This is a genomic window from Pseudohongiella spirulinae (genome assembly GCF_001444425.1).
GTDB lineage: Bacteria > Pseudomonadota > Gammaproteobacteria > Pseudomonadales > Pseudohongiellaceae > Pseudohongiella > Pseudohongiella spirulinae.
This window is the reverse complement of record NZ_CP013189.1, coordinates 574,152-804,837: the sequence shown is the minus strand read 5'-3', so window position 1 is coordinate 804,837 and position 230,686 is coordinate 574,152. Positions and strand designations below refer to the sequence as shown.

208 protein-coding genes, 4 tRNA genes and 2 pseudogenes (2 of these 214 only partly in view) are annotated in these 230,686 nt (G+C 54.4%); 103 read left to right on the top strand and 111 right to left on the bottom strand.

Annotated elements, in window-relative coordinates:
• The 5 genes in view from rng to PS2015_RS03825 are tightly spaced (at most 39 nt apart) and all read right to left on the bottom strand, a layout consistent with a single transcriptional unit that may run on beyond the window.
• Positions 1-578, bottom strand: partial view of a ribonuclease G gene (rng, locus tag PS2015_RS03845; protein ID WP_058020987.1) — the 5' end (the start) only. The gene continues 907 nt to the left of window position 1, outside the view; only the first 578 of its 1,485 coding nucleotides appear in the window; the start codon lies at positions 576-578; its stop codon lies beyond the left edge, outside the window.
• Positions 571-1,182, bottom strand: coding sequence for a Maf family protein (locus PS2015_RS03840; protein WP_058023128.1), 612 nt, complete (start codon positions 1,180-1,182; stop codon positions 571-573). The genes rng and PS2015_RS03840 overlap by 8 nt, the downstream gene beginning before the upstream one ends.
• Positions 1,183-1,189: 7 nt before the next feature.
• On the bottom strand, positions 1,190-1,678 hold the full coding sequence (gene mreD / locus PS2015_RS03835; RefSeq protein WP_058020986.1) for a rod shape-determining protein MreD: 489 nt from the start codon (positions 1,676-1,678) through the stop codon (positions 1,190-1,192).
• Complete coding sequence (gene mreC / locus PS2015_RS03830; RefSeq protein WP_257721214.1) at positions 1,675-2,550, bottom strand: rod shape-determining protein MreC; 876 nt, start codon at positions 2,548-2,550, stop codon at positions 1,675-1,677. Before mreC ends, mreD begins: the two co-directional genes overlap by 4 nt.
• Positions 2,551-2,589: 39 nt before the next feature.
• On the bottom strand, positions 2,590-3,630 hold the full coding sequence (locus tag PS2015_RS03825; protein WP_058020984.1) for a rod shape-determining protein: 1,041 nt from the start codon (positions 3,628-3,630) through the stop codon (positions 2,590-2,592).
• A gap of 324 nt (positions 3,631-3,954) precedes the next feature.
• Here PS2015_RS03825 and gatC point away from each other — a divergent pair, with 324 nt between their 5' ends.
• From gatC to PS2015_RS03805, 4 genes are read left to right on the top strand one after another with little or no spacing between them, the layout of a single operon-like run.
• Complete coding sequence (gene gatC, locus PS2015_RS03820; protein ID WP_058020983.1) at positions 3,955-4,242, top strand: Asp-tRNA(Asn)/Glu-tRNA(Gln) amidotransferase subunit GatC; 288 nt, start codon at positions 3,955-3,957, stop codon at positions 4,240-4,242.
• Positions 4,243-4,256: 14 nt separating this feature from the next.
• Positions 4,257-5,705, top strand: a complete 1,449-nt coding sequence (gatA, locus tag PS2015_RS03815) for an Asp-tRNA(Asn)/Glu-tRNA(Gln) amidotransferase subunit GatA (protein ID WP_058020982.1) — start codon at positions 4,257-4,259, stop codon at positions 5,703-5,705.
• A gap of 2 nt (positions 5,706-5,707) precedes the next feature.
• Complete coding sequence (gatB, locus tag PS2015_RS03810) at positions 5,708-7,141, top strand: Asp-tRNA(Asn)/Glu-tRNA(Gln) amidotransferase subunit GatB (protein ID WP_058020981.1); 1,434 nt, start codon at positions 5,708-5,710, stop codon at positions 7,139-7,141.
• A 34-nt stretch (positions 7,142-7,175) separates the two neighbouring features.
• Positions 7,176-7,505, top strand: a complete 330-nt coding sequence (locus PS2015_RS03805) for a PA4642 family protein (RefSeq protein ID WP_058020980.1) — start codon at positions 7,176-7,178, stop codon at positions 7,503-7,505.
• Between the two features lie 63 nt (positions 7,506-7,568).
• Here PS2015_RS03805 and rhlB read toward each other — a convergent pair whose 3' ends face one another.
• The 5 genes from rhlB to hemA all read right to left on the bottom strand — a co-directional run bounded on the left by rhlB (position 7,569) and on the right by hemA (position 13,174).
• Positions 7,569-9,116, bottom strand: coding sequence for an ATP-dependent RNA helicase RhlB (rhlB, locus tag PS2015_RS03800; protein WP_156412646.1), 1,548 nt, complete (start codon positions 9,114-9,116; stop codon positions 7,569-7,571).
• A 67-nt stretch (positions 9,117-9,183) separates the two neighbouring features.
• Entirely contained in the window at positions 9,184-9,939 is a 756-nt protein-coding gene (locus PS2015_RS03795) for a HesA/MoeB/ThiF family protein (RefSeq protein WP_058020979.1), read from the bottom strand.
• Positions 9,932-10,786 carry a peptide chain release factor N(5)-glutamine methyltransferase gene (prmC, locus tag PS2015_RS03790; protein ID WP_058020978.1) on the bottom strand — a complete coding sequence of 285 codons (855 nt, stop codon included), beginning with the start codon at positions 10,784-10,786 and terminating at the stop codon, positions 9,932-9,934. Before prmC ends, PS2015_RS03795 begins: the two co-directional genes overlap by 8 nt.
• A gap of 1 nt (position 10,787) precedes the next feature.
• On the bottom strand, positions 10,788-11,870 hold the full coding sequence (prfA, locus tag PS2015_RS03785) for a peptide chain release factor 1 (protein WP_058020977.1): 1,083 nt from the start codon (positions 11,868-11,870) through the stop codon (positions 10,788-10,790).
• Positions 11,867-13,174 carry a glutamyl-tRNA reductase gene (gene hemA, locus PS2015_RS03780; protein ID WP_058020976.1) on the bottom strand — a complete coding sequence of 436 codons (1,308 nt, stop codon included), beginning with the start codon at positions 13,172-13,174 and terminating at the stop codon, positions 11,867-11,869. Before hemA ends, prfA begins: the two co-directional genes overlap by 4 nt.
• Positions 13,175-13,354: 180 nt before the next feature.
• Between hemA and PS2015_RS03775 the strand changes: the two genes are divergently transcribed.
• From PS2015_RS03775 to PS2015_RS03725, 11 genes are all read left to right on the top strand, one after another.
• A complete protein-coding gene (locus PS2015_RS03775) occupies positions 13,355-15,118 on the top strand; it encodes a tetratricopeptide repeat protein (protein ID WP_058020975.1) in 1,764 nt (587 codons plus the stop codon).
• Positions 15,115-15,705, top strand: a complete 591-nt coding sequence (lolB, locus tag PS2015_RS03770; protein WP_058020974.1) for a lipoprotein insertase outer membrane protein LolB — start codon at positions 15,115-15,117, stop codon at positions 15,703-15,705. Before PS2015_RS03775 ends, lolB begins: the two co-directional genes overlap by 4 nt.
• Positions 15,702-16,580 (top strand): 4-(cytidine 5'-diphospho)-2-C-methyl-D-erythritol kinase, encoded by an 879-nt coding sequence (ispE, locus tag PS2015_RS03765; protein ID WP_058020973.1) that lies wholly within the window; start codon positions 15,702-15,704, stop codon positions 16,578-16,580. The genes lolB and ispE overlap by 4 nt, the downstream gene beginning before the upstream one ends.
• Positions 16,581-16,659: 79 nt before the next feature.
• Positions 16,660-16,735: transfer RNA gene (locus PS2015_RS03760), tRNA-Gln, on the top strand.
• A 182-nt stretch (positions 16,736-16,917) separates the two neighbouring features.
• Positions 16,918-17,874, top strand: a complete 957-nt coding sequence (locus PS2015_RS03755) for a ribose-phosphate pyrophosphokinase (RefSeq protein WP_237113369.1) — start codon at positions 16,918-16,920, stop codon at positions 17,872-17,874.
• 104 nt (positions 17,875-17,978) lie between these two features.
• A complete protein-coding gene (locus tag PS2015_RS03750) occupies positions 17,979-18,614 on the top strand; it encodes a 50S ribosomal protein L25/general stress protein Ctc (protein WP_211271215.1) in 636 nt (211 codons plus the stop codon).
• Positions 18,615-18,625: 11 nt separating this feature from the next.
• Complete coding sequence (gene pth, locus PS2015_RS03745; protein WP_058020971.1) at positions 18,626-19,231, top strand: aminoacyl-tRNA hydrolase; 606 nt, start codon at positions 18,626-18,628, stop codon at positions 19,229-19,231.
• Positions 19,232-19,259: 28 nt separating this feature from the next.
• Positions 19,260-20,351, top strand: a complete 1,092-nt coding sequence (gene ychF, locus PS2015_RS03740) for a redox-regulated ATPase YchF (RefSeq protein WP_058020970.1) — start codon at positions 19,260-19,262, stop codon at positions 20,349-20,351.
• 49 nt (positions 20,352-20,400) lie between these two features.
• Positions 20,401-20,477: transfer RNA gene (locus PS2015_RS03735), tRNA-Met, on the top strand.
• A gap of 36 nt (positions 20,478-20,513) precedes the next feature.
• On the top strand, positions 20,514-21,248 hold the full coding sequence (locus PS2015_RS03730) for a VC0807 family protein (RefSeq protein ID WP_058023126.1): 735 nt from the start codon (positions 20,514-20,516) through the stop codon (positions 21,246-21,248).
• 97 nt (positions 21,249-21,345) lie between these two features.
• On the top strand, positions 21,346-21,747 hold the full coding sequence (locus tag PS2015_RS03725; protein ID WP_058020969.1) for a hypothetical protein: 402 nt from the start codon (positions 21,346-21,348) through the stop codon (positions 21,745-21,747).
• A 1-nt stretch (position 21,748) separates the two neighbouring features.
• Here PS2015_RS03725 and PS2015_RS03720 read toward each other — a convergent pair whose 3' ends face one another.
• From PS2015_RS03720 to PS2015_RS03705, 4 genes are all read right to left on the bottom strand, one after another.
• On the bottom strand, positions 21,749-22,816 hold the full coding sequence (locus tag PS2015_RS03720; RefSeq protein ID WP_058020968.1) for an ABC transporter ATP-binding protein: 1,068 nt from the start codon (positions 22,814-22,816) through the stop codon (positions 21,749-21,751).
• Positions 22,791-24,470 (bottom strand): ABC transporter permease, encoded by a 1,680-nt coding sequence (locus tag PS2015_RS03715; RefSeq protein ID WP_237113368.1) that lies wholly within the window; start codon positions 24,468-24,470, stop codon positions 22,791-22,793. Before PS2015_RS03715 ends, PS2015_RS03720 begins: the two co-directional genes overlap by 26 nt.
• A gap of 21 nt (positions 24,471-24,491) precedes the next feature.
• On the bottom strand, positions 24,492-25,517 hold the full coding sequence (locus PS2015_RS03710) for a Fe(3+) ABC transporter substrate-binding protein (protein ID WP_058020967.1): 1,026 nt from the start codon (positions 25,515-25,517) through the stop codon (positions 24,492-24,494).
• Between the two features lie 83 nt (positions 25,518-25,600).
• Entirely contained in the window at positions 25,601-26,587 is a 987-nt protein-coding gene (locus PS2015_RS03705; RefSeq protein WP_156412645.1) for a hypothetical protein, read from the bottom strand.
• Between the two features lie 155 nt (positions 26,588-26,742).
• On the opposite strand from PS2015_RS03705, the gene PS2015_RS03700 reads away from it, so the two are divergent.
• From PS2015_RS03700 to PS2015_RS03690, 3 genes are read left to right on the top strand one after another with little or no spacing between them, the layout of a single operon-like run.
• Complete coding sequence (locus tag PS2015_RS03700; protein ID WP_058020965.1) at positions 26,743-27,258, top strand: hypothetical protein; 516 nt, start codon at positions 26,743-26,745, stop codon at positions 27,256-27,258.
• Positions 27,258-27,962 carry a HupE/UreJ family protein gene (locus PS2015_RS03695; protein WP_058020964.1) on the top strand — a complete coding sequence of 235 codons (705 nt, stop codon included), beginning with the start codon at positions 27,258-27,260 and terminating at the stop codon, positions 27,960-27,962. The genes PS2015_RS03700 and PS2015_RS03695 overlap by 1 nt, the downstream gene beginning before the upstream one ends.
• A 13-nt stretch (positions 27,963-27,975) precedes the next feature.
• Positions 27,976-28,512 (top strand): hypothetical protein, encoded by a 537-nt coding sequence (locus PS2015_RS03690; RefSeq protein WP_058020963.1) that lies wholly within the window; start codon positions 27,976-27,978, stop codon positions 28,510-28,512.
• 18 nt (positions 28,513-28,530) lie between these two features.
• Here PS2015_RS03690 and PS2015_RS03685 read toward each other — a convergent pair whose 3' ends face one another.
• The 3 genes from PS2015_RS03685 to PS2015_RS03675 all read right to left on the bottom strand — a co-directional run bounded on the left by PS2015_RS03685 (position 28,531) and on the right by PS2015_RS03675 (position 30,572).
• Complete coding sequence (locus PS2015_RS03685) at positions 28,531-28,932, bottom strand: hypothetical protein (protein WP_058020962.1); 402 nt, start codon at positions 28,930-28,932, stop codon at positions 28,531-28,533.
• 139 nt (positions 28,933-29,071) lie between these two features.
• On the bottom strand, positions 29,072-29,521 hold the full coding sequence (locus PS2015_RS03680) for a DUF6152 family protein (RefSeq protein ID WP_058020961.1): 450 nt from the start codon (positions 29,519-29,521) through the stop codon (positions 29,072-29,074).
• A 118-nt stretch (positions 29,522-29,639) separates the two neighbouring features.
• Positions 29,640-30,572, bottom strand: coding sequence for a hypothetical protein (locus PS2015_RS03675; protein ID WP_156412644.1), 933 nt, complete (start codon positions 30,570-30,572; stop codon positions 29,640-29,642).
• Between the two features lie 87 nt (positions 30,573-30,659).
• Here PS2015_RS03675 and PS2015_RS03670 point away from each other — a divergent pair, with 87 nt between their 5' ends.
• Complete coding sequence (locus tag PS2015_RS03670; RefSeq protein WP_058020960.1) at positions 30,660-31,562, top strand: alpha/beta hydrolase family protein; 903 nt, start codon at positions 30,660-30,662, stop codon at positions 31,560-31,562.
• 34 nt (positions 31,563-31,596) lie between these two features.
• On the opposite strand, the gene PS2015_RS03665 is transcribed toward PS2015_RS03670, so the two are convergent.
• Positions 31,597-32,244, bottom strand: coding sequence for a 2OG-Fe(II) oxygenase (locus tag PS2015_RS03665; protein WP_058020959.1), 648 nt, complete (start codon positions 32,242-32,244; stop codon positions 31,597-31,599).
• Between the two features lie 179 nt (positions 32,245-32,423).
• Here PS2015_RS03665 and PS2015_RS03660 point away from each other — a divergent pair, with 179 nt between their 5' ends.
• Positions 32,424-34,007, top strand: coding sequence for a putative bifunctional diguanylate cyclase/phosphodiesterase (locus tag PS2015_RS03660; protein WP_058020958.1), 1,584 nt, complete (start codon positions 32,424-32,426; stop codon positions 34,005-34,007).
• Here PS2015_RS03660 and PS2015_RS03655 read toward each other — a convergent pair.
• Positions 33,970-35,073 (bottom strand): MJ1255/VC2487 family glycosyltransferase, encoded by a 1,104-nt coding sequence (locus tag PS2015_RS03655; RefSeq protein WP_169792266.1) that lies wholly within the window; start codon positions 35,071-35,073, stop codon positions 33,970-33,972. The two genes, PS2015_RS03660 and PS2015_RS03655, sit on opposite strands and share 38 nt — an antisense overlap.
• A 126-nt stretch (positions 35,074-35,199) precedes the next feature.
• Here PS2015_RS03655 and PS2015_RS03650 point away from each other — a divergent pair, with 126 nt between their 5' ends.
• The 5 genes from PS2015_RS03650 to PS2015_RS03630 all read left to right on the top strand — a co-directional run bounded on the left by PS2015_RS03650 (position 35,200) and on the right by PS2015_RS03630 (position 39,869).
• Positions 35,200-35,445: an exodeoxyribonuclease VII small subunit gene (locus PS2015_RS03650; protein WP_058020956.1), complete on the top strand. Its 246-nt coding sequence runs from the start codon at positions 35,200-35,202 to the stop codon at positions 35,443-35,445.
• Between the two features lie 62 nt (positions 35,446-35,507).
• Positions 35,508-36,398, top strand: coding sequence for a polyprenyl synthetase family protein (locus PS2015_RS03645; RefSeq protein ID WP_058020955.1), 891 nt, complete (start codon positions 35,508-35,510; stop codon positions 36,396-36,398).
• A gap of 67 nt (positions 36,399-36,465) precedes the next feature.
• On the top strand, positions 36,466-38,364 hold the full coding sequence (dxs, locus tag PS2015_RS03640; protein WP_058020954.1) for a 1-deoxy-D-xylulose-5-phosphate synthase: 1,899 nt from the start codon (positions 36,466-36,468) through the stop codon (positions 38,362-38,364).
• A 22-nt stretch (positions 38,365-38,386) separates the two neighbouring features.
• On the top strand, positions 38,387-38,995 hold the full coding sequence (gene cobO, locus PS2015_RS03635; protein ID WP_058020953.1) for a cob(I)yrinic acid a,c-diamide adenosyltransferase: 609 nt from the start codon (positions 38,387-38,389) through the stop codon (positions 38,993-38,995).
• 37 nt (positions 38,996-39,032) lie between these two features.
• Entirely contained in the window at positions 39,033-39,869 is an 837-nt protein-coding gene (locus PS2015_RS03630) for a cobalamin-binding protein (protein WP_058023123.1), read from the top strand.
• A gap of 1 nt (position 39,870) precedes the next feature.
• On the opposite strand, the gene ribA is transcribed toward PS2015_RS03630, so the two are convergent.
• The 11 genes from ribA to PS2015_RS03575 form a co-directional block, all read right to left on the bottom strand.
• On the bottom strand, positions 39,871-40,461 hold the full coding sequence (gene ribA, locus PS2015_RS03625; protein ID WP_058020952.1) for a GTP cyclohydrolase II: 591 nt from the start codon (positions 40,459-40,461) through the stop codon (positions 39,871-39,873).
• Between the two features lie 14 nt (positions 40,462-40,475).
• On the bottom strand, positions 40,476-40,949 hold the full coding sequence (locus PS2015_RS03620) for a phosphatidylglycerophosphatase A family protein (protein ID WP_058020951.1): 474 nt from the start codon (positions 40,947-40,949) through the stop codon (positions 40,476-40,478).
• A 15-nt stretch (positions 40,950-40,964) separates the two neighbouring features.
• Positions 40,965-41,999, bottom strand: a complete 1,035-nt coding sequence (gene thiL / locus PS2015_RS03615; protein ID WP_058020950.1) for a thiamine-phosphate kinase — start codon at positions 41,997-41,999, stop codon at positions 40,965-40,967.
• A complete protein-coding gene (gene nusB, locus PS2015_RS03610; protein ID WP_418054915.1) occupies positions 41,980-42,495 on the bottom strand; it encodes a transcription antitermination factor NusB in 516 nt (171 codons plus the stop codon). Before nusB ends, thiL begins: the two co-directional genes overlap by 20 nt.
• Before the next feature lie 12 nt (positions 42,496-42,507).
• Positions 42,508-42,984 carry a 6,7-dimethyl-8-ribityllumazine synthase gene (ribH, locus tag PS2015_RS03605; protein WP_058020949.1) on the bottom strand — a complete coding sequence of 159 codons (477 nt, stop codon included), beginning with the start codon at positions 42,982-42,984 and terminating at the stop codon, positions 42,508-42,510.
• Positions 42,985-43,010: 26 nt separating this feature from the next.
• Entirely contained in the window at positions 43,011-44,132 is a 1,122-nt protein-coding gene (gene ribBA, locus PS2015_RS03600) for a bifunctional 3,4-dihydroxy-2-butanone-4-phosphate synthase/GTP cyclohydrolase II (protein WP_058020948.1), read from the bottom strand.
• Positions 44,133-44,150: 18 nt separating this feature from the next.
• A complete protein-coding gene (locus PS2015_RS03595; RefSeq protein ID WP_058020947.1) occupies positions 44,151-44,807 on the bottom strand; it encodes a riboflavin synthase in 657 nt (218 codons plus the stop codon).
• A 20-nt stretch (positions 44,808-44,827) separates the two neighbouring features.
• A complete protein-coding gene (gene ribD / locus PS2015_RS03590) occupies positions 44,828-45,925 on the bottom strand; it encodes a bifunctional diaminohydroxyphosphoribosylaminopyrimidine deaminase/5-amino-6-(5-phosphoribosylamino)uracil reductase RibD (protein WP_058020946.1) in 1,098 nt (365 codons plus the stop codon).
• A 56-nt stretch (positions 45,926-45,981) separates the two neighbouring features.
• A complete protein-coding gene (gene nrdR, locus PS2015_RS03585; protein WP_058020945.1) occupies positions 45,982-46,434 on the bottom strand; it encodes a transcriptional regulator NrdR in 453 nt (150 codons plus the stop codon).
• 23 nt (positions 46,435-46,457) lie between these two features.
• Positions 46,458-47,717, bottom strand: coding sequence for a serine hydroxymethyltransferase (glyA, locus tag PS2015_RS03580; RefSeq protein WP_058020944.1), 1,260 nt, complete (start codon positions 47,715-47,717; stop codon positions 46,458-46,460).
• Between the two features lie 91 nt (positions 47,718-47,808).
• A complete protein-coding gene (locus PS2015_RS03575; protein ID WP_058020943.1) occupies positions 47,809-48,426 on the bottom strand; it encodes a DUF3299 domain-containing protein in 618 nt (205 codons plus the stop codon).
• Positions 48,427-48,510: 84 nt separating this feature from the next.
• Between PS2015_RS03575 and PS2015_RS03570 the strand changes: the two genes are divergently transcribed.
• The 9 genes from PS2015_RS03570 to PS2015_RS03530 all read left to right on the top strand — a co-directional run bounded on the left by PS2015_RS03570 (position 48,511) and on the right by PS2015_RS03530 (position 57,025).
• On the top strand, positions 48,511-49,227 hold the full coding sequence (locus PS2015_RS03570; protein ID WP_058020942.1) for an ABC transporter ATP-binding protein: 717 nt from the start codon (positions 48,511-48,513) through the stop codon (positions 49,225-49,227).
• A complete protein-coding gene (locus PS2015_RS03565; RefSeq protein WP_082627942.1) occupies positions 49,217-50,437 on the top strand; it encodes an ABC transporter permease in 1,221 nt (406 codons plus the stop codon). The genes PS2015_RS03570 and PS2015_RS03565 overlap by 11 nt, the downstream gene beginning before the upstream one ends.
• A gap of 77 nt (positions 50,438-50,514) precedes the next feature.
• A complete protein-coding gene (gene zigA / locus PS2015_RS03560) occupies positions 50,515-51,735 on the top strand; it encodes a zinc metallochaperone GTPase ZigA (RefSeq protein ID WP_058020940.1) in 1,221 nt (406 codons plus the stop codon).
• A 2-nt stretch (positions 51,736-51,737) separates the two neighbouring features.
• Entirely contained in the window at positions 51,738-52,337 is a 600-nt protein-coding gene (locus PS2015_RS03555; RefSeq protein WP_058020939.1) for a DUF1826 domain-containing protein, read from the top strand.
• Between the two features lie 104 nt (positions 52,338-52,441).
• On the top strand, positions 52,442-52,714 hold the full coding sequence (locus tag PS2015_RS03550; protein ID WP_058020938.1) for a hypothetical protein: 273 nt from the start codon (positions 52,442-52,444) through the stop codon (positions 52,712-52,714).
• Between the two features lie 86 nt (positions 52,715-52,800).
• Complete coding sequence (locus PS2015_RS03545; protein ID WP_335338251.1) at positions 52,801-53,556, top strand: ABC transporter ATP-binding protein; 756 nt, start codon at positions 52,801-52,803, stop codon at positions 53,554-53,556.
• Positions 53,553-54,980: an ABC transporter permease subunit gene (locus tag PS2015_RS03540; RefSeq protein WP_058020937.1), complete on the top strand. Its 1,428-nt coding sequence runs from the start codon at positions 53,553-53,555 to the stop codon at positions 54,978-54,980. The genes PS2015_RS03545 and PS2015_RS03540 overlap by 4 nt, the downstream gene beginning before the upstream one ends.
• A gap of 11 nt (positions 54,981-54,991) precedes the next feature.
• Positions 54,992-56,425: a DUF3526 domain-containing protein gene (locus PS2015_RS03535; protein ID WP_058020936.1), complete on the top strand. Its 1,434-nt coding sequence runs from the start codon at positions 54,992-54,994 to the stop codon at positions 56,423-56,425.
• Positions 56,426-56,581: 156 nt separating this feature from the next.
• On the top strand, positions 56,582-57,025 hold the full coding sequence (locus PS2015_RS03530) for a TerB family tellurite resistance protein (protein WP_058020935.1): 444 nt from the start codon (positions 56,582-56,584) through the stop codon (positions 57,023-57,025).
• A gap of 100 nt (positions 57,026-57,125) precedes the next feature.
• Here the strand turns inward: PS2015_RS03530 and PS2015_RS03525 are convergent, their stop codons facing one another.
• Positions 57,126-58,046, bottom strand: a complete 921-nt coding sequence (locus PS2015_RS03525; protein WP_058020934.1) for an HpcH/HpaI aldolase family protein — start codon at positions 58,044-58,046, stop codon at positions 57,126-57,128.
• A gap of 364 nt (positions 58,047-58,410) precedes the next feature.
• Here PS2015_RS03525 and ettA point away from each other — a divergent pair, with 364 nt between their 5' ends.
• Positions 58,411-60,078, top strand: a complete 1,668-nt coding sequence (gene ettA / locus PS2015_RS03520; RefSeq protein WP_058020933.1) for an energy-dependent translational throttle protein EttA — start codon at positions 58,411-58,413, stop codon at positions 60,076-60,078.
• A 93-nt stretch (positions 60,079-60,171) separates the two neighbouring features.
• Positions 60,172-60,528, top strand: a complete 357-nt coding sequence (locus PS2015_RS03515) for a PilZ domain-containing protein (RefSeq protein WP_058020932.1) — start codon at positions 60,172-60,174, stop codon at positions 60,526-60,528.
• 34 nt (positions 60,529-60,562) lie between these two features.
• Here the strand turns inward: PS2015_RS03515 and PS2015_RS03510 are convergent, their stop codons facing one another.
• Both PS2015_RS03510 and PS2015_RS03505 read right to left on the bottom strand, forming a co-directional pair.
• Positions 60,563-61,240, bottom strand: a complete 678-nt coding sequence (locus PS2015_RS03510; RefSeq protein ID WP_058020931.1) for a replication protein P — start codon at positions 61,238-61,240, stop codon at positions 60,563-60,565.
• Positions 61,152-62,288, bottom strand: a complete 1,137-nt coding sequence (locus tag PS2015_RS03505) for a DnaT-like ssDNA-binding domain-containing protein (protein ID WP_058020930.1) — start codon at positions 62,286-62,288, stop codon at positions 61,152-61,154. The genes PS2015_RS03510 and PS2015_RS03505 overlap by 89 nt, the downstream gene beginning before the upstream one ends.
• Positions 62,289-62,405: 117 nt before the next feature.
• On the opposite strand from PS2015_RS03505, the gene PS2015_RS03500 reads away from it, so the two are divergent.
• From PS2015_RS03500 to PS2015_RS03485, 4 genes are read left to right on the top strand one after another with little or no spacing between them, the layout of a single operon-like run.
• Complete coding sequence (locus PS2015_RS03500; RefSeq protein ID WP_058020929.1) at positions 62,406-63,338, top strand: hypothetical protein; 933 nt, start codon at positions 62,406-62,408, stop codon at positions 63,336-63,338.
• The gene (locus PS2015_RS03495; RefSeq protein ID WP_082627941.1) at positions 63,335-64,195 is read left to right on the top strand and encodes an HAD-IIB family hydrolase; all 861 of its coding nucleotides are present in this window, start codon (positions 63,335-63,337) and stop codon (positions 64,193-64,195) included. Before PS2015_RS03500 ends, PS2015_RS03495 begins: the two co-directional genes overlap by 4 nt.
• A 2-nt stretch (positions 64,196-64,197) precedes the next feature.
• Positions 64,198-65,427: a glycosyltransferase family protein gene (locus tag PS2015_RS03490; protein ID WP_058020927.1), complete on the top strand. Its 1,230-nt coding sequence runs from the start codon at positions 64,198-64,200 to the stop codon at positions 65,425-65,427.
• Positions 65,424-67,238 carry a sugar phosphorylase gene (locus tag PS2015_RS03485; protein ID WP_237113366.1) on the top strand — a complete coding sequence of 605 codons (1,815 nt, stop codon included), beginning with the start codon at positions 65,424-65,426 and terminating at the stop codon, positions 67,236-67,238. The genes PS2015_RS03490 and PS2015_RS03485 overlap by 4 nt, the downstream gene beginning before the upstream one ends.
• Here PS2015_RS03485 and PS2015_RS03480 read toward each other — a convergent pair.
• Positions 67,154-68,371: a sterol desaturase family protein gene (locus PS2015_RS03480; protein ID WP_058020925.1), complete on the bottom strand. Its 1,218-nt coding sequence runs from the start codon at positions 68,369-68,371 to the stop codon at positions 67,154-67,156. The two genes, PS2015_RS03485 and PS2015_RS03480, sit on opposite strands and share 85 nt — an antisense overlap.
• A gap of 82 nt (positions 68,372-68,453) precedes the next feature.
• On the opposite strand from PS2015_RS03480, the gene PS2015_RS03475 reads away from it, so the two are divergent.
• The 21 genes from PS2015_RS03475 (at position 68,454) to PS2015_RS03375 (ending at position 91,263) form a co-directional block, all read left to right on the top strand.
• Entirely contained in the window at positions 68,454-68,882 is a 429-nt protein-coding gene (locus PS2015_RS03475; protein WP_058023120.1) for a DoxX family protein, read from the top strand.
• Between the two features lie 84 nt (positions 68,883-68,966).
• A tRNA-Pro gene (locus PS2015_RS03470) sits at positions 68,967-69,043 on the top strand.
• Between the two features lie 46 nt (positions 69,044-69,089).
• Positions 69,090-70,220, top strand: coding sequence for an SEL1-like repeat protein (locus tag PS2015_RS03465; RefSeq protein WP_058020924.1), 1,131 nt, complete (start codon positions 69,090-69,092; stop codon positions 70,218-70,220).
• A gap of 83 nt (positions 70,221-70,303) precedes the next feature.
• A complete protein-coding gene (pyp, locus tag PS2015_RS03460) occupies positions 70,304-70,684 on the top strand; it encodes a photoactive yellow protein (protein ID WP_058020923.1) in 381 nt (126 codons plus the stop codon).
• A 2-nt stretch (positions 70,685-70,686) separates the two neighbouring features.
• Entirely contained in the window at positions 70,687-71,967 is a 1,281-nt protein-coding gene (locus PS2015_RS03455; protein WP_058020922.1) for an AMP-binding protein, read from the top strand.
• A 137-nt stretch (positions 71,968-72,104) separates the two neighbouring features.
• Positions 72,105-73,472 (top strand): ExeA family protein, encoded by a 1,368-nt coding sequence (locus PS2015_RS03450; RefSeq protein ID WP_082627940.1) that lies wholly within the window; start codon positions 72,105-72,107, stop codon positions 73,470-73,472.
• Between the two features lie 15 nt (positions 73,473-73,487).
• Positions 73,488-75,164, top strand: coding sequence for a type II secretion system protein GspD (locus PS2015_RS03445; RefSeq protein WP_058020920.1), 1,677 nt, complete (start codon positions 73,488-73,490; stop codon positions 75,162-75,164).
• Positions 75,165-75,182: 18 nt separating this feature from the next.
• A complete protein-coding gene (locus PS2015_RS03440) occupies positions 75,183-76,889 on the top strand; it encodes a tetratricopeptide repeat protein (RefSeq protein WP_156412643.1) in 1,707 nt (568 codons plus the stop codon).
• Positions 76,886-78,595 (top strand): GspE/PulE family protein, encoded by a 1,710-nt coding sequence (locus PS2015_RS03435; RefSeq protein WP_058020918.1) that lies wholly within the window; start codon positions 76,886-76,888, stop codon positions 78,593-78,595. The genes PS2015_RS03440 and PS2015_RS03435 overlap by 4 nt, the downstream gene beginning before the upstream one ends.
• A 5-nt stretch (positions 78,596-78,600) precedes the next feature.
• Complete coding sequence (locus PS2015_RS03430) at positions 78,601-79,806, top strand: type II secretion system F family protein (protein ID WP_058020917.1); 1,206 nt, start codon at positions 78,601-78,603, stop codon at positions 79,804-79,806.
• 23 nt (positions 79,807-79,829) lie between these two features.
• On the top strand, positions 79,830-81,362 hold the full coding sequence (locus PS2015_RS03425) for a hypothetical protein (protein WP_058020916.1): 1,533 nt from the start codon (positions 79,830-79,832) through the stop codon (positions 81,360-81,362).
• Positions 81,359-82,009 carry a hypothetical protein gene (locus PS2015_RS03420; RefSeq protein ID WP_058020915.1) on the top strand — a complete coding sequence of 217 codons (651 nt, stop codon included), beginning with the start codon at positions 81,359-81,361 and terminating at the stop codon, positions 82,007-82,009. Before PS2015_RS03425 ends, PS2015_RS03420 begins: the two co-directional genes overlap by 4 nt.
• Positions 82,009-82,623: a hypothetical protein gene (locus PS2015_RS03415; RefSeq protein WP_058020914.1), complete on the top strand. Its 615-nt coding sequence runs from the start codon at positions 82,009-82,011 to the stop codon at positions 82,621-82,623. The genes PS2015_RS03420 and PS2015_RS03415 overlap by 1 nt, the downstream gene beginning before the upstream one ends.
• Positions 82,623-83,555, top strand: coding sequence for a hypothetical protein (locus tag PS2015_RS03410; RefSeq protein WP_058020913.1), 933 nt, complete (start codon positions 82,623-82,625; stop codon positions 83,553-83,555). The genes PS2015_RS03415 and PS2015_RS03410 overlap by 1 nt, the downstream gene beginning before the upstream one ends.
• A 15-nt stretch (positions 83,556-83,570) precedes the next feature.
• Positions 83,571-84,338: a prepilin-type N-terminal cleavage/methylation domain-containing protein gene (locus PS2015_RS03405; RefSeq protein ID WP_058020912.1), complete on the top strand. Its 768-nt coding sequence runs from the start codon at positions 83,571-83,573 to the stop codon at positions 84,336-84,338.
• Entirely contained in the window at positions 84,335-84,964 is a 630-nt protein-coding gene (locus tag PS2015_RS03400) for a response regulator transcription factor (RefSeq protein WP_058020911.1), read from the top strand. The genes PS2015_RS03405 and PS2015_RS03400 overlap by 4 nt, the downstream gene beginning before the upstream one ends.
• Complete coding sequence (locus tag PS2015_RS03395; RefSeq protein ID WP_058020910.1) at positions 84,951-86,018, top strand: ATP-binding protein; 1,068 nt, start codon at positions 84,951-84,953, stop codon at positions 86,016-86,018. Before PS2015_RS03400 ends, PS2015_RS03395 begins: the two co-directional genes overlap by 14 nt.
• Before the next feature lie 118 nt (positions 86,019-86,136).
• Complete coding sequence (locus PS2015_RS03390; protein WP_058020909.1) at positions 86,137-86,808, top strand: type II secretion system protein; 672 nt, start codon at positions 86,137-86,139, stop codon at positions 86,806-86,808.
• 126 nt (positions 86,809-86,934) lie between these two features.
• Positions 86,935-88,596, top strand: coding sequence for a CocE/NonD family hydrolase (locus tag PS2015_RS03385; protein WP_082627939.1), 1,662 nt, complete (start codon positions 86,935-86,937; stop codon positions 88,594-88,596).
• A gap of 267 nt (positions 88,597-88,863) precedes the next feature.
• Positions 88,864-90,348, top strand: a complete 1,485-nt coding sequence (locus PS2015_RS03380) for a SulP family inorganic anion transporter (RefSeq protein ID WP_058023119.1) — start codon at positions 88,864-88,866, stop codon at positions 90,346-90,348.
• A gap of 33 nt (positions 90,349-90,381) precedes the next feature.
• A complete protein-coding gene (locus PS2015_RS03375) occupies positions 90,382-91,263 on the top strand; it encodes a universal stress protein (protein ID WP_335338250.1) in 882 nt (293 codons plus the stop codon).
• Positions 91,264-91,276: 13 nt separating this feature from the next.
• Here the strand turns inward: PS2015_RS03375 and aroA are convergent, their stop codons facing one another.
• The 5 genes from aroA to PS2015_RS03350 form a co-directional block, all read right to left on the bottom strand.
• Complete coding sequence (aroA, locus tag PS2015_RS03370; protein ID WP_058020907.1) at positions 91,277-92,557, bottom strand: 3-phosphoshikimate 1-carboxyvinyltransferase; 1,281 nt, start codon at positions 92,555-92,557, stop codon at positions 91,277-91,279.
• A gap of 94 nt (positions 92,558-92,651) precedes the next feature.
• A complete protein-coding gene (locus PS2015_RS03365) occupies positions 92,652-93,680 on the bottom strand; it encodes a CNNM domain-containing protein (RefSeq protein WP_058020906.1) in 1,029 nt (342 codons plus the stop codon).
• Between the two features lie 83 nt (positions 93,681-93,763).
• On the bottom strand, positions 93,764-93,973 hold the full coding sequence (locus tag PS2015_RS03360; protein ID WP_058020905.1) for a DUF2061 domain-containing protein: 210 nt from the start codon (positions 93,971-93,973) through the stop codon (positions 93,764-93,766).
• 109 nt (positions 93,974-94,082) lie between these two features.
• Positions 94,083-95,549, bottom strand: a complete 1,467-nt coding sequence (locus tag PS2015_RS03355; RefSeq protein ID WP_058023117.1) for an amidohydrolase family protein — start codon at positions 95,547-95,549, stop codon at positions 94,083-94,085.
• Between the two features lie 111 nt (positions 95,550-95,660).
• Positions 95,661-97,682 carry an outer membrane protein assembly factor BamB family protein gene (locus PS2015_RS03350; RefSeq protein ID WP_169792265.1) on the bottom strand — a complete coding sequence of 674 codons (2,022 nt, stop codon included), beginning with the start codon at positions 97,680-97,682 and terminating at the stop codon, positions 95,661-95,663.
• Between the two features lie 296 nt (positions 97,683-97,978).
• On the opposite strand from PS2015_RS03350, the gene PS2015_RS03345 reads away from it, so the two are divergent.
• Positions 97,979-99,523 (top strand): bifunctional GNAT family N-acetyltransferase/carbon-nitrogen hydrolase family protein, encoded by a 1,545-nt coding sequence (locus PS2015_RS03345; protein ID WP_058020903.1) that lies wholly within the window; start codon positions 97,979-97,981, stop codon positions 99,521-99,523.
• Between the two features lie 26 nt (positions 99,524-99,549).
• Here the strand turns inward: PS2015_RS03345 and PS2015_RS03340 are convergent, their stop codons facing one another.
• Complete coding sequence (locus tag PS2015_RS03340; protein ID WP_058020902.1) at positions 99,550-100,038, bottom strand: hypothetical protein; 489 nt, start codon at positions 100,036-100,038, stop codon at positions 99,550-99,552.
• 2 nt (positions 100,039-100,040) lie between these two features.
• Positions 100,041-100,883 carry a 23S rRNA (adenine(2030)-N(6))-methyltransferase RlmJ gene (locus PS2015_RS03335; protein ID WP_058023116.1) on the bottom strand — a complete coding sequence of 281 codons (843 nt, stop codon included), beginning with the start codon at positions 100,881-100,883 and terminating at the stop codon, positions 100,041-100,043.
• A 69-nt stretch (positions 100,884-100,952) separates the two neighbouring features.
• Here PS2015_RS03335 and rlmKL point away from each other — a divergent pair, with 69 nt between their 5' ends.
• Complete coding sequence (gene rlmKL / locus PS2015_RS03330; protein ID WP_058020901.1) at positions 100,953-103,136, top strand: bifunctional 23S rRNA (guanine(2069)-N(7))-methyltransferase RlmK/23S rRNA (guanine(2445)-N(2))-methyltransferase RlmL; 2,184 nt, start codon at positions 100,953-100,955, stop codon at positions 103,134-103,136.
• On the opposite strand, the gene PS2015_RS03325 is transcribed toward rlmKL, so the two are convergent.
• The 7 genes from PS2015_RS03325 to PS2015_RS03295 form a co-directional block, all read right to left on the bottom strand.
• Positions 103,109-104,638 (bottom strand): BCCT family transporter, encoded by a 1,530-nt coding sequence (locus PS2015_RS03325; protein ID WP_058020900.1) that lies wholly within the window; start codon positions 104,636-104,638, stop codon positions 103,109-103,111. The genes rlmKL and PS2015_RS03325 overlap by 28 nt on opposite strands.
• A gap of 21 nt (positions 104,639-104,659) precedes the next feature.
• Complete coding sequence (locus PS2015_RS03320) at positions 104,660-105,769, bottom strand: NADH:flavin oxidoreductase (RefSeq protein WP_058020899.1); 1,110 nt, start codon at positions 105,767-105,769, stop codon at positions 104,660-104,662.
• A gap of 99 nt (positions 105,770-105,868) precedes the next feature.
• Positions 105,869-106,825 (bottom strand): monooxygenase, encoded by a 957-nt coding sequence (locus tag PS2015_RS03315; RefSeq protein WP_058020898.1) that lies wholly within the window; start codon positions 106,823-106,825, stop codon positions 105,869-105,871.
• A 166-nt stretch (positions 106,826-106,991) separates the two neighbouring features.
• Positions 106,992-107,948: a monooxygenase gene (locus tag PS2015_RS03310; RefSeq protein ID WP_058020897.1), complete on the bottom strand. Its 957-nt coding sequence runs from the start codon at positions 107,946-107,948 to the stop codon at positions 106,992-106,994.
• A gap of 162 nt (positions 107,949-108,110) precedes the next feature.
• Positions 108,111-109,067 (bottom strand): monooxygenase, encoded by a 957-nt coding sequence (locus PS2015_RS03305; RefSeq protein ID WP_058020896.1) that lies wholly within the window; start codon positions 109,065-109,067, stop codon positions 108,111-108,113.
• Between the two features lie 191 nt (positions 109,068-109,258).
• Positions 109,259-110,122 (bottom strand): redoxin domain-containing protein, encoded by an 864-nt coding sequence (locus PS2015_RS03300; protein WP_058020895.1) that lies wholly within the window; start codon positions 110,120-110,122, stop codon positions 109,259-109,261.
• A 288-nt stretch (positions 110,123-110,410) separates the two neighbouring features.
• Positions 110,411-111,367, bottom strand: a complete 957-nt coding sequence (locus PS2015_RS03295; protein WP_169792264.1) for a monooxygenase — start codon at positions 111,365-111,367, stop codon at positions 110,411-110,413.
• A 311-nt stretch (positions 111,368-111,678) separates the two neighbouring features.
• On the opposite strand from PS2015_RS03295, the gene PS2015_RS03290 reads away from it, so the two are divergent.
• The 3 genes from PS2015_RS03290 (at position 111,679) to ppdK (ending at position 116,794) form a co-directional block, all read left to right on the top strand.
• Positions 111,679-112,992: an NfeD family protein gene (locus PS2015_RS03290; RefSeq protein ID WP_058020893.1), complete on the top strand. Its 1,314-nt coding sequence runs from the start codon at positions 111,679-111,681 to the stop codon at positions 112,990-112,992.
• Between the two features lie 99 nt (positions 112,993-113,091).
• A complete protein-coding gene (locus PS2015_RS03285) occupies positions 113,092-113,871 on the top strand; it encodes a slipin family protein (protein ID WP_058020892.1) in 780 nt (259 codons plus the stop codon).
• Between the two features lie 184 nt (positions 113,872-114,055).
• Positions 114,056-116,794: a pyruvate, phosphate dikinase gene (gene ppdK / locus PS2015_RS03280; RefSeq protein ID WP_058020891.1), complete on the top strand. Its 2,739-nt coding sequence runs from the start codon at positions 114,056-114,058 to the stop codon at positions 116,792-116,794.
• Positions 116,795-116,816: 22 nt separating this feature from the next.
• Here the strand turns inward: ppdK and PS2015_RS03275 are convergent, their stop codons facing one another.
• From PS2015_RS03275 to PS2015_RS03265, 3 genes are read right to left on the bottom strand one after another with little or no spacing between them, the layout of a single operon-like run.
• On the bottom strand, positions 116,817-117,743 hold the full coding sequence (locus PS2015_RS03275; RefSeq protein ID WP_058020890.1) for an FkbM family methyltransferase: 927 nt from the start codon (positions 117,741-117,743) through the stop codon (positions 116,817-116,819).
• Between the two features lie 26 nt (positions 117,744-117,769).
• Positions 117,770-119,527 (bottom strand): ABC transporter ATP-binding protein, encoded by a 1,758-nt coding sequence (locus PS2015_RS03270; RefSeq protein WP_058020889.1) that lies wholly within the window; start codon positions 119,525-119,527, stop codon positions 117,770-117,772.
• Positions 119,511-121,259, bottom strand: a complete 1,749-nt coding sequence (locus tag PS2015_RS03265) for an ABC transporter transmembrane domain-containing protein (RefSeq protein WP_058020888.1) — start codon at positions 121,257-121,259, stop codon at positions 119,511-119,513. Before PS2015_RS03265 ends, PS2015_RS03270 begins: the two co-directional genes overlap by 17 nt.
• A 174-nt stretch (positions 121,260-121,433) precedes the next feature.
• On the opposite strand from PS2015_RS03265, the gene PS2015_RS03260 reads away from it, so the two are divergent.
• Complete coding sequence (locus tag PS2015_RS03260; protein WP_058020887.1) at positions 121,434-122,606, top strand: type III PLP-dependent enzyme; 1,173 nt, start codon at positions 121,434-121,436, stop codon at positions 122,604-122,606.
• Here PS2015_RS03260 and PS2015_RS03255 read toward each other — a convergent pair.
• The 3 genes from PS2015_RS03255 to PS2015_RS03245 are packed head-to-tail and all read right to left on the bottom strand — an operon-like array spanning position 122,569 to position 126,321.
• Positions 122,569-125,160, bottom strand: a complete 2,592-nt coding sequence (locus PS2015_RS03255) for a bifunctional diguanylate cyclase/phosphodiesterase (RefSeq protein WP_058020886.1) — start codon at positions 125,158-125,160, stop codon at positions 122,569-122,571. The two genes, PS2015_RS03260 and PS2015_RS03255, sit on opposite strands and share 38 nt — an antisense overlap.
• The gene (locus PS2015_RS03250; RefSeq protein ID WP_058020885.1) at positions 125,141-125,584 is read right to left on the bottom strand and encodes an OsmC family protein; all 444 of its coding nucleotides are present in this window, start codon (positions 125,582-125,584) and stop codon (positions 125,141-125,143) included. The genes PS2015_RS03255 and PS2015_RS03250 overlap by 20 nt, the downstream gene beginning before the upstream one ends.
• Before the next feature lie 17 nt (positions 125,585-125,601).
• Entirely contained in the window at positions 125,602-126,321 is a 720-nt protein-coding gene (locus PS2015_RS03245) for a DUF599 domain-containing protein (RefSeq protein ID WP_058020884.1), read from the bottom strand.
• A 278-nt stretch (positions 126,322-126,599) separates the two neighbouring features.
• Here PS2015_RS03245 and PS2015_RS03240 point away from each other — a divergent pair, with 278 nt between their 5' ends.
• A complete protein-coding gene (locus PS2015_RS03240) occupies positions 126,600-128,042 on the top strand; it encodes a sensor domain-containing diguanylate cyclase (protein WP_058020883.1) in 1,443 nt (480 codons plus the stop codon).
• Positions 128,043-128,054: 12 nt separating this feature from the next.
• Here PS2015_RS03240 and PS2015_RS03235 read toward each other — a convergent pair whose 3' ends face one another.
• From PS2015_RS03235 to rnr, 11 genes are all read right to left on the bottom strand, one after another.
• Positions 128,055-128,816, bottom strand: a complete 762-nt coding sequence (locus PS2015_RS03235) for an ABC transporter permease (RefSeq protein ID WP_058020882.1) — start codon at positions 128,814-128,816, stop codon at positions 128,055-128,057.
• Positions 128,816-129,739, bottom strand: a complete 924-nt coding sequence (locus PS2015_RS03230) for an ABC transporter ATP-binding protein (protein WP_058020881.1) — start codon at positions 129,737-129,739, stop codon at positions 128,816-128,818. Before PS2015_RS03230 ends, PS2015_RS03235 begins: the two co-directional genes overlap by 1 nt.
• Positions 129,740-129,759: 20 nt before the next feature.
• Entirely contained in the window at positions 129,760-131,136 is a 1,377-nt protein-coding gene (gene radA / locus PS2015_RS03225) for a DNA repair protein RadA (RefSeq protein ID WP_058020880.1), read from the bottom strand.
• A 7-nt stretch (positions 131,137-131,143) separates the two neighbouring features.
• Positions 131,144-132,313, bottom strand: a complete 1,170-nt coding sequence (alr, locus tag PS2015_RS03220; protein WP_058020879.1) for an alanine racemase — start codon at positions 132,311-132,313, stop codon at positions 131,144-131,146.
• A complete protein-coding gene (gene dnaB, locus PS2015_RS03215; protein ID WP_058020878.1) occupies positions 132,306-133,673 on the bottom strand; it encodes a replicative DNA helicase in 1,368 nt (455 codons plus the stop codon). The genes alr and dnaB overlap by 8 nt, the downstream gene beginning before the upstream one ends.
• 134 nt (positions 133,674-133,807) lie before the next feature.
• Positions 133,808-134,254, bottom strand: a complete 447-nt coding sequence (rplI, locus tag PS2015_RS03210) for a 50S ribosomal protein L9 (protein WP_058020877.1) — start codon at positions 134,252-134,254, stop codon at positions 133,808-133,810.
• Positions 134,255-134,264: 10 nt separating this feature from the next.
• A complete protein-coding gene (locus PS2015_RS03205) occupies positions 134,265-135,098 on the bottom strand; it encodes a hypothetical protein (protein ID WP_156412641.1) in 834 nt (277 codons plus the stop codon).
• Between the two features lie 62 nt (positions 135,099-135,160).
• Entirely contained in the window at positions 135,161-135,391 is a 231-nt protein-coding gene (gene rpsR / locus PS2015_RS03200) for a 30S ribosomal protein S18 (RefSeq protein WP_058020875.1), read from the bottom strand.
• Positions 135,392-135,418: 27 nt separating this feature from the next.
• Positions 135,419-135,895, bottom strand: coding sequence for a 30S ribosomal protein S6 (gene rpsF / locus PS2015_RS03195; protein WP_058020874.1), 477 nt, complete (start codon positions 135,893-135,895; stop codon positions 135,419-135,421).
• 162 nt (positions 135,896-136,057) lie between these two features.
• Complete coding sequence (rlmB, locus tag PS2015_RS03190) at positions 136,058-136,849, bottom strand: 23S rRNA (guanosine(2251)-2'-O)-methyltransferase RlmB (RefSeq protein ID WP_058020873.1); 792 nt, start codon at positions 136,847-136,849, stop codon at positions 136,058-136,060.
• Positions 136,849-139,386: a ribonuclease R gene (gene rnr / locus PS2015_RS03185; RefSeq protein ID WP_058020872.1), complete on the bottom strand. Its 2,538-nt coding sequence runs from the start codon at positions 139,384-139,386 to the stop codon at positions 136,849-136,851. The genes rlmB and rnr overlap by 1 nt, the downstream gene beginning before the upstream one ends.
• A 156-nt stretch (positions 139,387-139,542) precedes the next feature.
• Here rnr and PS2015_RS03180 point away from each other — a divergent pair.
• The 3 genes from PS2015_RS03180 (at position 139,543) to PS2015_RS03170 (ending at position 142,225) form a co-directional block, all read left to right on the top strand.
• A tRNA-Leu gene (locus tag PS2015_RS03180) sits at positions 139,543-139,629 on the top strand.
• An 89-nt stretch (positions 139,630-139,718) separates the two neighbouring features.
• Positions 139,719-140,039: a nucleotide pyrophosphohydrolase gene (locus PS2015_RS03175; protein ID WP_058020871.1), complete on the top strand. Its 321-nt coding sequence runs from the start codon at positions 139,719-139,721 to the stop codon at positions 140,037-140,039.
• Complete coding sequence (locus tag PS2015_RS03170) at positions 140,036-142,225, top strand: DNA/RNA helicase domain-containing protein (RefSeq protein ID WP_058020870.1); 2,190 nt, start codon at positions 140,036-140,038, stop codon at positions 142,223-142,225. Before PS2015_RS03175 ends, PS2015_RS03170 begins: the two co-directional genes overlap by 4 nt.
• Before the next feature lie 19 nt (positions 142,226-142,244).
• Here PS2015_RS03170 and fic read toward each other — a convergent pair whose 3' ends face one another.
• Positions 142,245-143,381 (bottom strand): protein adenylyltransferase Fic, encoded by a 1,137-nt coding sequence (fic, locus tag PS2015_RS03165; RefSeq protein ID WP_058020869.1) that lies wholly within the window; start codon positions 143,379-143,381, stop codon positions 142,245-142,247.
• 405 nt (positions 143,382-143,786) lie between these two features.
• On the opposite strand from fic, the gene PS2015_RS03160 reads away from it, so the two are divergent.
• From PS2015_RS03160 to PS2015_RS16015, 3 genes and pseudogenes are all read left to right on the top strand, one after another.
• On the top strand, positions 143,787-144,014 hold the full coding sequence (locus PS2015_RS03160) for a hypothetical protein (protein WP_156412640.1): 228 nt from the start codon (positions 143,787-143,789) through the stop codon (positions 144,012-144,014).
• Positions 144,015-144,075: 61 nt separating this feature from the next.
• Complete coding sequence (locus PS2015_RS03155; protein WP_058020867.1) at positions 144,076-144,642, top strand: hypothetical protein; 567 nt, start codon at positions 144,076-144,078, stop codon at positions 144,640-144,642.
• Between the two features lie 27 nt (positions 144,643-144,669).
• Positions 144,670-144,726 (top strand): annotated as a pseudogene (locus PS2015_RS16015) (hypothetical protein); the annotation flags it as partial.
• Between the two features lie 12 nt (positions 144,727-144,738).
• Here PS2015_RS16015 and PS2015_RS03150 read toward each other — a convergent pair.
• From PS2015_RS03150 to PS2015_RS03140, 3 genes are read right to left on the bottom strand one after another with little or no spacing between them, the layout of a single operon-like run.
• Positions 144,739-145,017 carry a hypothetical protein gene (locus tag PS2015_RS03150; RefSeq protein WP_058020866.1) on the bottom strand — a complete coding sequence of 93 codons (279 nt, stop codon included), beginning with the start codon at positions 145,015-145,017 and terminating at the stop codon, positions 144,739-144,741.
• Between the two features lie 7 nt (positions 145,018-145,024).
• Positions 145,025-145,894 carry a putative RNA methyltransferase gene (locus PS2015_RS03145; protein ID WP_058023115.1) on the bottom strand — a complete coding sequence of 290 codons (870 nt, stop codon included), beginning with the start codon at positions 145,892-145,894 and terminating at the stop codon, positions 145,025-145,027.
• A gap of 17 nt (positions 145,895-145,911) precedes the next feature.
• Positions 145,912-147,297 carry a M24 family metallopeptidase gene (locus PS2015_RS03140; RefSeq protein ID WP_058020865.1) on the bottom strand — a complete coding sequence of 462 codons (1,386 nt, stop codon included), beginning with the start codon at positions 147,295-147,297 and terminating at the stop codon, positions 145,912-145,914.
• A gap of 182 nt (positions 147,298-147,479) precedes the next feature.
• Between PS2015_RS03140 and PS2015_RS03135 the strand changes: the two genes are divergently transcribed.
• The 5 genes from PS2015_RS03135 (at position 147,480) to PS2015_RS03115 (ending at position 154,191) form a co-directional block, all read left to right on the top strand.
• The gene (locus PS2015_RS03135) at positions 147,480-148,739 is read left to right on the top strand and encodes an ATP-binding protein (protein WP_058020864.1); all 1,260 of its coding nucleotides are present in this window, start codon (positions 147,480-147,482) and stop codon (positions 148,737-148,739) included.
• A gap of 21 nt (positions 148,740-148,760) precedes the next feature.
• Positions 148,761-149,390 carry a DUF998 domain-containing protein gene (locus tag PS2015_RS03130; RefSeq protein WP_058020863.1) on the top strand — a complete coding sequence of 210 codons (630 nt, stop codon included), beginning with the start codon at positions 148,761-148,763 and terminating at the stop codon, positions 149,388-149,390.
• Between the two features lie 164 nt (positions 149,391-149,554).
• Entirely contained in the window at positions 149,555-151,390 is a 1,836-nt protein-coding gene (locus PS2015_RS03125) for a thioredoxin domain-containing protein (RefSeq protein WP_058020862.1), read from the top strand.
• Between the two features lie 223 nt (positions 151,391-151,613).
• Positions 151,614-153,020, top strand: coding sequence for a DUF1800 domain-containing protein (locus tag PS2015_RS03120; protein ID WP_058020861.1), 1,407 nt, complete (start codon positions 151,614-151,616; stop codon positions 153,018-153,020).
• A 1-nt stretch (position 153,021) separates the two neighbouring features.
• The gene (locus PS2015_RS03115; RefSeq protein ID WP_058020860.1) at positions 153,022-154,191 is read left to right on the top strand and encodes a DUF1501 domain-containing protein; all 1,170 of its coding nucleotides are present in this window, start codon (positions 153,022-153,024) and stop codon (positions 154,189-154,191) included.
• A gap of 9 nt (positions 154,192-154,200) precedes the next feature.
• Here PS2015_RS03115 and PS2015_RS03110 read toward each other — a convergent pair whose 3' ends face one another.
• The 4 genes from PS2015_RS03110 to PS2015_RS03095 are packed head-to-tail and all read right to left on the bottom strand — an operon-like array spanning position 154,201 to position 159,053.
• Positions 154,201-155,046: a M90 family metallopeptidase gene (locus PS2015_RS03110; RefSeq protein WP_156412639.1), complete on the bottom strand. Its 846-nt coding sequence runs from the start codon at positions 155,044-155,046 to the stop codon at positions 154,201-154,203.
• A gap of 21 nt (positions 155,047-155,067) precedes the next feature.
• A complete protein-coding gene (locus PS2015_RS03105) occupies positions 155,068-156,078 on the bottom strand; it encodes a hypothetical protein (protein WP_058020859.1) in 1,011 nt (336 codons plus the stop codon).
• Complete coding sequence (locus PS2015_RS03100; protein ID WP_156412638.1) at positions 156,075-157,574, bottom strand: glutamate-cysteine ligase family protein; 1,500 nt, start codon at positions 157,572-157,574, stop codon at positions 156,075-156,077. The genes PS2015_RS03105 and PS2015_RS03100 overlap by 4 nt, the downstream gene beginning before the upstream one ends.
• Positions 157,575-157,598: 24 nt before the next feature.
• Positions 157,599-159,053 (bottom strand): FG-GAP repeat domain-containing protein, encoded by a 1,455-nt coding sequence (locus tag PS2015_RS03095; protein WP_058020855.1) that lies wholly within the window; start codon positions 159,051-159,053, stop codon positions 157,599-157,601.
• 189 nt (positions 159,054-159,242) lie between these two features.
• On the opposite strand from PS2015_RS03095, the gene PS2015_RS03090 reads away from it, so the two are divergent.
• On the top strand, positions 159,243-160,193 hold the full coding sequence (locus tag PS2015_RS03090) for an alpha/beta fold hydrolase (RefSeq protein ID WP_237113365.1): 951 nt from the start codon (positions 159,243-159,245) through the stop codon (positions 160,191-160,193).
• A gap of 15 nt (positions 160,194-160,208) precedes the next feature.
• On the opposite strand, the gene PS2015_RS03085 is transcribed toward PS2015_RS03090, so the two are convergent.
• A complete protein-coding gene (locus PS2015_RS03085) occupies positions 160,209-160,406 on the bottom strand; it encodes a DUF2283 domain-containing protein (protein ID WP_058020853.1) in 198 nt (65 codons plus the stop codon).
• A 408-nt stretch (positions 160,407-160,814) separates the two neighbouring features.
• Here PS2015_RS03085 and PS2015_RS03075 point away from each other — a divergent pair, with 408 nt between their 5' ends.
• Positions 160,815-161,900, top strand: coding sequence for a strictosidine synthase family protein (locus tag PS2015_RS03075; protein ID WP_058020849.1), 1,086 nt, complete (start codon positions 160,815-160,817; stop codon positions 161,898-161,900).
• A gap of 100 nt (positions 161,901-162,000) precedes the next feature.
• Positions 162,001-162,477, top strand: a complete 477-nt coding sequence (locus PS2015_RS03070; RefSeq protein ID WP_082627934.1) for a DUF6841 family protein — start codon at positions 162,001-162,003, stop codon at positions 162,475-162,477.
• An 82-nt stretch (positions 162,478-162,559) separates the two neighbouring features.
• Here PS2015_RS03070 and PS2015_RS03065 read toward each other — a convergent pair whose 3' ends face one another.
• From PS2015_RS03065 to PS2015_RS03045, 5 genes are read right to left on the bottom strand one after another with little or no spacing between them, the layout of a single operon-like run.
• Complete coding sequence (locus tag PS2015_RS03065; RefSeq protein ID WP_058020847.1) at positions 162,560-163,567, bottom strand: virulence RhuM family protein/type II toxin-antitoxin system death-on-curing family toxin; 1,008 nt, start codon at positions 163,565-163,567, stop codon at positions 162,560-162,562.
• A gap of 37 nt (positions 163,568-163,604) precedes the next feature.
• Complete coding sequence (locus PS2015_RS03060; RefSeq protein ID WP_058020845.1) at positions 163,605-164,870, bottom strand: metallopeptidase TldD-related protein; 1,266 nt, start codon at positions 164,868-164,870, stop codon at positions 163,605-163,607.
• Complete coding sequence (locus tag PS2015_RS03055) at positions 164,870-166,228, bottom strand: TldD/PmbA family protein (RefSeq protein WP_058020843.1); 1,359 nt, start codon at positions 166,226-166,228, stop codon at positions 164,870-164,872. Before PS2015_RS03055 ends, PS2015_RS03060 begins: the two co-directional genes overlap by 1 nt.
• A 16-nt stretch (positions 166,229-166,244) precedes the next feature.
• Positions 166,245-167,039: an SDR family NAD(P)-dependent oxidoreductase gene (locus PS2015_RS03050; protein ID WP_058020841.1), complete on the bottom strand. Its 795-nt coding sequence runs from the start codon at positions 167,037-167,039 to the stop codon at positions 166,245-166,247.
• A gap of 36 nt (positions 167,040-167,075) precedes the next feature.
• Positions 167,076-167,552 (bottom strand): hypothetical protein, encoded by a 477-nt coding sequence (locus PS2015_RS03045; protein WP_058020839.1) that lies wholly within the window; start codon positions 167,550-167,552, stop codon positions 167,076-167,078.
• Between the two features lie 69 nt (positions 167,553-167,621).
• Between PS2015_RS03045 and PS2015_RS03040 the strand changes: the two genes are divergently transcribed.
• The gene (locus PS2015_RS03040; protein ID WP_058020837.1) at positions 167,622-168,710 is read left to right on the top strand and encodes a PQQ-dependent sugar dehydrogenase; all 1,089 of its coding nucleotides are present in this window, start codon (positions 167,622-167,624) and stop codon (positions 168,708-168,710) included.
• Positions 168,711-168,712: 2 nt separating this feature from the next.
• Here the strand turns inward: PS2015_RS03040 and PS2015_RS03035 are convergent, their stop codons facing one another.
• Positions 168,713-169,774, bottom strand: coding sequence for a hypothetical protein (locus PS2015_RS03035; protein ID WP_058020835.1), 1,062 nt, complete (start codon positions 169,772-169,774; stop codon positions 168,713-168,715).
• 68 nt (positions 169,775-169,842) lie between these two features.
• Positions 169,843-170,508, bottom strand: a complete 666-nt coding sequence (locus PS2015_RS03030; protein WP_058020833.1) for a putative 2OG-Fe(II) oxygenase — start codon at positions 170,506-170,508, stop codon at positions 169,843-169,845.
• Positions 170,509-170,649: 141 nt separating this feature from the next.
• Here PS2015_RS03030 and PS2015_RS03025 point away from each other — a divergent pair, with 141 nt between their 5' ends.
• The 3 genes from PS2015_RS03025 (at position 170,650) to PS2015_RS03015 (ending at position 172,829) form a co-directional block, all read left to right on the top strand.
• A complete protein-coding gene (locus PS2015_RS03025) occupies positions 170,650-171,015 on the top strand; it encodes a hypothetical protein (RefSeq protein ID WP_058020831.1) in 366 nt (121 codons plus the stop codon).
• A 72-nt stretch (positions 171,016-171,087) separates the two neighbouring features.
• The gene (locus PS2015_RS03020) at positions 171,088-171,834 is read left to right on the top strand and encodes a hypothetical protein (protein WP_058020829.1); all 747 of its coding nucleotides are present in this window, start codon (positions 171,088-171,090) and stop codon (positions 171,832-171,834) included.
• Positions 171,831-172,829 (top strand): hypothetical protein, encoded by a 999-nt coding sequence (locus tag PS2015_RS03015; protein WP_058020827.1) that lies wholly within the window; start codon positions 171,831-171,833, stop codon positions 172,827-172,829. The genes PS2015_RS03020 and PS2015_RS03015 overlap by 4 nt, the downstream gene beginning before the upstream one ends.
• A gap of 144 nt (positions 172,830-172,973) precedes the next feature.
• Here PS2015_RS03015 and PS2015_RS03010 read toward each other — a convergent pair whose 3' ends face one another.
• Positions 172,974-173,630 (bottom strand): peroxiredoxin, encoded by a 657-nt coding sequence (locus PS2015_RS03010; protein ID WP_058020826.1) that lies wholly within the window; start codon positions 173,628-173,630, stop codon positions 172,974-172,976.
• A 128-nt stretch (positions 173,631-173,758) separates the two neighbouring features.
• On the opposite strand from PS2015_RS03010, the gene PS2015_RS16010 reads away from it, so the two are divergent.
• Together PS2015_RS16010 and PS2015_RS03005 are read left to right on the top strand one after the other, a co-directional pair.
• On the top strand, positions 173,759-173,881 hold the full coding sequence (locus tag PS2015_RS16010; protein WP_418054914.1) for a hypothetical protein: 123 nt from the start codon (positions 173,759-173,761) through the stop codon (positions 173,879-173,881).
• Positions 173,882-175,618, top strand: a pseudogene (locus PS2015_RS03005) (PhoX family protein); the annotation flags it as partial.
• 21 nt (positions 175,619-175,639) lie between these two features.
• On the opposite strand, the gene PS2015_RS03000 reads toward PS2015_RS03005, so the two are convergent.
• Positions 175,640-177,121, bottom strand: coding sequence for an MFS transporter (locus tag PS2015_RS03000; RefSeq protein ID WP_082627933.1), 1,482 nt, complete (start codon positions 177,119-177,121; stop codon positions 175,640-175,642).
• Between the two features lie 107 nt (positions 177,122-177,228).
• Between PS2015_RS03000 and PS2015_RS02995 the strand changes: the two genes are divergently transcribed.
• Positions 177,229-178,098, top strand: coding sequence for a heme-dependent oxidative N-demethylase family protein (locus PS2015_RS02995; RefSeq protein WP_058020824.1), 870 nt, complete (start codon positions 177,229-177,231; stop codon positions 178,096-178,098).
• Here PS2015_RS02995 and PS2015_RS02990 read toward each other — a convergent pair.
• Both PS2015_RS02990 and PS2015_RS02985 read right to left on the bottom strand, forming a co-directional pair.
• Positions 178,095-180,320: an NADP-dependent isocitrate dehydrogenase gene (locus PS2015_RS02990; RefSeq protein WP_058020823.1), complete on the bottom strand. Its 2,226-nt coding sequence runs from the start codon at positions 180,318-180,320 to the stop codon at positions 178,095-178,097. The two genes, PS2015_RS02995 and PS2015_RS02990, sit on opposite strands and share 4 nt — an antisense overlap.
• A 131-nt stretch (positions 180,321-180,451) precedes the next feature.
• Positions 180,452-180,913 (bottom strand): methyltransferase family protein, encoded by a 462-nt coding sequence (locus tag PS2015_RS02985; protein WP_058020821.1) that lies wholly within the window; start codon positions 180,911-180,913, stop codon positions 180,452-180,454.
• A 107-nt stretch (positions 180,914-181,020) separates the two neighbouring features.
• On the opposite strand from PS2015_RS02985, the gene PS2015_RS02980 reads away from it, so the two are divergent.
• The 3 genes from PS2015_RS02980 (at position 181,021) to PS2015_RS02970 (ending at position 184,137) form a co-directional block, all read left to right on the top strand.
• Positions 181,021-183,042, top strand: coding sequence for a NosR/NirI family protein (locus PS2015_RS02980; RefSeq protein ID WP_058020819.1), 2,022 nt, complete (start codon positions 181,021-181,023; stop codon positions 183,040-183,042).
• 23 nt (positions 183,043-183,065) lie between these two features.
• Complete coding sequence (locus PS2015_RS02975; RefSeq protein WP_058020818.1) at positions 183,066-183,536, top strand: MarR family winged helix-turn-helix transcriptional regulator; 471 nt, start codon at positions 183,066-183,068, stop codon at positions 183,534-183,536.
• Between the two features lie 64 nt (positions 183,537-183,600).
• Positions 183,601-184,137, top strand: coding sequence for a hypothetical protein (locus PS2015_RS02970; RefSeq protein ID WP_058020816.1), 537 nt, complete (start codon positions 183,601-183,603; stop codon positions 184,135-184,137).
• A 6-nt stretch (positions 184,138-184,143) separates the two neighbouring features.
• On the opposite strand, the gene PS2015_RS02965 is transcribed toward PS2015_RS02970, so the two are convergent.
• Together PS2015_RS02965 and PS2015_RS02960 are read right to left on the bottom strand one after the other, a co-directional pair.
• Positions 184,144-184,686 carry a hypothetical protein gene (locus PS2015_RS02965; protein WP_058020814.1) on the bottom strand — a complete coding sequence of 181 codons (543 nt, stop codon included), beginning with the start codon at positions 184,684-184,686 and terminating at the stop codon, positions 184,144-184,146.
• Positions 184,687-184,741: 55 nt separating this feature from the next.
• A complete protein-coding gene (locus PS2015_RS02960) occupies positions 184,742-187,057 on the bottom strand; it encodes a penicillin acylase family protein (RefSeq protein WP_058020813.1) in 2,316 nt (771 codons plus the stop codon).
• Positions 187,058-187,201: 144 nt separating this feature from the next.
• On the opposite strand from PS2015_RS02960, the gene PS2015_RS02955 reads away from it, so the two are divergent.
• Positions 187,202-189,715 (top strand): alkyl/aryl-sulfatase, encoded by a 2,514-nt coding sequence (locus tag PS2015_RS02955; RefSeq protein WP_058020811.1) that lies wholly within the window; start codon positions 187,202-187,204, stop codon positions 189,713-189,715.
• Between the two features lie 10 nt (positions 189,716-189,725).
• On the opposite strand, the gene PS2015_RS02950 is transcribed toward PS2015_RS02955, so the two are convergent.
• On the bottom strand, positions 189,726-190,064 hold the full coding sequence (locus PS2015_RS02950) for a DUF3301 domain-containing protein (protein ID WP_082627932.1): 339 nt from the start codon (positions 190,062-190,064) through the stop codon (positions 189,726-189,728).
• Between the two features lie 149 nt (positions 190,065-190,213).
• On the opposite strand from PS2015_RS02950, the gene PS2015_RS02945 reads away from it, so the two are divergent.
• Positions 190,214-191,197: an alpha/beta fold hydrolase gene (locus tag PS2015_RS02945; RefSeq protein WP_058020807.1), complete on the top strand. Its 984-nt coding sequence runs from the start codon at positions 190,214-190,216 to the stop codon at positions 191,195-191,197.
• Here the strand turns inward: PS2015_RS02945 and PS2015_RS02940 are convergent.
• Positions 191,192-193,234 (bottom strand): methyl-accepting chemotaxis protein, encoded by a 2,043-nt coding sequence (locus PS2015_RS02940; RefSeq protein WP_058020805.1) that lies wholly within the window; start codon positions 193,232-193,234, stop codon positions 191,192-191,194. The genes PS2015_RS02945 and PS2015_RS02940 overlap by 6 nt on opposite strands.
• A gap of 229 nt (positions 193,235-193,463) precedes the next feature.
• Here PS2015_RS02940 and PS2015_RS02935 point away from each other — a divergent pair, with 229 nt between their 5' ends.
• Entirely contained in the window at positions 193,464-194,099 is a 636-nt protein-coding gene (locus PS2015_RS02935) for a response regulator (RefSeq protein WP_058020804.1), read from the top strand.
• A gap of 150 nt (positions 194,100-194,249) precedes the next feature.
• Positions 194,250-196,820: a bifunctional diguanylate cyclase/phosphodiesterase gene (locus tag PS2015_RS02930; RefSeq protein WP_058020802.1), complete on the top strand. Its 2,571-nt coding sequence runs from the start codon at positions 194,250-194,252 to the stop codon at positions 196,818-196,820.
• Between the two features lies 1 nt (position 196,821).
• On the opposite strand, the gene bfr is transcribed toward PS2015_RS02930, so the two are convergent.
• Together bfr and PS2015_RS02920 are read right to left on the bottom strand one after the other, a co-directional pair.
• Positions 196,822-197,286 carry a bacterioferritin gene (bfr, locus tag PS2015_RS02925; RefSeq protein ID WP_058020801.1) on the bottom strand — a complete coding sequence of 155 codons (465 nt, stop codon included), beginning with the start codon at positions 197,284-197,286 and terminating at the stop codon, positions 196,822-196,824.
• A 156-nt stretch (positions 197,287-197,442) separates the two neighbouring features.
• A complete protein-coding gene (locus PS2015_RS02920) occupies positions 197,443-197,640 on the bottom strand; it encodes a (2Fe-2S)-binding protein (RefSeq protein ID WP_058020798.1) in 198 nt (65 codons plus the stop codon).
• A 158-nt stretch (positions 197,641-197,798) separates the two neighbouring features.
• Here PS2015_RS02920 and PS2015_RS02915 point away from each other — a divergent pair, with 158 nt between their 5' ends.
• Positions 197,799-198,803 carry a hypothetical protein gene (locus tag PS2015_RS02915; protein WP_058020796.1) on the top strand — a complete coding sequence of 335 codons (1,005 nt, stop codon included), beginning with the start codon at positions 197,799-197,801 and terminating at the stop codon, positions 198,801-198,803.
• Here PS2015_RS02915 and PS2015_RS02910 read toward each other — a convergent pair.
• On the bottom strand, positions 198,800-200,275 hold the full coding sequence (locus tag PS2015_RS02910) for a PhoX family protein (RefSeq protein ID WP_058020795.1): 1,476 nt from the start codon (positions 200,273-200,275) through the stop codon (positions 198,800-198,802). The genes PS2015_RS02915 and PS2015_RS02910 overlap by 4 nt on opposite strands.
• A gap of 222 nt (positions 200,276-200,497) precedes the next feature.
• Here PS2015_RS02910 and PS2015_RS02905 point away from each other — a divergent pair, with 222 nt between their 5' ends.
• Genes PS2015_RS02905 through PS2015_RS02885 form a run of 5 tightly spaced genes read left to right on the top strand, consistent with a single transcriptional unit; the run spans position 200,498 to position 206,095 of the window.
• Positions 200,498-202,018, top strand: a complete 1,521-nt coding sequence (locus PS2015_RS02905) for a methyl-accepting chemotaxis protein (RefSeq protein WP_058020793.1) — start codon at positions 200,498-200,500, stop codon at positions 202,016-202,018.
• 5 nt (positions 202,019-202,023) lie between these two features.
• On the top strand, positions 202,024-202,416 hold the full coding sequence (locus PS2015_RS02900; protein ID WP_058020791.1) for a thiol-disulfide oxidoreductase DCC family protein: 393 nt from the start codon (positions 202,024-202,026) through the stop codon (positions 202,414-202,416).
• Positions 202,413-203,942 (top strand): cryptochrome/photolyase family protein, encoded by a 1,530-nt coding sequence (locus PS2015_RS02895; RefSeq protein WP_058020790.1) that lies wholly within the window; start codon positions 202,413-202,415, stop codon positions 203,940-203,942. Before PS2015_RS02900 ends, PS2015_RS02895 begins: the two co-directional genes overlap by 4 nt.
• Positions 203,943-203,951: 9 nt before the next feature.
• Positions 203,952-204,983 (top strand): NAD(P)/FAD-dependent oxidoreductase, encoded by a 1,032-nt coding sequence (locus tag PS2015_RS02890; protein ID WP_058020788.1) that lies wholly within the window; start codon positions 203,952-203,954, stop codon positions 204,981-204,983.
• Entirely contained in the window at positions 204,956-206,095 is a 1,140-nt protein-coding gene (locus tag PS2015_RS02885; RefSeq protein WP_237113364.1) for a GNAT family N-acetyltransferase/peptidase C39 family protein, read from the top strand. The genes PS2015_RS02890 and PS2015_RS02885 overlap by 28 nt, the downstream gene beginning before the upstream one ends.
• Position 206,096: 1 nt before the next feature.
• Here the strand turns inward: PS2015_RS02885 and PS2015_RS02880 are convergent, their stop codons facing one another.
• From PS2015_RS02880 to PS2015_RS02850, 7 genes are read right to left on the bottom strand one after another with little or no spacing between them, the layout of a single operon-like run.
• Positions 206,097-207,563 carry a RimK family ATP-grasp domain-containing protein gene (locus tag PS2015_RS02880; RefSeq protein WP_058020784.1) on the bottom strand — a complete coding sequence of 489 codons (1,467 nt, stop codon included), beginning with the start codon at positions 207,561-207,563 and terminating at the stop codon, positions 206,097-206,099.
• Positions 207,563-208,312 (bottom strand): SURF1 family protein, encoded by a 750-nt coding sequence (locus tag PS2015_RS02875; RefSeq protein ID WP_058020782.1) that lies wholly within the window; start codon positions 208,310-208,312, stop codon positions 207,563-207,565. The genes PS2015_RS02880 and PS2015_RS02875 overlap by 1 nt, the downstream gene beginning before the upstream one ends.
• 12 nt (positions 208,313-208,324) lie before the next feature.
• Entirely contained in the window at positions 208,325-209,752 is a 1,428-nt protein-coding gene (locus PS2015_RS02870; RefSeq protein WP_058020780.1) for a M16 family metallopeptidase, read from the bottom strand.
• Positions 209,753-209,757: 5 nt separating this feature from the next.
• Positions 209,758-211,278 carry a M16 family metallopeptidase gene (locus PS2015_RS02865; RefSeq protein WP_156412637.1) on the bottom strand — a complete coding sequence of 507 codons (1,521 nt, stop codon included), beginning with the start codon at positions 211,276-211,278 and terminating at the stop codon, positions 209,758-209,760.
• Positions 211,275-211,637 (bottom strand): DMT family transporter, encoded by a 363-nt coding sequence (locus tag PS2015_RS02860; protein ID WP_058020777.1) that lies wholly within the window; start codon positions 211,635-211,637, stop codon positions 211,275-211,277. Before PS2015_RS02860 ends, PS2015_RS02865 begins: the two co-directional genes overlap by 4 nt.
• A gap of 16 nt (positions 211,638-211,653) precedes the next feature.
• Positions 211,654-212,601: a glycosyltransferase family 2 protein gene (locus tag PS2015_RS02855; protein WP_058020775.1), complete on the bottom strand. Its 948-nt coding sequence runs from the start codon at positions 212,599-212,601 to the stop codon at positions 211,654-211,656.
• Positions 212,594-214,234 (bottom strand): hypothetical protein, encoded by a 1,641-nt coding sequence (locus PS2015_RS02850; RefSeq protein ID WP_058020773.1) that lies wholly within the window; start codon positions 214,232-214,234, stop codon positions 212,594-212,596. Before PS2015_RS02850 ends, PS2015_RS02855 begins: the two co-directional genes overlap by 8 nt.
• A 139-nt stretch (positions 214,235-214,373) precedes the next feature.
• On the opposite strand from PS2015_RS02850, the gene rimK reads away from it, so the two are divergent.
• Positions 214,374-215,288, top strand: coding sequence for a 30S ribosomal protein S6--L-glutamate ligase (rimK, locus tag PS2015_RS02845; protein WP_058020772.1), 915 nt, complete (start codon positions 214,374-214,376; stop codon positions 215,286-215,288).
• Here rimK and PS2015_RS02840 read toward each other — a convergent pair.
• From PS2015_RS02840 to PS2015_RS02785, 12 genes are all read right to left on the bottom strand, one after another.
• Positions 215,263-217,971, bottom strand: a complete 2,709-nt coding sequence (locus PS2015_RS02840) for a cation-translocating P-type ATPase (RefSeq protein ID WP_082627927.1) — start codon at positions 217,969-217,971, stop codon at positions 215,263-215,265. The two genes, rimK and PS2015_RS02840, sit on opposite strands and share 26 nt — an antisense overlap.
• Complete coding sequence (locus tag PS2015_RS02835; RefSeq protein ID WP_058020770.1) at positions 217,958-218,671, bottom strand: DUF3450 domain-containing protein; 714 nt, start codon at positions 218,669-218,671, stop codon at positions 217,958-217,960. Before PS2015_RS02835 ends, PS2015_RS02840 begins: the two co-directional genes overlap by 14 nt.
• Before the next feature lie 88 nt (positions 218,672-218,759).
• Positions 218,760-219,737, bottom strand: a complete 978-nt coding sequence (locus PS2015_RS02830) for an ABC transporter ATP-binding protein (RefSeq protein WP_058020768.1) — start codon at positions 219,735-219,737, stop codon at positions 218,760-218,762.
• Positions 219,738-219,745: 8 nt separating this feature from the next.
• Complete coding sequence (locus PS2015_RS02825) at positions 219,746-220,747, bottom strand: ABC transporter ATP-binding protein (protein ID WP_058020767.1); 1,002 nt, start codon at positions 220,745-220,747, stop codon at positions 219,746-219,748.
• Positions 220,748-220,756: 9 nt separating this feature from the next.
• Positions 220,757-222,709: an extracellular solute-binding protein gene (locus PS2015_RS02820; RefSeq protein ID WP_237113362.1), complete on the bottom strand. Its 1,953-nt coding sequence runs from the start codon at positions 222,707-222,709 to the stop codon at positions 220,757-220,759.
• Positions 222,710-222,732: 23 nt separating this feature from the next.
• Positions 222,733-223,800 carry an ABC transporter permease gene (locus PS2015_RS02815; protein WP_058020765.1) on the bottom strand — a complete coding sequence of 356 codons (1,068 nt, stop codon included), beginning with the start codon at positions 223,798-223,800 and terminating at the stop codon, positions 222,733-222,735.
• Positions 223,801-223,808: 8 nt separating this feature from the next.
• Positions 223,809-224,828: an ABC transporter permease gene (locus PS2015_RS02810; RefSeq protein ID WP_058020764.1), complete on the bottom strand. Its 1,020-nt coding sequence runs from the start codon at positions 224,826-224,828 to the stop codon at positions 223,809-223,811.
• A 21-nt stretch (positions 224,829-224,849) separates the two neighbouring features.
• Positions 224,850-225,827, bottom strand: a complete 978-nt coding sequence (locus PS2015_RS02805) for an ABC transporter ATP-binding protein (RefSeq protein ID WP_058020762.1) — start codon at positions 225,825-225,827, stop codon at positions 224,850-224,852.
• Entirely contained in the window at positions 225,824-226,855 is a 1,032-nt protein-coding gene (locus tag PS2015_RS02800; RefSeq protein ID WP_058020761.1) for an ABC transporter ATP-binding protein, read from the bottom strand. Before PS2015_RS02800 ends, PS2015_RS02805 begins: the two co-directional genes overlap by 4 nt.
• Complete coding sequence (locus PS2015_RS02795) at positions 226,852-228,234, bottom strand: ABC transporter permease (RefSeq protein ID WP_058020759.1); 1,383 nt, start codon at positions 228,232-228,234, stop codon at positions 226,852-226,854. The genes PS2015_RS02800 and PS2015_RS02795 overlap by 4 nt, the downstream gene beginning before the upstream one ends.
• Positions 228,235-228,260: 26 nt before the next feature.
• A complete protein-coding gene (locus tag PS2015_RS02790; protein ID WP_058020758.1) occupies positions 228,261-229,193 on the bottom strand; it encodes an ABC transporter permease in 933 nt (310 codons plus the stop codon).
• A gap of 6 nt (positions 229,194-229,199) precedes the next feature.
• Positions 229,200-230,686: the 3' portion of a peptide ABC transporter substrate-binding protein gene (locus tag PS2015_RS02785; RefSeq protein ID WP_058020756.1), read on the bottom strand. 235 nt of this gene lie beyond the right edge of the window; only the last 1,487 of its 1,722 coding nucleotides appear in the window; its start codon lies beyond the right edge, outside the window; the stop codon is at positions 229,200-229,202.

The window sequence follows — 230,686 nt, the reverse complement described above, 5'->3', positions numbered from 1 at the left end:
AAGCGGATATCTTCCTGCAGCTCGCTGGCTACAGCACCTTCGGCCGCTGTCCTGATAATATAGCCACCGCTGTTGCGTACGCCCGGTTCTTTCAGGCATTGCTGCAATTCACTGAGCAGGCGCTCACGTTCCTCCTCACTTTCCAGGCGCTGGGATATGCCGATATGATTGTTCCGCGGCAGATATACCAGGTTTCTGGAGGGCAATGTCAGATGCGTGGTGAGCCGTGCCCCTTTGCTGCCGATCGGATCTTTGGCAACCTGCACAACAATCATCTGCCCTTCACGCAATTGTGTCTGGATAGTAGCAGCCGCGCTGTCTTCAGGTCTGATTTCCAGGCCGTCCGCGCCAATCGGCGCGATATCTGAATTGTGCAGAAAAGCCGCTCTCTCAAGGCCTATATCAACAAAAGCGGCTTCCATGCCTGGCATGACCCGGACCACTTTACCAAGATAGATATCGCCCACAAATCCGCTGCGGCTGCGCCTTTCCAGGTAGATTTCCTGCAGCAGGCCATTCTCGATCAGCGCCAGCCGCGTTTCTCTGGGCGTGACGTTAATCAGTATCTCTTCACTCATCCGGGCAACCTCTGTCCAACGCGGTAGGCACGTCAAACTCCTTCAGCAGTTGCGCTGTTTCAAACAATGGTAAACCTACCACACCACTGTAACTGCCTGAAATTCCGGTTACAAAAGCAGCGCCCAGCCCCTGCACAGCATAGGCGCCAGCCTTGCCAAACGGCTCACCCGAACGAATATAGCAGTCTGTATCATGCGCACTCAGCGCCCGAAAAGTCACTTCGGTATCAGACAGACGAATCTGAAGTTTCTCATCATTACACACGCAAACAGCCGTTAGCACTCTGTGTGTGTGGGCTGACAGTTGGCTCAACATGGCTGCAGCCTGATCCGCATCAGCAGGTTTGCCCAGCAATTGCCCGTCGCAAACCACGATGGTATCGGCACCGAGCACAGCGAGATGAGCTGGTCGTTGCGCGCTGCGCAGAATGGTTTGTGCCTTTTCTCGCGCCAGGCGCTGAACATACTGTTCAGGTTTTTCATTTAACTCAGGTGTCTCATCTATGTCAGCAGTCAAAACCCGGAACCGCACACCAAGTTGCCTTAACAACTCGCTACGCCGGGGCGACGCTGAAGCCAATATCAAATCCGGGTTCGTGTTCATCGCGGACTCATTTAACATCAAAACCACGGCGCAGTTGGCGCATCATCAGAAACAGCCAGGGCCAGACGAATGCGCTGGACAAGGCACCCAGCAGATACAACAGACTGCCTTCGCTGGTTTGATCGGTACCAACTTTTATCCAGTTCGTCACTGTCATGGTCAGCCCAACCAGAACCAGGACAATGCCGCTTTGCTGAAGTGCCGAAAACAGCCGCAATCGTTGATGCAGACTGAGCGTAAGATAAGCCAGCAGAGCAAATGACAGCGCATTGATCCCCAGCAGGCTCCCCTGCAGAATATCCAGGAAAGCACCGGACAGCCATGCGGTGCCGATGCCTACCCGATAGGGCAGCGCCATCAGCCAGTAGATAAGTACCAGTGCGACCCACTGAGGTCGGTAATGCATGGCCCAGTCAGGAAACGGCACAATCGCAAGCAGATAAGCAAGAAGAAGGCTGAGAGCGATGACCCAGCCGCCACTGGCGCGTTGAATCATGGGGCCACCTCGTCAACAATACTGTCCAGATAACCATCCGGCAGCACCTGTCCTCTGATGATCTCATCATCGGGAATCACCAGCATGACATAACGTGTGCGGTCCATCTGTGCCAGCGGACGAGCCCGCACAGTAGCAAAGGCCTGCCCTGGATCATGCACAACCCGGGTCACTTCGGCCACGGGGTAATCTTTTGGGAAACGCTGCCCAAGGCCTGAACTGACCAGCAGGTCGCCTTCTACAATGTCGGCGGTATCCGGCACATATTCAAGCTCCAGCTCGGGAACATCGCCGCGACTGCCGCGGGCGATGGCGCGCTCACCATTGCGATTGACCTGCACAGGTGTGCCGTGCCGGGAATCTGTGATCAACAGCACCCAGCTTGTAAATGGCAGAACTTCAACGACCTGACCCATCAACCCGTGTGCGTCCAGAACCGCCTGACCTTCCATCACACCGTTGTGAGCACCACGATTAATCAGCACACGCCGGGAGCCCGGATCGTTGGACACATTGATTATCTCGGCCGTTACCACCCGACCCTGCACGGCCTGAGAAGCGGTCTGCAGCTCACGCAGGCGGCTGTTCTCACTGGCCAGGCCAGCCAGCAACTGGAGCTCTCGCTGAGCAAACAGCAATTCCTGTCGCAAACGAGCATTTTCTTCTATCAGATCACGCTGGGAGACGAAGACATCATCCATCCACAACGAAACACGGGTAGGGATATCAGCCACCCAGTAAACGGGTGTGCTCAAGTAGGCGACAGTGAACCTGACTCGATCCAGATAATCGAATCGTCGATCTGCGGACATGACCAATACCGCCAGGATGATATAAGCCACCAGGCGGTATTCCAGCGAAGCACCTTTTATAAATAAGGTTTTGATAGCAGAACCTCAGCCTGTTGCCAATCAGTCCAGGGTCAGCGCATCCATTTCGTTCAGATCCATTAATTCCATGGCCTTGCCGCCGCCCCTGGCGACGCAGGTCAGTGGATCATCAGCGACAATGACAGGCAAGCCAGTTTCTTCTGACAGCAGCTTGTCCAGATCCTTGAGCAAGGCACCACCACCCGTCAACACCATGCCACTTTCTGCAATATCTGACGCCAGTTCAGGTGGTGATTGTTCCAGCGCGCTTTTGACAGCCTGCACTATGGCCGACAGAGGCTCCTGCAGGGCTTCCAGAATCTCATCACTGTTGAGCGTGAAGCTGCGGGGCACACCTTCCGCCAGATTACGGCCACGCACATCAATTTCGCGCAGAATTCCCTCGGAGGGATAGGCACAACCGATTTCTTTTTTGATACGTTCAGCCGTTGCATCGCCAATCAGGCTGCCGTAGTTACGGCGCACATGGGTGATAATGGCTTCATCAAAACGATCACCGCCGATTCGCACCGACTCGGCGTACACAACACCGTTCAAGGAAATAATCGCAATTTCAGTGGTACCTCCACCGATGTCCACAACCATGGAACCGCTGGGTTTCTCGACCGGCAGGCCGGCACCGATGGCTGCTGCCATGGGCTCTTCAATCAATCGCACCTCACGGGCGCCGGCACTGATTACAGACTCACGGATAGCGCGACGTTCAACCTGGGTGGACTTGCAGGGTACACAGACCAACACACGAGGGCTGGGAGGGAAAAAGCTGTTTTCATGAACTTTGCTTATAAAGTGCTGGAGCATTTTTTCAGTGACCTGAAAATCTGCAATTACACCATCTTTCATCGGGCGAATGGCCGTGATATTGCCCGGTGTCCGACCCAGCATGCGTTTTGCATCGGCCCCGACCGCTGTAACGGTTTTCTGGCCATTGTGATTGCGGATTGCTACAACGGAGGGTTCGTTCAGAACAATGCCTTCCCCTCTGACGTAAATAAGTGTGTTCGCTGTACCCAGGTCAATAGACAGATCGTTGGAAAACATTCCCCTTATTTTTTTGAACATCGAATTCCTGCTAACCTCAATTTAATCATAATGGTCCGCACCCGGACCCTTAGCCCGCTAATACTAAGCAGACAAACAATCTAACGGACAGTTCCTGCCACAATTCAGAGAAATTCCCTGATGTGTCAGACAACGATCGGAAACCTGGAAGGAAACTGTTGCCCCTGACCGGCCATAATCCCGTATAATTACGGATTCTCCAGCTATAAGATACGCACTCTAGCAACGCTCTACACGCAGGGCAAGTATCAAAATTGTCCGGTACAAAAGACATCTCCGGACGCCGGTAAAGCCGGTATTATCGCACACTAAGGGAGCTCATGAATGGCTTTGGACAATTCTGATGTGGAAAAAATTGCACATCTGGCACGACTCGAGATAAATCAGTCCGACATCGACGAAGTGACCGGCCGCATCTCCAATATTCTGGCCATGATCGACCAGATGCAGGACGTTGACACAAATGCCGTTTCACCAATGGCTCATCCGTTTGACGCCACCCAGCGCCTGCGACCCGACCTGGTGACCGAAAGCAATCAGCGTGATGAGTTGCAAAAAATTGCGCCCGCCACCCAGGACGGTCTGTTTCTGGTCCCGAAAGTTATTGAATAAGGACACGCCTTTTTATGTTGAGTAAAACCGCTGCCGAACTGTCGCAGGCACTGAGCCGCAAAGAGCTGTCCAGTGTTGAATTGACACAGGCATTTCTGGATCGCATTGCCACGCTGAATCCGACCTTAAACGCCTACATTACAGTTGCCGCTGAGCAGGCACTGGCCCAGGCTGCGCAGGCAGATGACATGCTGGCCGCGGGCACGGGCGGCCCCCTGACGGGCATTCCGATGGCTCACAAAGACATCTTCTGTACAAGAGGTGTATTAACCACCTGCGGCTCGCGCATGCTGCATAACTTTGTATCGCCCTACGATGCCACAGTCGTTGAGCGCCTGCAGAGCGCGGGTGTGGTTATGCTCGGCAAAACCAATATGGATGAGTTCGCCATGGGCTCTTCCAACGAGACCAGCTACTACGGCGCGGTCCGCAACCCCTGGGACACCCAGCGCGTTCCAGGCGGTTCATCAGGTGGCTCAGCAGCGGCCGTCGCAGCCGATTTGTGTGTCATGGCCACGGGCACTGATACCGGCGGCTCGATTCGCCAGCCCGCATCGTTCTGTGGCATCACTGGCCTGAAACCCACCTACGGCCGGGTATCTCGATTCGGCATGATTGCCTTTGCCTCCAGTCTTGATCAGGCCGGCCCACTCTCCAAGAGCGCGGAAGATGCCGCACTGATGATGAACGCCATGGCCGGTACGGACCTGCGCGACTCCACCAGCCTTGACCATCCGGTGGAAGATTTTACCGCGCTGCTGCAGAACTCATTGAGCGGTTTGCGCATCGGCCTGCCCAAACAGCACTTTACTGCCGATCTGAATCCGGCTGTGCAGCAGATTCTGCAGGACGCGATCAAAGTACTGGAAGGCCTCGGTGCCAGCGTCAGTGAAGTTGACCTGCCGCATAACCACCTGTCAGTGCCTGCCTACTACGTGGTGGCACCGGCCGAAGCGTCTGCCAACCTGTCTCGCTTTGATGGCGTGCGCTTTGGGTACCGCTGCGAAAATCCGCTAAACCTTGAGGACCTCTACAAGCGCAGCCGGGGGGAAGGATTCGGAGATGAAGTGAAACGGCGCATCATGGTCGGCACTTATGCCCTGTCGGCTGGCTATTACGATGCCTACTACAAAAAAGCACAGAAAATCCGTCGCCTGATCAAGCAGGATTTTGATGACGCATTCAGGGATGTTGATGTAATCCTGGGACCTACTTCGCCACACACTGCATTCAAGCTGGGTGAGAAAAACAGCGACCCGGTCACCATGTACCTCGAAGATATATACACCATCGCTGTCAACCTGGCGGGCATACCCGGTATGTCGCTGCCAGCGGGTATGCTGAACGGGCTGCCGATCGGCATGCAACTGGTCGGACCCGCTTTCTCTGAGGCGCGCTTGCTGAATGTTGCCCACCAGTTCCAGTTGAATACCAACTGGCACACCATGCGACCGGAGGTATAACAATGACCTGGGAAACAGTTATCGGTCTGGAAGTCCATGTGCAACTGGCCACACAAAGCAAACTTTTTTCTGGCAGCAGCACGGCCTTTGGCGCCGAACCGAACACGCAAGCGAATATTTACGACCTGGCGCTACCCGGCACTCTGCCCGTAATGAACGAAGAAGTGCTGCGCATGGCTGTGGCCTTTGGTCTGGCTGTGGATGCCGAAATAGGCAAACGCTCGGTGTTTGATCGCAAAAACTATTTTTATCCGGATCTACCCAAGGGTTATCAGATCAGCCAGCTCGATCACCCGACTGTTGGCAAAGGCAGCCTGCGTATTCAGCTGGAAAACGGCGATGAAAAAGTCATCGGCATTACTCGTGCCCATATTGAAGAGGACGCTGGCAAGTCATTACACGAAGACTTTCAGGGCATGTCAGGCATTGACCTGAACCGCGCGGGCACACCACTGCTGGAAATAGTGTCGGAGCCGGAACTGCGCAGCGCCAAAGAGGCGGTTGCCTATCTGAAAAAGCTGCACTCTATCATCCTCTACCTGGGCATATCTGACGGCAATATGTCACAAGGATCCATGCGCTGTGACGCCAACGTCTCGGTGCGCAAGAAAGGCGATACCGAGCTGGGGACTCGCACTGAAATCAAGAACGTGAACTCGTTTCGCTTTGTCGAAAAAGCTATCAATCATGAAGTTCAACGTCAGATTGATCTGATCGAAGATGGCGGCCGGGTGATCCAGGAAACCCGTCTTTATGACTCTGACAAAGACGAAACACGCTCCATGCGCAGCAAGGAAGTGGCCAATGATTACCGCTACTTCCCCGAGCCGGATCTGTTGCCGATAGTCATTGATGATACCTACATCGAAGCGGTTCGGGCGACCATGCCGGAATTGCCGGATGCCCGTTGTGCGCGCTTTGTCGAACAGTACGGGCTAAGCCAGTACGATGCCGGTGTACTGACCAGCAGCCGCGCCATGGCTGACTATTTTGAACAGGTTGCCGAACTGTGCGGCGATGCCAAATTGTCCTCAAACTGGGTCAGCGTTGACCTGCTGGGCCTGCTCAACAAACAGGACCTGGATATTACGCAGTCGCCGATCAAACCCACTCAGCTTGGCACCCTGATTGCGCGCATCAAGGACAACACCATTTCCGGAAAAATTGCCAAGACCGTTTTCGAGGCCCTGGCTGACGGAGAAGGCGAGGTTGATCAGATCATCGAAGCGCGCGGCCTGAAGCAAGTAACCGACACTGGCGCTATCGAGAAACTGGTCGATGATGTATTGGCCGGCAATCCGGATCAGGTCGCACAGTTCAAAAGCGGTAAAGAAGCCGTATTCGGTTACTTTGTCGGTCAGGCCATGAAAATATCCAAAGGCAAGGCCAATCCCGCCCAGCTTAATGAACTGCTGCGTAAAAAACTCAGCGAATAAGTTAATTCAGCGGATAAATTATTGGAATGTCAGCATGATTGAAGAGAAAAAAACCGGGAAGGAACGAACTCAGCCTGCCACACGCAATGAACAGTGGTCAGATGAGCGAATCAGGGCCTTCCTTACGCTACAGGCCCCGGAAGGCACTCCGGATGATTACCACATTCTGATGAAGGCCTATCGGGGCATGTTGCCTAAGCAATTTTCCCGACTGGTACCGTTTTTTGTAGAAGCCGGTCGGGATCTTAACGTGCGGCTTGCGGATGGCAGTACTTTTCTGGATCACCTGCGCAAGCACCGCCTGGCAACACCTTACATTGAGATCATGGAACAGCACGGCGCGATCTCGGGACGCGTGCAGTAACTCAACCCCTTCCGAAACGGCCCGTCTGAAGCGCGGGCCGGACAGGAAAATGTCAGCCTGGTTTCAGCGCCGCGCTCGTGAGCGGCCGCCGCTTCCAGATCGACCACCAGACTTGCTGCCAGACGCCTTACTCTCATCCTTGAACTTCGATGGCCGCGAAAACGGCGGCGGATCGGTCAGCAGCCTCTGATCCGGATACACGCAGGGTAATTTCTGCCCCAGCTTCTCCTCAATGTTAGGCAACAGAAAGGAATCCTCTTCGCAGGCAAAACTGATAGACGTGCCTGTAGCACCAGCTCGACCGGTGCGTCCGATACGATGCACGTAATCCTCTGCCTCCTCCGGCAACGTATAGTTGATAACATGTGTCACATCATCGATATGCAGTCCACGTCCCGCCACATCGGTTGCGACCAGCACAGCGATGCGACCATCGCGGAACTCCTCCAGCGTTCTGACCCGTTTGTTCTGTGCAATTTCACCGGACAACAAACCGCAATTGACACCGTTGCGGTGCAGATTGTCAGCCAGTTTGCGCACCTGATCACGCCGATTGCTGAATACGATGACTTTTTCTGAACCCTGCAGGCTCACCAGGTTGTAGAGCAGTTTATACTTGTCTTCCGTAGTCACCAGATACACGATCTGCTCAACCGTATCTGTGGCAACATGCTCGGGTTCAATCTCGATCATGACCGGATCCATTGCCCAGCGCGAGGTCAGCTCAATGATTTCCGGGGTAAACGTGGCGCTGAACAACAGAGTCTGTCGACAGTCTTTGTGCGGAGTCCGCGATACAATATTGCGCACCTGCGGGATAAATCCCATATCCAGCATACGGTCCGCTTCATCAATCACCAGAATCTCTACCAAACCCAGGTAAAGATGCTCATTCTGCAGAAAATCAATCAGCCTGCCGGGAGTCGCCACCACGATATCTACCGGCTTTTTGTCGACTGCGCGCAGTTGTTTTTGATAATCCTCACCACCCACCAGAGTGACAACATGCAGATCGGTGTGCTTGCACAGATTCGCCGCGTCGCTGGCAATCTGCATGACCAGCTCCCGCGTGGGCGCCAGGACAATCGCCCGCGGCTCGCCAACATAACGTTTTTCCTGTGTCGGGTTTTTAAGCAGATCGTTGATAATGGTTATGAGAAACGCAGCCGTTTTACCGGTACCGGTCTGTGCTTTGCCCGTTACATCATAGCCGACCAGCGTGTAGCGAAGACTCTGCGCCTGAATAGGGGTACAGAATGCGTAACCCAGATCCTTGATAGCCTTGTTCAGAGGTTCCTCAAGTTTAAAGTGACTGAAGGGGACTTTTTCTTCAGGCTCTTTGGTCTCCTGAGGCTCTGTGATTTCCTGAGGCTCTGTGATTTCCTGAGGCTCTGTGGCCTCCTGAGGCTCTGTGGCCTCCTGAGGCTCTGTGATTTCTTCAGACTCTTCGGCTTCTTCAGGCTCTTTGGTTTCGACAGCCTCTTCAGGCTCTGTGCGCCCCTCACCCTCCGACAATACCGGCATTGGCTCTGCTGCACTCTCTGCAGTTTGCGTTGTCTCTTCTGTTGATAAGTCGGTTGTACTTTGCTTTTCAGTGTCGTTCAATTGCATGTAACACAGCCTGTATCTAATGTTTCGTCAAATTGCTCCGCATCATAGCGCCGCGACGTTCACGGCATCAAGCACGGACAGCACATACCTCGCACTGGGGATCTCGTGGCAGGCGCAATTCGCGCCAGTGGCTGGAGTGTGCGTCAAATAGCAGCAACCTGCCACACAAATCCTCACCCAGACCACTGATGAGCTTGATGGCTTCAAGTGCCTGCATGCTGCCGATGACACCAACGACCGGTGCCAGCACACCATTGTGTGCACAACTCATCTGCTCATCATCGCCACCGGCTTTAAACAGACACTGATAGCAGGGGCTGTGCTCGCGACGGGTATCAAACACAGCCACTTGCCCCTCCAGGCGGATCGCCGCACCTGAAACCAATGGCACCGAATAACTGACGCAGGCGCGATTCAGCATAAAGCGCGTGTTGAAATTGTCACAGGCATCAACCACCAGATCGACCCCCCTCGTCAGCAAGCTGTTCAGATCACTGACATCCAGGCGTTTGGCCATTGTGGTAATTTTTGTATCCGGGTTCAGTGCCAGCAGTGTATCGCGCGCCGATTCCACCTTCGACTGACCAATACTGGCCGTTTGATGGATCACCTGCCGCTGCAGATTGCTCAACTCAACCTCATCATCGTCCGCAAGAATCAAATGGCCGATACCGGCCGCCGCCAGGTACATGGCAACCGGGCTGCCCAGACCACCCATGCCAACAATCAGCACCGTCGCCTGCAACAGCCGCTGTTGCCCCTCAACGTCCAGGCTCGGCAGCATAATCTGCCGACTATAGCGGAGCAGCTGCTCATCATTCATCTGTCGGTCTCCGACCATAAGTCACACGGTCCAGCCCGGCCAGATCACGGGCTGTGACAATATCCTGAAAATCACGGGTCTGCAGCAAGGTCCGCACTGCTGGCCCCTGATCATGACCATGCTCCAGCAACAACCAGCCCCCTGACCGCAAATAGTCTGCTGATTGTGCCACGATCTGCCGGATATCGGCCAACCCACAGTCGGGCGCCGTCAGCGCCGATAAAGGTTCAAAGGGCAAACTGTCCCCAAGCAAATGAGGATCATCTGGAGCTATGTACGGCGGATTGCTGACGATTGCATCGTATCGCTTATCTGGTACCAGGGCTTCACACCATGTTCCACAGCTGAAAGACACATTATTCAGCTTGTTTTTTGCCGCATTGGCTGCAGCCAGGGACAGGGCCGCAGGACTGAAATCAGTAGCCGTCAGTTGCCAGCCGGGGCGTTCAACAGCCAGCGCCAGGGCAATAGCACCGGAGCCAGTTCCGAGATCTGCCACCTGAAAATCACCTTGTTCAGTCGGCAATAGTGACAGACAGATCTCTACCAGTAATTCGGTTTCAGGGCGCGGAATCAACACATCCGGTGTGACCTGCAGATCCAGCGTCCAGAAACCTTTGCTGCCCAGCAGATAGGCGACCGGCTCACCGCGCCTGCGCCGTGCGAGCAAAGCCAGGAAATCCTGCTCGGCCTGCTCGCTCAAGCGATCTGACAGGCGCGCCAGCAAGCCACTTCGACTGATATTCATAACGTGCGACAGCAGCAGCTCCGCATCCAGTCCCGGCGTCGAAGAATTGCCGAGCTGCTCGCCTGCCAGTTTCAGCATCTGCCGCACCGTTATTGCCATATCAGGCCGCCAGCTCGGCCAGCTGATCCGCTTGATACTCGTGGATGAGAGGCTGAATCACGGCATCGAGGTCGCCCTGCATGATTTCGGACAACTTATAGAGCGTCAGATTGATGCGGTGATCTGTGACCCGCCCCTGAGGGTAGTTGTAGGTGCGGATCCGCTCCGAACGATCACCGGAACCGACCAGCAGACGCCGGGTGTCAGACTGCTCTTTAGCAGAGGCAGCCTGCTGCATATCATTCAGTCGGGCACTGAGAAGCGACATGGCGCGAGCGCGGTTTTTATGCTGAGAGCGTTCGTCCTGACATTCCACCACCATACCAGTAGGAATATGGGTAATGCGAATGGCCGAATCAGTCTTGTTGACGTGCTGACCGCCCGCCCCGCTTGCGCGAAAGGTATCAATGCGCAAATCTGCCTTGTTGAGCTCCACCTCTTCCAGCTCATCAACTGCCGGCAAAATAGCGACCGTGCAAGCCGAGGTGTGAATACGACCCTGTGTTTCCGTCTCCGGCACCCGCTGCACACGATGAGCACCGGATTCAAACTTGAGCTGTCCGTATACATTGCGACCTTCCACCCGCGTAATGATTTCCTTGTAGCCGCCATGCTCTCCCGGCCGCTCGCTCAAAACCTCAACGCGCCAGCCTTTGGATTCGGCATACAGCGAATACATACGGAACAGATCGCCGGCGAATATCGCTGCTTCGTCACCACCAGTGCCAGCCCGGATTTCCAGGAACACATTGAAGGCATCGCGTTCGTCTTTGGGCAGCAGTAATTTCTGCAGATCCAGCTCAAGAGTCTCGAGCTGAATCTTGAGCTGCTTGATTTCATCTTCAGCCATGGCCCGAATATCGGGATCGGCATCAAGCAACATATCCTGTGCCTGCGCCATATCGGATTGCGTCTGGCAAAAACGCGCAAACTCCAGTGCTACGGGCTCAACTTCGGAAAACTCGCGCGACAGATTCCGGAATCGCTCCTGGTCCGCGATCGTCTCTGCGTCACTGAGCAAGGCCTGCAGTTCCTGATAGCGATCAGCCAGATGTTCCAGTTTCTGATAGATAGAAGCCTTCACGACTCATCTCCAAGTTCAAACAGTTCCTGTGCCAGGGTAACCACGTCGTCACGACCCTCTGCACTGGCTTTTTTCATCTGCACGCTGGGTGAATGAAGCAGTTTATTGGTAATGCCGCGGGCCAGCAGTTCCAGCACCTGCTCAGGCGATTGACCTTTCTCCAGCGCTCGCCTGGCTTTATCAAGCTCCGCCTGGCGAATCCGGTCAGCTTTATCGCGAAAAGCCCGCAGCGTCGCCACAGCGTTCAGGGCACGAAGTTGTCGGATATACTCTTCAACTCCTCGCTCAATAATCGCCGCCGCCTGCTCAGCAGCCTGCGCACGGCTCTTGACGCCATCCTCAATCACATCCCGGATATCATCAACGCTATATAAATAGGCGTCACTGATCTGCGCAACTTCCGGCTCGATATCACGCGGCACCGCAAGATCCACCAACAGCATGGGTTTATGCCGACGGGTCTTTAGCGCCCGCTCAACAGCACCTTTGCCAAGCAGGGGTAACTGACTGTTGGTGGAAGATACAATAATGTCAGCATGCTCCAGCTCCTGTGGAATATCCGACAGCAGCACTCCGCGGCCACCGAACTTGTCGCCAAGTTTAACAGCGTTCTGCAATGTTCGGTTGGCGATCACAATCTGCTTGACGCCTCGCTCAGACAAATGTCTGGCCACCAGCTCTATGGTATGGCCCGCACCGATCAGCAAAGCATTTAACGAGCCGAGATCTGAAAATATCTGCTCCGCCAGCGTGACCGCTGCGTAAGCAACGGAAACAGGGTTCTCACCAATGGCGGTGTCCGTACGTACCTCTTTAGCAATGGAAAAAGCTTCCTGGAAAGCCTTGCCCAGACCCGACTTCACCGCCCCAAGCTCTTTTGCCACCGCAAACGCAGATTTTATCTGTCCCAGGATCTGCGGCTCCCCCAGCACCATGGAGTCCAGACCGCAGGCCACCCGCATCAAGTGCCGGATAACATCTTCACGCCAGTGAAAATAACTGCAGGTGCTCAGATCCGACACTTGCACGCCGTGATAATCGCTCAGCCATTTCAGCAGTTTTTGCTGTTCCAGTTCGAGCACGGAGGAATCGGTTTCAAGCGGATCTTCGGCGCTTTCGTCAAGTTTGACGTCTACGTATAGCTCAGTGCGATTGCAGGTTGAGACAATTACCGCCTCATTGACATCATCCAGGGATGTCACGCGGCGCATGGCATCCTCCATCTTTTCAGGCGGAAACGCGACCTGCTCCCGCAGGGAGACATTAGCCGTGTTGTGATTGATGCCCAGCAGAACCAGCGCCATAACATGCCTTGAATAGAAAAAGTGCGCTATCTTACTAAATATCAGGCTGCTTTTCCTGTTTTGTGACAGAAAATGCCCGGCTGCACCAGAAAGCTCTGGCTTCCGGTCTGAATTGTAGTCTTGATTCTTAACTGTTGTTACAATCGAGAGCTGCGCAACCAGCGCTCTCAACCGGATATTATGATTCAATCTATCAGACGACTGCTGCTAATTTCCCTGCCCCTGCTGGCAGCCTGTTCGGCCACCCAGGTCCCGAGTGATCCGCAGAGCATTGCTGACGAAGTGCCTGCACCGCAGTCCGCCCCGGCAATCGAAGCAATAGAACCGGTTGAAATCGAGTACGGCAATTTCAGCCGCGAACAACTTGAACTGGCTCTGCTCAGCGAATTCCGTGGACTGCGCGGAGACATGCCGGGGGCCGCCGATGGTTATTACCGCCTGGCCATGGACACACTGGATCCGGGCATTTTGCGGCGAGCAGTGGAGTATGCCTCGGCGCTTGGCAATGCACGCGCCATGACAACCCTTGCAGAGCAATGGCTGAGCCTTGAGCCCGACACGCTCGACCCTCACCTGATTCTGGGATTCCAATATCTGGAGCAGGGACAGTTTATCCGCGCATTACCCCATTACGAAACCGTGCTGGAACTGGGCGGCCAGGTGGATTTTACTGCCCTGTCGGCGCGCACCTTCAATCTTGAGAACCGCCAACGGGACGTCATCATTGAGCGTCTGACTGGCGTGCTGGAAAATCACCCGGGAGAATCATCTGTTTATTACGCACTGGCTCAGATGCACGATCAGAACGGTGCAACGGAATTAGCCCGGCAGTGGCTGACCAGAGCCCGCGAACAATTCGGCGACAATCCCCGCACCATATTAATAGACGCCCAGATCTATCAAAATGCCGGCGAAGCCGGGCTAGCCGAAGCACTCCTGATTGAAGGTGTCGAGCAATACCCGGAACATCGATTAATGCGCTACAGCCTGGCGCAGTTACTGGTTCAGAACGAGAAACTGGCTGAAGCCTCGGTGCAGTTCACCGAGCTGCTTCGCCGTGAACCCCAAGACCTGGAAACGCTGTACTCCCTGGCTCTGATCAACCTGGAACTGGAACAGTTCACCATGGCCGAAGCACAGCTGCGCGACCTGTTGCGCGCTGGCCACCGCCGCGACGAAGCGAACTACTATCTGGGCTACCTGCTGGAGCAACGCGGCGAAACCGAGCAGGCACTATTCCACTATCAGCAGATACAGCAGCGCTCTAACGCCTTTTTGACCGCACAACGCCAGATCATGCGCCTGTTTGTTGAGCTGGAACAGTTCGAGGCCGCCAGCGAGTGGGTAACACAACAAAGCGCTGACTCCGGCAACCTGGCACCGATGTTTCCTGCCTTACAGGTGGAAGCACTGGTCAATGCCGGTTACGAGCAACAAGCCGCCGAAGCGCTGAACAAGGCACTAAACCGGTATCCGGACGACGTTGATCTGCTGTTCGCGCGCGTATTGCTCAATGAGCGCGCTGACCAGCACTCTCAGGTCGAAGAGGATCTGCGCAGGATTATTGCCATAAACCCGGAAGATGCCCGTGCACTCAACCACCTGGGTTACTCCCTGACCGTGCAAACTGACCGTTATCAGGAGGCGCTGGCGCTGATTGAACGCGCCATCGACATCTCGCCAGACGACCCCGCCATCATCGACAGCCTGGGCTGGGTGCAATACAAGCTGGGCTACCTGGAAGACGCGCTGTACAACCTGCAGCGGGCTTATGCAGCCTTTCCTGATCCCGAAGTTGCCGCTCACCTTGGTGAGGTTCTCTGGACCATGGGTCAACAGGCCGAAGCCTTGTTTATCTGGCAGCAGGGTCTGGAAACTGACCCGCAGAGCGAACATGTGCTGGATGCCATGCAGCGGCTGACAGGAACGGAGCAATCGGAGTGAGACGTCCGGCTGTACTCCTGCTGCTGCTGACCGGTCTGCATGCCTGTCAGTTAACTCCGCGCATCGATGCGCCAGTCAATACTCAATGGGAAGAGCGTCGGCAGTTGCTGGAAAATATATCGAACTGGCAGTTTACCGGCAGTATTCATGTTCGCGACCAGAATGAATCTCATTCCTCACGCATTCGCTGGCTGCAACAGGGCGACGAGTATCAGATCAACCTGTGGGGCACATTCAATGTCGGCGCTACCGAGATCATAGGCCGCCCGGGCGAGGTGCGTATCGAACAACAGGGCGAAGACCCCATTATTACAGAAACACCTGAGCAACTGCTGTATCAGGAAATCGGCTACGAGCTTCCGGTCACAGAACTGAACTACTGGATTAAAGGCATCCCTGCTCCTGGTTTATCGCAAGCGCTGAGCTTTGGGGACAGCAATCAATTGCGACAATTCCAGCAGGCTGGCTGGCAGATCGACTATCTGGGTTACACCAATTTTGGTCCCGAAACCCTGCCAACCCGCATCCGCATTCAAAAACCTCCCTTACGGCTGGATCTGACAAGGTTAAACTGGTCACTGCCATGACTGGCACAACACTGACAATACCGGCACCTGCCAAGCTGAATCTGTTTCTGCACATCACAGGCCGCCGCGCTGATGGCTATCACACACTGCAAAGTGTCTTTCAGTTATTGGACTATGGCGATGAGCTGACGATCAGTCCTCGCAACGATGGTCAGTTGCGCCTGCAGTGCAGCGAAGCGACACTGAATGACGACAATAATCTGGTGCTGAAGGCCGCCCGTGCGCTGCAAAAACTGACCAACGCTGATTGTGGTGCTGACATCACACTGCATAAGCGCATCCCGGCCGGTGCCGGGCTGGGCGGAGGCAGCTCAGATGCCGCCAGCACCCTGGTCGGCCTGAACAAACTGTGGAATCTGCAGTTGTCACGCAGTGAGCTGGCCCGAATCGGCCTGCCGTTGGGGGCTGACGTGCCAGTCTTTGTGATGGGCCAGAGTGCCTGGGCCGAAGGAATTGGTGAACAGCTCACCCCGGTCGAACTGCCCGACAAACATTACCTGGTGCTGACTCCAGCCTGCCACATCACAACGGCAGCAATTTTTTCACATCAGGAATTGACACGAGACACTTCACCCATCAAAATGCACGCCTTTCTGACGGGGCAGTCCCGAAATGACTGTGAACCGCTGGTCAGACAGCTTTTCCCGCCGGTAGATGCCGCGCTCAGATGGCTGTCGGGATATGCGCCAGCCCGCATGACAGGAACCGGTGCGAGCGTGTTTGCGGCATTTGATGACCAGTCTGCCGCCAGAGAAGCATTACGTGCTCTGCACGAATCTGCTGAAATGGCCCGGATCGGGGTTCGCGGATTCGTCGCCAAAGGTGTTAACAGGTCAGAAGTGTATGACCTGATGATGACTGCAAAAGACACGTAATATGGAACAATGTCGCACTGATTGCTCGTATTCGGGGCTGCATTTTTCTGAGAAATGGCTTAAAATAGCCAATTGTTACTGGGGTGTCGCCAAGTTGGTAAGGCACAAGGTTTTGATCCTTGCATGCGTTGGTTCGAGTCCAGCCACCCCAGCCAAATCCCCGGGAGCCCGTTTGCGTGTTGATAAATAAATCGACGTAACGGCGCTCCCGATTCGTTTGATGTACGGGCACTCAGCAACAATCCGGACGGGCACTACCATCAAACAATCACTAATCAATGCAAAGCAGGCCAGACAGCGTAACGCTGTCGGCTGCGGCTCTGAAGGTACTCAATTCATGGCGAATAACTTGATGGTTTTTACCGGCAACGCCAATCCGTTGCTGGCTGAAAAAATTGCCCGCTATATTGGCATTCCGCTTGGCGATGCCCAAATCGGCAAATTCAGCGATGGCGAAGTCGCCGTAGAAATCAGAGAGAACGTCCGTGGCAAGGATGTCTTTATTATTCAGTCCACCTGCGCCCCGACCAATGACAGCCTGATGGAGCTGCTATTGACTGCCGATGCCATGCACCGCGCTTCTGCTAACCGCATCACTGCAGTGATCCCCTACTTTGGTTACGCACGTCAGGATCGTCGCGTTCGCTCAGCACGGGTGGCCATCAGCGCCAAAGTAGTGGCAGACATGATTTCTGCGGTCGGCATCAACCGTGTATTGACCGTCGACCTGCACGCCGAACAGATCCAGGGTTTCTTCAGCATACCGGTAGACAACGTATACGGCTCACCCGTTCTGACAGAAGACATCGTGCGTCAGAATTACGAGAATCTGACCGTGGTATCACCTGATATCGGCGGTGTGGTTCGTGCGCGCGCGGTAGCCAAGCAGCTTAATGTGGACCTGGCAATCATCGACAAGCGTCGCCCGCAGGCCAATGAAGCGCAGGTTATGCACATTATCGGTGAAGTGAAAGGTCGCACCTGCCTGATCGTCGACGACATGGTCGATACTGCCGGCACCCTTTGCAAAGCCGCTGCCGCACTGAAAGAACATGGCGCCAACAAAGTGGTCGCCTACTGTACCCACCCGGTACTGTCCGGCAAGGCGGCCGAGAACATCGCCAATTCCGAACTGGATACGCTGGTTGTTACAGACACCATTCCGCTGAGTGATACCATCAAAAATCTCCCCAATGTCCGCCAGCTCAGCATGGCAAGACTGCTGGCTGAATCGATTCGCCGGGTGAGCAATGAAGAATCCATCAGCGCCATGTTTGAGAGCGCTGAAATCTGATTTTTAACCGGAACTGCCGGCACAATGCGCGGCGGTTCCTTTTACTGACGCGTCTGCCAGGCTGGTCGCAAGCCGAACAGACGTTTTGAAACCGGAGGGACATCATGTCCAATGAGTTTGATCTGAATGCAACCGCCAGAGACGACCTGGGGAAAGGTGCGAGCCGCCGCCTGCGTCGTCTGGCCAACGAAGTACCGGCAATCATCTACGGTGGCAGCAAAAAGCCACAGTCGATTTCCATTGCCCACAAAGACCTGATGAAAGCGGTGAGCAATGAAGCCTTCTTCGCCCACATCATCACATTGCATGTTGATGGCAAGAAAGAGCAGGTCGTTATCAAAGATCTGCAGCGCCATCCGGCCAAACCACGCCTGATGCATGCTGATTTCCAGCGCGTCAGCGCCAAGCAGACCATCCACGTGAAAGTACCAGTACACATTCTGAATGAAGAAAAGTGTAAAGGCGTCAAGACTGGCGGTGGTAGCCTGCTGCGTACCATTACCGAACTGGAAGTTGTCTGTCTGCCGAAAGACCTGCCGGAGTTCCTGGAAGTCGACGTGGCCAACCTGGGCGTGGGTGAAGCCATCCATATTTCCCAGATCAGCTTCCCTAAAGGCGTCAGCAGTGTCGACCTGACTCACGGCGCCGATGCTGACCACGCCGTTGTTACTGTTCAGCCGCCGCGTGGTGGTGTGCAGGACGGCGAAGAGACTGACGGCGAAGAGTCCGGCGAGGCGTAATTCCTCCTGTCATGAGCTCAGACACGCTCAAACTGATTGTGGGCCTGGGAAATCCGGGCCCGCAGTATCAACGCAACCGCCATAACGTCGGCGTCTGGTTTCTTGATGAAATTTGTCGTCAATACCAGGGCGAGCTGCGACCTGAGACTCGTTTTCACGGCAATGTCGGACGTGTCACCATTCAGGGCAACGACGTCCGCTTATTATTCCCGACCACCTTCATGAATCGCAGCGGCCTGTCCGTGGTGAGTCTGTGTCAGTACTTTGATATTGCTCCCGGGCAAATGCTGGTGGCCTACGACGAAATTGACTTCCCTGTCGGTACTACACGCCTTAAGGCAGGTGGCGGTCATGGCGGTCACAACGGTATCCGCGACATCATCAGGGCATTGGGCGGCGCCAATGAATTCAAACGCTTACGCATCGGTGTCGGGCACCCTGGCGACAAAAGCAAAGTTGCCAACTATGTACTCAGCGATCCGGGCAAGGACGATACCATCCAGATTGAGCATGACATAGATCAGGCTCTGAAAGTCCTACCGCAAATAGTGGCTGGCGGCTGGAATGAGGCTATGAAAACATTGCACAGCCAGAGTGATGCAACCCTCAAAACATAATTGATACACGCATACAGGAATACTACCCATGGGTTTTAAATGTGGCATTGTCGGACTTCCGAATGTGGGCAAATCCACCTTGTTCAACGCACTGACCAAGGCGGGTATCGCCGCAGAGAATTTTCCGTTCTGCACCATTGAGCCCAATTCCGGTATCGTACCAATGCCCGATCCACGCCTGGATGTACTGGCCAGTATCGTCAATCCCCAGAAAGTGATACCCACCAGCATGGAGTTTGTGGATATCGCCGGTCTGGTCGCCGGCGCATCCAAAGGTGAAGGTCTGGGCAACCAGTTCCTGGCCAATATCCGTGAAACTGACGCGATTGCACACGTTGTGCGTTGTTTTGAAGACAGCAACATTGTGCATGTCGCCGATACCATCAATCCGGTTGCTGACATTGAGACCATCAATACAGAACTGGCACTGGCCGATCTGGAATCTGTAGAAAAAGGCATACTGCGCCTGGGTCGTATCGCAAAAGGCGGCGACAAGGATGCGGTGCGCCAGGTCGCCCTGTTTGAGCGCGTCAAACTGCATCTGGACGAGGCAAAACCAGTGCGCAGCATGGAGCTCAGCAAAGAGGAGCTGGCAGACCTGTACTCCCTGCATCTGCTGACCATAAAACCGACCATGTATATCGCCAATGTCGATGAAGATGGTTTCGAAAACAATCCCCATCTGGACAAAGTCCGCGCTATCGCCGAAGCCGAAGGCGCCGTGCTGGTACCCATCTGCAATAAACTGGAAGCAGAGATTGCGGAACTGGCAGACGATGAAAAAATGGAATTCCTGCAGGATCTCGGCATGGAAGAGCCGGGCCTGGATCGCGTGATTCGGGCCGGTTACTCGCTGCTTGGGTTACAGACCTACTTCACCGCCGGAGTCAAGGAAGTGCGCGCCTGGACCATCAAACAGGGCGCCACTGCGCCGCGCGCCGCAGCAGCCATTCACACCGACTTCGAACGGGGCTTTATCCGCGCCGAAGTGATTGCCTATGATGATTTTGTTGCATTCAAGGGTGAACAGGGCGCCAAAGATGCGGGCAAATGGCGCCTGGAAGGCAAGGAATATATCGTCCAGGATGGCGACGTTATCCACTTCCGCTTTAACGTGTAATGCTATTGACAAATGTTTCTCAAATAGACAAAATGCGCGTCCTCGATGTGGCTACGTAGCTCAGCTGGTTAGAGCACAGCATTCATAATGCTGGGGTCGGTGGTTCAAGTCCACCCGTAGCTACCACTCTTCATGCCCCTGCGGCCCGACACGGCTTCCGATATGACCCAGGGAAACAACACAGAGTCATCTCCAGATACACAGCAGCCTCGCAAACAGCGCGGTGGCTTTTTCGGCAATCTGATTTTTAACATCATCATTCCGGTTGTTGTGCTCAGCCGTTTCAGTGGTGAAGACAGTCTGGGCCCCATGTGGAGCATTGTTGTCGCGCTCAGTTTCCCGATCGCTTATGGTCTTTGGGATCTGCGCGATACCGGTAAAATCAATCCGTTTTCGGTCATTGGCGTCGTCAGTGTGTTTCTTACTGGCGGTATCAGCCTGCTGCAGCTTGATCCGCAATATATCGCCATCAAGGAAGCCGCTATCCCCGGCGCCATTGGTCTGGCAGTGCTGATCAGCCAGAAAACCCGCTTCCCTCTGGTAAAAACCCTGATCCTGAACGGCCAGCTGATCCGTGTCGAAGCCCTGTATCAGGCACTGGCCGCCAAGGGCAATACCGCCTTGTTTGAGCGCCGCCTGTCACAGGCATCATTAATTGTTGCCGCCTCCTTCTTCCTGTCATCTGCTCTGAACTACATACTGGCGCGAGTGATTCTGGTAAGCCCGCCAGGTACCACTGAGTTCAGTGAACAGCTCGGCCGCATGACGGCGCTAAGTTATCCGGTGATCGCCATTCCGAGCATGATTGTTCTGCTGATAGCCATCTGGTTTGTTTTTTCACAGATTCATCGCCTGACCGACGAGAAGCTGGAAACCTTCCTCATCGACAACGCTTGATCTGAATCAAAACGACTGTTCCTGAATCTCCCTACACTCAATGACCGTTATATGAACGGGTTCAAATTCTGTGTAAAGCATACGGGGGAGACAGACAATGAAAAAACTATTCAGCACACTCCTGATCAGCGGCTCAGCACTCCTGTCAGCCAATGTGATGGCTCAGAGCATGATTGAAGGTGTTTACATGTCCGCTGCTGGTGATAACGGACGCGGCGCTTGCACAGTCGAAGTCAAGAGCATGGGCAAATCACCCAAGTACGGCGATGAGGTGTATGCCCTGACCTCGCACGGGGAAGGTGCCTGCGAGTGGACGGCAGTGGGCCTGTCCAAAAACTTCAATATCAGCGCAGGCCTTGTCAGCAGCGGTGGTCATGCAGGTTACATCAACGCCAAATGGCCGTTCGGACCCGGCGGTGCCCGTCTGGAAGTAACTACCTTTGATCCGGATGGCTCCGAGCGCACCCAGGTTGCATTCACCAAGGTTGACAGCAAATAGATCAGCGTTCCGGTGGTGTTTCCGCCTCGACAGGAAACACCACCAGATGGTCCATTTCGACACGAATACCGATCGCACTACCTTTGGCGTGTGCATGATGACTGGGAACCAGACTCAGGATGCGGGCACCGCTGTCCAGCTCCAGCGTGTACAAAAAGACTGAACCCCGGAAGGCTTTTTCCAACACTTTCGCAGTGGAGTGGCTATCATCATCGTGAATGACATCGTCCGGGCGAATAAGAACTGACACCAGTTCTCCAGAAGCGTACGGCAGATCCTCGTCGGTATGCAGAACACCCAGCTCGGTGCTCACACTCAAGGTATCGATGACTGTACCCGGCAAGAACACCCCCTCACCGACGAAATCAGCCACATAAGCGCTCTGTGGCTCGTGGTAAAGATCAAACGCACTGCTCCACTGCAGTAATTGTCCAGCTCGCATGACACCGATTTCATCGGCCATCGCAAAGGCTTCCAGTTGATTATGACTGACCAGAATCGTGGTAATGCCATCCTGTTTCAGGACCTCACGAATTTCCCGGGCAATCTCCTCTCGCAACTCCACGTCCAGACTGGCAAAGGGCTCATCGAGCAGCAGAATACGCGGACGCGGTGCCATGGCTCTGGCTATCGCCACACGTTGTTGCTGCCCACCTGACAGCCGATGCGGATAGGCATCCAACAGCTCGCCAATGTGCAGCAATTGCGCCAGCTCCTGCACGCGTTTCTGTTTATCTGCAGCCTTCCAGCCATTCAGGCCAAATGCAATATTGTCGCGAATGTTTAAATGCGGAAACAGCGCGTAATCCTGAAACACCATGCCGACCTGACGCCTTTCCACCGGCAACTGATGTCCGGCCCTGCTCACCACTTCACCACCAATGATGACCTCACCTCCCGTGACAGCCTCAAATCCGGCAATGGCGCGCAGCAGGGTTGTTTTACCACAGCCGCTGGGTCCCAACAGGCAACCGATATCCCCTTCTTTCAATTTCAGGGAAATGGCGTGCACAATGGGTGTGCCTTCCAGTGCCACGGAAATATTATTGATTTGCAGAGCGTGAGTCATGACCCGGTCGTGATGCAGAAATGGATAAACTGATGATGATAACAGGAATGATGCCGGCAAGAACAATCATCAGCGCCGAGGCGGCGGCTTCGGTCAGCCGCTCCTGGTTAGCCAGTTCATAGGTTCTGATAGCCAATGTATTAAAATTAAAGGGCCTCAATATCAAGGTGGCCGGCAATTCTTTCAACACGTCCACAAACACCAGCAATGAGGCTGTCAGCAGACTGCCACGCAACATGGGAATATGTACCCGCCGCAGAATCTGCCAGGCGCCCAGCCCCATCGAACGGCCTACGTCGTCCATACTGGGTTTGATTTTGCCCAGACCGGCATCCAGCGTATTCATGGACACCGGCAAAAACCGTACAACGTAGGCAAACATCACCGCGACAAGAGTCCCGCTGAGCAGTAGCCCGGACGATACATCAAATTGCCGCTGCAACCAGCCATCCAGTGTATTGTCAAACCAGGTAAACGGAATCAGCACCCCCACGGCGATCACGGTCCCCGGAATCGCGTATCCCATGCTCAATATCCGCACAGCGGCTCGCATGGGCACTCCAGGTTGCAGTCGTTTCGCGTAGCTGATCGCCAAACCCAGTAACAGAGCGATAACGGCCGCCGTGCCGGCCAGCTTCAGGCTGTTACTGATCAACTGGCTGAAAGCCGAGAAATCGACGATGTCGCGAGTGTCCCATGCCCACCAGGCAAGTTGCAGAAACGGGATAAGGAAACCCAGCAATACCGGCAAACCACAACACAGTAAGGCCAGGAACAGGCGACCACCTTGCAAGCGGATTTGCGGCAGACGTGAATATTTGGTGCTGGTATGGTGGTATTTCGCCTTATTGCGTGACCACTGCTCGGTCACCACCAGCACCAGAATAAACAGCATCAACAGTGCTGACAGTTGCGCAGCCGCCGTAGAGCTGCCCATGCCAAACCAGGTCCTGAATATACCGGTCGTAAACGTTGATAAACCAAAATACTGTACGGTACCGTAATCGGCCAGGGTTTCCATCAATACCAATGCCAGGCCGGCGATAATCGCCGGTCGTGCCAATGGGACCGCGACTCGCAAGAAAGCCCGCCATGGGCCTGCACCCAGCGTTCTGGAAACCTCCAGCACACAGACGGATTGCTCAAGGAAGGCCATGCGGGACAGCAAATAGACGTATGGGTAAAGCACCAGCGACAACATCGTCACAGCACCACTCAGCGAACGAATCTGAGGGAACCAGTAATCACCAAAACGTAAATCAAATGTATCGCGAATAAACGCCTGCACTGGGCCCGTTACGTCCAGCATGCCCGTGTAGGTATACGCAATGATGTAGGCGGGCATGGCGAGCGGCAAAACCAGCGCCCATTCAAGAATCCGGCTACCGGGGAAACGCGTCATGGTGACCAGCCAGGCGGGCACCACACCCAGGATCAGGACCAGCACGCCGACACCCAACATCAGGGTCAGCGATTGCCCGATGTATGTCCATAACAAGGTATCACTCAGATGCTGCCATACCCCGTCACTGCCGCTACCTACGGAGGCAACAACAGTCAGAATCGGCACACTCAAAAGCAAACAAAGCGCAATGATACTGATCAGTGCGCTTTGTTCCCGAATCTTTCTCAGAAATACGATCTGTCGTGTCAAAATAATGCCATTAGCAAAGAGTTACCGCCATCCTGCCCTGTCCATCAGGCGAACGCCCTCGGCATTATGAATACCCAACTGATCCAAGGCAAGATCATCGGCCTTGAATGTACCCCAGGCTGCCAGTGTATCGCTGACTGGCACATCGTCACGAACCGGGTACTCATTGTTTGCCTCGGCATACCAGGCCTGAGCTTCATCGCTGACCAGAAACTCCATTAACTGAATGGCCGCTTCTTTGTTCGGTGCGTAACGGCTCAAGCCGGCGCCACTGATATTGATATGTGCTCCGCGATCCTGCTGATTGGGCCAGAAAACCGATACCTGTTCTGCCTGCTCGCGCTGCGCCTCACTGGTGGCGTTCAGCATACCTGCCAGATAGTAGGTATTGACTACCGCCAGCTCACATTGCCCAATTGCCACCGCAGCAATCTGATCGCGGTCACCACCCTGCGGGGCACGCGCCATATTGGCCACCAGGCCACGCGCCCACTGCTCAGTTTCTTCAACACCATGATGAGCAACCATGGATGCCGTCAATGACTGATTGTAGATATTTGAAGAGGATCGAATGCAGATCTTGCCACGCCACTTGGGGTCAGCCAGGTCTTCATAAGTCGACAACTGATCAGGGGACACCCGCGAATGATCATAAACAATCACTCGCGAGCGCAGGGAGGCAGCAAACCAGTAACCCTCACTGTCCCGATACTTGGCAGGAATCCGCTGTTCGAGCACCGACGAGGACACAGGCTGCAGCAAGCCCATCTCTTTGGCCCGGTGCAGACGCCCCACATCCACTGTCAGCAGCAGATCAGCCGGGGTATTGGCACCTTCCAGCTCCATACGGGTGGTCAGCTCGTCGGCCCCTGCTGTAATCAGATTCACAGTGATGCCGGTCTGCTCAGAAAATCTGTCAAGAATTGGCTTGATCAGATTCTCTTCGCGAGCAGAATAGATATTAACCTCCGCCGCCTGAGACTGGGCAATTGACAACGCGGACAAGGTCAACGCTATCGTGACAGCACACTTCTTGAATAAATTCACTTCCGCCTCCTGGGTACATCTCTTGATGGGCGAAAATGATAATTGCTCTCATTTAGATTTGCAATATTTATATGCGCTTTTATTTATTGAGCTGCATCAGCCTCTTCGCGCCGGGCGCCCATCAGGATGCCGGGCAAACCATAATTACCTTCATGGCAGGCGTATTCATACATCCGGTCTTCACTGGCATTAAAACTCATCTCGCCGCGCCAGACCTGCTCGTAGTATACCGGATCACTCACTTCAAACTCATACAGGATCTGGGATTCAGAATAGCGGGTAAAGCGTTCAGTGACTTTGCCCTGATCGGACAAGGGTACCTGTCCGCCGCCAGCCTGTTGCGGGTGCAGATTGACCGTTTCAACAACCAGAGTGTCGCCCTCCCAGCGGCCCACCGAATCACCCAGCCATTGATGCAGCGCCGAGGGGCGATGCTCACCGTCTATGGGTATGATGCGGGCATCCTGGTTCATCTCCACCAGAATCATCACATAGTCTTCTGTCTGCACAATCTGGTAGTGGTTGTTATACAACACATTCAGCATGGGTGGTCCGCCGGTACCACCAAAACCAATCAGGCAGCGCTCGCCCAGCGATCGACCTTCCGGCCCGTCATTACTGCTGAATTTGGCACGAAACTCGCGACGGAGCTGTTGCCCCTGCTCAGAATAAGGGATGCGACCGCTGGGCGGGTCGATTACCCAGGAGGTGCGATACTCGCCCTTGACCAGCCCGAAAGTACTACCTGGGTCTATCCAGAATGCATTGTACCCCCGTCCCATCGCCAGATCGGAGCCATCCAGTAGCTCACCTGCCTGTAGATTGTCGTCGGTGGCCTGACGCACGTTCTGAGGATGAGCCGCCGTCACTTCCGCCAGACGATCAGGTGGGACCACCAGATAGTCATATCGGCTGTCGCGTTGCAGTGTTGTAATTGATGCATTCGTCCATAGCCCCTGAAAGTCCGGCTTGCCCGACGGAGTGCGAGGAGGCTCATAGTCGTCAGCCATCAGCAGCGAAGTAAACATCATCAGTGCAGCTGTCGTCAGACAGCAAGGTGTTCTGCTCATATCCATCCGGACCTCTTTTAATTATTATTTCTGACAGAATCATAACAGACTGCGGCGAATGGTCACACTTTGGAAGTTTGCCCGTTCTTGATATGTCATAATGAGCCTGTACGTTTAATTATCAACTAAACCGATTTCTTGAGGGAACTGTTGCCATGATGAGAGTCAGAAACTTACGTGTTATTACTGCTGCTGCTCTGCTTCTGAGCCTGGCCGCCTGCAACGGAGCGGAAACTGACAACGCAGCCCATGACACTGCCGACTTTAACCTCACCCTGGATATGGTGACCTTTATGAATCACGCCCTGGAGCCCGTTGCCGACGTGCTTTGGCGATCTGCCGGCTGGGTGGATGATGAAGTGGAGGGTTACTTCGAACTCTATCCGACTGACGACGAAGGCTGGCATGAAGTCGAGGGCATGGCTGGCGCTATCGTTGAGCTGGGAAATGCGCTGATGCTGCCCGGACGGGCTTACGATGACACTACCTGGGCCACTTACTCCAAGGCCATGAGTGAAGTGGGATTGCGGGCCATGATCGCCGCCGAGGAGCAGAATGAGGAAGAACTGTTTCAGGCGGGGGCACAACTTTACAGCGTCTGTACGGCATGTCACCAGGCCTACAACCCGGAGATTGTCACCCGCTTTGCGCCGTCCAGTCTGAGCGATTGATGCACACACGCCGGCTTGTATTGCTGCTGACGGCACAGCTTCTGCCGGCGCTGGCGCTGGTTCTGCCCGTTCTGGCGCTGGCCCATAACATTGCCGGTGGCGATGCCAGTTTTATTGCCAGCAATGCCGGGGCAGCACCGGGACCATTTATGTATCTGGGCGCGAAACACATGGTGTCAGGATACGACCACCTGTTGTTTCTGGCCGGGGTAATCTTTTTCCTGTATCGCCCGATTCACGTCATCCAGTACGTAACCCTGTTCGCGGTTGGACACAGTACAACGCTGTTACTGGGCGTGTTGGCAGACATACAGATCAACGCCTATCTGATTGACAGCTTTATCGCGCTTTCAGTGGTTTATAAAGCACTGGAGAATATGGGCGGCCTGGACAGGCTGGGCAAGTGGCGCCCGAACACACGCCTTGCGGTACTGCTGTTTGGTCTCATTCACGGCTTCGGTCTGGCCACCAGCCTCCAGGAGCTGCAGCTGGCAGATGAAGGCTTGATCGTCAATCTGATCAGCTTTAACGTCGGTGTCGAAATCGGACAGATTCTTGCCCTGTTGTTTATATTTGCTTTTTTTGAAGTCTGGCGAACCCGGAACTCATTCAGGCAGTACGCTTTTATCAGTAATGCTGCTTTGATGTGCGCCGGGTTCATCCTGATGATGTATCAGCTGACAGCCTGGCAATTGAATGCCTGACGGGAGTGAAACAATGAAAGAACACCGGCTTGTCGCCGCTATCGGCATAGCTTTTGCCAGTGCCCTGGCCATTTTTCTGACCGTGGTTCTGCCCGCAGAGTTTGGCCGTGATCCGCTGGGCACGGGCCGCCTGCTGGGACTGAGCGGCATGGCCGACACCACGGCGGATTCGTTAAATCCGCAGTACGAAGTGCATAAATCCGAGACCATCGAACTGGTCCTGGAACCTTTCCAGTCGCTGGAATACAAGTACCTGATGGACAGAGGCAATACGCTGGTTTTCAGCTGGCAGGCCGATGGCGAACTCTACTTTGACATGCACGCTGAAGACATCACTGTCGAAGATTACGACGAAAGTTATGCCCAGGGGGACGCAGCATCCGACCAGGGCTCGTATCAGGCAGCATTTAACGGCATGCACGGTTGGTTCTGGGAGAACCGCACCTTCCAGACAGTGACACTCAAGCTCAGCACCGCCGGTTTTTACGTGATGGCAACCGAATTCCGCGGCGGCGGCTCAACAGATCGGCAACCACCCCAGGTATTCTGATTTGCGATTCCGGTGAAGTTACCGCGTTGCCGTATGGCAATTCTCACACGACGTGTACAAGTCATTGTTAAGCTCCATAAGAGCATCAAGGTCCTGATTTTTAGCCGCCTGCCATGCCCTGACAGAGGCATCACGCATCAGCACGGTGTCCTGCAACCATTGCTCTGTGAGGCGTTTATAGCCCGGGATCAGTAGCAGGTTTGCAGCCTCGGCCAGCATCAGAGTCTTATTTTCCAGCTCCCGCCACGCAGCATCATCTTCAGGCGGAAACCGTGATACATAGAAAACGGCATCCGATGTCGGCTGGATGATACGCGTCATCAGCGCCGACATATCCGCTATCGCCTGAGGCTCGTCATCTGCCGCCAACAGGCTTGTCGATGACACAGCTACCAGCAGGAAAAACAGGTACTTATTCATCCAACGCCACCTCAGTCTGCAATCAGCACAAAAAGCATAACACATAAAAAAAGCGCCTGTTTGATCCGGATCAACCGGTCATACAAGCGCTTCTTTTTAAGCTTCAGCAGACTCCAGGGACTGCTTTCAGGCTGTCAGATTACCGCTCGTCCGGATCTGAACCGTCCTGCGGCGCACCGATACCTGATGAACCCATAAACAACTTACGGCCATCCGGGAATGTGATGTCACGGCCATTAGCGCGACAGGCCGGCGTACACAGACGGTCTTTACTCTGGTAACCGGTCACAACGATTTCAGTACCGATTTGCAGTGAGTTACGTGTAATGCCGCGACGCAGCAGGGTATTCGGCGTACCACCCTCGGCCATCCAGGCCTGCTCGGAACCATCTTCATTGGTGTGGCGCAGGTGGATCCAGGAGTGTGGGTTAATCCACTCTACCCGGGTAATCGGACCACGCAGCGCAACCGGCAGGTTGGCGTCAAATTCTGCGGAAAACGCGTGGTGTGCGGTTGCCGGCGTTTTTACACCCATGGCAGCAATGCCACCAACGACTGCTACAGCAGCTACAAGCAGTTTCATTTTCATGCTAATCACCCCTATTCATTTAGCTTCAATGGCTAAAATATTACCGTTAATGGCGTTCTGTTTCCAGAGCAAAGACAGTCCGCCTGGCGTTACTCTTCGACATTTAGTCTCATTATTCTTAAAAAGGCATGACCATATCTTCGATAGGACGGCCTTTACGGAAGCGGCCAAACAACAGCTCTTCCACAAACTCCACACATTTAAACTGGGGGAGCTCGAAGTCATTTTCAAGTCGGCGATACAAAGGCATCGCAATCGTCCAAGGCTCGGTGTAGAGCTGCGGATCTTCAATTGTTGCCTCATATTCAATCACATTCTCGTCAACCATCGTGTAACGTTCTGTGACTTTCGATTCCCATGATCGGTAGTTACCGGCCCGATCGTACCAGGTCTGATCTATCAGGCCTGACACTTCCACAACAAAGGTATCACCTTCCCAGTATCCGTATGATTGTCCCATCCACGAATCAATGGGAGGCTCACCCGGATCTTCCAGGTAGACGTTCCTCACTGCTCCTGCAAAGGAATAAGCAATAAAAAACGCACTGTTGCTCTGGAATATCTGGAATGGATGAGGCAGGTAGGTCGCTCTTGGCACACCTGGCATAAAGCATTTAATTTCCGGATCCCGATCCAGCCAGTTTTCGCGATTTTCATCGCGCTGGGCAAGCGCCTCGGGCTTGTAGGGGATGTAGCCGTTGTTGGTGGTAATGACACCCTGACTGGCAGGCACAGCACCTACCGCACCCATGGCGACTACTTCAGGAGCAGGTACCGGAACAAAATCCCCGGGTACCATCGCAAACGCTGACTTGGGTGGAGCTGGTTCGAGGTTATTATTGGCCGTTGTCAGTACCTGCCAGATACCGTTCAGATCCGGCTTACCGTCCGGCGTACGAGGAATATCGCTGGCGGCAGACTGCGACTGGGCAGATGCTGTCTGACTGGCCTGTGGTGTGGATGAACTCTGCGGCGCCTCTGGTGAACAGGCCAATGCACTGACTGCCACGGCTACAGATAATAATTGTAATTTTTTGAACCCGTTAAGCATGTTTTTATACACCTCCCCTTGTGATCTGAGGATATAAACACTTCGATTTTGCACTGTCAAGCCTTAAACACCGTCCTGAACTACGCTATGCTCTGGCCACTTCGCACTGAGGATCAGGCCATGTTGCAGAATTTGCAAAATCGCTATTCACGTTACTTATTATTGCTATTCACAGTCGTTTGGCTGAGTGCCTGTGCCAGCGGGCAGGCACCTTCGGGTGGCAGCTCGCCGGAGGAGCTGACCCGCAATGGCCCTTATGAGATTCGTTCCTACATCGGCTTTGAATATCCGGCCGAGTATTTGCGCGCCACGATTTATTATCCGCTGAATGTTGACCGACCGGTGGGCGGCATTGCCATATCGCCGGGTTTTACGCAATTACAGCGACACAATAACTGGTGGGGAGCGCGCCTTGCCTCTCATGGTTACGCGGTTCTGGTGCTCGACACCAATGATTTGCGTGATCGTCCTGAACAGCGCGCCGAAGCATTGTTTGCCGGCATCCGGACATTGCGCCAAGAGAATGCCCGAGGCGAAAGCCCGCTTTACCAGCAACTGGACAATGACAGAATGGCCGTCATGGGACACTCGATGGGTGGTGGTGGCGCCCTGCTGGCTGCCCAGAAGTATGGTGATCAGCTAAAGGCCGCCATTCCCTACACGCCGTGGCAACCGGATGCAGATTTCAGCGGTATCACCATACCCACTCTGATATTCGGTGGGGAAGACGACCGCATTGCGCCCGTAGCCGATCACGCACGAATTCATTTTGACAGCCTTCCCGACACAACCGAAAAGGTCTATCTGGAAGTTGCCGGTGGAGATCACTTTATCGCCAACAATCAGTCCGGGCACCTTCACGGCATGCTGGGCAAGTACGCCCTGGCCTGGCTGAAACTGCATCTGGACGGGGACGAGAGTTATCGCGATATGTTGTATGGGAACATGCCGACCAGCGACCGTCAGCAGTTTTCACGAGTCAATAACTGACCTGTTGCCATTGGAGCCGCAGAGCGTCTGGCGATCAGCGAGGCGGGTCCGGACGCTCTGCAAGACTGCCATTCAGCCTGAACCATCCAGCGATACTGTATCGATCGCGCCCGGCTGGCAGTACTTCGTGTGGCACTTCCGTGCTCAAAAAAACCACCACAGTCCCATATTGCGGGTGAATACGGCAAATTTCGCCGTCACTCCGGGGATCAAACAACACCAGTTCCCCACCATCGCCGTCAATCCAGTCCGGATTCAGATAAACAACAAGGGACAGTTCGCGCCGCGCGCCACGTTCCAGACCGTCAGGGCGGAATGCGTCAAAGTGCTTTTTGTAAAAGTCGCCCGGGCGATAATGCGCAAAATGTGACTCAAATGAAAACAAGCCCATAAACAGACGCCGATTCAAGCCACGCTGCAGATGCGCAGCCCATTCCAGCCACAGACGTTCGGCGGGTGTTTCGCCCTCAATCCAGCGCACTTTATCCCGACGTATGGAAGGGGCCAGCATGTGATCCTGACTACGACCAATGCCTGCCAACTGAAAGTCTTGCTGATTCATGTGCAGCAACTGCTCGCGCAGCGCTATCAAAAACTCTTCAGGAATGGCGTCTGTCTGAACGCTCCAGGATTGTTGCGACAGGTCTTCGGCAATCTGATCAAGAACAACATCGGTAAGCATATCAAAGCCGCCATTAGGTCAGAGCGCCGCGCCGGTTTGCCAACTGCAGTGCGCTGACATGAAAGGAGGCGCATTTTGCCTTTGCCGTGAAGCCATCACAAGGATTTTTTGGGATGACTGTTTTTAACTGGCCCTAACACCTATACTGACCGGACTCGCTTGGCACATAAGTGAAACGCATGTCTATCAGCAGTATCAAACGCAGCGCGCTGACCATAGCCCTTATCTATCTGATCAGCGGCTCTCTATGGATCATTTTCAGCGACCGGCTACCCTTACCTGAGGTGCAGGGAAACCCGGTCAGCCTCGTGGCATTTCAGACCGCGAAAGGTCTGTTTTACGTGATGGCCACCTCGGTCATGCTTTATTGGCTGAGCATACACGCACTGAAACGACAGCGCAGTATTCAGGAGAAAGCGTGGCAGACAGAACATCAATTGATTGCCGAGCGCCAGCAGCTTGCCTACTTTGATACGCTGACCGGACTGCCCAACCGGCTGCAGCTCATCGAAGCACTGCAGCATGCAGTGCACAGCCCGGATCACACTGACCACCCGCTGGCCTTGCTGTATATCGACCTGGATGATTTTAAAAGCGTCAATGACAGCCTCGGCCACAATGCTGGTGATGAGCTGCTAAGGGCTGTAAGCAGCCGCCTCACCTCAGTCAGACGTCCCGGCGATTTACTGGCAAGACTTGGCGGTGATGAATTCGCCATCATGGCCAGAAAAATCAACAATGCTCACGACGTGCACATCATCTGCCACCAGATTCTGCAGGCACTTGCAGCGCCTTTCACCATCCATAATGGCAGACAGATATTCGTTGAAGCCTGCATAGGTGCCAGCCTGTATCCTGCTGACGCGCGTAGCGAAGAAGCCCTGATGCGAAACGCCGACACGGCGATGTATCGTGCCAAGCACAGCGGCCGCAACCGCTACGTCATGTACGAAGCCAGCATGAGCAAGCAGGTGCGACAGCAACTGGATATGGAAACATCCTTGCGCCAGGCTGTCGCGCTGGAAGCACTGGAGCTGCACTTTCAACCCAAAGTTGACTGTGCGTCCGGAAAATACCTGGGAGCCGAGGCGCTGCTGCGTTGGCCGCAGCCCGATGGTCGCTATATAGCGCCCGCGGAATTTATACCGTTAGCGGAGCGAACCGGACTGATCATTCCGATTGGCGACCTTGTTCTGGAAGCATCATGCAAAATGCTCCGTCAATGCCTGGATAGCGGCCTGCAACCCTGCAGCATTGCAGTCAACATCTCCCTCAAACAATTTCGCGGACGCAGTGCTGCACTGGAGCAGAGCATAAGCACCGCACTGAGCCGCTGGCATGTGCCACCGCAATTGTTAAGCCTTGAAATTACCGAATCTGCATTAATGGAGAACCCGGCGGAAGCGGCGGCAAGCCTTAACAATATCCGGGCCACCGGCATCACTATCGCCATTGATGACTTTGGCACGGGGTTCTCCAACATGATGCAACTGTCACAACTGCCGATTGACATCCTGAAGATTGATACCAGCTTTACCCACTCACTGGGTGATAACACGCCGGGCAATCAGGTTATACGCTCAGTCATCGAACTGGCGCATCGCCTGAAACTCAAAACGGTAGCAGAGGGCGTGGAAACCGAACAACAATGGCAAATCCTCAAGGATATGGGCTGCGATCATCTGCAGGGTTACTTGTTCTCACGCCCTCTCAAAGATGAAGATTTTATTCAGTGGCTGCAAGAGCACGGCGCGCAGGACTGACAGGCTGCAACCCCGACAACAACTCATCCAGTTTACCCAGAATGCCCGAGTTGGCCTGTGCGATGTCCGACAGGCGATTATCGAGGGCGTACTGTTGACTGGCTTCAGCATACACAGCCAGGTTGCTCATAAACTCACTCAGCACCCTCACGCTCATACGGCTGGCATTCATGCCACAACCCAGCTCTTCCAGACAGATGGCATTCAGTTGCTGCTCAAACTGGCCTGACAGCGGCATCGCCAGATAGGGTTTACCCAGATAAAGTGCCTCGCTGATCAATGTAAACCCGGCCGTGGCGATTACGGCACGGCAAGACGACAGGTCCTGCAGAAATCCCTCACTGCTGAACGGCCTGAATTCGAGATTGCCAGTCTTTCCGGTCTGCGAACTGCCATAAACAAGAAACTGGTATTGCGGAAATCGCCGCAACAATGCTAACAACCCCTCGAATTCGCTGGTCACATAAACCAGAAAATGATTGCCAGCGCCTGGCTGGCATTGCAGTACCTCTCTTCGCAGAATCGGCGGAAACAGAAAGGTGAAATCATTTTTGGTCTCGCCGAAAAAGTAAGTGGTTGCCAGGGCATAATCCGGCTTTGGAACCATCAGGCGAATTACCAGCTCTGTCAGCCAGCGTGAGCCGCGCAGATTAGCGGGCGAATCATATTTCATGTAACGCATGCGATGCTGATTATCCAGACTGATCAATGGCACGCGATGCAATCGGGCCCACCAGGCGCATGTCGGTTCGAAATCGGTAATCACCACATCCGGTCGGAAAGTGGCAAGCAGCTCACGCAGCGCACCCAGACGTCGGACAGCGATTGGCAAGCGGCGCAGGTTGTGCCAGATAGTCTTGAACACCTGAACCTTATTATTGCTGCTGACTATATGCAGACCTTCGATCGCCACGCAGTCAAAACTGGCCTGCAAATTTCTGAAACCGCGGTCATAACTGACAACCTTAACCACATGCCCGCAATCCTGCAGATGCCGGACAACTTCCATGGCACGCGAGGAATGGCCCGACCCTTCGCCGGAGACGCCATACAGAATTCGCAGCATATCAATCATTCCCGGTCTGAATTTCCATGGCGCCAGTGTAGGGATAAATTGTGACAATTCCGTTAAGCCATTGTCAGAATCCACCATACCGACGATAATTATGGCCTTTGCATAGGGGACACTGACATGGCTCAGGACAAAGCGCCGGATTTTGAAGAGACGCTGACAGAGCTGGAGGCGCTGGTCTCCCGGATGGAAGAAGGGCAGATGGGTCTGGAAGAGTCACTGGCGGCATTCGAGAAAGGCATCAATCTGACCCGCGAGTGTCAGCAGGCACTTCAGCAGGCCGAGCTCAAAGTGCAGATCCTGACCAATGCGGACAGTGAACCGCCCCAGACCGACGTTCTGCTCACAACCCCCGGCAATCTCTGACCGCCCCCCTTTCGACCCGGAGAAAGGGCAACTCTCAACACTGAATTTACAGAACTTTGACTATGCAGGCAGACCTGAACGATTTTTTTCTGCTGACCCGGCAACGCTGTGAGCAGACTCTCGACATGGCTCTGCAGAATCTGCCAGCCATGCCGGTGCGGCTGACCGAGGCGATGCGCTACAGCGCTCTGGCTGGCGGCAAACGCATCCGGCCCTGTCTGACTTACGCGGCCGCAAACGCACTGGGCGCAGAAATCTCCATCGCCGATATACCTGCGGCGGCCATTGAGATGATGCATTGTTACTCATTGATCCACGATGACTTGCCGGCCATGGATAACGACGATCTGCGCCGAGGTAAACCCACCGTCCACAAAGCGTTTGATGAAGCCACCGCTATCCTGGCCGGTGATGCACTGCAATGCCTGGCCTTCCAGATAATAAGTGAGCAGCAGCAATTCAACGCTCAAACCACTTGCCGTATGTTATCGGTGCTGGCTTCGGCCGGGGGCTGCAGTGGAATGATTGCCGGCCAGGGCATAGATCTGGCCGCTGTTGGTAAAGGCTTGTCGCTTGCTGAACTCGAGATCATGCATCAATTGAAAACCGGCGCACTGATCAGCGCCGCAGTTGAATTGGGTGCCCTGGCAGCCGGCTGCACTGATTCCCGGACTCTGGCAGCGCTGGCAACTTATGCCCGCAGCATCGGACTGGCTTTTCAGGTTCAGGATGACATACTGGACGTCACCAGTGACACACAAACGCTGGGTAAAACCCAGGGTGCTGACGTGGCCTTGAATAAACCGACATACGTGAGCCTGCTGGGATTGGCCGGTGCCCGTGAAAAGGCCGACCAACTGGTTAAAGATGCATTGCAGGCCCTTGAACAATTACCTGGTGAGACACAAACCCTGGCTGACATTGCAACTTATATTACGGACCGACGTCACTAAGCGTTTGACGAAGGCCCAACCGTGCATTACCGTTACCGATCACCGCTGAACGCAGGCACAAGATTCAATGCTGACTGAAATACCACTCAAGCGCCCCGACACACCGCTGCTGGACCAGATAAACTCGCCGGCCGACCTGAAAGAGATGGATCCGGCCGATTTTCCTGACCTGGCCAGGCAGTTGCGAAACTTCCTGCTGTACTCGGTAGGCCAGACCGGCGGACACTTTGGCGCCGGCCTGGGTGTGGTCGAGCTCACCATAGCCTTGCACTATGTCTTTGATACCCCGCAAGACCGCCTGATATGGGACGTCGGCCACCAGACCTACCCTCACAAGATACTTACCGGTCGTCGCGAACAAATGTTAAGCATGCGCCAACAAGGCGGCCTGGCAGCCTTCCCCTGCCGAACCGAAAGTCAGTATGACGCCTTCGGCGTCGGCCACTCCAGCACTTCCATCAGCGCGGCGCTGGGCATGCTGGTTGCTGCCCGTCGCGAGCAGTCCGACAGGCATGTCATCGCTGTGATCGGTGACGGTGCCATGACGGCAGGCATGGCTTTTGAGGCGCTGAATCACGCAGGCGAGCTCGATGACAATGTGCTGGTCATACTGAATGATAATAATATGTCGATTTCGCGCAATGTCGGCGGACTGTCCAGCTACTTCGCGCGCATGTGGGCCAGCAAACCCTACAACTTTATTCGCAGTGGCAGCAAAAAAGTACTCTCACACATCCCGCCGGCCCTGAAAGCGGCCCACCGGGCTGAAGAGTACATGAAAGGCATGGTGTCGCCAGGCACTCTGTTTGAGGAAATCGGCTTTAACTATATAGGCCTGGTTGACGGCCATGACACCGATCGCCTGATCGAAGTTCTCGCCAATATCAAACAATTGCGTGGCCCTCAACTCCTGCACATCGTAACCCAGAAAGGCAAGGGTTATACCGCATCGGAAAACGATCCTTTTGGCATGCATGCCATGAGCAAAATCGAGGTCAAACCCAAGCGGCCCGTCAAAACGCCGGATACTCCAAGCTACTCCCAGGTATTTGGTCAGTGGCTGTGCGACATGGCCGCCAGCGACGAGAAGTTGATGGCCATTACACCGGCGATGAGTGCCGGATCTGGCATGGACGAGTTTGCGAGAGCCTGGCCGGAACGTTTTTTTGATGTCGCCATTGCAGAGCAGCATGCTGTGACCTTTGCCGCAGGCATGGCCTGCGACGGTCTGAAACCTGTAGTCGCCATATACTCAACGTTTCTGCAACGCGCCTACGATCAACTGATTCACGATGTCGCTCTGCAGGATCTTGATGTGCTGTTTGCCATCGATCGCGCAGGTCTGGTGGGCGAAGATGGCCCGACCCATGCAGGCAGCTTTGATCTGAGTTTTTTACGCTGCATTCCCAATATGGTCATCATGGCACCCAGCGATGAAAACGAATGCCGTCAGATGTTGTATACCGGGCACCTGCACAACGGCCCGACGGCTGTTCGTTATCCGCGAGGCAAAGGCCCGGGCGCTGCGATCAATCAAACGATGGAAGCGCTACCGATAGGCAAAGCAAGACTGCGCCGCAAGGGTAACACTGTTGCCATTCTGGCATTCGGCAGCATGCTGACACCTGCACTGGCGGCGGCGGAGCAACTGGACGCCACGGTTGTGGATATGCGTTTTATCAAGCCGCTGGATACCGAGACGATCCGTATTCTGGCGCAGCAGCATTCCCTGCTCGTCACAATAGAAGAAAACGCCATCGCCGGCGGTGCCGGTTCTGCAGTTAACGAATATCTCTTACAAGAGGATTTTCACATACCGGTTTTAAACCTCGGATTACCAGACTGCTTTATCCCGCACGGCAAAGTGCCGCAGATGCTGACCTCGATTGGACTGGATCGTGACGGCATATGCCAGTCCATCCGTCGCAAATTGACTCAATGTAAAATTCATTCAAGGGCGGTCTGACTGACCCGACCGGAAAAACAATATGGAAACTCCAGAGCAACGCAATGCAAGGCACAAGAAAGCCATGCAACGCAAAAAGGCACACATCGACCAGCGTATTGCTGCAGCCACCACTGACAAAGGTCTGCTGTTGGTGCTGACGGGCAACGGCAAGGGCAAAAGCTCATCAGCCTTTGGCATGCTGGCCAGAAGCGTCGGTCACGGCCTGCGCTGCGGCGTGGTGCAGTTCATCAAAGGACAGTGGGAATGCGGTGAACACCTTTTGTTCGCCGAACACCCGCAAGTTGAATTTCAAGTCATGAATACTGGTTTTACCTGGGAAACCCAGGATCGGGACTCCGATATCGCGGCAGCCGAAGCGACCTGGGCACATGCCGAGCGCCTGCTGGCCGACAACAGCATTGATGTTGTACTGCTGGATGAGCTGACATATATGCTGACCTATGGTTACTTGAACCCCGATCGTGTGCTCAGTGCACTGCAAAATCGCCCGACCAGCCAGCATGTCATTATCACGGGCCGCAATGCCAGCAAGTCATTGATCGAACTGGCCGACACCGTAAGCGAAATCAACGATGTCAAACATGCTTTTAATGCCGGCATCAAGGTCCAGAAAGGCATTGATTACTAACTTCGCAATGCGCTTTTGTATCCTGCTTTGTTGCCTGATGACAGGCCAGAGCGCCCTTGCGCAGCCGATCCGGGTCACTGACGATAGTGGCCGGGAAGTGTCCCTTACCAAACCTGCTCAGCGCATCATTACACTGGCACCGTCATTAACCGAACTGGTGTTCAGCCTGGGTGCCGGCGACCAGGTGGTCGGGGTCATGGACTACAGTGATTACCCTGAGCAGGCTCTGCAATTACCGGTGGTCGGTCGCTATGACACACTGGACATGGAGCGCATTGTGGCGCTGCAACCCGATCTGATAGTTGCCTGGCGCAGCGGCAATCCACGCGGCGCTTTACAACGTCTGGAGGAAATGGGTTATCCCGTTTATATAGCCGAGCCGCTATCACTGCGCAGCATCGCCAGTCACCTGTTTCGACTGGGTGCGCTGACCGGGCATCACGAGACTGCCAATGAGCTGGGCGCCGATTTTTTGAATCAGGTACAGGCACTGCAATCCGGATTCGCGGAAAGGGAAACAATCAGCGTCTTCTATCAGGTTTGGCACTCACCATTAATCAGTGTGGGCGGCCAGGAGCTGATCAATGACATGATTAATATCTGTGGCGGACAGAATATCTTTGCCGAGTTACCCATTGGCCCCAAGGTAAATCTTGAAGATGTGCTGGCCAGAGATCCGCAGATCATTCTGGCCAGCGGATCTGACGAAAATATGCCGCTGTGGCTGGATGACTGGCGGCGCTGGCCGGAGCTTTCCTCCGTGCAGCACAATCACCTTTACAGTATTCCACCAGATCTGGTTCAGCGCCACAGTCTGAGGGCTCTGCAAGGTCTTCAGCAAATGTGTCGGTATATTGATCGGGCGCGCCAATGATCTAGTTACGTAAAAGGTGGCCCATTTTACTGACTTTTACTGCCAGATAACTTTCATTGTGCTGGTTCAAACCAATCTCAATCGGTACTCTGTCTACTACCTCAATACCCAGATCTGACAGCGCATCCACCTTACGAGGATTATTGGTCATCAGGCGCAATCGTCTGACTCCAAAGTGCTCAAGAATCGGCTTACAGACATCATATTCCCGGCCATCAGGTTCAAACCCCAGTTTGACGTTGGCCTCAACAGTATCTGCGCCGGCATCTTGCAGGGCATATGCTTTAATCTTGTTCAGCAAGCCAATTCCCCGCCCTTCCTGACGCAGATAAATAATCATGCCCCGCCCTTCAGCAGCTATCTTCTCCATGGCAAACTGCAATTGCGGGCCGCAATCACAGCGCAAACTGAACAGGGCATCACCTGTCAGACACTCCGAGTGTACCCGGCACAACACTGGCTGATCATCCGACAGATCCCCCATGGCCAGCACAACATGTTCCTTGCCCGTCACAATGTCTTCGAATCCATGAATGCTGAATTCACCCAATGCCGTAGGCAGTTCTGCTTCGGCAATAAATTTCACTTCCACCTGCTATCCCCTTACTAAATAACAGCCGCCAGCAGCTGCAAACATACCAGCGCAAAAAGTCCCGCCAGCACATCGTCAATCATGATTCCCAGGCCGCCATGTACATGTCTGTCAAGCCAGCGGATAGGCCAGGGTTTAATAATGTCGAAAAACCGGAACAACAAAAAGCCGACGACGATCCAGAACCATCCGGGTGGTGCCATCAACATGGTGAGCCAGTAACCAACAAATTCGTCCCAGACAATTCCGCCGTGATCATGTACACCGATATCCCGCGCAGTCTTTCCGCAAAGCCACACACCGACTGCAAAACTCAATAGCAAAATAGCCGAGTACAACAAGGGATTTGAGACCGGCAACAGCAGATAAATCACAACAGCGGCCACGGTGCCAAAGGTACCCGGAGCACGTGGTGCGGCGCCACTGCCCAGACCAAAAGCCAGGAAATGTACCGGGTTATGCCAGACTGACCGCGGTGTTGATGCCATTAAAGCACTCCGGAATCAGGAAAAATGTTGATAACCATGCTCTGTCAGCTCCACTGATTGACCATCTTTCAGCCGGATCTTCAGCCCTGGCGATTGCACTATCTGTCCCACCAGAGTCAAACTGACCTCCAATTGATTGGCCAGACCCAGTAATGCGCGTTTGTGTTGCGGGGAGGCACAGATACATAACTCATAGTCATCACCACCGGTCAGAGCCAGCAAAAGCTGATCTTCTGCGGGTACCAGGCGAGTGAATACATCCGAAAGCGGAATAGCATCAGCATTCAGTACTGCGCCCAATTCTGTTCGATGTTCTCCATCTGTCCCATTGCTGGGTGCTGCGCCAGCACTGGCCTTGAGGATATGCCGCAAATCCGAGGCCAGGCCGTCTGAGATATCCAGTCCGGCCGATGCGATGCCGGCCAGACGCCGACCCAACTCCACCCTGACATCCGGCTGATAGAAAGCGCGCTGCAGACAGGCTAAATCCGCTTCTGACAGAGGCGAGCTCTGCAAGCGGCTGTCACCCTGTAACTGCCACAAGGCGACTGCCGCATCGCCCAGCGTACCCGTCACATAAATATCATCTCCCGGCCGGGCACCGCTGCGCAGGATGGCCTGTCCCGTCTCCACCAGGCCATGAGCCTGAATGGTGATCGACAGTGGCCCTCGAGTAGTGTCGCCGCCGATCAGAGGGCAGTTAAACTGGCCTGCAACAGCTGCCAGTCCACGACTGAATTTCTCGAGCCAGTCGGTATCAACCTCAGGCAGACTTAATGCCAGCGTAAACGCAACCGGTTCGGCACCCATGGCCGCCAGATCACTCAGGTTGACCAGCAGGCAGCGTTGCCCCAGCAAAAACGCATCCGCCTTCTCAGGAAAGTGAATCGATGCATTCAGCGTATCAACCGAGAGCACCAGTTGCCTGCTGTCGGGCACCTGTAGCAAGGCCCCGTCATCGCCCTGCCCCAGCGCGACGCATGAGCGCTTAAAAGCCAGTGACTGCGCCGCAAAGTAGCGGGCAATCAGTTCAAATTCCGTCAGTGCCACCGCGCTCCAGCGCTCTTAACTGTTTAGACGCTTTATCGAGCACGCCGTTAATGTATTTGTGCCCGTCAGTCGCGCCGAACACTTTGGCCAGTTCAACGGCCTCATTGATCACCACTTTGTAGGGCACATCGATGCGATGTGCCAGTTCAAACAAGCCAAGACGCAGTAGTGAAATTTCGACCGGGTCAAGTGCCTCTAATTTGCGATCAATCAGGGGCTCCATCAACTCATCAAGCTCCTGCACATGCTTAATGACTTCCGGGAACACTTCCTTGAAAAACTCGCGGTCGATCTTGCCCTGATAGTAAACCAGAAACTCGGCCATGATCTCGTTTACCGGCGAACGGGCAATATGCCACTGATACAGTGCCTGCAACAGCATGCGTCGGGCCTTCTGGCGCTCGGACAGTTTTTTGGTCCTGGCATTTCTGGCAGCCTGATCAGACTGCTCAACAGGCTCAGCCTGATCCGGCAGGGAGCCACTGACTCCGGGAATATCGATCACAGATCAGGCTCCCAGCTGGCCGAGCACACTGACCATTTCGATCGCGCCCAGCGCGGCTTCAGCGCCTTTATTACCGGCTTTGGTGCCAGCCCGCTCAATCGCCTGCTCAATACTGTCAACCGTCAGCACACCAAACGAGACTGGCACACCTGAATCCAGACTAACCTGACTGAGTCCTTTCACACATTCGCCGGCTACGTATTCAAAATGAGGAGTGCCACCACGAATGACAGCGCCAAGTGCAATCACGGCATCGCAGGGACGCTTGGCAACCACATGCTTGGTCAAAACCGGTAACTCATAGGCTCCTGGCGCCATCACAATACTGATGTTCTCTTCCGGCACACCGTGGCGACGCAGCGCATCGATCGCGCCCTCTATCAGCTTGTCTACTATAAAGCTGTTAAAGCGGGCCGCCACGATAATGTAACGCCCCTGGCCTGATGTGAAATCACCTTCCACCCGTCGAATATTGCTCATCATAAATCCTCTGTCATAAATTTCAGTCAGGCCGGTTCATCAAACTGCACGAACTCAACAACTTCAAGATCAAAACCGGACACAGCATTAAACTTGGCCGGATAACTCAACAGTCGCATTTTGCCCACACCCAGTTCGCGCAGAATCTGGGATCCAGTACCAATAGTGACATCGCTGCCGCTGTGGCGGTGTCGTCGCGGGATGGCTTTGCGCTGGCCAAGCACGCCGGCGATTGCTTCGTTAATATCTTCATCATAGTCATCACCGGACAGCAGCACGGCAACTCCTTGACCATCTTGCGCAATGTGTTGCAGTGCCCGGCTGAACGACCAGCTGGTGGCGCCTGGGACAATCACGTCACAGACATCACGCAATGTGCTGGCGATATGCACTCTGACCAGGGTCGGATGTTCTTTGCTGATCTCGCCCATGGTGAACGCCAGATGGGTACCACCGGAGATGGTATCTTCGAATGTATGCAGGGTGAACTCTCCATGTTCGGTTTTCACCGGGTGACTGCCCTTGCGGATCACCGTATGCTCGTTGGCGATCCGATAATGAATCAGATCCACAATCGTGCCAATCTTTAATCCGTGCTGCTCTGCAAAGACTTCCAGATCTGGGCGGCGGGCCATGGTGCCATCTTCATTCATGATTTCCACGATAGCCGCTGCCGGCGTGAAGCCAGCCAGGCGCGCCAGATCACAACCCGCTTCGGTATGTCCGGCCCGGCGCAGTACACCGCCGGGCTGAGCCATGATCGGAAAGATATGCCCGGGCTGCACAATGTCATCAGGCCTGGCGTCGCGGGCGACAGCCGCCTGTATTGTGCGGGCCCGATCAGCGGCTGAAATACCCGTTGTCACGCCAGTGGCCGCCTCAATGGAGACGGTGAAATTGGTGTTGTACGGCGTATTGTTTTTATTGACCATAAGGGACAGATCAAGCTGCTCACAACGCTCCCGCGTCAGAGTCAGGCAGACCAGTCCGCGGGCGTTTTTGGCCATAAAATTAATATCTTCAGCCTTCACTTTTTCTGCAGCAATCACCAGGTCGCCTTCGTTTTCGCGATCCTCGTCATCCATCAGGATGACCATTTTGCCCTGTCTGATATCTTCAATCAGCTCTTCAACTGTATTCAGTTTCATAGTTTCCCGTTTTATCCGTCAGTCCGCAAAGCCATGGCTGGCCAGAAATGCCCGTGTCAGGCCGCTGTTGGTATCGGCAGCACGGTCTCCCAGAATCAGCCGTTCCAGATAACGTGCAATCTGATCAACCTCGATATTGACCTTTTGACCGACTTTGTAGGTATGAATGATGGTTTCCTGCTGTGTATGGGGGATGATGTTAACATCGAAGCAGGCACCAGCTACAGCATTGACCGTCAAACTGGTGCCATCAATACAGATCGAACCCTTCTGGGCGATATACTTTGCCAGCCCGTCAGGCACCCGAAAAGTCAGGCGCCAGCTGGCGCCATCCTCGTGTTTTTCGACCAGTTCACCCAAACCATCAACGTGCCCGCTGACCAGATGCCCTCCCAAACGCGACTGCGGGGTAAGCGCTTTCTCAAGATTAACCAGAGAGCCATTTTTCAGTGTCTGGAAACTGGTCAGGCTCATCGTCTCGTTTGATACGTCAGCACTGAAACTGTTGTCATCAAAAGCCGTGACAGTCAGGCAACATCCGTTCACGGCAATACTGTCACCCAACTGAACATCAGAAAGATCAAGCCGCGGACAGGCGATCTTCAGACGCCATTCTTTATCCCGCAGTTTGAGATCCGAGACACTGCCCAGAGCTTCTATGATTCCGGTAAACATTCACGCTCCCGTCTGATTTTCTAAACCCGTTTCAGCCGGGCTGTAATCCGGCAGTCTTCAGCAATCTGACGCACATCGGTCAGCTCCAGCGCAATATGGTCCTGCATCCGCCTGATGCCCGGCAGATGGAATAAGGGCAGCGCATCACTGCCCAAAAAGCGCGCCCCCACGTAGATCACGACTTCATCCACCAGTCCGGCCTGCACCATGGCACCGCTCAGTGTGGGCCCGGCTTCCAGCATGATTTCATTGCAGGCATCGTCCTTTGCCAGACTTTGCATGGCCGCCTGCAGGTCCAGCCGACCGCCAGGCAGCACCGGAATTTCACGAACCAGGGCGCCGGAACCCTCAAAACGCGCTCGCTGTTGGACATGCGCCCGACCAGTCAAAAACAATGCCTGTCCTGGCACGCTAATGATGCGTGAATCAGGCGGGGTGCGCAGCCCGGAATCAATGACGACTCGCAGCGGCTGCCGCTCAGCAAATTCAGCAGCCTGAGCGTGATTCATCTGCTCAACTCGCACATTCAGGCCGGGATCATCTCCCAGCACGGTATTGACGCCCGTCACCACCGCGCAGCTTGCAGCCCGCATCAGTTGCACATCAGCTCTTGCCGCAGCCCCGGTGATCCACTTGCTTTCGCCAGAAGCCATGGCCGTCCGGCCGTCCAGGCTCATTGCCATCTTGCAACGAACCCAGGGCAATCCCTGCTGCATACGCTTGAAAAAGCCTCGATTCAGTGCCTCACAGGTCTCTGCCAGCAACGGCCCCTCAACCTCAATGCCGGCCTCGCGCAAAGCGCTGACACCCTTGCCGGCCACCTGAGGGTTGGGGTCATCTGAACCGTAATAAACCTTCTTGACGCCGGCGCTGATCAGCGCGCTGGTGCAGGGCGGTGTACGGCCCGTATGGGCGCAGGGCTCCAGCGTGACATAGGCAGTCGCGCCCTTGCTGAGATCGCCAGCCTGTATCAGTGCATTGACTTCTGCATGTGCTTCGCCGGCAACGCGGTGAAATCCCTCACCCACTATTTTGCCGTCACGCACAATCACGCAACCCACCCGGGGATTAGGGGTGGCTGTCAGCACTGATTGCGCCAGGGCGACAGCGCGCAGCATGTAATCTTCTGGCGTCACTAGCCTCTCTCCGCCGGAGTCACAGGGATTTTCAGATATTACTCGTTGGACAGGCGGTCTATCTCCGCCCGGAACTCATTCAGATCTTTGAAGCTGCGGTATACAGATGCAAAACGCACAAAGGCCACCTCATCGAGCTGCCGCAACTCCCGCATGACCTCTTCACCCACCAATCTTGATGGCACCTCGCGTTCACCCGTGGCTCGAATGTGATGCTTGATGCGATTGACGGCCGACTCCACACTCTCAATGCTGACCGGCCGTTTCTCCAGGGCACGCATAAGGCCTGCATAGAGCTTGGCCTCATCAAACGGTTCGCGGTTGCCGTTCTGTTTGATGATACGGGGCATCACCAGTTCCGCTGTTTCGTAGGTAGTGAAACGCTCCGCACAGGTGATGCACTCCCGGCGACGACGCACCTGATCACCCTCGGCAACCAGGCGCGAGTCGATAACTTTGGTATCCAGGGCGCCGCAAAATGGACAGTGCATCAGCCTGATCCTCTGGGTAACGCTTACGCGTTACGGTATACCGGGAAGCGCGCGCAAAGCGCTTTTACCTTATCACGCACCTGATCGATAAGCGCTTCGTTGGTGATGTCGTCCAGAATATCGCACATCCACTCTGTCAGCTCCGCCACTTCAGCTTCCTTCATGCCGCGACGGGTCACCGCCGGCGAGCCGATGCGCAGACCACTGGTCACAAACGGCGGACGCGGATCGTTAGGTACAGCATTCTTGTTGACTGTAATGTAGGCCCGGCCCAGCGCAGCGTCTGCATCTTTACCGGTGATATCCTGCTTGACCAGGCTCAACAGGAACAGATGATCATCAGTTCCTCCGGAAACCACTTCAAATCCGCGTTTGATGAAGCCGTCCGCCATGGTTTTGGCATTAGCCACCACCTGTTTCTGGTATTCCTTGAATTCTTTGGTCATGGCTTCCTTGAAACACACCGCCTTGGCGGCGATCACGTGCATCAAAGGACCACCCTGACTTTCCGGGAAAACGGCAAAGTTGAGCTTTTTTTCCAGCTCAGGATTGGACTTCGCCAGAATGATGCCGCCACGTGGCCCACCCAGCGTCTTGTGTGTGGTAGTTGTGGTCACATCAGCGATCTTGACCGGACTGGGATAGACACCCGCCGCCACCAGACCTGCAATGTGCGCCATGTCTACCAGCAGGTAGGCGCCCACTTTATCGGCGATCTCACGGAATTTCAGCCAGTCAATGACACGCGAATAGGCCGAAAACCCGGCAACGATCATTTTTGGCTTGTGCTCCAGTGCCAACTCCTCGACCTGAGCATAGTCGATCTCGCCGGTTTCTTCGTTGATGCCGTACTGTACAGCGTTGTATATCCGGCCTGAGAAGCTCACGCTGGCACCGTGAGTCAGGTGGCCGCCATGTGCCAGGCTCATACCCAGAACGGTATCGCCCGGCTTCAGCAGCGCCATATAAACCGCGGCATTGGCCTGCGAGCCAGAGTGCGGCTGAACGTTTGCGTAATCCGCTCCGAACAGCTCTTTGGCACGTTCAATCGCCAGGGTTTCCACGTCATCAACAAATTCACAGCCACCGTAATAACGCTTGCCCGGGTAACCTTCCGCATATTTATTGGTCAGCACACTGCCCTGCGCTTCCATCACGCGTGGACTGGTGTAGTTCTCGGACGCAATCAATTCGATATGCTCTTCCTGGCGCTGGCGTTCGCCTTCAATAGCGGCGTGCAGTTCAGGATCGAAACTCTTGATGTTCATGCTACTGTCAAACATGCGCTTCCCCGTGGCTGGCATTCTAAGAAGGCGCATATTTTACATGATACGGCGCACTTCAGCATCCGAAAAAACCGGGTAGTCATGAATATTACCTCGTATCAGCTTCCCAATAAGCGCTGACTGCACTCGCATCAAGCTGGTAAGCGGCATCCGCCACATCGTTGCTGATCAGACTGGTGGTCAGCAGACCCTCAACCCAAAAAGGCTCATAAATGGACTCCACGGCCACGCCGGGTTCGTAAGCTACAAAAATGATCTGGTTGGGTGGCGGAGGAGGCAGGTGCAGACAGGCGCCAAAATACGGCACCAGAAAGAACTCAACGACATGCTGTTGCTCGTCAAAGACCAGCGGGACAATAAAACCGGGTATACGAATACGGACATTGTCCATCTCGGGCACAATCACAGATGATTCCAGTGCCCGGAAAAACCGTGCTTCCTGCTCATCTGCAAAGTCCTCAGGCGACAACAGGCTCAGGTCGTCCTCCTCTGAACCGTCTGTAATCTCTAGCAGCCAGTCTGGTGGCGACATCAACGCCTGCAGATCCGCCTCAGGAATAAGCTCGACCCAATCCACTTCTCTGAAAGTCTCTGCCTGATCAGCGACCTGAGCCGGGATCGGCGCAGGCGACCCGTCAGGTACCAAGACCAGAAACCCTGCTGCGCAGACAATAAGCGCAGCAAGAACAAACAAACGTTTCAGCATATATTTCCACCCGGATACAAGTTATATATGATATAGCATAGCATTAACGAGCAACCAAGCTAACCCACTGGATTCAACGCCTTGATGGTACTCCATACCTATACAAGTTCTGTCAGTATTAAGGATCTGCGCTTTTCCTGGGCTCCGGACAGCAAAGATCTGCTGCACATTCGGGACTGGCATATCGGCACCGGAAAGCGGGTGTTCCTCTATGGCCCCTCCGGCTCCGGAAAGACCACACTGCTGAACCTGATCTGCGGTATAGCCAGACCCCGCGCTGGAGAAATTTCGGTAGCTGGTACCCGGCTTACCACACTAAGCGCAAGTCAACGGGACCGATTCAGAGCGCAATTTATCGGCGTCATTTTCCAGCAATTCAATCTGGTGCCTTACTTGTCAGTCGCAGATAACATCCGTCTGGCCTCCGCATTCACCGGGCAACATCAGGGTGCAGACGAGCGCGCCACAATGCTTATTGAGCAACTTGGGCTAAGGGGCGTGCAGAATAACAAGGCTTCTCGCATCAGCGTGGGGCAACAGCAGCGTGTTGCAATTGCCCGGGCGCTGCTGAACGCGCCACCACTCATTATTGCTGACGAACCGACTTCCGCCCTTGACGCTGCAGCTCGAGATACTTTCATGAGCGCTCTGCTGGAATGCTCTGCAGAAGTCGGCAGTACCGTCCTGGTTGTCAGTCACGATCATAGTCTGGCCACCTATTTCGACGATTCGGTTGATCTGAGAACCTTGAACCTGGCTCTGGGATTCAACAACGGCGAGAGTTCTGCAAGTGTTCTTTAAGCTGGCCGTCAGCAGTCTGGTGGCGCGCCGTCTGACGGTCTTTCTGGCCGTGTTATCAGTGTTTGTCAGCACATTCGTCGTGCTCGGTGTAGAGCACATCCGCCAGGAAGCACGCAATAGTTTCAACAAGACCGTCGCTGGTGTCGACCTGGTCGTGGGCGCACGCACAGGCCAGATAAACCTGTTACTTTACAGTGTGTTCCGCATCGGCAGCGCAACCAACAATATCACCTGGGAGAGCTACCAGGACATCAGCGCCAGCCCTGGTATTAGCTGGAGCGTACCCATCGCACTGGGCGACTCGCATCGAGGCTACCGGGTGATGGGCACCACCAGCGACTATTTTCAGCATTTCCGCTACGGTAACAATCAATCACTTGTACTGAACGGCACAGCGTTCAGCGACTTTCGTTCCACGACGGACGCACAGCCTGTTGCAGACTTTGCCGCCGTGCTCGGCTCAGACGTTGCTGTACGCCTGGGTTATCAGCACGGTCACGAATTCGTCATCGCCCACGGTATTGGCGCCACCAGCTTCAGCCAGCATGACCATCATCCTTTTACCGTCAGTGGGATTCTGGCCCCAACCGGAACACCCGTCGATCAGACCATACATGTCAGCCTGGAAAGTCTGGAAGCAGCCCACCATAGTGGACCAATGCCAGAGTCGGTCACCGCCTTTATGCTGGGGCTGGAATCCAGGCTGCAAACATTCAGCCTGCAGCGAGACATCAACAACTACCCACAGGAACCTTTGCTGGCGATACTGCCAGGCGTCGCCTTGTCGGAGCTCTGGCAACTAATGAATGTTGCGGAACGTACGCTGTCTCTTATCGGCGGCCTTATCATGGCGTCGGCTCTGCTGGGTATCGCCACCATGCTGCTGTCGACGTTGCAGCAGCGTCAGCGTGAGATGCTTGTCCTGCGCGCCCTCGGAGCGCGCCCCGCATTTATCTTCCTGCTCATACAGGCCGAAGCACTAATGATGACCGTAACAGGCATGTTGGCCGCCATCGCCACGCTGACGATGGGGCTGGCGCTTACTGCGGACATGATCAGTCGGCAATTTGGCATTTTTGTTTCTGCCCAGGTTCTGCAGGCAGCCACCCTGCCCTACCTGACCGGCATGCTGCTAATGACGGTCATATTGGCCACAATCCCTGCCGCACGCGCCTATCGACAGTCATCAATAATAAAGATCAACGACTGATTGGCATTGCTACTTTACCTTCCTCACAAATTAATGATACGTTATATCATTGCTTTATTATCGACTGGTAATGTCTCATGAATAGCGACTTCACTCCTGCCAACTTTCGCCCGCTGCCAGTAACCGTCCTGTCAGGCTTTCTGGGCGCTGGTAAAACTACGGTACTCAACCAGATTCTACAAAACCGCGACGGACTCAAAGTTGCTGTCATTGTGAACGACATGAGCGAAATCAATATCGACGCCCGCACGGTATCCCAGGACATGACTCTTAACCGTACTGAAGAAAAACTGGTGGAGATGAGCAATGGTTGCATTTGCTGTACCTTGCGCGAAGACCTGCTTGAGTCCATTACTGACCTGGCCGGGCAAAATCGCTTCGACTATCTGCTGATCGAAGCCACCGGCATTTCCGAGCCGCTCCCGATCGCGGAAACTTTTACCTTTGCAGACGAGCACGGCAAGAGCCTGTCTCAGGTAGCCCGCCTGGATACCATGGTCACCGTGGTGGACGCTGCCAATTTCCTGAACGACTACGAGGAAGCCTTCTCCCTTCAGGAAACCGGCGAAAGCCTGGGTGAAGACGATGATCGCAGCGTGTCCGATCTGCTTGTTGACCAGATCGAATTCAGCAACATTGTCCTGCTGAGCAAAACCGATCTGGTAGACGACGCTCAGGCACAAAAGGTCATGGCGGTCATCCGCAGCCTGAACCCTGAAGTTGAAATCATACCCATCAGTGGCGGCAAGGTTGCACTGAACAAAGTCGTAGGCACCGGACTGTTCGATTTTGAAAAAGCCCAGCTGGCACCCGGCTGGCTGCGTGAGCTGCGCGGAGAGCATACACCTGAAACCGAAGAGTATGGTATCAGCAGTTTCACTTACCGCGCGCGTCGCCCTTTTCATCCTGCCCGTTTCTATGAATTTCTCCATCAGGACTGGCCGGCAGGTCGCCTGATCCGCTCCAAGGGCTACTTCTGGCTTGCCAGTCATCCCACGCTTATTGGACAGTGGAATCAGGCGGGCGGTATCGCGCGCCATGGCTTTGCCGGCACCTTCTGGAGCGCAACTCCTCGGGAACAATGGCCCACTGATGCGGAAGCGCTGGATTATATCGAAGAAAACTGGGAGGAACCTTTCGGTGACATGCGCCAGGAACTGGTGTTCATTGGCCAGTCGCTGGACCAGACTGAGCTCTGTGCGCAACTGGACGCCTGCCTGCTTAATGACGACGAACTGTACGCCGGTACGCAACACTGGCTTACGTTGGAGAACCCGTTTATTGAGCAGGCAGCCTAGCGATGCGCCGTCAAACCAACACGCCTGCCGGGCTGTCTGCGATCTACAGCGAGGGCATCAATCTGGCTGAATGGCAACGGCCGAGCGCCACGGCCGTGCGCGGCTTTGCCTCGGAACTGGTCAGGCACAAACCGAATTTTTCACTGTGCCAGATCCTGCCGGCCGATGTCGATGCGGAAGCCCTTGCCGCATTGATACCCGACACCAACAAGACGTTAAAGCACGCGCGAATTGCGTTCTTACAGGACATCAGACTGTTGTGTGACATGTACGCCTGCCTGTTCGATCTGCAGCAGATCGGCCTCAGAATGACCGTGCTCAATCGGGCCATGTGCCCAAAATTCCATGTCGACCAGGTGGTCTGTCGTCTGATCTGCACCTACTTTGGCGCGGGTACCGAGTGGTTGCCCGAGAGCGCTGTCAATCGCGCCGGCCCAGAACTGCAAATGGCGACGGACATCCAGTGCATTAACGAAGGCCACGTGGCCCTGTTAAAGGGTGAAAAGTGGCCCGGCAACGCAGGACGCGGCATCGTGCACCGATCACCCGCGGCGTCAGCCAGCCGGCCCCGTCTGGTCATGACACTGGACTCGGTGATGTGAATGGAGGTTATTGATGACATTGGTGGCAGGCATAGGCTGGTTACTTTCAGCAGCGCTGATCGCGGCGAATGCACACCTGGCTCAACACGACTGAGGATTGAACCATGACCTCGGCCCTCCATCCGCAATGCCTGAGTGACGCGGAAGCAATCTGCAAAAAGCACGGTGCCCGCCTTACCAGCAAGCGCGTTGATGAAACCGGCGCGCGTGAAGACATTCTTCTGCAGTTGAATCAGGAAGTGCACAAGAGCGGCTTTACCATGCAACAGGAACAACTTGAGATTCATGGCACCTGTCACAGATGCGCAAAAAAGAGCCGACTTGCTGATAAATACAATGTCACATATCCCGGAAGCAAAAACGGACTGGCTGGGTAATCCAGGAATTAGCGATATGATGCACCATAACTTTTAGGCTACTGAATCAGATCGGCAACTACATAACTCTAAAAGGCGTAAAGATCATGGCGGATGTGTTAAGAGCTGAATCGCTCAGCAAAACGTTTGGCAGCAATAGCGCACTCAACAACCTGAACCTTGGCATATCTGGCGGAGAAATCGTCTGCATGCTGGGCGCCAACGGCGCAGGCAAAACCACCACCATCAATCTCTTCCTCGGGTTTCTGGACCCCTGTTCTGGTTACGCGAAGGTAAATGGTCAGGATGTACACTCTGATAAGACTGCAGCACGACGCCAGTTGGGATACGTTCCCGAGCAGGTCGCCCTCTATCCCTCCCTCAGCGGCCTTGAAAACCTCGAATACTTCATGCGCCTGAGCGGCGCTGACAGCACCGACGAGCAACAGCTGCGCAGTCTGCTGGACAAAGTGGGATTGGACCTGTCAGCCGCCACGCGGCGTGTGCAGGATTACTCCAAAGGCATGCGACAGAAAGTTGGGCTGGCGATCGCGCTGGGAAAAAACGCGCAAGCCCTGCTTCTGGATGAACCTCTATCCGGCCTGGATCCCAAAGCTGCCAATGAATTTTGCAGCCTGCTCAGGGTTTTGGCATCCGACGGCAAGGCAGTTTTGATGGCCACACATGACTTGTTCCGGGCCAGGGAAATCAGCGATAAAATTGTCATCATGAAGAGCGGCAGGATGGTCGACTCGCTGGAGACCTGTGCGCTGGACAATGCCACACTGGAAAAAATCTATCTGCAACACATGCACGACCCGGAGGGCGCAATGCCCGAGACCGTCCAGGAGAATGCGTCATGATTTCACACATCATCAGAAAAGAAGCGATGGAAGTCAGTCGGGACGGACGAACCCGCTTGCTGGCAATCATCGTGCTCTTACTCGGGCTGACCGGACTGCTGGCCGGCTGGGCGAATTACGCCGACCAGCAACGCAACGCCATGTTTGCCCAAGAAACCGATCAGCAGGTGTTTTTGGATCAGGGTGAAAAAAATCCACACTCCGCCGCCCACTTTGGCCGTATGGCTTACAAGCCTGTATCGCCCCTGGCATCGTTTGATCCTGGCGCTGCGCAGTTCATGGGTCAGGTTATCTGGCTGGAAGCGCATCAGCGTAATCCCGCCATGTTCAGGCCCGCGGCGGATTCTCTGGAGTTGAGCCGCCTGAGCAACTTCAGCGTCGCCGGCATCCTGACCATCCTCCTGCCATTGCTGGTGTTCCTGCTGGGGTACGCCACATTTGCGGGCGAGCGTGAGCGCGGTACCTTGCGGCAGACAATCGCTTCAGGCGCATCAATCGGCAAGCTCTTCAGCGCAAAATTCCTCGTCATCGCTGGTGCCGGTATCGCAATTGTGGCCATCTCCATTGGCGCCTCGGCGATTATGGCACTTTTTTCACCCGTGAGCCTGTCTGCACAGGATACACTTTCAAGAGCCTTCTGGCTGATTATTGTCTACTCCATCTACGTGCTTGCACTGACCGCATTCGCACTGCTGATATCCGCCATGTTCAACCAGGCAAAAACCGCACTGCTGGTACTACTGGGAATATGGGCTGTGTCGATTCTGGTTATGCCTCGCATTGGGGCGGGCCTGGCCGCACAGGTGCATCCGATTCCGGATGGCGCACAAGTCTGGAGTGAGTTGCGCGCATCCGTTGCTGAAAATCGCGCCAGCGCTGACAGTGACGAGTATCGCGCCGCTGAGCAGTTCGTGGTCAGCCGTGCACTGGGTCGGGAAGTCAGCCTGGAGGAACTCGCCACCATGGATCTGAACGCCACCGGGCTGCGCCTTGAAGTCACCGAGGTGCTGGACTATGCCGCCCTGAATGCATTCTACGACGACGTGTATGACAGGTATTACGGCCAGCGAGGGGCGCGCCGCTGGGTGTCTCTGCTGTCGCCCGCCATTGCCCTGCAGCATGCGTCCAGTGCCTTTGCCGGCACAGACTTTGTGGCCTATCAGCATTTCGCCAATGAAGCCGAGCGGCAGCGCAATGAGATCGTGCGCATCATGAATGAGGACATGCTGCTCAACGGTGCCGGCATGAGCACCTACCTGTCCGATGCAGAGTTCTGGGAAACCGTGCCAGACTTCAGCTATACCTTTCCAACAGTATCGCTGGCATGGCGTTCGGCCCTCGTGGATGTGCTTGTCCTGCTGGCATGGGGTGCGCTGACAGGCTGGCTGGCCTGGTCCATTACACGCAAACGGCTGGCTGACTGAGGATAGTGACCATGACTTTACGAGACTGGATGACAACTGAATGGCAACTCAGCCTGGGGCAAAAATCATCCCTGCTGCTGTTTGCCGTGTTCGCCGGGCTGCTGCTGTATGCAGCGCTCAGTGGCAAGACTCATCTGGAGAACCGGCTACAGGCTATAGAGAGGCATCAGAGCGAAGTTTCCCAGACCATGTCTGCCTGGCTTCGAAATCTGGAGATCAAGGAGTCCCAGGGCGCTCTGGCGGACGTATCCCCGCGCACTGGTTCTGCCATGGATGTGCGGTTCGCATCCTACCTGCCTCAGGCGCCGCTTGCTGATTTTGCCATCGGACAATCGGACATTCTTCCCTATCTGGGCACAATCTCGCTGTCGGATCCGGATATCCGAATGTTCTCCCGCTACGAGTTTGATGATCCCGTTGCGTTAATGCTCGGTCCATTCGATCTGAGCACCGCTATCATCGTGTTACTGCCCCTGATGCTGATTGTGTTCTGTTTCGACCTGCTCTCGGCAGATCGTGACGCCAACCGGCTGGGACTGACACTGTCACAGGGAGTCAGTATTTCCAGTCTTTTCTGGTCACGACTGCTGCTTCGATCTGGCGCCATCCTTGTCGTACTGTTTGTGACAATGCTTGTCATGCTGTTGACCAATAACAGCTCAGCAAGCATTTCAGATCGTGTGCCTCCCTTTCTTCTCTGGTCAGCAGCGACACTTGTGTACGCTGCATTCTGGGTTGGCGTTATCGCACTGGTGGCAAGTTATAACCGGCGCAGCGAGTTCAACATCATGGCCCTGCTCGGCCTTTGGCTGGGTTTCGTATTTATAGTGCCTTCTAGCACCAGTGCCATACTGGAGACAGCGTATCCAACACCGACGCGTCTCGCCTATCTTGCTGAAGCACGTGAAACGGAAAATGAAGCACGCTTACGCGAATCGGAAATCGCCAATCAGTTCATTCTGGATCATCCGGAAATGCTGGTAAACGAGGCAGCGGAGATTCCCGCGTTTCTTCGTTCATCATTCCTGGTGACCAACACCGTCGACCAGGCAACCAGGCCGATACTTGACGAGTTCGAGGCGGCCGCGCAGCAACGGGAAACCAGCGTGAGCATTATCCGCTATCTGTCCCCGGCGATGATCGTACATGGTGTATTCAATGATCTGGCTGGCACCTCTGCCAAGCGGCACCAACATTATGTGACGCAGGTTCGCGCCTTCAAGGCCGGCTATGGTGAGCGTGTCGGGCCCGGCATTGTGGCCGGGCAACCCTTGAGCATGGCGGAATATGAGCGAATCGGAGAATTCAGCTTTCAGGACGAATCCCTTGCCGGTCACTTGGGCAGGCACCTGATGCCTCTGCTGTTTTTGCTGGCACTTGGTTTCGGATCGGTTGTTGTGGTTAACCGGCGTCTGACCTCTTTCAAGGTTGTCGGACAATCGTGAGTGCATTGACATTGATACCAAGGAATTCTACTGTAGGCAGCCTGTCGGCGGCAGTCTGCATACCATGCATCTGCTCCGATTTACCCGTTAATTCCAGGCCGTATCAGCATTAGACCAGGCCATAACGATTACTGTCACCATGGAGTATAGAACAGGATGAGCATCATCAACTTTGAAACCTTGACCAGCCTTTTCCAGAGCAGTAACTCTGAAGCAGCCGAAAAACAGCTGATGAAAGAAGTCCTGCTGATGGTCTTGGCTCGCGCGGCCAGCGCCGACAAAAACGTCGACTCATCTGAAATATCGGATATTCAGGCAGTACTGCTGGAAGTAACGGGTGAAAACATCAGCGAGGCAGACATCCGTGTAGCGGGACAATCCGAGCTGTTTGAGCGCCAGTCACTGGATCGCTATCTCAGCAAGGCTACCAGAAAGCTTGCCGATGAAGACCGCGCCCTCGTTCTGCAGAGCCTGATCCGGGTCCTGCATTCTGACGACCACGTCAGAGAATTCGAAATCGACTACTTCGACCGTGTGGCCAATGCCCTGAAGGCTACACCATCAGAGATCGCCGGCCTGCGCCTGAAGCCGGTGCGCTGAATCTGTTGCAGGCTGGAGTGCCCACCCGTTAATCGGGAGGGCACTCGCTGGTCTGACATTATAAACCGGTAAGCTGCGCTGTCCTGCTCACCGAGCCGATTTACTGATTGGCAGCGCGTTCCGAGATACTCGGCCCCAACAGGTACATCAGTGACTCTTCTGCAAGCGGATTGCCCTGTGCCATACGGGTCGAGGCATTCGCCCAGATTTTGCCAGCACGATAGGTCGCATTGCGGGTCTTGATCTGAAGATCGCGGTACTCAGGGGAATCCTGGGCAAGGCCAGAGAAACTGGACAGATCGGCGTTACCCAGCATGACCACGTCCACACCCGGAACTGACGCGATTTCCAGAGCATTGTTCACGCCTTCCACTGTTTCGATCATCACCACGACAAGCATGTTGTCATTGGCACTTTCACGAAAGGTTTCACCAGCAGGCAGGAATGGTGTCCACAGGCCAGGGCCCTGTCCACCACCGGCGCTACGACGGGCGATGGGTGGGTAGCGTGCATAGCGTGCTGCCTCGCGAGCCTGAATGGCGTCATTAACTGTAGGAATAATGATGCCCAGCATCCCCATATCCATGGCCTTCTGCACGGCACCTTCACTGGCATCGGGCAAACGCAGGATGGGTGTTGCACCCACGTTGGGGCAGGCGGCAATCATGTCGGCTACCTGATCATACCGGAGCGTGCTGTGCTGCATCTCGAACCAGGTGTAGTCATAGTCAGGCGCTTCAGAGCAGTAGGCGTCAATGTCAAATCTGGAGATCGAATGACTGAAAATCTGTTCCCCGGCCAACAACTTGGCTTTGGCCGTGTTGTAAAGTTGACGATCAGGGTTGTCCATGAAGTCCTTAACCGCCCAACCCCAGGGACGTCCTTCATGAATGGGGACTGCCTGCACATTGCCGGTGCCCCAGCCTGTTACATCAATAGTTTCCTGCGCAAAAGAAGGCGCAGCACTCAGAGTGGCAGCCAGTGTCAAAGACAGGCACGCCATACGGCGAAACGTTTTCATGTAAGCCTCTTGTTATCATTCTCGGTTATGGGAATCATCATGATAATACGGAACACTCGCGCAATCATCGCAAGTAGTCAAATTAACTTGCCTGCGTTTCCAGCCAACCACATAACTAATTGATATTTATATTATTTAAATATAGCACCGTTACATCAGAATTTGAAAAAACCGAGTGGCAATCGGTGCTTAATCCAGGTTTGTTGCTTTTTCGACAATTAATCTGCGAATGACAGGTCTGCCGGACAAACGGTGTCTGCTACGCCAACCACTCCATGATAGAATGTGCCCATCTGCAGAGTGCAGCATCGCTGCCTGCACTCAATGTTAAGACCTCAGAACAACGCCCGGAGACTACTGAGTTATGGCACAGTTCGTTTACACCATGCACCGCGTGGGCAAAGTCGTCCCTCCCAAAAAAGAAATCCTCAAGGACATTTCTCTGTCCTTTTTCCCCGGCGCAAAGATCGGCGTTCTGGGTCTGAACGGCTCGGGAAAATCCACCCTGCTGCGCATCATGGCGGGCGTTGACAAAGAATATAACGGCGAGGCGCGCGCCCAGACCGGCATCAATGTTGGTTACCTGCCGCAAGAACCCCAGCTCGATCCAGACAAGGACGTGCGCGGCAATGTTGAAGAAGGCATGGGGGAAATCATTAAACTGCTGGAGGAGTTCAACGCCATCAGCGATCGCTTTGCTGAGCCCATGAGCGACGATGAGATGAATGAGCTTCTGGAAAAGCAGGGAGAGCTGCAAAACGCAATTGACGCTGCCAATGGCTGGGACCTCGAGCGGACTTTGGAGCGCGCGGCAGACGCGCTGCGCCTGCCGCCATGGGACGCCGATGTCACCAAACTGTCTGGAGGTGAGAAACGCCGTGTAGCGCTGTGCCGTTTGCTTCTGTCCAATCCTGATATGCTGCTGCTGGATGAGCCGACCAACCACCTGGATGCCGAAAGTGTTGCCTGGCTGGAGCGTTTCCTGGTGGAATTCCCCGGCACCGTAGTCGCCATCACCCACGACCGTTACTTCCTGGACAACGCCGCCGGCTGGATTCTGGAACTCGACCGCGGGCACGGTATCCCGTACGAGGGCAACTACACCACCTGGCTGGAAGCCAAGGAGAAGCGCCTGGAAGTGGAAGCCAAGCAGGAAGCAGCGCGCGAGAAAACCATCCGCTCCGAGCTGGAGTGGGTGCGCAGCAATCCCAAAGGCCGTCAGGCCAAAAGCAAGGCGCGTATCGCCCGCTTTGAGGAGCTGAACTCCCAGGAATTCCAGAAGCGTAACGAAACCACCGAACTGTACATTCCGCCGGGGCCACGTCTGGGCGACAAGGTTATTGAAGTCAACCATCTTACCAAGGGCTTTGGTGATCGCCTGCTGATTAACGACCTGTCCTTCTCGGTACCCAAAGGCGCAATCGTGGGCATTATCGGTGGCAACGGTGCCGGTAAAACCACCTTCCTGCGTATGCTGACCGGCGTTGAGCAACCGGACAGCGGCAGCATTGAGCTGGGCGAAACCGTTGATCTGGCCTATGTGGATCAGAGCCGCGATTCATTGAATGACAGCAAAACCGTGTGGGAAGAATTATCCGAAGGTCAGGACATTCTGCAGATTGGCCGCTACGAGATTCCTTCGCGCGCCTACGCCGGTCGCTTCAACTTCCGTGGCGGAGACCAGCAGAAATTTATCCGCGACCTGTCGGGTGGGGAGCGCAACCGTCTGCACCTGGCCAAACTGCTTAAACGCGGCGCCAACGTTCTGCTGCTTGACGAACCAACCAACGATCTGGACGTGGAGACCCTGCGTGCTCTGGAAGAGGGGCTGCTGAACTTCCCCGGCACGGCCATTGTAGTGTCGCACGACCGCTGGTTCCTGGACCGCATTTGCACGCATATCCTGGCCTTTGAAGGCGACAGCCAGGTGATTTTCCACGAAGGTAACTACACAGACTACGAGGCCGATCGCAAGAAGCGGCTGGGCAGCGATTACCAGCCCACTCGTATCAAGTACCGAAAACTGGCCTGATTGCGTTCAACTAATTGGTCGGGCTGCCGATAAAGCATGTGAGACGGGTTTCGCAGAAATCCGCAACCAGTGCAATCGGCAGGCCCGCTACCAATGACAAAAGATCAGAAACGCGCCTTCACCCGCATCTTCTTTGATGCTGAAACCATAGTGTCGCAAGGCAACAATGACTGCATCGTGCAGCTGGTAGATATATCACTGCGAGGCATCCTGATTGAAATGCTGCCTGAACAAAAACTTGCCGGGAACACACCTGTGGAAGTCTGTATCCATCTGGGTGGTGACTTGCAGATCTGCATGACAGCCAGCATTGCCAACACACGTGATAACAGGGTGGGTTTGGCCTGCGATTTCATTGATGTGGAGAGCATGACGCATCTGCGCCGTCTGGTTGAACTGAATACCGGCGACACAGCTCTGCTGGAGCGAGAACTGCATCTGCTGACCTGATCAGTGGCTTTTCTCAGCACCCGGAAGCATACGCTCAGACTTGCAGTTTTCTGCGCAGCGCATCCAGGCGTTCTGCCTTCTGCTCATCACTGAGCGGCGTGCCGAGAGAGCGCTGCAGCGCCGGTGTGACCGGTTCCTCTATCGACTCGCCGCGCATGACCCGCTCGCACAATTGCCGGTAATTGTGCTCAAACAGCGGATACACCTTGTGCTCTGGCTCACTGGCCATAACAAACCAGTCTGTTGCCTTGCCGGCGTGGTACACCGCCGGGTGACTCCACGCGTTAGCCGCCTTGGGGGCCGGCGCACGGCAGGCTTCCAGATAAGCATCGCGTGGCGATGGCAGGCCAAACAGCTCTCCACCTTCCTCACAGGCTGCCACCATCGCAGAAATGGTTGGCAGGTAGGGCTGTGTCTTGACCAGCCGACGCGCAGCAGTCACCAATTGCCGGGGTTGAAATTCACTCAGACACTCCAACCAGTATTTCTTGGTCAGAATCAACCGCTCCGGGTCAGCAAAGGCCTTGAGGTATTGATTGTGATACGCCAGCTCGAACTCAGCAAACACTTGATTGATTGCATCTATCAGATCAAGCCTGCCCGGCTGAGACTGGCTGCCACGCTTATTCTGCCCAGCTTCGGTCTGTGAAGCGCCGGAACGTCGCTTCAAGTCCTTGTCTGCCACGCTCAGCAGCGTGTTGATCTCTTGCATCGACTACCCCTGTGCCAGCCGCTTCCGGCCGCCGCGCCCAACTGAATTTTATAAATTGTAAAAACTTGGTATTCCAGGAGGCCAGTGCCTGCCCTGTATCGCGCCAGTATAGAACGAATTCCGGTACTTTTTCGCGGGCAAAACCGGCATCGATCTCTGCCAGACTCAGGATATCAAACACCTCATCACTGGGCTGCCAGTCCTCCGGGATCGGTCTGGGCAATCCATCATGTTTCAATGAAACACTGAACCTGGCCCACTGTCGACGGATATGTTCGATGAAGCGCGTATTCCATGGTCCTTTGCCAGCACCCCGCTCGCGCCAGTATAAAACAAACTCAGGTACGGCATCTTCGATAAACGCCTCACTGACCCCGGCATTAACCAGGATACTCACCGCCTCGCCACTCGGTCGCCAGCCCGGCGCCATATCAGTTTCAAACTCACTGGCACCGCGGCGGGTCTGCTCATGTCGCCATTCTTTCAACACATGCTTGTAAAAAACATTACCCCAAGAGAATCGCGATTGCGCCCGCTCCCGCCAATACATGACAAAACCCGGCACCAGCGACAGTGCAAAAGACTCTGGTATACCGTGCTGCCGACACAGGGCCAACCATTCACGATCGGGCTGCCAGTCGCCGGCTATATAACCGGCCCGACCTTCAGTATTGCCGGGCGCCGCTCGCTTCGGCAACTCAGGTGCTGCCGCTGCTCGGGGCCGCTCACTGGCAGCAACCTGATTACGCTGATTGATCGCGATCAGCCAACTGTCGTCGCGGCCGGTTTTTGCGTTCACCAATAACAAACCGAGGTCCTGCAGGCTCTGCAGTACTCGCCGGACATCAATCCATGCCCAGTACGGCATCAGGTCCATCAGGTCCTGTTGAGTCAGCTCAATCCAGTCCAGGTTCTGCTGTCTTTGCGTCACACGGAATGCCAGCTGCTCACTCATCACGTGCAGCATCACCGCCTCTTCCAGGCCGATTGTGGCAGCCAGGGTGGGCGAAATCACCAGAGGTCTTTCGGGTATCAGGGACGATTGCATAAATGGACCAGAGTTTGCTTGCCAGTGTTGTATCAGGCCGCTATAAAACAAGCGAGCAGCTTATCACAGCCCGGCCGGTCAGAGACAGCAAGCCGACATGCAACACGAGGCACCCGAATGGTGCACCAAACAGACACGGAGACCATACTGGTGCATTCACCGCCACTTAGCGTCAAGGAACGAATAGAACGCTTTCGCCACCAGGAAGCGCTGCCCGAATACTGGGCGCAGGATGCACTGCGTTGGTTCCTGCCCTTGTCGAACGACATTGCCGATCGCTGCGCCACCAGCCACTTTCTTTGCATTGGCATAAATGGTGCACAGGGTACCGGTAAATCCACGCTGGCAAAACTGCTTGTTATGCTATTGAAAGAGCAACACCAGATAAACGCTGTCGCCATGTCACTGGATGATTTTTACTACTCACACCAGGAACGACAACATCTGGCCCGCACCGTTCACCCGCTTCTGGCAACCCGGGGTGTGCCGGGTACTCACGACGTTGACCTGGCACTGGATACCGTTCAACGCCTGCGCGCCGGTGAATCCGTCAGATTACCCCGATTTGACAAAGCCACAGACGACTGTGTACCGCGCTCCGACTGGCAATACAGCCCAGCACACACCGATGTTTTGATTCTTGAGGGCTGGTGCATTGGCATCCCTGCACAGTCATCTGAGCAACTGCCCAAACCTGTTAATGAGCTGGAAGCCGTGGAGGATCCTGATGGTCACTGGCGACGCTACGTCAACGACTCTCTGGCCGGACGCTATCAAGCTTTATTCGAGCAGCTCAATCTGTTGATCATGTTGCAGGCACCTGCCTTTGAGTCAATTTTCGACTGGCGACTTCTGCAAGAAGAAAAATTGCGCGCCAGTCTGCCACCCGGCGAAACGCTGCGTGTCATGAACGCCTCGCAGATCAGACGGTTTATTGCTCATTACGAACGCCTGACTCGCCATGCGCTACGCGTGCTCCCGGCGCGCGCTGATGTTGTTTTCACGCTGAATAATCTGCACCGGGTTGTCGCCGAGAGCGCCAGCCAATGACTACATCTGGAAATATAAAGTTGTTGGTATTTACCGACCTTGATGGCACCTTGCTGGATCATTACAGCTACAGTACAGACGGTGCCAGTGAGGGGCTGAAATTACTCGCCAAAGATCAGATTCCGCTTATTTTCAATACCAGTAAAACGCTGCCTGAATGCCTGAACCTGGCGCACGAACTGCGACTGGACTATCCCTTTGTTGTGGAAAACGGTTCCGCCATCTGTTTGCCGCACACGCCTGGTAACGCAGAGTTGATAACAATACTGACGCGTGACTACCCTTCAACAACTGACAGCAGTGCCCATGTCACCAGTTTCGTTCTGGGGGCCAAACACGACTATATTGCCACACAGGTGACTGCCCTCGCCGAAACCTTCGGGTTTCTGTCGCTCACCAACAGCAGCACGCAAGATATTTGTCTGGCAACCGGCCTGACACCCGAGCAGGCCATCAGGGCACAGCAGCGGCAATACAGCGAACCACTGCTCTGGCAGGACTCGCCGGAAAACCTGCTACGCTTCGGTGAACGACTGACTCGCCATAAACTCACTCTGCTTCGTGGTGGTCGTTTCTACCATGTGCTGGGGCAAACCGACAAAGGCCTCGCCCTGCGTGTGCTGCGCGACGCCTACAGCAAAACATCCACCTACCGGAACGCACAGCTCCGAACCATTGCGCTGGGCGACAGCCACAACGATCTTGCCATGTTGCAGGCGGCCGATGTCGCGGTGCTGATCCGCTCGCCTGCTCACCCGTTGCCTGAACATTCTTTCAGAACCCCGCCACTGATTAGCACGCTCAACGGTCCGCAGGGCTGGAGTGAGTGCATCAGACTCATCGCAGGAGATAACTGACCATGGGCGATTTTCATCAGAACGGCATCATCACGACACTTCACAACCTGAATCGACGACCGCTGCCTGAAATTGAATACGAGCTGCAGGTTTTCTCACGCATGCGGCCCATGACGTTGATTCTGCCATCGCTTTACTCAGAGTTGCAGGGACCAGCGCTGCCAGGAATCGTTTCTGAGTTACAACAGGTGCCCTATCTGAATCAAATAGTCATCGGCCTGGATCGCGCTGACCGGGATCAATATCTGCACGCCCGTGAGTTTTTTGCCGACCTGCCCCAGCATCATCGAATACTCTGGAACGATGGCCCCCGACTACGCGCCATTGATGAAGAGTTAAAAACCCTGGGGCTAGCGCCGACAGAGGCTGGCAAGGGGCGCAATGTCTGGTACTGCCTGGGCTACACGCTGGCTTCACGTCGCAGCCAGGCGATAGCCCTGCACGACTGCGACATCCTGACTTACAGCCGCGAGCTACTGGCACGGCTGATTTACCCGGTAGCCAACCCCGGCTTCAACTACCAGTTCTGCAAGGGTTATTACGCACGTGTCGCAGAGGGCAAAATTAATGGCCGGGTCTGTCGGCTGATGGTGACTCCTCTGCTGCGAGCATTAAAAAAGGTACTTGGCTCTATAGATTATCTGGACTATCTGGACAGCTTTCGCTATCCGCTGGCAGGCGAGTTTTCGTTCCGGACGGATGTTGTTCATGATCTGCGTATCCCCAGCGACTGGGGACTTGAAATAGGCCTGTTGTCAGAGATGTATCGCAACTATTCCACCAACCGCATCTGTCAGGTTGATATCGCTGATATCTACGATCACAAACACCAGGATCTGTCGGCAGAAGACGCCAATGCCGGTCTTTCCAAAATGTCTATCGACATTGCCAAAGCCATTTTCCGCAAACTGGCAACCAATGGTGTTGTCTTGTCCAGTGAAACTTTCCGCACACTGAAAGCCACCTATTTTCGTGTGGCACTGGATTTTGTGGAGACCTATCGCAATGATGCCATCATCAATGGCCTGACTCTGGACATTCACAAGGAGGAACAGGCGGTCGAACTGTTTGCCCAGAACATCAAACGTGCCGGTGATCACTTCCTGGACAACCCTATGGAGACGCCCTTTATTCCAAGCTGGAACCGGGTTTGCAGCGCAGTGCCCGATGTTCTGGAGCGCATCAAGGCAGCCGTTGAGGCAGACACAGAAGAATTCAGGAGTCTACGGTGAGCGAGCTGAAAGACCGGGTCTGTCACCACCTGGCTCACATCTATCACGACCTGAGCGATAAGCAGCGTGATGAACTTGCCTGCCAGCTGATCAGTGAAATGCGCCTTGCGCAGAGCGCCCCGCAACCAGGCAGACACCCGGGTCACTGGAGTGAACGGGATGTCTACCTGATCTGCTATGCAGACAGCGTTTTACCGCAGACCGATCAGCAGCCTCTCCAAATGCCCCTGGAAGCCCTGTCCGAATTTCTCAACACCTGGCTGACCGACTGCATTACCGCCGTACATATTCTGCCATTTTTTCCCTGGAGTTCTGACGATGGCTTTGCGGTCAGCGACTACACACGCGTGGCACCACAATTCGGCCACTGGGGCCATATTGAACAGATTGCTGATAATTTCAGGCTAATGGCCGACCTGGTCATCAATCATTGCTCATCAGAGCACATCTGGTTCAGGAATTTCAGCAACGGTAAAGATCCCGGCAAAGACTATTTTTTCACGGCCTCGCCATCGGACGATCTCAGCCAGGTCATCCGGCCGCGCACCAGCGAGCTGCTGCGCCCCACAGAAACCCCCGGCGGCCTGCAACATGTCTGGTGCACATTCGGTCACGACCAGGTTGACCTCAACTTTCGCAATCCCAATGTTCTACTGGAGTTTGTGCGCATTATTCGCGAGTACCTGGATCACAAGGTTAAGGTATTCAGACTGGATGCAGTTGCATTTATCTGGAAGGAAGCTGGCAGCACCTGTCTGAATCTGCCGCAGACTCACGAAATAGTCAGACTATTGCGCGCGCTGCTGGAAGAGGCCGATCCTGAAGCGATCATCATTACTGAAACAAATATTCCGAAGCGCGAGAACCTGAGCTATTTTGGAAACGCCAATGAAGCTCACAGCATCTACAATTTTTCACTACCACCGCTACTGCTGTATACACTGCTGACAGGTCACTGTCGTCACCTTAAGAACTGGCTGATGAGTATGCCACCCGCACAAATGGGCACATTTTATTTCAACTTTATTGCCTCACATGACGGCATCGGGCTACGGCCGGCAGAAGGTCTGTTGAGCGACGATGAGATTCATGATCTGCTGAGTGCTATGGAAAGAGCTGGTGGACGAATATCCTGGCGTGCCACCTCCAGCCTGACGCGGCGCCCCTACGAAATCAATATCAGTCTGTGGGACGCCCTGTCCAGCACAATTACGCACAGCCGCGCCGGGGCGGATGAATGGCATCTACAGCGCTTTATCTGTGCACATGCCATCCTGTTGGCATTAGAGGGTGTGCCAGCCTTTTACATTCACAGCATACTGGGCACCAGCAACGATTACGAACGGCTGAATCAGACTCAGCATAACCGTCATATCAATCGGAAGCGCTGGCCAAAACCAGAACTGGACGCACAGCTCGCCAATGAACACAGCAACCATTCACAGGTGTTAACACGGCTGTGTCAACTCATCCAGCTGCGCCAGCAACAACCTGCCTTTCACCCCAATGCCACGCAGTTCACCCTGCACCTGGGCGACGCGGTGTTTGCCTTCTGGCGACAGAGCCTGCAGCGCCATCAGAGCATATTTGCGCTGAACAATGTTTCAGACACGGAACGGAATATTTCTCTGGCAGACATCAATCTGATCGACACAGAAGAGTGGTACGACCTTATCAGTGGCACACATATCGACCTCGGTCAGGCGATACTGACTCTGGCGCCCTATCAGACCGTCTGGCTCAGCAACCGCCGTCCTGACAGTAAAGGAACAAGCAGAGCAATCAGCAGGCATGCCAGCGTCGTGGATTGAGCCGGGAGCATCCAGCCGCTGACCAGCCACGGCAAGGCCGCACAGATCAACCAGAACAGGCAAGCCTGCCAGATTGCACCGGTACCTTGCTCCAGCAACCTGGCATTCATCCAGAGCCCACCCCCCAGGGGTATAAAGTGCAACAACGCCATATTGAAGCGGCTTACGTCGACAAACAGCAGGAACCAGACGGTGAATCCCATTAACAAGACATGGACAATCAGAACCAGCGTCGCCAGTGCAGCAGGTGGTCTGGCATCATACTTTTGTTGGCTCTCTGGCAGGCAGCGCGGCAGCGGGTAACGGGCATTCACATCCGCAGGACGCCAGCCAGTTGGCATAAACCAGATGCGCAGCTTGTCCCACCAGCTGTCGGCATGCCAGGCATCTTTCAACAGTTGCCAGTGCACATGTAGATTGGCAAAAAACGGGTTCCAGCTATGCAGCGGTTTACGCACACCATAGACGCAGGGCTCCTCATCCAGTTCAGCCTGATACGTACCGAACACCCGGTCCCACAGGATAAAGACACCGCCAAAGTTACGGTCAATATACGGGTCATTGATGGCATGGTGAACACGGTGATTCATCGGAGTAACAAATATTTTTTCAGCCCAGCCCAGCGTTCCGATAAAACGCGTATGCACCCAGTACTGATAGATCAGATTCAAGGACCCGACAGTCACTACAACCTCTGGTGGGAAGCCGATAAACAGCAGCGGCAGGTAAAACACTGAACCGATCAGGAAGCCGTTAAACGGCTGGCGCAGTGCCGTCGTCAGATTGTACTCCTCACTCTGATGGTGAACCACGTGAATCCCCCAGAGCACGTTGATAGTGTGCTGCATGCGGTGATTCCAGTAATAGCAAAAGTCATAAAATACGAATGCGACCACCCATAACCAGGGTGTCATGCTCAACTCACCGTGCGGCAGAACAGTCCACAAAGTGGCATAGGCCAGAAAGCTCACAAAGCGGGTTGCAAACCCCATAGTCTGGCTCAGCAGACCGGTACTCAGAGAACCAATCGCATCATTAAGTCGATAGAAGCCGGTGCGACGCCGCAGATCAACCGCCAGCTCAATCAACAACAGCACCATAAAGGCAGGAATGGCGTAAATAATCAGACTCATTGATTCTTCATCAAAAACACATGCGACAAATTTGCCAGAAGCCGGTATCTTAATATGAATTCATTCATTTTTGGAACCTGATATGCTTAACACTCTGAACCAGCTGATTACCACCCTCGCCAATCCCGCCGGCCGCATGATTCTGGCTATTTATTTTCTGTTACCCGGGCTGATGAAATTCACGCAATGGGACACTCACGTGGACTACATGGCCTCGCATGGCATGTTCTGGATCCCGTTTTTCCTGGTGCTTAGCGGACTCATGCAGCTTGGCGGCGCTGCTGCCTTGTTCGTGGGGTTTCAGACCCGGGTGGTGGCCTTTCTGCTGGCCGGGCTGACATTCATCATCAGCCTGGTCATGCATGATTTCTGGACCATGGAAGAAGGCCTGCAGCGCTCCCACGAAACCCAAAACTTCTTCAAGAATATGGGCATCATGGCCGGCCTGTTGATACTGACCAGTGCCGGCGCAGGAAAATTCAGTCTGGATGCCCGTTCGCAACAGGCGTAAAACTTTTTCTGCCGACCTTGGAAAAAACGGCGCATTCTGACATATAATGCGCCCCTCGACTGCCTGACCACAGGCCGTCAACATCGGAGTGTAGCTCAGCCTGGTAGAGCACCGTCTTCGGGAGGCGGGGGTCGGAGGTTCAAATCCTCTCACTCCGACCATTTATTTCCCGTTTCGTTAGCCGACTGTTCAGGATACAATCGGTTCATGAGACTGATCAAACACATCACCCTGTTATTACTTCTGAGTGGGCCTCTCTTAAGTGGCGCGCTGCATGCTCAGACCAACCAGAACTATTCTATAGAACCCGGTTTACAGGCATTCCAGTCTGAAGACTATGACACCGCGCTGGAAAACTTCACCGAAGGCGCCATGATCGGCCACGCGCTGGCCCAATTCAACCTGGGACTGATGTACCATCAGGGCATCGGTATCGAACCTGATTTCGAACGCGCCATGCAGCTTTACGCGCTTTCCGCCCAGCAGGGTATCGCGCAGGCACAGTTCAATCTGGGCCTGATGTATGACCGCGGCGAGGGCACTTTGCAGGACTATCGCGAAGCCTATTACTGGTATCTGCAGGCGGCCGAACAGGGTGATGCCGATGGTCAGTACGCCGTGGGCACCATGAATTTTTATGGCCAGGGCCGCGCAGAAAACTACGCCGAAGCCATACGCTGGTATCAGGACGCCGCCCGGCAGGGCCATCGCGATGCCCAGTACAATCTGGGTGTCATGCACCTGGCAGGCCTGGGAACCGAAGCCAACCCCACAGTGGCGCTGACCTGGTTCGAGATGGCGGCTGATAATGGCAGCGCTGATGCGCAATACAATGCTGCCATGATGTATGCCAACGGTCAGGGCGTACCGCGCAGTCCCGCCAGAGCCAGAGATTTTTTTGAAATGGCCGCCGAGCAGAATCTTCGCGATGCCCAAACCCAGCTTGGAATGTTATACGCCACCGGCAGCGAAGAAGTCCCGCGCGATTTTGAACAGGCACACTTTTGGTTTAATAAAGCGGCCCACCGTGGCAGTGCAATGGCGCAATTTTTCCTTGGCCGCATTCATGCCGAAGGGTTGGGCTTTGAGCAAAGCATGGTGATTGGTCATATGTGGTACGAGATATCCTACCGATTTGGCTATGAACAGGCGCCTCAGTACCTTGCCCGACTGCGAGAGCAAATGGACGCAGATGCCATTGAGCAGGCTGAAATGCTGGCCCTGCGCTGGATGATTGCCTATGCTCGCCGCAATCCCGGCTCCGCACGCCTGCGCCGTGAGGAACCCCTGGCCGAACAACTTGAGCCAGCAACACCCAGCCAAGCTGAAGCGCAATGATCTGACTACCTGATCCTGACGTAAGCTCACCTGAACTAATCAATCTTCCGCGCCCTTTGGCGCCTTGAATACTGGAGCAGCATATGTCACTGGAAGTAATCGATTTTGGCGCTAACGATCTGGAAAACCGCCTGGCAACAATGAGTAACGCTGAAATCGACGACCTGGCCTTCGGCGCTATTCAGCTAGATAGCACCGGTACCATTATTCAATACAACGAAACGGAAGGCGCCATTACCGGTCGCTCGCCCTCCCAGGTAATCGGCAAGAACTTCTTTAAAGATGTTGCTCCCTGCACCAACACGCCCAAGTTCAAGGGCGCCTTTGACAAGGTTGTCGCAGAGCGCGGCAGCGTCATGCTGGAATACACCTTTGACTATCAAATGTCGCCTACCAAAGTGAAAGTTCACATGAAGCCTGCTTTGGTTGGCGGTAACTTCTGGATCTTCGTCAAGCGCCTGTAATCATGAATCATTGGTGGTCACAGCCATCGAGCCCCGATGCGCTGCAAGACTGGCTGGCCGATTTTCTGGCCGACGCTCTGCAGCGCAAGGGACTTGGCGAGTTGTTGTCTGACCCGGAGTTTGACACGCGTGAAGTGCTGAGCGATCCACGGGCGCTTGGCTTCACCTCATTGGACATGCTCAGCATGGCCAGCCGTCTGGCAGCTTCTCTGGGACTTGACCGGACGGGTCTGTCAGATCTGTTGTTGGCAAAGCGCTCGTTTGAGGGCTGGGTGGACGTTATTGCCCGAAGCCTGCAGATTGATGACAAACAAATCGGCTTCTACTCATCAGGGACGACAGGCTCCCCCGTACTGACTCAACATGTTGTTTCCGATCTGGAGCTCGAGGCCAGTCACTTCGCACGGCTGCTTCCCGAGATCAGCTCACTCACACCTCGCCGAATCATAGCAGTGGTGCCCGCTCACCATATTTACGGCTTTATCTGGACGCTGCTTCTGCCAGCTGCACTCCGGATTCCAGTGGTTCGTATTCAGACGCGTCAACGCTTGCCGACAAATTGGGCGACATGCTTGAACAATGACGACATTCTGGTTGCCACGCCACCAATCTGGCACCTACTGATGGATCTCGGCATCCAATTACCAGAGCAGTTTATCGGCGTCAGCTCGACTGCGCCGATGGCTGAGGCCGAAAGCCGCCGCATGCGCGAGACGTACCCCGGGGCAACTTTCCTGGAAGTTTATGGCAGCACTGAAACGGCTGGCATCGGTTTCCGTCATGACAACAACGCGGGATTCGAGTTATTACCCTATTGGAATTTGCAACAGGCCAATGGCCGGAGCGAGCTACGTCATGAGCTGACGGGTAAGCGACACTTTCTAAATGATCACCTCAGCTGGACAGATGACAAGCAACGCATCTCTATCAGTGGCCGCATGGATGACACAGTGCAAATCCTTGGCCACAATGTGCATCTACCCACCCTGGCCCGAATGATCTGTGCTCACCCGGATATAGGAGAAGCTCAGGTACGCGCAATGCCAGACAATCAATCAGGCATGACCTTGCATTATTTTTTGGTGCCAAATACAAAGGCAAGCGAGGTGCCCGCCTGGTGTGAGCGGTTTTCTGCCTGGCTACGGGAAAATCTGGGCAATGTCCCACCCCCGGCCTCTGTGGTCATCTCCGACAAATTACCGCGCTCAGCACTGGGCAAACCACTCAGTTGGAATATCAATGATTACGCCAGGATTAAAGGCGTTTTCCATACCACCACCTGAAAAGGCATTTGACGGGCAAAAATTACCCCATTTAGTCCCCGAGTTTTACAAATCTTTACTTGTCGTATCCGGTAAGCTTCCATTCCATGCGCACGACTTGAACAATCGACTGTAACCTCCGCTGAAACGGTGAATTTTTGTATCTTGAGTATTATTCATTAAGCCGCCACCCATTCAGGATTACACCTGACCCGGCGCTTTTTTACAACGGAGGTTCTCAAGGCCGCGGCGTGGTCCTGGAGGCTTTGCTCTATGCCATCCAGTCTGGCGAAGGCATCCTCAAGGTGGTTGGTGAGGTCGGCAGTGGAAAAACCATGCTGTGCCGCATGCTTGAGCAGCGTCTGCCTGACACTGTGGAGGTCGTTTATCTGGCGAACCCTAAACTGACTCCACAGGACATCCTCTACGCGGTTGCCTTTGAACTCGAGTTGCCAGTCAGCCAGGAGACGCCCAGACTTGTCTTGATGCAGCAACTCCAAGCCTACCTGCTGCAGCAGCACGCCGCCAACAAATCCGTTCTGGTCATTATCGAGGAAGCTCAAAGCATGCCAGTGGAAACACTGGAAGAGATTCGTCTGTTCAGCAATCTTGAGACTCATGAACACAAATTAATGCAGATTATCCTGTTTGGGCAGCCTGAGTTGGACAAGAACCTGCAAAGCCGTGACATACGCCAATTACGAGAACGCATAACTCACAGTTTCTATCTGTCACCCCTGACCCCTGAAGAGGTTTCCGACTATATCCGTCACCGCTTGCAGGCTGCAGGCTGTCCCGCGCCCCAGGTGTTCACACGAGCAGCAGAACGACTCATCGCCAAGGCATCCGGCGGGCTGACTCGTCGTATTAATATTCTTGCGGACAAGGCCATGCTGGTTGCCTACAGCGAGTCTGGCACTGCGACCCGGCCACGCTCACTGAGCAATCAGTTAACGTCGACTGTAACCGTTGATCACGTAAAGGCCGCCATCCGGGATTCGGACTATGACAAGCCGACCCACACCAGACGCTGGTTATATGGCATAGCGGCAACTCTGTTTATCGGGCTGTTAGTATGGCTTGCTGTAGCACTGATTTATCCAACCATTGAGATCACGACATCGCCCCGACCAGTAGCGCCTGACGCGCAAGCTCCAGGCAGCCTGACAAGCACGAACACGAATCCGGGTTTACAGGAATGGCCTGACATAGTGAACGAGCGGCGTGATGCCGTCGCCGATTGGTTGAATGATACCGGCCGGGGCGATTTCGCTCTGCAGATTTTATCCTTGCCCCGCGATGAGTCGGCCTACCTGGCCGACGCTTTGGAGGTCCTTGATCAGGCAGGACTACTGGAAGAGTCATTTGCATGTCTGATGCCTGGTGCCAATGGCCCAATGTGGCGGCTGGTCTACGGCAATTTCGACAGCGTTGAATCAGCGCGATCCGGTGCCCTCACACTGCCAGGCACATTCCGGGTTAATACTCCTTTTGTCCAGAACATAAACCGGCTTGATTGCCTTTGAGCCAGGAGCTGACAAATGATCAATCTATTTAATATGATCAGCAGACAATTGGTGTTAATTGTATCGTTGGTTACCCTGACTGCCTGCCAGACTTCACTGCCAGAGCGACCCACATCGGGGCGGCACATCGAGGCGCCTGCGCGGACAATTGACTCAAGCAGCATTCCCGAAGTCGTCAGACCTGCACCGGTTCTGCCGCCCCCAACTGCACGGTCAGCGCCGGAGCTGTATACGGTGATCGTACAGGACACTCCGGTTCGCGAACTGCTGTTTGTCATCGCACGAGACACGGCAACAAATATTGATGTACACCCCAATGTAACCGGCAACGTCAGCATCAACGCTGTGGATCAGACATTGCCGCAGATAATTGAGCGAATTAATCGCCAGGTTGATTTCCGCTGGCATTTTGATCAGGACGCGACGCTGGTCATAGAGCCGGACACGCCGTTTCTCAGAACATATCGGCTTGACTACGTGAATGTGTCACGCGAGGCCAACACCGGGCTCAATATAGCCACGTCAATCGTACAGGTTGGCGGCACTTCAAGTCAGCAGAGCGGCGGCAGTAACAACTCCACGGCCTCTATCAGCCAGAGCTCCAGCAACAATTTTTGGACGACTATTGAAGCAAACATTCTCAGCCTGCTCGGAGAGTCTGCTAACAGCGGGTCTGGTGAAGGGGAAGATGGCAGCAGCAGCATATCGACCAGCGTTACCGTAAACCCGGAGTCCGGCCTTATCTCGGTCAATGCCTCTGCCCGACAGCATCGCGACATTGCGGCATTCATCGAAAGCGTCAGCAGCCGATCTCTGACCCAGGTATTGATAGAAGCCACTGTGGTAGAAGTGTCACTCAATGACGACAACCAGTCTGGTGTGGACTGGGCAGCTATCAGTCGCGATAGCGGGCAGATTGACTTCATCCAGAGCCTGACCGGTATCAACATGAGTGACCCGCCGGCCTCCATGCTGACCATTGACAGAACCGGCACGCCAGATGCGATTGCGGCAACCATCCGCATGTTGTCCGAATTCGGTGATCTTCGCGTGCTGTCCAGCCCTAAAATCATGGCACTGAACAATCAGGCTGCCATGCTGAGAGTTGTGGACAATCGGGTCTACTTCTCGATAGAAGTTGAGCCAGGCACACCCGCGACGGCAACCACACCGGGAACCGCAGCACTTTACACTAGCCAGGTTCAGACCGTGCCGGTAGGTTTTGTAATGAGTGTCACGCCTCAGATTGGCGACAATGACCAGGTTACGCTCAACGTGCGGCCGACCATCTCCCGGATAGTGCGTTTCGTCAATGATCCCAACCCTGCTTTGGCTGAAGCCGGAGTGACCAATGCTGTGCCAGAGATCCAGATTCGCGAGATCGAATCCATTCTCAAGGTATTCAGCGGCCAGGTCGCCGTGCTAGGTGGTTTGATGCAGGACTCGCTGGAGTCCAACTCGGCCGGTCTGCCAGTGGCATCACGACTGCCAGGCATACGTAACCTTTTCAGCTACCGACGTGAGCAGGCGAGCAAGACCGAGTTAATTGTGTTCATTCGCCCGGTCGTGATCAGACAACCATCGCTGGATGCAGAGCTACAGGAGTATCGGCAATTTCTGCCTACCAGCGGTCTGCCAATCAGCAATCATTTTGATATTCAACCCTTACCCCAGGCAACAGGTCAAAGGTAGCAGGCAGGCAACGTTGAAATGAGTTTACTAATGGAAGCGCTTCGTAAAGCTGAAGAAGCGAAGCGCAAGGCGGCAGCCGATGAGACGCCGCCTGCCCCTGAACACAAGGATTCCGCTCAGGAAGCGGACAGCGTGCCCGAAGAGCCAGATACAAAAATTGCGGATTCATCTGATTGGCAGCTTTCGGCCACTGATGAGGCAACCGGCGACCCTCAGCATACGCCACTGGCGTTTTCTCTCGACGATTATGAATCGGCAGATGCCGAAATTGAACCGGTTGGCGAGAGTAACACTGCAGACGCGCTGATACAGGGAAACTCGCCAGACGACGATGAGCTCCGTCTGGTGTCTGCGAAAGAACTTCTGGAGGCATCGACAACTGCTCCGCAACCTGCGCCTGAGTCAGAACCTGCCTCTGAATCAGAACCAGTTTCTGCTCCAGAGCCAGTTCCTGCACCAGAGCCAGTTCCTGCACCAGAGCCAGTTCCTGCACCAGAGCCAGAGCCGATCCCGACTACGAGTGAGTCGCTGTCCGCTGCGTCGCAAAATGGTGAAGACCGTGAAAAAGAGGCGGCGCTGGCACGTGAACAATTCAAAGCCACCGCAAGGCAATTGTTTGCAGCCAAGTCCCGAACCCCGAATAGCGGTCGGCGCCGCCTTGTGCTGCTGTCCTTGTCCGGTCTTTTACCGTTAAGCATTGCAGTCATATGGCTGGCCAGTGAACTCGACCTGTTCGGAACAGGCAATCAGTACAATGTCACAATTCCTGCCGACTTCCGCCCAACATTTGAGGAGCCGATTACTGAACAGATAGCGGTTGAATCCATTACGCCGGAAACTCCCGCAGACATTGTAGAGTCGGCAGCCTCCGCGCAGACCGATGGCTTGGCAGATATGCCTGAACCAGCAGGCATACCAGAAGCCGAACTTGCAGTGGACATAACAGCCGCTTCCGTGCAAATTGACAACCAACCTGCCGACATACCTGCGGAAGCAGCTGAAGCGAGGGACGAAACAGAGTCCCCCGTGGCAGCGATTCAGTCAGTGCCTGACGCATCCCCGACACCAACTGAGCCATCTAATTCCGCGCTGGCCTCGCCTGTCCGCGTCAGTCGGTCACAACCAGTCCGCAATCCTGACATGCAGTTACTGTCTGCCTGGGCGGCGTATCAACAGGGGAACTATAGCGTCGCTCGCACCCTGTATGCGCAGGTTCTGGATACTGACCGGGACAATCGGGACGCACTGTTGGGTCTGGCCGCCTCTGCACTGCAACTGGGCGATATGCTCACCGCGCGACAACATTATTCACGTCTGTTAACGATGAACCCTCGTGACCCTGAGGCTCGATCTGGATTGATCAGTACAACCAGCTTTGCCGATCCGATGCAGCGCGAACTCGAACTAAAATCCATGTTGCAGGATTACCCGCAGATGGCTGCCATCCACTACTTGCTGGGCCATTTGTACGCCGAACAGGACAGGTGGTTCGAAGCACAGCAGGCTTATTACAACGCTCTGCTGTCGGCCCGCACCCAAATGGAAGGTCCAGTGAGCCCGGATTACGCCTTCAATCTGGCTGTCAGCCTTGAACGAATCAACCAGGCCAGTGCCGCCCTGAATTATTACCGTGAGGCACAGACGCTGGCTGCAGATTTATCCCCGGGCTTCGACATGCGAACGCTTGAAGATCGCATTCAATCGATACAACGGAGTCTGCAATGAGCACATCAGCGCCCAAGAGAAAGCTGGGGCAGGTACTGCTGGAAAACGGTGCCGTCACCGAAGACCAGCTACGCATTGCGCTGCTCGAGCTGAAAAACACCAATAAACCTTTGGGTGCGGTACTGATTGATCTCGGCTTCGTGACCGACGGCATTGTCCGTGAAGCTCTCAGTGAAAACACCGGTCAACGAACAGTCGACCTGAGCGGCGCTGTCATTGACGCGGAATCGATAAAAATAGTCCCACAGGACATCGCTCGCCGCTACACAGTGCTTCCTCTGTCGTATGACAAAACGGCCAAACACCTGACGCTGGCAATGACCGATACATATAACGTGGTGGCGCTGGACCAGATCATGGCATTAAACGGCAGTGATCTAAGAATTACACCCGTACTGGCCGGCGAATCCGACATTATGCGGATAGTTGAGCAGTTCTACGGATTCGAGCTGTCGATCGACGGCATTCTGCGAGAAATCGAAACCGGTGAACTGGATATGGAAAGCCTGCAGCTTGGGGAAGAGGCCTATAGCCACCCAATGGTTCGCCTTATCAACGCACTGCTGGCCGACGCGGTGCAGCGTGAAGCATCGGATATTCACTTTGAACCGGAAGAGGCATTCCTGAGAATCCGCTATCGCATCGACGGTGTGCTAAGGCAGGTGCGAAGTCTGCACAAGAGCTATTGGCCAGCCATGGTCGTGCGCCTGAAAGTTATCAGCAACATGAATATTGCCGAGTCCCGTGCACCGCAGGACGGACGCATTTCAATGTCTCTGGTCGGTCGTCAGATCGACTTCCGTGCAGCATCGCAACCAACAACATGGGGCGAGAACTTTGTATTGCGTATTCTGGATCGCAACAAAGGCATCGTAGCCATGGAGAAGCTGGGTTTGAGTGATGACAATCTGACACTGCTACGTCTGATGCTTGCCCGCCCCGAGGGAATTATTCTGGTCACGGGCCCAACGGGTAGCGGTAAAACCACGACGCTTTACTCAATTCTCAATAATATCAATACAGAAGCGGTCAACATCATGACGATGGAAGACCCGGTAGAATACCCGATGGCCATGATTCGTCAATCCTCTGTCAACGAGTCGGTGAAAATGGGCTTTGGTGAGGGTATTCGCTCAATGATGCGTCAGGACCCTGACGTGATTCTGGTGGGTGAGATCAGGGATCACATTACCGCCGAAATGGCCTTTCGGGCCGCCATGACCGGCCACCAGGTATTCTCAACGCTTCACACCAATTCCGCCGTCGGCTCAATTCCGCGCCTTCTTGATATTGGAATTTTGCCGGACGTCATTGCCGGCAATCTCATTGGCGTCATTGCCCAACGACTGGTCAGGCGCCTTTGTCAGGCATGCAAAGAGCCTTACCCGGCAGTCGACCTTGAAAAACGACTGCTTGGCATGTCACACAGCGACAAAGAAATCATTATTCATCGGCCCAAAGGATGCCCCAAGTGTGATCATCAGGGATACAAGGGACGAACATCAGTCATCGAAATTCTGAAAATCTCATCAGACATGGATGAACTGATCGCCCGACGCGCCAGCATGAAAGAAATGCTGGAGCTGGCGAAATCGCAAGGTTTTCAGCCGATTGTTGATGATGGCTGCCGCCGCGTGCTCGACGGCACCACCAGTCTGGAAGAAATAACCAGGGTTCTGGATCTGACCGCCAGAATCAGCGGGTAAGTCATATGCCATTGTATCGCTACAAAGCCATGAACAAAGAAGGTCGCATGCGGCAGGGCAGCCTTGACGCCGCTAACGACATTGATCTTGAGCAGCGGCTCGCGCGAATGAACCTGGATTTGATCCGTTGTTCAGAAACCGAAGAAAAACGCGCCAGTATCGGTCAGCGCAAAATCGAGAAGTCCGACCTGATCAACTTCTGCTTCCACATGGAGCAGCTGACAAGGGCCGGTGTGCCTCTGCTGGAGGGACTTGAAGATCTGAGGGACAGCATTGAACATCCAAGATTTCGGGAGGTGGTCTCCAACCTGGTCGACGAAATTGAAGGTGGAAGAAGTCTGTCTGACGCGCTGACCGAACACCCACAGATCTTTGATGTCTTGTTTGTCAACCTGATCAAGGCCGGAGAACTCAGCGGAGAACTCGCACAAATATTTCAATCGCTGGTGGAGATCATCAAGTGGCAGGATGAGCTGGAGAAGTCTACAAAAAAACTCCTGATGTCACCCATCATTGTCGGCACGACGGTTCTGGGTGTCACCATCTTCCTGATGGTCTATCTGGTGCCGCAATTGGTGGGCTTTATCGAATCGATGGGTGAAGAACTACCCATGCATACACGAGCCCTGATCGCCACTTCCGATTTCATGGTGAAATACTGGTACCTGTGCATCATCACACCACCGGCAATATTCTTTTCCATTCGATTGCTGATTGAAAAAAACGAAGCGGCGCGCTTTCAATTCGACCGTATCAAACTGAATTTCCCTCAGGTTGGTCCGGTTATGCAGAAAATCCTGCTGTCGAGATTTACCAATTTTTTCGCGATGCTCTATGCGGCTGGCATTCCTGTACTGAGAGGTCTGGAGATAGCGGAAAGCATCATCGACAACAAGGTCATCCAGAAAGCCATCATGCAAGCACATGACAATATTCAGGACGGCGAATCCATAGCAGAAAGTTTCCGGGAAACTGAATTGTTTCCTCCACTGGTCATTCGCATGATGAACGTCGGCGAATCGACTGGTCAGCTCGACAAGGCGTTATTGAATGTAAGTTACTTTTTCGACCGGGACATCAAAGACTCGATTGAAAAGGTTCAGGCACTTATCGGCCCCATCATGACCGCCGTTCTGGGACTGCTGCTGGGCTGGGTCATGATGTCGGTACTGGGTCCCATATACAGCACAATCAGCAACATTCAGGTCTGATATCCAGGGGTGAACGATCTGGCATGAATAAAGACGTCAAGTTAAGGATACTTCTGGTCCACGCATCAGCGGCGGAACTGTTCAACTGGACAGGCCGGGGCGTTGAGCGTTCGCATGTGTACCCTGCCAACCATGAGGGTCACGCAGCCTTGGCGCAGACACTTCAGGATGACGCCAGAACGCCTTTTTTCATCCTGGTCGACTGCATAGAGGAAGACTTCCGTCACGACTCCATCGCTCATGTGGGTGGCTCTGACCGTCGGGAATTGTTAAAACGCAAACTCAAACTGCAATTCCGCAACACACCTTATCGCCTCGCCACGATCATAGGCAGGGAAAAGAGCGGCCGACGTGATGACAATGTTTTGTTCAGCGCACTCTCTAACCCGGAGCTTCTTGATCCCTGGACTGATACCCTGCTGCGCTGTCAGGTCCCGGTAAAAGGTATAACCACCCCTGCCTATCTGATGGAAGCCTATGCGGCAAAGCATAAGCGTCACGAAGAACATCTGATATTGATCTCGATCGAACCAACCACCGGCATCCGACAGACCTACCTGAAGAACGGCAAGGTCATGTTGAGCCGACTGGCACCATGGGTACAGGAAGAGGCGGTCAGTGCCAACCGATTGACAGAACAGGTTGTACCAACACGCAAATATCTCGAGAGGATCAAACTGGTCCCCTTCGACAAACCAGTAAAGGTTCTGGTGTTTTCCTCCGGGCTGACTGACTTTTCTGATGGATTCTCTGATACCGACGAGTTGCAGTATGAGATAGTCGAGATGGCAGCGCAGAGTGCCTTGCTGGAGGCCATGACAGACGCGCTGAAAAAACGCCGCATGCGGAATCTTTATGCGCCGTTTGCGTTGCGCAGATACTTTCATATTAACCAGGTCAGAATGGGTTTGTTTCTGCTATCTGCCAGCACCCTGCTCACGACTGCTGCGCTGGTCACGCCTAAATTTCTCAATATCGTGGATAGTACCGATCGGACAATATCGTTCAGGATTCAGGAGCGTCCTTTACTGCAGGACTATGAGCGACTGCGTCTGGGTTTCCCTGAAACACCCATCGCTTCGAATACCATGGCAGTCGTTGTCGAAACCTATGATGCCATACAAAATCAGACGCTGAATCCGGCGCAAGCCATGGCATCGATCAGCTCAGCCATGCGGGGAATCTCTGATATCAGGCTGATTGGATTCGACTGGTCAGTCCGTATGTCTGAAGAGCGGGAAACTGCCGCAGAGCAACAATTGCTGGCTGGCGCACGTATATCGCCACAAGCCTTCCTGGCCCAGGCTATTATTGATCAACAGACCGCACTCAACGTCATCGTTGAAGGCCGGGTTGAAAATATCACCAGCTATCAGTCAGCTCAGGATCAAGTCATCAATTTTATTGATGCGTTGAGCAATGAGCATGGATTCACGGTCAATCCCCTGCAATTGCCGCTCGACTCAAGCCCCACCGCCAACGTGACGATGCGTCTGGATGGCAGCACCATCAATCCACCGTTTCGACTGGAATTGATGCAGGAACTGCAACCGTGAAAATCAATCTGCCGATACCAGAGAAAGACCTTGCCCTGCTGAAGTGGCCAGCGATCATCAGTCTGGTAGCACTCGTATTGGCGACTTCCGTGTATTTTCTCGCGCAATATCTGGATCAGCAGAGCACTGCCGCACTTGTCGACGCTCAGCAGAGTCTGGAAAGAGTCAGAACGTCGATCGAACAGATTTCTCAGGAGGAGGCTACTATCGTTCAGTATATCGACCGTTTTCTCTATGCGCAGGAAACGGGTTTTCTGGACGAAGAGGACAGACTTGGCTTTCTGGAAAATATGGCGAGTATTCGCGAGCAACTGCAGCTTTTCCCTATTACAGTAGAACTGGGCACGCAGTTCTCAATCCCCTTGTCTTACCTGCCGGAGGACCCGCTGCCAGGCTCCCCTCTAACGCTGCGCGGCTCAACGATCAGTCTGCAAACCGGCCTGCTTCACGAGTTTGAACTGTCACGATTGATGGATGGGTTACGTGAAAGCCGAGGCATTCTGCAACCGATTGAATGCAGCCTTTTGGAGCAGAGTCCCGGCGATCGCTTTTCGCAGGTTACCGAGAACATCCGCTTTGACTGCAGTTTCAACTGGTATTCCATCAATCTGAATCCCGATGCAGATGAACTGAGCGGGGGCTTCTGATGAGTATACGCTACTGCTTTCTATCAACACTGCTGATCAGCGCAATATCAACAACATCGGCGACAGCACAGACTGCCAGCCTGGGTCGATTCTTCAGCACACCTTCCGAGCGGGCTGCGCTGGATGCACTGCGTGATGAACTTCTCCAGGAGATCCGGCTCGAAGAACTCTCATCCATACAACTGATCGGCGGCAGCGACGACGATTTTGTGCCGTTGCCGCCTGACATGGAGCTCTATCTGAGCGGCACCCTGCGTCATGGCAATGGTCAACACACCATCTGGCTTAATGGTGAAGCCGTAGCGGAAAGCGATCTCCCCGATGGATACAGCCTGGTTACAACAGGCATGGTAACCAGTCTGCGTATCGCTGGAAATCGAGGCGTGTTTACTCTTCGTCCCGGACAAGTGTTGAGACTGATGGATGGCAGTATCACTGAGCAGGCATTCGTACCGCCTCCGGCCAACGCCACGCGCACGAACCAATCTACCCGACCCGCCGTAGGTGTGCAAACCCAGGCACCAGACGCTGTCGAAATAGACTCAATCGACGGAAATCTGGGCGGAATCATGTCCATGCTGGAAACATTGCGAATGTTGCAGGAGAACCTGTAATGTCCGATAAAAAATATACAAGCAATGCCACACATATCACAGTCTGCCAACGACAGTCCGGCGCGGCCTTACTGATATTTTTTATCCTGCTGTTCTCCGCTGCAGCCGCTGTTGCACTTAACGCACTCAATAACAGAGTATCCGCGAGAAGCAGCAATCCTGTCGTTCTGAGTGAAATGAACAGTGTAAAGGAAGCGTTACTGGCTTTTGCCACCCTGCAACCTGACTACGACGACTCCGGTCCCGGCCGACTCCCATGCCCGGACACCAACAACGACAGGATCTCGGAAGCCAATTGCACCAGCAACACCATCGGCAGGCTGCCAAGCGAATATACGCTGGGCATACCCTTCAGTTTCAGCGAGCGTCAGAACGATGACCGCTTTTGGTACGTGATAACTGGCTCCTTTCGGTTCAATCCGACTATAACCGGGCTAAATTCCGCCACCGACGGCGACCTGCTGCTTAACGGCCAGTCGGACATTGTTGCCCTGATCATCGACCCGGGCGAGGCAATCGGCAACCAGACACGCATCAACAACAACCCTACCAATTATCTGGAGAATGGCAACCAGACCGGGCCGGCCTTTGTCACGTCTTCACCAACGCCGGATCAGTTCAATGACAGGATTGTTGCCATTACCGGCCAGGAAATGCGGATCCTGATGACCCGACAGGCGGCCCTGGAGATACAGCGCGTCATTGACTCGTACCATCCAGCCAATGGCGACACATACCCGACTGACCAACCCACATTTGAAGCAGCAATGGCGGCCGCAGCGGCATGGTTCAACTCCGAAAATTGGCTGAGCACTATCACCTTCACTTCTAACTCAGCCAACCAAGTAGAAATAGAATTCCAGAATTGCAACATTATCTATTCCATCAACTTCCCGCCATCTGAACTACAGCGGGATCGAAACGCCTGCTGACAAGGAGCACACACATTGAAGACTCCCATTAATCACCGGGAACTTGACCTGCGTCATAGAGGGTTCTCACTGATTGAAATGGCCGTGGTGCTGATGATTCTGGGCTTTCTGCTCAGCGGCCTGCTGGTGTCTCTCAGCCAGAGTACCGAAAATACCCGACGTACCGACGCCAATGCGCAGTTGAAACGTATTGAAGAAGCACTGCTGGGTTTTGCCCAGGCCAATGGCCGCCTGCCCTGCCCGGCCAGTCATACAAGTGCCGGTCAGGAAGCGATTGTCGATGTTGCGACGGGTGTATGCAATGTCCCGACCACAGTGACTCACGGATTCGTGCCAGCTGCCACCCTTGGATTGACCGGGGCGGTGAACGCAGATGGTCTGCTGACCGACCCCTGGGGCAACCCCTACCGCTATTCAGTTTCTAACCGCATTCAGGGTGCCAACCGTGCCTTTACTTCCAGCGTCGGCATGACTGCGCTCTTTGCTGCCGCGCCTTTGAACAATACCAACATGCTGCGTGTCTGCCGACAGGCACCCTGCGTAGACATCATCACAGACCTGGCACCAGCAGTGGTCCTCTCCATGGGCGCTAACTGGTCAAGTTTCAGTTCAGCCAACGAAGTGGCTAATGCCGGCAACGTGGTAGTGGGCGGCTATCGTCTGACCAACACCAATGATTTTGTCAGTACTGAATACAACGAAACAACATTCGATGATCTGATCATCTGGATATCGCCCAACATCCTTTTCAGCCGCATGATCAGCGCAGGGAGGTTACCGTGACAGAAGAAGCAGAACGCGAAGAGCGTAAAATACTGATCGCCGAGGACGATGAGGCACTCCGCAGCATGCTGCAGAGTTCTCTGGAAATGAGAGATTTCACCGTGGTGGCTGCCGACTGCAGAGAATCTGCCCTGGCCCAGCTAAAAAACAATCCTGACATACAGGTCATGCTGATCGATCTGGGGCTGCCGCCCGCTGCCCACAATACCGACGAAGGCATCGCCCTGATAAAAAACATCGTGGCATCTAACAGCAGCGCAAAAATAATCGTGCTGACCGGTCAGGATGAGGAAAGTGCCGCTCTGGCCGCCATCCGCGAAGGCGCGTTTGATTTTCTGGCCAAACCCGCCTCACTCGAAAAGATACTGCAGTCTCTTGGCAGAGCTTTCTTGTTTGTCAGGCAGGAAATTAACATGTCTGCCGACGGTCTGACGCGCCTGCAGATCAACGCCAGAATAGCCGATGGTCTGAAAGCCGTGCGCGAAGATGCCGAAGAAAAGCTGGTACGCCAGGTTCTAAAGGACACTGAATTCAATGTCTACCAGAGCGCAGCCCGACTGGGAATCAAACGTGAAAGCGTCTATTACTTCTTGAAGAAGTTTGGGATCCAACGTGATACTGAATGATCTGTATCCTTACCTGATCCTGATCGGGGCAACGATTCTTGCCGTGACCGCATGGCTGCTGCAGCAGGCGAACGCCCAGAACAACCGTGGGCGTGAACTGATCAAACTGAATGAGTCGCTAAACTTCGACCTGCCGGACTTTCTGCGGGACTGCTGGCCATTACTGAACAAAGGGGGATTTGTCGGTCTGCGATGGGACCTGGACTGGTTTGGTACAAAGCTCTCAGGCATGCAAGGACAGGAAACACCTCACACCTATGAGCAACAACTGTATGCTGATGACATATCACTGGAAATCAGCCTGTTCTCGGCCAAAAGCAGTTGGGAGCGGCGCTACTTCAGCCGCTCCCTGGCTGAAAGTTTTTTTCTCCTGCTGAGAATGGACTTCTGGATCAAGCTGGGCTCCATCCGTTCAACATTTGCGCAAGCCGCAAAAATGAATGTATTTCTGCAGCATGACATCAAAAATATGCTGCAGCTCACCAGCCTCGCTGCGGAGCAGATTCTGGATCCACCAGTTGGTCAACAACAACGTTTGATCGCTGCATTGCAAGTGAGTATTCCGGCGTTGCGCGACCGTGTTGAATTGATGCTGGAGCGCTTACGTCAAGATAAGAATGTGCAAGTGTCATCGATGATTGAGTTGTCGGACTACATTCGAAACTCAGCACAAAGCTATAAATTGCGGGCTGAGATCTCAGGGCGCGCACAAATAGCCACCAGGCAGGTTGCATTGCAATCGATCATTGATAATCTGTTGGGGAACTACGCCGATATGGCAAAAAAACAGCCAGAAGAAGTTAGTCTCATCATTCAGATAAGCTCTGAAGAGCGCGCCATACAGATTACTTTTTCAGACCAGAATGCAGACCCTTGCCCATGGCCGGAGCGTTTGTTTGAACCTTTCTGGAGTGAGCACGGCAATGGCCGTGGCATCGGGCTTTACCAGGCACGGCAATCTGCAATCGGACTGGGTGGCAACTTATCCATCGTAGCCCACCCCGACCGACCCTTGCTTTTTTTGCTCACTCTTCCTGCCCATACAGATGAGTAAAAAAAACCTACATCTTGTTGACCTTTCAAAGTGTCATTATATTGACGCCATGCTGAATATCGGCAGGTAGTTCGATAGGCGGCGGCTCGACATATAAATTCTCTGAGAGAGCAAGCATATGAAACAGATTTCTGGCATCAAAAAAACACAGGGTGGTTTCACCCTGATCGAAATCGCCATCGTACTGGTCATTATCGGCCTGCTGATCGGTGGTGTTCTGCAGGGTCAGCAGTTGATCGAGAACTCGCGAGTGCGCGCAGCGGTCAATGATTTCCAGGGTGTTCCTGCTGCAGCCTACTCCTATCAGGATCGCTATGGCCGATATCCTGGTGACGATGGTCCGCTGGCAACACTGCAGGGCCGGGGTGGTTCATGGGCCACGATCACAGCAGCATCTACGGCACCTAACGGTGTACTGGATGGTGCTATCGCAACAACATTCAACCCAACAGTCGAAATTCTGGGTTTCTGGCAACATCTGCGCGCCTCAGGTTTCATACCCGGCAACCCGGCAACCATTGGTGCGGCTGCATTACCCCAGAACCCATTTGGTGGTCTGATTGGCGTGAACTCCAGCCTGATTCAGGGCATGCCGGCTGGCTCAGTAAAGCTGTGCATGAACAACGTGCCTGGTTCCGCGGCGATCGCACTTGATACGCAATTGGATGATGGCATCACAGACTCCGGTATTTTCCGCGCCAACGTTGGCGCCACTGCCAACGCCGCTGCTGTCCCTGCTGCAACCGGCTACGACCAGGATACACTTTACACCGTGTGTCTGCGCATCTAGGTCCCTCCGGTAGTCGAAGCGTTTAAAAAAGCCCTGCAATGCAGGGCTTTTTTTTGCTCTCGAAATAGGTGAGCATGTACCTGACCGTATGAAAATTTAAACCAACAACAAACGAGAGCCTGCCCCATGAGTGGTGTTAAAACTAAATTACCCGGATTCTCGCTCCGCCCGCATCCAGCACTTTTGTTATTGTTCGTCATTCTGACCTTTATTCCATCGCTCTATGCACAGACCCAAGACTCTGTCATGGTGCCCATGCGCGATGGCGTTAATCTCGCTACCAATATCTATCTGCCAGACGGCGACGGCCCCTGGCCAGTTGTACTTACACGCACGCCCTACAACAAGAATGGCGCTGATCGCAGCGCGGAATTGTATAACAACCGAGGCTATGCACTGATCTCTCAGGATGTGCGAGGCCGCTACGAATCCGAAGGTGAAAATCGCCCCTTCGAAACCGATATTGAAGATGGCTACGACACGATCGAGTGGATCGCCGCCCAGGACTTCAGCAACGGCAAAATCGGCATTTTCGGCACCTCGGCACCTGGCATCACCTCCAATCTGGCAGCCGCCGCGGCACCACCTCATTTGACAGCCGCCTATGTCACCGTCGCTCCCGACAGCCTGTTTTACCGTTCACGGTTTGTGGGCGGCGTATTCAAGGAAAGCCACTCTGGTGGCTGGCTGCGAGGCCAGGGTGTCAGTGAGGATGTCATCAATGCCTACCGGGCACGCGCCGTGCTGGATGAGCAATGGCGCGCTACCGACTTCCTGTTTCACCGTCACAATGTGCAAATCCCGGTCTATAACGTCGGCGGCTGGCATGATATCTACGCAGAGGGCTCGCTGTACAACTATGTGTACCTGCAGAATGAAGGTCACCCCAATGCCCGCGGCAAGCAGAAACTGTTTATGGGCGCGTTCGGTCACGGCATGCTGCAGGGCGATCTGGAATATCCCAATGGCGGCCTGATCAACGGCGATATTGAAGAGCAGTTCCGATGGTGGGATTACTGGCTGAAAGGCATCGACAACGGCATCATGGATGAACCGCCGGTCAGCTACTACATGATGGCCTCAGCGCGCAAAGGTGCCATATCTCCCAAAAATAGGGTGATCCATGCGGACAGTTGGCCACCGCAACATCAATTGACCCGGTTTTACCTGCAGCCTGATGGCAGTCTGGCGACGTCCATGCCATCCGCTGCCAATGCATCAAAAACCTATCTGTTTGACCCGGCCAATCCAGTGCCAACCATCGGCGGCCAGAACCTGGGCCAGGATGTCGGACCACGTGATCAACGCGAAATCGGTGAGCGACAGGATTACCTGCGCTTTGAAACCGCCGTGCTTGAAGACGACGTGGTCGTGGCCGGTCACATCGATATGGAGCTTTATGTGTCCACCGATGCGCTGGACACAGACTTTGTTGTCAAGCTGGTGGATATTTACCCCGATGGCTACGAGGCATTGATTCTGGACTACCCGATACGTGCGCGCTTCCGCGATGGGCAGAACCCGGAGGATGTCAAACTGATGACCCCGGGTGCTGTGGAGAAACTGACCATTAATATGTGGAGCACGGCCCAGACCTTTGAGAAGGGTCACCGCATTGGCGTACACGTCACTTCCAGCAACTACCCACGTTTTGCGGTCAATCCGAATAATGGCGCCGCGCTCGATGATGTCACCAGCCCCGCAAAAACGGCGAGCAATACCATTTATTTTGACAGCGGACGGCCGTCTGCAATCATCTTACCGATCGTCAGCAAGACACGTGATTAAGACCGGAATCTTGGGGTGACCGGCCGCTTTGTCGGTCACCTGATCTCCCCGGCTTTGAATATTTCACTGTTTTTTCACACTATGTCTGTTAGACTGCGCGCCCTTTGAATCAAAGCAGTTCCTGTCATTACCCATGCGTTCCATCACGCCACCATAAGTTCCAGCAACCATTCACTGCTCATTCAGTTGATCAGTATCGGTGGGCGATTTTCTGAAATCGGCTCAGCACTGCTCTATTGTCTTCAATTTTTATTTTCGGATATACCTATGTTACGCGCATTCAAACAGAGCTGGTTTTCCAATGTCCGTGGTGATGTTCTGGCTGGCATCGTCGTAGCCCTGGCGTTAATCCCCGAAGCCATTGCGTTCTCAATCATCGCTGGTGTCGACCCTAAGGTTGGCCTGTATGCCTCGTTCTCGATTGCCGTTATTACAGCCATTGTCGGTGGCCGCCCAGGCATGATTTCCGCAGCCACCGGCGCGATGGCGCTGGTCATGGTCACGTTGGTGCGCGACCATGGACTTGAATATCTGCTGGCCGCAACTCTGCTGACAGGCCTGCTGCAGATTCTCGCTGGCGTGATGAAGCTCGGTCTGCTGATGCGTTTTGTATCAAAATCCGTCGTTACGGGATTCGTAAACGCGCTGGCGATTTTGATATTTATAGCCCAGTTGCCCGAGATAACCGGCGAGAACGCCAACATGGTGGTATTCGCCGTGCTGGCTGGCGGACTGGCGATTATCTATGGGCTGCCCTACATCACCAAAGCAGTCCCCTCGCCGCTGATCTGCATCATCGTCATGACGGCCATCGCCATTTTCATGGGGCTCGATGTCCGCACTGTCGGGGATATGGGCGAGTTGCCGGACAGTCTGCCGGTTTTCCTGTGGCCAGATGTGCCGTTAACGCTGGAAACCCTGCAGATAATCTTCCCCTACTCTGTCACGCTGGCGGTGGTGGGTCTGCTGGAATCCATGATGACAGCAACAATCATTGACGATCTGACAGACACCCCCAGTAACAAAAACCGCGAGTGTGTGGGCCAGGGTGTCGCGAACATCGGCACAGGACTGATCGGCGGCATGGCAGGCTGTGCCATGATTGGACAATCGGTCATCAATGTAAAATCGGGCGGTCGCAAGCGGCTCTCGTCATTCACTGCAGGTACGGTGTTGTTGTTACTGGTCGTCTTTCTGGGTGACTGGGTTGCCCGGATTCCCATGGCAGCGCTGGTAGCCGTGATGTTCATGGTTGCCATAGGCACCTTCAGCTGGTCATCGATCGCGGATCTACGCAAACACCCCAAGAGCTCCAGCATCGTCATGATTTCCACAGTCGTTGTGGTGGTTATGACTCACAATCTGGCGCTGGGTGTTCTACTGGGCGTGCTGCTGAGTGCGCTGTTCTTTGCCCGCAAGGTGGGCGACATTCTCTATATTGGCTCTGAACTCAGCGACGATGGCATGCACCGTCGCTATCAGGTGATCGGTCAGGTATTTTTCACCTCTGCCGAGCAATTTATTGGCGGCTTCGATTTCAAAGAAGCTGTGGATAAGGTTACTATCGATCTGAGTCGCGCCCATTTCTGGGATATTACTGCCATCAGTTCGCTGGACAAGGTGGTGATCAAGTTCCGGCGCGAAGGGGCCGACGTTGAGCTGCTGGGCCTGAACGAGGCCAGCGCCACGCTGGTGGACCGCTTCGCCGTGCATGACAAACCGGATGCCGTTGAAAAATTAATGGGCCATTAATACGCTGACTGTTCAACACAATGGATATACTGCATGACTGATATCACGATTCCCGAACTGACTGGCAAGGTACTGGCCTGTATCGACGACTCCTGCTACGCCGAATCGGTCTGCGACTTTGCGGCCTGGTCAGCTCAGCGCATGCAGGCACCGCTGAGTCTGATTCATGTACTGAACAAAGAAGAAGCCGGTGGCAGCCCGCATAATCTGAGCGGCCGCTTGAATATGGACGCACAGGAGAACCTTCTGCACCAATTGGCTGACCTGGACGCACAGCGCGCCAAACTCGCCATGGAGCACGGCAAACTGATGTTGCAAGCTGCGTCGCAGCGGGTCGCAGAAAAAAGCATCAGCGACGTTGAGACACGCCAGCGCCACGGTGAGCTGGTCGACACCCTGGTCGAGCTGCAACCGGAAACCCGCATGCTGGTGATGGGCAAACGGGGCGCCGATCACGCCTCCGAACACGGACATATCGGCAGTCATCTGGAAAGCACCATCCGTGCCGTGCGCAAACCCATATTGATTGCCCAGCAATCCTTCACTCCCCCAAAACAAGTCATGGTCTGTTATGACGGCAGCGTCACCATGCAAAAAGGTATCCGTATTGTGGCTGCCAGCCCGCTGGGGCGCGGTATTCCACACCACCTGGTAATGGCAGGCGCTGACACCGAAGCAACGCGGGCGCAACTGGCTGACGGCGAGAAAATCCTGCTGGACGCCGGGTTCGACGTGACAGCCCGCATCATCCCCGGCGAGGCCGATAGCGCGCTGGCTGATTACCAGACGCAGGAAAACATTGACCTGGTGGTCATGGGCGCCTATGGGCACTCACGTATCAGACACCTGATCCTGGGCAGCACCACCACCTCCATGCTCAAAAAAACGCGAGTTTCACTGCTGGTACTGCGCTAACATCTGATTTCTGTCAGCGTTGTGCTATCTGCTCAAACAAATCGAAATAAGCGGGGAAGGTTTTGGCCGTACAGCCCGGGTCATTAATGGTAATCGGGCTGTCACCCAGCGCGGCCAGTGAAAAACACATGGCCATACGATGGTCGTCGTAGGTATCAATAGCGGCTGACTGAATACGTTCGGGCGGCTGTATGGCAATATAGTCCTCACCCACTTCTACCGTGGCACCCACTTTGCGAAGCTCTGTCGCCATGGCAGTCAGACGGTCTGTCTCCTTCACGCGCCAGTTATAAACATTACGAATGACAGTTGGCCCCTTTGCAAACAGCGCAGTAGTGGCAATGGTCATCGCAGCATCCGGGATGTGATTCAGGTCAACATCCACACCATGCAGCTCACCACGTCGGACCTCTATCCAGTCATCGCCCCATAAAACCTGCGCGCCCATCTGCTCCAGCACCTCGGCAAAACGTGCATCACCCTGCACACTGTTTTTACCGCTGCCAATTACGCGCACAGGGCCACCCGCGATCGCTGCCGCAGCCAGAAAATAAGACGCCGAAGAGGCATCGCCCTCCACCATGATTTCGCCCGGGGACTGATATTTTTGACCGGATTTTATAAAAAAGCGCTGGTAGTCGTGGTTATCAACCTGCACACCAAAACGCGCCATCACATCCAGCGTGATATGGATATACGGTTTGGACACCAGCTCGCCATCAACAACAATCGTCAGATCATCACGGCACAGCGGTGCTGCCATTAACATGGCCGTGAGAAATTGACTGGAGATGTTTCCCCGGATGCTGATCAGCCCTCCGTTTAATCCGCTGGCGCGAATATAAAGCGGTGGATAATTCTCATCCTGCAAGTAATCGATCTGCGCTCCGCAGGCTCGCAGGGCATCCACCAGATCACCAATCGGCCGTTCATACATACGTGGCTCACCAGTCAGCTGGTACTCACCCACACCCGCGCACAAGGCCGCACACAGGGGCCGCATGGCCGTACCCGCATTTCCCAGAAAGAGCGTCTGTGCATCGGCCCGAAAGGCGCCGCCGGCACCTGACAGCGCACACTCTGTCCGATCAGCAGACAGATCCAGGTCGATACCCAGTTGCTGCAAGGCTTCCAGCATATAGCGCACATCATCGCTATCCAGCAGATTGGTGATGCGGGTCTGTCCCTGCGCCAAGGCAGCAAGCAAGAGAATGCGATTGGAAAGACTCTTGGAGCCCGGCAAGGTGACGGCCCCACGGACCGACCGGATGGGTTGCAGGGTGAGCGATTGCATAGTCTGATTCCAGAGCGGGAGGTTAGTTGGCAAAGCGCGGATTATAGCTCAATCCCCTGCCTCTCAAAAGCAGGGGTGAGCCGGTGCTTTGTACTTACCGTTCGCGCACTGTCTGGTACTTGAGCCGGTTTTCCCAGCGCTTGCGAGCCAGCCGCCGCATATTGGGGATGTCGTCTGTCTCATCCATGATGGATTGGCCAAGCACCGTTTCCAGCAGATCCTCCATGGTGATCAGCCCCAGCCAGGTGCCATAAGGATCGTAAACCAGGCCCATATGCTGATGCTCATTCAGGAAGACTCCCAGCAGATACTCCGCATTCACGTCCTCGGTAATGACCTTGACGGGTTTCATCAAATCAGACAATCGGGTTTCAGGCGCGGCATCCAGGACCTCCGCCCGAAAAACAATGCCTTGCGGGTTATCGTTTTCATCCAGCACCGGATAGCGGGAAAATGCCGTATTGCGCATGCCATTGATTATGTCGGCCACTGTGTCATTCAGGCTCATATATTCGCACACGGTTCGCGGCGTCATGATGTCCCGGACCTTGACTTCGTGCAGATCCAGAATATTGCCAATCACGCGCCGCTCATCTTCGTCAAGCTGGTCGGTGTCACGACCCAGGCTGGTGAGAGCCTTGATTTCAGCACGCAGATCGATATCCGGCGTGCCGACACCCATCCACAGGGTAATTTTGTCGGATAGCAGGATGAATGGCTTGAGCAGAGCAATCAGCACGCCCAATACAGAGGGCAGAACTGGAACCAGGGTTTGCCAGTAGCGAGCCCCCAGAGTTTTGGGAATGATTTCAGACAATATCAAAACCAGGAAAGTCATGATTGCAGAAGCGACAGCAAGATAACCATCTCCGAATACAACACCCACTTGCGCACCAACGCCAGCTGCACCAAAAGTATGGGCAACCGTGTTCAAAGTGAGAATGGCCGCCAGCGGCTGATCAATTCTGTCTTTAAGGCGCCTGAGTTTTTTGTACAGAACCGGATTGGATTCACGGTATCTGACAATATGGCTGGGTGTGAGTGACAACAGTGCGGCTTCAAGCAACGAGCAGATAAAAGACACACATATTGAAAGCAGGGCAAATATCAGTAGTAGGCCCATCGAGGGTCTGTTGTTCTCCTGTTTAGACGCGGGAAATAGATCCTACTACAGACTCGCCTGCACCCTCAATCATAAATTCACGGTCAGGCTGCCAGGCCCTGCCCTATGGCTTGATTGGCTGCACGGCGCTGCCAGAGCTTTTCATGCAGAAAATACACCACCGTGTTGATCGCCGGCTCGACCAATGCAACGGCGCCCCCAATCAGCCAACTGCCGGTCATCGCCCAGGCGACTGAAAATGCGGTAATAAAATGCAGCACTGCAAAACTGGCTGTTTTCTTGACCTGTACCATGATGACGCCCTCTCGTAACGGAAACTTCTCACAGTGTCAGAATACGTCAGTCAGACCATAATAAAAATTTCTTAATTTCTATGTTAATGATAACTATTATCAATATTAATCATCCACCAAGGCTGAGGAAATTCATGAATTCGCGCCGCGTTTTGGGTCCGTAAGTACGAAAGTGTGGTTGAGGATTTTCGAGATAGGCGAGTTTGCGCTGACTGATCTGATCGGCAGCCACAAAACGGTTAATCTCCTCAGCTGAGATTTCATAGGGTCTGGCCGCGTTCAAACCAAATACTTTACGTCGCAGTTCCGGCGTTATTTCAGGGTATCCGAATTGTTCCTGAAAAGCCGTTGAGATCTGGAAAGTACGGAACGCCTGAATCTGGTCCTGCGGTGAACCGTACCAGATGGAGTCTGTGCCCCACAGGACATTGTTTTCGCCCACATACCTGAGCAGTTTGCCCAGAGAATGAGCAGCATTGTCCGGATCTCGCATCAGCAGACGCCAGGTACTGCCCAGTTCGGCATAGACATTACTGTTGGGAGCAACTTCATTGTCCAGCAGAGACTGGATAAGGCTGTCTATGCCCATTCTGCCCTGCCCTTCAGCAAAGGCCTGTTCAGTCACCGAATTATCGTAACCTGAGTGGTAAATCAGGAAATTCATATCGGGGTACATTTTTGCGACTATGCCAACATCATCGCAGCGGCTGTGCTCCAGAGAAATCGGCCCAAACGGCAGGCCTTTGTGTACACAGATATTTTTGACACCCAGGGAGCGCGCACGTTCGATCATGGCCAGCCCCGGGTCGTCATGCAGCCAGAAACCAACACCGCCCGGGCCAAACTGGGTGTAGGTCTTGAATGCACAAATGTCCCAGCGTTCAGCCAGCTCATCCATGCCTTCCAGATCGCCATCCTGGTTGGGGTTGACGCGCCCATGGATCATCAGCCGTTTGCTACCGTCTAACTGAGCGACGATGTTACGGGTTTCGTGCGCGTCTTCAATAGTGACAGGTTCTGTCTCGCGGGTTGAAGGTACAAAGCTCAGCACCATAATGCTGGTGTCACTGTCAAAGAAAACATCCTTTATAAATTCATCTGCGCTCAGACAGTTGAGATAACTGCGATTACCGGGATCATCGGCCATCTCACAACTTGCCTTGGGCAAGGTTGAATATGGCCGGGAATTCTCCGGCACCAGCTGCAGCCAGGCACCGTTGGGATTCACGTAATGCCCCTGCACATCAAAAATGAATTCATTGCCGCCCACTTCTGCCTGCGCCAGCTGCAGGTCAACAGCCGCATCATCACTGATCTGATAGAAACCGCCAGTTTTTCCGGCAGCTGCGTTGGCGGCGTTAAACGCCAAGAGGGTACTAGCTGCCCCACAACTACCTATCAGAAAACTGCGCCGATCCAGGCCACACCGTTTGGCATTAGACGAGGCACTGGTATGAGCCATTTCGTTAGCCAAAAGATTGGCTCTGGACAGCGGCATGGGTGCGTATTCGCCGTTGGACGTGGTGTCGAGTTTTATCGGCAATCGCAGGCCATCCTGATCGATCTGGTGTTTCATGACAGTCACCTCATTATTGTTGTTGTGAAAACAAAAAACCCACTGGAGCTTTCGCTGCAGTGGGCTTTGTCGATCATCAGTCCGGTTCAGAGCGCCGGACATTCAGTTCCTTCAATCCGGCAGAGCCAATGCAGTCAGGGTGCTGCCTGTCTGCAGCACAACGTACTGCTTGCCTTCATGCTGGAAGTTCATCATGCCGTAACGGCTGACGCCAGGTACTTCAACACGACCGATCTCTTCACCGGTCTCTTTATCTACCGCGTAAAGCGCAGGTGTGCCGTCACCAAAGGTGCTGGCATACATCAACATGGTTGACGTAACAGTCATCGGAGCCACGGTACCGGAACCGGTGTTGCCCACATCAACGCCAGCCAGAGCCGGGTGATTCTTCACACGATCAGGCGTTTCACCGACAGGGATCCACCATTTGTGATCACCGGTGTTCAGATCGATTGCAGTGATACGGCTAAAGGGCGGCTTGAACAGGGGCAGGCCCTGCGGACCACGCACCAACGCTGCACGCAGCGGTGCGTAACGGGCAAAGGTTGTGCCCGTAGGCAGCTCCAGCATGGCATCCCGCTCCTGAGCAGGGGCGATGATACGGTTGGTACAACCCTTGCGCGATGTGACAAACAGCGTACCTGTCGTCGGATCGGCCGCTGCCGGACCATCGATGTTTACACCACCGATATCACCCGGACACCAAAGAGAACCCTGGTAACCCAGATCGTTGTCTCGGTGCAGAGGCGGATGGAACAGAGGACCAATCTCAAAGCTGGAGATCGCTTCGATGGCCTGCTGACGCAACTCCGGAGTAAAGTCGATCAGATCGTCGTGAGTCAGACCCTGCATGTCATAGGGGGCCGGTTTGGTCGGGAAAGGCTGCGTAGCGGCGAGTACTTCACCCGGGATCTTGGACTGAGGAACGGGACGCTCTTCAATCGGCCAGATCGGCTCGCCGGTTTCCCGGTTGAACACGTAGGTGAAGGACTGTTTGCTGACCTGGGCCAATATTGGCACAGTCCGACCATTCTGCTGGACATCCAGCAGCACTGGCGCTGTCGGCGTATCATAGTTCCAGACATCCTTGTGAACCAACTGGAAGTGCCATTTACGCTCACCAGTAGAGGCGTCCAGCGCTATAACGCTTGAGCCATAGAGGTTATCACCCTGTGTGTGCCCACGATAAAAGTCGATGGACGCACTGTTGGTATTAACATAGACCATATTCAGGTCAGGGTCAGCCGCCATGGGCGCCCAGGAAGAGTTTTCGCCAGTATAGGCTCGTGGATCATCAATCTGATTACCATCACCATCCTGCCAGGTATCCCAACCAAACTCGCCCTTATCCGGGATGATATTGAATTTCCACTTGAACTCACCGGTTGCTATATCAAAACCGAGAATATCGCCTGGAATGTTCTCAATGCGAGTCTGGTTATAGCCCTGCTCCGCAGAATTACCCACTACCACGGTATCGTTTACAACGATGGCGGGCGACGACGAGGTAATATAGCCCTCTTCCAGCGGAATACCGTAATACGGATCAAATTCGTAACCCATGTAGTCGGCAATGACTTTCTGCAGGTCGACAACGCCTGTTTCCGGGAAGCCCTCAACACCAATTTCATGACCAAAGCCTTCCAGCGGCGCGCCAGTTTTGGCGTCCAGCGCTGTAAGGAAGAAACCTGGGCTGATGTTGTAGATCACGCCACGACCATTGACCTCGCCATAGGCAACGCCTTTGCCGTAGTCTTTACGCATGGAGTATTCGTGACGGAAAGTGTGGGGCTCGCGGTATGACCAGATGGTCTCGCCGGTTTCCGGATCGATGGCCACAACGTGGCGACGATCACCAGCGACTGTGTACAGGATGCCGTCAATATAGCTGGGGGTTGAGCGGCCACTGCTGGCCTGGAAGCTGGCGCCGTCCCAGACCCATGCCGTCTGAAGGGATTCGAAATTGTCAGCATTGATCTGGCTGGCGGGGATAAAACGTGTGTGCGCGTAGTCTGAACCCAGAGTCAGCCATTCAATGGACTCCTGAGCCGATACCAGCGCCGGAACTGCCATGGCCGCACTCACGGCAACCGACAGCAGTCCACCTGCCATTCGTGTATTGTTTATCTTCACTTGCACTCTCCTCATCAAGCCGAAAACAGGATTCTGGCTTTTGTGGTTTTCTTGTTGTCACCGTTGGTCACCGGAGCCTTCCCGTGCAGGGTCAGATTGACAGCCATCAAGCCCCCCTTCTTAAGGCTTAAAGAGCGACGTATCACTCTTGCAGTTATCACTGACAGGAAAGGACTTCTGAGAATACCGCAGAGTTGCCAACAAGTCCACAAGCGCAGAGGGCATCAGCCTCGCATGGATTTCAGCAGGTCGATTTGCTAACTTAACAGACCTCTACACTTTCAGGAAAAACCTTCATGAGTCCAGCTACACCCTCGGATGTCCACCTTAAACTGCGCAATCTGACATTAGAGGACTACCCGCAAATAGCCATATTGATGGAGGCGGTATACCCGGATATCGGTGGTGCCTGGCCTGAGTCATCCATTAAACGGCTAATCAAGGAGTTTCCGGAGGGTCAGATTGTCATCGAAGACTCAGGGCGCCTGGTGGCAGCCGCACTGACCATCTGCTGCGACTATGACCGCTTCAGCCGTCAGCACACCTATGACGATCTGATTGGCAGGCGTGAGCAGATGAAGCACGATCCGGAAGGTGACGCCATGTACGGCATGGACCTGTTTGTTGACCCGGAGTACCGGGACCTGCGCCTGGGCCGACGTCTCTATGACGCCCGCAAAGATATCTGCCGCGACCTGAACCTGCGCGCCATACTGGCCGGCGGCCGCATTACCAACTACCACAAATACGCAGAAGAGATGTCTCCCATGGAGTACATCGAAGCAGTAGATCACCGGGACATTCACGACCCCATTCTGAGTTTTCAACTGGCAAATGATTTCGAAGTAAAGCGACTGCTCAAGGACTACAACCCGCAGGATGAAAAATCCCAGGGTTACGCCACGCTGCTGGAATGGAACAATATCCTGTATGAGCCGGAAACCAGCGACCTCAGTGAGCGACGCAAGACAGTGGTGCGCATCGGCATTCAACAATGGCAGATGCGTATGAGCGGTTCATTCGAGGAGTGGCTGTCGCAGGTTGAATATTTTGTGGACACCTTTGCCGATTACCAGGCCGACTTTGTTTTGTTCCCGGAATTTTTTAACGCACCACTGATGGGTCTGGGTGATCAGACCAATCAATTCGAAGCCATTCGCTTTCTGTCGACTTTTGCCGACAAGACCATCGAAGCGCTCTCGGAGTTTGCCATCACCTACAACATTAACATCATCGCCGGCAGCATCCCTGTTATGGAAGGTGACAAACTGCTTAACAAGGCCTATCTGTGCCGGCGCGATGGCACAGTCGACTCGCAGGCCAAACTGCATATCACACCACATGAACGCCGCGACTGGGTGATTGATGGCGGCGACCAGTTAAAAGTATTTGATACGGATGCCGGACGCGTGGGTATTCTGATCTGTTACGACGTCGAATTTCCGGAACTGTCGCGGCTGCTGGCCAAACAGGGCATGGATATTCTCTTTGTGCCCTTCTGGACTGACACCAAAAATGGCTTTCTGCGTGTGCAACGCTGCGCTCAGGCGCGTGCTATCGAAAACGAATGCTATGTCGCCATCAGTGGCAGCGTCGGCAATCTGCCGCAAGTGCATAACGTGGATATTCAATATGCTGAATCAGCTGTTTACTCACCCTCGGATTTTGCCTTCCCGCACGACGCGGTGATGGCGGAAAGCACTCCCAATACTGAAATGGCGCTGGTCGTGGATCTGGACCTGGACAAACTGGTGCAGGTCCGCCATGAAGGCTCGGTCACCAACGCCAAGGATCAGCGACTGGACTTGTATGAAGTCCGCTGGCTGGGCGACAAAAACTGAGGCGTGGGCAACAGCAGTACGCGCCTTTAATCGCTGGCCTGCTCCACCAGCAAGGTGTAAGCACCTACTGCGCCCGGTTCAAATGTGTTGACATAAACTGCGTAGAATGGATATTCGGCTGTCAATTCAATGCGCGAATCGCCAGACCCCTGCTCAAAGTCATCGTTCTCATGCTGCAAAAGCACATCCTGGCAGAATCCGACACCAATCAGCAGATAGCTGTCGAACTCATCCGAGCGCAGCGTGAAACGATAACTCTGACCCTCAGTGGCTTCAAACTGAAAGCAATCGGCAAAGGTGCCGTCACCCATTTGCGGATATTGATCGTGTAACTCGCCATTCAACAGCTCACCCATCACCAGCCCCGTGCCACTGAAATTCACACCCGGCGTGGCGGGCTGCAGCTCCACATCTTCCTGCCAGTCAGCTGCGTTCTGAGTCATTGACAGCGGACTATAAAGCAGCAAACAGACCGCCATACCGCCCGTCAATTTCGAGAAACCTGATAAGGCCATGTTCAGTCATTCTCCGATTGAGTTGTTTCTGAAAGCATAGCATGCAACTGAGTCAAAACCGGCTGCAAAAGTGTATCAAACTGCCACGGCGGATTGACGATCAGCATGCCTGAACCGTGCATACCAAACTCTTCTGTCTGCGGGGATATTTCAAGCTGAACATTCAGGCAGGGCAGCGCATGAATCAATTTATGCGACAACCACTCGCCCTGATCACGGGCCTTACCCAACAGCGGATACCACAGCGCTATCATACCCACTTGCCAACGCCGATGCACAGCCAACACCGTATCGGCCGCACGTCGGTAGTCTGCTTTGTCCTCATAGGCCGGATCAATCAACATCAGGCCCCGACGCGGTTCAGGCGGCACGATGCCAACCGCCCCTTCGAAACCGTCCCGATGATGTACATGCACACGTGAATCGCGACGAAAATTATCTTTAAGCACAGCAATTTCTGTGCTGTGCAGCTCCATTAAATGCATGCGATCCGATTCCCGGAGCTGGGACTGCATGATGGCAGGAGAGCCCGGATAGCAGACCGGCCGAGCGCCGGCATCCTCAGGATTGAAGCTGGCAACCATAGCCATATAATCCTGCAGCAGTGGCGCCAATGTTTGTTGATCACGCCAGCGCTGCCATAGCGGCATAATCCCGCCATCCGCTTCTGCCGTTTGCCGCGCCTGCCCGCTGTCCAGCCGATAAAAACCAGGTCCGCTGTGCGTATCAATGCAGACAAAGGGCTTGTCTTTTTTGCGCAGGTGCTGCAAAAGACCCAGCAAAACGACATGCTTAAGCACATCGGCGTGGTTGCCGGCATGAAAACCGTGGCGATAACTCAACATGGAATTGTCCGTCGTCAAAACCGGCATGATAGAGTAAATCATCGTGGTTTCGTAGTATCATGCCGCGCTATGACTCACGCATCTCAATCCAGCTCGTACACATTCTTCGCCACTTGCGCCAAAAGTCTTGAATCACTGCTTGAGGACGAGCTGCGTCAGCTCAATGCGCAGGACATCCGCCAGACTGTGGCAGGCGTTTATTTCTCCGGTGATCTGCTGACAGCCTATCGGGCCGTCATGTTCTCACGGATGGCTAATCGCATCATTGTGATACTGGCAGAGCAACCAGCCGCTGATGCAAACGAACTGTATCAGGCCGCCGACAGTGTTGACTGGCAGCAGCATATGCGCGCCAGCGATGGGTTTTCCATTGTGGCATCAGGCAGCACACCGCAATTGCGCCATACGCAGTTTATTGCTCAACGCGTCAAAGATGCGATTGTTGATCAGTTCCGTGCCGATGGCCTGCAACGACCGGACGTTGTTAAGCAGGACCCCGATATCCGCATACACGCCGTGATCAAAAAAAATCGCGTACTGCTGGGCATCGAACTGGCCAAGGGCAGCCTGCACCGCAGAGGTTATCGCCTGGAGCAGGGTGACGCACCCATGAAGGAAACGCTGGCGGCAGCACTGCTGACTCGCGCCAACTGGCCGTCCCTGTCGCAAACGGATCAACCCGTCATTTTTGATCCGATGTGCGGCGCCGGTACGCTGTTGATCGAGGCCGTTTTGATGGCTATGGATGTGGCACCAGGCTTGCTGAGAAGCGGCGGATTTTCCAGCTGGCTGCATCACAACAAAGCAATGATCGAGCAGATACAGACCGAAGCTGAAGCCAGGCGCGAGCAGGGTGCAGACTGGAACGGCAAGGCGCTGGGCAGCGATCAGGATCTGCGCGCCCTGGGCATGGCCCGCCGCAACGCCGAGCGCGCTGGTGTCTGGGATCATATTGAGTTCACGTCGGCCCTGATTTCAGAAGCGAGCGCCGGGCAAGCCGTCACGCTGCTGATCACCAACCCTCCCTATGCAGAGCGTTTGGGAGAGGACGCCGAAGTGATGGAGCTGTATCAACAACTGGGCGACCTGATCAGGCGTGAAGCGCTGGGCGCGCAGGCCGCCGTGTTCACCGCCCGTCCGGAGTGGGGCAAATTGCTGGGCATTCACAGTGATCGGCAATACGCGCTGTTCAACGGCCAACTGCCCGCTAAACTTCTGTTGTTTACTGTCAATGAAGACACGGTTTACCAGCGTCGCAAAACAGCGGTGGATAATCAGCAGATCACTGCGGCGGCGCTGGATGATGGCGGCCAGATGCTGGCCAATCGCCTGCGCAAAAATTTGAAAAATCTGGGCCGCTGGGCACGCCAGAACGGCATAACCTGTTACCGCGTTTATGATGCGGATATTCCTGAGTTTGCCTTTGCTATTGATCTGTACACCGATCTTGATGGACAGCTTCACGCCCATTTGCAGGAATACAAACCACCCGCCACAGTCAATGAATCAGATGCCGCTGTACGGCGCCGCCAGACCGTTCTGGCCGTGCAGCATGTATTTGAACTTTCGGCGCACCGGGTCAGCATCAAGGTACGCGAACGACAAAAAGGCAAACAGCAATATCAGGCTCTTGATGCCGAAGGCGAGGACATTGTTGTACAGGAAGGTGATGCCCGGCTGATTGTCAATCTGCAGCGTTACCTGGACACCGGCCTGTTTCTGGATCATCGCCCCATTCGCCGCTACGTGCATGCCCACGCCCGTGATAAAGAATTCCTGAACCTGTTTTGCTACACCGGCTCGGTCAGCGTTCAGGCGGCTTTGGGCGGCGCAAAAAGAACGGTCAGTGTGGATTTGTCTAATACCTATCTGAACTGGGCCAAACGCAACCTGGCCCTGAACAGACTCAATCTACGCCAGAATGAGCTGGTTGCCATGGACTGCCAGACTTACCTGCAGAAATGCCAACAGCAATTTGACCTGATCTTTCTGGATCCACCGACGTTTTCCAACTCAAAAAGCACGGAGAACGTACTGGATATTCAAAGAGATCATGTCATGCTGATTGAGCTTTGCATGCAACATCTGCGACCTGGCGGTCTGCTTATATTCTCCACCAATATGCGTCGCTTTAGACTGGACTCGTCATTGGCTGATAAATTCCGGGTCACTGACCACAGCACAGCCAGTATCGACAAAGATTTTCAGCGCAATGCGCGCATTCATCAGACCTGGTTAATCTGCGCCAGATAATCATTGTGCAGGGAACGGTGTAAAGAGTAGGCCATAAACACCAGCAGCACACAGAAAGGAAAACCCAGTGCGGTAATGACATTCTGCAGGGCATCCAGACCACCACCCAGCAGCAGAGAGCCTGCTATGCAGCCAAGCAGAATGGTCCAGAAAACCCGCTGGCGGGTTCGGCTAGGCTGCAGGTCGTTTCTGGACAATTGATCCACAACCAGGGCAGCAGAATCTGCAGAGGTGGTCAGAAAAACGATGATGACCACCAGGCTGACAGCAGACATCAAAGTCGGAACCGGAAAGGTCGCCAGAAAATCGAACAAAGCGACTGACACATCCGCCTGCACCTGAGTCACCAGATCCATGCCCTGATTCAGCTCCTGGTCAATCGCTGCCAGGCCGAATACCGAGAACCATAAAATGGTAAAGGCCAGAGGCGCCAGTAGCGCACCAAGCACAAATTCCTTGATCGTTCTGCCTCTGGAAATCCGGGCAATAAAAATCCCCACGTACGGCGCCCACGAGATAGTCCACGCCCAATAAAATACGGTCCAGCTCTGCTGCCAACTGGTCGCTTGATAGGCCTCGGTCCAGAATGACATCCAGGGCAGATTTTGCATGTAGTTGCCGAAGTTCTGCACAATGCCCGAGGTAATGAACAACGTTGGTCCGGCTATCCAGACAAACAGCATGACCAGTAAAGCGAGAATAATATTGAATTCCGACAGGCGCTTGATGCCACGGTCCAGCCCAAGCGCCACCGATATTGTCGCAATCAGTGTGATCACGGCCACCAGAACAAGTTGTGAGGTCTGACCGACCGGCACATCAAAAACCGCATTCAGACCACTGTTCAATTGCAGTGTTCCCAGACCTACCGACACTGCAACACCAAACAGAGTGCCCAGCAACGCAATAATATCGATCGTCCAGCCCAGCGGCCCAAAGATTCTGTCACCAAGTACCGGGTAAAAAACACTGCTGATACGCATCGGCAAGTTTTTACGATAGGCAAAATAAGCGATCGCCAGGGCGGGCATGGTGAAGATGGTCCAGGTATGCAGACCAAAATGATAAAGTGCGATATTCATCGCATGCTTGGCCGCTTCCACCGTTTGCGGTTCGATTTCCGCCAACGGCGGATTGGCGAAGTGCGACAGGGGCTCAGCAACTCCCCAGAACATCAGAATGGTGCCGATACCCGCCGCAAACAGCATGGCAAACCAGGTTTCTGCACTGTATTGCGCCGTTTCATCATCCTGACCCAGGCGGATTGCCCCATAGCGGCTGAATGCCACCCAGATCAGGAACAGCAGCAAACCGGAAACACTCGCCACATAAAACCAGCCGAAGTACTGAAAGGTGAAGTCCCCGATCGCTTCAAAAAACGCAGCGAACTGACTATTGAAAGGGATGGCGAACGCAACAAAGAGAATCGCAATAATTGCCGCCGAGATAAATATTTGCGGAATGGCGCTGATTCCCAGCCTGTTTCCCAGTCGTTCAAACATCCCTTCCCTCCATCGTTGGTTTTAAACCAGTTCGGCCAAAATTGACCGGTCGTAAGTCTTTAATTGATCTGCATGATCAGACGTCACAAGTTTAACCCAGTCCGGGTTGGCAATCAGGGCGCGCCCCACCGCAACCAGGTCAAACTCATTAGCAGCCAGACGCTGCAGAAGTTCGTTAATGTCTGCCGCATCAGCCTGCCCGCCCTGGAAAGTTGTGATGAACTCCTCGTTCAGACTGACACTGCCAACAGTGATAGTTGGCTTATTCAGCAGTTTACGCGTCCAGCCCGCCAGATTCAGCTCCGATCCTTCAAACTCCGGCTCCCAGAATCGACGAGTACTGCAGTGGAAAATGTCGACGCCCGCTTCAGAAATGGGTGTGAGCACCTCTGCCAGTTCGTCCGGCGATGTCGCAAGGCGTGCACTATAATCCTGCTGTTTCCACTGCGAGAAGCGGAAAATAATGGGAAAATCTTCACCGACTTCGCTGCGGATAGCCTGCACAATCTCAACCGCAAACTGACTGCGACGTGCACGTGAACCACCGTATTTGTCCTCTCGCTGATTCAGTCCTTCCCACAAAAAGTCATCCACCAGATAGCCATGTGCTCCGTGTACTTCCAGCGCATCGAATCCCAGTTTTTTGGCATTGCCACCTGCTTCGCCGAAGGCGCGGACAATGTCATTAATCTCCTGTGTTGTCAGCGGCTCACCCACTTTTTTGCCCGGTAGAGCCAGACCGGAAGGCATTGCACTGGGGTAATCCGGAAAAGGCCCCGTACCCGGTTTACGAGCACAGCCAACATGCCACAGCTGCGGTGCAATTTTTCCACCTGCCTTGTGCACGGCCTCGACTACTTTACTCCAGCCTTCCAGCGCTTCTTCGGCATAGAAGTTGGGAATCTTGCTGTCAAATGACGCGGCCTTGTGATTGACCGTCGTACCTTCAGTGATAATCAGCCCTACATCCCCCTCGGCGCGTCGGCGATAGTAATCAACCACATTCTGACCGGGCACCCCGTCAGGCGAAAACTGGCGCGTCATGGGCGCCATCAGCACTCGATTTTTAAGCTGCAGTTTGGGGGATTCAAATGGCGACAGCAAAGCTGCCAGTGAAGCGTTCTGCGTCATATCTCTGTCTCATCCTGTTGCCGTTCATCGGACAATAAAAAAGGGCCGCTTCTTGCGGGAAGCAGCCCTTTTTGCGTGTACTGCTTATGCAGTCAGGTATTATGGCAGATCGGTGTATGAGAAGTAACCGATAAACATTTCCTCCCAACTCTGCAGTCCACCCAGCGCTGGCACGGTCGGATCGGGGTTGCCGGGGTTGTACTCGGAGTTATCAAACAGACCCTCAACAACCACGCGCGAACCGGCCGGAATCACCATTGGCTCATCCATACGGTAAGTCGGCTGCCATGCGAAGTTGTAATCAGGGATATTGATAATCTTTTCCTGGGTGTTATCCGGGTAGATCACACGCGCCGCCATGGACTTGCCACGGTAGTGCATGTGAGCACGGAAACCGTGCAGTACGATGTCTTTATCGAAGACATGTGTGGCGGCCATTTCGTGCTCCATGGCACCCGGCGGAATGATGATGTTCTCGGTGCGGTTGCCCGGAGACACAGAGTATGTGTGGTACTCCAGATCCGGCTCCTGACCTTCGTCATAGAACCACAGACCAACCCGGGTATTGTCCACGGACTCTTGACCGAACGAGGTGTAGTGAATGCTCATGCGCAGTGCAGAGCCTTCCGGCACCTTGATGCCCGTTCCGGCGGGGAACTCGGTTGCATACTCTTTACCCGGGGCATAACCTTCCAGGAATTCACGACGCGGATCATTGACCGCCTCATCGATCATGCCTTCACTTTTTTCCGTGTCGGCTACGACGTAAGAGAGCAAGTGGTGAAGCACCCGCTTGTCACCGGGAATAAACTGAACAGCCTTGACCCACTTCTCTTCTCCGAATTCCAGCGGAATCACAGAGTCGATATAATCGATCACGCCTGTTGCCGGTACAGTGAATGAGGGTACATCTACGATATAATCCGGCTCGGTTCCGTTATAGATCCACTCACTGGAGGGGGCTTCTATCTGAGTCAGGGGATCTACCCCGGCCTGCGCACCAACCATCCAGCCTGCAGTTAACAGCATTGCAGCAGTTAAGGTGGTTTTTTTCATTATTACTGCTCCTCTACGCTCATCTGAGTTAATAAAACACTGCTGAGCGTAGATCAGGCACCAAATAAGCTCAAGCCCGGCAAGCCGACTTTTGTAACATTATGTTACGCACACAAACAGGCCGCCCTGGTTTACAGAGCGGCCTGCTTACAGTTATAACATTGATTTACTGAGGTAAATCAGTATAAGAGAAGTAACCGATAAACATTTCTTCCCAACTCTGGAGACCACCTATCGACGTGACAGTCGGATCCGGATTGCCCGTATTGTACTCAGAGTTATCAAACAGCCCTTCCACAATTACCCGCGAACCTGCCGGCAGAATCATCGGTTCTGACATACGGTAAGTCGGCTGCCAGGCAAAGTTATAGTCAGGGATATTGATAATGTCCTCTACCGTATTGTCCGGATAAACAACACGCGCCGACATCTGCTTGCCGCGATAATGCATATGTGAGCGGAAGCCATGCAACACGATATCTTTATCGAACACGTGAGTAGCTGCTGACTCATACTCCATGGCGCCCGGCGGAATCGCGATCTGATTCATCGGCGTAGACACAGAATAGGTATGGTATTGCAGGTCAGGCTCTTTGTCCTTGTCATAGAACCAAAGCCCGACACGGGTACTGTCCACAGCTTCCTGCCCGAAGGAAGTGTAGTGAATACTCATGCGCAGCGCAGAACCTTCAGGCACCTTGATACCGGTTCCAGCCGGGAACTCGGTGGCGTACTCCTTGCCCGGCGCATAACCCTCCAGGAATTCACGGCGCGGATCGTTGACCGTTTCGTCCAGCATGCCCTCACCGGCGTCTGGCGTGTCAGCCACAACATAAGACAGCAGGTGGTGCAGAACACGCTTATCACCGGGAATAAATTGCACGGCCTTGACCCAGCGCTCCTCACCAAACTCCAGTGGCACAACCGAGTCTATGTAATCGATGATGCCTGTAGCAGGTACCGTGAATGATGGCACTTCAACAACATAGTCCGGATTACTGCCGTCATACACCCACTCGCTTTGCGGCGGCTGTATTTGCGTCAAAGGATCAACTCCCGCCTGTGCGTGCATGGCAAATGCAGCAGCAACAGCCAGCGAGGTACCAATTGCCAATTTTTTCATACGACCTGCCTCCCCGAAGGTAATCAACCTGATAGTGATGTTTCAGGGTTACATTGTGGGTCATGGCAGATCTGGAATCATTGACACAGCTCAAACAAAAAGCCGTCACTCGATAGTAACGGCTTCTTGTTTAGTCTTTGGAAGCGATTTGTAAGGCAATGCTTACTGTGGGAGGTCTGTATAGGAGAAATATCCGATAAACATCTCCTCCCAGCTTTGTGGCCCACCAACCGCCGGCACGGTCGGATCCGGATTGCCGGGATTATACTGCGAGTTATCAAACAGTCCTTCAACTACGACCCGAGATCCGGCCGGCAATACCATGGGTTCCGACATACGATAAGTCGGCTGCCAGGCAAAGTTATAGTCGGCCACGTTGATAATCGGCTCGGAGGTATTATCGGGATAGATCACGCGGGCGGCCATGGACTTGCCACGATAGTGCATATGAGCACGGAAGCCGTGCAGCACGATATCTTTGTCAAAAACATGGCTCGCGGCCATTTCATGCTCCATGGCACCCGGCGGAATATGCAGTGTGTCACGTCCGTTGGCAGAGACTGAATACGTGTGATACTCCAGATCAGGCTCAGCGCCTTCGTCATAGAACCACAGGCCAACACGGGTGTTGTCCATGGTTTCCTGACCAAAAGAGGTGTAGTGGATGCTCATACGCAACGCAGAGCCGGTCGGCACCTTGATGCCAGTACCCTGAGGAAACTCTGTCGCATATTCCTTACCGGGCGCATACCCTTCCAGGAATTCGCGGCGCGGGTCATTGGAGGCCTCATCTATCATGCCTTCATTCTGTCCATCATCGGCCACCACATATGACAGCAGATGATGCAGGACCCGCTTGTCACCCGGTATGAATTGCACCGCCTTGACCCATTTTTCATCTTCAAATTCCAGTGGGATCACAGAATTGATGTAGTCAATAACACCGGTGGCAGGCACAGTAAAACTGGGCACTTCAACAATATGATCAGGAGCAGATCCATCATAGGTCCACTCGCTGGTAGGGGGCTGGATCTGGGTAAGTGGGTCAACACCTGTCTGTGCCTGGGCTCCCCAGGCAAACGCCAGCGCAAGTGCAGCAGTCAAACTTGTTCTTTTCATTATAGTTTTCTCCTCGAGCGGGAATGTGTGTGCTGCACACAAACTGCCTTGCAGTGCAAGAATCGTAAACCAGCATCGGGGATAAGACAAGCAAATATCTTTCAACAAAAAAGCCGCCAACTGCGAACAGTGGCGGCATTCTTGCGATTACCGATCGGCACCTGAGAAATCAGGCACCGTCAGCAAGTTAATCAATTACGCGGCGAACCAGCGTTAATCCAGTGAATCAGCTTCTGACGCTCTTCAACAGGAATGTTGCCTGAGTTGGTCCAGTGACGAACTGTGGGGTCAACCTGCATCGGAGGCATACGGCCAGTCATGATTACCTCGCGGATCATCGGGCTCCAGCCCTGAATCATCATGTGGCTGTTCATGGCAAACGGTCCGATACCACCTTCAACGTGACAGCCAACACAGCGCTCGATCAGGATCGGAGCGATTTCTGTTTCATAGTCAGGCGCTTCTGCCATGTAACGCTCTTTGGCTGGGAAGGTCATTTCACAACCTTCAGCCACCTCGAAATCGACGTTGACAACATCCATTGAACGGCTGTCTGCACCGTCAGCAACGATTGCCTCCAGTACTTCACCCAGCGGCGCACGAGCTGGCTGAACCGGCATCGGTCCACGATAGATCACCTGCATACGCACAGGATCAACAACAATCACCTGACCAGCCTTGGTAACACCCAGTGCATCTGCAACCAGTTGAGTTTCATCATCCATGATGGGGAAATCATAGTTCCAGACAGCTTCTTCAGCGCGGATGCCGTCACGACCGTAGTCCGGAGAAGAATTCAGCATCAGGAAGCTGACGCCGCGGTGATCCCAGTTGGTACGCAGTTGCTTGTAGCGAGCAATGTTTTCACGGTTATTGGTACAGCCAGCCTGTTGAGAAACGATCACGACAGCCTTGTTGAAAGCATATTTGCTGAGCTGGTGTGCTTTACCGTTGTTGTCGATCAACGTGAAGTCGCCAACACGGTCGCCTGCAAAGGCATTAAAACTCATAGCGGCTGCTACAGTGAATAGCGCCAGCAATTTTGATTTTTTCATGGTGAACAAACCCTCATTCTCTCTCTGGATATTTCTGCGGAACACTTACGTCTGAAACGAAACGCTCTGCGACATATTATTGTTTTGTTTTTTGAACGATCACAATACTACACGATTGCAGACAAGCAAGACTACTATAGCCATCTCGCCTGAATCTTAATCTGGCGCAAACTTAAGGCAGATTGATTTACCGCAAACCAGATAAGACTGGCAAACAAAAGGGGCTGCTTCTCAGGAGAAGCAGCCCCTGGTGTTGTTGTGCTGCTTTATCGAGCTTCTAACACACTATTAATCGTTAGCAGTGTAAGAGAAGTAACCGATAAACATTTCTTCCCAGCTCTGCAGACCACCCATGGCATCCACGGTCGGATCCGGGTTACCCAGGTTATACTGAGAGTTGTCAAACAGACCTTCTACCACTACACGTGAACCAGCAGGAATCTGCATCGGCTCATCCATGCGGTAGGTGGGCTGCCAGGCAAAGTTGTAGTCAGGAATGTTGATGATTTCTTCCTGAGTGTTGTCAGGATAGATCACACGTGCAGCCATAGACTTGCCACGGTAGTGCATGTGAGCACGGAAACCGTACAGAGTGATGTCTTCGTTGAAGACGTGGCTTGCAGCTGACTCATACTCCATGGCGCCGGCCGGAATCTGGATCTGATTCATCGGTGTGGCGACTGAGTATGTGTGGTACTGGTACTGAGGCTCATTGTTCTCATCGGCGAACCACAGACCAACACGGGTGCTGTCAGTAGTTTCCTGGCCGAAAGAAGTGTAGTGAATGCTCATACGCAGAGCTGAACCGGTCGGTACGTAGATACCAGTGTTTTCGGGGAACTCTGTGGCGTACTCTTTACCCGGCGCATAACCTTCCAGGAATTCACGACGCGGATCGTTCACAGTTTCGTCCAGCATGCCTTCACCAGCGTCTGGCGTATCAGCAACAACGTAGGACAGCAGGTGGTGCAGAACGCGCTTGTCACCCGGAATGAACTGAACGGCTTTAACCCACTTGTCTTCGCCGAATTCCAGCGGAATTACGGAGTCGATGTAGTCGATTACGCCAGTAGCAGGTACTGTGAAGCTGGGTACGTCAACAACGTAATCAGGCTCTGTACCATTGTAGAACCACTCAGCATCAACCGGCTCAACCTGAGTCAGTGGGTCAACACCTTGTGCATTCGCCTGAAAGCTGACGACTGACGCCGCCGCAACCAGAGCTGCTAAACTCAATTTTTTCATGTGGAATTCCTCCCGCAGGTTCAAGCGGCTTTCCTCACTTCCGGGACCATTCCCGATTGCAACTGCCGCCATACTTTCTGTCTGTCTTATTTCTGCAAACTGCATCGATTGCAGCTGTGAGCATTGAAATCGATGCTAAACCAAGTTCTCGAAACAGTACAATGCTGTGTGCTGTATTTTTGCAACAAAGTGTGTCGGTTCACACCCTTGTAATTTGGCTACATGCCTTGTCAATCAAGCATTTCCGGGCAAGTCGACAACTTATCGCCAGCTATGTAATATGGTTCCATCCCATGTCAACGGAGGCTGCCATGAACCGACTGCACAGGCCCGTCCGACTCGTCTGCCTGACTTTGCTTGTTGCCTTGAGCTGCCTGTCATTTGCACCACAAGTATACTCCCAGCCACCTGCTTCGGACAGTGAATCGATCGCATTGACCGATCTGACAGGCCCTATAGGTCCAGCCAGCGCGGACCATATCATACGCGCTCTGGAGCGCGCTGAAAACATGCAATTGCTGATCATCCGCATGGATACACCCGGCGGCCTGGACGCTGCCATGCGAGACATCGTCAGCGCCATACTGGCATCCCCGGTACCTGTTGTTGTCTGGGTGGCGCCGTCTGGCGCGCGCGCCGCCAGCGCCGGCACTTATATCCTGACCGCCAGCCATATTGCCGCCATGGCACCAGCCACAAATGTGGGCTCCTCAACACCTGTAGCCTTAGGATCTGGCGAGACCAATGAGAAAGTACTGAATGACGCCGTCGCTTATCTGCAGGGCCTTGCCGAATTGCGCGGGCGAAATCAGGACTGGGCTCGTGACACCGTCATCAATGCCGCCAATCTGTCCGCCAACGACGCCCTGGATGCTAACGTAATAGACATAGTCGCCAGCAATATCAGCGAATTACTGACCGCCCTGCACGGACGCACAGTTGTGCTGGACGATAACAGTAGCCGCACCCTGGACACCGCCAACGCTTCAGTGACGATGATCGAAAGCGACTGGCGACACGATTTCCTCAGCATCATCACCAACCCCAACATTGCCTATCTACTGTTAATGGTCGGCGTTTATGGCCTGATATTGGAGTTTTACAACCCGGGAATGGGCATTCCCGGCATTGTGGGCGTGATCAGCCTGCTGGTCGGCGCTTATGCATTGCAGATGCTGCCAATCAGTTACGTCGGCCTTTCGCTTATTGTATTAGGACTGGGGCTTATGGTATTCGAGGTGACAACCCCCAGTTTCGGCATTTTCGGGCTTGGCGGTCTGGTCGCGTTCATACTGGGGTCAGTCATGTTAATGGACACCAACGAACCGGCCTGGCAGATTTCATTTGCACTTATCGCCGCGATTGCCGTCAGCACAGCGGCACTGGTTCTGCTGGTTCTGGGGGCCGCCCTGAAAGCCCGCCAGGCACGCATCACCACTGGCGTAGAAGCCATGCCGGGGCAACTCGCCATTGCCAGAGAGGATTTTACCGGCGAAGGACATGTGCACATGCACGGCGAGATCTGGCGTGCTACAACACCAGCACAGGTCAAAAAAGGCGACCGGCTCCGCGTCAGCCGGGTTGACGGACTGACGCTACACGTTACACCCGATAACAACGAGTAATATTCTTAGCACAGTCCGGACTGTCGAGAGCAGAAAGCTCAGTGTCGATAGCCCGGACCGGGTCAAAACCATCATTTCCAGTCTACGGGGAGAACACCTATGGAAGTCTTTACTCTCGCGCTTACCGCCATATTTCTTGGCCTGCTGTTCAGCACTTTCAGAATACTGAAAGAGTATGAGCGCGGCGTCATCTTTATGCTTGGCCGCTATCACAAGGTCAAGGGACCAGGACTGATCATTGTGATCCCGGTCCTCCAGCAAATGGAGAAAGTGAGCCTGCGAACAGCCGTCTGGGACATACCGTCGCAGGATCTGATCACCCGCGACAATGTCTCGGTAAAAGTAAATGCAGTGCTATATTTCCGGGTGGTTGACCCACAAAAAGCCATCATCAATGTTGAAAACTTCATGGAAGCCACCGGTCAGCTGGCTCAGACCACCCTCCGTTCAGTGCTGGGACAACATGAGCTGGATGAACTGTTATCGGAGCGCGAGCGCCTGAATACAGACGTGCAGGACATTCTGGATCAGCAGACTGACGACTGGGGCATCAAGGTCAGCAATGTTGAAATCAAGCATGTCGACATCGACGAGAGCATGATCCGGGCGATTGCTCAGCAGGCGGAAGCTGAACGATCACGACGCGCCAAAATTATCCACGCGGCCGGCGAGTTCGAAGCCTCCCAAAAACTGGTCGAAGCCGCCCGTCAACTCGCCACCCAGCCAGAGTCTATACAACTCAGATATTTGCAGACCTTGACCGAAATTGCCGGCGAGCAGAATTCAACAATTGTTTTCCCCTTGCCGATGAACCTGATCGAAGGTCTTTCCCGAATGAGCTCAACACCCGCGAAAATGCCCGACAAACCAGAGAATTAAGGCCGGGCAAGCGCTTTGTAGTAAAACTACATTACTTCGCAGATCCAGAGAAATCCCCGCCAGATAGCAACAATTATGAGCATATTCAGCGCAACTGCCCCCGCAGCTGCGCTGGATTTTAACGGCCGTTTACTATATTCTTCCGCACCTCGCTACACTGGACGCTGATTAAGAACCGGGAACCATGAAACAGACATCTGATACCAGCAAAACAAAGAATACCACCACATCCAACAAGTTCGTCTTCAACTTTGGTCGCCAGACTGATGGCAATGCCACCATGCGCGAATTGCTGGGCGGCAAAGGCGCCAACCTGGCCGAGATGGCCGCGATAGGCCTGCCCGTCCCACCGGGCTTCACCATCAGCACCGAAGTGTGTACCTACTTTTACGAACACTCACGCAGCTACCCCAAAACGCTGAGCAAAGATGTCGAAAAAGCCATCAAGCTGGTTGAGGACCAAATGGGCCGCGAATTCGGCAGCCGTGACAACCCCTTGCTTGTCTCAGTGCGATCCGGTGCCCGTGACTCCATGCCGGGCATGATGGATACCATCCTGAACCTGGGCCTGAATGACGAAACGGTACAGGGCTTGTCCAATATTTCCGGCAACCCCCGATTTGCATGGGATTGCTACCGTCGTTTCATTCAGATGTATGGCGATGTCGTGATGGGCGTGCAGGCGGCCAACGACGAATCTGAAGAGCCTTTCCATGCCCTGCTGGATGATATGAAAAAGTCACTCGGCAAAGAGCTCGACAACGAGCTGACAGCGGAAGAACTGCAGGAGCTGGTCAGCCGCTACAAGCTTCTGATCAAAAAAGAAACCGGCGATGAGTTCCCGCAGGATGTTTTCCAGCAGCTCTGGGGTGCCATTGGGGCTGTCTTCGGTTCATGGAAAAACGATCGCGCCATCCTGTATCGCCAGCAGTACGGCATACCCGCTGAGTGGGGAACGGCCGTCAACATCCAGGCCATGGTCTTCGGCAATGCAGGCGACGACAGTGGCACCGGCGTTGCCTTTACCCGCGACCCGGCCAGCGGTGAAAAAGTATTTTATGGTGAATACCTCACCAATGCCCAGGGCGAAGATGTTGTCGCCGGCGTGCGAACACCCAAGCCTATTTCTGCCATGGCCCAGGAATTGCCGAAAAATTTCGCCGACCTGGAGAAGGTCCGCTCGCGCCTGGAAAAACACTTCAAGGACATGCAGGACTTTGAGTTTACTATCGAAAACGGCCGCCTGTTTATACTGCAGACGCGAAATGGCAAGCGCACCGGTCTGGCCGCTATTCGTATCGCCGTCGAGATGAACAAAGAAAAGTTGATCGATCAAAAAACTGCTTTGCTGAAAATTCCTGCCGAATCCGTGGATACCCTGCTGGTTCCGGTATTTGATCTCAAGGCGCAGAAAGTTGCCGAATTGATCTGCAAGGGCCTGCCGGCAGGCCCCGGCGCAGCGACAGGGCGTATTGCCTTCACGGCCGCCCAGGCGGAGATCGAAGCACGCAAAGGCAACAAGGTCATTTTGTGCCGCTCAGAAACATCACCGGATGACCTCAAAGGCATGCTGCATTCCCAGGGCATCCTGACCACCCGAGGCGGCGTATCTTCACACGCAGCACTGGTTGCACGTCAGTTAGGCAAGGTCTGCATATGCGGCGCTGGCGATATCACCATCAATTACGAAAAGAAAACGCTGACAGCGCATGGCATCACCTTGAAAGAAGGTGACTACATTTCGATTAACGGCACCACCGGTTCAGTTTACAAGGGCCTGATTGAAAGCGCCGATTCTGAAGTCAAGCGCGTACTTGAAGGCACCATGAAGCCGGAAGACAGCTACACCTACCAGTTGTTCCAGACCATCATGGAGTGGTCAGACAAGCACCGAAAATTGCGCATCCGCACCAATGCTGATACGCCGGCAATGGCTCAGTCGGCCGTACAGTTCGGCGCCGAGGGCATTGGCCTGTGCCGCACTGAGCACATGTTCTTCGAAGGCAGCCGAATTGACGACATGCGCCAGATGATTCTGGCCATTGATGGTGTGCAGCGTCGCGAAGCTCTCAAGAAACTGCTGCCCATGCAGCGCAAAGACTTTGTTGGCCTGTTCCGCGCCATGGGTGACCGCCCGGTCACCATCCGTCTGCTGGATCCACCGCTGCACGAATTCCTGCCACAGGACGATGCTGTGCGTCGGCAACTGGCGGACAAGCTGGGTCTGCCGCTGGAGTTCGTAATCGACCGCATCAAAGCCCTGCATGAAGAAAATCCCATGCTGGGTTGTCGCGGATGTCGCCTGGGCATTCTGTATCCGGAAATCACCGAGATGCAGGCACAGGCCATCTTTGAAGCAGCTGCCGAGGTCATGGGTGGAAAAAATCCAATCAAGGTTCAGCCTGAGATCATGATCCCGCTGGTTGGCTTTAAAGCCGAACTGGCTGATCAACTTGCTATCGTGCGTCGAATTGCTGATGAAGTCATGAACAAGAAAGGCGTCAAGATCAAGTACATGGTCGGCACCATGGTGGAAGTGCCACGGGCTGCCATTACGGCCGATGAGATCGCCGAACAGGCCGAGTTCTTCAGCTTTGGAACTAACGATCTGACGCAGACTACGCTCGGCCTGAGCCGTGATGATATGGGCATGTTCTACGACGAATACCAGCAAAAAGAAATCTACAGCAAAAATCCCTTTGCCAGCCTGGACAAAACCGGCGTTGGCAAACTGATGCAGTTTGCTGTCGATAATGGTTTGCGTACTCGCAAGGATCTTAAGCTGGGTATTTGTGGCGAGCATGCCGGCGATCCCGACTCAATCGACTTCTGTCACAAGCTGGGACTGCAGTACGTTAGCTGCTCACCGCCGCGCGTTCCGATAGCGAGACTGGCGGCAGCGCAAGCTGCCCTGCGCTCATGAATCGGACGTAGCGGTCAGGACCTCACAGACCCAGTGCACTGATTTTTTCGGCCGGGATGGCAATGATGTCATCCTGGCCGGAAGCCAACAGCCGAACCAACGGCTCAGTTCTATACTCACCAGTGAAACGGGCACGGGCATTCTGCCTGCGGGTCAGACGTCCTTTGGCATCCCGACGTTTGAATACACGAAACTCGTAATGCGGAGGAAACAGCGCCCGTAATTCATCCAGAGATTCGACGGAATTTGAGCAGTTGTAAGTGAGTTCAAACACCAGCACCGGCCTGTGTTTGGTGAGTACGCCAGACAAGCCCAGCAGAGCCGGCTTTTCGAAACCCTCAACATCAATTTTTATCAGGTGTAAATCTGAGAGTCCCAGAAGTGCGGAGTGCTCGTCTCCTCGCTCCAATTGCAGCTCGTCACTCGCCACATTTCCCTTGGCCAAAGACGACTTGTCGAAAGAGCCAGCACCTTTGTTTCGCCCGATCGGCGCGTAGAAAGGCAGTACTGCCTTATGATCACTGAGCCCAACCGGGTAAATTTCGATATTCTCAAGCTGGTTCCGTGCACGTCTGCGCTCAAACACTTCGCGAACTGGCGGGTACGGTTCGAACGCGTGAACGCTAGCGGAGAATTGCGACATGAACAGACTGTGCTGCCCGACATTCGCTCCAATATCCACAAATATTCCGCTGCGATCCGGTACCAATTTTTGCAGGGTGTCACGCAGAAAGAACAACACAGGCTTTTCAAATGCACCGAAAAAATAAACAGCAAAATCAATATTATTGTTCAGGTTTCCTTGATAACGCAGTCCAAAAAACTCGCATTCGAACGGGTAATCGGCTGCAGGGCGCCTGGAAAGACGTTTAAAGATAGGCCTTATGACTGTTTTCCGGGCAGCGTGATTGCGCCAGAGCCATTGGCCGAAACGATCTATTAACTGCACATCCTGATCCTCGTTATCCGGCTTTATCAGCCTTCGCGCTGCTGCAATAAATACATGTTGCGATACAGACCATCCTGCGACACAAGTTCATTGTGCGTGCCGCGCTGTGCGATACAACCCTGATGCAAGACCAGAATCTGATCAGCATTTGTAATGGTACTCAGCCGATGGGCAATAGCAATGATACTGGATTTGCCTTTCATGCTCATCAGCGCCTGCTGAATAATCGCTTCAGTGTGACTGTCGATATTCGCCGTCGCTTCATCCAGAATAAGTACCTTTGGCTCATGCGCCAGCGTGCGTGCCAATGACAATAACTGCCGTTGGCCGGTTGAGAAATTGCCACCCCGCTCCTGCATGGGGGTGTCATAAGCCTGCGGCAGACTCATGACAAAGTCGTGAAGCTGCGCAGCCCTCGCCGCAGCCACCACGCGATCATCCGACATATCCCGACCCAGGGTAATATTTTCACGCACCGAGCCCGTGGTGATAAACGGATCCTGCATCACCACACCGACACCGTTGCGCAGGCTATCCTGATTGATTTCGTGCAAATGATGACCATCCAGCAGAATCTCTCCCGACTGAGGGGCGTAAAAACGCATCAACAGGCTCATCAGGGTACTTTTACCGCTGCCGGTATGACCAACAATAGCGTAGAACTCCCCCGGCGCCACTTTGAAATCAATGCGCTGAAGCACCGGATGTTCACCATCATAGCTGAAGGAAACATCACGAAACTCAACCTCACCCCGACCTACCAGCAGGCTGGCCGATGAGTGCTCTTCCTGCCCTTCGTCAAGGATCTCGAATACCCGCTCACCCGCCACTACAGCCTGTTGCAACATACTCAGCCGCTGCGTCATCTGCAGCACAGGCTCGGTAATGCGCGACAGATAATTGATAAACGCATAGATGACACCCACTTCGACCGCTGTGGACAGGGACTGACTGCCAAAATACAGCAACACCCCAGCCAGGGTCAGCGTCCGCAACAGATCCGGCATGGGACGCAGCAGTAAGGCATCCAGTTTCAGATTGCGCATTCGGGCCTGAAAATGGCTCTGGCTGGTGTCGGTAAATCGTTGCATAAATCGGCTTTGCTGATTAATCAACTGCACCACTCGCATACCCGAGATGGATTCACTCAGTGAGGCATTAATCTGACTGAGTATGCTGCGTGCCCGGTGGTAGCGCGGAGCACTCAAGCGCTGGTAGTTAACCATCACAAGAATCATGACTGGCATAATAATCAGGCAGATCAGCATCAGGCGCAGATCCAGAATGGCCATCGCAATAAATACAGCGACAATCAGGGTAATGCCCTGCACAAATGTCGCCAGCACATGCAGAAACAGATCCTTGATGGCCTCAGTATCATTGGTTATGCGCGACACCAGCTTGCCGGTGGGACGATGATCAAAATAGCTGAGCGGTTTGCGCATAACCGTGCTGAATACCTGACGGCGGATACTACGCACCACTGAAAAGGCTACCTCGTTCAGACGCATGGCCTGCCAGTATCCGGCCCAGGCCGACACGCCATATAGCAGAATGTATGCGCCCGCCAGCCAGACAATGTCAGAAACCGGGTAATTGTTCTGCGTGACATGATCATCCAGAAAGATCTTGATCAGCACCGGCCCCAGCACCTGCCCAAGCGTGGTCAACAGCAACAATACAGCCGCCTCCTTTAGCAAGCGCGGATACGCCAGCGCATATTTCAGCAACCGCCAGAGTGCGCCGCGGTTGACGCGGGCGGGAAGATCATCGTCCTGATACAACGGCCTGCTCCAGTTTCTGATAGTCAAACATACGGGCATACCAGCCGCGTGCACTCAGTAACTGCTGGTGAGTTCCGCGCTCAATAATCTCACCGTGACTCAGCACAACAATCTGTTGAGCCTTTTCAACCGCCGACAGACGGTGACACAGAATGACCGTGGTTCGTCCTTTGCGGGCATCATTCAAGTGCGCCAGGATGCGACGCTCTGTATCTACGTCGACAGCAGAAAGCGCGTCGTCCAGCACCAACACCGGTGCATCGAGCAGCAAGGCGCGCGCAATTGCGATGCGCTGTTTCTGCCCGCCAGACAAGGTTACACCTCGCTCACCCACGACGGTGTCATAGGCTGCGGGAAATCTCAGAATATCCTGTTCCACCGATGCCAGCCGCGCCACTTCCCGAACCTCATCAAGAGAAGCGCCAGGTCTCCCCAGAGCAATATTTTCAGCTATGGTGGCAGTAAACAGAAAGGCATCCTGCGGAACCACAGCAATCATGCTGCGCAGCGCATGCAGGGAAAAGTCAGCGACGGGTGTACCCCCAACACTGACCACATCATCCGGTCCGGCATCGTAGTAACGAAGCAGCAAAGAAATCAGCGAAGACTTGCCAGCACCGGTGGCACCAACAATGCCCAGTGTCTCGCCGGCGGGCAAATGTATGTCGATATCCTTGAGAACGGCCTGTTGAGTTCCGGGATAACAGAACTGCGCGACATGCCACGACAGGCCGTGATTGTCTGCTGCCGTTACATCACCGTTATCTTTGACGGGCGACTGCGCGTCCAACAGTGCGCTGATGCGCGCATAAGCCGCGCTGCCGCGCTCAACCAGGTTCAGCAGCCAGCCGTAGGCAAACATGGGCCAGATCAGGTAACCCAGATACATGGTGAAACTGGTCAGTTGCCCCAGTGTCAATTCCTGTTGCTGGATCAGCCAGGCTCCCATACCCACCGACAGTATGAACGAGGCGCCTACCGTTATAAAAATAGCCGGATCGTATAGCGAATCTGTAGCCGCAACACGCATATTAGCCTCAGCCGCCCGGTCCGCAACCTGCATGAAGTCTTCATCCTCGCGTGTTTCGCGTCCGAAAGCCCGGATCATACGCACCCCGGAAACACTCTCCTGAACCCGATCATTCAGGTCAGAGAAACGCTCCTGAGCGTCTCGAAAACCATCGTGCAGCCGAGTGCCAATAACATAAAAAAACCATGCCATCAGCGGAAAAGGCAACAGCGCCACCAGGGTCAGTTCCCAACTGATAAACAGCATCATCACGGCGAGCACCAGCACACCCGTCACCACACCGTCCAATCCAGACAGCACACCTTCCCCCGCAGTCATTTCCACAGCTGTCACATCATTGGTCGCACGCGCCATCAGGTCGCCGGTACGATGCTGGTTATAAAAGCCCGGAGCCATCAGGGTAAGCTGCCGGTAAACTTTCTGACGCAGCAGCTCGGCAAGCTGAAACGAGGCGCTGAACAGAAACATACGCCACAAGAACCGCATCACATAGATCAGCACACCCAGTACAGCCACTGCCAGCACATAGGTCCACAACTGCCGCATGTCCAATGTCTGCTGTACTACTTGATCAACCAGACGTCCGACCAGCCAGGGAATACTCAGCTCCAGCAGATCAACAAGCACAAGCAACGCGCCGGCAACGGCATAACGACGCCACTGCTGCCTGAAATACCAGCCCAATTTAAGAAATATATCCATCAGATTTGACGCTGCTGTCCCCCGGGAAGTCCCTATTATTGTCAGTCACCAGGAAAATGCCAGCTCGATTTAAGAGGTTTGCAAAAATCTTCGTTTTACCGCTGACCCCGCTTTGTTACAATGCGGCCGAGAACCATCATCACCATGCCACTGCTGAAGGAGAACTAATCCAGCATGAGCACTGAATTAATCAAGGTTGAAGACTTTTACCCGCCCGCCACGTTCAAGCGACTCAAAGACCTGGCAGACACCAAGGAAACTCCTTTTGTTGTCATTGATCTTGAAACAATCAGTGAGCATTACGACACCCTGGTTGAGTATTTTCCGTATGCCAGCGTTTATTATGCGGTAAAAGCCAATCCCGCGCCGGAGATCCTGACACTGCTCCGCGACAAAGGCTCCAACTTTGATGTTGCCTCAATTTACGAGCTGGACAAATTGCTGGGGCTGAACGTTGCCGCGGAGCGCTGCAGTTATGGCAACACCATCAAAAAGAGTAAAGATATCCGCTACTTCTATGAAAAAGGTGTGCGTATGTTTGCCACCGACTCAGAAGCCGATTTACGCAATATTGCCCGTGCTGCACCCGGATCACGCGTGTACGTGCGCATATTGACCGAAGGAAGTCACACGGCTGACTGGCCACTGTCACGCAAATTTGGCTGCCACACAGACATGGCGATCGATCTGCTGATTCTGGCCCGCGACCTTGGACTGGAGCCCCATGGCATTTCCTTCCATGTAGGATCTCAGCAGCGTGATATCGGTGTCTGGGACGCGGCCATTGCCAAAGTCAAAGTGATTTTTGAGCGATTGAAAGAAGAAGACGGCATTGTACTCAAAATGATCAACCTCGGCGGCGGATTCCCGGCCAATTACATCACCCGGGCCAATACTCTGCCAACATACGCCGAGGAAATCACCCGTTTCATTCAGGAAGATTTCGGTGACGACTTTCCTCAGATCATTCTGGAGCCGGGTCGTTCATTGATCTCCAATTCCGGGATTCTGGTTTCAGAAATTGTGTTGATCTCCCGCAAATCTCACACCGCACTGCACCGCTGGATTTTCACCGATGTGGGTAAATTCTCAGGATTGATTGAAACCCTGGACGAAGCCATCAAGTTTCCAATTTATACTGAGAAAACCGGTGAAACTGAAGAAGTGGTGCTGGCCGGTCCAACCTGCGACAGCGCTGATATCATGTACGAGCAGTACAAATACGAGCTGCCACTGAATCTGGCAACCGGTGACCGGCTGTACTGGTTCTCCACAGGTGCTTACACCACCAGTTACAGCTCAGTGGAATTTAACGGCTTTCCGCCATTAAAGTCTTATTTTGTCTGACGAACACGCTGAACTCTTCCGCTGACATAGGCGGCGCTATATGGAAACCCTGCAGATAATGGCAGTGGTTATCTCGTAGAAACGTCGCCTGTTCATGAGTCTCAACACCTTCGGCAACCACAAATATATTCAGCTTACCTGCCATCAGCAAAATGGTCTCAACCAGCGATGTCTGAGTCGCGCCGATCTGCAGATCTTTCACAAATGAGCGGTCAATTTTGACGACCGACACAGGGAACCTGGAAAAATAACTCAAACCCGAATAACCCGTCCCGAAATCATCAATCGCCACTCGAACACCCGCGCTGTCCAAAGCCTGCAAAACGGCCCTCACCTCATCACTGCCATCCAGCAAAACCCGCTCGGTAATTTCGATGGTAACCTGAACGGGAAGCTCTTGCTGCAAAGACCTTAGCCAATCCTGGGCATCATCATCGCGAAGGTGCAGCAATTTGGGTGAAACGTTCACCGACAATGCGATATCCGTTGTCAATTGCGTGTTCAGCTTACTGACAAAATCCAGCGCCTTGCGCAGCACAAACAGATCAATGCGGTTAATCAGTCCCCGCTCCTCGGCCAGAGGAATAAAGACATCAGGCGCCACCCATCCGCCCTCGCCAAGACTCCAACGCACCAGTGCTTCGCAGCTGACTACCTGACCGGTGCTGGCGTCCACCACAGGCTGATAAAAGACACTCAGACTACCACTATCCAGAGCAGAAACCAGATCATTGTATAAACGATGCTTGTGTTCTGATTCCAACTGCATGGCCGCGGTGTAAAATTGCCAGGCGTTACGGCCTGATTTTTTAACCTCGTACATCGCCTGATCAGCTTTGATAACCAGCGTGTCTGCCTCATCTCCGTCATCGGGATAAAACGACGCGCCAATACTGACACTGCAATAAATCTGATGCCCATTTATTCTGAAAGGCTCGCGCATCGCACCGACAATCTGGTCGGCAATACGCGAAACTACGGATGCCGAAAACACATCCACCAACAATGCTACAAATTCGTCACCACTGTGCCTGGCCACGGTATCTTCATTACGGACGCTGGACTGAATTCGTTGCGCAGCCTGGATCAATAGCTCATCGCCGGCATCATGACCCAGGTTGTCGTTCACAGATTTGAAATTATCCAGATCAACAAACAGTACAGCGATGCGTGTGCTGCGACGCCTGGCCTGCAGCAGCGCTGTCTGCAAACGGTCGAGAAACAGGGCGCGATTAGGCAAATGCGTCAGCATGTCATAGTTGGCCTGAAATTCGACCAACTGATCCAGCTTTTTGGACTGCGTTATATCCTGTAGTGCCCCCAACAACTCAACCTGACCGTTCTCGAGGCTGACTGGCTCTGCCTTGATATGCAACCAGACCACTTCACCGTCACGGCGGCGCAATTCAAACTCTTCATCTATTCGTTGTTTCAATACGAGGGCGTGCTGCAGACAATCCTCGAGCCGCTGGCGACTGCTTGTATCCATTGAGTGGCAAAACATTGCCATGTTTATCGATTGCTTCTTGCTGGGCAGCTCCATTATCTCCCGCGTCCGCGCAGACAATTCACTGAACACGCTTCCTGACCAACGCCAACCACCAACTTGCGAGACGTTTTCTACAGCCCGCAAGAATCTTTCATTACGAAAAATAATCTTTCTGAGAGCATCATTCTGTATTAGATGTCGGGCGCGTATCATTAATAGCATTGATGACAATGCAAACACCAGGAAGCTGCTTAGACGCAGCATCCATAACTCCAGAGGCGCGACGGCTGGCAATATGGGTAACGCTGCCAATTGCCACTGACTACCACCGGCAATCACCGGCATACTGATCCTGTCCGGCTGCTCAAACACGTTATCATCGCCAAGGAAGGCACGGCCACTGGCCGCATCATCGCCGCGTCGAAGTGCGACGCGCATGTCAGCGAAAGGCGCGTCCAAGCCCGCCTGTTGGAATATGGTTTCAGCCAGCACGGGGGCCGATACAATGCCCCATAGCCGCTCCTGACCGCCTCTCTCCGGCACAAAAACGGGGGCTCTACCGATAAAAGCCAGACCGCCCTGCACCAGATTTACCGGACCAGCAATAATAACTGTGCGCAGCAGTATCGCCTCCATAACCTGATCGCGTTGATCCGACTGCTGAGTGTAATCCAGCCCCAGAGCGGCTTCATTGCCTGCCAGTGGATAGACATTCCGCACCACCAGGCCTGGCGCCACAGCCAGATTGACCAGAGCCGGCTCACGCGCCATGACAGTGCGCGCATAGGTTTCGAATTGCTCATCGGTGAATTCAGGATCTGAGGCGATGAAGGCTGCCAGCCCATTGATCAGGGACAGGTTATTGGTCAGCGTGCTTTCAAGTTGATACCGCACGACACTCAGTCGATCGGTCAGCGCATCCTGCTGGGTCTGCTGACGCGAATCTACCAGCCGTCGCTCAATATAGCTGTGTAAAACCACTACCGACATGGCCAGCAGCAACCAGCCCCACTGCAAGGTGCGGTTACGGAGCAGCAGGCGTAGTTCAGACCACAATCGTGTCACCGGCAGAATCCTTGACAACTACTGATACCGGTACGCCATGGCGGACACTTTGGGTCACCACGCAGAAACTCTCGAATTGTTCCATTGCCTTGCCGATATCCGGAAGTTCAGATTGCCCGCGGCCCAGGGTAATTTCAACATTCAGTTGGGTAACACGCAGGTATTTTTCGACACGATCCACTGTTCCGGTCACACTGGCGCTCAGCTCGCCCGGATCATTTTTATATTTTCGCAGTGCAAACAGCAGACTGGCAGACATGCAGTTAGCAACCGAGGCTGCCAGCATGGCAGAAGGATTCGGCCCTTCCCCGTCACCCAGTGGTGGCGGTTCATCCGTCATGATATTACCGAACTCGCCAAAGTCGACCTCAAACAGATAATTCTCCAGCAACTTCATATGAACTGAAAACGTTTTGGCGCTCATCAAAAAACCTCTTTAGCTTAACTTTCAGGCAAGTCTTCCATCATGATGCCCAGAGTATCGGATTTGAATTCCCGGCGATAAAGCACAAACACAATCAGTGCTGACAGCGCCATAAACAGCCATGCATTCACAAACCAGCCCAGAGCCGCCATGCTGAAGTAGTAGCTGCGAAGTCCATTGTTGAAGTTACCCGAGGCTTTGGATGCCATCTTGGAAATGGAATCCACATGACGGGCTGTTTCCTCGGCACTGGGATGCAGGGAGTGTTCCGGCGCTCCGCCAATCATGACTGACACCAGACCAAACTGTCGCAAAGCCCAGGTGAATTTGAAGAAACCATATACAAACAGCGTGATCAGCAGCAGCACTTTCAGTTCCCATTCGCCCCGGCTGTTAACATCGGAGAAAGGAACTTCGGCCAGCATACCCATCAGCGCATCAGATGATGACAGCAGCGTCACCAGACCGGCCAGGACCAGCAGCGTTGATGAGGCGAAAAAAGAGACATTGCGCTCCAGGTTGGCAACGATATTGGTATCTGCAATTCGATTCTCCCGGGTCAGCGCCATACGAATCCACTGTTTGCGAAACCGGTGCATGGCGTAGGCCAGGCAAGGCGTATCGGTGCTGCGCAGCCCCGTGTAATACAGGTAGCCTTTGAAGCACGCAGCGAAAAACAGCAGCGCTACCAGATCCCATACATTCAATCTGGCAAATTCAATTGCACTGTCCCACATACACGCCGCGCCGCCCTGATCAGTTTACAGATGTCGTATGACAGTAAACCACCGGCTCAATATCGGCAAGTCCCCGAACAGTCAATTTAGACTCTAACGCGGAACTTCGGCACCCGACCTCTGAGTTGTTCGGCAAAGCTTGCAAATGATAAGGGTCGAAATAACAGGTAAACCTGCTCTTGGTTTAAAAAATTGTTACTATTGCGCTGCGTTGGTTCCCCAGGTATCGGCCTGTCAATTTGTGACTTCAATCACAAATCCTAATGGATTGTAGGAAAATGCTTAGAAGAAAGTATCTATTTGTAGGGGCCTTAACCATTCTCATGGTCGCCGGTTTTATGGCAACCAGCCTGACCAGTTACTTTGTTGCCAGGGACTCACTGGCCAGCAGTATCTCTGATCAGATGCTGCCGCTCACCAGCGATAACATCTATTCGGAAATTCAACGCGATCTGCTCAGGCCCATCCTTATTTCTTCTGTCATGGCGACAGATACGTTTGTGCGGGACTGGGCCCTGACCGGCGAAGATGATGCTGACAGAATCATTGCCTACCTCACTGAAATACAGAACGAATACGACACCATCACGGCGTTTTACGTCTCCGAAGAATCTAGACAGTATTATCACCCCACCGGTGTTCTGAAAACTGTGACAGCGGAAGATCCTGACGATATCTGGTACTTTCGCGTTCGGGATATGCGCACACCATTTGAAGTCAACGTTGATACTGACACCGCGGACCGAAGTCGGGTGAGCATATTTATCAATTACCGCGTACTGGATTATCAAGGACGTTACATCGGCGCGACCGGGGTCGGGCTGTCTGTGCAGGCCGTTACCCGCCTGATCGATACCTATCAGCAACGCTACGACCGCACGATCTATTTTGTTGACCGGCAAGGCAATGTCACATTAACCGGACGGGACTACCAGGGCGTCAACCGGCTACAGGATCGGGCTGGTTTTTCGCCATTGGCTACTCAAATCCTGAGCACTCCCAGTACCTCGCAGGACTTTATCGACCCAAGCGGCGATCACATCTATCTGAACAGCCGCCTGGTACCGGAGTTTGACTGGTACCTGATCGTCGAGCAGCGAGGGACCGCAACTGAGGCACGCCTGGACTCCACATTGCTCAGAAACCTGAGCCTGTCAGGCGGCATCATGATTCTGGTGCTGCTGATCGCCCACTTTACCCTGCGATCCTACCAGCGCAAACTTGAAGACATGGCGACGACTGACCGACTGACCGGTATTGCCAACCGACATTTGTTCGAATCCATATTTGAGCACATCGCGCGCAGCATCAAGCGCTACCCCAGACCGGTTTCATTGATCAGTATCGACATCGATTACTTCAAGAAGGTGAACGACACGCACGGCCACCACGCTGGCGACCTGGTATTGCAAGGCGTTTGCACAGTGATTCAGGAAAATGCACGTGACAGTGATACGCTGTGTCGCTGGGGCGGGGAAGAGTTTGTAATGCTACTGGACAATTGCAGCCTGGAAGAAGCGGTCAAGCGGGCGGAGATCATCCGGGAAGCCGTCAAGGCACACAAGATAGCGTTCGGACGAATGACAATCAGTGTAACGCTGAGCATGGGTGTGACCGGCTATCACGTCGGTGAACCGCTGGAGCGCGTACTATCGCGCGCCGACACCGCGCTGTATGAAGCCAAAGAAGCTGGCCGCGACCGCGTGATCACAGCCAATTGAGCCGGTCGCTTATCAGCTGCGCAGGTGGTATCCAGTTTTGAAAATGCGCTGAATCACCAGCAGACACGCAAGCATGAACACAACAATCATACTCATGCTCACCCATAGACTCACGTCAGCGATTTCATAGAAGCTCCAGCGAAAGCCGCTGATCAGATACACCACCGGATTAAACAACGTCACCGTCTGCCAGAATGCCGGCAGCATGTTGATCGAATAAAAACTGCCACCCAGAAACACCAGCGGCGTCACGATCAGCAGGGGAATGAGCTGCAACTTCTCAAAGTTGTCTGCCCAGATGCCGATAATGAAGCCAAACAGGCTGAAAGTAATGCCCGTGAGCACCAGAAACATCAACATCAAAAACGGATGAGCAATATTCAGATCCACAAAAAAGCTGGCGGTACCCAGGATAATCAGACCCAGCACAATCGCCTTGGTCGCTGCGGCACCCACATAACCCAGCACCACCTCCAGCATGGACACCGGCGCTGACAACAACTCGTAAATTGTGCCCGTGAATTTCGGAAAATAAATGCCAAATGCGGCGTTGGAAACGCTCTGCGTAAGCAGTGACAGCATGATCAATCCCGGCACAATAAACGCGCCATAGCTGACCCCATCAATCTGTGCGATGCGTGACCCGATAGCCGAACCAAAAACCACGAAGTAGAGTGACGTTGTGATGACCGGCGCAATCACGCTCTGCAGGATTGTCCGGCGGGTGCGTGCCATTTCAAACTTATAGATGGCCTTTACTGCATACCAGTTCATTACGCCTCCTCCAGCAACTGCACAAAAATTTCCTCCAGCGAACTCTGGGTGGTACTGAGATCATTAAACACTATGTTCTGATCACGCAGCGCATCCAGCAGCGATGTAATGCCAGTACGATCGGCCTGGCTGTCAAAGGTGTAGACCAATTGATGTCCCTGGCTGCGTATCTCAAGCGCAAAAGCCTGCAGGCTGGCAGGCAGTTCCGTGAGCGGCTGTTTGATATCCAGCACCAGTTCTTTCTTGCCAAGTTTCTGCATGAGCGCCTGCTTTTCTTCCACCAGGATCAATTCACCATTAGCAATTACGCCAATGCGATCCGCCATCTCCTCGGCTTCTTCAATATAATGGGTGGTCAGAATGATAGTGACACCTGTCTTTCTTAATTTGTGTACCAGCTGCCACATTTCGCGGCGCAACTCGACATCCACGCCGGCGGTCGGTTCGTCCAGAAAGAGAATGCGTGGTTGATGGGCAAGCGCTTTTGCAATCAGCAGACGCCGTTTCATACCGCCCGACAGCGTCATGATTTTGTTGTGGCGCTTGTCCCACAATGAAACGTCCTTCAGCACCTGCTCAACGTAGGCATGGTCAGCCGGCTTGCCAAACAGTCCCCGGCTGAAATTAACTGTCACCCAGGGCGTTTCAAAGGCATCTGTGGTCAATTCCTGCGGTACCAGACCAATCATACTGCGTGTATGGCGAAAGTTTTTCTGTATATCCTGGCCATCAACCAGAATCTCACCCGATGTCGGATGCGCAATGCCGCAGATGCTGGAAATCAAAGTGGTTTTGCCGGCGCCGTTAGGGCCCAGCAACGCAAAGATCTCGCCGGGCCTGATATCCAGATTGATATTTTTCAAAGCCTGATGACCACCTGCATAGGTTTTATCCAGGCCCTTGATGCTGACAACAGATTCCATAATATCCTTTCGGTTCTGACTTAGAGGGCGTCAAGCGCTTCCGACAGCTTGCTGACACCGATGACTTTCATACCCGCAATGGGTGTTTTGGGCGCATTGGCTTTGGGCACAATAGCGCGTTTGAATCCATGCTTGGCGGCCTCCTGCAGACGTTCCTGACCACTGGGCACGGGCCGTATCTCGCCGGCCAACCCGACCTCGCCAAAGACCACCAGCTCTCTGGGCAGGGTACGGTCCCGGAAGCTGGACACGATGGCCAGCAGAACGGCCAGATCGGCACTGGTCTCTGTTACCTTGACGCCGCCGACCACGTTCACAAACACGTCCTGGTCGGCCATAAACAGGCCACCATGACGATGCAGCACGGCCAGCAACATGCCCAGGCGATTTTGATCCAGACCCACTGCCAGTCGCCGGGCATTGCCGGATTGCCCGCCATCAACCAGTGCCTGAATTTCCACCAGCAGTGGCCGAGTGCCCTCCCACAGGACCATGACCAATGAGCCGGGGCTGGTTTCGTCAGTGCGCGCCAGGAAGATGGCCGAGGGGTTTTTCACTTCCTTCAGGCCTTTTTCGGTCATGGCAAACACGCCCAGCTCATTGACGGCGCCAAAGCGGTTTTTCTGACCACGAAGAATGCGATAGCGCGTGTCGCTGCCGCCCTCCAGCATGACAAAGCAGTCAATCATGTGTTCCAGTACCTTGGGACCGGCCAAGGTGCCGTCCTTGGTGACATGCCCAACCAGAAACAGCACGGTGCCAGTCTGTTTGGCATACTGAATCAGATAGGCCGCACATTCACGCACCTGCGACACACTGCCCGGCGCCGAGGTCACAGCACCGCTGTGCATGACCTGAATGGAGTCCACCACAAGCAAAGCCGGTTTTACCTCAGAGGCCAGCTCGCAGATAGTTTCAACCTGTGTTTCAGCCAGCATTTTCAGATTTTTCTCCGGCAGCTCCAGACGCCTGGCCCGCATGCCGACCTGCTGCAGAGATTCCTCGCCGGTGACATACATGGCGGGCATGCTCTGCGCCAGCGTACACATCACCTGCAGCAGCAGCGTGCTCTTGCCGGCACCGGGATTACCGCCGATCAGAATCACCGAGCCAGGCACCAGACCGCCGCCCAGCACTCGGTCCAGTTCGCTCATGGAGGAGCTGAAACGTGGCACAGCTTCAACATCAATCTCGGACAGGTCCTGCACGGCGACCGAGGTCTGGCCCGCGTAACCCTGGCGACGGAAATCAGCCTTAACCGCCGGCGAGGCATTTTCCGCCCCCAGTGAAATCCGCGTCAGCGTATTCCAGGCCTTGCAGGCGCCGCACTGCCCCTGCCACTTGCTGAATTCCGAGCCACAGTCTGAGCAGACATAGGCGGTTTTGGTTTTTGCCATAACTCCCTTACCGGTATCTGTATTCGACGCGCGCCGTAATCTGGCAGAACAGCTCATACGCGATGGTGTGGCACAGCCGTGCAATCCGATCAGCTGGCAGCGAGGCACCCCAGGCCTGGCCCCACAACAGGACTTCATCACCGGCCAGAGCAGGAATGCCGGTCAGATCTACCGTCAGCATGTCCATGGACACCCGTCCCGCCAGTGTGGCATCCCAGGCCTGGTCCCGGGCATGAATCACCACCGGCGTGCCCGTGGGCGCGTGACGAGGATAGCCATCACCATAGCCAATGCCGATCACACCAATCTGCATATCCTGCGGCGCCGTAAATGTCGCCCCGTAACCCACGGTATCGCCTGCTTTCACCTGATTCACAGCAATCAGCCGTGACTTCAGATTCATTACCGGTTGCAGCCCCTCATCCGGACCTTCCCGGCCTATCATGGGGGAAGCGCCGTACAGCATGATGCCGGGGCGCACGATGCCAAAGTGAGTCTGTGGCCAATTCAGGATGCCGGCTGATGCGGCAAGTGTGCAATGATGGCCATCTGTCAGACCCAGGTCTTGCGCCAGCGTTTTAAAATTCTGTAACTGCCGCGGCGTCAGCGATTCTTCCATATCATCCGCACAGGCCAGATGCGACATCAATACCAGTTCAGCACCGGCATCCAGGTCCCTGATCTGCTGCCAGATCGTCGGCACCTCAGGCATGGGCATCCCCAGCCGACTCATGCCGGTGTTGGTCTTCAGCCAGACATGCAATTTACCGCCGGCCGGACGCAGCCCCTTTTGCCAGGCCTGCTGCAACAGACCAAGCTGCCAGTCCGAGTGCAGCACCCAGTAAAAACCCTGCTGTAAAACTGTCGCCATCTCGTTGGCATCCAGTGGACCGCGCATCAGAAGAATCGGGCGGTCGGCGATGTACTGTCGCAGACTCAGGGCTTCACGCAAGGTCACTACCGCAAACAGATCATCCGGCCGCATCACTTCCTGCAAAGCGGTTGCGATGCGCGGTGCGCCATGTCCGTAAGCATTGGCTTTGACAACAGCGCAGGTACGACTGGCAGGTGCCAGTTCCCTGGCCCGCCTGAAATTGTGCTGCACGGCCGACAGGTCAATATCAGCCCAGCTATGCGCAGACAACAGGGTGTAATCTTCAGGTAATGAGTCAGGCATAGCTGTCATCATAATCAGGTCGGGCGAGATTCTCGAAGCGTGTAAAGTGTCCCAGGAAGCCCAGTCGCACCGTTCCTATCGGACCGTTACGCTGCTTGCCGATAATAATCTCCCCCACCCCTTTGTCCTGCGTGTCTTCATTATAGACTTCATCGCGGTATACAAAGGCGATGATGTCCGCGTCCTGCTCGATAGCACCTGATTCGCGCAGGTCAGACATCACCGGCCGCTTGTTGGGACGCTGCTCAAGACTCCGGTTGAGCTGCGACAGAGCAATCACAGGACAATTGAACTCCCGCGCCATGGTTTTCAGGGAGCGGGAAATTTCCGAAATCTCGCCCACGCGGTTGTCGCCAAACCCTTTAATCTGCATCAGTTGCAGGTAGTCGACGACGACCAGCGCCAACCCACCATATTCACGCACAACACGCCGGGCCCGGGCGCGCATTTCAGTTGGACTCAGACCTACCGTGTCGTCGATCAGCAGCGGGCGGTCCTTGAGCCTGGCAATGGCCGCAGTCAGCTTGGGCCAGTCTTCGTCTTCAAGCTGGCCGCTGCGCAATCGACTCTGATCAATCCGGCCAATCGAGCTGAGCATACGGAAAATCAGACTCTCGGCGGGCATCTCCAGGCTGAATACCAGTACCGGCATATCCTGATGCAGCACGGCATGCTCAGCCAGGTTCATGGCAAAGGTGGTTTTACCCATGGAGGGACGACCGGCAACAATAATGAGATCAGACTTCTGCAGACCGGAAGTCTTTTTATCCAGATCAATATAGCCAGTCGACAAGCCCGTAATACCGCCCTTGGATTTGATCAGCTCATCAATTTTTTCTACGGCCTTGGTGAGCAGCGGATTGACCTGCTGCGGGCCGCCATCACGGGCCCGGTTATCGGCAATTTTGAACACCATTTGTTCAGCCATGTCCAGCACATCGGAGGCCGGCCGGCCAGCCGGGTTAAACGCGTTATCGGAGATTTCGTTGGAGACACGGATCAGCGTTCTGAGCGTCGACCGCTCACGGATAATCTGCGCATAGGCGGTGATATTGGCCGTACCCCGTGCATGACTGGCCAGATCGCTCAGGTATTCAACACCACCGGCGGTTTCCAGATCGTTCAGGCTATCGAGCGATTCCACCAGCGTCACCACATCAATCGGCTTGCTGGCCTCCACCTGACGCTGCATGACCGTAAAGATCAGTTGATGTTCGTGACGGTAAAAATCTTCAGGCTGAAGAATTTCAGCGACATTATCCCAGGCCGTATTGTCCTGCATCAGTCCACCGAGCACCGCCTGCTCTGCCTCCACCGAATGGGGCGGCACCTTCAGCGCCGTTACTTTAGCCTCTGCCATTATCTGTATTCCCGAAATCCCTGATCGAAAGCGCCCAAAAAAAAGCACCGCTGCCCTTGCGGACGGCGGTGCTCTATTCTTGCACCGCGCGAAGGTTCACACAACCTCCGGGCGGTTCTTTGCGCAGTGGCGTGTTACGCAGGCACAACGGCCAGTGTAATCACTTCTTCTACTTCATAACCCAGGTCGATGGTGATTTCCCATTCGCCGGTTTCACGGATCACGCCCAGCGGCAGTCGAACTTCCGCCTTGGTGATGTCGCCGCCAGCCGCATTAACCGCATCAGCGATGTCGCGGGTACCGACTGAACCGAACAGTTTGCCTTCATCGCCGGCGTTGACAGCTATTTCAATGCGCATTTCCTTCAGCTTGGCAGCACGAGACTGGGCCGCAGCCACTTTCTCGTTGTGCGCAGCCATCAGCTCGGCGCGACGGGTTTCAAAGTCTGCCAGATTCGCTTTAGTAGCCGGTACAGCCTTGCCCTGCGGGAACAGGAAGTTACGTGCGTAACCTGCTTTAACAGCAGCCTGATCGCCGACATTGCCCAGACGGCCCACTTTTTCCAACAAAATTACGTTCATGTTTAGATCCTCAATTAATCCCAGATTCATCATCCGGCGGTGGTGCCGCCCGGCGCCGGAAGTCGTAAAAACTGTCCAGCAACGCGGCAACCGCTAGCAACTGTGTCAGAGGCGGATTCAGCATCAGCATATAAAACGCCACCAACCAAAGCCGCGACAATTTCTTTATTCCTACCAGACCGTGTACCAGTGCGATGCCTGCAAAAAACAGGGGCATCAAAAAGTACATGACCCAGCCGGTTAATACGGTTACTCCAAAACTGGCCAGTATAAACAACAGAACCAGTAGCAGCGCCACACCCGGCTTGAAGCGCAGTTGGTGGAATTCACGCTGAAAACCACCCGGGTTATACAACACCGCCTGCCACCAGCGGGCCACCATCAGCAGACAGATGGCCGCAAACATGTGGATGACGCCGAATACACTGATCAGCGCATTGCGCATGACATCAGCCGGAATCTCCGGTTGTTCAGGCATGTCGGCACTGTCAAAAAACAGTGACACCTGCTGCTGCAGCAGGTCCAGAAACTCCGGGCGCAGCCGCAGCACCATCTCGGCACCAACGCCAACCGCAATAGCTGCAAGCAGCGTCGTTTGCCATGAACCTGCCTGTCTCAGCACTGTCGCCAGCACTGTGACCCCGACCATCAACACCAGAGGTGTCAGGTCGCCCATACTGGCCCAGCCAATCAGCGGCAGTACCGCCCAGGCTGCTACCAGTAAGGCCTCGCGCGGACCGTGTCTTAAACACACCAGGCCGACCAGAGCCGGACTGAGCATGTTCACCAGGGGTATAATGCCGCACAGCACCGATGCGATGATCGCCTGTCGGCGACCGTTCATTGCGTACTGCGCCAAACCCCGCATAGTAACCGTTTACCGTAGCCCCGCCGCGGCGGGACGCCTTATACGTTGTGGCTGTCTGTGTACGGAATCAGAGCCAGGTGGCGCGCGCGCTTGACGGCGGTCGCCAGTTGGCGCTGATAACGTGCTTTAGTGCCAGTAATCCGGCTGGGAACAATCTTGCCTGTCTCAGAGATATAGGCCTTCAGTGTTTCCAGATCCTTGTAGTCAATCTGGTCGATACCTTCTGCCGTAAATTTGCAAAACTTACGACGGCGGAAAAAACGTGACATAGTCAGTATCCTTTACAAATTCAGTGATTAGTTGTTGTCGTCGTCGCTGTCATCATCTGAATCGACGTCGTCATCATAGTCTTCGTCGTCATCAGAATCATCGCTCTCAGCGGCTTCACGGGCAGCGGCCTCTTCTTCGATACGGCGCTTCTGCTCGGCACGGGCACGACGCTCACGGCTCTCGCGCTCACCTTTCAGGATCAGAGACTCTTCAGTGACCGGGCCATCTGTTTTGATGACCAGGTTACGCAGAATCGCATCATTGTAACGGAACAGAGTAACGATTTCGTCCAACACTTCCTGGCCGCACTCAACGTTCAGCAGGATGTAGTGGGCTTTGTGAATTTTGTTGATCGGGTAAGCCAGTTGACGGCGGCCCCAGTCTTCCTGACGATGGATCTTGCCACCGCTTTCGGTGATCATTTGCGTGTAACGCTCGACCATCGCAGGAACCTGATCGCTCTGATCAGGATGAACTACAAATACAATTTCGTAATGTCTCATAGAGACTCCTTTCGGCAATAAGTCTTCCGGGCTTAAAAACACATCGGTAAGACAAGGAGTTAACAGTTAATACCCGTGAACAGGCCTTCCGGCCGGAATTCAGGGGTCGTGCATTGTAGAGAAGATTGCCCGGCGATGCAATGGCTATTTGGCAGCCGGCCCTTAGGCTGAGCGCTGGCGGACTGCCTCGAACAGACACACGCCGGCGGCCACCGACACATTCAGACTGCTGACTGCGCCGGCCATGGGGATGGACAACAGGTAATCGCAGTGTTCGCGGGTCAGCCGGCGCATACCTTTACCTTCGGATCCCATCACCAGCGCCAGCGGCCCCTTCAGATCGGCCTGATACAGCGTCTGATCGGCCTCGCCAGCGGTGCCGTAAATCCAGACACCGCGTTGCTGCAAAGCATTGAGCGTGCGGCTGAGATTGGTGACAGCCACCAGATTGACCTTTTCAGCTGCCCCGCTGGCGACCTTGCGCACCGTCAGGTTCATGGGCGCTGAGTTATCTTTGGGGACGATGACCGCATCAACGCCCGCCGCATCAGCCGTGCGCAGACAGGCGCCCAGATTATGCGGATCGGTGATTTCATCCAGTACGAGTAATAAAGGGGGATGCGCCAGATTGTCGAGCAGTTTTGTCAGAAAGGCTTCGTCTTTGGTGTTATCTCGCCACTGGCACAGAGCGATGACGCCCTGATGCACCGGTATGCGCTCGGCGCGCTTCCTGTTACCCGCTTTTTTTGCTGAAGCGCCCAAAAGCTGCTTCTCCAGCTCATCCCTGCTTACCTGTCGGGTTTTGATGCCCAGCTGCGCAGCCAGCTCACGCACCTCATCCAGTCGCCTGTCGGTGCGGTCCTGCTGCAACAGCAGCTCCAGCACATCCTGCGGATTGCTCTTCAGCAATTCCGTAACGGCGTGTATGCCGACTATCCAGTCCTGCCCGGCCATCAGCGTCTCCGCGATCTGCCAGCCGGCTTGCGACCGCCCTTGCCGGCGGGTTTGTCTGCGCCTGCCGGGGACTTGCGTGACGCAGCCCGGCGGCCACCCGCGGCCTTTTTGCCAGCCGCCTGTTTTTTCCCGGCTGGTTTTTTACCCTCAACCGTCTTCCTGCCCGCGGCAGACTTTTTGCCCTCGGCAGTTTTTCTGCCAGCTGCAGCCTTTCTCTCACCTGATTTTCTGCCGCGCGACGGGCCCTTGCCGGCCGGATGACCATCCAGCATCTGCAGGTCAATCTTGCGCTCATCCAGATCCACTCGCACGACCCGCACACGCACCGAATCACCCATATGATAGGTGACACCACTGCGTTCACCGCGCAGCAGCTGCCGCACCGGATCAAACTGATAATAATCATTCTGCAGCGCGGTAATGTGCACCAGGCCTTCAACATAAATATCATTTAGCTGCACAAACAGACCAAAACCGGTGACCGAGCTGACGGTGCCTTCAAACTCATCACCTACCCGATCCTGCACGTACTCACACTTCAGCCAGTCCAGCACATCATAACTGGCGGCATCGGCGCGCCGTTCAGTCATTGAACAGAGCTCGCCAAAATGCACCATGTCCTTGGCCTGATAAGGATAGATCTCCCGCTTGTTGAGCTTGGCCGCACCCTTGACCGCGCGGGTATTGGCCTTCTGCTTGCCAGCACGAATCAGGTAGCGCAGGGCACGGTGTACCAGCAGGTCCGGATAACGGCGGATCGGCGAGGTAAAGTGAGTATAGGCGACAAAACCCAGCCCAAAGTGGCCGATGTTGTCCGGCTGGTACACTGCCTGCATCATGGAGCGAATCAGCATGGTCTGGATCAGGTGCGCATCCGGACGCCCTTCAATAGCCTGCAGCACGCGCTGATAGTCCTGCGGAGAAGGTTTCAGCGACTTGGTCAGCACCAGCCCCAGTTCGCGCAGGAACAGCTTCAGATTCTCCAGCTTGTCAGTGTTGGGCCCCTCATGCACACGGTACAGCACCGGCAGGCCGGACTCCGCCAGGAACCTGGCCGTACACACGTTAGCCGCCAGCATGCACTCCTCAATCAGACGATGCGCGCTGTTACGAACCACCGGCACAATCTCTGCGATCTTGCGGGTTTCACCGAATACAATGCGTGTTTCATTACTGGAGAAATCCAGCGCGCCGGCCTTCATTCGCGCCTCAGACAACTTCTGATAGATGCCGTACAGCACTTCCAGGTGCGGGAACACGTCGGCATACTTACTGCGAAGGCGGGTTTGTGAACGCTCACGCAATTCACTGTCCGGCGCCTCCAGCATCTCGGCCACTTCGGTATAAGTCAGCCGCGCATGCGAGTGAATGATACCTTCAAAAAACTTGTAATCATTGACCTTGCCAGTGCGCCCGATCTCCATCTCGCAGACCATCACCAGACGATCGACTTTGGGCTTCAGCGAGCACAGACCGTTGGACAGCACCTCCGGCAGCATCGGCACCACATGACCGGGGAAGTAGACCGAGTTGCCGCGATTCTGCGCCTCCTCATCCAGCGCCGAGTCAGGCTTCACGTAATGCGATACATCCGCAATGGCCACAAACAGTTTTGCCGTGCCACGCGGGCCGGGCTCACAATAAACTGCATCATCAAAGTCCTTGGCATCCTCACCATCAATGGTGACAAAGGGCAGCTCGCGCAGATCCACCCGCCCGGCGTGATCGTCTTTGCTGACTTCCTCTTTCAGGCCTTTGACAGACTGGGTGACCTCTTTGGGCCACTCATGCGGAATACCATGGCTGCGCAGCGCCACATCAATTTCCATGCCCGGCGCCATGTGATCACCCAGAATCTCGGTGACCTCGCCAATCGCCTTGCGGCGCTTGTCCGGGTAATTGCGGATGACCGCCACCACAAACTGGCCATCCTGCGCGTTACGCGTATCCTTCTCCGGAATGATCACCTCATGGCTGATGCGCCGATTGTCCGGCACCACCAGGCCAAAGCCCTCATCCTTATAGAAGCGGCCCACCACCTGGGTAACACGCCGCTCCAGAATCTCGACCACCATGCCCTCTTTACGACCACGGCGGTCCACGCCCGCCACCCGCGCCAGCACAATGTCGCCATCAAACAGACGCGCCATCTCGTTCGGCGGCAATACCAAATCACCCGAACCATCATTAGGTATAAAGAAACCCATGCCGTCCTTGGTGCCCTGCACCCGGCCCTTGGCCAGCTCCATCTTGTCCACCAGGCCGTAGACGCCCCGACGGTTGCTGATCAGCTGCCCGTCGCGGCTCATGGCAATCAGCCGGCGGCGCAACGCCTCCGCCTGATCCTCGTCACCAGACAGCTCAAAGGCCTCGCACAGCGCTTCATAGCTGATGGGCTCGGCAATCTCTTCCATTACCGCCAGAATAAACTCGCGGCTGGGGATGGGATTTTCGTATTTTTCAGCCTCGCGGCTGGCAAAGGGGTCGTGTATAAAGGAGGGATTATTGGATTTACCGGGTTTTTTCTGTCTGGGCATAAATATTATGTAATCTCTTTTCGTCGCTTATCGTCATTTATTCCGAACCAGTATACACCCGCAGCCCCCATAATTCTTAAAGATTTTATAAAAGACCGTTGACAGCCGCATTCTGGATGGGCAAAATGCGCGCTCTGATTTGCTCCATCCCTAAATGCCCAGGTGGTGGAATTGGTAGACACGCTAGCTTCAGGTGCTAGTGCTCGAAAGGGCGTGGAGGTTCAAGTCCTCTCCTGGGCACCATTAGTTTGCATCAAACTTCTTCTATTGCCTGTACCCAGACGACGTGAAATCATTGGTTTCATCTCATTGGACATCGACAGACAATAACCATGAATGAAATCATCGACGCCCTGAAGAAATTCCGCGACGAGCGCGACTGGCAGCAGTTCCACAATCCTAAAGACCTTTCCCTTGCCTTGAGCATCGAAGCCTCAGAACTTCTGGAAGCTTTTCTCTGGAAACTACCGGAAGATGCGGACCCCGAGAAGATCAAGGAAGAGCTGGCCGATGTGTTCTCCTTCGCCTTTCTGCTGGCTGATGCCTGCGACCTTGATGTCAAAGACATTGTGCTGGCAAAAATCAAACGGAATGAAGAGAAGTACCCGGTCAGCAAGGCCAAAGGTAGCGCCCGGAAATACAATGAGCTATGAGCGATCCTCACCCGCTTGAGATCAGCCGCTTTGACTTCAGAAAGGACGCCCTTGAGCAGATCCGTCTGAATCGCCTGACCCAGGGGCACTGGCCACTGGTGTATGTACTGAGCAACTCAAACAGGGGGCGCGCCTATGTCGGGGAGACCGCCGACACCATCACCCGCATGGAAACGCACCTGAAGCACAACGAGAAAAGCAGACTGACAGTTGTGCATCTGATTCAGAGCGACAAATTCAATAAATCGGCGACGCTGGACATTGAATCCAACCTCATCAAATACATGGCCGCCGACGGCAAGTTCACGCTGCTGAACGGCAACCTGGGCCTGGCCGACCATAACTACTATCAGAAAGAGCAGGTATACGCAGGCATGTTCCGCCAGCTCTGGGACAGGTTGCTGGCCGAGGGCATTACGCAGCATTCGCTGGAACATCTGGACAACTCAGATCTATTCAAATATTCACCGTACAAATCGCTTTCATTTGATCAGCGGCAGGGTCTGCTGGGCATCATGTACGCACTGCTCGACGATAAGGTAAAAACGCTGATCGTCGAAGGCGGCGCTGGGACCGGCAAATCCGTGCTGGCGATATTCCTGTTCAAGCTGCTGCAAAGTGATCTGGATGATTTCAATTATGGCAGCCTGTCTTCGGAAGAAAGTGAATTCAGGGAGCTGCTTAGTAAGCTCCGCGAAAAGTTCGGGGCAAAACCGAAAATGGCCTTGGTTGTGCCGATGGCCTCGTTTCGCGCCACTCTAAAAAAGGCTTTTGCCAATGTAGCAGGACTATCACCGCGCATGGTGATCAGCCCCTCCCAGCTTGCCGAGCAGAACTATGACATCGTGCTTGTGGATGAAGCCCACCGGCTGCGACAGCGCCAGAATCTGGGTGCGTACTACGGCACTTTCGACAAAACAGCTATCAAACTGGGCATGGACCCAAAAATCTGCAGCGAAGTGGACTGGGTCATACAACAGGCCAGCAAAGCCGTGTTTTTCTACGATCTGAATCAGACCATCAAACCTTCGGATGCCTCCACCGATGCATTCCGTGAACTAAAAAAATCATTCACAACCCAGACACAGCAACTGGTCTCACAGTTCCGGGTCCGGGGTGGCAACCCCTACGTGCAATTTGTCAGCAGACTGCTGCATGGCCAGTTAGACGGGAATAAACCCTACCAGTCAAAGCATTACGAACTGCGGCTGTTTGACTCCTTCGACGAATTCGTCAAGACCGTAAAGAAGCGCGACCATGAACATGGCCTGTCACGGATGATCGCGGGTTATGCCTGGCCGTGGCGATCCAACAAGGATGCTGATCTATTCGACATCGACATTGAAAACATTCAACTGAAGTGGAACAGCACCAGCTCCGACTGGATCAACGCTCCGAACTCCGTGAATGAAGTGGGCTGCATCCATACCACGCAGGGCTACGACTTGAATTACGCCGGCATCATTTTCGGACGGGAGATTGGCTATGACAAAACCCGCAGGGAAATCGTCATAAGACCGGAGCTGTACTTCGACCGGAACGGCAAGCAGTCCATCAAAGACCCTGAAGAACTCACAAAGTACATTCTGAACATTTACCAGACCATCCTGCTGCGCGGCATTCGGGGCACATTCATCTATGCCTGTGACCCGGACCTGCGCGAGTATCTGGCTCAGCACATTGCGCCTGAACCAGCCGTCATTTCAAACGTGGCTGACATTACCCCGGTTCCGGTAAAACCCTTCATCAACGCCGTCCCTGTTTATGATCTGGTCGCCGCTGCCGGGGATTTTAGTGATCAGCAGCGGGCCGAACACAAGGAATGGCTTCGGATACCGGAGGGCGAAAGAATCGACAAAAGTTACTTTGCCTGCAAGGTGCAGGGCGAGTCGATGAACAACGTCATCCCTAATGGGGCCATGTGTCTTTTCCGTTCTGATCCGGGCGGTAGCCGCAATGGCAAGATTGTGCTGGTAGAGATGCTGGACAACGTTGATGCGGAAAGTGGTTCACACTACACGGTTAAGGAATATGCCAGTGTGAAAGCGGAGAATGAGGATGGCTGGACGCATGAGCAGATAGTGCTGAAACCAAGATCGAATGATGCGGGGTATGAGCCGATTGTTTTGGGCGCGGATGAGGCCGGCGGTTTTCGGGTAGTTGGGGTGTTTGTGCGGGTATTGTGAGTGGCGTCAGCGCATTAGTCTATGTTGATTTATCCTTTCCCGAGTAAGACAAGAACTCATTGCTGTCTCCACCCAGTAGCGTCAGCAATTTTGGATGCAAAAACAATTTATCGCGCCCGGCTTTCTGCTCTCGAAGTACTCCTATGTCGCACAACTCTTTCAGGTATACCGAGGCGGTCTGGCGCTTGGCGATACCGGCTTCCACCAGGTTGGCGATGCGGCAATACGGCTGGGTAAAAACCAGCTCTACCAGCTCGCGACTGTAAATGCCTGACAGTCGTTGCCGGACATGGTCAGCCGTGTGCTCCTGCAAGGCGCGAATGGCCATGATTTTTTCACGTGTCCATTGCGCGGTACTGTGCACGGCCTGCAACATGTAGAGCAGCCAGGATTCCCAATCACCTTGCTCAGTCACCTGACGCAACAGGCGATAATAGTCAGCTTTATGCTGGATGATGTGGCGGCTTAGATAGAGCACCGGAATACTCAATAAATCTTGCTCTACCAGGTACAGCAGGTTGATGATGCGACCGGTACGGCCATTGCCGTCGGTAAACGGGTGAATGGCTTCGAATTGGTAATGGGCTACTGCCATGCGGACAAGTGGGTCGAGCTGGCCTGACTGATCTGCACCGTGAAGAAACCGCTCCCAGTTGGCCAGCAGATCACGCAAATGAGCTTCGCCTTCTGGCGGCGTGTAAATGGTTTCACCCGTAGCCGGATTACTGAGTGTCGTGCCCGGCACACGACGGATATCCATTTTCACTCCCTTGGTAGTGGAACAGATGGTCACCGCAGTATTGGTAGACAGTGGGCGCGCCTGCAAGGACTGGACCCCCTGCCAGAGAGCTGTGCGATAGCGCAACGCTTCCCTGGTAGCCGAGTCCGCACGACTGTCATCTGCCTGGGCGAACTCAAACAGATTGTCGGCAGTAGTGACGATGTTTTCAATTTCCGAGCTGCCTTTGGCTTCCAGCAGCGGGATGGTGTTGATCAACATCGCCTGATTGGGGATAAGTTCGCCGGCCTGCTTAAGCGCGGCCAGCGCAGTGCGGGCCTCGATGCAGGCCTTGAGAACAGCACGGGATTCCAGTTCCTGCGCGGGCGGCAACAGGGGCAGATCGTTGTAAGGCTTGTCAGGCTGAAAAGCAGGCATAAGGGACTTTGCTGCCAATATGTCGATAAAATTACATTCTGTCGACATATTCCGCTTATATGTCGATGCTGTCAACACATAAGCAGTGTTGTGTCGAGAAATTGATACACCCCTATTTGTAACAAAAAGCTGGAAACACCAGAATTTGCAGCTTTTCAACTCGTCTACTCATTCGAAGAGAATGCTCAAATGGAACTGTTCGGCAAGAACTCAAATTACTGTTAAAAGCGGCAGCTACCCACCAACTGCACCAAACCAAATGAACCCCTTCATTGCGCGAACTCAACATCTACTAAATTGGCAATGACATTAGTAGCCGTCTATAACTTGATTATCAGCTTTGACATTTATCGTCTGACGCTGATGAGTAAGTTGTTGATTAAACCAGCACATTGGAGGTGTGACATGCGTGAACTGACAGAAAGCGAAATTACTGCCGTCTCAGGTGGTGATTTTGACGGCAAGACCTTTATGACAGGTCTTGGTTATGCCGTGGGAGGCGCCATTACGGCGGCGGCCGTACCTTTCCTGGGGGCGGGCGCCGTTGCTACGTTTGGAGTTGCAGCAAGTGCAGGCGTTCTGATTGCAGGGGGTGGCGCGTTAATGACGCTAAGCACGGCAGAGTCATCGTAAACCATCTATTGAATGGAGACATGGCGATAGCCCGTAAAAAGGCTATCGTCTCCTGATAAATGTGCTGCCCATCAAACAATACGAGATCTCAAAAGGTATGGCGATATACAACAATGGCGAAAGTTTCTATCTGAACGGGGTGGCGAACCCATTGTCGCCAGAGAGACGACAGGCTCTGCCTGCGCACGCATTCACGCATGAAAGGCTGCTCTCTCTGTTGCAGATTTATAATTATTCAATGGTCATTCAGTGTGTACTCATCGCGCCTGCAATCGGGTATGCGTTTATTCGAAAGTTACAACTTGATCCAGTGTCATTTGAGACGATCAGTGTATTGGCTGCGCTGATATCAGCGCCTGTATTTATTATCTGGATCAGCACGCTGGCACTAAGAGATGGTGTAACTACGTTTTCACTTTCCGATGTCAATTACCAGTCTGCGCCTTCATCAAGCCTCTATCGCTTTTATGCGCTTTCTGGTTCTAATTTGTTCGTCGTATTTATCAGCGCGCCATGGGGAGATGGATGGCATTTACCATTCGCAGTAGTGCCACCAGTAGGTCTGTTTGCTGTTGTCACTGTATTGGCGTCCCATCGACTTTTCCGCCAATCGCAACAAACCAAATGAAACCCGTTCTCGCGTGATGCTAAGGGACACATTCAGGCGCATCATGAGAGGTCGAGGTTTGTGCGCGGGCATGGCCGGTGGTTGTATGTTGAAGCCCTACTTCAACCCCCAGATCCGCGCCACAGCCACATCACTCCCAAGTCCCGCCACCACCAGACTCACCAGGCTCACCAGCCCAAACACCAATGCGGGCAGTAACGACGCCAATTGCGCCGAATTAACCGCCATATAAGAAGCCACCACAGACAGCACAAAAAACAGCGCACCGACCGCCAGCAGAATTTTTCGGTGCGACGGCCGATAGCTCTCGGCGGGTTCGCCTTTTTCAAACACTGCCAGCACTGGCGAAAAGATCGTCCTCAATGTCTCTTTCATACAACCCTCATTGTTGATTCGGTGCGGGTGTGTGCCGCGCTTTTATCAGCGTACTCAGCCGCACATCCACCGTAACCCTGAGCTCCGTCAGTTGCTCGGCTCTAGCCAGGCCTGCTGCGCTGGCACGATAAAGATGCGGTGTCATCATCAGCAAATTGCTGATTTGCCGGGCATCGGGCAACTGTACCGGAAAATGCACTTGCTGTATCTGCCCCTGCTCAAAACCAGCGGGCGCCTGGTGCTGTGGGGGACGCGGCGGCTTGAGCGTCGGGTAGATGATTTCACGCAGTTCCCGCAAATGGTCGTTACCTGCATCCACCATCAACAACGTGCCACCGGGTTTTAATACACGTAGAAACTCGGGATAAACCGGGAAGCCAAACATGCATAACACCCGGTCGAGAGTTTCCGACAACACGGGCAAATTGGCATTGTTACCAACGACCCAAGCCGCCTGTTTGTCCTGGCGGGCCGCGGCCTGTACGGCCCACTTGGAGATGTCCAGACCCATCAGGTTCAGGGATTGCGTCGGCTGACTGTTAGCAGCAAGCTGACGCAGGTAGTAACCCTCGCCACAACCGGCATCCAGGCAGTTCAACTCGACCGACGGGTCGGTATTGCTGAGCACTGCGCCAGCCACGGCATCAGCAATCGGCTGATAAAAACCATCTGCCAGAAACTCCTGGCGGGCGACCATCATGGCTTTGCTGTCACCCGGGTCTCGTGAGCGTTTGTTTTGCACCGGCAACAGGTTCACATAACCCTGCCGCGCGACATCAAAGCTGTGCGCCAGAGCACAGCGCCAGGTATTACTTTCACGCTGCAGTGGTTCACCATCCAGCGGGCAGGCGAGCTGTGTAAAGGGTTTAACAGCCATCCCTTGCCTCAGCTTGATCACCACACCAGATGAAACGCATCCTGGCGCCGGAACACCCAGTGACGCTCCCCGTCCTCATCCAGATAAGCCTCTTCCTCCTGCCGACAATTCGCCTCTTCACCGCCCCACTCAGGAATGGCCCGCGTGGCCTGCAGCTCTATGGAATGCCAGGTTGATGGTAACAACACGGCATCACCCCGTATCGGCACTCCTTCCTGTCCGTCCCAGCGTCCGATTAACGGTCCGGCGCCGTGACCGTGATCGCCAATGGGATGGGTGTAAACGGTGCCGGTGATGCCTTCGGCTGCAATGCGCGCGAGGGTGGAGGCAAGAATGTCATTACCGGTGCGGCCGGGCTGCATTTCTTCCAGCAGCAGTTCCTGCATGCGGTTGGAGTCGGCCAGACAGGCTTGCAGGCCGGCAGGCGCTTCGGTCTCACCGGGTTTTAGTACGTAACCCAGGTGCTGGGTGTCGGTATGCAGGTTCATGGCGACCACACCAAAGTCAGTCCAGAGCAGGTCACCTGGCTGAATGACGGTGTCCTCCCGGATACGGCCACTGCCCTGGCGAGACACGTCGAGCGAGGGCTGGAACCAGACTTGATATCCCAGCTCCTGCACGCGCTGGCGCATCCACCAGATGACATCTTGGGTGGTGGTTTCACCGGGGGTGATCACGGCGTTGGAAAAGGCCTCGGAAATGACCGCATGCACAGTCTCCATGATCTTGCGGTAGCGCGGCATCATTTCGGGAATGCGCAGGGCAATGTAGTTCATGGCCAGACGCGGTTCGCGGACCACGCGTTCCACATACGGACCAAGCGCCTCTTCCAGTGCCTCACGTTCGCCGGCATGCAGACCGTCAGAGAAAGCCCATTCGGCATCGATGTTGAGGGCAATATTGTCAGGGTCACGATCTTCAATCAGCTCGCGCAGCAACTGCCACTGCTCATTACCTACCAGCTCCGCCGTTGGCTGGGTCGGTGCCGGGCGCGAGGAGCGATAGGCCTGGAACACACCACCCTGATCACCGCCGCCCAGCGCCAGCCGCTCAACACTACCGTCTGGCTGTAATGTAAACACGTAAATGGAGCGGCGCCGCGCGGCGAAGGTGGTCGGCGAGGTAATGGACCAGAACACGGGGTCCTCGCCGTACTCGCGCATTGACAGAATCCACATGTCTACACCGTATTCGCTCATCAGCGCCGGTAATACGCGATCCATGCGCGCCTCCAGCCAGGCCTGCTGCTCAGTGGCCTGATCGCGCAAGGTGGGCAGCGGGTGGATGTGAGCCGGGACGGACGCCGGCACTTGCACAGGCGGCTGGGCGTGAGTCTGGGTAATCGGGAGCGCAGTAAAAGCGGCAGCGAGCAGCACTGCGACCAAGGGAGAAGAAGTCTTCATCGAGAAGTCCAGTAGAAGTCATTAAAAACTGATGTCAGAACCAAAAGTATCTTCTGCGGCCCGGGTTGTCCAGAACTGCTCGACTCGCCATCAACGGTTACGAAAAGAATGAATCCATGATACAGTTGGACGATATTATATAAATCAATTGGACGCTACCAAATAATACAATTGGACGCAAAATGGATATAAAAACCGCCGATCAATCCTGGCTGCCACGCCAGCTTCGATCCTCAGTGATGGCGGCATTGGCCGATACCCCGGTGGTGTGTCTGCTCGGACCACGCCAATGCGGCAAATCAACACTGGCAAAGATGTGTGAGCCTGAACGCCCTTATATCAGCCTGGATGAGAAGGTTTATCTGGATCTTGCCCTGAATGACCCACAAGGTTTTATAGATGAATTGCCGGACCGGATAACCATCGATGAAGTACAGCGGGCACCGGAATTGGCGCTGGCAATCAAACGCAGTGTCGACGCAAACCGCAGCGCTGGCCGTTTCTTGTTGACGGGTTCTGCGAATCTGATGCAGTTGCCGCGACTTGCCGATTCGCTTGCAGGCAGGATGGAGAGCCTGTACCTGCACCCCTTCACGAAAGCCGAGATTCACAGACGAACAGGGAGTTTTCTGGTCACTATGCTGGCAGGTCGGCTACCTGTTGAAATCAGATCCCCCGACGCGCCCACCCCATCTGCGCTCCCAAAGATTCTGCTGACGGGCGGTTATCCGGAAGCAGTACGCCGAGCGCCTGAGCGGGCCGAGCGCTGGCAACGCAATTATATTCAGTCGGTGATTGAGCGCGATGTACGCGACATAGCTGAGGTAAAAGATGCCAGCAACCTGAAACGCCTGCTTGCCTTGTTGGCAGACAGGACCGCACAGCTACTCAATCAAAGTGAGCTAGCCAATTCACTAGGGCACACAAGGGCAACGATAGACCGCTATCTGACATTACTGGAACGCCTGTTTCTGATTCGACGTCTGCCCGCATGGCACAGTAATCGCACCAAGCGTCTGGTCAAAAGTCCTAAGCTACACTTTGTGGACAGTGGGCTGGCTGCCACACTGAGTGAATTGGAAGCCGACCAGTGGAATGTTCAGCGAGCACGCTTTGGTCATCTACTGGAGTCTTTCGTCTTGCAACAATTAACCGCCATGGCCGATTGCATGTCACGACCGCCGCACTTCTATCATTATCGCGACAAGGATAAAATTGAAGTCGATATCGTCATTGAAAGCAGCGGAAAGGTTTGGGGTATTGAAGTCAAGGCAGCCGCCAGCGTCAATAAAACGGACATCAAAGGTCTTCTCAAACTTGCGGGAGTCGCCGGCAGCGCATTCCGGGGTGGCATCATACTTTATGACGGTGCCGCCACGTTTCACCTTGACAATAAATCAAACATTCTGGCCGTGCCCATATCCAAACTCTGGGAGCTTTGATTAAGGTAATGGCGAAATTCAATGACTGATCAATACAAGATGGCAGCCACTACCAATAACAAACCTCATCACAACCTCTACCAATATGCGTCCTTCGCGCTGGTGTTGTGTTTTTGTATCACAGTTGCGGTCGTGCACATTGTCCGCGATGATCTGTCACTGTGGCACCAAACCCTGAGCATCTATGCCGTCGGGCCAGCGGGCTGGGTATTGACTCTGGGATTTTTCAGCATTGCCGGCACGCAGTTTCTGATAGCCTGTCGGCTCTATACGTTGAGACAATCGACGGGCGACCGGGTGACTGCCGCGCTGCTGAGTCTGGCTGCGCTGGGTATCTTGCTGGTGGCGATTTTCCCCTATCAGAACCGGCTGCCTCACAACTCGGGCGCTGCGCTGCAGCTGGGACTGTTCCCGGTGTTTTTGTGGATGCGAGTGCTGCTGACGCGAGCTCCTCAGCACGGGCACGTGCCCCTGAGGCAGTTCACCCTGGTGTGTGCGCTGCTCAGTACCACTTTCTTATTTCTGCTTATCTGGAATGGTGAGACAGACTACAACCTGGGCACCACAGCCATGGCACAGAAGGCGCAGATTGTCACCAACACGCTGTGGCTTCTGGTGTATTCCTGGTACTGGCCTGCGGAGGGCAACTAGCTCTGGTTTTCAGGGCGAGCACAGGACCTGAAAAATTGGCCAGAAGTCACTTGAACCGGCTTAAAATTAGGTCTAGCCTCAACATTTCTGTAACCTTCAGTTAAGAAGATGCCCTGAAACGGCACCGGCTTATGGTAATTTGCACCACTTGAAGAGGACCTGTTATGAAGACTGTTATTCGGCTCGCCTGTCTGATTTGCACGGCGGCAGCGTTGTCCCTTCTCCATGCCGGTGAGCGCGTGGGGGACTTTGCCCTGATTGACCACAATGGCTACCAGCACCACATGGCCTGGTACGACGATCATGATGCAGTGGTGATATTGCCGCAGGCCGTCGGCGCGACCGATCAGGCATCCCTGAGCGCACTGCAGTCGCTCTACAATCAATACGCCGATCAGGGCGTGGCGTTTTTCCTGATCAACCCGGGCCTGCAGACTGATCGGCAGGCGGTGGCGGATGCTATTCCCAATGTGCCGATCCCGGTGCTGATGGATGATGCCCAATTGGTCTCTGAAGCACTCGGCTTGACACATATGGACCAGGCGGTCGTTTACGATCCGGCCAGCTTTGAAGTGGTCTATCGCGGCCCTGTGCAGGCACAACTGGAAGAGGCATTGCTAGCGTTGAGAGCCGACGAGTCTGTGGAGTTGGTAGAGATTGCTGGTCAGCAAACCCCGATTGCTTATGGCGGCATCGATGGCAGCGCCGTGTCCTATCAGGATGATATTGCGCCGATCATTGCAGAAAACTGTGCCGAATGTCACCGCAGTGGCGGTATTGCCCCGTTTGCCATGGACAGCAAGCTCTCTGTGCAGGGCTGGTCACCGATGATTCGTGAAGTGGTCATGACCAAGCGCATGCCGCCCGGTCAGATCGACAATAAAGTCGGCCACAAGATACTCAACGAAATGAACCTCAGCGATCAGGACATGCAGACTCTGGTACGCTGGGTAAACGCCGGCGCTTCCATCGATGATTCGGAAGCCGATCCGCTGACCGAACTGGTGTGGTCGGATACCAAGTGGAAGATGGGCACACCAGACCTGATCATCAAGGTGCCGCCACAGACCATTCCCGCCACCGGAGTGGTGGATTATATGGATATTCCCATTGATCTGGGGCTGACCGAAGACCGCTGGGTCAAGGGCAGTGAAGTAGCGCCGGGCGCACCGGAAGTACTGCATCACATTATTACCACGGTGGTACCGCCGGAAGGCCGCTCAGATCCGCAGACCGCCTTCATTCAGGCGATCAACAGCCTGCCCGAGGAGCGCGCCGCAGCCATTCGTGCACAGATGTTCGCCGCCGCAGCGGCCGGCCAACAGCCGGACATTGACCGGATATTCCGCGAAAACCCGGACATTGATGTCGGCGTACTGCTGGGTGGCGGGGATGCCGACCAGGCCTCGGTTGCCGGTTATGCACCGGGTAACAGCGTCTCCTGGAATCCGGACGGCGTAGGCGGCCTGCTGCGCGCCGGTTCTGGCCTGAGCCTGCAGATGCACTACACCACCACCGGCAAGGAGATGACCGACGCCACGGAAATCGGCATCTACTTCTACCCGGAAGGTGAAGTGCCGGCAGAACGGATGTCCGGTGGTGTCGGCAATGCCTTCACCATTTCCATCCCGCCGCATGCCAAGGATCATGAAATGGAGCTGGTGACCTATATTCCGGAAGAGGCTGAAATCCGCAGTCTGATGCCGCACATGCACTTCCGCGGCAAGCGCATGAAGTTTATTGCCCAGTATCCCGATGGCGAGGAAGAACTGCTGCTGTCGGTGCCGGCATATTCATTCAACTGGCAGCTGTCCCATGAACTGGCGGAGCCGCTACGCGTGCCGGCAGGTACCAAAATCATCGCCCGCGGCGCGTTTGATAACTCAGCGCAGAATCGTTTCAACCCCGATCCGAACACCGAAGTGAACTGGGGCGAGCAAAGCTGGGAAGAAATGTTCATGGGCTTCTATGAGTGGAAACTGGTCAGCCAGAACAACTGATCACCCCTGATGCCGGCGACCCGGCATCATACCCGGGCGTCTGACACGTCAAGCACCTTAAAACACCAGCCCTCTGTCCGGTCCTTCCGGCAGGGGGCTTTGGTGTTTCTGGGGGTAGGAAAAACAATAGCCGATCAAATAAATTTCATTTCCTGGCGACGGAAAAAGGCGCATGCTACGTAAGAGCAGTTGTCATCCCCAATAATCAGAACAGATACCCATTATGGCGACCTACTCACCCTTTATTGCTGCCAACAAGTTCGGTCTGGGTCTGCAACCCGGTGAACTGCCCGGGGTTGAAGCAGACCCTCGCGGCTGGCTCCTTGCCCAGATCCCCCTGACCAACCGTCAGCCGCCCCGTTATGCGGACATGGCCAGCTCGGCAACACTGATCGAGATGGCCAGTGACGACTACCGCACCCGGCAGATGATCCAGCAGGATGGCCAAGTCAGCGCCGACGAGGTGCGACCACTCCGCGAGATTCGTAATCGCAACGCGCAGTTGTTCAGGGAACAGACCAATCAGCGTCTGGCCGTGGCCATTGAGTCAGACACGCCGTTCGCCGAACGCCTGGTTAGATTCTGGTCCAATCATTTCAGTATTTCGCTGGCCATCAACAAACCGACGATTCTGTATGCAGGGCTGCCCTACGAAAACGAAGCCATTCGCGCCAATATGAATGGCCGCTTTGAAGACATGCTGATCAGTGTCGCCACCCATCCGGTGATGCTGACTTACCTGGACAACACCACCTCTATCGGACCCAATTCTCCTGCTGCGCAGCAACGCGAAAACCTGGGACTGAATGAAAACTATGCGCGTGAAACTCTGGAGCTGCATACCCTGGGAGTGGATGGCGGTTACACACAGGACGATGTCATCGCACTGGCGCGGATGCTGACGGGCTGGACCGTGAATCTGCCAACACGTAACGGCAACCTGCCCAATCCGCGGGCAACAACCGGCGCTTTTGTGTTCTACCCCGCGCTGCATGAGCCGGGAACTCAGCAGTTGCTGGGCAAGTCGTATTTCAACAGTGGTGTGCAGCAGGGCATCAGCGCGCTGCGCGATCTCGCCCGCCACCCCTCGACGGCGTATTTTATTGCCAGCAAGCTGGCCAGGCACTTTATTGCCGATCAGCCACCCACGTCAGCCATTGAGAAACTGGCCAGGGTGTTTGCCGACACACAGGGCGATTTGCCGAGTGTGCATCAGGCACTGGTAGAGCTGGACGAGGCCTGGGATCCGGCCATGAAAAAACTGAAATCGGCAGAGGACTTTGTGGTATCCACCACGCGCGCGCTGCCCGGCGTGCCGCTGAGCGATGAGGTGCTGGACATTCTCAGCGAGACCTTGGCCAGTTTCAATCAGCGGGCTTTCACCGCGCCTTCGCCGGCAGGCTGGCCCGAGCAGGCCGAACACTGGGGTGGTCCCGACGCCCTGCTCAAACGTGTGGAGTTCATCAACATGGTGGCCGGCGCCGTGGGTCCCGATTTTGATGCCCGCGAGATTGTACCTTTAATCCTGCCGTCAGACGCCGCATTGCAGACGGCCATTCGGCGCTCAGAAAGTCAGACGCAGGCACTGGCACTGTTGCTTGCCAGCCCGCAATTCCAGTGGAGAGCCTGATATGTCGAAGCACACCCAGTCAATGAATCGTCGTCAATTTATGAAAACGGCGGCCGTACTGGCCGGTGCCGGCAGCCTGCCCGGTCTGAGTTGGGCCAGCAGCACGGCTTCAGGTGATAATAAGCTAGCCGTCATTATTCTGCGCGGCGCCATGGATGGCCTGTCGGCAGTTATCCCTTACGGCGATCCTCTGCTGACCAGCTACCGCGCTGCTCTGCTGCCTGCCGATAACAACCTGCTCAAGCTGGATAATTATTTTGCTCTGCACCCGGCCTTTAGCGGCCTGTTCGGCCTGCACCAGGCCGGCGAACTGGGCATTGTGCATGCGGTGGCCAGCGCCTACCGTGAGCGTTCTCACTTCGATGGCCAGAACGTGCTTGAAAGCGGCCTGGAATCGCCAATGTCCAACCCCTCGGGCTGGTTGAACCGGGCCCTGCAGCTGCAGAATCAGCAGCAAGCCATGGCGCTGGGCCAGTCTGTGCCGCTGATTTTGCGCGGTGCGGCCAGCGTCGGTTCCTGGGCGCCGGCCGTGCTGCCCCCCATCAATGACGACACCCTGAGCCGATTGCAGTCACTGTACATGTCGGACGGGTTTCTGGGGCCAAGGCTGCAGGAGGCATTAAACGCGCGCGATATCGTCGGTTCGGGCATGGGTGGCAGTGACGGCGAGACTGGTTTCTCTGCGCTGATCGATGCGGCTGCGAGCTTTCTGACTGCCGCCAATGGGCCTAATATCGTAGTACTGGAAAACGATGGCTGGGACACCCATGCCAATCAGGGTGCCGAACAGGGAAACCTGCCACGAAAATTTACCGAACTCGATACCAGTCTGATGCAACTTAAGCTGGGCCTGGGAAGTACCTGGCAAAATACGGTCGTGGTGGTGATGACAGAGTTTGGCCGCACGGTTCGCGTTAATGGTTCACTGGGCACTGATCATGGTACCGCCAGCGTGGCCTTTGTCGCCGGTGGCAGCATGACCCGCTACACCTCTGGCAGCGCAGTCATCGGACCCTGGCCGGGGCTGAGCGAAAGCAGTCTGCGTGATGGCCGCGATCTGCAGCCGACCAATGACCTGCGACAGATACTGGCAACAGTACTGCAGTCACACATGGGTTTTGACGGACAGTTGCTGCGCGATGTGGTGTTTCCGGGTTTGCCGTACAGCTGATACGGCCGCTCAATGCCAGTCGCGGGTATCCACACCATAGTATTGAAATAGTTGCTCGAACAGAGCCGGGTGCTGCTCGGCCAGCGGGCCGGGCTTTTCGAAAAAGGTTTCCGTGGCCACGGCAAAAAACTCCGCCGGATTGGTGGCACCATACAAATCCAGCACATCGTCATGAGCGTGCCAGGCATCCTGCTCCATGGCCTGGCGCTGCAAGCGCTCAAACGCCTCACTGAACACCACTGACCACTGCTTGTAGGCACCGCGACTGCCCAGCCGGGGCGCGCCATTAGTGGCTCCGCTCTGGTGATCAAGCTGATGGGCAAACTCATGAAGAACGACATTATGACCATCTCTGAAATCACTGGCGCCATGCTCAACACTGTCCCAGGATAAAACGATACGTCCATTATTCCAGGATTCGCCGGCCAGAATATGTTCGTCATCAGATACCAGACCGTGCTCATCGACGCCGTCATGCCGGACCATAAATTCGGATGGGTAGACCAGAATGGCATGCAGGTCGGCATAGTCGTCGCCGGGGCGATTCAATACCAGCAGGCTGGCCTGCGCAGCGATGCTGACCCGCACATTGTCGTCGACGTACTGACCGGCGCAGCCGTAAAAGTTCTTGTCGGCGATAAAGTGTTTGATGCGGTTTTGCAACGTTCGTTTCACCTCAGCAGGCATACGTGCATAAAAAGGCAGTCGCTGCGCGACGATTGATTCCCACGCGGCCGGAAAAGGTTGTCTGTCCAGCCGCTTGCGTCGCCATTGCGGTGCTGCAAACAACCACAGAGCAACCGCCACCACCAGCAAAAACAACAACGCGATAATCAGCTGACTGCTCAGATCCATGGTTTATACTGCCTGCTCCATTCAGCCTTTTTTGACGGCATACAAAAGACAATCACTCCGGGCAATGCTCGCATTGGTGGTGACCATAAACAACTTGAGCGGTACAGCCGGGTGCAATGAACCGTCAGGCAGAATCCGGAAATAATCATCGACGGGCATGTATCCGGCGCCCGCCTTCAGACGCAGGCAATCGGGCCGCCGCACCCGTCCCAGACACACATCAGTATCAGCCACACCAAAATTGAATCGGTCAACATCCGGCAGCAGACAAATGTCGGCTGGCTCTGCCAGCAAAGCATCATAGGCAATGCTGCAGTCATTGACCAGCTCCAGCCTCACGGGATGGTGATACAGATCCAGTGGCGGCATATCCTGCCAGGAAAACACATTATCCACGCTGGCCAGGCGGCATAAGCCGGTATAGGCCAGTTCATCGGCCGCCGCGCCCAGCGCACCGCCGCACTCAATGGTAATCGCGGGGCAATGCGGCGCTGTGATTTCCATCAGTGAACCCAGTTGCAGATCTGTCACGACCATTCGGTGAGTAAACAGACCGGTTAATGCTATGTGTTGCTCACTCAACACCGGCGATACCGTAAAAGCAGGTCCGGCGCCGGATGTATTATGAATATCAACCACTACCGTCGGCGACAACTGCGAGATCCGACACAGAATGTGCTCGGCCAACTGCCCGGGAGTGTCGTCAAAGGGCGGGCGAAAAGTTCGATTCATATCCCGCACGCCGGGTATCTGGCGGTGGGTAAACATCGGCGGATGCAACGCGGTAGAGACGGAGACAATAAACAGATGCAGGGTGGCGACCGGCTGCTGGCCCGAGCGCAGATAACGTATCATGGCTTTCAGGCCGGAGGGTTCGTTGCCATGCAGCAGAGTGACCACAACCCGGGAACGCTGATCGGTAACGCCCGGTACGGTTATCAAGGTCGGACCGCCGAGCAGGTCGAGAAACTGCTCCGGGTCTTCGGGCACAGCTGTCAGATCTGTTGCCTGTAATTCACGCAATTGTCTCACGATGCCAGCTCCCAGCGCGACACCGGCACGTTAGCATTAAAATAGACCTGGTAGGTTTCTACGATCCGGCGTAGAGCCTGCTCACGACCAACTTTGGGTGCCAGAGACTCCAGACTGGCCAACTGCCATGAGGCACCGTTCTGGCCGGTAGCCAGACGATTCGCCATCACATCCAGCATTCTCCGCGCCTCGTCAACATTCACATCCAGCGATATCAGTCCGGCCAGCGCGGTATCCAGCAGAGACTCAGCAATTTCGCGCAATGGACGTTCGGCAAGTCGGTTCTGGCGCAACGCCGGCCAGACCAGCTTGGCACTCATGCCAGTCCGTGCGGCACGATAGAAGTTATCGCTGGCAAAACGAAACGGCATGGCTGGCAAAAGCGCTTCGATATCATCACGCAATCCCGCTGCCAGGCCAATATAAAACGCCGCATTGGCTGCCATGTCTATCGGCGTCGGCCCGGCGGGCAGGCAACGCATCTCAATGCGCACATGGCCGTTATCGGCACCTGAATAGATAGGCCGGTTCCAGTGCCATATGGCACCGTTATGCATATTAAGCTCGTGCAGAGCAGGTAGCTCACCAGCCGCCAGACACTCTAACGGTGCTTCATCATTCAGCAGCGGAATCAACGATGGATACAGATACACCCGTTGCGCAAACAGCTCATAGGCGCTATTGCGCAGCCAGTCATAACCCAGTTCAACACGTGGCAGGTCATACCATTGCGGCGCCTTGGAGCGCCCATCGGTCGACTGCTTGAACAGCGGAACGCGGGTCTCGTGCCACAGACGCCGCCCCAGCAACAAGGGTGAATTACACGCCGCACCCAAAAGCAATGGTGTGATCAGCGTAACCGCATTCCAGGTATCAACAAACTGTTTCAACGGAAAGTTGTAATGCACCTGAAACGAGGTACACACACCTTCCAGAGACACATCCTGCCGCTGCATGCGCAGCGGATCTTCGCCATCAATGTCTATTTTGAAGTCACGTCCGCGCATCGCCAGCAAAATTTCTGATAAGGCTTCGTAGCGCAAGGTCGGTGTCATCACTTTCGGGCCGATATGCGCCTCGTTCAGCGTGGGCAGGATACCCACACCCAGCACACTGGCATTGCGCGCGGACAGCAATGCATTCACCTGCGACAACTTGTCTGCGACCAGGGTCTCAAGTCCGGAAAAAGGCGCCCCGGCGAGCCGCTGAACCGGTAGATTGTATTCCAGGTTGTAGCGATTCAACTCCAGTGTTAACGAGGGATCATCAGCCTCTTCCAATAATGCCTGATTGATCCCCAGTGGCAGACCGCTTGCGTCCAGAATATATAACTCAAGTTCTGCGCCCAGGCTGGGCTGATCATTGCCAAAATCAGGACGCCTCAAAATCTGCGCGAGAGCCGCCAGATTGTCATGCAACTTCAGTTCAAACTGTCGATGCTCCAGCGCGGTAAATGTTGATCGCGAAATATCCTGCCCCATACGCTCAGCGCTCACTCCAATTCATAGGTAAATTCTCCATCAGGGCAGGCCGACCTCATGACTGTCCTGTTCTCGCGCCCGTACGAAACGCGGCGCAGGCGCGGTTGTGCGCACCTGCTCCAGCCAGAACACACCGTCGTAAGGGTAACTGTTACCGCGGGTACCGGCAAAGTCGATGTCACCATCACCATCCATATCCACGGCGATAAATTTGTCGAACATGCCACGAATGCGCCGCGACACGTCGTGTCGAATCCAGCTACCGTTCGCGTTTTCAAACCAGCCCAATCGCCCCATGGGGTCGGTGAGCTGTGCATTTGCGTCGTCGGCTTCGCGCTCACCGCGGCTGTAGCTGCCGGCAAAGACATCCAGATCACCATCTCCGTCAATATCAGCCACCTCCAGGCCTGTGAAGCTGTCTGGCGCAAACTCGCCGATAAAATGTGCATTCCATGCATCGCCTTTGCGTTCTGGTTGCTCTATCCATACCAGACCGTTGCCAACGCGTCCGACGCCCGCCCCTATGATATCGAGGCGACCATCGCCGTTAAGGTCAGCGTATTCCAGGTTGAATCCACCCATGCGAGCACCGTTAATACCAATGGCATGTTCTACAAATTCCAGTGAGCCGTCTCCGGGATTTTCAAACCAAAGCAGACGCTCCTCACCTCGGGTGCCAACCACTATGTCCAGATCACCGTCGCCATCCAGATCCACTGGCTCTGAATTTTGCGGAATGCTGTAGTGTCCCAGTTCGATCTCTCGCCAGTTATCGCCTAGCAAAGGGTCACCTGTCACTTTAAAAACAGATACCGGGGTCGACACGGCGAAATCGTCTGGCCCGGGGATCTGCGCGCCTTTATTGGGAGCGATGACCTCCGGTGTGCCGTCGCCGTCCAGATCGGCCGCAAAGACACGAATATAGCTGCCACGACCCTCGGTCATGGGTAGTTTCAGACGCGGCCACGACGCATCGCGTGTTCCGGGATTTTGCAGATACAGGATATGCGACAGTTCAGCCGCCACCAGAATATCCGGATAGCCATCTCCGTTCATATCGGCAATTGCTGCATCCTCGGGCGCAGCGGCATCCAGCTCTTTGGCGACTGTAATATTGTGCCACTGGAGAGGATCGGCGCTGCCAAAGGCGATACGCACATATCCTTCCGGCGGCGCTTCAAAGCCCGGGGTAAAATTAGCCGAGTCGTAGCTGGAATCGGACTCGTGTACGGACACAATGTCCAGATAACCATCCAGATCAAGATCGGCCATGACCAGGCCGTCGCCACCACTGAGCACGAAGTCCAGAATGGCCGCATCATCAATCAGGTGTTCCTGCCAACTGATATAACGACCATCGCTGGCAGTCGCCTCTGTTGGCTGATCGCCCACGCCCTGCGCCCACAGTGGTGCGCAAAAACAGGCGCTGGCAAGTGTCAACAGCAGGGGGCTGATGCGCCGCAGGATGCCGTGGCTGGTCGTGAGATTTGGCATAGAGTCTGGCCCCTTATGGAAAACACAATGCCTGACAGTCTATAAAGATTTTGTGCAAAGCGCCAAAAAAAGTGGCTTGAACTGGCCGCCGTCAATAACATCGGGAATAAAGTCACTTTACTCCAGCCCCATAATCGGCTTCACTGCCTTAAACGCTCATTTCAAAAGCACAATAATGGAGACGCACACATGACTTTTTTCAAGCGCATGGTTATGCGGATTGTGATGGTTCTCGGATCGCTCAGTGCAACAACAGCGCTGCACGCCGATGTGTGGGACAGCGCCACACACGGTTACGCAGACAATAACGGTACGCGCATCCACTACGCAACCGTGGGCGAAGGTCCGTTGATGGTGATGATCCACGGCTTCCCGGATTTCTGGTACAGCTGGCGTCACCAGATGGAAGGCCTGCAGGATCAGTATCAGGTAGTGGCCATCGACCAGCGCGGTTATAACCTGAGCGACAAGCCAGCCGGTGATGAGAACTATGACATGCGCCTGCTGACAGCGGATGTGGCGGCAGTCATCCGCTCCTTCGGCCAGGACAGCGCCATCATTGTCGGCCATGACTGGGGTGGCATGGTGGCCTGGAATTTTGCCTTTGCCTATCCGCAGATGGTGAATAGACTGGTGGTGATGAACCTGCCTCACCCCAACGGCATGTTGCGCGAACTGACCATCAACGAGGAACAGCGTGCCAATAGTGATTATGCGCAGCGCTTTCAGGCGGGCAGCCCCTCAGATCCGGACATCTTTTTTGGCATGCCGATGATGCCGCAGACCCTGGCGGGCTGGGTGCAGGACCCGGTGGCGCGGCAGCGCTATGTCGACGCTTTTGCGCAGTCGGATTTCGACGCCATGATTGCCTACTACAAGCGCAACTACCCGCCACTGCCTGCCTTTTCAACCACGCCCCCGCCACCATCGCCGGATGTCCCTCAGCTGAATGTCCCGCTGCTGGTATTCCATGGCCTGGACGATACCGCGCTGCACTCGAATGGTCTGAATAACACCTGGGACTGGAATGATGCCGATACCACCATTGTCGCCGTGCCCGGGGCGGGTCATTTTGTTCAGCAGGATGCGGCGGAAATGGTCACGGACACGCTGCGCTGGTGGCTGGGCGCGCGGCGCTGATCAACGCCGCACTGGTTAAGCGGCGATACCAGACAGGGTGATGTGCTGTACATCCGTTCGACTGCTGGCATGCTCCATCGTGATGGCAACAATGTTGCCATTAATGTCGTAGTCTGCCAGCGTATTTTCATCCAGGTCTCTGGTTTCTACGACACCGACTGCGCGCAGCTCGATATACAAAGTATCTGTTTCCGCAAAATAACTCATTTTCATGGTCGAAACCCCCGATCGAAAAAGGCATTGTGCACAGTCTCCCGATCTGCGAGCAGGACAACGCGAAGATATTTATGATTCATCTCTGGAATAAGTCCCCAAATTCTAATACGTCCATCTGATTGAGTCACTTCCGAAATCGGATGGGCTATGACCTGTTCAATCCATCGTTGCTCGATCATCGCCCTGTCAGGTCGACTTTTTAACCTGTCAAAGTACGCAGTTGTTTTCATCTATGGGCCCGTCCATGCCGCAGAGTGTGCTACCTTCCAGGTTTGTAGCATATCAAACGCAGTTTTGCTTATTGTCCGGGGTATAGTCAAAATACATAAAGTTTCTTGATAGGTTGGAAAAACACGGATACTGCGCAATACTCTGCCTGAACATATAAAACAAGGACGTGATCTGATGCGTAGAATTCTTGTTTGCACTGGCGTCATCTGTTTTTCAGTACTTCTATACCTGATCTATCTGGCCAGCGATGCTGGGGAATTCCGCACTATCGTGAATCAGCCCTACGGACAGTGTCGTCAAATACCTGGCATGCCCGGCAGCGAAGACATCACTATTCATCCAAACGGGCTTTACGCTTACATCTCGAGCGATGATCGGCGATCGGTTATCGCGGGCAATCCAATACCAGGTGCCATTTTTCGTTATGACCTGACTAATGCCACTGCCGCTCGAGTCAATCTGACACCCGATGCCGATCTGCGCTTCCGTCCCCACGGCATCTCGCTTTATGTTGATGACGACGGGCGTGAAACACTGTTTGTCGTTAACCACCCCGGCGAGTCGCTGTTTGGTGCCCCTGACGGCGACAACTCAGGTCCATTGCACACCATCGAAGTGTTTGATGTGGCCGGGAATACATTGGTTCACCGGAAAACCCATGCCAGCGAATTGATGGTCAGCCCCAACGATGTGGTCGGTGTGAACCACGAGCAATTCTACTTCAGCAATGACCACGGATCAGGCCCGGGCCTGTTGCGGCAACTGGAAGACTATCTGCGCCTGCCCTGGGCCAATATTGTGTATTACGATGGCAATGGTTTTCTTGAGCTCGCTGACCGACTCAGTTATGCCAACGGCATCAACATCTCGCCCGATGGAAGTCAACTGTATGTGGCTGAAGTCAGCCGCAAGCGCGTTCAGGTCTATCAGCGTGACCCTGTCAGCGGCTCATTGACTCATCAGCAGCAGATCAACGTGGAATTTGGCGCAGACAATATAGAAATTGATCCGGCCACAGGAGATCTGTGGATAGGCGGACATGCCAAACTTCTGACTTTTATTCGTCATGCTGCGGATGCCAGCGTCCGTTCGCCGTCTCAGGTTGTTCGCGTCCGCGCAGAGGCTGACGATTATCAGATCAGCACCGAGTTTCTCGATAATGGCGCGCTGATTCCAGGCGCCAGCGTCGGTGCGTGGCACAACGGCCGGCTGCTGATCGGCTCCGTGTTTGAGGATCATATTGTTGATTGCAGTCTTTAACGCCGCCTGAGTTTGATTCGCTTATCGCAAGCAGGCTTTCTTTTAGACAGCATATTGCTTAGGCTAATTGCTATCACAATGATTCTGGGGTCCAAACAAAATGAACAGAGCCTTACTGAAAACCCTCACCCTGTTTTGCTGTCTGTGGCTTGTGCCCGTAGTATCGCACGCACAAACTGCTAACACAGACAGCCATGATCAGGCAGTCGCCGGTGCCATGGCTGCACTGGATGATTTCATGCGCACCTTCAATGCCAAAGATATGCAAGCCTGGGCAGCAACTCTGAATTATCCGCATGTGAGATTCGCCAGCGGCACCGTGACTGTCTGGCAAAATGCGGAAGAATTTGCCAGACAACCAACCTTTGAGAGGCTGGCCGCCATTGGCTGGGATCACTCCCACTGGCTCAGTCGTGAGCCGGTGCTGGTGTCGGCCGGCAAAGTGCACATCAACACCATATTTCAACGCTTTAACAGTGAGAATGAACCGATTGGCACCTACGAGTCGCTATACATTGTGACGCGCGACGCGCAGGGCAATTGGGGCACCCAGGCTCGCTCCAGTCTGGCGCCCTGAGTCTGTGCTGGTCGATTCTGTATTTTTAGAATTATAAAATTGTGTTGATCACATACTATGACAAGCAGCATCCAGAGAGTCACTACAAATCAGAGGCTTCTCTCAGCAAAATAAAATGCTCAATCAATCGGATCATCAAGTCTTTCTGATCGGGAATACTTTCCGCAACCAGCAGAGCCAGGGCCACCAAGGTATTATCATTGATCAACTGTTCAACCGGCTTGGCTAACAAGGAAGCATTCCTGCGCAGATACCACAGGAATAAAAACGAACCGCAGCGTTTGTTGCCATCAGCCAGGGGATGATTTTTGATCACAAAGTACAGCAGGTGAGCTGCGCGGCTGGCTACATTCGGGTAGAACAACTCCTCTCCAAAACCCTGCTCTATAGTAGCCAAGGCCGATGTCAGACCTTCACCTCTTAACTGGCCGAACAACTCAGTTGCCTCACCTTTAGCAATGAGGCTTTGCTTGAGCGCAGCAATGGCATTCAAGGCTTCATCCAGCCTTAGCGCCAGCATACCAGGCTGTTTGACATCGATAGTGCCCAGTTGCTGTTCATCATAGCCCTGTAGCAAGCTCCATGAGCGCGCATAATCACTGATTACGCTGGCGACTGCCTGACTTTCGTCGGAAACCAGACCTTGGTTAATAAGCGTGCGACCAAGAAGATCAACCGCCTGATTGAACTCAATCCCACGTTCCGCCAGACGGCGCTGATTGAGTGTATAACCTTGAACTAGATGATCTTTCAGTACACGAGTGGCCCACTGGCGGAATCGTGTTGCTCGCCTTGAGCTGACTCGATAACCTACTGAAATGATTACATCAAGATTGTAATGTTTGATTCGACGCTGAACCTGACGCTTGCCTTCCTGGCGAACTACTAAGAATTCCTTAGTAGTTGCGAAATCCACTAGCTCCTCATCCGAGAAAATGTTTTTGATATGCATCAACACGTTTTCGGGCGAAGTACCAAACAACTCCGCCATCTGCGCCTGACTCAACCACACAGTATCCTGCTCCAGCGCCACCTCAAGCTGCGCCTGGCCATCTTTTGATGTGTAAATCCGAATCTGCTGCTCAGCCATCTGTCAATCCTCTTCCCTGGACAGTGATTGATCTTAATTAACTAAAGCGCAAGCCGCTGATCTTCAACCATGGTAACTGATAACCCCCAAAGTCCGAGACCTCCTGGCTGATGGCCGCAATATCCAGCAACATCTGTGCGACATTACCGGTGATCATGGTCTCGGACAGCGCCTTGGTGCGCTGACCATTCTCCAGCAGGAAGCTGTTTTTGATGACACCGGAAAAATCGCCATTGGGTGCCGGGCTGCCCATGGAGAGGCGTCCGACCAGCGCCCCGCGTTCAACGCTGGCCTGCATATCAGCCCGGCTGACGTCACCGGCATCCATGCGCCAGGCACCACCGGCAGGCGTATGCGGGAGCTTCAATTTACGACTACCGTAGTAACTGGGCAGCTGACACTGAAGACGACCCGCGTCGATCACGGTCACCGGCTGCACGATAAAACCTTCGCCGTTGATGGGCGACTGACCGGCACCCTGGGGATTATTGCGCAGGGTCAACGTCGGGGCTGCAATCATCTCACCCACCGACTTCTGATACACCGATGCCTGACTCAGCAGCGCCACGTCACCCAATTGATCGGTCAGCCAGCCAATCAGATCCATCACGGCCATCGGCGTCAGAATCACGTCCCCGATGAATTTGGCTGGAATCATTTCTGTGCGCGTTTCCTGCACACTATTGGCCATCATGGCACCGATATCCAATACGTCCAGCGGCTGCTCTGGCAAGGCATCCAGGTCACCACCGGTATAGGTGAATGAGCTGCTGCCATGTTCATCCTTGCTGGAACCCATGATCATCATGCTGTAGCTGCCCAGCGACGACATCAGCGCGGTATTACGACTGGTGACGATGAAGGTTTTCTGCAGCGCATGCTTGACCGTACATTCTTCAATTACAAAGTTGGGGTACTGCTTGCCGCGCGCATCAAGCAGACTTTTGGCGCACGCTGCGATGGCTTCGCGATCAGCCGCCTGCGGCCCTTTCGTGAATTCGCCCTGCTGATCCGGCGCCACAGCATAGGCGGCATCCTGAGGTGACGCCTTTACATCGCGCTGCATGTCGGCAATGGTTCGCTGCACGGCAGCATCATCCAGACTGGATACCGATGCCGTTACCCGGCGCTGATCCTTGATAGCCATCAGCGACAGCGCCTGGCTCTGTGTGGTGCGCATCAGGCTGACATGGTTATGGGCGATGTTAAGCTCATTGACATCTGTTACGGAAATACTGACACGTCCGTCCTCGAATCCGGCATCCAGCAATGCCTGCAGAATGTTTTTGGCCTGTGTCTGCATTATTCACCTCCCAGTTGTGCTTTGGCGCGCAGCGCCGGTCCACCCATGGACACCACCATCGGTTGTTTCTTGCCGCAATAGCCTGAGTTTTCCCAGCTCATATCCGAGGATACTGCATCTACCGACTGCAGCATTTTGATGGCTGAACCGGACAGCGTGGTGTCCTTGATAGCCCGACCCAGCTTGCCGTTTTTGATCTCGTAACCCAGGTTCACGCCGAACATGAATTCGGTCGTGGTATCCGCCTGACCGTTGCCGGTTTTCATCAGGTAGTAGCCGTCTTCTACGTCCGCAATCATGTCGTCCAGCTGACTGGTGCCGGGTAGAATGGCGGTGTTGCGCATGCGGATCAGCGGCTCATCATCCGGTGCGTAGGCGCGGGCGTTGCCGGTAGGCTGATCATCAAAACGCGTTGATGTTTCGCGGCTGTGCATGAAGTCTGTAAGCATGCCGTTTTTGATCAGCGTCACATCACGTGACGGTGTGCCTTCATCATCGGCATACACCGGCATCAGTAGCTCTTCACCATTGTAGCTGTTAGCAAAATCCACCATGGTCACCAGCTCACTGGCAATACGCTGACCACGCAAGTCGCCGGTCACCGCGCCGCCCAGCACAATATCGGCTTCGCAGGGATGCCCCATGGCTTCATGCGCCAGAATGCCGGCCAGATCCGGCGCCAGCACCACGGTCTGCAAACCACCTTTAGCATGCACCGCTTCGCGTTTGGCCATCAGGTGTTGATACAACTCATCCAGTTGTTGTTCAACGGATGTCATGGACAAGTCCAGATCACCAAAACTGCCCTTGCCGCTGATAATCTGCATCAGTTCCACCGGCTTGTCGTCCTTATCTTTCACAGTCAGCATCATGTAGGTCAGCGCGCGTGAAATATTGTTAAACACACGCGCACCTACGCTGTTCTGCACAGACTTGTCATGAAACTCATCCATGGCCACCAGCTTGACCGAGGCAAGGTTGTCGTAACGCGATAGTGCCAGGTCGTTCACCGCTTTCAGCCAGTCAATGATCTGCTCCGAAGACCAGTTGGGGCGGCAGGCAATCCGATGTTCCCCCTGATACCCTTCAGTCGGCAAGGCCCGGCTGTTACCACCAAAGACCTGCATGGCACGCGCATTAGAAAGCGCCAGGTTGCCTAGTTTATCGGCGCCCGCAGGTTCGCTGGACGATGCAAATCCCCAATAGCCGTTTTGATAAACACGCGCTGACTGCCCGACCATGTGCGTGCTGTCGTTGGCCATCAGGCTGCCATCAATCATGACCAGCCGGCGCTTGCGCAGCTCATGCTGGCGGAATTCATTGTATTCACCTGCATTGGTGAAATTTACGAATGACATGCAATACTCCTCAAATTTATTTGGTAAATCGCGCCGACTTTGAACGCCCTAGTGCTGCAAACAGCAACCGCATGGGCAGATGACGCACCATAAACACCATAAGCCGGTAATTCCAGCCTTGCACGGAAATCAGACGACCTTTTTCAATATCCCGGAACGACCGGGCGACCACCTGTTCCGCCGTCCACGCCCGCAAAAAACCGCGGGTCTGGTAAAAAGTCTCCGGGTTCAGCCCCATACGCGAGTGAAAATCCGTGATAGTAAAACCGGGACACAGCGCCAGGGCTTTCAAACCCTCACGGCGATAGGCCAGCCCTACACTTTCCGTAAAGCTTCTCACATAGGCCTTGGTCGGACCATACAGCACGCTCTGGCCAGTGGGTATCCAGCTGGCCACCGAGGCGACATTGATCAGGATGCCCTGTGCCGTCAGCAGATTGGGCAGTGCCGCATGGGTCAGTTGCGTGGTGGCGGTGACATGCACATCCAGCAGAGCCCGATGCTTCTCCCAAGGTACCTCACCCAGACGTCCGTCCACCGCATAACCGGCATTATTGACCAGTGCATCCAACCTCGGAAATTGCGAAACTGTGTCTACCAGCGCCAGCAAATCATCAGGATCAGACAGGTCACCGATTTTAAGCTCGACCTGAATTGAGTATTGCTGCGTCAGGCGCTCAACCAGTTCGTTCAATTCCTTTTCACGCCGCCCAGTCAACAGCAGATCATAGCCGCGCTGCGCAAACGCGTCGGCATAAGCAGCGCCAATACCGCTGGTGGCACCGGTGATGAGGGCAAGACGATTTGGCATCAGTCGCTCCAGAGGTCAGGAAGAAGCAGAAAAAGTTTATGTTGAACCGGAAGCACTGGGTGAGGATGTCTGAGCTGTCGGCTTAAACCGGGCATAGACCCACCCCGCGGGTGCTCCGGCCAATGCCATCAGCGCCAGCGCTGCCATATTGCGTGTTGCTGCGATCGGTGTCATCGGCAATACAGCATTCAGTGTAACCAGCAACACAAGAACTGCCGCTGCGCCAGCGAGTACAAACATGCCTTCTCGCGGCAAGGACAGGCGCCGGATCAATTGACCGGCCACAAAAAAACCGATTGCCAGCGCGATACCCGCCAGCAGACCATACGCCAGTCCAAAGTTAAAAATGTCCTGCACAGTCGTCCACAACCATAAACCAGGCGGCACTGCCACATCCAGATCCACAATGGCGAGCAGATTGAACTGTGTCTGCACGACAGAGCCAAGAACCGTTGCTGTCACCACAGCCAACAGCCAGGCAATCAACGTTCTGCCGAATATTCTGAGTTGCATGCAACTGATCCCCGCTTCGCTGATGTTCTGTTAGGATAGTACCTAAATTCCTGCTGCGCGGATATTGTCATGAAAAAGCTGCTTGTCTGTCTGGTACTGCTGGCGTTGGCACCATCGGCCGGAGCCGATAACTTGCAGGTCGACACGGTGGCTGAAGGGCTTGAGAACCCCTGGTCGCTGGCCTTTCTGCCAGATGGCCGCATGCTGGTTACCGAGCGTGCCGGACGGCTGCGCATAATCGACAATGGCACACTGCTGCCAGAGGCCGTCAGCGGCGTTCCGCAGGCCTACGTCAATAGCCAGGCGGGATTGTTTGAAGTACTCCCGGCACCCGATTTCGCCGACAGCGGCATGATATATCTGTCATTGGCCGCGGGAACGGCAAGTGCCAACTCGCTGCTGGTCGTCCGCGGTCGCTTACAGGGCAACGCATTGACAGGTGTCGAGGAAATTTTTCGCGCTCAGCCTCTGCGATCAACACCAGTGCATTACGGCGCACGCATGCTCTGGTTACCCGACGGCACTCTGCTGGTCAGTTATGGCGATGGATTTGACTATCGGGAGGATGCCCAGCGACTCGCCAATCATACGGGCAGCGTGTTTCGCCTGAACGCCGATGGCTCGGCGCCAACTGACAACCCATTCTACAACAGCGCGGCAGCACAGCCGGTCATTTTCAGCTATGGCCACCGCAATGTGCAGGGCCTGGCCTATGACCCGATCGACAATCGCATCTGGCAGCACGAACATGGCCCGCGTGGAGGCGATGAACTCAATATTCTGGAATCAGGCATAAACTACGGCTGGCCGATTGTTGCGCACGCCGTCAACTACAGTGGCGCGCGGGTCACCCCTTTCTCAGAACTGCCTGGGGTCAGGAACCCTGTACATATCTGGCACTCCGCCGTCGCGCCGGGCGGCCTGGCCGTCTATCGTGGCGAACTGTTCAGTGACTGGAACGGCAATATTCTGGTGGCTGGCCTGGGCAGTCAGGCCATGCACCGTCTGGTCATAGAAGATGAACGAGTGATCAGCGAAGAACGCTTGCTGCAGTCACTGAACCAACGCATACGCGATGTCCGCATCGGGCCCGAGGGAGCCATTTATATTCTGACCGACAGCAGCGAAGGCGCGATGCTGCGCATCACGCCCCGGTAAGGTTAATTGCCGCCCTCACCCTCAAGAGCCGCGTCGACTTCGCGCTGATCCTCCAACTGCTCGAGCATGCGCGCCCCCGCCAGAATGCCCGAGAAAGCGTAGTTGCCTTCATGGCAGGCATACTCATACATCATATCCCCGGCAGGACGACGGTTCATGGGTATTTCAGCAGTCCAGGGCTGGGCAAACACTGTCGGATCCTCCAGTGTCACGCTGTAGATGATCTTGTCAGGGCTCTCCAGAGAGAAGCGCTCTGTGACCCGCAAGTTCTCCGAACTCCCCCTGAAAGTTTGCTGCGGATGAAAGTGGCGGGTCTCTACCACCAGTGTATCGCCCTCCCAGCGACCCACTGACTGCCCCATCCAGGTCTGCGTATCATGTGCCGTGTGATCCCGGTTGAGAGGAATAATACGGGCGTCATGCACCATCTCCACCAGGATCATGACGTGATCATCAGTCTGCACGATCTGGTAGTTGTTGTTATACATAACCGGAAGCATGGGTGGCCCGGAACTGGAACCAAAAGACAGCAGGCAGCGCTCGCCCAGGGGGCGCAACTCGGGTCCGTCATAGGCCTGCACACCCGGCCTGGCTCGCCACTCGGCAGCCTGCCCGCGGGGACGCGGCTCTTCCACATAAGGAATGCGTCCATTGGCCGGATCCACAATCAGTGAGGTGCGATATTGCCCATTGATCATGGCCACGCCGGTACCGCGGTCCACCCAGAAATTGTTATAACCCAGATCGGTATTGCCATCAGTGGGCGGAGGTCGGTTTGGATCACTGGGCTGGTTGGCATTCTCGATGCGCATGCGAGCGTTAAACTCCAGCTCGCTTGCCTGTTCCGGGGTCAGAACAGCCTGATCAGCCAGCGCTGCCGGTCGCTCCAGAGGTGTCTGCGTGGCGTTAGTCCACAAGCCCTGCAGATCGGGTTTGCCATCTGGCGTTCTGGGCAGGACCCGTTCTTCACCTTGTGCAGATACCGCCGAAATTGGAGTAAAAAACATCAGGCCAAGCAGGCTGGTGTATGCGACGGACTTACGGATACTTCTTGCAGTAAACATAGGATGCTCCCTGAGTATCTCTGTTGTTATTTTTTACCACTTATAACAGAAGTTTTTTCAGTAAGCCATCACCTCTGCTTATCCGCATCAGTCAGCCGTGCAAAGTCCAGTTGTACGTTAGCGGAATAAATCACCCGATAGTCATCACTTTCATGCGGTTCGGTGTTGTGCGTCAGGTAGCTGGGAAACACCACAAACAACCCTTTTTTCGGCTGAATGGAATATCGGTAAGGCATCCAGCACAACTCCGGGGGATAGAAGTGCTGAAAGTGCCCGCGAGCCGGATTATCGAAGACCAGCTGTCCCGTCCCGTCGGTGGCCGCCGCATAGAACACCATACTTAAGTGCGACAGCGGGTGAGTATGCTGGGGCACAAAGTGTCCCCGGCCGTAGACCGACGCCCAGGCACTGTCCAGACGCATTCCGGTCCCGGCCTTGCCCACCACTTGCAGATACTGGGCAAAAACCTGCAAAGCGACCTGATTCATGAACGCAAAATCTTCACGGCGAGCGAGATTTACGCTATGAAAAGACGTGAAGCCATAACGTCTGATATCATCCGCACCGCGGGCGCGCTGACCGCTGTGCCAGGCATCACTGATCAAGCCGGCGTCGGGGAATTCCTCCATCAGCTCCATGGCTTTGCCATAAAACTGATCGGCGATGGCATCGATATCTGGATAATCATCGATGGCAATCACTGGATGGCTGAACATTTGAATGATCTGGCCCATGGAGCTCCCTCAACTGACACTTTCGGAATGGACTGGCACTTGTTATACCAGCAAGTACCTGATGTGAACAGCCCGTGAACCGTGCGCTGCCATCCACCGTAGAAATCAATACCTGAAAAACAATAAACCGGAGTAATGTTCATGAAATCCAGATTCATCGCTTTTCTTGTCGCAACCGCCCTGTTACTGCCGTCAACTTTGTCCGCTCAGGGCTCGATTGACGGTTTTTGGAGCTTTGTCATGAACGGACCGTTCGGCGCGGTAACAGCGGAAGTCGATCTGTTTGCTGACGGCACTGTCCTGATCGGTCAGTTTGAACTGAGCGATGGCCAGGTCTGGCCGATCGAAAATGGCACGGTCAATGGCAACTCGATCAACTTTGATCTGCCCCGTGGCGACTCGGGAGTCGTCTATCGAATGTCCGCAACCATCCAGGGCGATCAGGCCACCGGCACCGCCACTGCCATGGGCACCACTGCCGAATGGACCATGACCCGCTCTCAGTAACTAAAGTCCTGTTACAGTTGGCTTTCAGTGTGGACTCAGCCAGAATGCTATCTGGCATCTTGAGACCACCCCATGGCCCTTACATTTGCATGTTCTCTGGCGCTCGTCCTGCCACTGTTTATGTGGCAGATGCTTTATCCGCAATCTGACTGGGCGGCCCTGGCGCTGCTCCCGTTGATGTTGATGATTTTCATGGGGAGCCTGAAGGCAGCACTGACCAGGCGCCAGGCAGAACTATCCGCTATATTGCTCCCGGTATCAGGTCTTAATCGTTGGCTGAGAGGTCGCATCATGGCCTGTCTGTCAGCGACCCTGGTAACTGTGATAACTGTTGTCTTGCTGGCTTCAAAAACGCTGACCGCTGACTGGGCTGAAGGGCTGACATTGACCGCGCTTTGTATAAGCACATTCTGGGTGTTTGACGGCCTGCGCAGCAAACTGGTCGGGCATGTGCAGCCACAGTTTATGCCAGCACTTGCGACCAGTCTGAGTGCCCTGGTCACCGGTACTCTCTTCTTTCCTGTTTACACCTGGGTATCCTGGACGCTGATACCCGTTCCTGGTCACTTGCGTGGCAGTGGTTTTAACGATGCCATGATGCAGGGGCTGACAACTTTGCCTGATCGCAGCGGCTGGGTCACGGAACTACTCAGTCTGATTGTGACGCTGGACAACGCCAAATTGTGGCTATTTCTCAACCTGGGCAACAATCCCCTGCTCTTGCTGGTCTATGTGATTTACGCTGCCACTATCTGTTTTGTACTGGCTCGCGGCGTCGCCGCAATCGCCGCGCTGTACAGGGTTTACACGCCAACATGAAGACTGATCAGCCAAACTCCAGCCATTCACTATTCTCCGTATTCTTCTGGGGCAGCATCTACACGATGATCGCCATCACGCTCGGTTTGTTGTTGCTGAGTGTATGGCAGAGTCAGAAACCGACTCCTGCAGGCGGTGAAACAATTCAATTCGGCGCGGCAGTAGTCGTCAGTCCGGAACCCCCAGCGGAGATCGAATCAGGCACTTTGCGCCGTTATTTCCGGCAAGCCAACCAACAGGCCTTCCAGGCCAGTGCTGCGGCACTTGATCAACTGTTAATTGAGTTGTATGCCCCGGTCTACGCCGGTATCAGTGACTATGCTGATTTTCACTACTCCATTCGCGGTGAATATACTGAATTGGCATCAGCGGCTATCGGTCAGATTGGTGACAGCATGCAGCAGATCATGTTTGCCGGGTTTGATGAACGACTGAACCGAACTTCAGCGATACTGGACAGCACCTATGCCTCAGTGTTTCAGACGGCTCTGACTGAAGCGATTCAAAATGAACTGCCCGAAGGCCTGCAACTGGAATCGCTGGGCTCTATTACACGCACTGCAATCGATAGTGCCACATCCAGAGCACAGGTCACAGTCCCGGTCGCCACGGCGACAGCCTCGGTGGGCGGCTTTGCCATGGCAAAAATCCTGTCCAAGAAAGTAGCCACCAAAGTCGCTGCCAAAGCAGCCCTCAAAGGCGGAACCTCAGTGCTGGGCGGCACGGGTGCTGGCGCTGCTGCCGGGGCTGTGTTTGGTCCGGTGGGCAGCGCCGTGGGAGCAGTCATTGGCGGCGTCAGTGCCTGGCTGGCGGCTGACGCCGTGATAATTGGCATTGATGAGCACTTCAACAGGGACGAATTTGAGTCTCAGCTGTCAGATCTTGTTGATGAAAATAAAGCTCAATTGCAGGCGCATCTGCTGACGTCGCTGGCGGCAAAACAGGTCGATATGGACACGTTTACCTTACAGGAACTAAATGAATCATTGCCCTGACTTTGATTGCCAGTTTCGGGAGCGGGCAGTGTGTTTTACATACAACCACGGATGTATCGTAATTTGTAGTCAGTCAGACCCGCTCAACAAAAAAGGCCGGTAGATCAATGTCCACCGGCCTGTGAGCTGGCCATCTGAATTGTCTTACTTCTGCGGCGCCCTGGTGTAGCGCAGGTAAGGCAGCTTCACATCGATCTCACCAAACTTCTCTTTGGCTTGCTCATCATTGAGACTCAGCGCCACAATCACATCCTGACCGGGCACCCAGTCAGCCGGCGTCGCAATCGGCACGCCGTCGGTCGCCTGCACTGCATCCAGGGCACGCAGGATCTCGGCAAAGTTCCGGCCTACCGACATCGGATAAATCATCATCAGGCGGATTTTCTTATCCGGGCCAATAATAAACACGGTACGCACGGTGGCACTGTCTGCGGGAGTGCGACCGTCTGGCAGATAGGCATCAGCCGGCAGCATGTCGTACAGCTTTGAGACCGCCAGGGACGTGTCGTCGATAATCGGAAAATCAGCCGGCGCTCCAGCAACCGCGGCAATATCAGCCTTCCACTTCTTGTGCTCCTCTACAGTGTCCACCGAAACACCCATGACTTTGGTGTTACGCCTGGCGAACTCAGGAGCCAGCCTGGCCACGGCACCGAACTCAGTTGTGCAGACTGGCGTAAAATCTTTGGGGTGAGAAAACAGTATCGCATAACTATCGCCAATCCAGTCATGCAGCGTCAGTTCACCGGCTGTTGAGTCGGCTGTGAAATTTGGGGCAACATCATTAATTCTCAGGGACATTTCGTCGTACCTCCGTTAAATTAGTCAGGTATCTTGCGTGTTCAGTGCCAGTATTCCACCAGCTACTTAATCCGTAAAGATATAAATTTAGATCGTTATGTAATATAAAATCTATGAGGCGCTTTTCGATGTCTGATTTTAACACGCTGATTCAAGACGGTCTTAACCGCCGCGCATTTCTGAAATCCAGCCTGAGTGTCGGACTTTTTATGGCCGGTGCTACCACCTGCCGTGCCGCGACAGGCAACTAGACATCACCTCTGTTAGGCTTCCAGCCAGTGCCGACAAGCACAATGGATGACTTCAGAGTTCCCGCTGGATACATCGCCGAGCCCCTGATCTCCTGGGGCGACCCGCTGCTGCCCGACGCACCGAATCACGATGACAGTGCGCTGCAGCCCGCCAGCGCGCAACTGTTGCAGATGGGCGACAATAACGATGGCATGAGCTTTTTTCCCATCACTGCGGACCATGCTCTGCTGGTCGTAAACAATGAATACAGCAATCTGCACACCCTGCACGCCCATGACGGCAGTGACATGACTGTCGATGATGTACTCAAGGATCAATATGCACACGGCGTATCTGTTGTGGAGATTCGTCAGCATATGCCCGGTGGTTTTTGGCAGTACCAGCCGCAGGCTCCGCTGAACCGCCGAATCACAGCCCGCACAGCCATGCAATTCAGTGGCCCGGCGGCCGGTCATGCGCATTTGCAGACAAGCGATGACCCTGAAGGACTGCAATGCCTCGGCACCTTTGGCAACTGCGCCAATGGCAAAACCCCCTGGGGCACCTATCTGACCTGTGAAGAAAACACTAATGACTATTTTGCCGCCAGCCGTGATTTTACCCCCGATGCTGCACAGCAGCGCTACGGTCTAAATGCCGATGATGAGTATGGACGCCAGTGGTATCGCCACGATGCACGTTTTGATCTGTCGCTTCACCCCAGGGAGGCCAACCGTTTTGGCTGGATTGTTGAATTCGATCCACTGGATCCCGACTCGGTGCCAGTCAAGCGCACTGCGCTGGGACGTTTCAGCCATGAGAATGCGGCACTGGCTTTGACAAACGATGGGCGCGCGGTTGTCTACATGGGCGATGATGCGCGCGGGGAGCATATCTACAAATTTGTCTCTAACCGTGCTTATGACCCTGCCAACCCGGCTGCCAATCGCAATCTGCTGGATGAAGGTACATTGTATGTCGCCCGTTTTGACGCAGAGCCTGGCGAGTTGCACGGACGCGGCCAATGGCTGGCACTGACCCACGGCCAGAATGGCCTGGACCAGAGTTCGGGATTTGCCGATCAGGCTGAGGTGCTGATTTTTGCCAGACTGGCCGCCACTCAAGTCGGCGGGACGACCATGGATCGACCAGAATGGATCGCAGTCCATCCTCAGAATGGCTCAGTGCTATGCACGCTGACCAACAATCGCAACCGAGGGGTTCACGACAACCAGCCTGCCGGAGGTCCCAATCCTCGTGCCGAAAATCACTACGGTCAGATTGTTCGCTGGTGGCCCGACAGTCAGGACCATGCCAGCGAAAGCTTCCAGTGGGATCTGTTTGTACTGGCAGGCAACCCAACCGTGCATGCCGGTACGCCTTACGCCGGCAGTCGCAACATCACCGCCGACAATATGTTTAACAGCCCGGATGGATTGGCATTTGATGACCACGGACGACTGTGGATTCAGACTGACGGCAACTACTCCAACACGGGTGATTTCGCCGGCATGGGCAACAACCAGATATTGTGTGCTGATCCACAGACAGGCGAAATTCGCCGTTTCGCCACCGGCCCGATTGGATGTGAACTCACTGGCGCCACCTTCAGTCCAGATCAGCGCACTTTGTTTGTGGGTGTGCAGCATCCAGGGGAAGATGGCCTGCCATCTCACTTCCCAAATGGCGGCGACAGTCGGCCCAGGTCAACAATCATGATGATCCGCCGCGTTGACGGGGGCGTTGTTGGCAGCTGAGACGACACCAAATCATGAACGCTATTCTGCGTCCTGATCTTTGGGTCGTGATTTGCGGGTGACGCTCAGCCAGTCCAGCGACACGCCGGTGATCGCATTGAAACGGCTGATTCGATAAATCAGTTGTAGCACACCGGGACGTCGGCGGATTCGGGGTTCTCTGGCTCGTGGGACGAACCACAGTGCAACCGCCAGGCGCAGCATTGTGGTAGCCGCAAAAACCAGAAACAAGGGACTGATGATCCAACTTTCTAATCCGGTGCCGATATCAAATCGTGCAAACACGTCGGGGGCCACGGCCGCAATCAAACCACCACCAATGGCACCGACAAAAACAGCAAGCGCTCCCAATGCCGACTGGGTGGCGGCATATACCGCAAAGTCGCTACGATGCGGCCTGATATCGTATAGATAATTAGCCGTGCTCAGACTGAATGCGCTCCACACAAAACCAGACACCATCTGAACAACAAGTAAATAATAGAAGTCAGGTGACAACATCCACAGTACGGGTATCAGTGGAATCGTGAAACAGCAAAACTGCATCACAATGCGGTTGCCGTATTTGTCGGTAAACCGTCCCCAGAACCCGAGCGTGAGAAACTGCGTCACTATCGAGGCTATTGCATTCAGACTGTACTGAAGGTAGCTGAATCCCAGATCGCTCAGCATATACACCGCAAAAAACGGTGCCGATATCGCCACCACGCCCTGCATACCAGCGACAAAGAAGCTATAGTCGCGGAATGTCTTGTCGTGCAAAGAGCTGTAAAGCTGACTCATGCTCTGTCGAAACCCATTTCGTCGCTCCGGGTGAGGCCTGGGGTCGGGGTCGTGCATCAGGTGGAGAAGTCTGGCAGACAGGGTTCTGCCAATGGCGGCAATGGAGAACAATAAGGCAAAGCCAACCCAGACGACGGAGAGTGATGCACTGAAATTCAGCAATACACCGCCACCGGCAAAGACGATCAATGACGCAATCATTGTCAATCGCGTGCGGGCCGCGAAGAACGCGCCACGGCGACGCTGCGGAACAAGACTGCCCATCCACGCACGCCACTGTGGCTGAATAAAATTGGTGCAGGCAAAGTACAACACGGCCAGAGCGATCAGCCAGTTGACACTGTTTTGCGGATGCAGAATCGCCAGCAAAGCCAGCGCACTGACAACCAGAGCCTGCAACATAGCTGTGATGACAACCATGGGTTTGCGTGGCAGATAATTGCCAAGCCAGGCCGACAGAATTTGCGATAAAGCCCCAAAAAGTTGTGGTATGGCCGTCAGCCAACCCATTTGCAAAGCACTTGCCTGCAGATAAACAGCAAATGCATTGAAAAAATTGTCCCCGGTCGCTGTCATGGTGGCCGATGCCACCGCCTCTTTTTGCGACAGGCCAAGCGTGCGACGCAGCCACACCGACCGTCCGGCCGCTTTTACAACAACATCTGACACTGGATGACGGGTTTGTTGACGGGGTTGATTGTCGGAATCGTCTGACGCCACTTTATTTCTGCTACTTAATTGCTGAAGATGCCCAGTCTATCATTGGCTGACATGCATCGCGCCAGCGCGCTATTATCACCAGCCTGATAAATCTCATCCACTGAAATATGAGCTACTACGCATTCCGCGATCACAAACAGTTATTAAGCATGGGGCTGGCTCGTCTGGACCTGGCGGATTGGTTGCAGCCGGACAAAAAACTCGCTGAGCAGTCAACTTTGAAGAAGGCGCTATGGCAGCATCAGGGTGAGCAGGTATTTAAGGCATTGCCGGAATCAGCCGCGGCGCAGCGCGAAGTGGCCGATCTGCTTGCTCATCATTTACCCGCACATTTCCCCGAATTGTACACGCCAGCAGATCAGGGTCTTTGGTGCGCGCCAATGCAAACCACACATCACTGGGACAGGCACGATAACCCGCTTCTGCAAGCCTCCTGGTGTGTACAGGAAGATTTGTGTTTATTGCAAGCATTCGCAGACGGCTACCGGCTGACCGCTGCCAGTCTGTGCGCCCCCAGTTACTGGCGCCTGCTGGACAAGATCGGCAAACCGCTGGACCTCATCCATGCACCAGTGCCGGGTTATTCTGATCAACTGAGCGCCCGCATCAACCGTTTTTTCAGTCATATCAAAGTTGAGCATCCGGTATGGCGCGGCAACTGGTCGGTGGTCAGCAGCGACCAGTTGTATCAGCCTGGCATTGAACCTTCACCACCTATCAAAGAGGTCGAGCAAATAGGCGAGCGATGCTTTCTTCGTTGTGAACGACAAACTCTGCGCCGACTGCCGGAGAGTAGCGCTGTGTTATTCACAATCAAGGTGACTCTTGAACCACTGAGCGATTTTTGCCAATCCCCAGAGATACTCAGGGATTTAAAAGCTGCTATTGATGGCTTGAGTAAAGAAGAGCGATTATACAAATCCCTTCATCTGCTGGAGCCAGCGCTATCGCAGTGGCTCCAGCATCAGTTGGATTAGAGTGCGGCCAGCGCTCCGCTCAGAGTCGCAGAAGGCCGCATGGCCTTTGACACCAGTTCTGAATTCGGCTGGTAGTAGCCACCGATCTCAACCGGCTTGCCCTGCACCCCATTCAACTCAGCAACAATCGTTGCCTCATTGTCATTCAGGAACTTGGCCAGCTTGCCGAAGCGTGCCGCCAGATCGGCATCTTCAGTCTGCGCGGCCAGCGCTTCTGCCCAATACATGCCCAGATAGAAATGGCTGCCACGGTTGTCGATCTCACCGATTTTACGGGCTGGCGACTTGTCATTATCCAGGAACTTGGCATTGGCCTGATCAAGTGCATTGGCCAATATCTGTGCACGCTTGTTGTCAGTGCTCTGCGCCAGATGCTCCAGAGAGGCCGCCAGTGCCAGAAACTCACCCAGGGAATCCCAGCGCAGGTAGTTTTCTTCCACAAACTGCTGAACGTGCTTGGGCGCTGAACCGCCGGCACCGGTTTCAAACAAGCCACCACCGTTCATCAGCGGTACAATGGACAACATTTTGGCCGAAGTGCCCAGCTCCAGAATCGGGAACAGGTCTGTCAGGTAATCACGCAATACGTTGCCGGTGACAGAAATGGTATCTTCGCCATTTTTCATGCGCTGCAATGTGTGACGCGTGGCCGCTTCGGGCGACATGATCTGAATATCAAGTCCATCTGTATCGTGCTCTTTCAGGTACTCATTGACCTTTTTAATCAATTCGCGATCGTGAGCGCGCTCTTCACTCAGCCAGAATATGGCTGGCATGCCACTGAGACGCGAACGGTTCACAGCCAACTTCACCCAGTCTCGGATCGGAGCGTCTTTTACCTGACACATGCGCCAGATGTCACCCTTTTCAACAGTGTGCGAAAAAACTGTCTCGCCGGCTTTGTTCAGGACAACAACCGTGCCATCTGCAGGAATCTCAAAAGTTTTGTCGTGAGAACCGTATTCCTCGGCTTTCTGAGCCATGAGACCCACGTTCGGACAGGTACCCATGGTTGACGGATCGAAAGCACCATTCTCACGACAGAAGGTAATGGTCTCCTGATAGACACCGGCATAACAACGATCCGGAATCATCGCCAGTGTATCCTGACGTTCACCATTACGATCCCACATCTTTCCTGAATCACGGATCATGGCTGGCATGGAAGCGTCGATGATGATGTCACTGGGCACATGCAGGTTGGTAATGCCTTTGTCAGAGTTGACCATTGCCAGTTCCGGCTGCGATGCATAAACGGCCTGAATATCAGCCTCAATAGCGCTACGCTCGGCTTCCGGCAAAGTAGCAACTTTGGACAGCACATCACCAAAACCATTACTGGCATCTACACCCAGCTTCTTGAATGTATCAGCATGTTTTGTGAACACCGATTCAAAATAAACTTTTACTGCATGACCAAACATGATGGGGTCAGAGACCTTCATCATGGTAGCTTTCAAGTGCAACGACAACAGGACCCCTTCCTGTTTGGCAGCCGCGGTTTCCTTTGCAAAAAAGGCCTGCAGCTTTGCCGCACTCATCCGCGCCGCATCAATCACCTCACCGGCCAGAACCTTGACTGACTCTTTGAGCACCTGCTCACCAGAAGCTGTCTTCAATACAATTTTCAGATCATCCGGCTGGGCAAATGTCGTGGACTGTTCGCTGCCGAAAAAGTCGCCATCATCCATATGCGCCACACGAGTTTTTGAGTCTGTCGACCACTTACCCATGCGATGCGGATGCTTTTTGGCGTAGTTCTTGACGGACACCGGCGCACGGCGATCAGAGTTACCTTCGCGCAGTACCGGGTTAACCGCTGAACCCTTGATCTTGTCATATCGCGACTTGATTTCGCGCTCTTCGTCAGTAGACGGTTCAAACGGATAATCCGGCAGCGCGTAACCCTGAGACTGCAACTCTTTGATCGCCGCAATCATTTGCGGGATAGAGGCACTGATATTGGGCAGCTTGATAATATTGGCCTCGGGCGTTTTGGCCAGTTCGCCCAGTTCTGCCAGGGCATCACCTATGCGTTGAGATTCAGTCAGATACTCCGGGAAGTTGGCAATAATCCGACCTGCCAGAGAGATGTCACGGGTTTCCACCGACACGCCGGCGGCCTTGGTAAAGGCCTGAATAATTGGCAACAGGGAGTAGGTTGCCAGGCGTGGCGCCTCATCGGTTTCAGTATAGATAATCTTTGAACCATCAATTGACATAGTGATTCCTATTTTTAGATTCAGAATGGTTGGAGCTTAAAAAAGTGGGGCGCAGTATAGCATCTGAGCGACTGCCATGGTATTGCACTGCTAGATCGCCTTGCATCACCCGGATTATGGCATCCGGAAAATCAGATCCAGCGTGGTACCTTGTCCAGATACGCCTGATAGGGCTCACCAAACTTTTCCAGCAGGATCCGTTCCTCTGGCTGAATCTGATAGCGGCTGATAAAACGAATGAACAAGGCCAGAATCAAAAACGCGGTTAGCTCCGCAAGATGGAAGCAGACACCCAGCAATACCAGTGTCATCCCCAGATACATGGGGTTGCGGGTATAAGCGAAAATCCCGCTATCAACAATTGTGCTGGCTTTATCAGGGTGCAGCGGATCCACCGTGGTTTTGGCCCGGCGAAAAGCCGTTACACCGACAGCCGCAATCATAAACCCGGCCGCTACACTAAGCATGGCCAAAGTGCGACCAGTGCCGCCCGCCAGCAGGGAAAGGGGATAAAAACCACGCAGCCACCACATCAGCAGAGCGGCCAGCAGGGCCACAACGGGTGGCGGTATTTTATGTTCCAGAGATTTCATGGGCGTAACACACTGTAATTATTTCAGGCTATATCCTTATACCACTGCTGTCCCGGCAGCGGTATAGTTAGCGGCATTTTGTATAGCTTAACGGAAATTCAAGTCATATGTTCAGGTCTGCTATCACCTCCACCCTTTTTGCCGTGCTGCTACTGGCCGGTTTCAGCGTCAGCCATGCCCAACCGCCTCGCCAGCCCATTGAGGGCAACCCGGTTCGAACGCCGTTTTCCACTGACGTGCAGGAAGCGTGGCTGTTTCAGGTGATGCCGGAAGCCGACAATTTTTCGGAGAAGGAAGGCGAACCACCGGTGTGGCGCGCCTATCAGACCGATGCCGACTCAGGTGAGCAGCAGCTGATTGGCTACGTCTTTCTGACTGCGGATGTGCCGCCCGAAGAACGAGGTTTCAGCGCCCCTATCGCCATGCTGGGTGGCGTCAACCTGGACAATCAGGTCACCGGTCTGAAAATACTCAATTACGTGGAGTCTTACGTCAACACAGTGGGTGACTTTGTCTCTGACCCGGTGTTCCAGGGGCAGTTCGCCGGTAAATTCATTGGTGATGATTTTCAGGTCCGCCGCGATGTTGACGGCATCTCCGGCGCGACCGTCACCAGCTTTGCCATCAGTCGCGGGATTCGTGAGGCGGCTCGCCGGGTCGCCGCCGAATATAACGGTTTCAGCCCGGATGATCCGGTAGACGTGGCACGCAATGAGCGCATCCTGGAGATGATGGCACCCTATACCTGGGAGCAGTTACTGGAAGAAGGTATTGTGCACCAGATGGTCATGCCCATTCCCGGTGGCGAAGAGCTGATCCTGACCCTCACCTATATGGGCCACCCTGCCCTGGGCGAATATTTTATTGGTCGCACAGCTTATGCCCGCGCTGAACGTGATGCTGCAGCGCAACTGGCTGGCACGGAGATGATACTGCTGGCTGTTGGCGGTAGTGGCTATCAACAGTTCCGCCAGGATCGCACGTCCATGCAGCAGGACGGTCCGATGCGTCGCATTTTCCCCAATCGCCTGGTCACCGCCGGCAATGCTGACGCAGGCATGATCGCCGGACGGGCAGAATTTGCCGGTGCACTGATTATTGATGACAACTATGACATCACCGAGCCCATCACCATCGCTTACCGACCACTGGGCAGCCTGGATGCGTATGAAGTTGAGTTTCTGCCCACCGGTTTGGGCTGGCGACTGGCCAACGGCGACCCGATTCTGAGCGAAGAAGAAATTGCCCGCATCATCCGCCATGAGAACAGCGCCATTCGCAAGTTCTTCCGTGACCCACCCTGGGGAGTAACGCCCTGGGAAAAAGTGACAATGATGTTGCTGATTTTCGCCCTGGTGATGATCGCGTTCTTCCGCAAAAGCGCCCGCTGGCGCTGGGCGGCTCTGACTGTGACACTGGTTTACCTGGGCATTATGGAAGCTGGTTTCCTGTCGGTAGCGCACATCACCGGTGTTCTGCTGCAAGGGCCAGATGTCTTCATGAACAATCTGCCGTTGATGATGCTGGTTGTGTTTACGCTGGTTACCACACTGCTGTGGGGGCGCATTTTCTGCTCCTCCCTGTGTCCGTTTGGCGCCGTGCAGGACATCATCACCCGCCTGACGCCCAAGCGCTGGAAACACAACCTGCCCATGCGTGTTCCCCAGAAGCTTCACGAGAAGGCGCTATATATCAAATATGGCATTTTGGCACTGATCATCGGTGCCGCGCTGATTGCTGGCAACGTGCAGATATTCCAGTATTTTGAGCCATTCGGTACGCTCTTCTTTATGAGTGGCACAGCGGTGCTGTTTGCAATACTGGCAGCAATTCTGCTGGCCTGTGTTGCCGTGCCGCGATTCTACTGTCGCTATGTCTGTCCGCTGGGCGCAGCTCTGGGCGTGGTTTCACTGGTCAGCCCGCTCCGTATTAAACGCGTGCCTCAATGTGGCGTCTGTACCGTCTGTGAGCATGCCTGTCCAACCGGCGCCATCAAGCGCGAGAAAATAGACTTCAAAGAATGCGTGCGCTGCGACATCTGTGAGGATAAGCTGATCAAAAAAGCCGGTTCCTGTCGGCACGACATGGACAAGATAATTGTCCGTCACAAGGAACTGAAAGCTTCATGACAACAGACTGGACTGAATGACCGATGAGAAAAACGGCAGCAACCTTACCGGAAGACTTTGATCCGCTGGCACTCGATAATCAGATCTGTTTTCCCCTGTATGCCGCCTCGCGTCTGGTCACCCGCCTGTATCAGCCTTTTCTGGAACCACTCGGGCTGACCTATCCGCAGTATATTGTGCTGTTGATTCTGTGGGAGAACAGCCCCTGTACTGTTGGTTACATCGGCAAGCGAGCGCAGTTGGCGACCAATACGCTGACACCGCTGTTAAAACGGCTGGAGTTGATGGATCTGGTGGAGCGTCGCCGCAGTGACAGCGATGAGCGGGTGGTCAATATCCATCTGACCCGCTCCGGGAAAGCCCTGCGTAAAAAATGTGATTGCATCCCGGCCAGCCTGGTCTCCCAGGTTGATTACCCGATAGAAGAAGCCATTGCCCTGAAGCGTCAGCTCGACAGTTTTCTGGCTCACCTTCAAAGAATGACTTCTGACTAATTGCCGATTTGTATCGTGCACGATATTATCGCCAGCAATCTAATAACATTCAGGAATACACACGATGAATCGAGTCAAAATTTTGGGATTGTCTGCTGTTCTGGCAACAGCAGCCACTCTGGCGGGAGTCACTCAGCTCAAGGCGGCGCAAGCACTGATTGAAGTGGACGAATCAACCTTCGACTGCATCACTGATATGACACCAGTGCGCGGCTTCTTTGTTGACAACCTGCTCGGAGATCTTGAGGCAACACTGGCGGTTGCCAACTCGGAAACCGGTGGCACCTGGCCAACCGGTTCTCTGGTACAACTGGTACCGACTGAGGTCATGATCAAACAACCCGCAGGTACCAGCCCGGAAACCAATGACTGGGAATTTTTTGAACTGGAGGTGAGCGCCGAAGGTTCCAGCATCGTCACACGCGGCTTCACCGATGTTGTTAACCGCTTCGGCGGCAACTGCCTGGACTGTCATAAACTGGCAGAGCCGCAGTGGGACATGATCTGCGAGCAGAATCACGGCTGCGCTCCCATTCCGCTGAGCCGCGAAATGCTGGTTGGCATTCAGCAAAATGACCCGCGCTGCAACCGCCCCGACTGAGCCGGATCAGAAATCAGGATCCAGCCCCAGGCGATTGATGTAGCGCTGCTCGGAGATATCACTGGCGTGCAATTGATTTGACAACAGGGCTTCAACGTCATTGCTGATCAGATCCATTGCAGCCAGTCGCATCTCGGGCTCCTGCACTGCCACCATGATACTGCCCCACAGACTCAGCATGGCCGAATCGATGTCGCGCACATCGTTATCCTTGGCCCATTCAGCCGAGATCAACAAGCCAAGTCGATGGCTTTTCTGTTGCGCCTGCTGCAGCACGTCACCTTCAAGATCCAGCAATACCGCAGGCGTGATGTCATTCCAGCCCGTCACCATCAACTCTGAACCCTGATAAAAGCGCACAACCCAATTCAGGTACTCCACGTCACTCTGACGCTGTTGATTCAACTCATCCTGATGATAAGCTTCGATGAAATAGCGCTGGTCCGGCACTGTCTCTGGCCACTGATCCAATATCTGATGATTTACACAGGCGCTGAGCAAACCTGTCAACAGTGCCAGAGCCGATAAACGTCCTAACATCCACTGCATTGATGATGTCTTCCTTCTGTCCTGTTAAAACTTCTGTGGCGCTAAAAAGAGCCGGTTATTCCTGTAAACGTAAACTAAGCAGATTCGGATCTGCCAGAATGTCTTCTTCATAAAACGGCAGCTCCAGCCACTGACTTTGTGAATACAACCGGGTTTGATCAGCAAAATGCGGCGAACGCGGATCTTCCGACTGCGAATAACTCAGTATGGCTCGCGGATCAACCCGACCATCCTGATCCCAGCTGATAACCTGCATGTAGCTGTTGCCGTGCAGGATAGGCGAATAGGCCTGCTGCTCAGCATTGAACTGAGAGGTGATCACACTCCACATGCCGGCACCGCCGTCACCGCCCGGAATCGGAATCCGTTCATCATTGCGCGGTTCATACTGCAGCGTCCCGAGCTCAGCGTCCAGAGCTATGCCCTGTTGCTGCCAGAAGGTCTGCGAATGGGCCAACGCCTGCAACAAGCCCTCGCGAACCTCAGGGTTGTCGGTCGCCAACTGCCGTGGCGTATTTACCGGATCCTCTACATCAAAGGGAACCACATAGCGATCGCTGATACGTGCTGCCTGTCGCCAGAATTCTCGCCAGACATGAGCGCCGCGGCTGTCGATATCTTCGCGACGATCCCAGTCGGCCAGCGCAGAACAGGCTGGCGTTACATCAATCTCCTCATTTTCGAAGGTCACAGTTTCGTTGTTTGAGCTGCACAGCGCCAGCACCTCATCCAGGAACAGCTCAGCTCCAAAATGTCGGTGACTGAACAGCATATCCTGAATATGGTCGGGTCGCATTTTTTCTCCGCTGGCCAGCGCCTGCTCGATAAACACCAGCCCGGCACGCGTCCTCAGTGAGACCTGCGAGCGCTCACTGCCAATGATCGGCGAATAACCTTCAAGCGGCTCACGCGGTGTGCTCAGCCAGTAGCTGTCATTGGCATTATGCACGTAATCATCACGGCGAATGCGTGGCATGTTGCCTGCGGGCATTGCGCCGGGCACCTCGGATTCAGCCGCATCATACCACTCACAGTCCGGATCACTGCCGTCAAGAATCACAACACGGGCCGGCACACCTTCAGTCGTGACGCGGCAGCGCCCGATCAGGTCGGCATCAACATTGGGGACTACGCTGATATCGGCGTAAAACGCGGTGCCGTCACGGTCAGCGGCGATTGTATTGACCCAGGATACACCTTGCAGGCTCAGGGCAGCCTCTACCTCATCGATATTGCGCGCCTTGTTCAAGGCATCATACGTGGCCGCCATGCGATCGTTATACAAATTGACATCGCGAATCGCATAAGCACTTTCATTGGTCCAGGGAAGCTGGTCAGACACCAGCACCGGACCAAAATGCGTCATATAAACATCGTGGCTGCGTTGTGAAATACCACCTTCAATATTACGCACCGGCACCTCGATACTGACACGCTCCATATCCCTGAAGTCATCGCCGTATCGATAACGCGTGGGATTTTCCGGATCCAGTTCCAGCGCATAGACGGTTGAACGCATCCCCGTGGACACGGTGTGCGACCAGGCGACATCATGGTTAAACCCAATTGCTATGCGGTTGGTGGTGTACAGACTTACACCCATGACATCCACTTCGCCGGGAATGGTGGTATGAATCATGTGGAAGCGCGAGGAGCCCTGCCAGGGATAGTGCGGATTGCCCAGCAAAATGCCACTGCCCGTTTCCGTCACATCGCGCCCCATGGCCACCGCATTGCTACCGATACCTGTCTCGATGTCAAAGTCAGACTGCAGCCTGGCCACCGGATTGCCGGGGGGCGCGGCGTTAGCCATCTCCCGCTGAAACAGCCCCAGCCCATAGCGAATACCAACCCCGACCGTCAACTTGTCGACATCACGCTCAGTCAGTGTGCGCACCCAGTCAGCACCTGCACAGGCCGTTGGCAAATCATCGGCATTGTCGGCAAGGTAGCGGTTATAACCCGCCACATAACCCGCAGAGAACTCAAGTGTTCGCTCTTCCTGCCCACTGCGGAAACGCTCGATCATGGCCTCATCGAGTACCGCCCTATGAAACACATCGCTTTCGTAGTTGCCGTTTTCCTCGCCGAAGGTCGCGGACAGCTCACCATTGACCATCAGCACATCACGGGCAATGGTGCAGATCGCATCATTGGCCGTTGCGTAAGCAAAACCATACCCCAGGCTGCCCCAGTCATCCGCTTTTACATGAGGGATGCCGTAACTGGTCCAGCGTATTTCCGTGTCATACTGATGCGCTGTTTCTGCGACGGGGTTGCTCGCCGGTGGTGGCGAGGACTCAGAACAGGCTGCCAGCAACAGCGCGGAAGAAGCAAACAGCAGACCAGCAGGAAGCAGTGACGGGCGCATCGTTATTCTCCGGTTGCAAGGGAAAGGGCTTTCAGAATAGAGTCCGAACAATGCCTTGTCAAAACCTTGCGCATTGCCTGGCCCGTTCAAAAACGCTAGTCTTGTGCACAAAACTGAATCCGTTCAATCTGTTGAGAGATAACCATGAAACGGCTGCCCGCAGTGTTGTGTCTGACTTCCGCCCTGGTACTGAGCTATTGCACCACCAATGCCAACCCCGTCACTAACGTCGCCCCGACGCCTGCCGACGCGTTTATGGCCAACATTGCTCAATACTGTGGTCAATCATTCAGCGGCAGAATTGTCGCCAATAATCCCCCGGTGGACGATGATCCTTTTGAAGGCCAGAGCCTGGTCATGCAGGTCCGGGAGTGCACCGCCAACGAAATCCGTATCCCCTTTCATGTTGGCAACGATCACAGCCGTACCTGGATTCTGACCCGCACTGATGACGGCCTGCGGCTGAAACATGACCACCGCCATGAGGACGGCAGCGATGACGCGGTGACCATGTACGGCGGAGACACCGAGGACGTCGGAACGGCCATGCGCCAGGAATTTCCGGTCGATCAGTTTTCTATCGACATGTTTACCCATGAAGGCCTGATGGTATCGCTGACTAATGTCTGGGCTATGGAGATCCATCCGGGTCGTCACTTTTATTATGAGCTGGCAAGACGCGATTCTGACCGCTTGTTCCGGGTCGAGTTTGATCTCGGTCAGCCAGTTTCGGCACCCCCGCCGCCCTGGGGCCGACCCAATACGGCCAGTGACGCTACCACTCGCCAGCATACAGCGCTGCGCGCCTCCCTGCCATTCGAGGATGACCGTGATTTTGCGGAATCTCAACGCGGCTTTATTGCCGCACCACCTTACGACCGCATTATGGGCGCCGCCGGCAACGTAGTATGGGATATGGGCCGTTATGAGTTTCTGCTGAATGGGCAGGACTACGACAGTATCCACCCTTCTTTGCAGCGTCAGGCCACACTCAATATGAACTACGGCCTGTATGAAGTAGTGCCGGATTTTATATACCAGATCCGGGGCTACGATCTGGCCAACATGACGCTGATACGTGGTGAGACTGGCTGGATTCTGTTTGACGTGCTGCTGACCAGCGAAACGGCGGCAGCGGCGCTGGCCTTTGCCAACGAGCAGCTCGGGGAACTGCCCGTCACAGCTATCGTATATTCGCACTCACATATCGATCACTTTGGCGGCGTCAGAGGCGTTGTGGACGAAGCAGATGTGAGCGCGGGCCGTGTGCAGATATACGCACCAGTGGGTTTTATGGAAGAAGCAATTTCTGAAAATGTCTACGCCGGCAATGCCATGACCCGTCGCGCCTCTTATCAATATGGCAACCCCCTGCCTGCCAGCCCCTTCGGCCAGGTTGACTCGGCCATCGGCAAGGGCCTGGCGCGCGGCAGCAGCGGTCTTATCGCGCCGACTGTTGTGGTCACAGATGACTTTGAAGAGCACATGATTGATGGCGTCAGAGTTGTCTTTCAGAACACACCCGGCACGGAAGCTCCCGCCGAGATGAATGCCTGGTTTCCGGACAGCAAGGTGTTCTGGGCAGCAGAGAATATTACCGCCACCATCCATAATATCTACACATTACGCGGCGCTCTGGTTCGCGATGCTCTATCCTGGTCCCGACAGATAAATGAAGCACTTTATCGCTTCGGCCGCGATGCGGAAGTCATGGTCTCTTCACACAACTGGCCGCGCTGGGGCAACGAACGCATCCAGGAAGTGATGCGCGACCAGCGCGATGCATACGCCAACCTGAACAATCAGGTGCTGAACCTGGCCAATCGTGGCGTCACCATTAATCAGATGCACAATGAATATCAGGTTCCGCAGTCACTGCAGCAAAGCTGGGCGGTGCGCCAGTATCACGGCTCTGAGTTTCACAATTCGCGCGCTGTGATCAACCGCTACCTGGGTTACTGGGACGGTAACCCGGCCACCCTGGCACCATTATCACCGGAAGAGTCCGCACCAGAATTTGTATCCATGATGGGCGGTGCCAACGCCATTATGAAGCGCTCTGACGAACTGGTAGCACAGGGCAATTACCGTCTGGCGATGGAGCTGCTTAATAAACTGGTTTATGGCGAGCCTGGCAATCAGGCGGCCAAGAGTCGACTGGCTGATGTCTTTGAGCAGCTCGGCTATCAATACGAGAGCACCAGCATGCGTAATGTATTTCTTACCGCGGCTCAGGAGCTGCGCTACGGGATCGCACCAGCCGGTCCGGCGCGTGGCACAAGCCCCGATCTGGCGCGCGCCATGACCACTTCCCAATGGTGGGACGCCGTTGCTACTCGCGTGGACAGCCGGGCAGCTGACGGCATGGCCTTTATCATCAACTTCGTGACGCCGGATACCGGCGAGCAGTTTGTGATTGAAATGCGTGGTGGCACACTGACGAATATCAGCGGTTATCAGTCAGAGCAGGCTGACGCCACTATTCGAATGAACCGCAGCGACCTGGATACTGTGATCATGGGGCAGGCGACGCTGGCAACCCAGCTTGGTGCCGGACGCGGCCAGGTGGAAGGCAATGTGGCCGTGCTGCAGCAACTGGCCTCCGTACTGGTCGAGTTTGATCCGACCTTTGAGATTATGCCGGGCACAAAACATTAAATAGCCGACATTAATGAGTGGTGATGTGCGCCGCCAGCTCGATGCTCAGCAGGCGGTTGCCGGCCAGTTCGACTGAGCCAGGATAGCGCTCAGTGCCAGTCGAAGAGAATTCGAAATCGTAGCGTCTGAACCAGTGCAGAAAGCCGTCGCTGCCCCGGCGCAAACGAATTTTTTTCAGCACCATACTCTGGTCAAGCAACTGCAGGTCCAGTTCAGCACAACGTCGTGCGGCATATTGCAAGGCGAATGCCTTGGCGTCGCGAGAGCGCCACCAGTGATTAACCAGCAGCACCAGTGCGGCCATCCAGACCAGATCCATTAATGTCAGCATCGGTGGTGTGTCTTGCATCCTGAATACGGTAAGCTCTGTTCCATGATAGCAAATTCGGAGTAAACATGATCATGTCCCGTTTCCTCAGGCCGCTCATCGCGTTATGGCTCACCTTGATGATGCCGTCTGCGCTATTGGCTCAATCCAACGCTAGTGAGAACTCACTTATGAATGAAACATCCCCTGTTCCCGGGATCAGCTTCCGGTATATTGAAACCAATGGCATTCGCATGCGTCTGGCCACCATGGGCGATTCCGGCCCGCTGGTCATTATGGCCCATGGCTGGCCCGAGTCATGGTATTCCTGGCGCCATCAGATTAAAGCCGTGGCTGAAGCGGGTTACCGAGTCGTCGCCCCAGACATGCGCGGATATGGCGCGACCGATGCGCCGCCCAATGTACAGGACTATGATATTGTCACTCTGGCCGCTGATATGGTCGGCATTGTTGATGCCTACGGCGAAGACACTGCCATTATCATGGGCCACGATTGGGGCTCAATTGTGGCCTGGAACACGGTACTGCTGCACCCGGATCGCTTTTCAGCATTGGTGGCCATGAGCGTGCCTTACAGCGGCCGCGCCCCTGAATCACCGCTGGTGAGCTGGCAGAATGCCTACGGCGATAACTTCTACTATATCCTCTACCACCAGGAGCCTGGCGTCGCAGAGGCGGAGTATGACGCGGATCCCGAAGGTCTGCTGAGTCGTCTTTATCTGTCACCTGACTCACCCCGACATCCACCACAGGTGACCGACCGGCATCGTTCAGCCGGCGGCTGGATTCCCCGTATGGGCGCACCGGTAGGACTGCCCGACTGGCTGACACGTGATGACCTGGATTATTTTGTCAGTCAGTTTGAGGCTGCCGGGTTTCGGGGCGGCGTGAACTACTACCGCAACTTCCACCGCAATTGGGAGATTACTCCGCATCTGGCGGATGCCAGGGTCACAGTGCCAACGCTTTTCATCGCCGGAGAGAATGATGTGGTGATCGCCGGCGCCAGCCAGCCCCGGCTGGAAGGCGCCATGCGGCGGGTCGTGGACGACCTGCGCGGGGTGATTCTGTTACCGGACGCTGGCCACTGGATTCAGCAGGAACTGCCGGAGCAGACCAACGCCGCCGTACTCAACTTCTTGAACGATTTATGAAGCGCGCTTTTCGGACAGCGTAAACCAGGCTACCGATTGCTGCAGGTCGCTGGCCAGCCGCGCCAGTTCATCACTGGCCGCCGTAGTCTGGTCAGCACCTGCAGCAGACTGCTCCGCCAGTTCGCGGATACTGGTGACATTGCGGTTCAATTCATCGGTTGTCGCACTCTGTTGCTCAGAAGCACTGGCGATCTGCAAATTCATGTCACGGATAGTCGCAACCGCCCGGGTGATGGCATCAAGCGCCTGCGCCGCCTCGTTAGCTTTGGTCACACCATCTGTGGCACGCTCGCGACTACGCTCCATTAACTGCACAGCTTCCTTCACACCTGACTGCAGGTGATTAATCATATTTTCGATCTCGCTGGCTGAATCTTTGGTACGATTTGCCAGGGTACGGACTTCATCAGCCACCACGGCAAATCCGCGGCCATGCTCACCGGCACGCGCAGCCTCAATGGCGGCATTCAGCGCCAGCAGATTGGTCTGCTCAGCGACACCCATAATGACATCCAGCACGCTGCTAATGGAGGCGCTGTCCGCAGCCACTCGCTGCATACTGCCGGCTGACTGATGGATATCTTCAGCCAGATTCGCAATGCTTTGGGCGGTTGTTGCTGCCACTTCGGCACCGCTGGCGGCCTGTTCATCGGTATCGGTCGCGGCTTCCGAGGCTCGTGAGGTGCTGCGGGAAACTTCCTGAACTGTGGCGTTCATCTCGTTGATAGACACCGCCACCATATCGGTCTCTGAGCGTTGCCTCAGGACGTTTTCAGCACTGTGCCGGGACACACTTGAAAGCTCCTCGGCCGCTGACGCGAGCTGCGTCGACGCGCTGCTGACAGTCAGAATGACGTTTTCAAACTGATCCGCTATTTTGTTAAAGTGCCCCGCTATAACGCTGATCTCATCGTTGGTGCTGAGCCTGACCCGGCTGGCCAGATTACCGGCAGACATTTCATTGGCGACACGGGCTATTTGCTCAACGTTGTCATTCACTGACATAAATAGTGCCATGAACAGGTATATCAGCAGCAGCAAAACGACAGCTACAATGACCGTATCCAGCAGTTTAACGCTTTGAGCGGCGGCGAGATCTTCAGCCAGAACCCTGTCTAATTGAGGCGCAATGCTGTCGAATAGCGCATAGGCTTGCTGTATCGAACGACTGGCCGCATCAAAGACCTGGTTACTCGTAATCGAGATGAACTCAGCATCCAGAAAATCATTGCGAATCAGTTCTCGAAGTCGCGCGCCAGCCTCATTGTTGGCCTGCATAGTCGCACCCAACGCTGGGCGCAATGACGGGTTTTCTGCAAACGCACTATCTAAACCACGCTGCAGGGCACTACTGTAGGCATTCATGTTGTACAGCAGAAGCTCCAGCTGCATACGCACATCATTATTAACAATGCCCTGAGCAGCCGCTGCTGAAGCCACGGCACGCGCCTGGCCCATATTCTCGGTCAGCGCAGGCAAACGATTAACTAATGCGTCACCAAGATAAAAAGTATCCAGGCTGGCCGACAAAGAGATCTCAAAAACATCAGAGGCATACTCACCCAACTGAATCAACGCCGTGACCAGATTGGTGTGTAATTCAAAGCTGCGATCAGCACTGATTGAGGACTGGGATTTGATAGCGTCCCATTGCTGTTGCGCATCGCGGATTCGACTTTGCAAACCTGCATTATCTTCAGCCAGATCAGCCTGTTGCAGCAAAGTAGTCAGGGCACTGTCAATTTGTGGTCTTAATTGCGTAACGCGGCTTTGCGCAGAGGCATCCGAGCCACTCAAGGCAGTAGCCATCAGACCTCGATGCTGCTGCACCCTATCTACCGGAGTGCGCAGAGACTGCAAAAACTCGACACCGCGCCGCTCATTTTCCAGCGTGGCAATATCTTCATTAATACTGCCCACCACCAGAGCGCCCAGTACCAGCAAAGGCAGGAGAACACAGCAAAAGATAATCAAAAACTTAATTTTGAAGCCGAAACGGTTAAGTATGTAGGTTGCCGGTGCAAATAATGCTCTCATTACTGCTGCTCCTGTCATGAATCCTGCTTCTTCTTATCGCCCGGCCACAGGAAAAGTTAAGCAAGCACCACCGACAATGACGAAAAATCAATACCGGCTCACTTTTTTTAATCCGATCCCTACACGCTTGCTTAAAGAAAGATGATGTAGATCATGAAACAGATGAATAAAATAAAGTAGGGTGTCGGGTCTCTGGTCGGGCACCATATTGCAGCACAGGTTAGTGACAATGATTAAAGTTTTTGTAGTAGATGATCACGAGATTGTCAGGCAGGGCATCTGCAGAATGCTGGAGTGCACCCCAGACTTTGAGTTGGCGGGACAAGCCGCTGATGGCTGGAACCTGGTGGAAAAAGTATTAGACTCTGGCGCCAACCTGCTGGTCATGGATATGAATATGCCAGGACCGGAAAGTATCGATCTGATTGCGGATATGCATAAACGTGCGCCAGATGTTCCTGTTCTTGTTCTCAGTATGGTTGACGATGTTCAGGTTGCCTCGGCGGCACTCAAGGCTGGCGCCCTTGGTTACCTGACCAAAAACAGCGACAGCCTGATGATTGTTCAGGCGATCCGACAGTGCCTGGAAGGCAACGGCTACATCCAGCCAGAACTGGGCGCCAGGATGATTCAGGCAGCCGGTCAGCAACACAGAGAGGCACCCCACAAAACCTTATCCAGTCGCGAAAAACAGATTTTTTTGCTGATTGCCAATGGCATGAGCATCAACCAAATCAGTGAAAAGTTGCATATTTCTCCAAAGACGGTCAGCACCCACAAATTCAGAATCATGCAGAAACTGGCCTTATCAAACACATCAGAACTGGTCCGGTATGCCATACGCCATCGCGTAATCGAGGCCTGACCCGCCCATGAAATACCACCCGACTCGCAAAACCAATAAAGGATGACAACACGCTGCATGGCTGGCTGATTTTTTTAATCCCCCTCTTGCCCGATTATCAATATTGCTGATGGAGCAAGCATAAAAATCAGAGGGGGGAGGATCAGCGGCATGCCAATAGATCGTCAAGACACTATGACTCCATTGTTAAGCCTGTTGAGAATATCGGGTATTTCCCTGATTGCTCTGGCATTGCCACTGCTGGTTTGGCTGGCGCTGAACAACACCGCCACCCTCATCAGCTCTGATTTATTCCTCTGGTCACATGCGCTTCTGGAGTTACTGGCCGTCATCATCGCTGCCTGTATCTTTTTTGTTGGCTGGAACGTTCTTGATGACAAAAGGCCCCGGGGCTCTTTGTTACTGGCCTGCGCATTTTTGTCTGTCGCCATGTTTGACACAGCACACCTGCTCTCCTACCCCGGCATGCCAGACTTCATAACTGCGAACATCCCGGCCAAGACTGAACTGTTCTGGCTGGTTGCCCGTTGCATTGCAGCTGTCAGCCTGCTGGTCTACCTGCTGGCGGCCAGCACATCGACCGGCACTCCATTCGCACCGGCTCGCTACGCCTATCTTGTCTCAACTCTGGCGCTTACCGCGCTCATCTTGCTGCTCATCACCAGCACCCCGGGATGGCTGAACAATGCAGAGTCTCTGCGTATTTATACTCAGGGTCAGATTCTTGTGGTTGCCGTGCACCTGATAACTCTGGCGGTCATTTGGTGGCAGCACAAACGCATTGGCCTGCTCAGCCCGGCAGCCCTGGTGATGGCTGTTTTACTGATGACCACCAGTGAAATTTTTTTTCTGATTCCGGGGCAATCACAAACCCTGAGTGTGTTTATTGGACATATCTATAAAGTCCTGGCCTACGCCTATCTCTACCGGGCGATGTTTCTGGACACCATCCGCACACCAATGGAGCGACTGCAGCAGGCTCATGCCAAGCTGCAAACTTACTCGGATCAGCTCGATGAACTGCTCAGCAATGCTCCTGACGGTATACTTGGCATTGACCAAAACGGTCGCATCCGCTTTGTTAATCCGGCCCTGCAGCGTCTGTTCGGTTATTCGGAGCGGGAGTTACTGGGCGAGCCTGTAGAGATTCTGCTGCCGATTTCTCTGCGCAATCGGCACAGCCAATTGCGCGATAGCTACCTGGCCGCTCCTACCGGACGGCCGATGGCATCCCAGCGCGGCCTGGTAGGTCGCTGCAAAGACGGTCATGAAATTCCGGTTGATATTGCCCTGGGCACCCACAAGAGTTCAGGCGGCGTGCAGATCACCGCGTTCATCCGCGATGTCTCAGAGCGCCAGAAGCTCGAACGGGATATGCAGCATCGCGCAACACACGATATTCTGACTGGTCTTCCTAATCGCCAGCTCATGAATGACCGCCTGGATCGGGCCATTGTGCATTCGCGTCGCCACAACATGATGTTCTGTCTGATCATGGTCGACCTGGATAACTTCAAGGACATCAACGACGGCTGGGGTCATACACTCGGTGACCAACTATTGATTACTGTCGCCCGCCGACTGAATCGGGCATTACGTCAGGGCGACACGGTAGCCCGGTTTGGTGGTGACGAATTTGTTATCCTGGCCACAGATGCCAATGATCTGGAAGGTGCGCGAGCCGTGGTTGAGAAAATCACCGATGCCATGCGCAATGTGTTTGTGCTGGGCGAGCATCAGTTCCATGTCAGCGCCAGCATTGGAGTTGCTCTGTATCCAGAGCACGCCGATGACGCCGAAACCCTGCTCAGCCATGCCGACATTGCCATGTACCGTGCCAAGGCCATGGGTCGGCGCACTGCCTGCTTTTTTAACGCAGGCATGAGCCAGGATCAGCAAGAGACACAGATCCTGAAAACTCGCCTCATCGACGCACTCGACGAAGGCGCCCTGCACGTATTTTATCAGCCACAATACCGCGTATCGGATCAGCGCATATGCGGATTTGAGGCCTTGCTGCGCTGGTCGCCGCCAGACGGCAGCATTTCGCCGGAAGTATTTATACCGGTTGCTGAGGCCAATGGATTGATAATACCCATCACGGAGATGGTACTCAGCACCGCCTGTCGTCAGATCAGACAATGGTCTGATATGGGCAAGCCAATTCGTATCTCGGTCAACATTTCAGCGCTGCATTTCCGGCAAAAAAATGCGCTGATTACATTCATTGAAGAACAGCTTGGCGCCACCGGAGTTGATCCGACTTTGCTGGGCATAGAGCTGACTGAAACGGCCCTGATGGACAACACCGACGTTGTTGCGGAAACCTTGCGTCACCTGGTTGCACTGGGGCTGCATGTGTCGATTGATGATTTCGGTACCGGCTACTCATCGCTGGCGTCTCTGCAGCTTTTTCCGCTGCAGACCCTGAAAATCGACCGTAGTTTTATGCGTGACCTGGCCATCGATGCCAAAAAGTCAGCCATTATCGCAGGCCTTGTGAATCTGGCTGACAGTCTGGACCTGGAAGTGTTGGCCGAAGGCGTGGAAACCACCGAACAGTATCAGATCCTGCTCAGCTGTCGTTGTGACAGCATGCAGGGCTGGCTAATGAACCCGGCCCTGCCCGCTGCAGAGTGTACCCGCCTGCTACAGAACAGCCAGACTATTCGAGATGAGGATGATGAGCGCCTGATTACCGGCACCCGGACTGGCAGTTGATTCACATCATCGATTGTTGGTAGTTCTCCAGGCCCACCGAGTCGATCAGGCCAAGTTGCGTCTCCAGCCAATCGACGTGCTCCTCTTCGCTCGCCAGAATCGAGGCCAGCAAATCACGACTCACGTAGTCACGAATCGATTCAGCATACTCAATACCGTCACGCAGATCCGGAATAGCCTGCTGCTCCAGCTGCAGATCGCAGCTCAACATCTCTTTGGTATGCTCACCGATAAGCAATTTGCCCAGGCTTTGCAAATTGGGCAGCCCTTCCAGAAACAGAATGCGCTCGATCAATTGATCTGCATGCTTCATTTCATCGATAGACTCTTCGTACTCTTTGTCAGCCAATTTGCTCAGGCCGCGATCCTTGAACATACGTGAGTGCAAAAAATACTGATTAATCGCCACCAGCTCATTGCCCAGCGCTTTATTCAGATGTTTGATCATGGTTTTGTCAGACTTCATGGTGCACTCCTTATTGTCAGAAAATCACACAGCAAATTATGCTGCAAGCCTGCCCGTATACACAGTACAAGTCAAGCGGGACTCACCAATAAGTCATTGATAGATTGGAAAAAAAGATAGATTGCAAAGAATAAGGAGAATGAGAATCAGGGTGATTCAGGCAGCGTAAGCGATGGAAGAAACACCGGTCGTCAGTGCCGACTCAGCTATGATCTGCTTCGCAAACTTACCACAACGACCACAATCCGATGCAATTCCAAGCTCAGCACGGGCCTGCGCCATGGATACCTGGCGACCCTCGCAGAACTCACGGATCTGTTTATCAGTAATTTGCTGGCAGATACAAACGTACATCGACTGGTGCTCCAACTTAGGGGTTTTCCCGATTGCCAAGCAATCTTAAATGCTAATAAGAATGATTGTCAATACCAAATGCATCACAATTAATTATTTGCCCGAAAAGCCCAAGCGCGGTACGTTACCCTGGTACCTCCCACCAGCAGGATAACGATATGAGGAAGATCAGTTTATTGCGACCAGCCCTCGCCCTGACGGTCTCCCTGGCCGGGCTGCTGCATGCAGCAGAACTGCCTCGCACAGCTTCGGGACAGCCGGACCTGCAAGGCATCTGGACTAACGCGACCCAGACGCCGCTGCAGCGTCCGCAGCGATTCGGTCTGCGCCAGAACATGAGCCAGGAGGAGGCACAGGAGATGCAGAGTCAGGCGCTTTTGCGCGAAGAACGCGCCAATGCACCCAGCGACCCTGATCGCCCGCCGCCCACTGATGGCAATACGGCGGCAGCCTATAACACTTTCTGGCTGGACCGTGGCTCTCAGGTGGTACAGATCGACGGGGAGTATCGCACGTCAATGATTATCGATCCGCCGGACGGCCAGATTCCCTTTCGGGAAAATGCACCGGAACAGAACCTGATGGAGCGCTGGCGGGATGAGCATGGTGACGACGCCTTCCTGGGACCGGAAATGGCCACCATAGGCGAACGCTGTCTGTTGTTTTACGATTTCCGCACGTCAAACTCCAGCGCCGGGCCGCCGATGATGCCGATCATCTATAACAACAATTACCAGATTGTGCAGACCCCGGACTATGTCGTGATTATCGCGGAAATGATGCACGATGCACGCATCATACGGATAGACGGAGAACATCAGCCAGCTGAGATGATCAAGTGGATGGGGGATTCCGTCGGACGCTGGGAAGGTGACACTCTGGTTGTGACCACCCGCAATATGCATCCACAGCAGTCGCACTATGGCTCCGGCCCGGGGCTGACTGTCACCGAACGTTTGCGCATGGTGTCACCGCAGGAGATTGTTTACAGCTTCACCATGGACGACCCGGTGGCGTACACACAGACGTGGACGGCGGAAATGGTCTTGTATGCCCGCCCGCCTGGCGACCGTATCTACGAATACGCCTGCCACGAGGGTAACTATGCCCTGCCGGGCATCCTGGCCGGCACTCGCCGCCAGGAGCAGACTGACCCGCCTTAAATCGGTCCGCGGTCCCAGGGCCCCCAGATCGCAAACGTTATACCGGGAGTCTGGATATTGATAAACAGAAACTCACCTGACGGGTCAAAACAGGCGCCTGCGATTTCGCGATTCCGATAGTCTCCCGGTTCAGCCACTTTGCCGCTGACAGCGATGTCGGTATCCGAGAGCACAATGTTGTTTTTTGCGAATATGTAGCTGTCACCGGTCGGCGTCAACCCCATGACACGTTCGCCGAAACCAAACTCATCTTGCACGCCGCCACCATCTTCACACATAACGATGCCACCTCTTGGGCTGATGGTGACGTTGTCAGGATTATTGGCCATCACCTCATCGCTTGAGGCGAAAATACAGCGCAGGCGATTCTGCTGCGGATCCAGCATCCAGACCGCGCCATTGCCATGTCCTGGCCGGCCTTCGTCATCATACCCGGCGCTGGTATCGACGATATAAACCAGCCCGTCGGCGTACCAGATGCCTTCGCCACGACTGATGGTCAGCGCCCCGCCAGCCCGCGCCTGCACACATGGGCCGCTGCTATCGCCGACAGGATCAGCATCAGGGTCCGCCACATCAATCCATTCCAGGTCATACTCCTCACCCAGTGCTGGTGTCAGCAAGTCGGCAGCATGCACACCCTTGACTCTGGCGGCCTGGAGGCGCCCTCCCTGCTCCAGCGACCCGGCTTGCTGACTGGTATCATCAGGCAGGTAGCGGTAGAGAGGCGAGCGATTGCGATTGTCCTCCGTCAGGTAGACAAAGCTGGTCACCGGATCAACAGCAGCGGCCTCGTGTTTATAACGCCCCATGCCAACGATCGGTACCGCCGTGGTCTGCTCAGCGTCTGCCCGGACCTCAAACACATAGCCGTGGCGACGACCACCGTCGGCCGTCATGTCATTAACAGTTTCCTCGCAGGACAACCATGTCCCCCACGGCGTCACACCGCCGGCGCAATTGGCCAGAGTGCCACCCAGACTGGGAATTGTCGCCACTTCGCGACGCGTTGCGCGCGAGAAATGCAGCGTTGTGTTTCCACCCGCCGCCTGATTACCGGTTGCCAACCTGACGCCGTCATAGACAGCGCTGGCCGGCAGCATTCGGCCGGCACCCAGTTCATGATTTCGCACCAGAACAATATTGTCACCATCAACAGTAATCACACCCATGCCGTCATGACCCGGCGGCACTGCGTCACCGTTACTCATCAAGTCGCCCGTCCACGACAACGTGGCGTAGCTGAAACCCGCTGGCAGTTGCAGCAGCTCAAGACCTGTTACCTCATCCTTAACCGGACGCAAGGGACCATAGGGGCTTTCGGTACGACGAGAGCTTAGACCGGGTGTCGAGGCCGACTGCAGTGCTTTAACAAACGGCGCTGATGACAAAGCGGCCGCCATGGCGCTGCCCGTCAGACTTCCCTTGATGAAGGAGCGTCGAGAGTTGGCTTGCTGTGTTTGATCAGGCATAAATTACTTCCAGGAATTATCACTTATCAGTTGTATTGCAACAGACTTTAGCAGGACCGAATGACACTAAAATGACAAATCCATTACCGCTTTGTCACAAACCAATCTGAACCAGTTTTATTTACTGACCGTATAAAGCGAACGATTTTCACGCCGATATAGATGAATGAACGGTTGCATGCAGACCTTCTTCCAGAGCACCTTCTTCCCGAGATTCAAGACATGATTTCCATCAGCAGTGACAGTCACAGCAACGCCAACACCAGCTATTACCGACGGGCAGACCGGGTCATGCTGGGTGTCCTGTTAATCTGCCAGCTTTACTCACTGGCACTCTCTCCCTGGCACGGTACATGGCTGACGTCCATTGTTGTCGGGGGCGGCACGCTCGCCCTGCTGGCGGCACTTTTGCCCAGCCAGCAAGGTACCGTTCTGTATCGCTGCCTGATGGCCACGGCTTTTATGGTCATGTCAGCGCTGCATATTCATCAGAGCCATGGCACGATCGAAATGCATTTTTCGATTTTCGTGCTGCTGGCTTTGCTGATTGTGTATCGCGACTGGCTGCCTATTATTGCGGCGGCTGCGGTCATTGCCGTGCATCATTTCCTGTTTTTCTACCTGCAGGTAAACGGTTTTGGTGTGTGGGTCACTGAACACGCTCATTTGCATATGATTTTTATTCATGCCGGCTATGTCATAGCAGAGGCTGGTGTTCTGGTTTATCTGGCCAGGCTGTCCGCGCAGGATGCTGCAGAAGGACAGGCAATGGCCGATGCCAGTCAGATGATTACCCGCGATGCAGAAACCATTGACCTGTCCTACCGAGTCAAACTCGACACCCCGGTAACGCAGGCTTTTAACGGATTTGTCGCGCAGCTGGAAACTCTGGTCGGCGATGTTCAGACGCGGCTTGGTGCGCTCAAGGAAATGGGCGATGCACTGACCGACAAATCCAATAACGTCAGTGCCAGCGCTGAACGCCAGGCCAGCGAGAGCGAGTACATGGTACAGGCCATGCAGGAGATGAGCACGGCAACGGCAGAAGTGGCGCGTAACGCAGAGAACGCTGCAGCGGCTGCCAGAAATGCTGACAGCCATGCGAGTAAAGGCAATCAGGCCATGCAAAACATTAAAGATGAAATCAGCTCATTGAATCACAACATCAGCCTGACGGGCGAAGCGGTCACTGGCACCGCTCAGTTGGCCAACCAGATTGATTCGGTGGTTGATGTCATCAAAGGCGTTGCCGAGCAGACCAACCTGCTGGCACTGAACGCCGCCATTGAGGCCGCCAGGGCTGGTGATCAGGGTCGCGGATTCGCCGTTGTGGCTGACGAGGTGCGGAACCTGTCACAGCGCACTGCACAGTCCACTGAGGAAATCCAGAGCATCATTGAGCAACTGCAACGCGCCTCGGAGTCGGCAAGAGACGCCATGGGACGAAGTGAAGAATCGGTGCAGCGATGTCTGCAGGCCGCCGATGGCGGAACACAGACCCTGTCTGGCATGGCCACCGAGATCGCTAATATCTCAAGAATGAATGATATGATCGCCTCCGCGTCTCAAGAGCAGTCAGCCGTGGGCGATGACGTCGCCCGCCATTTATCTGAAGTAGACGGTATCGCCCGCAGCAACGCGGCTCAGGCCGTTGATCTGGCTGGACTCAGCGCTGACCTGCAATCCATCAGCAAAGAGCTGGATCTTCAGATCCGCCGCTTTCGTTCATCAGCAAACAGGTAGTTTCAATGCAGGATAACGTGAGACTGTTCTATGACGGACAATGCCCGCTGTGTTGCATGGAAATCGAGCACCTGCGCAAACTTAACAGCGCAGGCAAACTCGAATTGCAGGATATCAATGCACAGGATTTCAGTGAGCGGTTTCCGCATATCGACCCGCAAGCTGCTAACGCGACCCTGCACGCCGAATATGCTGATGGCACTGTGGTCTATGGCGTAGACGCGACCTGCGCAGCCTGGCATGCCGTTGGCAAGGGGCACTGGTTTGCCTTCCTGCGCTGGCCGCTGATCAAGCCTGTGGCTGATTTTTGCTATCGAATTTTTGCCAGACATCGTCACCGTATCTCAGCATGGATCACCCGCCAGCCGCGTTGCGATGATCGTTGCCCGCGCCGATGAAAGTCGGCCTGATACTGGGCGATCAGCTCAGCCACAACCTGCCAACGCTACAAAAACTTGATCGCGAATGCGACATGATCGTGATGGCCGAAGTTGCGGAAGAAGCCACCTATGTCAAACATCACAAACAGAAAATTGCTCTGCTATTCAGCGCCATGCGCCACTTTGCAAGGGAGCTTCAGCAGCAGGGCTGGCAATTGCGCTATCACTCATACCAGCCACAGAGCACCGCCTGGAGCCTGCTCGATGTACTCAGCGCGTTTCTGAGACAATCGGAAACCACCGAACTGGTCATCACCGAATGTGGTGAATACCGCTTGCAGTCACAGATAACGGAAGCCTGGCCAACAGCGCTGCAATGCCGGGTTACGGTACTGCCAGATTCGCGGTTTATTACCAGCAAAGATGAATTCAGCCACTGGGCCAGGGGCCGGAAGCAGTTGCGCATGGAGTATTTTTACCGCGAGGTGCGCCGCAAGACCGGACTGCTGATGGACGGCAACAATCCACTGGGCGGTCAGTGGAATTTTGATGCCGACAACCGGCAGGCCTACAAAGGCCGTCCGGCATTACCTGAACGTCTGATATTTCAGCGCGATGCCATCGACATTGAGGTACTAAGCCTGGTTGAAGAACACTTCGCCACACATCCGGGCGAGCTGTCAGGCTTCATTTGGCCGACTTCCCGAGAGCAGGCGCTGACAGCGCTTGACTGTTTTATCTGTCAACTCCTGCCACACTTCGGGCAGTTTCAGGATGCCATGAACCAGCATCAACATTTCATGTTTCATAGCCTGTTGTCAACCAGTCTGAATTGTGGGCTACTTGACCCTATTGAAGTGTGCAGGGCTGCTGAAAGAGCTTATCTGGATGGTGCAGTGCCGCTTAATGCCGCCGAGGGTTTCATCCGGCAAATTATCGGCTGGCGAGAATATGTGCGTGGCCTTTATTGGCTGCTAATGCCCACGTATAAAAATCACAATTATCTACAGCAATCAACGCCACTGCCGCACTACTACTGGACGGGCAAAACTGACATGTTATGCATGCAACAAAGCCTGCACAATACATTGAATAATGCCTATGCACATCATATTCAGCGTCTGATGCTTACTGGCAATTTCGCGCTACTGGCAGGCCTCGATCCTCAGCAGGTTTGCGACTGGTATCTGGCCATTTATGCGGATGCCTACGAATGGGTAGAGCTGCCAAATACACTGGGCATGGCCCTCTATGCAGACGGCGGTGTGATGGCCAGCAAACCCTATGCCGCCTCTGGCAGTTATATTAACCGTATGTCTGACTACTGCAGATCGTGCCGCTACAAGGTGAAAACCAGCACCGAGACAGACAGTTGTCCATTTAACTCCCTGTATTGGCATTTTATCAACCGCCACCAGGCAAAGCTGGAGCACAATCCCCGCATGGGCATGGTTTACCGTAATTGGAAGCGCATGGATGCCGGGAAAAAACAGGCTATCCTGACGCGCGCCGACATCGTGATCAAAAACATTGAGATGCTTTAGGATATACGCATGAAAGTTGCTGTTATTGGAGCCGGGCTGTCTGGCCTTGGCTGCGCGAAAATACTTCAGCAGGCCGGACTGGAGATCACCGTATTCGAAAAGTCCCGCGGCCTGGGTGGGCGCATGAGCACCCGACGGACAGAGTCCTGGCAGTGCGATCATGGCGCACAGTATTTCACAGCCCGATCAGCGCAATTCAGGGACGAAGTCGATAGCTGGATACGGGCAGGAGCGGCGGCCGAATGGCAGGCAACAATCATTTCTATCGGTGAGCGCCCGGCCGATCTGCCAGACGCCAGAAAATCAGAGACCCGTCGATTTGTGGGCACACCCGGTATGAGTGCTCCAGCTCGCTTTATGGCTCAGGGGCTGAACATCAAGAGTCAGTGTCGTGTGCAGACCTTGCAACGTCGCGGTGGCGGCTGGCTGCTTGGTTATCAGTCGGCCAACGGCGCTACCGAGACGGCTCAATTCGATTGGGTTGTCTGTGCGATGCCCGCCCCTCAGTCCTCGGAATTACTGTCATCTTCCGCGCCTGACGTGAGTGCGGCGATCCAACGCTTTGGCATGCAACCCTGCTGGGCCGTGATGCTGGCTTGCGATAACCCCCTGGAAGCGTCCTTCGATGCTGCCTTTGTCAATGAGGGTGCCTTAAGCTGGATCGCACGCGATACCAGCAAGCCTTCGCGCAAAGGAGCGGAATGCTGGTTACTGCATGCATCAGAGCAATGGAGTCTGGATAATCTTGAGCTAACCGCAGAACAGGCCACGACGAATCTGCTTGCCGAGTTTGCCCGCTTAACGGGCATTGAATTAAACGCTTTCAATGTGACACAGACCAGTGCCCATCGCTGGCGTTATGCTCGCAATGGCGATGCGCCTGATGCGCCGGTCAGCCGCCTTGAATCCGGCCTGAAGCTCGGCATTTGCGGTGACTGGCTGAACGGCGGACGCGTCGAAGGCGCCTGGCAAAGCGGTAGGCATCTTGCACAAAGCATATTAAACTGCGCGACATGCCATCACCCAAATCCAGACAGATGATTCGTGTTCGGCCAGTCACTCTGGCCGACCTGAATGCTTTACAGGCCCTGGAGATTGCCAGTTTTGAGACGGATCGATTGTCTCGACGCCGCTTGCGTCACTGGATTATGGCGGATAATCGGGAATTTATGGTGGCGGTGCGCAACGATGAAATTCTGGCTTATGGGCTGGTCCTGTTTCACGGCTCCACACACCTTGCGCGACTTTACTCAATTGCCGTGGCAGACAGTGCAAGGGGGCTTGGCATTGGTCGCTCCTTGCTACGAGCACTGGAGGCGGCATCTGCAGCTCGCGATCGCTTCTTTATGCGGCTTGAAGTGGCCAAGGATAATACCGCTGCTATCCGGCTTTACGAAAGCGAAGGTTATGGCGCCTTCGACGAGATCGAAGATTACTACGAAGATCACCGCACGGCACTGCGGATGCAGAAAATTATTCGCTATGCACCCAAACGCCGGCGTGGTAACAAGGTGCCCTGGTACCAACAGACAACCGGCTTCACCTGTGGGCCGGCCTCATTGCTGATGGCCATGGCCGCGCTGGATAACACGACTGAACTATCGCAGACCACAGAGCTGGATATCTGGCGGGAAGCCACCACAATATTTATGACCTCCGGTCACGGGGGTTGCCACCCCTTAGGTCTGGCGCTGGCAGGAAAAAAACGCGGTTTTCATACACAGGTTTTTGTCAACCAGTCGGGCCCCCTGTTTCTTGAAGGTGTACGAGATCCGGAAAAGAAGCGCATCATGGCACTGGTGCACTCTCAATTTGAGCGCCAAACCCATGAGCAACATATCCGCATTATGCACCGCGATGTAACACAACTTGATATTGAACATGCCATCAAAAAAGATGCCATTGTCCTGGCGCTGATCAGCAGCTACAGACTGGACAGGAAGAAAGCACCCCACTGGGTCACTATCACTGCCTACGATGAGGCCTGCTTCTATATCAACGACCCTGACCCGTCGCTGGAGGAGCAAACCGGACTTGACTGCGAGGATCTGCCAATTGCAAGGGGCGACTTTGCCAGCATGTCGCAGTTTGGAAAGGACAAACTGCGCTCGGCTGTCATCATCTCAAGAAAGCCCTTGCGTTTTCCCGTCTGAATCAACGCCCCCTGTTTTCCAGTCGCCGGGCAAACTCCGCCATGATCTGCATGTATAGCTCGTCGCCTATGAACTGGTCCTCTACTCCATGCTCCAGACTGGGATTATCATTGACCTCGATGACGTACACTTTATTACCCTGCTGCTTGATATCAATACCATACAATCCATCGCCAATCAGTCGTGCGGATTTGAGAGCCGCATCCAGCACTGATTTGGGCACCTCATAGGTCGGCAATGTTTCCCAGCCCCCACTGCCAATGCGCCCTTCACCATGTTTGTAGATCTGCCAATGCCCTTTGGCCATAAAGTACCGGCAGGCAAATAACGGCCGGTTATTCAGCACACCTATTCGCCAGTCGTATTCAGTGTAAAGGTATTCCTGTGCCAGGATTAACGCTGAGCGGGTCAACAGATCCTGCAGCATATCGTGCAACATCTGACGGTTCTCTGCTTTCATCACACCCACCGAAAACGCACTGTTTGGTATTTTCAGCACGACAGGATAAGTAAAAACCTGCTCCAGCTCATCCAGGGCCGCATCATCGCAGGCAGACACAATTCGTGTCAGTGGCGTAGGCACTCCACTGTAGCTGAATGCATCCTGAAGGAATACTTTATTGCAGCAGCGCAGGATGGATGTCGGGTCATCAATCACTACCAGTCCCTCAATCTCTGCCTTGCGAGCGAAGCGGTAGGTATGATGGTCAATGGCGGTGGTTTCCCGAATGAACAGGGCATCAAACTCATTGAGACGCGCATAATCCTGGGGACCGATGATTTCCACTTCAAAGCCTATTTTTTCTGCCGCACGCTTCATGCGTTTTATGGCGCTGCTGTCGCTCGGCGGCAATTGTTCGGCGGGATTGACCAGAATTGCCATATCCCAGCGCCCGGCCCTGCTGCTGCGCTTACGCAGCCACTGGCTCTGTGTGAATACTGACAATGCCTCCAGAAAAAAAGGTATTTCCGTCTCACCCAGTTCAGCATAGGCTATAGCTTTAACAGAACGCACCTGCCAGCCGTCTTCATTGTGTGCGAGCACAACCTCCAGAATCGGACAGGGAAAACGTTCGAACAATCGCCGTGACAACTGCTTTAACTGCGGTAAAGAGCTGCGTCCGAAATACACTCGAAAACTGTGCCCCTCTTCCGTTCGGGTCAGATCACTTTTTTTGATATCTGCCAACACTTCGCTGGCAATGACCAGTGTCAACTGCTGGCTTGCCAGGTCAGTCAAGGTGTTAACCGGTGGCAACACTTTGTGTCCCCTGGCCTCAGCGAGCAAGGAGCAATAATACCCTTTACTCAGATATCGATCGGTATTACACAGATTGATAATGCGGGTTTTCTTTTGTCCCTTGATCGGGTGCTCACTAAGATAACTGTCAAAACTGATGACAGCCTGCCCCTGGATCTCATGCTGCCATTGTGCAAGATCATCAACTACCAGATATAGCTGGGACATCAGTGTTCAGTCTCCGCACGACGTCGTTGACGCCACAGATTTAAAAAATTACTTGAATACAGAAAGGACGCAATCATGACAACGGCGGCAATACCAAACCACTGTACGGCATAGGCAATATGCGTTCTTGTAGAAATACTCGGCGGCTGCCAGTGACGAGCCTGAACGCCAGGCTGGTCAGCGTCCAGGCGCAGCACGTAAGGGTAGACGTTTTCACCCAGCAACCGTCCTGCCTGCTCAACGTTTAATCGCGACAGAAGTACTGGCCAGCTCCGGGAAGTCACTTCAGCCGCAGGCACGTCGATGTCAGGCGCATGAACACGTGCAACAACAACCTGCTCACCAGGCACTGCAGGGATCTCTGGAAATTCGCCGTCCTGAGCCGGCGCGATCCAACCGCGACTGAGCAGCACCAGATTGCCATCCCGGGAACGGAAAGGTGTGATCAACTCAAAACCAGCCTGTCCGCGCCAGAACTGAAAACTGATCAGAAACGGTATCTCGTTTTCATAAAAGCCTTCAAGCCGAACCGGACTGGTATCGCCAAAATCCGGTGAATTTTCAGCCTGCGCCAAAGGCAGAGCCGTCGCCTGCGCCCTGCGCTCCAATGCATTGGCCACACCGCGTTTTTCGGCTGCACGATCCAGTTGCCAGAACCCCAGACTGATAAACATGCCCAGACTGGACAGCAAACACAAAAGAACCAGCCAGTTTATTTTTATTTGTAGCTGACCAAGCTTCAGTAACATAGGCGTCTGCGCTTATTGCGGTATTGTTATATCTATGGACTGTACATGACCAAATGAGTCAAGCTGATCACCCAGCTCGCTGCCGTTTCCAACAACCAGAATACGAACAGCATCCGGACGCAGATAACGACGCGCAACGTCCTGCACATCTTCAATGGTCACCTGGCGGATATCGTCCACCAGTCTTTCAAAAGTATCAACTGGCAAGCCAGCATAGTCATTACTCATGCGCTCCTGCAGCACAGAGCTGACACTGGGGTACTGAAATACCAGCGTATTAAGGAACTGATCCTTGGTCTGGGCCAGCTCTTCCGTGCTAATGGGCTCGTCCTGCAACCGCTCGATCTGGCCGATTATGGCCTCAATCGCCTGCGCAGTTGTCGAGCTCTGCGTCATCACCGCGGCCGTAAATGTGCCGGGGAAATAAACACCGCTGCCATAGCTGCCGGATACCGAGTAAGCCAGCCCCAGTTCGCTGCGAACCACCTGCATCAGACGGCTGGAGAAACCTCCACTGAGCACGCGATTCATAACCTGCAGGGCAGCGTAATCCGGATTGTCCCGCATGCCGCCAATATGCCCCAGTAACACATAACTCTGATTAACATCGGATTTATCGACAAAGTAAACACCAGATTCAAAGTCATAGTCGACCGGTGGGAACTGCAGATCAGTCTGTTGACCGGCGGGAATATCTGCAAATGCCTCTCTCAGCATGTCCTTCATGACATCCAGCTCAAAATCGCCACTGACACCAATCATCAGGTTTTCGCCAACAACCGCCTGCCGGTGGAAATCAATCAGATCCTGACGACTGATGTTGTTCAGCGTGGCATACTCGACACGGCGAGAGTAAGGGCTGCCCTGCCCATAAATCACCCGCTGAAACTCACGCCCGGCAACTCCGGCCTGATCATCATTACGCCTGGCTATCGACGAGCGCTGCTGTGTGAGCGCCAACTGCAAACGATCCTCCGGGAATACCGGCTGAGTCAACACATCAACGAAGACTGGCAGCAACTCTGCGAAATCATCACTGAGCACATTCATACTGGCCGTGCCAGATGTAAAACCAAAACCGGCCTCAATAATCGCTGCCTGATCTTCCAGCAACTCATTAAGAACGTCGCCGGGGTACTGCAGACTCCCACCACTGCGCATAACAGTTCCGACTATCGAGTGCAGTCCCACCTTGTCATCCGGTACGATGACACCCCCGGAACGAATCAGTGCTGTCAGGTTAATCAAGGGAAGCTCACTGTCCTGCACCAGATAAAAACGGATGCCATTGCCCAGCTCAAAAATCTCAAGGGCTGGCATGTCAAAACTATTGATGGGCGGGTAGTCAAACTCCTCCCACGGTTTCTGCTGCGCGCTCAGCATCCCCGATGACAACAGTGCCAACAAACACAGCAAGGACAAAATATTTTTCAATTGCATAGTGCTCAGCTCCCTGTCGCCGCGACATTGGTGACCACACCAACGGTCCGATTGCTTTTGATCAGGTAGTCCCTGGCTACACGTTGCAGATCAGACAGGGTCACTTCTTCCAGATCATCCAGGTAGGTAAAGGCTTCGCGCCAACTACCGTGCTGGGCATGCGCCTGGGCCAGATTGAGAGCCAGGCCCATGTTAGAGTTCAGCCCCCTGACCACACCCGCGCGGGCATTGGTGACGGCTCTGTCCAGTTCCTGCTGTGTAATATCCCCGGCCTTCGCTTTGTCAATTTCCTCTTCCAGCACCCGCTCGATTTCCACCAGCGGCACACCCATATTGGGCACGGCGAATGTCACAAATAATGAGGGGAATCGCGAACCGGGAAAACCGGTCAATGCCTGAACACCCAGTGCCAGTGGCTCATCCTGCACCATACGTCGGTACAGTCTGGACGTGCGTCCCGCCGACAGGATCTGACTGAGCATTTCCAGGGCGGCTGCATCCGGGTGATCGGCTGCCACCGTTTTATATCCAGCGATAAACAAAGGCTGGCTCTGGTCTTCAATAACAAATCGCCGCTCACCGCGCTGCGGCGGTTCCACGGTTTTGACACTGGGCGGATGCGACGCCGCCGGCATATCGCCAAAATACTGTTCAGCCAGACGACGCATTTCATCGGGATCCACATCGCCGGCAATCGCAACCGTCATATTACTGGGAACGTAGTAAGTTTCAAAAAAGCGTCGGGTATCAGCAATTGTAGTCGCCTGAATATCCGAAGCCCAGCCAACCACCGGATTGCGGTAGGGATGCGCCGAATAGGCCACACTCAGGAATTCTTCCAGCAGCCGCCCCTGGGGATTGGAATCGGTGCGCATGCGCCGCTCTTCCATGATCACATCTTTTTCGACATAGAACTCCCGAAACACCGGATCACGAAAACGCTCTGACTCCAGATAGAACCACAACTCAGCCTTGTTCTGCGGCAAGGAGTAAAAATAACCGGTGCCATCAGCACTGGTGAATGCATTCAGGCCAACGCCGCCCTCACGCTCAATGATCTGGGAAAACTCCTCGCTCTGAATATGAAGACCGGCCTGCTCTTGCCAGTGCTCGAACTCCTGCCACAAAGCATTCAATTCTGCAGCTGGGGCATCATTATAACCCGCTTCCAGCCAGGCCGTGTAAGCGGCATCCATTTTGTCCAGCGCGGCCAGTTCGGCCTGCCAGTCACTGGTACCAATCGTACGCGACCCCTTGAATGCCATGTGCTCAAAGATATGGGCGACACCGGTATTATTAACCGGCTCATCGGCACCACCGACGTTTACGAAGGTCACGAAAGTAGCAATGGGTGCTACCGGCCTTTCTATGACAATGACATGCAGGCCATTATCAAGGGTAAATTCTGTAACCCGCTCGGCCAGCGCGTCAATATCCTGCGCATTCGCCATTGCTCCCAGGGCCATTATCGCCAGCAAGGCAATACCGGCAAACATGGATTGCACCCTGTGTATTCTCTGCTTCATCGTCCTCCCCCCATTAATACAATGCCTGCCAGAATGCAGACCGCGCCAGCCACCTGGGGTATACCCACCGGCTCCTGAAATACCAAACGGCCTGCCACCAGCACAAACAACACCGATAATCCGGTGTATACAGGATAGAGTATAGACACCGGACTGGAGCGCAGCACAAGAATGTAATAAAAAAATATAAAGCCGTAGATAGCCAGCGCTGCCAGCACGCCTTTCCACTGTGTCAACATCAATTGCCAATAGTCATCATGTGCCTGTACGGAAACCCATTTCAGAATGCCATGCGAAAAGGCCAGCAGCGATGCCAGCAGGAAAGCATGCATCAGTACAATCGAGTATTTGCTCATCATCAGTCCATCGCTTCCGTCAATGTTTATCGCGCCTTGTAAGCAAGCTGCGCTGCTCATCAATCAGGTAACTGGGCCGTCTTTTCACTTCATCATAGATGCGGCCAATGTAGATGCCTATCAGACCCACACTGAACATCAGCACGCTGCCAATCAGCAATATCAGCAAAATGACGGTCGTGAATCCATCCACGGCGCGGCCGGCCAGCTTGTCCGCCAGCGCCATACCGCCTATGACCAGGCTGAGCAAAAAAGTAAGTCCGCCCAGCAGGGTAACTATTTGCAGCGGAAAGGCTGTAAAGGAGGTGATGGAAGCCACCGCATAGCGGAATAACGCGCCGCTGCCCCAGGCGGAGCGTTTACGGCTGGAGGGGGGTACATCAAAACTCAATTGCTGTGAAGGAAAATTCATCCACTTGACCAGACCACGGAAAAATCGTCCATGCTCGGGCAATGCACAATACGCCTGCACCACCGCTCGATCCAGCAATTTAAAATCAGTATCACCGGAGATATTCAGGCGCGTCAGATAATTGAACAGGCCGTAGTAGATTTTCACCAGCACGCCTTTGGTCCGTGTCTCATTGCCACGCGACTCTTTGACGGCTTCAACAACTTTGATGCCCTGCTGCCAACATTCAATCATCGACTCAATCATGGCTGGCGGATGCTGCAGGTCACTGTCCATAACAATAGCCGCATCAAAATCCCTGGCTGCGTTAAGTCCGGCATTGATGGCTGATTCTTTGCCAAAATGCCGACTCAGACTCAGCAGCAGCACATTGTCTTTATTCGCTGCATAATCCCTGACAATATCAGCCGTGGCATCCACCGAGCCATCATCAATAACCATCAGGTTAAATGTGATACCTGGAATCCTGTCAACATGTGACGCGATAACTTCCAGACTGTTGCTGATGCTTTCTGCCTCGTTAAAAGCGGGGATGATGATGGCAATTTCAGTCATTACCGGATCCTCTGCTCCATGAGATCTGCGGCCCATCGCGCACTACCTGCAATTGATCCGAGTAGGTAAACCAACCTTCGGGCGATGTGTAACGAATGTAAAACAGCGCATTATCAGCAAGCACTGCGCGTAACTGTCCGCTCGCCGGCGCCGGAATCACACCAATCTCATCAGACACCAGATGCCATCCACCCTGCTGCCACGGTCCAAACTCCCAACTGAAATAGCCATTCTGGTAGGCGTAAGTCACACTAAGCGCCTCAGTTGGTCGCAAACCCTCGATAAACAGACTCCGGCGCTGGGGAATCTGCGCCGAGATATCGACCATGCAGTTACAATCGGCCTGCCATTCCCAAAGCTGTCGCGCCTCAGACCGGGCCAGGTACAAATTGTCGACAACAGCCACAGGTGAGCTGCCCAGCCCAAGACCGGCTTTAAAATCGCGCAGCCCATTCACAAACCACAGTGTTGCTGCCACATCCGGTGTCGGCACAAATGCTGCCGAGGCGTCCTGAACCCAGATAAATTGCCCCTGAACTTCAAACTCTTCAGCCTTGGCTGCCACTTCGGAGCGAACCGGCAGCGCGTGAAGTACACTGACAATGGCCAGCAATGGCACAGCAGCCAGGGCAGTTTTTTGTCCCGAACGATCCGCCATAAAAGCCACAGCAAAAGACAAAGCGGCCCACACCACAAACAGGTATCGATCGGCCAGCTGAATGCCAGGCCAACCGACCAATGGCGCCAGCGGCCCCAGCACCAGTGCTGCAACGACCAACGCACGCCAGGGAAACCGGCGCGTGCGGAGCAGATAGACTACGGTCAGTGCCGAAAAAACAATCACGGCTAACAGCCACAACGACCCGGTCAACAAGTGTGGAAAACTCGCATAACTGACTAGCACTTGAGCAAGATAAGCAACATCCAGATATGTGCTGCTGTCAGCGTAACCACCACCGACACTGGGTAACATATAAGAACGCCAAAGCGCGTAGACCAGCAGAATTACAAAAAACGGTGCGCTGGCCACTAGCCTCTGACGTACGTTAGCGTCAGGCACGCACAACAACAACAGAGGTAACGGTACGTACACTTCCTTGGCCATGCAGGCCAGCAGATAAGCAGCGCTGGCCAGCATCAACACCCAAAGCTGCTCAGTGCGCAGGTAACGCACATAGCCGTAGAGCGCCAATAGCGCCAGCACCAGACCTTCAGCATAGTGACGTGTCATTAATTGTTCCGATACCAGCATCACTGGCAGGCCCGTGAGAAACAGCACACCACCTGCCAGTGCGGCGCCCGGCCTGCACCAGAGGTGTAAACAAAGGGCCAGCATGCCTGCACCCGCCGCCAGCGCCAGCAGTTGGTGGACATAAAACAGGGCAGGCTGCAGGCCGAAAAGAATCAGGTCCACCTCAAAACTGAGAATCAGCAAAGGTGTGAGATTGGCAGGAGAGAATTGTTGCCAGATATCAGGCCGGGTCAGATCCTGCAGCCAACTGAATTGGTGAGCATGCAATAACACCTGAGGGTCATCCCAGCGCCAACTGCCGGACAATACTCCGAAGTTGACCACCAGTGTCAGCCCGGCCAGAGCCAAAGCCGCCAACATCATGCGCAAAGTTCTGGACATTCCACTATCCTTTTGAGTTTCCGGTGAATCTTCGCACGATGAGCAAGGAGCTGTCGACACTGGCTTGTATAAGCATTAAATTGTGGTACTTTATGCGCCTTTTTGCTGCGCCCCCAAATTTCCGCACAGGTTCCACATCATGAAAATCGGCGTTTTATCCCGTAATGCCAAACTCTACTCCACTCGTCGTCTGGTCGAAGCGGCCCGTCAACGCGGGCACGAAGCGCGAGTCATTGATGTATTGAAGTGCTACATGAATATTACCGCCAACAACCCGACGGTATTCTTCAAGGGCATCGGCGACCCTGAAGCACTGGAGTTTGATGCTGTAATCCCGCGTATCGGCGCCAGTGTAACGCTTTATGGAGCAGCCGTGCTGCGCCAGTTTGAAGTGGGTGGTACCTATTCAGTTAATGAATCTATTGCCATCACCCGCTCGCGCGACAAGCTGCGAGCTCATCAACTGCTGGCACGACGTGGTATTGGCCAACCGGTCACCAGCTACGCACATTCAGCCGATGCAACGGCCGATCTGATCAATTCAGTGGGCGGAGCGCCTCTGCTGGTCAAGGTGCTGAAGAGCACCCAGGGCAATGGCGTAGTGCTTGCCGAAACCCGCAAGGCTGCCGAAAGCCTGATCAATGCATTCCGGGGACTGGAGGCCGACTTTCTGGTGCAGGAGTTTGTCAAGGAAGCGAGCGGCTCGGACATTCGCTGTTTTGTCGTCGGGGATAAAGTAGTCGCTGCCATGCAGCGCACCGCAGCACCCGGTGAATACCGTTCCAACCTACACCGGGGCGGAGTGGCTGAAGTTATCAAGCTGCGCCCCGATGAACGCAAACTTGCTACCAAGGCGGCCCAAGTGATGGGGCTGGATGTAGCAGGTGTTGATATAATCCGCTCCAATCACGGCCCTCTGGTGCTGGAAGTGAACTCATCACCTGGCCTGGAAGGCATCGAGAAAGCAACCGGCAAGGATATCGCCGGTGCCATCATTGAATATATCGAAAAGGACTCCCTGAAGGGCCCTAACAAGATGCGCGGGAAGGGCTGATCAGTCCGCTTCGCAGCCATTTTTCCAACTCTATCAGCAGCATGACAAGAACCCCGAACACAGCCACCTGCAGTAGCTGAGGAGCCGACAAGGCAGCCGTACCAAACGCCAGGTTCATCCACGGCACATAGGTGAACAGCAACTGGAATACCGTCACGGCACCAATCGACCATAATACGGCTGGTGTACCCATCACACCTCGCAAGGTGATCGATGTTCCATAACTGTAGCGAACGCTGAACAGATAAAAAACCTCCATGGCGACCAGGGTATTGACGGCCATGGTGCGGGAAACCTCCAGACTTGAGCCCTGCTGCTGTGTCAATATAAACTGCCCGAATACACCCAGAGTGAAAAGCGTTGTCACCAATAAAATCCGCCACAGCAATTCCGCAGACAACAATGCCTGCGCTGCTGGTCTCGGCGGACGCTGCATGACCGCTGATTCGCTTTTCTCGAACGCAAGGGCAAGCGCAAGCGCCACCGAGCTGACCATGTTGACCCACAGAATCTGAGCTGCGGTAATTGGTAGCGTCAGCGCAAAAAGAATCGCAATGATCAGACTGAGTGATTCACCGCCATTGATTGGCAACAGAAAGGAAATAACTTTGCGCAGATTATCGTAAACCGTTCGACCCTTGCGGATTGCCACAGCGATTGACGCGAAATTGTCATCCAGCAGGACCAGTTCTGCTGCCTCTTTGGCCGCCTCGCTGCCATTTCTGCCCATGGCAATGCCAACATCGGCGCGCTTGAGAGCCGGGGAGTCATTCACTCCGTCACCAGTCATGGCCACCACTTTATTCTGCGCCTGCAGGGCGGTAACCAGACGTAGTTTGTGCTCCGGACTAGTGCGGGCAAAGACATCTGTACTCAATACGGCCTGGGATAACTGTTCGTCGCTCATCTCATCTATCTGCTGCCCGGTCAGCGCAGTTTCCGTCAGGCGCAGACCAATCTGACGGCCAATGGCAGCAGCCGTACCCGCATGATCGCCAGTAATCATTTTGACTTCAATACCTGCCCGCTGACATTCCTGAACAGCCTCTATGGCTTCACTGCGCGGCGGGTCGATCAGTCCGGTGAAGCCAATAAACACCAACTCCGAAGCCACGTCCTGGTGATCCAGCTCTGTAATCGGGGTACTGCTCGTTCGTATTGCAAACGCCAACACCCGCTGGCCCTGGGCCGCTATCTCTTGCGCTTCCCGGTGCCAGTAATCCAGTTCAATCGGCGCCGTACCACCATCGGCCAGCATCTGCGTGCTGCACATCTCCAGCAGGCTTTCAGGCGCTCCTTTGACCAGCAGCACGTCGACTTCGCCCGAATGAGCGGTGACCATATAGCGATGGCGGGCATCAAAAGGGATCTGTGCCTGTCTCGGAAGCGACTGCTGTAATTTCGCCAGATCGATACCGGCCTTGCCGGAAAACCGCAACAGAGCACCCTCCATGGGATCTCCCAGCACCTGCCACTGACCTTCCTGCATGACCAGTTCAGAGTCATTGCAGAGCGCCGCGGCCTTTGCCAGCCACTGCAGCCGCCTGTCCGGGGCAACCGGATGGCCCTGTGCAGTGATCTCTCCTGCCGGCTCATAACCTTCGCCAGAAACTTTCAGGTTCTGATCCGCAAATACCACAGACGCTACCATCATCTCATTACGGGTCAGTGTGCCAGTTTTGTCGGTGCAAATTACCGACAGGGCTCCCAGGGTTTCTATGGCAGGCAATCGGCGCACCACAGCATTCCGCCGGGCCATGGCCTGTACTCCAATTGCCAGGGTAACCGTCAATACAGCTGGCAACCCCTCTGGAATGGCAGCGACTGACAAACCAACAACGATGACAAACAATTCATCAAACGGCATGCCACGCAGCAGGTAACCGAAAGCCAGAACAGAGAGTGCCATGGCAAATATAAAGCCGGTGAGCCATTTTGAAAGCTGACTGATCTGCCTTAGCAATGGCGTGCTGATCTGCTGCACATCTGTCAGCAGGTGGCCGATGCGCCCCAGTTCAGTGGCTGCGCCGGTGCTGACCACAATGCCGCGCCCCTGACCACTGGTAACCAACGTCCCACTGAAGGCCATGCCACTTCTGTCACCAAGTGGCGCGTCAATCGCCACGGCCTTCGTCTGCTTGCTGACCGGGACGGATTCACCGGTCAGCAGAGATTCCTGAATCTCCAGACTGCTGACCTGCAGCAACCGCAGATCAGCAGGTACCTTGTCACCGGCCTCCAGCAACACCAGATCACCGGGCACCAATTGCTCGGCGGGAAGCTTTTCCCGCTGCCCGTCACGCAGCACATTGGCCTGCGGGGCCAGCATATTACGAATAGAGGCGATGGCTTTTTCGGCCTTACCCTCTTGAACAAAACCCAGCACCGTATTCACAACCACCACTGCAAGAATGACAGCGGTATCCAGCCAGTGACCCAGTAACGCCGTAATCAGTGCAGCAGCCACCAGGACCATAATCAGCAGATTGTTAAATTGCGCCAGAAAACGCCTGAAGGCGGATGGCACGGGGGGTTCAGGCAATTGATTGGGGCCATGGCTGGCCAGTCTTTGTTTAGCCTGCGCAGAAGTCAGGCCATCGGCAGAACTCTCCAGAAGCTCAGTAATGGCTTCCGGAGAGCCCGTATGAGGATGCTTTAGTAAGGAATGATCACTCAACGCCAGGTGCGTGAACAGGAATGTTGATCAGCTCCGGTGCCAGTGTGCCGCTGGCCACGTTCATGGCACGGGTCACGGCTGTGCGGTACTCACCCGGCGGCAACTCTACCCATCCATCCTGCGCCTTGTCCCAGACAGCAGTTACAGTGCGGTCAGAGTTCTGGTAAGCCAGCATAATGCGGCCAACACGAGTAATGGTGACTTCCTGCTCTACACCATTCACTTCCATGGTGGATTCATAGGTTTGCAGAGTCCGGCCGTATCCGCCCTCTGCCTGATAGAGCGCGATCAGTAAATTGAGCTTCTGCGCCAACGGTGCTTGCGGGTTATCAACCAGGCCACGGATACGCGCGACCTGCTCACGACGCTCATCCAGCTCGAAAGGCAGATCTGCTTCTACAAACTGCTCGATGCCACTCATCATGCGTTCAACCAGATCGTTCAGCGGCGAGTTTTCCTCGTCTGAAAGCAGCGCAGCATGCTCAATGGATTCTGCCATCTCGACAATTAACTGCTCCTGCCGGGCGATCCGTTGACGCAGTTGATCGTTCATGACGGTCAACGCTTCAAGCTGGGCATTAGCCTGATTAAACTGCTCCTGCACAGACTGGGCCATGGCAGGGGTGCTGATTGCAGCAAAACTGATCGCTGCTGCGGCGACAGATCCAAACAAAGCGGATCTGGAAAAGTGTTGCAGGGACTTCATAATTATTGTTCCTCGTTGGAGACCCCCATCTTAAATCAGATTCCGTGGGGAAAACAACCCATCGTGTGTGACAGACATGTCATCGATTTTACAGGTTGTGGCAGGCCACCATCACACTGCCATCCGAACCATGCGCCTTGAGTTGCGGCGCCTGCTGTCGGCATTGTTCCGTCACTTTGGGACAGCGGGTATGAAAACTGCAGCCTGAGGGCGGATTAATCGGTGAAGGCACATCGCCCTGCAGCACCACGCGCTGCGCCCGTCTGTGAGGATCGGGCACCGGAATAGCGGAAATCAACGACTGTGTGTAGGGGTGCTGCGGTTCGCGATAGATGAGCTCTCCGGGACCACTTTCCACAATTTTGCCAAGGTACATGATAGCGATGCGGTCGGAGATATGTTTGACCACTGCCAGATCGTGGGCAATAAACAAATAGGCCAGTTTCAGCTCTTGCTGCAAATCTATGAGCAGATTGAGAATCTGACTCTGAATCGACACGTCCAGCGCCGAGACAGGCTCGTCACAGACTATCAACTGCGGATTCAGTGCAATGGAGCGGGCGATGCCGATACGCTGACGCTGACCACCCGAAAACTCAAAGGGGTAGCGAGTGACTGAACGGGCCGGCAATCCCACCAGGTCAAGCAGCGCCAGAACACGCTGCTGGCGCCAGGCGCTATCGCCCATGTTCTGCACTATCAACGGCTCTTCCAGGATGTCACCCACGGTATGGCGTGAGTTGAGTGATTCCATGGGGTCCTGGAAAATCATCTGAATGTCTTTCCTGAACGGCATCAGTTCACGGCGCGACAGCCGGCTGATGTCAGTACCACGGAACTGAATCTGTCCATCGGTTGGCTGGTACAGCCGTGTTATACAGCGACCCAGAGTGGACTTGCCGCAACCCGACTCGCCCACCAGACCCAGTGTCTCGCCCGGCGCAATATTAAAGCTCACTCCATCGACGGCACGGTTGTACTTGCCCGTGCGCATAAATACACCTTCCTTTACCGGAAAGTGCATTTTCAGATCTTTGACTTCCAGCAGCCACTCTTGATTGTCCATAGGCGAACTCACGAAAAAACCTCCGCTGGCGTTGTGATCTCGCGCCAGCGCAGACAACTGACCCGGTGACCTTCGGCGACTAGTTCCGCCTGTGGCACTTGCTGCTTGCACTGTTCTGCGCCATGCGGACAGCGGTTTTCAAAACGACAGCCGGGGGGCAGGTCCAGCAGTCCGGGCACCATGCCGGGAATAATCGTGAGTTTTGATTTTGGCTCGGTATCAAGACGTGGGATAGATGCCAGCAGACCTTGCGTATAGGGGTGTGTGGGACGATCAAAAATGTCGAATACCGAACCCTGCTCTGCCACTTTGCCTGCATACATCACCACGACGTCTTTGCAGGTCTCGGCAATCACACCCAGATCATGCGTAATCAGCATGACTGCCATACCCATATCCCGCTGCAGTTCGCTGATCAATTCAAGTATCTGTGCCTGAATGGTCACATCCAGCGCCGTTGTCGGCTCATCGGCAATCAACAGATCGGGCTGGCAGGCCAGCGCAATCGCAATAACGACGCGCTGCCGCATACCGCCGGACAACTGATGCGGGTATTCCGTCATGCGGATATCCGGCGACGGTATGCCCACCTTATCCAGGATCTCCACGGACTGACGGATTGCCTCCTGATGGCTGACCTTTTTATGCAGCAAAATGACTTCGGACAACTGCCTGCCAATTGTGTGCACCGGATTCAGCGCTGTCATGGGCTCCTGGAACACCATGCCAATTTTGGCACCGCGAATACCTTGCATTTTTTCCAGAGGCAATTTGGCCAGATCCAGTCCCTGAAAAAGTATTTCACCTGATACGATCTGCCCCATGGGCTGTGGCAAAAGACGCATGATTGACTGCGCAGTGACACTCTTGCCACAACCCGACTCACCAACAATACCCAGTGTTTCACCTGCATTCACGTTGAAACTGACGTCATCAATCGCGCGCACACGCCCTTCGTCAGTGTCGAACTCGGTGACCAGGTTTTTGATCTGTAAAATCGGAGCGCTCATCAACGGTCCTTATTCAGGGCGCCACTGATCATGCACACGCAATTGTGGTTCGAACGTCTGGCCCGAACTGCGAGCGGCCAGTGTCTGCTCCTTCATTTGCGTATCAATCCAGTGAACGTGAAGCTCAGTGGCATTGCCGGACTGACGATGGTTGAAGAAGTCAGGATAACGAACCCAGCGCCAGTGACCGACCCGATAAAAATCCTGCACAAATCCCGGCACAAATGAAGCGTAATCATGATGATAAGCCGTCATGCGGTGCGCCAGGTCCAACATTTCATCCCGATCACTGGAGCGGTCATACTGCTCAATCATCTGATCGAACTCGTAGTCGGCCAACATTTCCAGATTATTGGTCTGTACTTTGACTTCACGCTCCGGATTGACCGTACCGTCAGACAGAAAGGCGTTATCGTAGGCATTGGCAGAGTGATAGGTTTCCCAGAAGCGCGGATACATTTCTACCGACACACCAAAGGCAGTAAAGGCAATATCATGCTGCTTTTCCTGAACTTTCTGCCAACCGGCTGTTTGATCAAGCACTTCAATGCGGAACTCCAGGCCGGCACGCGCCGCCTCCTCCCGCAAAATAGTCAGTATGTCACTCAAACTTTCATAACCCGTGGTCAGAGTAAATGCCAGACGTTGCCCCTGATCATTTACCAGAATGCCGTCCCGTCCCCGCTCTGTAAATCCGGCCCTGGCGAAATGCTCAAGTGCCCTGTCGATATCAAAAGGACGCGCCTGAAGTGTCGGGTGTGAAAATTCACCATAGCCGTCTGACGAAGTCTGCATACGGGCATAATCACCGCGGAAGAAACTCTCGATGACCAGGTCCCAGTTGGTTGCATACTGAATCCCAAGACGGACATTCTGGTTATCCAGCAAGGGTCTGGAGGTATTCATCCACAAGCCATACGTCGGTCGCGGTCGCTCATTGTAGAAAACGGACTTGTGAATATACCCGCCAGCCACATCCGGGTCACTGTCAGGCAATTTTTCATACCAGTGCTCTGCCAGATTCAGACCAAACTGATCGATATCGCCGCGCTTGAAGGCTTCGAATACATTATTCGTATCACGTATCACATTCATGACCGTACGATCGATATTGAATCGATTGCGGAAGAATTTCTTGTCTTTTGCCCACCAGTCCTGCAATCGGGTGACGGTAATTGAACGACCACGAATGATATCTTCGTCACGAATAACGTAAGGACCGGTGGTCGGCACAAAGCGCCATTGATAACGTTCAACAAAGTCATCCCCCAGTTCTTTGTAAAAATGCTGGGGAACGGGGCGCAATGCCAGCACCCGATCTGCCAGATCAGGCTTGGCTTCATTCAATGTAATTGACAGTGTCAGGTCATCATACCTGGTGATGTTATTGTAGACCTGACCGACACCGTAATAGTTGTTGTACCAGGGCGCGACAATGTAATCACTCTGGAAGAAGAAAAACATGAAAAAGAAGTCGTCTACAGTTACTGGCTCACCTGTTGACCATCTTGCATCCGGATCCAGACGCGCATAAACAGTGCTGGTATCAGCATCGATGGCCCAGGAGCTGGCCAGCGCCGGATAGTGAGCGAACTCGACGTCCGGATGCCCATGCGCAAGACCAAGCGTTACGTCATCAAGAATCCAGGGGCGAAAGCTGCCATTTGAGTCAGGCCCGACATGTCGCAGCGTACGGGGGAAGTCCTGCACAGAACCGAATTGCGTGCCTCCTTTAACGGCGTCTGGCGACCCCAGATCAGGTAGATCCATGCCATCTTCCCACTCCAGGTCTGCCGGCAGATCCGCAACTGTGCGGAAACGGAAGAAGTCCGGGTATGCGGCATAGTAGTCCAGCACTTCCTGAGTATTATCCCGCGTCACGGTCTCTTCCGTGCCGCCCCCACAGGCAACCAGCACACTGGCCACCAGCATTAACAAACCGGTTCGAAACTGCCTGATCATCTCAACAACCTCCGGTAGCAATTTTATTTGTATACGGTGAATTTCTTGGGATCGAATGACTCACGGATAGCCTCGCCAATAAAAGTTACCAGAGTCAACAGAATCACCAGCGTACTGAACGCTGAGGTGACAATCCACGGCGCCGTGCGCAGGTTACTGGTGCCCTGCTTCAACAGCTCGCCCAGACTCGGGGTGGGCGGCGGCAGACCGAAGCCCAGAAAATCAAGAGCGGTAATCGCCGTTATCGCAGAAATCACCGTGAATGGCATAAATGTAACCAGGGTCGCCAGCACATTCGGCAATATGTGTTTGAAGATAATGCGCGTATTGGACGCGCCGATAATACGCGCTGACGCCACATAGTCTCGCGCTTTCTGTTTGTAGGTTTCCGTGCGCATGTAATAGGTCATGGATGTCCAGGAGAACATCACCATGACAACCAGCAGTATGATGATGCGCGTCAGGACCGAGAACGTTGCCGGTATCACCGAGAAAATGATGATGACCATGTACAGAAAAGGGATGTTGCTCCAGATCTCGATGGCGCGCTGGAACAGCAAATCAAACATACCACCGAAATAGCCCATGGCAGCACCCACCGCTATGCCAATGAAATAGACAGAAAGCGTAAATGCGATGGCAAAAAATATGGCTGTGCGGGTGCCATAAAACAGTCGCGCCAGAATGTCGCGGCTGGTGGTATCGGTACCCAGATAATGCTGATACTCGGCAGACGGTGCCTCCGGTCTGAAGATCCCGGTTGTAGAATGATTTTCATTGGCACTGTAGGGAACCAGCGGCAGCAACACCCAGTTGTCGCCGCCCTGCTCTTCAAAGATCTGTTTCAGCTCCCGGTAGTTGGTTTCATAGGTGTAATTCAGTCCGAAATCAGTGCCCGGGTGAAAGGCCGTGTAGGTTGGAAAGTAATACTCACCCTCATATTTGACGATCAGCGCCCGGTTATTGATCAGCAGCTCACCAATCATGAACAGAAAGACAAGAAACATCAAAATCAGAAAGCTGTAATAACCCCGCTTGATCTCGCGGAAGCGGCGCAGTTTTTTCTGAGTTTCCGGATTGAGTTTGAACATGAATGGACCTAATTGAATCGAATGCGCGGGTCCACCAGCGCAACCAGAATGTCAGACAGAATATTGCCGATCAACAACAACAGACTGGCCAGCAGAACCACGCCCATCACCACCGGGTAATCACGATCCAGAATGGCATTCAGACCCAGCAGACCAAATCCGTCGATATCAAAAATAGTCTCGATGAGAAATGAGCCGGATACCAGCAGCGTAATATTCTGACCAAAAGTGGTGGCAATCGGAATCATGGAATTGCGCATGGCGTGGCCGGTGACTGCCTTACGGAAGGACACACCCTTGGCTATCGCTGTGCGGATATAGTCAGCCGCCAGGTTATCCATCAGATGATTCTTCAGCAGCAGGGTCACCAGCGCAAAACTGCCCACCAGATAGCAGATCAATGGCAACACCGAGTGCTGCACCAGGTCGCCCACCTTGCCCCAGAAGGACAGTTCACTGAATTGCATGCTGGTAAACCCGCCCATCGGGAACCATTCCAGTTGCACAGAAAAGTATAGCAACAGCAAAGAACCCAGCGCATAACCGGGAATGGCATAACCAATAAAAATGAGAATGGAGGTGACGTTATCCACCACCGTGCGGTGTTTGATGGCCTTCAGCACTCCCAGCGGTATACACACCAGGTAGGTGATCACCAGCGTTATCAGACCATAATAAAGAGAAACCGGAAAACGACTCGCGATCACCTCGGTTACCGGCTGATTATAGCGATACGACATGCCGAGATCGCCGGTCAGCACCTTGCGCATCCAGTCCACATAACTGACCAGCACCGGCTTATCAAAGCCGTAATATTCCCTGAGCCGGTCGATCTGCGCCTGCGACAAAGCCATGCCCTGACCCGCCTGCATGGAACTGCCGCCCATAGCCGACATCTGCTGGGTCTCCATAATGGCACGCTCCAGTGGACCACCAGGTACCAGACGGGTAATCACAAATACGATAATGGTGACACCTATCAGTGTCGGAGGGATCAGCAGTAATCGGCGTAAAAAATAATCGCGCATCGGATGTTATTGGTTCTGAAACTACTGTTGATATAAGTGACAGGCCACCAGCCGGTCTTCGTTCACCAAGGGTATCAGTTCCGGCGTTTGTTCACGACAGACCTGCATCACTTTCGGACAACGCCCGGCAAACCGGCAGCCGGCGGGCACATTAACAGGGCTGGGAATTTCGCCCTGAATCGCGGTCGAGGGTCGCTCGCGCTCAGTCGCAGGATCCGGCTCCGGATTAGAAGCAATCAGCACTTCGGTGTAAGGGTGGCGCGGGCTAAAGTAGACATCTGCCGCCGGTCCCAATTCTACCAGAGACCCCAGATACATCACTGCCATACGATCGCTGATATAACGCACCATGGACAGATCGTGGGCGATAAACAGCATGGTCAATCCCATGGATGTTTTCAGGTCATTCAATAGATTTACTACCTGCGCCTGCACGGATACATCCAGCGCCGAAATCGGCTCGTCGCAGACCACAAACTCCGGCTCCAGAATCAGGGCTCTGGCGATGCCGATGCGCTGGCGTTGCCCCCCGGAGAACTCATGCGGATAGCGTGAGGCATGCGCGGCATTCAGCCCCACTCGTTCCAGCCATTCGCCCACCAGTTGCTGGGTATCAGCTTTGTCCAGGTTCCTGCTGCGCAGCCCCTCGGCAATGATTTCGCCGACTGTCATTCGCGGATTCAGCGAGGAATAGGGATCCTGAAAAATCATCTGCATGCGGCTGGCCATGCGCTTGAAATCTGCCGCCTTGTAATGAGCGGGCAGCGTTTCTCCGCGGTAGGTCACTGTGCCGGATGTTTTGTCGTGCAGTCCCATCAGGGTTTTACCCAGCGAAGACTTGCCGGAGCCGCTTTCACCCACCAGCCCCAGCGTTTCACCTTCCTTGATGCTGAAGCTGATGTCGTCGACGGCATGTACGCGCTGACCACGACCGATCTCAAAATATTTGGTGAGCTTGTCGAGGGTGATCAATGCCTCTTGCATGCCTGTCTCACTCATACATCTGCTCCCTGCTCTTGCGGCGCCCGATAAAGACCCTGCGGGGAACCACTGAACTGCGGATGCTGCAACCAGCAACGGGCAAAATGGCTGTCACTCAGTGCAAATTTCGGCGGATCATCACGCTGGCAGACCTGCATGGCAAACTGGCAGCGGGCGCAATAGGCGCAACCGGCTGGCGGCGAAAACAGGTCGGGCGGACTGCCGGGAATTGGTTGTAGCTGATGCTCAGCATCTGATTCTTTACTGGGCATGGCCTGTTTCAGGCCCAGGGTATACGGATGACCTGACTTGTAGAAGAGATCGTCCACGCTGGCAGATTCCACCACCTGCCCGGCATACATCACTGACACTTTGTCGGCCATGCGGGCAACCACCGCCAGATCATGCGTGATCAGGATAATGGCCATACCGGTTTCCTGCTGAATCTCCTTCATCAGATCCAGGATCTGCGCCTGAATGGTCACATCCAGCGCCGTGGTGGGTTCATCAGCAATCAGCACGGCGGGCTTACAGGCGATAGCCACCGCAATCATGGCGCGCTGCAACATGCCGCCGGAAAACTCAAAGGGATATTGCTTCGCGCGCTTGGCGGCCTCCGGAATTTTAACCAGCTCCAGCAGTTGAATGGCCTGTTTAAATGCCTCTGCGCGCGAATAGCCACGATGCACTTCCAGCGTTTCAGCAATCTGATCACCGATGGGCATGGTCGGGTTTAAAGATGACATTGGGTCCTGAAAGATCATACCAATCTCATCGCCGCAAATAGCCTTGCCATCAAGCTTGGAGAGACCCAGGAAATCCTTGCCTCGCAGCTTGGCGGAACCGGAGGTGATGCGTCCCGGGGGCATGGGGATCAGGCCCATCACTGCCTGCATGGTGACTGATTTGCCGCAGCCCGATTCGCCCACAATGGCCAGGGTCTCGCCCGCATCCACGCTGAAGCTGACCCCACGCACGGCATGCACAGTGCCCCCGTAGGTGGCAAACTCAACCCGCAGGTTCTCCACACTTAACAGGGCGCTCATTCGCTACTCCTCATCTTGGCATCCAGCGCGTCACGCAGACCATCACCCAGCAGATTAAAGGCCAGCACCGTGATGCTGATCATCAGTGCCGGAAAAATCAGTTCATGCGGGTGCGTCAACATGGTCTTCAGGCCTTCATTGCTCATGCTGCCCCAGGACGCGGTGGGTGGCGCTACACCCATGCCAATAAAGGACAGAAAAGCTTCGGTAAAGATGGCAGTGGGCACCGCAAAGGTCAGAGTCACCAGAATCACGCCCAGGGTATTGGGGATCATATGTCGCAGAATCAGGTAATTATGCGAGGCGCCCAGCAGCCGTGCAGCACTGACATAGGCTTCTTCACGGATCTGCAGAATCTGCCCGCGAACCAGGCGCGCTGTGGCCGGCCAGGACAGAATCACCAGCGCAATGAGCATGGGAATAATGCCACTTTCACCCGGACCAATGCCGAATACCACCTGAAACAGAATCATGAACAGCAGGAAGGGCAGCGCCACCACAAAATCAGCAAAGCGCATCATCACCGAATCGACACGACCACTCAGAAAACCGGCGGTCGCACCATACAACACGCCAAAAGTGACAAACATCAGCGGTGCCAGCAAACCGATGAATAGCGACACGCGCGCCCCGGCCATCAGCCGCGCCAGCATATCGCGACCCAGGTAATCGGTACCCAGCGGATGCCATTTGAGCATCACCTGATCGCCTGGCTGCAGGGCATCGGGATTTTCCACCAGCCCGCGGCTACGGACTTCGTTGACCGTAATCACCCGCGTAACATCCGCCGTCAGTGTGTCGTAGTCGCCTGTCAATTGCCCCAGCTCATCCAACGCGGCGATCGAGTAATAGTAAGTTTTGGGACTCAGGTCCAGACGATCTTCATAGGCCGTCTGTTGATTATTGTTGGTCTCCAACAGCGGCAGACCCAGGGCAAACAGACTTTGCGGCGGATAGATATTGCGGTACAAGCGGTAGGCCTCGGCGGCGGGCATCACATCCCACTTCAGGCGCACGCTCTGCGTGGTGGGCTCACCGACCAGCCGAAAACCGCTGCCCTCAGCCCCGCTTAATCCGTCCCAGGCCTCAAAAGGTTCGACCACGATGGCACGACGATCAGCACCGGGGGCGATACTGATCTGATCAATATCCTGTAAAGCAGGATCCACCCGCCAGACCAGCGGACCGATAAAGGTAAATATCATCAGCGCGATGATAATATAGAGCGAAACCAGAGCACGCTTGTTGGCCTTCAGCCGCCCCCAGGCATCCTGCCAGTAAGAGCGCGACGGGCGCACCAGCAACGGGGCCGATGACTGATCGCCCAGAGGTTCGAAATCGGCCGGACGCAAGGTCCTGATTGTCTTATTGGTTGCCATACAAGCTGTTGTTCCTCAATCGAACCTCACTGCAAGCGCACACGCGGATCAATCCAGCCGTACACCAGATCTACCACAATCACCATAAACACCAGAAATGAGCCATAAAACACGGTGGTTCCCATGATCACGGTGTAATCCAGTTGCTGCACGGCCTGCACGAAATAGCGTCCCAGCCCCGGGATGGCAAACACCAGCTCAACCACAAAGCCGCCGGTAGTGATGGCGGCAATCGCCGGCCCCAATACGGTGATAACTGGCAATACCGCATTGCGGAGCTGATGGCGGGTAAAGATTCGGGTGGGTGACAGGCCTTTGGCCTTGGCGGTGCGGATATAATCGGAGCTCATGACCTCCAGCATGGAGGAGCGCATCAGGCGGGTCATATAGGCCATGGTGCCCAGACCCAGCACCAGTGCCGGCAGCAGCATATGCGCCACTGTGCCCCAGCCGGCCACCGGCAGCACCGAGAAACCCAGGGCATCATTCAGATTAACCAATGTGAGCTGCCCAATACCGGCGAATACAAAACTGGGTACCGAAATACCCAGAATGACCAGAAACATGATGATGTAATCCGGCAGGCGGTTGCGGTACAGCGCCGTCAGCGCGCCCCACAAAATGCCGCCCAGCGCTGCAAACAGAACCGCCAGCACGCCCAGTGTGGCAGATACCGGAAAGTGCTCCCGGATAATATCGTTGACCTCACGGTTTTGCTGCGTGTAAGAAATACCGAAATCGCCGCGCAACATGTTACGCATAAAGATGCCGTACTGTTCTATCAAGGGCCGGTCCAGACCGTAGCGTGCTTCCAGATTGGCGCGGATGGTTTCATTGGCTGCCCGCTCGCCCGACAGCGGATCGCCCGGCACATTGTGCATGCCGAAAAACGTTGCCGTGGCGATAAACCAGACAGTGATAACGCCCTGAATAAGCCGTTTGAAGGTATACATCCACATACTGGCTTACTCCCTCTCCGGCTCTATCCAGGCGTAGGTAAAGTCGGTTTCCGCCCCGATCACCCGGCGCAGCACACCCTGCACTTGCGGGTTTTTCACATACACATATCCACGCTCGTAATTGGGGATAATGACCACATCTTCATGCATGACGCGCTGGATATTGGCAAAGGCCTGCATACGTTCGCGGGTATCCAATGAACTCTGGGCAATACGCACACTGGCATCGAGCTCATCGTTGGCGTAGCGTCCACGGTTATTGAGGTTCCAGGAGGCAAACAGGTCGCCAAAGGTCAGCGGGTCGTTGTAATCCGGACCCCAGCCCGCCATCACCATGTCAAATTCGCCCTGGGTCATCTTGTCCAGACGCTGCCTGAAGATTTGCGCGTCGATCACTATATTGATGCCCAGGTTGCGCCCAAAGACCTCCTGATAGTATTCAGCCTGCATACGCGCAGTGGGTGTATCTCCAGTCAGTAAAGTCAAGGTTGGCGGCTCGCTCAATCCCAGCTCATCCATGGCCTTTTGCAGGTACTCGCGCGCCAGTGCCACATCCCTTGAATACACCGGCGCCGGAAACTCCTCTCGAAGGGTATCTTCAACCCCCTGCAGCCAGGTCGGAAACAGGCTTTCACCCGGCAGGTAGCCGGGCAACTTGATCACACGATTGACCAACTCCCCGGAATCCTGCGCCAGTTGCAAAGCCATGCGCAAATTACGATTCCGGGTCAGACGGCCATCACGGTGATTAAACTCGATATAAAAGACAGTGCCCTCCATAAAGCGCTCAAGCTGCCAACCCTGAAACAAGGCCTCCTCCAGCATCTCCGAATTCAGGTCGGCCATCACAATCTGCCCATCCTTAAACAGGTTGAGCAGCGTATTGGCATCAGAGGTCATGTGTGCAAAGTCAACCCCATTCAGCTTGATGCGGTCAGCATCCCAGTAATAGGGGTTCTTGCGAATCTGCAGGCTGGCACCGTGCACCCAACTGGTCATCATGAAGGGACCGTTGTACAACATCTGATCGGCATCAGCGCCGTAGCGACCGTTGGTCTGGCGGTAAAACTCCTCATTGACCGGCAGGTAGGTCACAAAAGCCACCATGCGGTCAAAATAGGCTATCGGTGTTTCCAGCGTCACCACCAGCGTGTGATCGTCCAGGGCCTCCACACCCACCTCATCCAACGGCACCTCGCCGTTGTTAGCCTTTTCGGCATTCAGAATGGGATAGAGAATAAAAGCGTATTGCGAACCGAGATCAGGGGAAAGAAGATTCTTCCAGGCGAATTCAAAATCGTGAGCGGTGACCGTCTCGCCGTTGTTCCAGCGCGCGTTATCGCGCAGCCAGAAGGTCATGGTGTTGCCATCCAGTTGCCAGCGTTCGGCCACGCCGCCTACCAGCTCACCGTATTCATCGTAGCGCAGCAGACCTTCATTGACATGTGCCAGCACCATGCCACTGATGGCATCGGTGGCCAGCATGCTGTTCA

Coding starts and splice junctions, on each gene's coding strand:
- PS2015_RS03240 (WP_058020883.1), top strand. CDS start 126,600: ATGCTTAGAAGAAAGTATCTATTTGTAGGGGCCTTAACCATTCTCATG.
- PS2015_RS02965 (WP_058020814.1), bottom strand. CDS start 184,686: ATGCAGTGGATGTTAGGACGTTTATCGGCTCTGGCACTGTTGACAGGT.
- PS2015_RS03445 (WP_058020920.1), top strand. CDS start 73,488: ATGATCAATCTATTTAATATGATCAGCAGACAATTGGTGTTAATTGTA.
- radA (WP_058020880.1), bottom strand. CDS start 131,136: ATGGCAAAAACCAAAACCGCCTATGTCTGCTCAGACTGTGGCTCGGAA.
- aroA (WP_058020907.1), bottom strand. CDS start 92,557: ATGCAATCGCTCACCCTGCAACCCATCCGGTCGGTCCGTGGGGCCGTC.
- PS2015_RS02815 (WP_058020765.1), bottom strand. CDS start 223,800: ATGTTCAAACTCAATCCGGAAACTCAGAAAAAACTGCGCCGCTTCCGC.
- PS2015_RS03150 (WP_058020866.1), bottom strand. CDS start 145,017: ATGAAAGAGACATTGAGGACGATCTTTTCGCCAGTGCTGGCAGTGTTT.
- PS2015_RS03500 (WP_058020929.1), top strand. CDS start 62,406: ATGGTGCACCAAACAGACACGGAGACCATACTGGTGCATTCACCGCCA.
- PS2015_RS02995 (WP_058020824.1), top strand. CDS start 177,229: ATGAGCTACTACGCATTCCGCGATCACAAACAGTTATTAAGCATGGGG.
- PS2015_RS02905 (WP_058020793.1), top strand. CDS start 200,498: ATGATTTCCATCAGCAGTGACAGTCACAGCAACGCCAACACCAGCTAT.
- PS2015_RS03435 (WP_058020918.1), top strand. CDS start 76,886: ATGAGCACATCAGCGCCCAAGAGAAAGCTGGGGCAGGTACTGCTGGAA.
- PS2015_RS03725 (WP_058020969.1), top strand. CDS start 21,346: ATGAAAAAACTATTCAGCACACTCCTGATCAGCGGCTCAGCACTCCTG.
- PS2015_RS03555 (WP_058020939.1), top strand. CDS start 51,738: ATGCGCCGTCAAACCAACACGCCTGCCGGGCTGTCTGCGATCTACAGC.
- PS2015_RS03320 (WP_058020899.1), bottom strand. CDS start 105,769: ATGACGCAGAACGCTTCACTGGCAGCTTTGCTGTCGCCATTTGAATCC.
- PS2015_RS02915 (WP_058020796.1), top strand. CDS start 197,799: ATGAGGAAGATCAGTTTATTGCGACCAGCCCTCGCCCTGACGGTCTCC.
- PS2015_RS03245 (WP_058020884.1), bottom strand. CDS start 126,321: ATGTGGGACAGTGCAATTGAATTTGCCAGATTGAATGTATGGGATCTG.
- rpsR (WP_058020875.1), bottom strand. CDS start 135,391: ATGTCACGTTTTTTCCGCCGTCGTAAGTTTTGCAAATTTACGGCAGAA.
- PS2015_RS03440 (WP_156412643.1), top strand. CDS start 75,183: ATGAGTTTACTAATGGAAGCGCTTCGTAAAGCTGAAGAAGCGAAGCGC.
- PS2015_RS03495 (WP_082627941.1), top strand. CDS start 63,335: ATGACTACATCTGGAAATATAAAGTTGTTGGTATTTACCGACCTTGAT.
- bfr (WP_058020801.1), bottom strand. CDS start 197,286: ATGAAGTCTGACAAAACCATGATCAAACATCTGAATAAAGCGCTGGGC.
- PS2015_RS03120 (WP_058020861.1), top strand. CDS start 151,614: ATGGCGACCTACTCACCCTTTATTGCTGCCAACAAGTTCGGTCTGGGT.
- PS2015_RS03075 (WP_058020849.1), top strand. CDS start 160,815: ATGCGTAGAATTCTTGTTTGCACTGGCGTCATCTGTTTTTCAGTACTT.
- rplI (WP_058020877.1), bottom strand. CDS start 134,254: ATGAACGTAATTTTGTTGGAAAAAGTGGGCCGTCTGGGCAATGTCGGC.
- PS2015_RS03355 (WP_058023117.1), bottom strand. CDS start 95,549: ATGAAACACCAGATCGATCAGGATGGCCTGCGATTGCCGATAAAACTC.
- PS2015_RS03020 (WP_058020829.1), top strand. CDS start 171,088: ATGGCCCTTACATTTGCATGTTCTCTGGCGCTCGTCCTGCCACTGTTT.
- rpsF (WP_058020874.1), bottom strand. CDS start 135,895: ATGAGACATTACGAAATTGTATTTGTAGTTCATCCTGATCAGAGCGAT.
- PS2015_RS03680 (WP_058020961.1), bottom strand. CDS start 29,521: ATGAAAATGAAACTGCTTGTAGCTGCTGTAGCAGTCGTTGGTGGCATT.
- PS2015_RS02980 (WP_058020819.1), top strand. CDS start 181,021: ATGTTCAGGTCTGCTATCACCTCCACCCTTTTTGCCGTGCTGCTACTG.
- PS2015_RS03130 (WP_058020863.1), top strand. CDS start 148,761: ATGACTGATCAATACAAGATGGCAGCCACTACCAATAACAAACCTCAT.
- PS2015_RS03380 (WP_058023119.1), top strand. CDS start 88,864: ATGTTACGCGCATTCAAACAGAGCTGGTTTTCCAATGTCCGTGGTGAT.
- PS2015_RS03645 (WP_058020955.1), top strand. CDS start 35,508: ATGCAGGCAGACCTGAACGATTTTTTTCTGCTGACCCGGCAACGCTGT.
- PS2015_RS02955 (WP_058020811.1), top strand. CDS start 187,202: ATGAAACGGCTGCCCGCAGTGTTGTGTCTGACTTCCGCCCTGGTACTG.
- alr (WP_058020879.1), bottom strand. CDS start 132,313: ATGCCTGACTCATTACCTGAAGATTACACCCTGTTGTCTGCGCATAGC.
- PS2015_RS03550 (WP_058020938.1), top strand. CDS start 52,442: ATGACCTCGGCCCTCCATCCGCAATGCCTGAGTGACGCGGAAGCAATC.
- PS2015_RS03415 (WP_058020914.1), top strand. CDS start 82,009: ATGAGTATACGCTACTGCTTTCTATCAACACTGCTGATCAGCGCAATA.
- PS2015_RS02790 (WP_058020758.1), bottom strand. CDS start 229,193: ATGTGGATGTATACCTTCAAACGGCTTATTCAGGGCGTTATCACTGTC.
- PS2015_RS03515 (WP_058020932.1), top strand. CDS start 60,172: ATGACAAAAGATCAGAAACGCGCCTTCACCCGCATCTTCTTTGATGCT.
- PS2015_RS03795 (WP_058020979.1), bottom strand. CDS start 9,939: ATGAATGATGAGCAGCTGCTCCGCTATAGTCGGCAGATTATGCTGCCG.
- PS2015_RS03510 (WP_058020931.1), bottom strand. CDS start 61,240: ATGCAAGAGATCAACACGCTGCTGAGCGTGGCAGACAAGGACTTGAAG.
- PS2015_RS03730 (WP_058023126.1), top strand. CDS start 20,514: ATGACCCAGGGAAACAACACAGAGTCATCTCCAGATACACAGCAGCCT.
- PS2015_RS03050 (WP_058020841.1), bottom strand. CDS start 167,039: ATGCCAAATCGTCTTGCCCTCATCACCGGTGCCACCAGCGGTATTGGC.
- PS2015_RS03090 (WP_237113365.1), top strand. CDS start 159,243: ATGACTTTTTTCAAGCGCATGGTTATGCGGATTGTGATGGTTCTCGGA.
- PS2015_RS03490 (WP_058020927.1), top strand. CDS start 64,198: ATGGGCGATTTTCATCAGAACGGCATCATCACGACACTTCACAACCTG.
- PS2015_RS02880 (WP_058020784.1), bottom strand. CDS start 207,563: ATGTCCCAGCTATATCTGGTAGTTGATGATCTTGCACAATGGCAGCAT.
- PS2015_RS03135 (WP_058020864.1), top strand. CDS start 147,480: ATGGATATAAAAACCGCCGATCAATCCTGGCTGCCACGCCAGCTTCGA.
- dxs (WP_058020954.1), top strand. CDS start 36,466: ATGCTGACTGAAATACCACTCAAGCGCCCCGACACACCGCTGCTGGAC.
- PS2015_RS03205 (WP_156412641.1), bottom strand. CDS start 135,098: ATGAACGGTCGCCGACAGGCGATCATCGCATCGGTGCTGTGCGGCATT.
- PS2015_RS03335 (WP_058023116.1), bottom strand. CDS start 100,883: ATGTTGAGTTATCGCCACGGTTTTCATGCCGGCAACCACGCCGATGTG.
- PS2015_RS02800 (WP_058020761.1), bottom strand. CDS start 226,855: ATGAGCGCCCTGTTAAGTGTGGAGAACCTGCGGGTTGAGTTTGCCACC.
- rhlB (WP_156412646.1), bottom strand. CDS start 9,116: ATGCAATTGAACGACACTGAAAAGCAAAGTACAACCGACTTATCAACA.
- PS2015_RS02830 (WP_058020768.1), bottom strand. CDS start 219,737: ATGGACAATCAAGAGTGGCTGCTGGAAGTCAAAGATCTGAAAATGCAC.
- PS2015_RS03095 (WP_058020855.1), bottom strand. CDS start 159,053: ATGCCAAATCTCACGACCAGCCACGGCATCCTGCGGCGCATCAGCCCC.
- PS2015_RS03175 (WP_058020871.1), top strand. CDS start 139,719: ATGAATGAAATCATCGACGCCCTGAAGAAATTCCGCGACGAGCGCGAC.
- ribH (WP_058020949.1), bottom strand. CDS start 42,984: ATGAGCAATATTCGACGGGTGGAAGGTGATTTCACATCAGGCCAGGGG.
- PS2015_RS02960 (WP_058020813.1), bottom strand. CDS start 187,057: ATGCGCCCGTCACTGCTTCCTGCTGGTCTGCTGTTTGCTTCTTCCGCG.
- PS2015_RS03425 (WP_058020916.1), top strand. CDS start 79,830: ATGAATAAAGACGTCAAGTTAAGGATACTTCTGGTCCACGCATCAGCG.
- PS2015_RS03295 (WP_169792264.1), bottom strand. CDS start 111,367: ATGAAAAAATTGAGTTTAGCAGCTCTGGTTGCGGCGGCGTCAGTCGTC.
- PS2015_RS03030 (WP_058020833.1), bottom strand. CDS start 170,508: ATGGGCCAGATCATTCAAATGTTCAGCCATCCAGTGATTGCCATCGAT.
- rimK (WP_058020772.1), top strand. CDS start 214,374: ATGAAAATCGGCGTTTTATCCCGTAATGCCAAACTCTACTCCACTCGT.
- PS2015_RS03540 (WP_058020937.1), top strand. CDS start 53,553: ATGATTTCACACATCATCAGAAAAGAAGCGATGGAAGTCAGTCGGGAC.
- PS2015_RS03385 (WP_082627939.1), top strand. CDS start 86,935: ATGAGTGGTGTTAAAACTAAATTACCCGGATTCTCGCTCCGCCCGCAT.
- mreD (WP_058020986.1), bottom strand. CDS start 1,678: ATGATTCAACGCGCCAGTGGCGGCTGGGTCATCGCTCTCAGCCTTCTT.
- PS2015_RS02970 (WP_058020816.1), top strand. CDS start 183,601: ATGAATCGAGTCAAAATTTTGGGATTGTCTGCTGTTCTGGCAACAGCA.
- PS2015_RS03630 (WP_058023123.1), top strand. CDS start 39,033: ATGACAGGCCAGAGCGCCCTTGCGCAGCCGATCCGGGTCACTGACGAT.
- PS2015_RS03650 (WP_058020956.1), top strand. CDS start 35,200: ATGGCTCAGGACAAAGCGCCGGATTTTGAAGAGACGCTGACAGAGCTG.
- PS2015_RS03285 (WP_058020892.1), top strand. CDS start 113,092: ATGGAAGTCTTTACTCTCGCGCTTACCGCCATATTTCTTGGCCTGCTG.
- PS2015_RS03230 (WP_058020881.1), bottom strand. CDS start 129,739: ATGGAATCTGTTGTCAGCATCAAGGGCCTGGATAAAACCTATGCAGGT.
- hemA (WP_058020976.1), bottom strand. CDS start 13,174: ATGGCGCTGGTTCTGCTGGGCATCAATCACAACACGGCTAATGTCTCC.
- PS2015_RS02865 (WP_156412637.1), bottom strand. CDS start 211,278: ATGAAGCAGAGAATACACAGGGTGCAATCCATGTTTGCCGGTATTGCC.
- PS2015_RS03365 (WP_058020906.1), bottom strand. CDS start 93,680: ATGGGCCTACTACTGATATTTGCCCTGCTTTCAATATGTGTGTCTTTT.
- PS2015_RS02875 (WP_058020782.1), bottom strand. CDS start 208,312: ATGTTACTGAAGCTTGGTCAGCTACAAATAAAAATAAACTGGCTGGTT.
- PS2015_RS03125 (WP_058020862.1), top strand. CDS start 149,555: ATGAAGACTGTTATTCGGCTCGCCTGTCTGATTTGCACGGCGGCAGCG.
- PS2015_RS03670 (WP_058020960.1), top strand. CDS start 30,660: ATGCTCTGGCCACTTCGCACTGAGGATCAGGCCATGTTGCAGAATTTG.
- PS2015_RS03775 (WP_058020975.1), top strand. CDS start 13,355: ATGATTCAATCTATCAGACGACTGCTGCTAATTTCCCTGCCCCTGCTG.
- PS2015_RS03825 (WP_058020984.1), bottom strand. CDS start 3,630: ATGTTCAAAAAAATAAGGGGAATGTTTTCCAACGATCTGTCTATTGAC.
- PS2015_RS03055 (WP_058020843.1), bottom strand. CDS start 166,228: ATGTCATTCGTAAATTTCACCAATGCAGGTGAATACAATGAATTCCGC.
- PS2015_RS03695 (WP_058020964.1), top strand. CDS start 27,258: ATGCACACACGCCGGCTTGTATTGCTGCTGACGGCACAGCTTCTGCCG.
- PS2015_RS03340 (WP_058020902.1), bottom strand. CDS start 100,038: ATGGCCTTATCAGGTTTCTCGAAATTGACGGGCGGTATGGCGGTCTGT.
- PS2015_RS02795 (WP_058020759.1), bottom strand. CDS start 228,234: ATGGCAACCAATAAGACAATCAGGACCTTGCGTCCGGCCGATTTCGAA.
- PS2015_RS02825 (WP_058020767.1), bottom strand. CDS start 220,747: ATGAGCGCTCCGATTTTACAGATCAAAAACCTGGTCACCGAGTTCGAC.
- ribD (WP_058020946.1), bottom strand. CDS start 45,925: ATGCTGCGCGCTGTCGCCCTGGCGCAATCAGTGCTGACAGCCACCCCT.
- PS2015_RS03375 (WP_335338250.1), top strand. CDS start 90,382: ATGACTGATATCACGATTCCCGAACTGACTGGCAAGGTACTGGCCTGT.
- PS2015_RS03160 (WP_156412640.1), top strand. CDS start 143,787: ATGCGTGAACTGACAGAAAGCGAAATTACTGCCGTCTCAGGTGGTGAT.
- fic (WP_058020869.1), bottom strand. CDS start 143,381: ATGCCTGCTTTTCAGCCTGACAAGCCTTACAACGATCTGCCCCTGTTG.
- PS2015_RS03475 (WP_058023120.1), top strand. CDS start 68,454: ATGCTTAACACTCTGAACCAGCTGATTACCACCCTCGCCAATCCCGCC.
- PS2015_RS03805 (WP_058020980.1), top strand. CDS start 7,176: ATGATTGAAGAGAAAAAAACCGGGAAGGAACGAACTCAGCCTGCCACA.
- PS2015_RS02975 (WP_058020818.1), top strand. CDS start 183,066: ATGAGAAAAACGGCAGCAACCTTACCGGAAGACTTTGATCCGCTGGCA.
- pyp (WP_058020923.1), top strand. CDS start 70,304: ATGTCACTGGAAGTAATCGATTTTGGCGCTAACGATCTGGAAAACCGC.
- PS2015_RS03045 (WP_058020839.1), bottom strand. CDS start 167,552: ATGCAACTCAGAATATTCGGCAGAACGTTGATTGCCTGGCTGTTGGCT.
- PS2015_RS02990 (WP_058020823.1), bottom strand. CDS start 180,320: ATGTCAATTGATGGTTCAAAGATTATCTATACTGAAACCGATGAGGCG.
- PS2015_RS03140 (WP_058020865.1), bottom strand. CDS start 147,297: ATGAAGACTTCTTCTCCCTTGGTCGCAGTGCTGCTCGCTGCCGCTTTT.
- PS2015_RS02890 (WP_058020788.1), top strand. CDS start 203,952: ATGAAAGTTGCTGTTATTGGAGCCGGGCTGTCTGGCCTTGGCTGCGCG.
- PS2015_RS03325 (WP_058020900.1), bottom strand. CDS start 104,638: ATGTTTGAACGACTGGGAAACAGGCTGGGAATCAGCGCCATTCCGCAA.
- PS2015_RS03070 (WP_082627934.1), top strand. CDS start 162,001: ATGAACAGAGCCTTACTGAAAACCCTCACCCTGTTTTGCTGTCTGTGG.
- ettA (WP_058020933.1), top strand. CDS start 58,411: ATGGCACAGTTCGTTTACACCATGCACCGCGTGGGCAAAGTCGTCCCT.
- PS2015_RS03685 (WP_058020962.1), bottom strand. CDS start 28,932: ATGAATAAGTACCTGTTTTTCCTGCTGGTAGCTGTGTCATCGACAAGC.
- PS2015_RS03345 (WP_058020903.1), top strand. CDS start 97,979: ATGAGTCCAGCTACACCCTCGGATGTCCACCTTAAACTGCGCAATCTG.
- PS2015_RS03535 (WP_058020936.1), top strand. CDS start 54,992: ATGACTTTACGAGACTGGATGACAACTGAATGGCAACTCAGCCTGGGG.
- PS2015_RS02805 (WP_058020762.1), bottom strand. CDS start 225,827: ATGAGTGAGACAGGCATGCAAGAGGCATTGATCACCCTCGACAAGCTC.
- PS2015_RS02950 (WP_082627932.1), bottom strand. CDS start 190,064: ATGCAAGACACACCACCGATGCTGACATTAATGGATCTGGTCTGGATG.
- rlmB (WP_058020873.1), bottom strand. CDS start 136,849: ATGGCCGGGCAGGACTGGATAGTCGGCATACACGCCGTTACGGAATTG.
- PS2015_RS03010 (WP_058020826.1), bottom strand. CDS start 173,630: ATGTCCCTGAGAATTAATGATGTTGCCCCAAATTTCACAGCCGACTCA.
- PS2015_RS02945 (WP_058020807.1), top strand. CDS start 190,214: ATGAATGAAACATCCCCTGTTCCCGGGATCAGCTTCCGGTATATTGAA.
- PS2015_RS02820 (WP_237113362.1), bottom strand. CDS start 222,709: ATGATCAGGCAGTTTCGAACCGGTTTGTTAATGCTGGTGGCCAGTGTG.
- PS2015_RS03530 (WP_058020935.1), top strand. CDS start 56,582: ATGAGCATCATCAACTTTGAAACCTTGACCAGCCTTTTCCAGAGCAGT.
- dnaB (WP_058020878.1), bottom strand. CDS start 133,673: ATGGCAGAGGCTAAAGTAACGGCGCTGAAGGTGCCGCCCCATTCGGTG.
- PS2015_RS03525 (WP_058020934.1), bottom strand. CDS start 58,046: ATGAAAACGTTTCGCCGTATGGCGTGCCTGTCTTTGACACTGGCTGCC.
- PS2015_RS02885 (WP_237113364.1), top strand. CDS start 204,956: ATGCCATCACCCAAATCCAGACAGATGATTCGTGTTCGGCCAGTCACT.
- PS2015_RS03720 (WP_058020968.1), bottom strand. CDS start 22,816: ATGACTCACGCTCTGCAAATCAATAATATTTCCGTGGCACTGGAAGGC.
- PS2015_RS03085 (WP_058020853.1), bottom strand. CDS start 160,406: ATGAAAATGAGTTATTTTGCGGAAACAGATACTTTGTATATCGAGCTG.
- PS2015_RS02835 (WP_058020770.1), bottom strand. CDS start 218,671: ATGAAGTCCCTGCAACACTTTTCCAGATCCGCTTTGTTTGGATCTGTC.
- PS2015_RS02860 (WP_058020777.1), bottom strand. CDS start 211,637: ATGATGAGCAAATACTCGATTGTACTGATGCATGCTTTCCTGCTGGCA.
- rlmKL (WP_058020901.1), top strand. CDS start 100,953: ATGACTCACGCATCTCAATCCAGCTCGTACACATTCTTCGCCACTTGC.
- PS2015_RS03700 (WP_058020965.1), top strand. CDS start 26,743: ATGATGAGAGTCAGAAACTTACGTGTTATTACTGCTGCTGCTCTGCTT.
- PS2015_RS03660 (WP_058020958.1), top strand. CDS start 32,424: ATGTCTATCAGCAGTATCAAACGCAGCGCGCTGACCATAGCCCTTATC.
- PS2015_RS02850 (WP_058020773.1), bottom strand. CDS start 214,234: ATGTCCAGAACTTTGCGCATGATGTTGGCGGCTTTGGCTCTGGCCGGG.
- ppdK (WP_058020891.1), top strand. CDS start 114,056: ATGAAACAGACATCTGATACCAGCAAAACAAAGAATACCACCACATCC.
- PS2015_RS03505 (WP_058020930.1), bottom strand. CDS start 62,288: ATGCAATCGTCCCTGATACCCGAAAGACCTCTGGTGATTTCGCCCACC.
- PS2015_RS03570 (WP_058020942.1), top strand. CDS start 48,511: ATGGTACTCCATACCTATACAAGTTCTGTCAGTATTAAGGATCTGCGC.
- PS2015_RS03465 (WP_058020924.1), top strand. CDS start 69,090: ATGAGACTGATCAAACACATCACCCTGTTATTACTTCTGAGTGGGCCT.
- PS2015_RS03300 (WP_058020895.1), bottom strand. CDS start 110,122: ATGAAAAAATCAAAATTGCTGGCGCTATTCACTGTAGCAGCCGCTATG.
- PS2015_RS02810 (WP_058020764.1), bottom strand. CDS start 224,828: ATGCGCGATTATTTTTTACGCCGATTACTGCTGATCCCTCCGACACTG.
- PS2015_RS03145 (WP_058023115.1), bottom strand. CDS start 145,894: ATGGCTGTTAAACCCTTTACACAGCTCGCCTGCCCGCTGGATGGTGAA.
- gatA (WP_058020982.1), top strand. CDS start 4,257: ATGTTGAGTAAAACCGCTGCCGAACTGTCGCAGGCACTGAGCCGCAAA.
- PS2015_RS03390 (WP_058020909.1), top strand. CDS start 86,137: ATGAAACAGATTTCTGGCATCAAAAAAACACAGGGTGGTTTCACCCTG.
- gatC (WP_058020983.1), top strand. CDS start 3,955: ATGGCTTTGGACAATTCTGATGTGGAAAAAATTGCACATCTGGCACGA.
- PS2015_RS02920 (WP_058020798.1), bottom strand. CDS start 197,640: ATGTACGTTTGTATCTGCCAGCAAATTACTGATAAACAGATCCGTGAG.
- PS2015_RS03065 (WP_058020847.1), bottom strand. CDS start 163,567: ATGGCTGAGCAGCAGATTCGGATTTACACATCAAAAGATGGCCAGGCG.
- PS2015_RS02910 (WP_058020795.1), bottom strand. CDS start 200,275: ATGCCTGATCAAACACAGCAAGCCAACTCTCGACGCTCCTTCATCAAG.
- PS2015_RS03665 (WP_058020959.1), bottom strand. CDS start 32,244: ATGCTTACCGATGTTGTTCTTGATCAGATTGCCGAAGACCTGTCGCAA.
- PS2015_RS03595 (WP_058020947.1), bottom strand. CDS start 44,807: ATGTTTACCGGAATCATAGAAGCTCTGGGCAGTGTCTCGGATCTCAAA.
- PS2015_RS03410 (WP_058020913.1), top strand. CDS start 82,623: ATGTCCGATAAAAAATATACAAGCAATGCCACACATATCACAGTCTGC.
- PS2015_RS02900 (WP_058020791.1), top strand. CDS start 202,024: ATGCAGGATAACGTGAGACTGTTCTATGACGGACAATGCCCGCTGTGT.
- ychF (WP_058020970.1), top strand. CDS start 19,260: ATGGGTTTTAAATGTGGCATTGTCGGACTTCCGAATGTGGGCAAATCC.
- PS2015_RS03620 (WP_058020951.1), bottom strand. CDS start 40,949: ATGGCATCAACACCGCGGTCAGTCTGGCATAACCCGGTACATTTCCTG.
- PS2015_RS03110 (WP_156412639.1), bottom strand. CDS start 155,046: ATGGATCTGAGCAGTCAGCTGATTATCGCGTTGTTGTTTTTGCTGGTG.
- PS2015_RS03305 (WP_058020896.1), bottom strand. CDS start 109,067: ATGAAAAGAACAAGTTTGACTGCTGCACTTGCGCTGGCGTTTGCCTGG.
- PS2015_RS03575 (WP_058020943.1), bottom strand. CDS start 48,426: ATGCTGAAACGTTTGTTTGTTCTTGCTGCGCTTATTGTCTGCGCAGCA.
- PS2015_RS16010 (WP_418054914.1), top strand. CDS start 173,759: ATGTCTGATTTTAACACGCTGATTCAAGACGGTCTTAACCGCCGCGCA.
- PS2015_RS03310 (WP_058020897.1), bottom strand. CDS start 107,948: ATGAAAAAATTGGCAATTGGTACCTCGCTGGCTGTTGCTGCTGCATTT.
- PS2015_RS03840 (WP_058023128.1), bottom strand. CDS start 1,182: ATGAACACGAACCCGGATTTGATATTGGCTTCAGCGTCGCCCCGGCGT.
- PS2015_RS03315 (WP_058020898.1), bottom strand. CDS start 106,825: ATGAAAAAAACCACCTTAACTGCTGCAATGCTGTTAACTGCAGGCTGG.
- PS2015_RS03170 (WP_058020870.1), top strand. CDS start 140,036: ATGAGCGATCCTCACCCGCTTGAGATCAGCCGCTTTGACTTCAGAAAG.
- glyA (WP_058020944.1), bottom strand. CDS start 47,717: ATGTTTGACAGTAGCATGAACATCAAGAGTTTCGATCCTGAACTGCAC.
- PS2015_RS02985 (WP_058020821.1), bottom strand. CDS start 180,913: ATGAAATCTCTGGAACATAAAATACCGCCACCCGTTGTGGCCCTGCTG.
- rnr (WP_058020872.1), bottom strand. CDS start 139,386: ATGCCCAGACAGAAAAAACCCGGTAAATCCAATAATCCCTCCTTTATA.
- PS2015_RS03060 (WP_058020845.1), bottom strand. CDS start 164,870: ATGCAGACACAGGCCAAAAACATTCTGCAGGCATTGCTGGATGCCGGA.
- PS2015_RS02870 (WP_058020780.1), bottom strand. CDS start 209,752: ATGCAATTGAAAAATATTTTGTCCTTGCTGTGTTTGTTGGCACTGTTG.
- PS2015_RS03040 (WP_058020837.1), top strand. CDS start 167,622: ATGAAAAAGCTGCTTGTCTGTCTGGTACTGCTGGCGTTGGCACCATCG.
- gatB (WP_058020981.1), top strand. CDS start 5,708: ATGACCTGGGAAACAGTTATCGGTCTGGAAGTCCATGTGCAACTGGCC.
- PS2015_RS03260 (WP_058020887.1), top strand. CDS start 121,434: ATGAGCACTGAATTAATCAAGGTTGAAGACTTTTACCCGCCCGCCACG.
- PS2015_RS03265 (WP_058020888.1), bottom strand. CDS start 121,259: ATGGATATATTTCTTAAATTGGGCTGGTATTTCAGGCAGCAGTGGCGT.
- PS2015_RS03250 (WP_058020885.1), bottom strand. CDS start 125,584: ATGAGCGCCAAAACGTTTTCAGTTCATATGAAGTTGCTGGAGAATTAT.
- cobO (WP_058020953.1), top strand. CDS start 38,387: ATGGAAACTCCAGAGCAACGCAATGCAAGGCACAAGAAAGCCATGCAA.
- PS2015_RS03430 (WP_058020917.1), top strand. CDS start 78,601: ATGCCATTGTATCGCTACAAAGCCATGAACAAAGAAGGTCGCATGCGG.
- PS2015_RS02855 (WP_058020775.1), bottom strand. CDS start 212,601: ATGACTGAAATTGCCATCATCATCCCCGCTTTTAACGAGGCAGAAAGC.
- PS2015_RS03545 (WP_335338251.1), top strand. CDS start 52,801: ATGGCGGATGTGTTAAGAGCTGAATCGCTCAGCAAAACGTTTGGCAGC.
- PS2015_RS03480 (WP_058020925.1), bottom strand. CDS start 68,371: ATGAGTCTGATTATTTACGCCATTCCTGCCTTTATGGTGCTGTTGTTG.
- PS2015_RS03015 (WP_058020827.1), top strand. CDS start 171,831: ATGAAGACTGATCAGCCAAACTCCAGCCATTCACTATTCTCCGTATTC.
- PS2015_RS03690 (WP_058020963.1), top strand. CDS start 27,976: ATGAAAGAACACCGGCTTGTCGCCGCTATCGGCATAGCTTTTGCCAGT.
- nrdR (WP_058020945.1), bottom strand. CDS start 46,434: ATGCACTGTCCATTTTGCGGCGCCCTGGATACCAAAGTTATCGACTCG.
- PS2015_RS03705 (WP_156412645.1), bottom strand. CDS start 26,587: ATGAGCAGAACACCTTGCTGTCTGACGACAGCTGCACTGATGATGTTT.
- PS2015_RS03235 (WP_058020882.1), bottom strand. CDS start 128,816: ATGAACTGGTATGCAGTAAAGGCCATCTATAAGTTTGAAATGGCACGC.
- zigA (WP_058020940.1), top strand. CDS start 50,515: ATGAATAGCGACTTCACTCCTGCCAACTTTCGCCCGCTGCCAGTAACC.
- PS2015_RS03025 (WP_058020831.1), top strand. CDS start 170,650: ATGAAATCCAGATTCATCGCTTTTCTTGTCGCAACCGCCCTGTTACTG.
- ribBA (WP_058020948.1), bottom strand. CDS start 44,132: ATGAAACTGAATACAGTTGAAGAGCTGATTGAAGATATCAGACAGGGC.
- prmC (WP_058020978.1), bottom strand. CDS start 10,786: ATGGCAATAACGGTGCGGCAGATGCTGAAACTGGCAGGCGAGCAGCTC.
- PS2015_RS03360 (WP_058020905.1), bottom strand. CDS start 93,973: ATGGTACAGGTCAAGAAAACAGCCAGTTTTGCAGTGCTGCATTTTATT.
- PS2015_RS03035 (WP_058020835.1), bottom strand. CDS start 169,774: ATGTTTACTGCAAGAAGTATCCGTAAGTCCGTCGCATACACCAGCCTG.
- PS2015_RS03675 (WP_156412644.1), bottom strand. CDS start 30,572: ATGCTTAACGGGTTCAAAAAATTACAATTATTATCTGTAGCCGTGGCA.
- PS2015_RS02940 (WP_058020805.1), bottom strand. CDS start 193,234: ATGAGAGCATTATTTGCACCGGCAACCTACATACTTAACCGTTTCGGC.
- PS2015_RS03115 (WP_058020860.1), top strand. CDS start 153,022: ATGTCGAAGCACACCCAGTCAATGAATCGTCGTCAATTTATGAAAACG.
- PS2015_RS03290 (WP_058020893.1), top strand. CDS start 111,679: ATGAACCGACTGCACAGGCCCGTCCGACTCGTCTGCCTGACTTTGCTT.
- ispE (WP_058020973.1), top strand. CDS start 15,702: ATGACTGGCACAACACTGACAATACCGGCACCTGCCAAGCTGAATCTG.
- pth (WP_058020971.1), top strand. CDS start 18,626: ATGAGCTCAGACACGCTCAAACTGATTGTGGGCCTGGGAAATCCGGGC.
- PS2015_RS02935 (WP_058020804.1), top strand. CDS start 193,464: ATGATTAAAGTTTTTGTAGTAGATGATCACGAGATTGTCAGGCAGGGC.
- PS2015_RS02895 (WP_058020790.1), top strand. CDS start 202,413: ATGAAAGTCGGCCTGATACTGGGCGATCAGCTCAGCCACAACCTGCCA.
- PS2015_RS03750 (WP_211271215.1), top strand. CDS start 17,979: ATGTCCAATGAGTTTGATCTGAATGCAACCGCCAGAGACGACCTGGGG.
- PS2015_RS03455 (WP_058020922.1), top strand. CDS start 70,687: ATGAATCATTGGTGGTCACAGCCATCGAGCCCCGATGCGCTGCAAGAC.
- PS2015_RS03655 (WP_169792266.1), bottom strand. CDS start 35,073: ATGCTGCGAATTCTGTATGGCGTCTCCGGCGAAGGGTCGGGCCATTCC.
- PS2015_RS02930 (WP_058020802.1), top strand. CDS start 194,250: ATGCCAATAGATCGTCAAGACACTATGACTCCATTGTTAAGCCTGTTG.
- PS2015_RS03755 (WP_237113369.1), top strand. CDS start 16,918: ATGGCGAATAACTTGATGGTTTTTACCGGCAACGCCAATCCGTTGCTG.